We start from the raw sequence: 230,686 nt of genomic DNA, 5'->3' as shown, positions 1-230,686 counted from the left end.
AAACAGACAAAAGCATCCTACCAGAGTGTTATTCACAACCAAGAGGCGATGGAATATCTACTCGGTTTAGGATGTGAGCGGTTAGAAAAAGTACGTATCAGATCCCCCAATGCCGGTGGGCTGATTGTTGCAGCGTCGGTTCAACATGCGCAAACAATCAAAGAGATACTATCTCAAAAACTTGGGCAAACCGTTTCTATCGTCACTTATCGACATGAAGAACCGCTAGCAGAAATAGAACGTTATCGACAAAGCGACGCACAATGGATTGTTAGTGTAGGTATGATCAGTGAGGGTACTGATATTCCGCGCCTTCAAGTATGTTGCCATATGAGTTCAGTCAAAACGGAATTGTATTTCAGGCAGGTGCTCGGAAGAATACTTCGTGTGAATAATACAATAAACCAACAAGCGTGGTTATTCACTTTTGCTGAACAAAGTCTGATTGAGTTTTCTGAAAGGATTGAACAAGATATTCCTGAGCCTTGTCTCTATGTAAGTATGGGGAAACCTATCGAAACAGAGTTCTCTGGTCGAGGAAATAGCTTAAGTGTCGCGCTTCCGCTTGAGTCCCAAAATAGTGGGAGAACAACAGTATCTTGGGAAAGCAGTACAGACAGTTCAAATAGTCTCTATGGAACAGTAGGGACGTTTGATGAGCTTCGACTTGGGGCATTTAAACAGAGAGTGATCTCGGCTTTCTCTTCCATGTAGTTGAAGAAACCATAGGCTACAATTTCACTAAAGGCACATTGGGGAGGCCGGAATGAATTACTTTGCAAAGGACCCCTTCTAGGTAATGCAAACCTGGAGGGTAAATGAAAAAGCTAAAACAGCAGTACCGGAACCGTATAAAATACCAGCGCCAATATCTTTGGGATCTTTATCCAAGCGTTCGCAGTGGAACTCATAAGCACTTTTCTACCAAGCAGGAAAAGAGCTACTACTTTCTTCACAAGGTTGAGTGTAGAGGTTACCCGATTAAACTGCGTGCCGCGCGAGGAAAAGCGTTAGCTAACCCATGGGACGACTACCCGTCGTATGTGTATGGCCTAGCAAAAAGTTGGAAGCATAACTCGAAGCGTCAAAAACAATACTACCGATAACCCATCAAAGCTCTCTATTCCGGAGAGCTTTTTTATACGCCCCTCTCTCAGTCGAAGGATAATTTATCAGTAACGTCATAACACATTGAATTTAAATCATTAATTTAAAAGAAAATAACTTAATCTTTACGCTGATATTTCTTAAGTGGCCACTCACATCGCAAGTTGCGATGCGCAGGTTGCGATGTGAAGTTAAAACCACCTGGAATCTTGCTTTCTGTGGCAAGAGAGCATCACCCGTAAAGGTAAAATGTGTTGGGGGGGAGTTATGAGGGGTTCCCTCAGCGCTGAGTGCGTTTAATGTAAGTAGGGATTGAAGTGGTCATACTCAATGTATAAACACATTTCAGGACGGGACAACTAGCTCAAATAAGCCAGCTCACTCACTATCAGTGGCTCATTTTTTATTCTGTGAATACAGAAAACCACGGGGTTACCCGTGGATGAATGCCAATTCCCAAATTACAGCGTAAGCTGTTTGTAATTTTGGTCAACGCTTTAGCGTTGTCACGGTAAGTACCCCGGGCATGCCCGGGGAATCTTCTCATAGATAATTCTTAAAATATTTGTTATTTAACCGAAGCCTGTACCGATTTAATTAACATTCCCTCATCATCATCTTGGCTTGTCGATATAAAGTGAAGATAGCTAATGCCATTTGGGCTGGTGTTATTAATTGTTAGTCTTTCTAGGACTTTACCATCTAATAAGACTCGACTTGTCGAGTTTTTCTTTACACCATTCCAATCTAAGCTAAGAGTATACCAACGGTTTGCTTCAAGTTCGTGATCACCAATCTTCTCCCCTGGTGCAACATTTAATGTATACATTGAATAGTGAAGCGCTGTTTCATCGACAGCATTGAACAAGCGATCAGCGAGACTGATTTGAGTACCGCCACTATGCTCGTTTAACATGAAGCGGATATCAACTCGACCGTTCTTTCCGTTCGGAAAATTCCAAGTCGCACCGCCTTTTTCATAATTAAGGTCATTGTCGATATGAATTAGTTCCGAATCACTCACTCTCTTAATTTGCAGCGCTTTATGTTCAGGCTTATCGATAAGATCGACAAGGAGAGACGATTGTTTACGATCGTAACTAACGTGGCCTCTTACCTCCGGGATATAGCTATGAACGGTCCAATTTTCTAGACCATTTTCAAAATGGTCACTGCGTTCTTTTTTATAAAGCCAACGCGTGTCCATAATCATCAAACGGCGATGTTCTTTATGTTGCCCAACTGAAATAAGAACGCGATGCTCATCCAATTCGACAAATTCACTTTGCTGTTTACCCCGATCACCCTGACCTTCAAAGAGTGCATAATCGTCTCTATTGCGGTGTTCATCTAGGATAACTTCTCGAAATCCAGTCCATGTTTTACCATCGTTGTTAGAGATTGCAGCATGGTGCGAGTCACGATTGGTAAATACATCTTCCCACATATCATCTTGGGTTCCTTTGTGTTCAGGTAAGGGCATCGTATTTGTCCATAGCGCGAGTAGACGCCCATCCTTCAAACGACCAATGGTTGGCATCGTCAAAGTACCGAAAAAACGTGAAGGCTGTGATTCTGTCCATGTATCACCATAGTCTGACGAGAACGCTTCGTAGTACTGGTCTTGAGAAGTACGAACAAGAATCCAAAGGCGTCCGTCCCTAAGCTCAACAATAGAACCTTCAACGCCACTATTACGCCATCGCACACCTTGGTGGATCTCGTCTTTTTCATGCGGTGGTGCTGAGATTATATCTTGAGAAGCGCGCCAAGTTAGACCGCCATCATCTGAAATATGTAATGTTGTGCCTACGCGCATATCATGTGATGGAATTAAAATGCGTTGACCATTATTAACGAAAGTTGGACTACGCATGATGCCACCAAGGGTCAGGTAGTTCTCTTTGTCACTTTGCTTCCAGTTATAGTCAAGTTGGCCATCTTTAGTCACAGCGCCCCACTCGCCATCAAGCCCTCCACTGGAAATAAAAACGTAGCCATTGATTGGCTGGACTCGAATATATTCCCCAGTATTTGGGTTAGGAACAATAGCAGGGGATTCAATCGGAATTCCGCCAAAGTTAGGTGGGTAAGATGCTGGCGCCAAGCTTTCTTGCCATGTAAGACCATTATCATTACTGACCAGCATTTTTCGGCCATCATAACCTTCCCCACCATTATAGTGGCGAATTTCATTCTCACTAGCGCGAACTAACCCTCTGCCTGCATCAGCAGGGGGAGCCCCAACTATTTCTGGAGGTTGGATATTTTCAGTACTCGCCAATGCGGCCTGTGGAATAAGTAGAGACAACACAATAAACTTATGTAACTTCATTTTTTCTCCAAAGATTTAACCAGATAACGAAATATTCAAATTAGACACCGTTCAGTTTGAAATTAAACTCCAAATAAAACCCAAACATGCGAATCCCCCCTATAATGCAACGATGAAGTATTATTTCAACAAAGCAACCTAACAATGAAGCTTCACTTCACAACTTTATTCGTAAAATAGAAAGGAATGAGATATGCCCTCAAGTATTATGTAAAAAAACCTTACAAATATTGAAAATCAAAATCTTAAGAAATTGTTATTTAATGACATTAAATCATTACCTGGTAACCATTCACTAACGGTAATTTGACTTGTCATTTTTGATGGGCGCTGATGTGGTTTAGAGATCTTAGAAGGTTCGATGACGGTTTTCTCACGACAGACGTAATGATGTCGGTCTGCACCGACACTAACCGGAGAATAAATGGCAAAACGGCTTCACTCCAAACAACAGCCAATCTGAGTCTGTCGGATTTTTTTGAGCTGAAATCGCCGAAAGACCACAAATTCCCTGGTCCGGAAAGTCAAGATGCTGCCGAGCTACAAGCGATGCTAAAAGTACTGATGGCCGAGCAAACACAAAAGGAATTACTGCGGAAACAAGACCGTCAGTCCTTACTTGAGCAACTCAAATTCGCCTTCGATCTCCAGTTCGCTATACGCTCGAGGAGTTAAAGCCTTATGATGAATCACAAGGTAACTTCTTCAACGAAGTTGAATGTAAAGTCATGATGGAAGAAGACGTTGAGGTGACGGCTACCACAAAGAAAAATCGCGGCAAACGCCCCCTCTCCTTTTTTGCTAAGACCTTGCCTCGTGAGGTTATCTAACTCGATTTAAACGAGCATGAAAAACAATAGTGCAAGGCATTGGCAGAAAAAATTAGCTATTATCTAAAACACCAAACAGTGCTGATGTGAGCAATGTTTTACAGCATCGTCGAGATCGAGAAAGCCAACTGTCTTATCCTTAACAATTATAAGTCAAGTGAATGAAAGAACTAACGAAAGCAGAGCCAGATATCGATTCGCTACTACCTTTTGTATCGCTCCATAGGTTCATGGGCCGTGTACTTTCAAAACAACAAAGCCGGAGGTTAGCTCTCCGGTAAATGATTTATTTGAAACCAGCTTCATTCATATTATTTACAACAATTTCTTTCTGTTCTGGTGTAAGTGGCAATAATGGCAAACGAGCATCGCCCGCATCAATATTATGAAGTGCCATAGCAGCTTTTCCTGCAGATACACCGCCAAATTCAACAAGTATCCGGATCAATGCAATAACATTATCCATTTTGCTAATCACGACATCATGTTGACCAGCTTCAAATGCTTCAATAATTGAATTAAAATGCTTTGCTGCATAATTATAAGTACTGCCAACCGCACTTTTAGCACCAACAGCAAGAGCTCCAGGTAAGAACTCGTCAACACCCCATGGAATATCAAATTTACCATCGCATGCACGTAAACAGCGTTGGTATTCATATAAGTCACCGCTATTGAATTTCAAACCCGATAGGTTAGGAATACGTTTATCCGCTGCTATTAAAAACTCTTCCATATCAACATTTACGCCTGACATACCTGAGTGGTAATAGTAAAAACCTTTTGAAGGCGCAGCTGCTGCAACGGAAGCACAATACTCAACAAGCTCATTCACGCTACCAGGTTTAAAAAAACAAGGGCCAATAGCTGATGTCGCTAAAATATCAAGCGTATCTGCGTGCTTGGTTAACTCTAGCGTATCAACAATGCTTAATGCGCCAGTATGTACAATGATATCCATTTTTCCATTGGTTGCAGAAACCCAACGTTCAGCAATCAGTTTTCTTTCTTCAACGCTACAGTGGATCCCTTCCCCCGTCGTTCCACAAATGTAGATACCTTTAACGCCATCCTTAATCAAATGAACAGCAATATTGTCAATCTCTTCAAAGTTGACTTGGTTGTCTGTGTTAAACGGTGTGTGCGGTGCTGCTATTAGACCCGATAATTTTTTCATGGTTTCCTCAGTCTGTACCAACGTACATTTAGTCTCATTGAAGTTAAACTTCATAATTATAACAAAAAGTGGAGCTGAGCTCATGTTATGGAGTGAAGTTCCACTATTCAATAAAAACCGTAATAGAAAAGACTATAAATGTGATGTCGGTTTAGATTAATGTTTGAGTACCCCTTATAACTCCTCTTCAACTAAGGCTTACTGATTACAATAAATTCGGAGTTTAACTTCAAATAAAATACTTATTGTGTGAGAATACATACAATCAATGCTTAACGTCGAGTACACTCTATATGGCACAAATTCGAGCTGGCAACATCATAGATACCATGGGTAGCCTTTATAATAGCCTTACCCCCTCAGCAAAGCGTATTGCAGATTATGTCTCATCTAACCCCGCTCAAATCAGTAAGCTCTCAATTGCGGACCTCTCCGTTGAGGTCAATACTGGAGACGCGACCGTTATTCGCTTCTGTCGCACTCTCGGTTTTAGCGGCTATCAAGACTTTAAATTACAGCTGGCGATAGAAGTTTCAACGACTCAAGCAACGGAACCAACGATACTCGATACAGATGTAACGGAAGACGACAGTTCCGAGATCATTGGTAAAAAGCTACAATCATCGATCGATCAGGTACTATCAGAGACGTTAAATCTACTCAACTTCACGCAGTTAGAAAAAGCCTCAGAAATTGTAAAGGAAGGAAAGGCCATCTATTTCTTCGGTGTTGGCTCTTCTGGCATCTCAGCGGAAAGTGCCAAATATAAGTTTATACGTATCGGACTTAATGTTGATGCTTATACCAACAACCACTTTATGTATATCAAAGCCTCCTTGTTACAGCCGGGCGACGTTGCTATTGGTATCAGTCACTCTGGTGATTCAGAGGAAACGACCAAGGTACTGAAGCTAGCAAAAGAGAACGGGGCGGCAACCATTGCTATCACGCACAACCCCCGCTCAGCTATTACCAAATACGCCGATAACGTGCTCGTTAATGGTAACCGTCAAGGGCAACTACAAGGTGATTCGATAGGCACTAAGATATCGCAACTGTTTGTTCTCGACCTTATGTACGCTCTATTGGTTCAAAAAGACATATCTGGAACTCACGATATCAAACTAAAAACCACAAAAGCATTAAGTTAATCCCCTTCATTCCCTTTTTTACAAATATTCCTCAGAGGGCATACCCGAGATACTTACCGTGACAACGCTAACGCGTATTGACATTCATCTACAGGGAAACCTGTAGCTTTCTATATTCACAGAAGAAAGCCAATATCGATAATATTGACTTTTTATCTTGGCATTAGGCGTTCAAGCATTATGGTAAGAACGTCTATTTTATTTCTAGTTTGCCCGCTGATATACTAATTCGCCCATTTGAATGGTACGGTTGACTTTTAGCTCATCATCTAAAAAAACTAGATTGGCTTTGTATCCTTTCTCTATTTTTCCATAGCGATCATCCACACCAATGGACTCTGCAGGGTAGAGCGATGCCATATTCAACGCTTCAGGCAATGGCACATCCGCGTATTCAATCAAGTTTAGAATACTCTGATTCATGGTGATCGCTGCGCCGGCAATTGTTCCATCTTCATAATGACACTTCCCATTAGTGACAAACGCTTGCATTCCCGCCATATCAAATTCAGTTAAGTCTGTACCCGCAGGTGTGACTGCATCAGTTACTAGAAATAGCTTTTCACCCAAGAGCTCTCGAGCAATCTTTAGTGAGGAGTAATCAACATGAATACCATCAGCAATAATGCCCGCGTGTGGTTTTTTGTTGAACACATAACCTACCGCCCCTGGCTCACGATTGGTGAGTGGTGACATGGCATTATATAAATGCGTTGCCATTTTTATGCCTTCTTTCGCAATGAGTTGATTGTACGTCGCATTGGTATGACCCATAGATACAGTAATCGATGATTCATTGAGTAGATCTAAAACCTTTTGACTAACGTTTTCTGGCGCGACTGTTAACACCGAAATGTGCTTCTGGTTTTCAATAAAGTAGTTGGCAGTATCAATATCTAACTCACGAATAAATTGCGATTGATGAGCACCTTTTCTTTCAGCATTGATAAACGGCCCTTCTAAGTGCAAACCTAATACACCCACTTTTTCTGCACTTTTTATACTCGCCATTAGATCAAGGGCCTGTTTGAGAGATTGCTCCTTACTGGTAATCAAAGTAGGGAGAAATTGCGTTACGCCGTATTGAACGTTTGTCTCGTTCATGGTTTTCAAGGTATCGCTCGATATGTCTGTATTGAATAACACGCCGCCACACCCATTAAGTTGTAGATCGATAAACCCAGGGTTAACCAACTGGTTCTTTGCGTCAATAACATTGAAAGGAAGTGAGTCTATTGTATCCATATCAGCGACCTCAGTAATCGTGTCCCCTTCGATAACAATTACCTGATTTTCTAATCGCTCACCATTACGATAAAAACTTGCATTTTTAATGACATATATAGGAGATGACTTCGTCGAATTTGTATTTTTGGACTCTATATCCATATTGATACACTACCTTATGATGTGAAGTTATACTCCACAACCTCTCACAATCCTCCCCCACGAACAAGATACACTTAACAATCAGTTTGATGTTTTTCATCCTTTAGTCACAAATCACTCGAATTTTTAGCCACAAAACGAGAGAACGATCGCCATTTCAAAACAAACAATTTGAAGTAATACTCCAAAACAAAAATAATGGAGCAATACTTAATACTGAGTTTATTTTTTGGAGTTTAACTCGCATGATTAGCAACGATTCCCCTATTCTTGATAAGCTAGCACACGGATTTGTGTCTTCATGTCAACCTGTTGATGACGGCCCAATGGATAAACCATCAATTGTCGCAGCTATGGCCGCTGCAAGCGTAGCTGGTGGTGCGGTAGGTTTAAGAATTGAAGGTATTGAAAATCTTAAAGCTGTTCGATCGCTTGTGACAGTTCCAATCATTGGGATTGTTAAGCGTGACCTTTCTGATTCAGATATTCGTATCACCCCTTACATAGAAGATGTTATTGCGCTAAAAAATGCAGGCGCAGATATCATAGCTATTGATGCCACCAACCGATCTAGACCAACCGAAATCGCAGTTCTTATTGAAAAGATTCATCAACTCGGTTGTTTGGTCATGGCTGACTGCTCTGACTATGATGAAGGTATGGCTGCGTATAAATTAGGCGTCGAAATCATTGGAACCACCATGTCTGGTTACGTGTCGGGACCTGTGCCTAGTGAGCCTGATTTCCCATTCATTACTCGTTTATCTGAGCAGGGCTGTTTTGTTATGGCAGAAGGCCGTTTCAATTCACCGGAACTGGCCAATCAGGCAATTAAAGCCGGCGCATCTTGTGTCACCGTAGGCTCTGCTATCACACGAATTGAACACATTTGCCAATGGTTTGATCACGCGGTTCGCAACGCAAAAAGCGATAACATGGAGGCCATCGCATGAATACCTGCCTAGCTATCGACATTGGTGGAACCAAGATCGCTGTAGCACTAATTGAATCGGGTCAAATTCTAAAGCTCGATCAGCGTGAAACGCCGTCGTCCAATTACTCTGAGGACATGACGCTCGCATTAAAGGAGTTACTTGCGCCTTTCAAAGAGCAAGCGGACTTTATTGCCGTCGCTTCTACAGGGATCATAAACCAAGGCGTGCTAACCGCGCTTAACCCTGACAATCTCGGCGGTCTAAATCAATACCGCTTGGCAGACACTCTTGAGCAGATCTGCCAAAAACCAGTAATGGTGATTAATGACGCTCAAGCAGCAGCATGGGCCGAGTACAAAACCCTAGAATCCACATTTAATGCAATGGGGTTTATCACCGTTTCAACAGGCGTAGGCGCTGGGTTTGTCATTAACGACTCTCTTCTTATCGGTCAATATGGAATCGCAGGCCACGCAGGGCATATCTTAGCAGATCCTAATGGCCCTACGTGCGGCTGTGGTCGTAAAGGGTGTGTTGAAAGCATTGCATCAGGCACCGCCATTGGAAAAGCAGGCCAAGCATTTTTCGGTAGTGACTGCACAGGTAAAATAGTTTTTGATCAATACCAGAAAGGCCACCCAGAGGCGATAGCTATCGTAGAAAACGCAGCTAAAACTATTGCTAATCTTATCGCTGATCTCAAGATCACTCTAGATCTTCAAGTGGTATGTCTTGGCGGTAGCATTGGATTAGCACCCGGTTTCTTACCACGTGTACATCATCATCTCAGCTTATTACCTTCAGCTCATCAAGTTAAAGTGATGCATGCTCACAGTGGTGCTAATGCTGGTCTATTAGGTGTCGCATCATGGGCTCAGAATATTTACAACAATAAAGCTTTACCAAGATAGAAATGGCATTGCCATTTAATAAGATGTAAAGCCAACGATCTTATACCTACATAACAATATCTCTTTTATTAGGCACAATAATGCCTAACTAAATCCTACAGAAAAGGTCTACATTTATGGAAGCAAGTTCATTTGGTACTCTAAACTATTTAGCTTTAATAGTTTATTTAAGTGCAATTATGGGAGTCGGCGTATATTTTGCTAGGCGCCAAAAGTCAGCGGATGATTATTTTAAAGCAGGTGGGAGAATTCCTGGCTGGGCTGCTGGCTTCAGTGTTTTTGCAACCACACTGAGTTCCATTACATTTATGTCAATTCCAGCTAAGGCTTACACCGACGACTGGACGTTCTTAATCGGTCAATATATTGCGATCGCTATTTTACCTATCGTATTTTGGTTCTATATTCCTTTCTTTAGAAAACTGAATCTAACCTCTGTTTACGAATACCTAGAACGCCGCTTTGACGTAAAAATGCGTCTATTTGGTAGCATCTCGTTCATGCTATTCCACGTTGGCCGAATAGCAATCGTTACCTATTTGACAGCTCTTGCACTCATGCCGTTTATCGACATGAGCCCACTAATGATAGTGTTCCTGATTGGCGTGCTTTGCATCGTGTATACCTTCTTAGGTGGTATTGAAGGTGTAATTTGGACAGACGTTATTCAAGGTGTAATGCTTTCTGGTGCCGCTATCCTGATCTTCGTAGCCATCTGCTTCAACGTTGATGGAGGTATCAGCGAAATATTCAGTATGTCAGCGCGTGAAGACAAATACTTCCCTGCGGACCAATTCCGCTGGAGCTGGAGTGAAAGTACCATTCCTGTATTGATGATTGGTTTCTTCTTCGCCTCTTTACAACAATTCACAGCGAGCCAAGATGTAGTGCAGCGCTATATTGTTACCGAAAACATCGAAGAAACAAAAAAGGCACTGCTCACTAACGCTAAACTAGTAGCGTGTGTGCCGATCTTTTTCTTCGCTGTTGGATCTGGCTTATACGCTTACTACTCACAAAATCCTGGGCTTCTACCAGAAGACTTCAACACAGGTGGTATCTTACCATTTTACGTCATTTCGCACATGCCTGCTGGTATCGCTGGCCTGATAATCGCCGCTATTTTTGCAGCATCGCAATCAAGTATTTCAAGTAGTCTTAATAGTATCGCCGCTTGCTTTACTACTGATATCTACGAAAAAATCAGCAACACACCGTCTCCAGAGCAAAAACTAAAAGTAGGACGTATAGTGACCGTCGCTACTGGTATCTTAGGGGTTGTCGCATCAACATACCTTCTCCTTTCAAACGAAAGCGAAATCTGGGATTCGTTCAACAGCCTACTTGGCCTAATGGGTGGCCCAATGACAGGTCTATTCATGCTGGGTATCTTCGTACGCAAAGCGAATGCTTCTAGTGCACTAGCTGGTGTGGTTTCAAGTATCGCGACGGTTGTGTGCGTACGCTATTTCACCGACCTGAACTTCTTCTTCTACGGTGTGGTTGGTACGTTAATGGTAGTCATTGTGGGTTACCTAACTGCGCCACTGTTTAAAAACACGTTAAGCGACGCAGACAAAGAGCAATTGACTGTGGGAAAGCTTGCTAAGGCGTAACCAACCGTGCAAGGGCTCGGCAACGAGCCCTTGCAACCTACCCTAGAATTTGGAGATACCCACTGTGATTTACGGTCATATTCAACACCATAACATTAATCAATATTTGCCAAAGGCAATCTTACGTTGCTTGAACTACCTACAAACCGTCGACTTGATGGAATTGAAAGTGGGTCAACACACCATTGATGGCGACGATATCTTCGCGAACGTCATGGAATTCAATACGGTTCCTGCCGAAAGCAAACAAGCTGAAGTCCACCAAGACTATCTTGATATTCAATGCCTTATCTATGGTGAAGAGCGCATTCAATTTTGCAACGAGTCACCAAAAAACCTTCCGGCGAGCGACTACGATGCCGAGAACGACTTCTACTTAGTCAGTAACATGACCGACGCCAGCGAGGTGGCTCTACAACCAGGCATGTTTGCGGTGTTCTTCCCTGGAGAACCTCACAAGCCAGGCTGCGAAATAGTTCAGCCTGAAAAGCTCAAGAAAGTGGTAGTGAAACTCCACAAGCGTTTGCTCGCTAACTAACAACTTTTACGAATACACGTCATCGTCCTCTTATTATGCCATTTCTAATGGCAGGGGCTTTGTCGTGCCAAAAACAAGCAAATACGGATATTTGCGAGTGAAACATTAGGGATATATCTCTACAAAAGTGGTACTTAGAATGAAAAAAACTTTACTTGCTCTAGCGCTGGCTCCGGTTGCTCTACTGCCTATTACCTCTCAAGCAGCACAAATTTATAAAGCAGAAGATGGCTCAGTGTTGAACATGTATGGCCGTGTTCAAGGTGATTTCAAATATCACGATGAGCACAGCAACCCAGCCGCAGACGGCGACGAGAAACTGAACGGTTCAGTCAGTGCTCGTGTTGGCTTCAACGGCCACCAAGTGATCAACGACGATTACTCACTCATTGGTCAGATGCAGTACCAATTGGTTTCAAACGATGAAGACGCTAGCATCGATTGGCAAGCTCGTTACGTGTGGGCAGGTATCGACATGAACGAGAGTGGCCGTATCGAAACAGGCCGTGTGCTGTCGGTTGTGACGCTGTTCTCTGACATTGGTGATATCTTCTCTACTGGTGGCGACCCTGTTGCGGGTTACCACGTAGGTGAAGTTGACTCTAGTGCCGCGCTTATCTTCCGTCAAAATGGTACGTTCCAATACCGTAACGAAATCGGCAACTTGGCATTCGGTACAGCACTTATCACCAACAGCAACGTTGATTACGGTTACAACGCCGCAGCGCGTTACACCATCGATATGGGTGATGCGGGTGTCCTAAAGCCAGCCGTAATGTTCCAGTACAACAAATCTGACGATGTGAACGCTGACGTACAAGATTACCAAACTTGGGGCTTGGGCTCGCAATACTTCCTTGGCGGCCTATACCTAGGTGCGGCTTACACCCAAGAATCAATGGGGCTTAGAAACAGCAGCGACAATGCCGATACTACAGGCTACGACTTCCGAGCAGCATACGATTTTGGTAACTGGGTTGTTCGTGCGGGTTACCGTTACTTAGCACTGGATGAATCAACCAACGGCGAAGATGTGATTGAAGATGCAATTCAAACTGAGGTTCAATATCGCCTAACGCGCCAATCGTCTGTATTCTTGAACTACACCGACAACAAAGGTGGCAACTCAGAAATCACGTCTTCTGGCGCAAGCGTATCTGGTCAGAAAGGCGCAGTATTCACCACCAGCCTGCGTTACGAGTGGTAGCCTCTCAACCCATAACTACGTAATATGGTACCTTCCCCTATAGGACCAATAAAAAGCCGAGCCCTAGTCCAGCTCGGCTAAATGTCTTAGCTCACGCCCTTCACTCTAGGTTGCACGCTTTTCGTCACCTTATTAAATATTTCTGAGTTATGTCGTCTGGCTAATAAGGTTCTGGATACCCCACCTTAAAGTTAATGCCCTAAAAAATCATCTCAGATTAGAAATAATCTACTCTTGTTGATATATTTGAATTAGCAAAATCCTCAATTATTACTTAAACGTGTATTTTATCGCTTTGCCTAGCGGTCTAGAATCTATCGCCTTTAGGGTCGTCATCCATTAGTAATGGTTCGTCCAGTATCGGCTTGGAAGACTTTATTTAAGAAAGAAGCAAATGATGATTTCGAATGAAATTAGTGCGCCTTCTTACAACGAACCGCAGTTTACCAGTTACTGAGTGACCATTGAGGAAGCATTAAAGCTTTAAGAGCGTATCGCAAAGATAATTAAAGTGAAGGTTTGAGCCCTATGCAGTACAAGTTGCACATACGCTTCAGAGAAGGGAGGCTCTATCCTACAAAATCAGTTAGCTCACTCCCCTCCAGGAAAACCAATCTGACGCCACGCTTCGTAACTTACAACCGCTACCGCATTCGACAAATTCATACTCCTAGCATCAGGCAACATCGCTATACGAATACGTTGTTCTTCGGGTATACCGTTACGGATCTCATCTGGCAAACCAGATGTTTCTGCCCCAAACAATAAAACATCACCCTCAACATAATTAGGTTCGTCATGCGGACGAGAGCCTTTCGTCGTAAGAGCAAATATGCGCCTTCCCTCCATCGCTTTCTCAAAAGTAAAGTAGTCAGGGTGCACAGTCACTCTTGCAAGATCTCTATAATCAAGAGCGGCACGTCGCAATTTTTTTTCCTCTAGATCAAAACCAAGAGGCTCAATCAAGTGCAAGTGGCAACCGTTATTACTAGCCAATCGAATAATATTACCAGTGTTAGCGGCTATTTTAGGAGAGTACAAAGCAATATGAAACATAGTCTTTCGATGCTCTTAAATTAATGGTAAGCGCTTTCTCTGCGCCAATTATTCGTTCAATTATACACTTTTTTTCTTAGGTCGCTTTCTTTAGGTAACGATCTATATGTAGGTACCTATCTTAATTGGGCTTTTTCATCTTAACCTAAAAAAAATAAAATTTTCAGATTGCCATAATTGCCGACATCATCCGCCTATGTGCTAATTGTGGCGCGAACTTACACTTAATTGAACCGCTTGGTTTTGATTTTGAAGAGAAAAAAGTACGCCGCGCTGGTTTGGATTATCACGACCTAGCGCGAGTTAAACGCCACAAGAACCTAGAAGCCTTTCTTGAGTATCTAGAGAATGAACGTGAAGGTGACTTCCGTATCTTTGCTTGCACAACCAAAACCACAGGTCACCACGTGGATGCGAAATTCCAACAAGGTGATGTGTTGATGTTTGGCCCAGAAACACGCGGCCTGCCCGCTGAGTTCATTGAAAGCATGCCAATGGATCAACGCATTCGTATCCCAATGATGCCAGACGCGCGTAGCCTAAACCTGTCTAACGCGGTTGCTATCATTGCATTTGAAGCATGGCGACAAATGGGCTTTGAAGGCGCGGTATAACCGAACGCTCACTTGTCTGTTGTCAATAATAGCTAACACGCAATAAAAAAGGCTCTTACCGTTATCTCTTTCTTGCGAAGGATAAAGGTCAGAGCCTTTTCTGTTTTCCCTCAATATAAAGAGAGACCAAATTAATATAAAGAGAGACCAAATTAATTAGTTTAAGCGGTTACGATCATTGTCGTCGTCTTTCTTCTCAAACTCACCTTCAAAGGTGTTGCCTTCTTTTGATTGATCAGATGGATCGCGATTGAATGGGTCTTGTCCAAATGGGCTCTGGCCAAAACCAGCCTGTCCACCCGCATGGAAACCACCAGACACATTGGTAACCACCATTTTTTCCATCATTTTCTTGGCAATTATTGCTCTTGGTGCTGGCAGCAATACCAGCATGCCGAGTGCGTCCGTCATAAAGCCCGGAGTCAGCAGCAATACGCCTGCAACCGCAAGCATCACGCCTTCAAGAATCTGTTGTGCTGGCATTTCACCTTGCTGTAATCGACCTTGAACAGACATTAATGTCTGTATACCTTGGCTACGAACCAGCGATGCACCCGCAAATGCAGTAATCAAAACCAACGCAATAGTTGGCCACAATCCTAAGAAGCCACCAACTTGAATAAATAGCCCAATCTCAATGATGGGTACGAAGATAAAGAGTAATAGTAAGATAGGAAACACACGCCCTCCTTTGTTACTTCCAGTTTACGCTGAAAGCCTTATGAACCTCAAATTTATCCGGTAAATAAACGTGTTTATTGACCGGGAATAAGTTTGCAAAGTATTGACTAAACAAAAGCGAAAAAGGTGATCAACTTACTATTTTTATGCGCTAGGTACAGTATCATGTGCCACATAAGTCAGGACGGATTTATCAGCCCAATATTCTAGCGAACGGAGTATTTGCACACAGAATAGGCTAATAACTAACTATATAATCAGAATAATTCTCTAAGGATCCTGTTATGGCTACTCTATCAGAAGCACAAGTTGATGCTCCTCACGCTACTCGTCTCGAAGAAGATCTTTTAGGCCAACGTCATGTTCCCGCTGATGCTTACTACGGCATCCATACTCTACGCGCAGTTGAAAACTTCAACATTTCAAAAGTAACGATCTCAGATGTACCTGAATTCGTTCGCGGTATGGTGATGACAAAGAAAGCAGCGGCTTTAGCAAACAAAGAGTTAGGTGTAATTCCAAGCGAAGTAGCTAAATACATCATTCAAGCTTGTGACCTTATTCTAGACACTGGCAAGTGCATGGATCAGTTCCCATCGGACGTTTTCCAAGGTGGTGCTGGTACTTCTGTCAACATGAACGCGAACGAAGTGGTTGCTAACGTCGCACTGGAACTTATGGGCAAAGAAAAGGGCCAATATGAGTTCATCAACCCGAACGACCATGTAAACCGCAGCCAATCTACAAACTGTGCTTACCCAACGGGCTTCCGTATCTCTGTTTACAACAGCGTTCGTAAACTGATTGATGCGATTGAATACTTAAAAGGTGCATTCGAGCTTAAGAGCCAAGAATTTAATACGGTTTTGAAGATGGGTCGTACTCAACTTCAAGATGCGGTTCCAATGACGGTTGGCCAAGAGTTCCACGCTTGGGCGGTAACCATCAATGAAGAAATCAAAAACCTAGAATACACTTCAAAACTACTGCTTGAAGTAAACCTAGGCGCTACGGCTATCGGTACAGGTCTGAATGCAGCACCGGGTTACCAAGGCCTAGCAGTGAAGCACTTAGCAGAAGTTACGGGCCTAGAGTGTGTAGCGGCTGAAGATCTTATCGAAGCAACATCTGACTGTGGCGCATACGTCATGACGCACGGCGCACTTAAGCGTCTAGCGGTTAAACTGTCTAAGATTTGTAACGACCTACGTCTTCTTTCTTCAGGCCCACGCACTGGCTTGAACGAACTGAACCTACCAGAACTGCAAGCAGGCTCTTCAATCATGCCGGCTAAAGTAAACCCAGTGGTTCCTGAAGTAGTAAACCAAGTTTGCTTTAAAGTGCTAGGTAACGACAACACGGTTTCTTTCGCGGCAGAAGGTGGCCAACTGCAACTGAACGTCATGGAACCGGTAATCGCACAAAGCATGTTTGAGTCTCTGGACATTCTAACAAACGCATGTGTGAACCTACGCGACAAGTGCGTAGACGGCATTACTGTAAACAAAGAAGTATGTGAAGCGCACGTCTTCAACTCTATCGGAATCGTAACCTACCTTAACCCATACATTGGCCACCACGAAGGTGACATTGTTGGCAAGATCTGTGCTGAAACAGGTAAGAGTGTTCGCAATGTGGTTCTAGAACGCGGTTTATTAACCGAAGAAGAACTTGATGATATTTTCTCTGTTGAAAACTTGATGCACCCTCAATACAAAGCAAAACGCTACGAGTAACGAATGAACAAAGAAAGGCTCTGTTTCCAGAGCCTTTTTTCTTGCTTAATAAAATTATTAATAACTATATATTTTAGGAGTCACTCATGTTTTTACTTGAGCTATTCGTCGTATTGGGATGTATCCTGATCGGTGCTCGTATCGGGGGGATAGGCCTCGGCGTTATGGGCGGTGTTGGCCTTGCAGTACTAAGTTTCATTTTCGGGATTCAACCAACCAGCCCACCAATCAACGTAATGTTAATGATAATGGCGGTTGTGGCAGCCGCAGCCGCAATGCAAGCTTCTGGTGGTTTGGATTACATGATCAAGATTGCCTCTGGGATTTTGCGTAAAAACCCTCGCCACATCACTTTCATTGCTCCTTTAGTAACCTATTTTTTCACAATGATGGCAGGTACTGGCCACGTTGCTTACTCGGTTCTTCCAGTTATTGCCGAAGTGAGCCGTCGTAGTGGTATTCGCCCTGCGCGCCCACTAGGTATGGCCGTTATCGCATCACAATTTGCGATTGTTGCAAGCCCAATTGCGGCAGCGGTTGTCGCTTTGGTTGCCTTCTTGGAACCACAAGGCATCACGCTAGCTGATGTTCTTTCCGTCACTATCCCAAGTACTTTCCTTGGCCTTGCTTGTGCTTGTGTCATTGTCAACAAACTCGGTAAAGAGCTCAAAGACGATCCTGAATACCAACGCCGCATGCAAGATCCTGAATTCCGTAAAGAGATGGAACAAGAGGAAGCGGTTGAAAATATTACCATCACACCACAAGCGAAAAAATCAGTCGGTATGTTCCTATTTGGTGCGCTGACGGTTGTTGTCATGGGGGCATTCCCATCACTTCGCCCTCAGTTTGATGGCTCACCGATGGGTATGGCACACACTATTGAAATCGTCATGCTAACGGTTGCAGCTCTTATTATTTTAATCTGTAAACCAGACGGAAATGCAATTAGCCAAGGTTCTGTATTCCACGCCGGTATGCGTGCGATTGTTGCTATTTTCGGTATTGCTTGGTTAGGCGATACCTTCATTGGTGGCCATGCTGCAATGGTCAAAGAAGCGGTATCGGGTCTAGTAGAAGTTGCACCATGGACATTTGCATTCGCACTATTTGCTCTATCAGTAATGGTAAACAGCCAAGGTGCAACCACGGCAGTTCTTGTACCTGTGGCGATTGCTTTAGGGCTTCCGCCAGCAATTATTATTGCAACCTTCGTTGCGGTTAATGGTTACTTCTTTATTCCAAACTACGGTCCTATCATCGCGTCAATTGACTTTGATCGAACGGGTACCACGAATATAGGTAAGTACATCTTCAACCACAGCTTTATGCTCCCAGGCTTACTAAGTATGGTATTTAGCATTGCGTTTGGTCTGCTGCTATCGAATGTCATGATCTAATCGAATAGACTTTCGTTCTGGATAAAGAGAAGTGACACCACTTCTCTTTTTATTCCCCTCAAAAATATCGCTCTTTTCCTCTTCTAATCCCCCACCATACCCGCAACTTAATGTTAACCATTTAATTTACAGACACCCATCCTTTATCCTTATTTGATATAAATCAAATATTACTTAATTAATCCATAAATTTTATAAATTTTCATTTTGCATAAAATTCCACACATTTATTCGCTACATACTCTAGGCAACCTAAAATAAAAGAATCGTAGATAAACTACCAGCATAGATAACCACTTTAATCACACTAATAACCTGATAATTTTCAGTGTAATTATTGAGCAATAAATTAGTACAATAAAAATGTGAACAGTCGCTAGGTTAGAGTTAAAAATGAGATTTAAAATACCCAACAGATAAATAAAAGCTCAAATCTAATATCTGATTTAATTTAAAAATCAAAAATATAAACATTTGTTTTAATTAATTATTAAATTAACTGATCAATTCGAATTTTATTACATTTATTGATTTACCTTTTTTAGGATCAGCTATTTATTTTTGACTCGCGAATTCACACTGATCTGCCTGGGGGCATTGACGTGAAAGGAGATGGCTATGACTACCGAAACGATTAAAAAGGCAGAAAAAGGCGGCTTCTTTGCCAACTTTAAGTTCCCTTCTGCCTACACCATTTTATTTATTCTTATTGCGCTCGTGGCTCTGTTCACATGGATTATTCCAGCAGGTCAATACGACCGAGCAATGAATGAAGAATTAGGCCGAGAAGTACCGGTTACCGGCACCTATCAAACGGTAGAAGGTAACCCTCAAGGCGTGATTGATGTACTACTAGCACCGATTGACGGCTTCTACGACCACAATAGCTATGAAGCTGCGGCAATCGACGTTTCGCTGTTCATCCTAATTATTGGTGGCTTCTTAGGGCTAGTCACCAAAACCGGTGCGATTGATGCCGGTATCGAACGCGTTACCGCCCGCTTAGAAGGGCGAGAAGAGTTGATGATACCAATACTGATGGCACTGTTTGCCGCGGGCGGTACTGTCTACGGCATGGCAGAAGAATCACTGCCCTTCTATACCTTGCTAGTCCCTGTGATGATGGCTGCTCGCTTTGATCCTCTTGTGGCTGCTGCAACGGTACTGCTTGGTGCGGGCATTGGGGTTCTAGGCTCAACCATTAACCCATTCGCGACCGTTATCGCTGCCAACGCCTCTGGTATTCCATTTACAGACGGTATCGTGCTGCGTGTTGGCATGCTGATTGTCGGTTGGGGTATCTGTGTTGCCTACGTCATGCGCTACGCAAGAATGGTGCAAGCCGACCCAAGCAAATCAATAGTGTACGACAAATACGAAGAGAACAAAGCGCACTTTCTTGGCAACGCAAGTGGCGAAAAACTTGAATTCACTGCGACTCGTAAACTCATTCTAGCCATTTTTGGCGGCTCATTCGCGGTAATGATTTACGGTGTATCCGTTGCTGGGTGGTGGATGGCCGAGATCTCAGCCATGTTCTTAGCGGCGACCATCATCGTTGGTATTGTGGCCCGCATGAGTGAAGAAGAGTTTACTTCGAGTTTCATTGATGGTGCCCGAGACCTACTGGGCGTGGCGCTTATCATCGGTATTGCGCGTGGTATTGTGGTGGTGATGGACCGCGGTATGATCACCGACACCATTCTCTTCTCTGCAGAACAAATGGTCACCGGACTGTCTTCGGTTATCTTTATTAATGTGATGTTCTTCTTAGAGATCCTACTGTCATTCTTAGTACCATCAACATCAGGCTTAGCAGTACTCACCATGCCAATCATGGCACCGCTGGCCGACTTTGCTGGCGTAGGTCGTGACCTTGTTATTACCGCTTACCAATCCGCCTCTGGCTTGGTGAACTTAATCACACCGACCTCTGCGGTAGTAATGGGTGGCTTAGCGATTGCTCGTGTCCCTTACGTACGCTGGGTTAAATGGGTAATGCCGTTAATCGGTATCTTGATGGTGTTCTGCATTGTCGTACTGAGTATTGGTGCACTTATCTAACTAACAGCACTTCACTCCTTTCTCATCCAAAGCCGCTTCTCATAGCGGCTTTTTTATTGCTCCCTCTCCCCATGTCCCCCTACTACTGAAGTAGCATCTAGAAGCCATACACGCGATATTCAAGGTATCTTCTGTTCGTAACAAAGCTCAGCTCAACCAAAACACTCGCAATAGAAGAGTCACCCTACTTTTCAATATCAAATTAGATTGATGAAATAACACGCTATTTTCAGCCATTATTTTTAAATAAATAATTAGTCACTTATTAGCGTTAATTATATTTAAAGTCATTTACAGCCTAATAAAAAAACGTGAACTAATGACCTTTTTTATCAAAAAATACACTTAAACAGCCGACTTTAAAATGTGATCACAACATCTTTATTCGCATTTAATTTGTTAATAAATAATTAATTCCATATACAAAATTAAATATCTAAATAAAAACACTGCATACTTCCAAGCTAAGAACTCTCTTATCAATAAAAATATTCTGCATATATTCCCTCGTAAATTAGATTCTAGTAAGTTTCGTCAAAAAAACGTGCATAAAGTTCCCCAACAGCTAATTATTTAGAATGTATTAGCTGTGACTAAAAGTGCATAAAGTTTGTTAAAACCCTTAATTTTAAAGGGCTGCGAGAGAAAAAACGATTTGTGATAGATCTCTAAGAATACCTGACTATCAGGCGTAATATTAATTCCAGACAAGAGATATGAATAAATAATTCATTCTTCTCAACTGAAAATAAATAATTACTCTTAGCGATAAAAGTAATTCAAATATATAAGAGAGAGACGATCATGAGTAAGTTCTATGTAGGTTCTGAAATAGGTCAATTACGCCGCGTTCTAGTTCACCGTCCAAGACGCGCACTGACTCACCTAACACCCTCTAACTGTCACGATTTGCTATTTGATGACGTACTGGCTGTTGAGCGCGCAGGTAAAGAGCATGACGCATTTACTCAAACGCTACGTGATCAAGGTGTTGAAGTTCTTCTTCTTACTGACTTGCTAGCAGACACACTAGCCGTGCCAGAAGCGAAAGATTGGCTGCTAAACTGCCAAGTATCTGATTACCGTTTGGGTAAAACATTCGCCAATGATGTGCGCTGCTACTTAAGCGACTTACCAAACCTAGAGCTAGCAAAAATCCTAACGGGCGGTCTGTCTTACGCTGAGATGCCAATGAAATCGTCTTCAATGATGCAAGGCATGCACGCACCAACCGACTTTATTATCGAGCCTCTACCAAACCACCTATTTACTCGCGACACGTCTTGCTGGGTATACGGCGGTGTATCTATCAACCCGATGGCGAAACCTGCTCGTCAACGTGAAACAAACCACGTTCGCGCTATTTATCGCTGGCACCCAACATTCGCGGGCCAAGACTTTATTAAATACTTCGGCGATGAAGAAAATATCAGCTACGACAACTCAACGATTGAAGGTGGTGACGTTCTTGTTATCGGTCGTGGCACAGTGCTTATCGGTATGTCTGAACGTACAACAGCACAAGGTGTTGAGCACTTAGCATCTAGCCTATTCAAACACGGTCAAGCGAAACAAGTTATCGCCATGCAGTTACCAAAACATCGCTCTTGCATGCACTTAGACACGGTAATGACTCACATGAACGAGGATACATTCTCTGTTTACCCTGAGGTGGTTAGTCAAGACGTGCAGTGCTGGAGCCTAACTGGCGATGAATCTGGCACTGTGAATGTGAAAGAAGAAGGCTACTTCGTAACAGCTATCGAAAAAGCACTTGGCGTAGACAAGCTAAATCTCATCACGACAGGTGGTGACAACTTCCATGCAGAACGTGAACAGTGGAACGATGCGAACAATGTGCTGACAGTTAAACCAGGCGTCGTTATTGGCTACGAAGGCAACACCTACACCAACGAAAAATACGACAAAGCAGGCATCACGGTTCTTTCTATCCCTGGAGACGAACTTGGCCGCGGTCGCGGTGGCGCACGCTGCATGAGCTGCCCAATTGAGCGTGATGGTATCTAATCACTAAGACGAAACGGCCAAGCTAAGCCATTTTACAAGTTTACGTAAAATCAATAGCTTGGCCAAAATGAGAGAACACAATTATGACTAAGCAAACTGTTGTTGTTGCACTCGGTGGTAACGCCCTACTTCGTCGCGGTGAGCCGTTAGAAGCCGATGTTCAACGCCGTAATATTGAAACAGCGGTTAAAACCATCTCTGAAATCGCGAAAGTGTACAACGTGGTCCTAGTGCACGGTAATGGCCCACAAGTTGGCTTACTTGCCCTGCAAGGTTTGGAATACAAAAAAGTAAACCCGTATCCGCTGGATGTCTTGGGCAGTGAGACTCAAGGTATGATCGGCTACATGCTGATGCAAGAGTTCAAAAACTACCTGCCTAACCGAAACATCTCGTGCATGTTGACGCAAATGACGGTTGATCCAAACGATCCTGCGTTTGCCGATCCAACCAAGCCGATTGGCCCGATCTACGAAGAAGCGGAAGCGCGTGAATTAGCGGAGAAGTTCCACTGGATCGTAAAACCAGACGGCCAACATTTCCGCCGCGTTGTACCAAGCCCACGCCCTACAGGCATTGTTGAGCACGAAGCGATCACACAACTTATCGATGCGGGTCACCTCGTAATTTGTACTGGCGGCGGTGGCATCCCAGTGAAAAAAGAGAACGGCAAATTAGTGGGTGTTGAAGCGGTTATCGACAAAGACATGTCAGCGGCTTTCTTAGCGAAACAACTGGATGCGGACGCGCTGCTTATTTTGACTGATGCCGACGCTGTTTATCTTGATTGGGGCAAGCCAACTCAACACGCACTGCGCAGTACCACACCAAGCGAACTGGCGAAATTCGAGTTTGATGCGGGCTCAATGGGGCCAAAAATTGAAGCATCGTGCGAATTCATTCAGCAAGGCGGCAAAGTGGTGGGTATCGGCGCTCTCGAAGATGGTTTGCAAATCCTGCAAGGCCAAGCGGGCACCAATATCACCAAAGGTTAACCCACTAACGAGCTTTATAAGCTTAAACCTTGAGAGCTTTTAAACCTTGTGAAAACAGAATTAAACGAAACAAACAGAACCGAATAAATTGACTAAAAAATTAAATCGCGCTTTCTTGAATTTTCTTTCCCTGTAGCAAGAAAGCGCCTAAATCTAAGAAGGAATACATCATGGCTTTTAACCTACGCAATCGTAACTTCCTAAAACTACTAGATTTCACTCCACGCGAGATTCAACACTTGTTAGATCTTTCAATGGAGCTTAAAAAAGCGAAGTACAACGGTTACGAACAGCCAACACTGACTGGCAAAAACATTGCGCTTATCTTTGAAAAAACATCAACTCGTACTCGTTGTGCATTTGAAGTTGCCGCATTCGACCAAGGTGCTCGAGTGTCTTACTTAGGCCCATCTGGCTCTCAAATTGGCCACAAAGAATCAATGAAAGATACCGCTCGCGTTCTTGGCCGTATGTACGACGGCATCGAATACCGCGGCTTCGGCCAAGAAATCGTCGAAGAGCTAGGCGCTTATGCTGGCGTACCAGTGTGGAATGGTCTGACTGACGAATTCCACCCAACGCAAATTCTTGCAGACTTCCTAACCATGACAGAATTCGGCCGTGGTAAACAGTTACACGAAATCAGCTTTGCTTACCTAGGTGATGCTCGCAACAACATGGGTAACTCTTTGATGGTTGGCGCTGCGAAAATGGGCATGGACATTCGCCTTGTCGCACCAAAACAGTTCTGGCCACAAGAAGAGCTTTTAGCTCAATGTCGTGAAATTGCAGAGCACACTGGCGGCAACATCACACTGACTGAAGATGTTCAAGAAGGCGTGCAAGGCTGTGACTTCCTATACACTGATGTTTGGGTATCAATGGGCGAAGCAAAAGAAGCGTGGGCTGAGCGTATTAACTTAATGATGCCTTACCAAGTCAACATGGAAATGATCAAAGCAACAGGCAACCCACATGTGAAGTTCATGCACTGCCTACCCGCTTTCCACGGCGAAGATACAACCGTCGGCAAACAGCTTGCTGCTGAATATCCTCAGCTTAAAGATGGTGTAGAAGTGACAGATGAAGTGGTCGAATCTGAATACTCTATCGTGTTCGATGAAGCAGAAAACCGCATGCACACCATCAAAGCAGTCATGGTTGCGACATTAGGCAGTTAATAAGCTAATCAACTAAGAATCTAAATAACTAAGCACTTGTTGGCAAGATATTGACAAGTTAAGTGCTGCAATGACAGGGAAATGCGGGTGGCGTTCTTGGGAATTTGACCTTGAATAAAGCCCGCATTTTTTTTCATGTAGTTGAATAGATTATTACCTAAAAAAGCCTGAGATCCTCAGTTCCAACAAAGGCTTAAATGGAAGCTTTAAACGGACGTTATTTCGCATAAAAATCCATTAAATGAATACTTTACAGAAAGTATTGCATGGCATTTTTATCTGAGTATAATCCTCCGCAATTTGTCTTAAGAGAGCAAAAAATGAACTGCAATTCTGTCGCACATGATTGTCAAACTACACGCCAAAGAGTGGCGTTGGTGTCATTTTTATTTTGCTCTATTGATCGTTTCGAAGCCTCCTATTGTTAGGGGGCTTTTTTTTGTCCGCAATTTGACTGTATGCAAAGAAGGAAGACCCGTTATGGCGCATTCGTTATTTAACAAGCACATCATCTCCATACCAGAGCTCACTCGTAATGAACTGGAGCTTATCGTCAACACCGCAGCAAAGCTCAAGGCTGAGCCAAATCCAGAGCTGCTGAAAAATAAAGTTGTTGCAAGCTGCTTCTTTGAGCCTTCAACTCGAACTCGCCTTTCATTCGAAACCGCAGTTCAACGCCTTGGCGGCACCGTCATCGGTTTTGATAATGGTGGAAACACATCGCTGGCCAAAAAAGGCGAAACACTTGCCGATTCAGTGCAGGTTATTTCCTCTTACGTCGATGCCTTTGTGATGCGTCACCCACAAGAAGGCGCAGCACGCTTAGCCTCTGAATTCTCTAACGATGTTCCTATCGTCAATGGTGGCGACGGTGCGAACCAACACCCAACGCAGACCTTGTTGGATCTATTCTCGATTTACGAAACTCAAGGCACGCTCGATAACCTCAATGTGGCATTCGTTGGCGACCTAAAATATGGCCGCACCGTGCACTCATTGACGCAAGCGCTATCAAAATTCAACAACGTGCGTTTCTTCTTTATCGCGCCAGAAGTGTTAGCGATGCCGGATTACATCTGTGAAGAATTAGAAGAGATGGGCATCCAATACAGCACCCACAGCAGCATTGAAGAAGTGGTGCCTGAACTGGATGTGCTGTACATGACTCGCGTACAGAAAGAGCGCTTTGATGCGTCAGAATACGCACACATGAAGTCGGCTTACATTCTGACGGCCGATACGCTGAAAGACGCACGCCAAAACATGAAGGTGCTTCACCCACTGCCACGTGTCGATGAAATCACAACCGACGTCGATAAAACGCGACACGCTTACTACTTCGAACAAGCTGAAAACGGTGTATACGCTCGCGAAGCCCTATTGGCCCTAGTTCTTAACGACACTTTATAAGCAGGAGAAACAGTCATGGTTAAACAAACTCAGCTACAAGTAGAAGCGATCCGTAACGGCAGCGTCATTGACCACATCCCTGCTCACCTTGGTATCAAAATCCTTAAATTGTTTAAGCTGCATAAAACAGAACAACGAATCACCATGGGGTTAAACCTGCCATCATCAGCACTCGGCAACAAAGACCTGATCAAGATTGAGAACATCTTTCTGACCAAGGAACAAGCCAACCAATTGGCTCTGTATGCTCCGCAAGCCACAGTCAACCAAATTGAAGAGTACAAAGTAGTCAACAAGCTAACCCTTGTGCTGCCAGAGCAAATCAACAGTGTGTTCGCTTGTCCAAATAGCAACTGTATTTCACACGGTGAACCAGTCGAAAGTAGCTTTAAAGTGCAGCTAAAACACGAAAACGTACAGCTAAAATGTCACTATTGTGAAAAAGTATTCTCTCGCGAGATCATGAGCGAAATTCGCTAACCCTTAGCGCTATTACCTTCGCTACAAAAAACCACTTAATCCTAATGGATATTTATTCTCAACCTGGAATAAATATCCATTCAACCAAAGAATAAAAAACCAAAATAAAAGCAGTTAACCAGAATATTGTTTGGTGATCACCTTCAAAAAGATAACTATCCTTTAGTGTTAGACTTAGTGGATAGATGATCATACATCTCGCATACCCTCCCATATTTACTTCGGGATTCATCGGTAAGCCCTAATTAACAATTGTACTCTACGGCTTTGGGAGTGCGTTCGACGCTATGGACAAGCGATATCCAAACGTTGACCTTAAGGAGTTGTTCATGAACGAAATCACTGAGCACGGTTGCTTGTATTCAGCTGAAGATAAAACACTGACTGCAGCGTGCAAACGCTTGCTACAACAACAAAGCTTCTCGACCCAGAATCAACTGAGAGAGAAACTCGTCGACATTGGCTATATAGGTATTAGTCAATCGACCGTATCTCGTATTTTGTCACAACTCGGCGTTGTAAAAGTTCAAAACGCCTGTGGTAAGAAGGTCTACTGCATAACCATTGAGAGTGCACCTGTACGTGTCGACGCATCCATCTCCTCGCAAATCGAATTAATTACTCACAACCAAGCCATGGTGATAGTAAAGACTCACCCGGGTTGTGCACAGCTGGTCGCAAGATTAGTCGATATCGACCCACATACTGAAATTATCGGTACCGTTGGCGGCAATGACACGGTGCTCATTATTCCAAAAGACACGATGAATATTGATGCTTGCGAACAAGTGGTAAAAGCACGTTTGGGCGTCGCCTAAGCGTCTCACTTACACAAAACTAAACACTTAAATCACATAGCTCCCCTTGGATCGGCAAATCAATGCTTCACTTGTCCAAGGGGATATTTATTTATCGATGAAACTAATCACAAACTATTACGGTCTGATTGAGTTAAGATACCTTCAACTCCATTTTGATGACTAATAGTATGCGACGACTTGCCACATTACTTTTTGTTTGCGTTTCCTTATTCACCCAGCCTGCGTGGGCGCTTTTTGGAAATGACAACGCCGAGCCAAGCTTCGGAGGCAATAACAATGGTTTTGTCCCTGTAGACCAAGCTTTCCCTTTCAATTACTACCAACAAGACGGCCAAGTGCTTCTCGACTGGCAAGTAAAGGAGGGCTACTACCTTTATCAACATAGCCTCTCTTTTAGCGGTCAAAACCTCGCAATCGGCAATGTTAAAATAGAAGATGGCCAACCACACCAAGATGAATTCTTCGGTGAAGTAAGCATTTATACTCAACCGTTATTCGTGCAAGTTCCGCTACAGAGTTACCAAGATGGCTCACAGCTGATCGTTAAGTATCAAGGCTGTGCAGATGCTGGTTTCTGCTATCCACCCGAAACTCGAATCATCGACATTGAGCCATTTACTGCGACGGATTCTGGAGATATGAAAAGCAGTGATGCGCAAAACAGTGATGCCTCGCAAGGTTTTTCTGATGCTGCTGGTGAAGCTGACAATTCAGTACAACCCTCTTCTCCTACGACTGACGCAGCAAGCAATACCACTCAACAAACCAATACTCCCGTTTCAAAAGACGCAGGCTTAGCCGATAAACTCGGTGACAGTTGGTGGACACCATTACTATTCTTAGCGCTCGGTGTTGGTTTAGCCTTTACGCCGTGTGTTCTGCCTATGTATCCAATTCTAACGGGTATCGTTTTAGGTGGTGGCAAGCTCAGCCAAGGTCGTGCGCTGATGCTATCGTTCATCTACGTGCAAGGCATGGCGTTAACCTACACCTTATTGGGTTTAGTGGTTGCCTCTGCGGGTATGCAGTTCCAGGCTGCGATGCAACATCCTTACGTATTAATTGCGTTGAGCATTCTGTTCGTGGCGTTAGCCATGTCGATGTTTGGTGTTTATAACCTGCAACTGCCGAGCAGCATCCAAACTTGGCTCAACAACCAAAGTAACAAGCAACAAGGTGGCAATACCTTGGGTGTGTTCGCGATGGGTGCGATCTCTGGCTTGGTGTGTTCACCTTGTACCACTGCGCCACTGTCGGGTGCGCTGTTGTATGTGGCTCAAAGTGGCGACCTATTTACCGGTGCTATTGCTCTGTATGCCTTAGCGATGGGTATGGGTATCCCGCTGATCTTGGTTGCAGTATTTGGTAATAAACTTCTGCCGAAAGCAGGCAGTTGGATGGACAAGGTGAAGATCGTATTTGGCTTTATCTTGCTGGCAGCTCCAATCTTCTTACTAGAGCGCATTATCCCTGAATTATGGGCAACCGTGCTTTGGTCTGGCCTTGGGTTTATCGCTTTCGGTTGGTTGTACCATAGCAAGAATGCACTGCCATTCGGCGGTTGGAAGCAAAGCGCTGTGGGCATCATCGCGATGCTTGGCCTATTCGCTTCGGCACAGCCTGCATTGAACTATTGGTTTGCGGAGAAGAGCATAACGGTAGAACAACAGCATATCCAATTTGCACGCATCAATACCGTTGAAGAGCTAGAGATCCAACTCATCGAAGCGAAAAAACTGGGCAAGCCAGTAATGCTCGATTTCTACGCCGATTGGTGTGTGGCGTGTAAAGAGTTTGAGAAGTACACCTTCCATCAGGCCGATGTCGAAAACAAACTATCTGACTTCGTGTTGCTTCAGGCCGACGTAACGAGAAACATGCCTCAAGACATTGAATTACTAAAGCAATTACAAGTGCTAGGCTTACCAACCATTGAGTTCTGGGACGGTGAGGGTAACCATGTTCCAAATGCTCGTGTGACCGGCTTTATGCCTGCTGATATATTCCTAAAGCACATTCAAGACCACCAGCTATAAAGCGACGACATTTGTCCATATCTAAGCCCAAACAAAAGCCGCACCGCCCCTCGGTACCGAGATGACAGTGCGGCTTTTTTGCTATTCAGAGTAACACTTTCTTATTCTGGGGATAAAAGTCGATATGGTTCAGACTTTTAATGCATAAATATTGTCCACACACTCAATCGGGATGATAATAAATCTTAACTAAATTGTTAAAAGTATGAACGTCATGGACTCGACCTATACCATCATCATCGCTGATGACCACCCTCTTTTTCGCAACGCCCTGTTTCAGTCAGTTCACATGGCGATCAGTGGAGCAAACCTTCTTGAAGCCGATTCTCTGGATGCCTTGCTGACTTTACTAAAGAAAGAAGATGAGCCCGACCTCTTGTTACTCGATCTTAAAATGCCAGGTGCAAATGGGATGTCAGGTTTAATTCAGTTGCGCGCTGAATACCCAGATTTACCGATTGTCGTGATCTCAGCCAGCGAAGATGCCAGCGTGGTCAGCCAAGTTAAAAGTCATGGTGCTTTTGGCTTTATTCCTAAATCGAGTGATATGCGTGAACTCTTGAGTGCACTCAACCAAGTTCTCAACGGTGATCCATTCTTCCCTGAAGGCCTCATCACTAATAATGCGGCTTGTAGCGACCTTGCAGAAAAACTCTCCACACTGACCCCTCAACAATATAAGGTCTTGGGAATGCTGTCTGATGGTCTACTTAACAAGCAAATTGCCTATGAATTGAATGTATCAGAAGCGACCATAAAAGCACATATGACCGCTATCTTCCGTAAACTGGACGTGAAAAACAGAACTCAAGCAGTTATATTGCTACAAGAAGTCCACAATTAGGCTTCACTAATATCCTTTTCTAAAGTCGTCTTTGGTAAACATAAGCCCAGCTTGACGACTTGATAATCATTGACCTCAGCGACCACCCAATTAATGTCATGCCACTCAAAGCTGTCACCTAATACTGGATATACACCAAGCTCTTGTTCTACTAACTGTTTTAGCGTCATTTCTCGCTCTTCTTCCGAGCCAAGCTCAATACCATACCAATCACTTACCGCAGTAATTGATAAGCTAACATCCAGGAAGAAATCACCAAAAAATCGTGCTGCTTCTTCGGCTAACGGAGCTTCACTGAATAGCTGGCTTAAACTACCTAAGTCTTTATCTTGGCCCAGTACGCACAGAATATCATTGGCCTCTAATACTGTACTGCCCGATGGGTGAAGCAAGACATCTTGTCGAAATAGTGCGGTAATTCGCGTCCCTTCAGGCATAGACAAACGCTTTAAAGGTTCGCCAATACACCACTTTTCGTCTTTCAGCTTGTAAACAAACATCTCCCACTCACTGGTCGGGTAGATCTCAATACCCGTGCGAGAGATAGGTGTCGGCGTTGGTGGTAGAGTCACCTGAGCTAATCGAGCAACTTTCATCAAGCTACCACCTTGAACAATCAACGAAACCATCACCACGAAGAAGGCGATATTGAAATACAGCTGCGCATTTGGCAAACCAGCCATCATCGGGAAAACCGCTAAAATGATCGGCACTGCGCCACGTAAGCCAACCCAAGAAACAAACCAACGCTCTTTGGTGGTAAAGTTTCTGAACGGCAGTAAACCCAACCAAACAGACAGTGGACGAGCAAACAAAATCATACCGAAGGCGAGTGCCAACGCAGGAAGTGCAATGTCCATCAATGTCGATGGCGTAACCAATAACCCAAGCACCAAGAACATCACGATCTGGCTTAACCACGTCATTCCATCAAGAACATTGAGAATAGAGTGTCGAGAGCGAGTCGGGCGATTTCCGATGAACAAACCTACGAGGTAAATCGATAAAATCCCACTGCCGCCGAGCATGTTAGAGAATGCAAACAGAGCAATGCCACCACTGAGCACTAAAATAGAATAAAGACCATCAGCCAGTTGCACTCGATTAATTGATTTCCACAGAACCCAACCACCGCCAATTCCGACAATAATGCCGATACCAAACTGCATTACAAAACTTTTGAGTAGGAAACCTCCCCCCATATCGACATCTGGGTTGCCCAACAGTGCGATTAAAGTCACCGTCAGAAAGACCGCCATTGGATCGTTAGTGCCGGATTCAATCTCTAGTGTTGAACCCACACGCTCATTGAGACTCTGTCCTTTCAACAAAGAAAATACCGCAGCAGCATCGGTTGAACCGACAATCGCTCCGACCAAAATTCCCTGCATAAACGAAAGGTCAAATAACCAAGCTGCCATTAGACCCGTTAAGGTTGCAGTACATGCTACCCCTACTGTTGCCAACGAGAGTGATGGCCAAAAAGCCACTTTGAAACTAGCAACTTTGGTTCTCATACCGCCATCAAGAAGAATTACAGCAAGCGCAAGGTTACTCACCAAGTATGTCAGTGAATAATCATCGAACTTAATGCCACCGAGTCCATCTTCACCCGCCAACATACCAACAAACAGAAATATCAAAAGAATAGGAATGCCCAATCGAGAGGACACTGGTGAGAAAAGCACACTGATGGAGATTAATACTGCACCAGTTAAAAACAAGTGGTTGATAGTTATTGCGTCCAATTCGTTCCCCTAAAGAATACAACACCGTGCTTTAAGCATGTCAAACGTTTGCCGTAAAGCAATGCACGGTCGGTGAACATGCCTTTTTACTATAACAAAATTATATCGTTGTTCATGACATATGCGGGTTCATCGACAATTTATCTGTCATTTCATTGTTAAATTTTCTGACCAACGCACTAATTTAGATTGTTTTGTTAGACCTTTGGCTAATTTAACAACATTGCAACATCACAATTTTCTGCGATTATGGCTTCTCGGTCCCACATTTCAGTACATTAGCGCTAATAGTATCCCGACTAAAGTTGCACAGATCCCTTGACTTATCCTTGCTACATTCTAAACCGTAACATTGCATTAACATATTAATTTATACAGACATGGTTTCTACGAAAACGGAATAAAGGAGAAGGCAATGGCGTTCGAATCTACAGAACATGCTCAAGCCTACTGGAAGGAAAACTTGGGGATTATGGGAACACTGCTCGCGACCTGGTTCGCAGTGTCTTACGGCGCTGGCATCTTATTTGTGGATGCCCTTAACACCGTTCAGTTTGGCGGGTTCAAGCTCGGCTTTTGGTTCGCTCAACAAGGTTCGATATACACCTTCGTTGCGCTGATATTTATTTACGTTGTCCGCATGAACGCGCTCGACAAAAAATACAACGTACAGGAAGACTAGAGGCTAGAACATGGATATTCAAACTTGGACGTTTATTCTCGTCGGTATTACTTTTGCAGTATATATCGGCATCGCAATCTGGGCTCGTGCAGGGTCAACCAGTGAATTCTACGTTGCTGGCGGTGGTGTACACCCGGTAGCAAACGGCATGGCAACTGCCGCTGACTGGATGTCGGCAGCGTCGTTCATCTCAATGGCAGGTATCATCTCATTCGTTGGTTACGACGGTGCGGTTTACCTAATGGGTTGGACAGGTGGTTATGTACTACTGGCGCTATGTTTAGCACCTTACCTACGTAAGTTCGGTCAGTTTACGGTTCCTGATTTTATCGGTGAACGTTACTACTCGAAAACAGCGCGTATGGTCGCGGTATTCTGTGCAATCTTCGTATCATTTACGTACGTTGCCGGCCAAATGCGTGGTGTAGGCGTTGTATTCTCTCGTTTCCTAGAAGTCGACATTAATCTAGGTATCATCATTGGTATGGGTATTGTGTTCTTCTACGCAGTACTGGGTGGCATGAAAGGCATCACTTATACGCAGGTAGCTCAATTCTGTGTCCTCATTTTCGCCTTCCTTGTCCCTGCTATCTTTACTTCAATCATGATGACGGGCAACCCGCTACCACAAGTTGGCATGGGTTCGACGATCACAGGTACTGATGTTTACCTACTTGATAAACTGGATGGCCTCACCGAAGAGCTCGGATTTACCGCCTATACCGAAGGTAACAAGAGCACTGTCGACGTCTTCTTCATCTGTGCGGCGCTAATGGTTGGTACAGCCGGTCTTCCACACGTAATCATTCGTTTCTTCACGGTACCAAAAGTACGTGATGCACGTATCTCAGCGGGTTGGGCTCTACTGTTCATCTCATTGTTATACACAACAGCACCAGGCGTTGCAGCATTCGCTCGTGTAAACATGATCGAGACAATCAACGGCCCAGACATGCAAGGTGTCACCGCAGTAGACGCACCAAGCTGGTACAAAAACTGGGAAAGCACTGGCCTAGTGGGCTGGGAAGACAAGAATGGCGATGGCAAAATGTTCTACTCGGGCGATGAACGAAACGAGATGAATATTAACCGTGACATCATTGTACTGGCTTCTCCAGAGTTAGCGAAACTACCAAACTGGGTTGTAGCACTACTTGCAGCTGGTGGCCTAGCAGCCGCACTATCAACAGCCGCTGGTCTACTATTAGTAATCTCAACGTCGATTTCACATGACTTGTTGAAGAAAGGCTTCAGACCAAACATGACCGACAAGCAGGAGCTATTAGCCGCTCGTTTGGCCGCCATGGTCGCGATTGTGGGTGCCGGTTACTTAGGTATTAATCCACCAGGCTTCGTAGCTCAGGTAGTAGCATTTGCCTTCGGCCTTGCCGCCGCATCCTTCTTCCCTGCCATCATCCTAGGTATCTTCTACAAGAAGATGAACAAGGAAGGCGCGATTGCGGGTATGTTGACGGGTATCGCCTTTACGGCAAGCTACATCATCTACTTCAAGTTCATTAACCCTGCAGCAAGCACACCTGAAAATTGGTGGTTTGGTATCAGCCCTGAAGGCATCGGTACGCTAGGTATGTGTCTAAACTTCGTCGTATCAATTGCAGTGAATAAAGTGACAGCTGAAGTTCCTGAAGATGTACAAGAGATGGTTGAGTCTATCCGCTACCCTAAAGGTGCAGGTGAAGCTCACGACCACTAAGCAGAGATGTTTAGAAAAAATGAATCAGTACTTACATTGTAGGGATTAGGTACTGACTCCAGAAGGCCGATACGTATGTATCGGCTTTTTCTTTTCCCCTTACATTTTATAAAAAGGCAAACAAAGTATAAAAAGACAAACAAAGGGTTGTTTTTAAAAACCCTATTGATAATAATTATCATTAACACCCATTAAAGAGATGCAAATGATGATGAAAGAGCAGCAGGGTCTCTATTCGAGGTTTTACAAAGCACAAGATCGCTTTGCTTCATTAGAACAAGTTCAAGGCCACGAGCCGTTTGTGATTCGAGACTACATCGAGTGTGCGCTTACGCTTTCTACTTATTATGAAAGGCATGCCACCCAAGAAAATACCTTGCTGTGTGAACTGTACCTACGCCAAGTGTTCTTCCATTTAATTGAAGCAATCGAATCACCAGGTCGCAGTTTCACCTTTCGTCATATCTGCCTAGACTCTATTCACGCACCACTATTTTATTTAAAACGCCATTATTGCCAGCAACCACAGGGCCAAGCGCGTTTTTTGAATCTCAGCCAAATACTACAACAAGTCCAAGCGCCACTTGGCTAACAAGGATAGAAGATGACCCAAAAATTTCGGATTGAAAAAGACAGCATGGGCGAAGTTAAAGTCCCTGCTGATGCGCTATACCAAGCACAAACTCAACGTGCTGCGGATAACTTCGCTTTTAGCTCACACAAGATGCCAACCAGCTTTATTCAAGCATTGGCGTTAATTAAACAGGCCGCCGCCGATACTAATGCTCAGTTAGGGTTGCTGGAAGGTGATATTGCCAACGCGATAGCCGAAGCCAGCCAAGAGATCATCGAGGGTAAACACCTCGAGCAATTTCCTATTGATGTCTATCAGACGGGCTCTGGCACCAGTTCCAACATGAATGCCAATGAAGTGATTGCGACACTCGCTTCAAGAAGCCTGCAAGGCGACGTGAACCCCAATGATCACGTAAACATGGGGCAAAGCAGTAATGACGTAGTGCCAACCGCAATCCAAGTCAGTATCGCTCTGATGGCAGAAAATAAGTTGTTGCCGGCATTAACCCACCTTTCTGCAGCACTTACAGTAAAACAACATGAGCTTGCTAAAGTAGTCAAAACCGGCCGTACCCACCTAATGGATGCGATGCCAATAACCTTTGGGCAAGAGCTTGGTGGTTGGAAGTATCAAATTGAACACGCCAAGCAAGCCATTGAAAGCAACTTGCCAGCAATCAAGGCACTTGCCCAAGGTGGCACAGCGGTAGGTACGGGGATCAATGCCGACCCACGCTTTGCCGATAAGTTTGCGAGTAATCTTTCTCAATCGACAAAGATCAGTTTTACCTCAAGTGAAAACTTCTTTTTTAACCTCAGCAGCCAAGACGCGATCGTAGCATTGTCTGGTCAGCTTAAAACGGCAGCCGTTGCGATCATGAAGATCTCCAACGATCTTCGATGGATGAACTCAGGGCCACTGGCCGGCTTGGGTGAAATTGAATTGCAGGCACTACAGCCGGGCTCATCTATCATGCCGGGCAAAGTGAACCCTGTGATTCCAGAAGCCGCTGCAATGGCGGCGGCGCAAGTGATTGGTAACGACACAACCATTACTATCGCAGGCCAATCGGGCAACTTCCAATTGAATGTGATGCTGCCTGTGATTGCTCATAACGTATTAGAAAGTATTGAGCTGCTAGCAAACAGTTCCGTCGCATTGGCTGATAAAGCGATTGCTACCTTCACGGTACGACAAGACAACCTTGATTTAGCGCTTTCAAAGAACCCAATTCTCGTCACGGCACTTAACCCTGTGATTGGTTACTTGAAGGCGGCTGATATTGCTAAAAAGGCTTACAAAGAAGGATTACCGATCCTTGATGTCGCCGAAAGAGAAACCGATCTTAGCCGAGAAGAACTCAGCAAGCTACTTGATCCAACCACACTGACGCAGGGCGGTATTGCCAGCTAGTTAGCAAGCTGATAGGCATTTGCTGAAACTCACTGAAATATCAGAGACAAAAAAGGCCTCATACGAGGCCTTTTCACATCTTGGATGTTAATTTCATTAACTCACACGATTCAATACCGCTCTGAGTTTGAGCGGCTTCACAGGCTTAGCAATAAAACTAAAGCTGTTAGCCTTTATCGCTGCCAACATATCATCGGTTCTATCTGCACTGATGATGACGCCTTCAAAAGAATCTCCAAGGCGTAAACGACACTGTTGTAACACTTCCAGACCCGTTCGATCATTATCGAGACGATAATCCGAGAAGATCACATCTGGCTGCCAATCATTCTCTAGGCACTTCAAGCTTTCGACTAAGTCGACAGCGGTCTTCACTTCACACCCCCAACGGCCTATCAAGTTCTCCATGCCAACTAAGATTTCTCGTTCATTATCGACACATAGTATTTTTAGGTGTTCGATATCGCTAGTGGCCATTGGCGCTGAAACTTGAATAGCCGGAGCCACCTTTTCTGCTCTCGCTAAGGTGATAGAAAAAACGCTGCCTTGCCCCGGCCATGAGCGCATCGATATTTGATGACCGAGTACTTGAGCAATACCTTTAGAGATAGCTAACCCTAAACCCAAACCTTGATCGGCGCGCACTTGGCTACCACGAGTAAACTCTTCAAAGATTTCTTGCTGTTTATCTTCATCAATACCGGTTCCATTATCCCATACATCGATTCGAACCTGACCGTTAACTCGTTTCGCTCCGAGTATCACTTTACCTTCTGGGTTATAACGAAATGCATTGCTCAAAAAATTCTGAATAACACGCCTTAATAACTTCGGATCAGAGTGAATAAATAGCGACGATGGGACCATCTTAAACTCAATTTTCTGCTGCGTGGCTAGGGCGCTAAACTCGGCATTCAAATTGGCTAGTACATCACGCACTGCGATCGCGTGGATGTTGGTTTCTAATTTCCCCGATTCCAATCGAGAGATATCCAGCAGGTCACCAATCAGATCTTCTGCGGCTCCGAGTGCACTCTCGATATGGGACGAAAGCTGCTTCACTTCTTGCTCTTTTGCCATCTCAGAAAGTGACGAAGCGAACAAGCGTGCCGCATTCAATGGCTGCATCAAATCGTGGCTTACTGCCGCGAGAAAACGGCTCTTAGATTGAGATTCTTGATCAGAGATCTGTGTCGCCTTGACCAAGCGATGGTTAAGCTTTTCTAATTCTTGAGTTCGCTCGTGCACTCGCCACTCTAAGGTTTCATTAGCATCTTTTAGCGCTTGTTCTGCTTGTCTAAATACCGTGATGTCGGTAAAGCTCATCACAAAGCCACCACTTGGCATCGGATTACCTTGCACTTCAATGACTCGTCCATCGGGGCGAATACGTGAAGAGGTATGTCGAGTACCTTGTTCAAGGTGATAGACACGACGTCGAACGTGATCTTCTGGGTCACCCGGGCCACATAGACCTTGCTGCGCATTGTGACGAATCACATCTGAAATGGGTCGCCCAACTTGAATCAAGCCTGCAGGGAATTCAAACAGTTCTAAATAACGTTGATTCCACGCCACCAACCTCATTTGTTTATCGATCACTGCGATGCCTTGGCCAATATGTTCAATCGCACCTTGCAATAAGCCACGGCTGAAATCGTACAGCTCAGAGGCTTCATCAACGATAGTCGCGACCTCTTCAAGCTGCATGTTTCTGCCGCGCAAAGCCGAAGTAAGTACTAACTTAGCAGAAGAAGCACCGAACACCCCAGCGAGTACACGCTCTGCATGTCGGATCAGGCTTGCGGGGGCTTGTTGGTTAGGAAGCAGCGGCTGTCCGTGTTGCTGCCAATAACTGTGTAAGGCACTTTTCGCACGCTTTCGGCCCACAAAACGCGACGCCAACATCTCTAATTCAGCCACCGTCACGCGGCTCTGATACAGACTGATGTTCTCATTTTCAGGTAACGGTGTGCCAATAAAAGTGGCTGATTGCAAGCGCTCACTTAGGCTTGGTCTGGTCGATATCGAGACCACCGCGTAGCACAAGGTATTGAGTAAAATGCTCATCACAATTCCCCAGTTTGAGCTGCTGACACCCCAGCTAATGAGCAGTTCAGGGGGCGTGATGATCCACAGTAATAAGTTACTCTCACTATCGCCAGCCAGCATGCTGGTTTGACTCATCAGGGTAATAAGCCAGATCACCGAGCCGACAAGCAACCCCACATAAACACCCTTTCGATTTCCGGGGCGCCAATACAAACCACCAATTAATGCTGGAGCAAACTGAGCAATAGCCGCAAACGAAAGAAACCCGATCGCCGACAGTGAATGAATAGTATCGAGTGCCTGATAAAACGCCCACGCACCAAGTAAAAGCAATAGGATTAATCCGCGACGAATCACCAACAACAAACCAGAAAAATGCTTATGTGTTCTCTGAGTTAGGCGCATACGACGCAACAACAACGGCATCACTAAATCATTAGACACCATGATCGCTAATGCGATAGTCGATACGATCACCATCCCACTCGCAGCTGATGTGCCGCCCAGAAAAGCGAGCAAAGCAATGTGGTTCGCTCCTACCGCCATTGGCACACTTATCACATAGGTATCTGCTGGCATATTGGTGAGTAACCCCTGACCGGCCCAGGCAATGGGTAGTACAAACAACCCCATCAAGATCAAGTAAACCGGAAATAACCAACGTGCTGTGTGTAAATCCTGAGGGCGTTCGTTCTCCACAACCATGGTATGAAACTGACGCGGTAAACAAACAATCGCCAACATGGTCAAAACGGTATGAATGACTAAAGTAGGAATATTGGGGGGTTCATACGTGGATGCCGCAACGTCAAGCAAGTCAATTTTATCGTGACTCATCGCCAGATAAATAATAAACAAGCCGACAATCAAGAATGCCGCAAGCTTAACAATAGATTCAAACGCCACAGCCATCATCATTCCTCGGTGATGTTCTGTGTTATCGATGTGCCGGGTACCAAACAGCATGGTAAAAATGGCCAATGCACCGACCACAAACCAAGAAACGTGATAGTCCTGATAACCAAAATCAGTGGCTAGGTTGGGCGCAACAATATCCAACCCCATGGTAATGCCACGAAGTTGCAGTGCGATATAAGGAAGGATGCCCACCACAGCAATAATAGTGACAGCAACGGCTAAGCCTTGGGATTTTCCGTAACGAGCCGCAATAAAGTCGGCAATAGAAGTGATGTGCTCGCGCTTCGCAATAAGGATCAGCCGAGCTAAGATCCGCCACCCCAACGTAAACACTAAAATGGGGGCGAGATAGATAGGAAGAAAAGACCAAGGATTATCACTCGCCTGCCCGACCGTTCCATAAAACGTCCAAGAGGTACAATACACCGCAATGGAGAGACTATAAATCCATGGGCGCCAACGCGAAAGCCAACGAACCTGTCGGTCTCCATACCAAGCGATCAGAAATAACACGCCCAAGTAGGCTAAAGAGACTGGAATTACTATCCATCCTTGCATTAACAACCCTTTTTCATCCATAAAAAAACCTCTCCATAAGGGAGAGGTTTCATTTAACTAAGGATGCACCATTAACTCAATCGCATCACTTAAATTCTGTGCTTTGGGCTTTAATAATGTACTTCGCCACTAACTTTTTGCTTCAGATTGTTCAGACCCAATTTGATTAACTTCAACAACCGAGCTTCTTTCATCAAGCTTAATAAATAGCGCAAGAGCCCCCATCGCAGCCATACCCCAGAAAATATTAGCCCCCCATAACTCATAGCCCCAGCCACTCAACGTTGTCATTAGAGCAATAAACGCCCCCAATGGAATGGCGTTATAAAGCGCTTGTAAAGCCACCATTTTGTTTTGCTCTTCAGACTGAATGTACTGAATCGCCGCAATATGAGCCATTGCGAATGTCACGCCGTGCAACAGTTGAACCAAAATCAAAGCACCAATTGCCGTAGTCGATGCCGTAATTCCCCAACGAGCCATCACCCCTATTGCCGCGACCACAAAAAGAGTGCGCAGTGACCAACCAGAAAATAAGCGCTTACTTAAAGCAAACACAGCCACCTCTGCGACAACACCTAAGCTCCACAAATAACCGATGATCGCCTCTGAGTGCCCAGCTTCTTTCCAATAAATCGCACTAAAGCTGTAATACGCTGCATGGCTTCCTTGCAACAACGCCATCAAGGCTAAGAATTTCACCACTGACGACTCACGTAGTAAATCACCTAACTTCGGTCGCACCGTTTGTTGCTCAGATTGCGTGACTGGCATCACGTTCGGGTTTCTCATCGCCAACACCAGTGACAACAACACGCCCGCAAGTGCTGTATACAAAATCATATCAGTGCCAAATTCAGCAACCAGATAGCCAACCACTGTAGAGCCCGCGATAAAGGCAATCGAACCCCATAATCGAGTACGTCCATAATCAAGCATTTTTAAGCGGCTGTAATGATTCGCCATGGCGTCAGACAACGGAATAATTGGGCCACAACATAGATTGAATAATACCGTGGCTAGCAACATCAGCAGAAAGCTGCCACCGGTGAAGAAGTGGAAACCGACAAACAAGAGCGCAGCAAAACTCAGACAACGCAGAGCTGGCATTAAGTGCTCCACTTTATGGATGCGCGGCGTAATCACTAGGTTAGCCACACAACGCGTCGCAAAGCCGATACCAATTAAAACCCCAATGTCACCAGCCGAGACGCCTTGGTCTTCAAACCACAACGCCCAAAATGGCAAATAAACACCATAGGCAAAAAAGAAACCAAGGAAATACTGGGAAATCCAACCATAAGGTGAAGGGCTAAACATAAATGACCTATAAAGTGTATGGAAAAAGGCAGCACCAATTATGCCTACCTCGCATACAATGAAAAAGGGAATTATTACTAAGATAGCGTTCCCATATTGACTCAACTCGTCACTTCACTCTCCAACAAAATCATACTTCAACCGAGAACTGCATTTGCGTTTAGACTAAAGTCGTCTGGAGGTTCGCTGGTAATTTGTCAGACTGAAAAGAGATTCCTAATTCTTTCGATGTTTATGCCTGATAAATTTAATATGCAGCACCCACCCTTCGATAGCCTGTCCGATGCAGAACAGCTAACGCTGCGATCATCATTAGATGTGGTTTACTACCGAACACACGAAGTGATATTGGAGGCCGACCGACCAAGTCGTCATTTGCATATTCTTATTAAAGGGGCTGTTGAAGAACGAGCCAGCAGCGATGGGGAAATCTACGCGCACTATGCCAATGACGATATTTTTGATGTCCGTAGTCAGTTTGAGTCTCATACCAAGCACCAATATGTCGCGCTTGAAGATACCTTAAGTTATTTGCTGCCAACCGATGTATTCCTTGATCTTTACCACGCCAACGGCCAATTCGCGGCTTATTTTGATAGCAACCTATCGACCCGAAAAGCACTGATTGAAGCCGCTCAACAGCAACAGAATCTTGCCGAGTTCATACTGACCAAAGTAGACGACTCTATTTATCACCCACCGCTAATATTGGAACCAACCCAGCCGATTAACCAAGTCACTCAAACCCTAAAAGAACAGGGATTAGATTCGGCCTTAGTCCACCTAGATCATCATCAACTCAATACTTTTGGAACATCATCTATTTTCCCGTATGCCATCGTCACTCGGACCAATTTATTGCATGCTGTGATGCTCGACAATCGCCCGCTCGATAGCGCAGTTGGCGAGATAGCAACTTTCCCAGTGTTGCACGTTAACCAAGGTGACTTCTTGTTCAATGCCATGATTACTATGACCAGAAACAAGGTGAAAAGGCTAATGGTTTGTGATGACCAAAATGCTGTTGGTATGTTGGACATGACACAGATTCTCAGTGCGTTCTCGACTCACTCGCACGTGCTGACTTTACGTATCGCGCGAGCCACCAGCATTGAAGAATTGGCAATGGCTTCTAACAAACAGCGTCAACTGGTCGAGAGCTTGCTCAATAATGGGATTCGCACACGCTTTATCATGGAGCTGATTTCTGCTGTTAATGAACAGATCATAGAGAAGGCGTTTGAATTGGTGATCCCACCCGCACTGCATAATCATTGCTGCTTAATCGTGTTGGGTTCGGAAGGCCGTGGAGAACAAATTCTCAAAACCGATCAAGACAACGCGCTAATAATTCAAGATGGCTTGGAGTGGCATCAATGCCAAAGTGCCATGAACGACCTCACTCATACCCTTCAACAATTGGGCTATCCACTCTGCCCTGGCAACGTGATGGTCAACAATCCGAAATGGGTACACTCACAGCAAGAATGGAAACACATCCTCACAAATTGGGTGAAGAAAGCCTCTCCCGATAGCGTGATGGAGGTTGCAATAATGGCGGATGCGCACGCCGTCGCGGGTAATAGAGAATTATTAAAACCGGTGAAACAGCATCTCAGTGATTTAATGCTCGGACAGGAATTAATTCTGACCGAGTTCTGCCGCCCGGCGCTGAACTTCTCGGTTCCCCTCACCCTATTTGGCAATGTGAAGCAATCCAAGTCAGGGCTCGATATCAAACAAGGTGGTATTTTCCCTATCGTGCATGGTGTGAGAGCACTTTGTCTTGAGCATGGTGTCACGGTCAACAACACCTTCGAACGCATTGAGCAACTGGTTAGCAAGAAAGTCCTTGAGCAAAGTACTGCCGATAATCTCAGTGAAGCGCTCAAGCAATTCTTTAAGTGGCGCTTAGCCCAAAGACTTTCTCAGCAGCACAGCAGCAACAAGATCAACGTTAAACTGATGGAGCGAGCAGACAGGGATCTGCTTCGTCATAGCCTGCACGTGGTGAAGAAATTCAAGCAATGGCTCGGCTACCACTATCAGATACGGGATTAGGCGATTGAACGATGAATAGGTTGGTTCGCTATTACTGGCATTACAAGCTCAAAGGCTCTCCGTATCAGCCTCTGTTTGCTGCGCCTGTTATTCATGAATATGTATCACTCGACTGTGAAACCACCAGCCTCGACCCTAATCAGGCGGAATTAGTCACTATTGCAGCGACCAAGATCATCGGTAACCGAATCATTACCAGCCAACCTTTTGAAGTTCGACTACGAGCGCCTCAATCGCTCGATTGCAATTCCATCAAAATCCACCGTATTCGCCATCAAGATCTTAAGCACGGCATTGAAGAAAAACAGGCTTTAATCGAGCTACTGAACTTCATCGGTAATAGACCTTTAGTCGGCTATCACATCCGCTATGATAAAAAGATTCTCGACCGCACCTGTTTAAAACAGCTTGGATTTCCGCTGCCTAACCGATTAGTCGAAGTGAGCCAGCTTTATCAAGACACACTCGAAAGACAGCTGCCTAATGCCTATTTCGATCTCAGTATGGACGCCATCTGTCGTCAGCTCGATTTGCCTATCTCCACCAATAAACATGATGCATTACAAGACGCTATCTCTGCAGCACTGATCTTTATTCGTCTAAAATATGGTGATCTACCTCGCTTCAACTCCTCTTATTCTTAATTCAACTAGTGCATTTCTACATAGAGAGCAATCTCGCAAAAATGAACTTAACTCGCTATTTTTTAAGTAGAAAGCAGCATCTCATCCTAAAGTCTAATTGTGGAAATCGTCGTCCTAGCTGAGAGTGATAACACAGACAGTCCTGTAATAGACTTAGAAACTGAACACAAAGGAAGTTGCCAGTTCATTAGGAATGTAGGCACAAGGAGAGATGCAATGAGTGAAGCCCACGTTTATCCGGTAAAAGAAAATATTAAATCAACCACACACGCGGATAATGACACTTACCTAGCCATGTACCAGCAATCTGTTTCTGACCCTGAAGGCTTTTGGGGTGAACACGGAAAAATCGTTGATTGGATTAAGCCTTTCACACAGGTAAAAAATACCTCTTTCGACCCTGGCCACATTGATATCCGTTGGTTTGAAGATGGCACGCTTAACGTTTCGGCTAACTGTATCGACCGCCATCTTGCTGAGCGCGGTGATGAAGTCGCTATAATCTGGGAAGGCGATGACCCTGCTGATGATAAAACCCTAACCTTTAATGAACTACACAAAGAAGTGTGCCTGTTTTCAAATGCTCTAAAAGAGCAAGGCGTACGTAAGGGTGATGTGGTTTGTTTATACATGCCAATGGTGCCAGAAGCGGCAGTTGCCATGCTGGCGTGTACCCGTATCGGTGCGGTTCACACGGTGGTATTTGGTGGTTTCTCACCAGAAGCACTGTCTGGTCGTATTATCGATTCAAACTCTAAAGTCGTGATCACTGCCGATGAAGGCGTGCGTGGCGGCCGTGCGGTTCCATTGAAGAAAAATGTTGATGAAGCACTAACGAATCCTGAAGTGAAAAACATCGAGAAGGTCATCGTATTCAAGCGCACTGGCGGTGATGTTGCTTGGCATGAACATCGTGATGTGTGGTGGCATGATGCTATCGCAAACGTATCGGCAGATTGCCCACCTGAAGAGATGAACGCAGAAGACCCACTATTCATCCTTTATACGTCAGGCTCTACGGGTAAACCTAAGGGTGTTATGCACACCACAGGTGGCTACCTAGTATATGCAGCAATGACCTTCAAATACGTATTCGATTACCAAGAAGGCGAGACTTTCTGGTGTACTGCGGATGTGGGTTGGATTACCGGTCACACTTACCTTGTTTACGGACCGCTTGCCAATGGTGCAAAAACCATTCTGTTTGAAGGCGTGCCGAACTACCCGAACACTAACCGCATGAGCGAAGTGGTCGATAAGCACCAAGTTAATATTCTTTATACTGCGCCAACTGCAATTCGTGCGCTGATGGCGAAAGGGAACGAAGCCGTAGAAGGCACTTCTCGTGACAGCCTAAGAATCATGGGCTCCGTAGGTGAGCCTATCAACCCAGAAGCGTGGGAGTGGTACTACAAAACGATTGGTAATGAGCAATCTCCAATTGTCGATACTTGGTGGCAAACAGAAACGGGCGGCATCTTAATCGCACCACTACCGGGCGCAACCGATCTAAAACCGGGCTCCGCAACTCGCCCATTCTTCGGTGTGCAACCGGCACTGGTTGATAACATGGGTAATATTATTGAGGGTGCAACCGACGGCAACCTTGTGATTCTTGACTCTTGGCCAGGCCAAATGCGTACTGTCCATGGCGATCATGATCGTTTTGAACAGACTTACTTCTCTACGTTTAAAGGCATGTACTTTACCAGTGATGGTGCTCGTCGTGATGAAGACGGTTACTACTGGATCACTGGCCGTGTCGATGACGTGCTTAACGTATCTGGTCACCGTATGGGTACCGCTGAGATTGAATCGGCTCTAGTGGCGTTCGATAAAATTGCAGAGGCAGCGATTGTAGGTATTCCTCACGATATTAAAGGCCAAGCAATTTATGCTTATATCACCCTTAATGATGGTGAGTTTCCAACTGCGGAGCTACATAAAGAAGTGAAAGATTGGGTACGTAAAGAGATTGGCCCAATCGCAACACCCGACGTCCTGCATTGGACAGACTCTTTGCCAAAAACTCGTTCGGGTAAAATCATGCGCCGTATCCTACGTAAGATAGCCACAGGTGATACGGGTAACTTAGGTGATACTTCGACACTGGCAGATCCAGGTGTGGTAGATAAGCTCATCGCCGAGAAAGCCGAACTGGCATAATCAACCAGTCACACGAGCTAAGTACTGTTTAAAACAGGTTCATTCTAAACCGTCACCTATGTGGCGGTTTTTTTATGGCTGATCTTGATCTCAAATATCCCGCCCCAAATTAAGGCTAAGGCGCTTTTTTGTTAAGTTGGTAACAATTCCATGTTGTATCAATAGGAGATTAGACCAGTAAATTGCTGCGATTTGCGCTGAATTAGCTATAATCTGGTTCTAATTTTTAAATTTGGGTTTTCCTTACTGGAAATTAACCCCAAATTTTCAATAAAATGGCAACATTCACGTTCGTAATCACGATAAAGGAAGATAGCCCCATAATGTCTACAAAGTTTCGCATTCTAGTTTTAAATGGCCCAAACCTTAACCTGTTAGGCCTTCGAGAACCTGCACATTACGGTTCTCAAACACTTGACCAGATTATTAGCTCATTGACCGAGCAAGCGAAAACACATGATGTTGAGCTATCTCACTTACAGTCAAATCGCGAGTATGAACTGATTGAAGCTATCCATAGTGCTTCTCAAAGCGTTGATTTCATTATTATCAACCCAGCCGCCTTTACACATACCAGTGTGGCACTGCGAGATGCACTACTTGGTGTTGCTATCCCATTTATTGAGGTTCACCTATCGAATGTTCACGCGCGTGAACCGTTCCGTCACCACTCTTACCTATCTGATAAAGCAGAAGGTGTGATTTGTGGCTTAGGGGCCCAAGGTTATCAATTTGCTTTGACCGCTGCGCTCAGCAAGCTCAACTCAAAGTAAACATAAACAACGAACTATACTAACCTACTCAGTCATCGAGTAAGTTCAATTAACAGATAAAGAGAAAGATACAATGGATATTCGCAAAATCAAAAAGCTAATCGAATTGGTTGAAGAGTCTGGTATTTCTGAACTAGAAATCTCTGAAGGTGAAGAGTCAGTACGAATCAGCCGTAACAGCACAGCTCCTGTCGCACCTGTTCAATATGCAGCAGCTCCTGCACCTGTAGCGGCTCCAGCTCCTGCAGCGGTACCTGTAGCAGTGGAAGCAGCAGCTCCTGCGGCTCCAACTGGTCACCAAGTTCTTTCTCCAATGGTCGGTACTTTCTACGGTGCTCCAAGCCCAGATGCAAAACCATTCGTTAAGGTTGGTCAATCTGTAACGGCTGGCGAAACCCTATGTATCGTTGAAGCAATGAAAATGATGAACCAAATCGAAGCTGATAAGTCTGGTATTGTGACAGCGATTCTAGTTGAAGATGGTCAACCAGTAGAATTCGACCAAGCTCTAGTAATTATCGAATAATAGAGAGCACTCATTATGTTAGATAAATTAGTAATCGCAAACCGTGGTGAGATTGCACTACGTATTCTACGTGCATGTAAAGAACTTGGTATCAAAACGGTAGCGGTTCACTCAACGGCTGACCGCGATCTTAAGCACGTACTTCTTGCAGACGAAACCATCTGTATAGGCCCAGCTCGTGGTATCGATAGCTACCTGAACATTCCTCGTATCATCAGCGCAGCTGAAGTTACAGGTGCTGTTGCTATCCATCCAGGCTACGGTTTCCTATCTGAAAATGCAGATTTTGCAGAACAGGTAGAGCGCAGTGGTTTTATCTTCGTTGGTCCTAAAGCTGAAACCATTCGTATTATGGGTGACAAAGTGTCAGCTATCACATCAATGAAGAAAGCAGGCGTACCTTGTGTACCCGGTTCTGATGGCCCTCTTGATGATGACGATGCAAAAAACAAAGCGCACGCTAAGCGCATTGGTTTCCCAGTTATCATCAAAGCATCTGGCGGCGGTGGCGGTCGTGGTATGCGTGTTGTTCGTTCTGAAGCAGAACTAACAGAAGCTATCGCAATGACTCGCGCAGAAGCAAAAGCTTGTTTCAACAACGATATGGTTTACATGGAGAAATTCCTAGAAAACCCACGTCACATTGAGGTACAAGTACTTGCAGATGGCCAAGGCAATGCTATCCACCTTGGTGAGCGTGACTGTTCAATGCAGCGTCGTCACCAGAAAGTTGTGGAAGAAGCACCAGCTCCTGGTATCACTGAAGAGATGCGTAAGTACATCGGCGAACGTTGTACTCGTGCTTGTCTTGAGATTGGTTACCGCGGTGCAGGTACATTTGAATTCCTATACGAGAACGGTGAGTTCTACTTCATCGAAATGAACACTCGTATCCAGGTTGAGCACACGATTACTGAAATGGTAACGGGTATCGACCTAGTGAAAGAGCAACTGCGTATTGCTGCTGGTCAGCCTCTATCATTTACACAGGATGATATTAAGCTGCGCGGTCACTCAATCGAATGTCGTATCAATGCTGAAGATCCCGTTCGTTTCCTACCTTCACCAGGTAAGATTCAACGCTTCCACGCTCCAGGCGGCATGGGTGTACGTTGGGAATCTCATATATACAGTGGTTACACAGTGCCACCACACTATGATTCAATGATTGGTAAGCTAATCACTTACGGTGAGAACCGTGATGTTGCTATCGCTCGTATGAAGAACGCATTGGGTGAGATGATTGTTGAAGGTATTAACGTTAATACTGAGCTTCAATTGGCTATTATGAACGACGAAAACTTCCAACACGGTGGTGCAAACATCCACTACCTTGAGAAGAAGCTCGGTCTACAATAGAATCTAGCCTTCCGCTATTCGTTCTTTTAAGAACAGATAAATGCTCACTTCGGTGGGCATTTTTTGTTTTTAGAGCCTTCGAAAAAATCAATCAATAATCCCTTTTATATTCCATGGGGTTTTGGTGAATTTGCTCATATTTTCTGCTAGACTCGCCATCCAATTTTTCTCATATAGAAGATGCAGCCATGCCTTGGATTCAAATCAAGCTTAATGCTACCAATGAAAATGCCGAACAAATCGGCGACATGTTAATGGAAGAGACTGGTGCTCTTTCTGTAACTTTCCTGGATGCACAAGATACCCCTGTATTTGAGCCTCTGCCGGGTGAAACTCGTCTTTGGGGTGATACTGATATTCTCGCGCTTTACGACGCTGAGACTGATACTGGTGTCGTTCTAGCGCAGATTAAAGCAAGCAACATGTTCCCTGCAGACTTTGCTCATAAAGTAGAGCAAATTGAAGACAAGGATTGGGAACGTGAATGGATGGACAACTTCCACCCAATGAAGTTTGGTGAGCGTTTATGGATCTGCCCTAGCTGGCGCGATATCCCTGAACCTGACGCTGTAAACGTAATGCTAGACCCAGGCCTTGCATTTGGTACTGGTACTCACCCGACAACGGCATTGTGTCTTGAGTGGCTTGAAGGCTTAGACCTGGCAGGCAAAACCGTGATCGACTTCGGTTGTGGCTCAGGCATCCTAGCGATCGCTGCGATCAAACTAGGCGCGGCAAAAGTTATCGGGATCGACATTGATCCTCAAGCTCTGCTTGCATCAAAAGACAACGCACAACGCAATGGCGTTGCTGAGCAACTAGAGGTGTTCTTGCCACAAGATCAACCGGAAGGTTTACTAGCAGACGTTGTGGTTGCCAACATTCTTGCAGGTCCATTACGCGACCTTTCTGGCATCATCAAAGGCCTAGTTAAGCCAAATGGTGTACTTGCGATGTCGGGTGTTTTAGATACACAAGCAGAAGATGTTGCGACTTATTATCGTGATGAGCTTCACATTGATCCGATCATTGAACAACAAGAATGGTGTCGAATCTCAGGTCGCAAGCAAGGCTAGACAAGACTTTGAGCGCTAATTGACTGATATTTAAACAAATTACAAAAACAAATTGTAAATGCTCAAATATTAGTCTTTTCACGCAGCGAAAAAATGCGTAAAATGCGCGCCCTTGCTGGTACAGAACTGTGATGACGTTTTTGAAAATCGGAAATTATCAACTTAAGAACAATCTAATCGTCGCTCCTATGGCTGGCGTAACGGATAGACCATTCCGCGAGTTGTGTCTTCGCTACGGTGCGGGGATGGCAGTCAGTGAAATGATGTCCTCCAATCCGAAAGTTTGGAAAACGTCAAAGTCTCAGCAGCGTATGGTACATGAAGGCGAATCGGGCATTCGTTCAGTGCAAATCGCTGGTGCAGATCCACAGCTTATGGCCGAGGCTGCTCAATTTAATGTCGATAACGGTGCGCAAATCATCGATATCAACATGGGTTGTCCTGCCAAAAAAGTGAATAAGAAGCTTGCGGGCTCAGCCTTACTGCAGCATCCAGAACTCATTGAAGACATTCTGAAAGCGGTGGTAAATGCTGTCGACGTTCCAGTAACGTTGAAAACGCGCACAGGCTGGGATACAGACAATAGAAACTGTGTCCAAATCGCGAAAATAGCCGAAGACTGCGGCATACAAGCTCTTGCGCTCCATGGAAGAACTCGCGCTTGTATGTACAAAGGTGAGGCAGAATACAAACACATTAAAGCAGCGAAACAAGCAGTATCTATTCCGGTTATCGCTAACGGTGATATCGATAGTCCGGAAAAAGCGAAGTTTGTGCTGGAGTACACCGGCGCTGATGCTTTAATGATAGGTCGACCTGCCCAAGGACGCCCTTGGATTTTTAACGAAATCCTACACTATTTGGAAAACGGTACCACGATGGATCCACTCCCGATTTCGGAAGTGAAAGACATCATGCTTGGTCATGTGAACGCTCTACATGAATTTTATGGCGAGTTTTTAGGCCCCCGAATTGCTCGTAAGCATGTGGGTTGGTACCTAAAAGAACATGAACAAGCGAGTGAGTTTCGCCGTACCTTTAACGCATTCGAAGCAGGTGATCTGCAGCTTGAAGCGCTAGAAGGTTTTTTTGATAACGTTGCACCATAATTACGAGAAGAGCTAGACCGAATATGTTCGAACAAAATCTGACTTCAGAAGCATTGACAGTAACTACAGTTACATCACAAGACCAAATCACGCAGAAGCCACTACGTGACTCAGTTAAAGCATCATTGAAAAATTACCTTGCTCAATTAAACGGTCAAGAAGTCAGCGAGTTATACGAATTAGTATTAGCTGAAGTTGAACAGCCACTACTAGACACCATCATGCAGTACACTCGCGGTAATCAAACTCGCGCAGCAACCATGATGGGTATTAACCGCGGTACTCTTCGCAAGAAACTTAAAAAATACGGCATGAACTAATCGTTCTTTCGTAATTTATTAAATTAAAAGCCAAACTCATTGATTGAGTTTGGCTTTTTTTGGCCTATTGATTATGTCGCTAAACAAAACTGGCTTGCTTAGCTACAACAACGTCCCTTCTCAAGGTTTGCTGAGTCCAAGGCAGCCAGAATCGAACAATGGCTCGCATCGTCATCTATGTGGCCACAGCAGGCATCATTGATTTTCTTGAGTGCCGTTCGAATCTTAGTAAGCTCCGTTATCTTTTCATCAATCATCTCTAACTTAGAAGAGGTGATCGACTTCACTTCAGCGCAACTGTGTTGAGTCGCTTCAAGACTAATCTCTAACAATTCTTTAATCTCACCCAAACTCAGCCCTAACTCTTTAGATTTGAGAATAAACGTCACCTGTTTCTGGTTATTTTCGTCATACAGGCGATAACCCGACTCACTGCGGCTGGCTGGAGCAATCAATTTATTCTTCTCATAAAATCGCAAGGTATCGGCCGTAACACCGCATCGTTTCGCTAATTCACCGATCTGAAACATGTTTTTTCCTACTTTGTCATCTAATGCACAATTAACTTTATCGTTACTTTTTAGGCTAAAATGGCACTTTTCATAATTAATTTTGAGATGCCAAACGATTGCGCGAGCTTTTTTGTAATAAATTAGTTAGAATCTGCGCCATCAAATTTGGAGTTGGTTATCTTATAGCGTGATCATAAGACTAACCCAAAGGTCTTTACCAAAACTGGCCAATATTTTATCTCTTACTGGTATCTAAGATAATCCACGCTGAGAAGATAGAAACAAGTTCTTTTTTGGCAAATATCTTTATTTTAACCCCATGAATTTGAGGAAGATGGAAGCATGAATAACGCTCGTCCAATTCGCCGCGCTCTCATCAGCGTATCAGACAAAACTGGTATCGTTGAATTTGCACAAGCTCTTGCTAACCGTGGTGTAGATATCTTATCTACTGGTGGCACTGCTCGCCTACTTGCTGAAAAAGGCATCTCTGTTACAGAAGTATCTGACTACACTGGTTTCCCTGAAATGATGGATGGCCGTGTTAAGACTCTACATCCAAAAGTTCATGGTGGTGTTCTAGGCCGTCGTGGCCAAGATGATGACGTGATGGAAACTCACGGTATCAACCCTATCGATATGGTTGTTGTAAACCTATACCCATTCGCAGAAACCGTTGCTAAAGAAGGTTGTACCCTTGCTGACGCTGTTGAGAACATCGACATCGGTGGCCCAACAATGGTTCGCTCTGCTGCTAAAAACCACAAAGACGTAACGATCGTTGTAAACGCACACGACTACGAGCGTGTTGTGGCTGAAATGGACGCGAACGAGAAATCTCTAACACTAGAGACTCGCTTCGACCTCGCTATCGCAGCATTCGAGCACACGGCTTCTTACGACGGCATGATCGCAAACTACTTCGGCACTATGGTTCCTAGCTACGGCGAGAACAAAGAAGGTGATGACGAGTCTAAATTCCCTCGCACGTTCAACCAACAGTTCGAGAAAAAACAAGACATGCGCTACGGTGAGAACAGCCACCAAGCAGCCGCATTCTACGTTGAAGCAACCCCTGAAGAAGCGTCAGTATCTACTGCTCGCCAAATTCAAGGTAAAGCGCTTTCTTACAACAACATCGCTGACACTGACGCTGCACTTGAGTGTGTGAAAGAGTTCGACCAGCCAGCATGTGTGATTGTTAAACACGCTAACCCATGTGGTGTCGCACTAGGTGAAGACATCCTAGAAGCTTACGACCGCGCATTCAAAACAGACCCAACATCTGCATTTGGCGGCATCATCGCTTTCAACCGTGAGCTAGACGCTGCAACAGCAACGGCTATCACTGAGCGTCAATTCGTTGAAGTTATCATTGCACCATCAGTTTCTGCTGAAGCAGTAGCAATCGTAGCGGCTAAGAAAAACCTTCGCCTACTTGAATGTGGTGAGTGGACAACGAAGACAACTGGCTTTGACGTTAAACGCGTTAACGGTGGTTTGCTAGTTCAAGACCGCGACCAAGGCATGGTGTCTGAAGATGACCTTAAAGTGGTTTCTAAGCGCCAACCTACAGCTGAAGAGCTAAAGGATGCCCTATTCTGCTGGAAAGTAGCGAAGTACGTTAAATCTAACGCTATCGTTTACTCAAAAGGCGATATGACAATCGGTGTAGGCGCTGGCCAAATGAGCCGCGTTTACTCTGCGAAAATCGCAGGCATCAAAGCGGCAGACGAAGGTCTACAGGTTGAAGGTTGTGTAATGGCATCTGACGCGTTCTTCCCATTCCGTGACGGTATCGACGCGGCAGCAGAAGCTGGCATCAAGTGTGTGATCCAACCGGGCGGCTCTATGCGTGATGACGAAGTTATCGCAGCAGCAGACGAACACGGCATGGCGATGATCTTTACGGGTATGCGCCACTTCCGCCACTAATTTCCTCTTCGTATTTGGCACTGTGGCGTCGTTAGCTGCTTTCGCCCACCCCGGTCACATAGCGGACTATGCTTCCGGGGATGGGCTCAATTGCTGCCTAGCCACATCACCAACTACTTTGAGCAAGACTTATAATTTTGTTTTTTAAATATTCCGATATTTGAAATACGTAGAGCAAGTCAGTGACTTTAGTTCAAGGAAAACACGCGGAGCTTATGACCATAAGTGAGCATGTTTGAGACAGAAATAAAGGCTCTGAAGCAGCTATAAGGATTTTAAAACATGAATGTACTAATTATTGGTGCCGGCGGTCGTGAGCACGCACTAGGTTGGAAAGCAGCACAAAACCCAAACGTTGAAACAGTATTCATCGCTCCAGGTAACGCAGGTACTGCCCTTGAGCCTAAGCTTGAGAACGTAAACATCGGCGTTGAAGACATCGCTGGTTTAGTAGCGTTTGCTCAAGAGAAAAAAATCGAACTGACCATCGTTGGTCCTGAAGCGCCATTAGTTATTGGTGTAGTTGACGCATTCCGCGAAGTGGGTCTTCCTATCTTTGGTCCAACTCAAGCGGCAGCACAGCTTGAAGGTTCGAAAGCATTCACTAAAGACTTCCTAGCTCGCCATGATATCCCTACGGGTTACTACGCAAACTTCACTGAGATTGAGCCGGCTATCGCTTACGTACGTGAGCAAGGCGCTCCAATAGTAGTAAAAGCTGACGGTCTTGCGGCGGGTAAAGGCGTTATCGTTGCGATGACCCTTGAAGAAGCTGAAGACGCAATCAAAGACATGCTAGCGGGCAACGCATTTGGCGAAGCTGGCAGCCGCGTGGTTATCGAAGAGTTTCTTGAAGGCGAAGAAGCAAGCTTCATCGTAATGGTTGATGGCTCTAGCGTTCTTCCTATGGCCACCAGCCAAGATCACAAACGTGTTGGCGACAAAGACACAGGCCCGAATACGGGCGGCATGGGTGCTTACTCTCCAGCGCCAGTCGTGACTCCAGAAATCCATAACCGTATCCTTGAAGAAGTTATCTACCCAACAGTACGTGGCATGGACGCAGAAGGCACACCTTACACTGGTTTCCTTTACGCTGGCCTTATGATCGATGCTGACGGTACGCCTAAGGTTATCGAATACAACTGCCGCTTCGGCGATCCAGAAACACAACCTATCATGATGCGTATGGAGTCAGACCTTGTTGAGCTTTGCCTAATGGCTATCGACGAGAAACTCGACGAAGCAGAGTCTAAGTGGGATCCTCGCGCTTCTATCGGTGTTGTTCTTGCGGCTGGCGGTTACCCTGCCGATTACGCAAAAGGTGACGTTATTTCACTACCAACAAGCGAAGTTGAAGGTCAAAAGGTATTTCACGCGGGCACCACAAATAACGAAGCTGGCGATGTGGTAACAAACGGTGGTCGTGTACTTTGTGCAACAGCACTGGGGAACACGGTTTCTGAAGCGCAGAAGCGAGCCTACGCGTTAACGAAGCAAGTTAGCTGGAATGGTATGTTCCACCGCAATGACATTGGTTACCGTGCGATTGCGCGTGAGCAAGAGCAGTAATCAATCTTGTTATTCGCTTACTTTCCAATAACAGTAAGCAAATGACAGTAAGCGAATAACAGCAAAAGGCGCCTCGATAGGCGCCTTTTTTATTACTCAATCTTTCTAGGAATCTGCGCCTGTACAGACAAATCAGCACTTGGCCTACAGTAGACCAAACACTCTCAATCCTTTGATTGCTCGCTATTCTTTCAACAATGATGGCCTAACAACACAATCATGGCTATCTTCAGCCAGCATCAATAACTCTTCAACCGTCATTTTACCGAGCGAGTCACTGCCCAGAAATGCCGCATAGCTTTCCACAGACGCCAGTCGGTCAATCACGAAATTTGGCAAAGTCTGGTTAAACTCAAAGGTCTCAAACTCACCGCCAGAGCATGTTTCGAAAGAGCTGCCATTCCAGTACCCCTGAATCAATCGAAACCCTTCGTCATATTGTTTCATTGTGGTTTCTAGAGCCGACTTGGCTTCTTTCTGGTAGCCCTCCAGTTGTTTAGTTTGAATAGGTAAGATCTTGTTGTTAAGACGATACTGTTGATACACGGCTTCGCCTGACTTATTGAAACGTACATGGACACGATAAGGAATAAGTTCATTCGATGAATTACGCAGTTCGCCCTCACGAATGAACTCACGTAGTACTCCTTCCGACCAAGCATAGTCAGTTTGGTACCAGCCATAATCGCCCACAGTGACGTAGTCAGCTGAAGTATGAGGTTGTGTTAGCTTGTTGGTGACCCAGTAGAAACTTGTCGCGTCGCCCATCACTTGGCCGCCGGTGTAGGTTTCAAATTGCTCTAGGTTTTTGCGAGGACTGGTTGAAGAACAGCCAATGAGAAATGTAGATAACAGTGAAACGAGAAGAAATGCTTTTTTCATAAAAACCTGTACCGAGGTGGAATACGACTACCTCGGTACAGTTTAGATTATTTCACTGAATCTTTCAGCGCTTTACCTGCAACAAATGCTGGAACATTTGCAGCAGCGATTTGGATCTCATCACCAGTTTTTGGGTTACGACCAGTGCGAGCTGCGCGGTGGTTTACTTTAAAAGTACCAAAACCAATTAGCTGAACTTGATCGCCATCTTTAAGCGCATCTGTAACACCACCAAGAGTCGCTTCTAGAGCAGCTTTAGCTTGTGCTTTAGAAAGGTCCGCTTTTTCAGCAATAAAGTCGATTAATTGAGTCTTGTTCATTTTAGGTTTCCCTTCTTTGTATTTTTGAATTCAATTCACTCTAAAACATAAATGCCCCATCTGGCAAAGGTTTGTCGTCGATCTTTAGCTCTAATGCCGCAGTTTTAGCCATAATATGAGTAATAACTCACAATTTGTTACTGATTTTATTGAGTAAGCCCTTGTTTAAAAGGGGCTGAGCGCGAAATTAATGATGACCTAACCACTACTTTTTATCTATAATCCACGCTGAATCGCTGACAAAGCGTACAATTTAATTTAAGGGCAAACATGCTGCTGCTAACTATTTACGTCTCCATTGCTATTGGAGTTTCTTTCATTTGTTCTGTTTTGGAAGCTGTACTTTTGAGTATTAGTCCGAGCTACATTGCTCAACTAAAACAAAATGGGCACCCTGCAGCAAAGTCATTAGACAAACTGAAAACAGACATTGACCGTCCACTCGCGTCAATTTTAACACTTAACACCATTGCACACACTATCGGAGCTGCGACAGCAGGTGCACAAGCAGCGGTTGTTTTTGGTAGCCAATGGTTGGGGGTATTCTCTGCCGTCCTCACTTTGGGTATTTTGGTTTTGTCTGAGATTGTTCCAAAAACCATTGGGGCAACCTACTGGCGCCAACTTGCTCCTGCATCATCAACCGTGCTTCGCTGGATGGTATTCTTCCTAACACCGTTTGTATGGTTTTCTGAGCAGATCACGAAGCGCCTTGCTCGCGGCCATCAGGCGCCCAAAATGCGTGACGAGCTATCTGCAATGGCTATTTTAGCAACAGAAAGTGGTGAATTTGCTGAAGGCGAATCAAAAATTCTAAGTAACCTACTAGGCATTCAAGATGTACCCGTGACTCAAGTGATGACACCACGCCCAGTCGTGTTCCGTGTCGATGCAGAAATGAATGTGAATACGTTCTTAGAACAACATAAAGACACACCATTCTCACGTCCTCTGGTCTATAGCGAGCAGAGCGACAACATCATTGGTTTTGTTCACCGCTTGGAACTGTTTAAGCTACAGCAAACCGGTTGTGGTGAAAAAGCACTAGGTGATGTGATGCGCCCTATCCATGTATTACTGAACAATATGGGCTTAGCGAAGGCATTTGAGCAAATGATGGCAAACCGTTTGCAACTGTCTTTGGTTGTTGATGAATACGGTACGATTCAGGGCATCATTACCCTAGAAGACATCTTTGAGCATTTAGTCGGTGAAGAGATCGTTGACGAAGCGGATAAAACTACCGATATGCAAGAATTGGCGTTTCAGCGTTGGGAAAAGTGGAAAGAGACACACGGTGTTATCGAAAACCGCGATGAGGAAGAAGAGTTAGAAGAAGCTCTTGCCGACAACGATACCTCACATTCAAAGCCAGCAGATGATTGCAAAACACAGAAAGAAGAGAAAAAAGACGCTTAATCTAAATTTGAGATCGTCAGAGACAACAAAGGCTCCTTAGGGAGCCTTTGTTTTTATTCGTACTTTCGAACGATAACGAATTATAACGCCACACCAATGTTACTAACTGGGTCTTCACGCAGTTCGTGGCGCAAATCTTTGATAAGCTCTAGGTCACGCTCAGTCGTTTCACGTAGAGGTCTGAAGATGGCCCATTGCACGTCCCACTCTTCACACACCGCTTCGTTTTCTTTCTGATTTTCGTTCGTCACTTCTTCAGCGCCCTGCGCAAACTCAAGCTCAGCAACTGTCTTTACTGACTGTTGGCTCACTTTAATCACAGCTTCAAGCATATGTTCACGATCAAGTAAGCCATGAATTAGCGTTGCTAAGCCTTGGCATGCATCCATTGCAGGGTAAACACCATAGAAATCAAAATCATCTGCGCTAGGAAACAGTTCTTCGACTTTCTCTAGTTGGCGTTCAAAGTTCACCTTTGCCGTTTTAACCGTTAAGATTTCCCAAATGCTATCCAAAACATCACGATAGATTCGAGCTTCCGCAAATTCTGTATTCTCACAAAACATGGCATAGTTAGGGTACATACGCTCACATAGACACGCCATAAAGGTAATTTGTTGCCAAGGTTCTAACTTTTCAAGACGAACCTGCAGTGGATTCTGAAGCATAGTCACTCAATAATTGCAGAAAAAGACAGCGAAAGTGTACTTGATAAACCTAGGATGGAAAAGGTAGGCCGATGAACAATTTTACGAATAAGCTCTATATTCTTACAGAGCATGACAATACCTATACGCAACTGATTCAAAACCAGGATTTACCCGACCTAGAAATCACTCAAAACCCCGAATCAGCACAGATTGTCTTGGCATCACCACCTCTAATCACAGAGCGCCTCGGCGAGTTTAAAGAGCTAGACTGGATACAGAGTACCTATGCTGGCATCAATAGACTCACTCAGCCAGATCTGCGTCAGGACTATACGCTAACCAACGTCAAAGGCATCTTTGGCCCGGCTATCGCAGAATACGTGTTGGGTTACACAATCAGTCACTGTAGACATTTCCCTCATTACCACCAGCATCAACAACAACGAAACTGGCAACCACAGCTTTATACTAGCCTAACTGACAAAACTATGGTGATTTTAGGAACAGGTTCAATCGGCAGTCATTTGGCAAAAACCGCGGCGGCTTTTGGTATTCATACCATAGGTGTCAACCGTACCGGTATCCCATCAAAGCAAGAGACCTTTAAAGAGACTTTCCACATCAATGAAATAGAGGCAGCCCTTAAGCAGGCCGATATTGTGGTCAACACCTTGCCATCAACAACCGAAACCTATCAGTTGTTGAACCAAACCACATTAAGTTACTGCTCAAATGTGCTGCTGTTTAATGTCGGTCGTGGAGAAAGTCTAGACAACAAAGCCTTGTTGATCGCCATAAAAAATAGATGGGTAGAGCACGCATTTTTAGATGTGTTTGAAAGTGAGCCCCTCTCTGAGGAGCACCCTTTCTGGAAGCTACCGCAAGTGACGATTACGCCACACATCGCTGCACTCAGTGAACCAAGACAAGTGGTCGAGATCTTCGCAGAGAATTACCAACAGTGGCGAGATGGCTTTAAACTTAATCATGTCATCGATTTTGATAAAGGTTACTGATGTCCTCTTCATTACTTAAAGAGATTCGACAATGCCGAGCTTGTGAACCTCACCTATCACATGGTGCCAACCCGGTGATTCAAGCGCATCCAAACGCGCGCTTGTTGATCATAGGTCAAGCGCCGGGGATTAAGGTGCATGAATCGTCTATCCCTTGGAATGACGCCAGTGGCGAACGATTAAGAGAATGGTTAGGGATAGATCGCGATACTTTTTACGACGAGCAAAAAGTTGCGATTGTGCCTATGGGGTTTTGTTATCCGGGAAAAGGAAAAAGTGGCGACCTTCCTCCAAGACCAGAATGTGCTGAACTATGGCATCAAAAGGTGCAGCTGTCGCTGCCTAACATTCAAATGACCTTGTTGATCGGCCAGTATGCGCAAAACTATTACTTAAAGAACCGAACCACCAAGACACTGACAGAAACCGTGATGAACTGGCAAAACTGGGCTCCTGAGTTTTTACCGCTTCCCCACCCTTCACCACGTAATAATATTTGGCTCAAGAAGAACCCTTGGTTCGAAAGTGAAGTCATTCCCTATATCAGAAAACATATCTCGGAGCATTTAGCCTGCTATGATCCAAATACCTAAGTAACTGCACATCACGAGATTAAACCGCGCTCAAATACCAATCGCAGGCAATAAAAAAGCGCCGTTGGTTTCCCAACAGCGCTTTCAATCATCTTACTCAGAATTACTTGTGGTAAGGCTTAGACAGTTCGTGAACAGCGTCAACGAACACACCAGCGTTTTCTGGCGGCACATCTAAGTGAATACCGTGGCCTAGGTTAAATACATGACCCGTACCACCGTCGCCAAAGCCTTCAAGAATGCTACCTACTTCTTCACGGATACGTTCTGGTTGAGCGTAAAGCATAGAAGGGTCCATGTTACCTTGCAGTGCCACTTTGTCGCCGATGCGAGCTTTCGCGTCTGCGATGTTGATTGTCCAGTCTAGGCCTACAGCATCACAACCAGTTGCTGCAATAGATTCAAGCCACATGCCACCGTTCTTAGTGAACAGAGTAACCGGTACACGGCGGCCTTCGTTTTCACGGATTAGGCCATCAACGATTTTGTGCATGTACTGCAGTGAGAATAGGTTGTAGTCACGAGGAGTCAAAACACCACCCCATGTATCAAATACCATTACCGATTGAGCACCCGCTTTAATTTGCGCGTTCAGATATTCGATAACACTGTCAGCCAGCTTGTCTAGAAGCAGGTGCAAAGTCTGTGGTTCGGCATACATCATCTTCTTGATCTTGGTGAACGCCTTCGAGCTGCTGCCTTCAACCATATATGTCGCTAGTGTCCATGGACTACCAGAGAAACCAATCAGTGGCACTTCGCCTTTCAAGTCTTTACGGATCTGACGAACGGCATTCATTACGTATTGAAGCTCGCCTTCTGGATCAGGTAGTCCAATCTTCTCTACGTCAGCTTTACACGTGATAGGGCGCTCAAACTTAGGACCTTCACCTGTTTCAAAGTACAAACCTAATCCCATTGCATCAGGGATAGTTAGGATGTCGGAGAACAAGATTGCTGCATCAAGCGGGAAGCGACGCAAAGGTTGAAGGGTTACTTCTGATGCGAGCTCTGCGTTTTTACACAAAGACATGAAGTCGCCTGCTTCTGCACGCGTTGCTTTGTACTCTGGAAGATAGCGGCCAGCTTGGCGCATCATCCACACTGGTGTGTAATCAACAGGCTGTTTTAAAAGTGCGCGTAAATAGCGATCGTTTTTTAATTCGGTCATTCCGTTAAATTCCAATTCAATCTTGTCTAGTTTTGATGGCCAGTATTCTAACACTGATTGAAGGGTAAAAGCTGTGTGCTTTGCAACCTAGATCAAGTTATTAACTTTTAAATCAATGCTTAATTTGCACCCAATTAAAGGACCATGTTAAAAATTTGTTTGCTAGCGAAAATTACAATTATAATATCTGAGTAACTACTACTCAGCATCTCATAACGACATCTTACTTACCCCCTCCACTTGTGGAGGGTTTTTTTTAGCTTTTAGCCACCTATAGGCCTAATACTTTCACAGGCTTTTTAGTGCTCGAGCACCTGCTCAATCACCTCGCCTTTTATCACGCCATCGGCTGTTTTTTCAATCAATTGTCTCGCAATCGTTCCCACTGGAGCCACATCAGGCAGGCTTGCAACATCAAACCATTGAGCATCTGAGAGCTCGCTGTAGTCAGGCTTAAGCGTACCACCAGCGTAATCAGCGAGAAAGCCCATCATCATACTCGATGGAAACGCCCATGGCTGGCTGCCAAAGTAACGAATATTACTGACATCGATCCCTGTCTCTTCTTTGACTTCTCTTGCCACGCACTGCTCTAAGGTTTCTCCAACCTCTAGGAAGCCCGCTATCACAGTATACATCCCTGTTTTATGTCTAGGATGCTGCGCCAACAGTATCTTGTTGTCGTTTCGCACAGCGACAATGATGCACGGGAAGATACGAGGATAATGAAGCGCCCGACAATCACCGCACTGCATCGCTACCTGATTGTGATTAAGGTGATTACGACCGCCGCACTGTGGACAAAAACGCATACTCTGAGTCATGTGCCCATACTGGATGGCTTTGCTTGCCATGAGGAAACTAGATTCAGGCCAGTGAAGTAACTCTCTTAGGTTTACCATGACGAGTTCGATCTCAACATCACAGTCATTGAGCCAATAGACCTTATGCCCTTGGTGATGACCAATACAGATAGCGTACTCAGCATTCAGTCCTAATTCGTCAGCAGAACCGTAAGGAAACTGATCATTACTAACCCAAATATCACTAGCTGAAACGACGCACCAATAAGCTGACTCTGTCATTTTGTTATCACTTTTTAACATCCCTATCCCTCATTGCTTGCAGTTCGTTCATTTTACTGGCAATCTAATTTCATACTAGAGTGGTAGCAAATAATAATTCAAGCTATTACTTTAAGTAGATACCAATAAATGGACCCTGCTTAGGCAATTACTTGATCACAAGGTTGTGATCAGATCATGAGGACATGGTCATGCTAAATAAATTTAAAAAAGTACAAGAACAATGGGGTGGCTCTAATGAGGTCATCGATCATTGGCTCGACACTCGACAGTCTCTAATCGTTGAGTATTGTAAGCTTGCCGCTCTACAGCCTTCATCATCAAAAACAACTGCTGTAACAGAATTACCCTCTCCTGAAGAGCTTCAAAAATTCAGCCAACACCTAGTTGATTACATTTCCGAAGGTCATTTCAAAATTTATGACATGGTGATGGACAAGTGGCAGGCTACAGGCTTCAAAGCAACAGACGAGATTAACCAATCTTATGGTCATATCGTTCTTACCACAGATCCTCTACTCAACTTTACCGATAAGTACGCCGCCATTGATGCTGATGATGCATTGGAAAGTTTGGATAGTGATTTATCACTCATTGGTGAAACCCTTGAGGTGAGGTTTGAAGTTGAAGATCAACTGATACAGCAAATTGCCGACAGCCTAGCGGTTCCGCCAGGAGCTTAATGTTATAACGCTTTATAAGCTTGCCCCTGTGCAAGCTTTTTGTTTTGCCTATGGCTAATCCAAACTATCCACCAGAACCTACTCGTTCTTACTTTAATTTTTAACGATGGTATAGGTTATAGGCCAAATCAGGCTCAACACTAATAGCCAACCTGTTAGCTTGAAAGAACAGAGCTCAGAGCCTACTCATGTCCAAGTCCATTAACCAAATAAGCCAAGCCAGTTTATTGTTTTATTCCTATCGCTAAATACCAATGCGCCAGATACAAAAAAGGCACCCGAAGGTGCCTTTTTCTTATCTCTTAGAGACAACTCGTAGAGCTTACTCTTCTGAAGAGAAACCAGCATTTAGAAGTGCTGCTAGATTGTCAGTAGCTTGTTCAGCTGAAGGACCGTCTTGCTCTTCTTCACGCTTAGCTTGACGCTCTTGATGGTATGCGAAACCAGTACCTGCTGGGATCAGACGACCAACAATTACGTTCTCTTTCAGACCGCGAAGGTCATCACGCTTACCAGAAACCGCAGCTTCTGTTAGTACGCGAGTCGTTTCTTGGAACGATGCCGCTGAGATAAATGACTCAGTTGCAAGAGATGCTTTAGTAATACCTAGTAGATCACGTTCGAAACGTACTAGTTCTTTACCTTCAGCTTCTAGCTTACGGTTAGCAATCTTAACATTGTGATACTCAACTTGTTCGCCAGGTAGGAACTGAGAGTCACCAGAATGAGTGATTGTACACTTACGTAGCATTTGACGAACGATAGTTTCAATGTGCTTATCGTTAATCTTAACGCCTTGTAAGCGGTAAACTTCTTGAACTTCGTTCGCGATGTACTGAGTCACAGCGTGGATACCACGTAGACGCAGAATATCGTGTGGAGTTTCAGGACCGTCGGCGATTACATCACCACGTTCAATCTTCTCACCTTCGAACACGTTCAATTGACGATGCTTAGGAATCATCTCTTCGTAAGCTTCACCGCCTTCACGAGTGATTACTAGACGACGTTTACCTTTCGTTTCTTTACCGAAAGACACAGTACCTGTGTGCTCAGCAAGAATCGCAGGCTCTTTAGGCTTACGAGCTTCGAATAGGTCTGCTACGCGTGGTAGACCACCGGTGATATCTTTGTTTCCGCTCGATTTTTGAGGGATACGAGATAGTGTGTCACCAATGCCAACTTCAGCGCCATCTTCAATGTTTACAATCGCTTTACCAGGCAAGAAGTAGTGAGCTGGCATATCAGTACCAGGGATCATTACATCGTTACCTTGCTCGTCAACAAGTTTGATTGCTGGACGCATATCTTTACCTGCTGCTGGACGAGCTGCTGTGTCTGTCACTTCACTTGAAGAAAGACCAGTCAGATCATCTGTTTGACGAGAAACGGTTACGCCATCGATCATATCAACGAACTGGATGCGACCTGCCACTTCAGTGATGATTGGCATGGTGTGAGCTTCCCAGTTAGCGACAACTTCGCCAGCTTCCACTGCGTCGTTATCTGCTTTGCTCAGAATCGAACCGTAAGGAAGTTTATGCTTCTCTTTAGTACGACCGAACTCATCAATAATCGTCATCTCAGATGCACGAGAAGTAATGACTAGCTTCTTATCTTTGTTGATTACGAACTTAGCGTTGTGAAGCTTCACAGTACCCGTAGTTTTAGCTTGGATGCTGTTCTCTGCTGCTGCAGTAGATGCTGCACCACCGATGTGGAACGTACGCATCGTTAGCTGTGTACCCGGTTCACCGATAGATTGTGCAGCGATAACACCAACTGCTTCACCTTGGTTCACTAGGTGACCACGTGCTAAGTCACGGCCGTAACACTGCGCACAACAACCGAAGTCTGCATCACAGGTAACTACAGAGCGCACTTTCATGCTATCTACTGAGTTGTCTTCCATGATTTGACACCACTTCTCATCAATCAGAGTATTACGTGGAATCAGTACATCGTCAGTACCAGGCTTAAGAACGTCTTCAGCAACTACACGACCTAGAGCAAGCTCAGAAAGTGCAACTTTAACGTCACCACCTTCGATGTGAGGCATCATGTCGATACCTTCTTGCGTACCACAGTCATGTTCGTGTACTACAACGTCTTGAGCAACGTCTACTAGACGACGAGTTAGGTAACCCGAGTTTGCTGTTTTCAGTGCTGTATCCGCAAGACCCTTACGAGCACCGTGCGTTGAGATAAAGTACTGAAGGACGTTTAGACCTTCTTTAAAGTTCGCAGTGATCGGCGTTTCGATGATTGAACCATCTGGACGCGCCATCAGACCACGCATACCCGCTAGCTGACGAATCTGAGCTGCAGAACCACGTGCGCCCGAGTCGGCCATCATGTAGATGCTGTTGAACGATTCTTGCTGTTCTTCTTCGCCGTCACGGTTAATAACGGTTTCAGAAGAAAGGTTATCCATCATTGCTTTCGCAACACGGTCGTTCGTAGACGCCCAGATATCGATAACTTTGTTGTAACGCTCACCCGCAGTAACAAGACCAGATTGGAATTGCTCTTGGATTTCACGAACTTCTTCTTCAGCAGATTCAATTTCATCGTATTTCGCTTGAGGTACAACCATATCGTCGATACCTACAGAAACACCAGAAAGTGCCGCGTATGCAAAACCTGCGTACATGATTTGGTCAGCGAATACGACTGTGTCTTTAAGACCAAGCTTACGGTACGCTTCGTTAAGAAGGGTAGAAATTTGCTTCTTACCTAACTTTTGGTTAACGATGCTGTACGGTAGGCCAGCTGGAACGATTTGCCATAGCATTGCACGGCCGACAGTTGTATCAACCATCTTCGTTTCAGTAGTGCTGTTACCATCTTCGTCTACTACAGTCTCAGTGATACGAACTTTAACGCGAGCGTGTAGCTCTGCACTCTTAGTACGGTATGCCTTCTCAGCCTCTTCAGGGCCAGCAAGGTACATACCTTCGCCTTTCACATTGATCTTTTCACGAGTCATGTAGTAAAGACCCAATACAACGTCCTGAGAAGGTACGATGATCGGATCACCTGACGCTGGCGACAGAATGTTATTCGTCGACATCATCAGTGTACGTGCTTCAAGCTGTGCTTCTAAAGTTAGAGGCACGTGTACCGCCATTTGGTCACCATCGAAGTCGGCGTTGTATGCCGCACACACAAGTGGGTGAAGCTGAATCGCTTTACCTTCGATTAGTACTGGTTCAAACGCTTGGATACCTAGACGGTGAAGTGTAGGTGCACGGTTAAGCAGTACTGGGTGTTCACGGATAACTTCATCTAGGATATCCCAAACGATAGCTTCTTCACGCTCTACCATCTTCTTAGCTGCTTTGATAGTCGTAGCCATGCCACGAGTTTCTAGCTTGCTGTAGATGAACGGCTTAAATAGCTCTAGCGCCATCTTCTTAGGAAGACCACACTGATGTAGACGAAGGTATGGACCTACTGTGATTACAGAACGGCCAGAGTAGTCTACACGTTTACCTAGAAGGTTTTGACGGAAACGACCTTGTTTACCCTTGATCATATCAGCAAGAGATTTCAGAGGGCGCTTGTTCGAACCTGTAATTGCACGACCACGACGACCGTTATCTAGAAGGGCATCAACAGACTCTTGCAACATACGCTTTTCGTTACGTACGATGATGTCTGGAGCCGCTAGCTCTAGAAGGCGCTTCAAACGGTTGTTACGGTTGATCACACGACGATAAAGGTCGTTCAGATCTGAAGTCGCAAAACGACCGCCATCTAGAGGTACTAGAGGACGTAGATCTGGCGGAAGTACCGGAAGAACAGTTAGGATCATCCATTGCGGATCGTTACCCGATGCAATAAACGCTTCCACTAGCTTCAAACGCTTAGTAACTTTCTTACGCTTAGTTTCTGAGTTAGTTGTTTCTAACTCTTCACGCATTTCTTCCACTTCTTGATGAAGGTCCATTGTTGAAAGCAGATCTTTGATCGCTTCAGCACCCATCTTAGCAGTGAATTCGTCACCCCATTCTTCTAGGCGATCCAGATACTCTTCTTCAGTAAGCATCTGAGATTTTTCTAGATCAGTCATACCTGGTTCAGTTACTACGTACATTTCGAAGTAAAGAACACGCTCGATATCACGTAGAGGGATATCCATCAACAAACCGATACGAGACGGTAGTGATTTAAGGAACCAGATGTGAGCCACTGGTGAAGCTAGCTCGATGTGGCCCATTCGGTCACGACGAACTTTAGTTTGTGTAACTTCAACGCCACACTTCTCACAGATAACACCACGGTGCTTCAGGCGCTTGTATTTGCCACAAAGACATTCATAGTCTTTAACTGGACCAAAAATACGTGCACAGAACAGACCATCACGTTCAGGTTTGAACGTACGATAGTTAATTGTTTCCGGCTTTTTAACTTCACCAAAAGACCATGAACGAATCATGTCTGGTGAAGATAGACCGATTTTGATTGCATCAAATTCTTCGGTCTTATGCTGTGCTTTTAGAAAGTTTAATAAGTCTTTCACATTCAGCTCCTGTAAGGAGTTAAAGGAGCTCACTGCTGTAGCAAGCTCCCTTTTACCAAATAATCCTATCTTCTTTTAAAAAGAGGAGGGATTACTCTTCGTCTTCTAGCTCGATGTTGATACCTAGCGAGCGAATCTCTTTCAACAGTACGTTGAACGACTCAGGCATACCAGGTTCCATGCTATGGTTACCGTCTACGATGTTCTTATACATCTTAGTACGGCCGTTAACGTCATCTGACTTAACTGTTAGCATTTCTTGTAGAGTATATGCAGCACCGTATGCTTCTAGTGCCCATACTTCCATCTCACCGAAACGCTGACCACCGAACTGAGCTTTACCACCAAGTGGTTGCTGAGTTACTAGGCTGTAAGAACCCGTCGAACGAGCATGCATCTTGTCATCAACCAAGTGGTTTAGTTTCAGCATGTACATGTAACCAACAGTTACAGGACGCTCAAACGAATCACCAGTACGACCATCAAACAGTTTAAGCTGACCAGATTCTGGCAGATCACCCAGTTTAAGTAGTTCTTTGATTAGAGGCTCAGAAGCACCGTCGAACACAGGAGTAGCAATCGGTAGACCGCCACGTAGGTTCTTAATCAGTGTACGAACTTGATCATCAGACAATTCTGCAATATCAACTTTCTGACGAGTCTCACCAAGATCATAAACCTTCTGTAGGAACTCACGGAACTTATGCAGTTCTTGTTGTTCCTTAACCATTTGGTTGATCTTGTCACCGATACCTTTCGCAGCCAAACCTAAGTGTACTTCTAGGATCTGACCGATGTTCATACGCGATGGTACACCCAGCGGGTTAAGTACGATGTCTACAGGCTGACCTTTCTCATCGTATGGCATGTCTTCAACAGGGTTAATCTTAGAGATTACACCTTTGTTACCGTGACGACCGGCCATCTTATCACCAGGCTGGATACGACGTTTAACCGCTAGGTAAACTTTAACAATCTTAAGAACGCCAGGCGCTAGATCATCACCTTGAGTGATTTTACGACGCTTAGTTTCAAACTTCTTATCGAAGTCAGCTTTTAGCTCATCCCACTGCTCAGCAAGTTGCTCAAGCTGTGTTTGTAGCGCGTCGTCTTCTAGAACTTGCTCTAACCATTGCTTACGACCGATAGTATCAAGCTTAGCTTCAGAGTAACCACCAGACAGAAGTACAGCTTTAACACGGTTAAGAAGGCCACCCTCAAGAATTTGGAACTCTTCAGTTAGGTCTTTCTTAGCTTCTTTAAGCTGCATCTGTTCGATTTCAAGTGCACGCTTGTCTTTCTCTACGCCATCGCGAGTGAAGACTTGTACATCGATGATAGTACCTGAAACAGAGTTTGGTACACGTAGCGAAGTATCTTTAACATCAGATGCTTTCTCACCAAAGATCGCACGTAGTAGCTTCTCTTCAGGAGTCAGTTGAGTTTCACCTTTAGGGGTTACTTTACCAACTAGGATGTCGCCACCCTTAACTTCAGCACCAATGTAAACGATACCTGACTCGTCTAGTTTAGACAGAGCAGACTCACCTACGTTTGGAATATCAGCTGTGATCTCTTCAGAGCCCAGCTTAGTATCACGAGCCACACAAGATAGTTCTTGAATGTGGATTGTCGTGAAACGGTCTTCTTGAACTACGCGCTCAGATACTAAGATCGAGTCTTCGAAGTTGTAACCGTTCCAAGGCATGAACGCGATACGCATGTTTTGGCCAAGAGCTAGTTCACCAAGGTCAGTTGAAGGACCATCAGCAAGCACGTCGCCTCGTGCAACTGGTTCGCCAGGAAGTACAGTTGGACGTTGGTTAATACATGTATTTTGGTTCGAACGCGTGTACTTAGTTAGGTTGTAGATATCGATACCAGCTTCGCCAGGTACCAATTCATCTTCGTTAACCTTAACTACGATACGAGAAGCGTCTACAGACTGAACTTGACCACCACGCTTAGCAACCGCTGTAACACCAGAGTCAACGGCGATGTTACGTTCAATACCAGTACCGACTAGAGGCTTATCAGCCTTAAGTGTTGGTACTGCTTGACGTTGCATGTTCGCACCCATCAATGCACGGTTCGCATCATCGTGTTCTAGGAACGGGATAAGCGAAGCAGCGATAGATACTACTTGGTTTGTCGCAACGTCCATGTAGTCAACGTGATCACGAGGGTGAAGACCTGATTCACCTTTTTGACGAGCTGTGATTAGCTCATCTGCAAACGTACCTTCTTCTGTAAGAACAGTGTTTGCCTGCGCGATTACGAATTGACCTTCCTGGATTGCAGACAGGTAATCAACTTCTTCTGTTACTACACCATCCACAACACGACGGTACGGAGTTTCTAGGAAACCGTAATCGTTACAACGTGCAAACGCAGATAGCGAGTTAATTAGACCGATGTTTGGACCTTCAGGCGTTTCGATCGGACATAGACGACCGTAGTGAGTTACGTGAACGTCACGTACTTCGAAGCCTGCGCGCTCACGAGTAAGACCACCGGGACCTAAAGCAGAGATACGACGCTTGTGCGTAACTTCTGACAATGGGTTGTTTTGGTCCATGAACTGTGAAAGCTGTGAAGAGCCAAAGAATTCTTTCACTGCAGCAGAGATAGGCTTAGCGTTGATAAGGTCTTGAGGCATGATTGCGTCAAGGTCACCAAGGCTTAGGCGCTCTTTTACGGCACGTTCTACACGAACTAGACCAACACGGAATTGGTTTTCTGCCATTTCACCAACAGAACGGATACGACGGTTGCCAAGGTGGTCGATGTCGTCCACTTCACCAATACCGTTACGGATACCAATCAGTTTCTTCATCACTTCGATGATGTCTGATTCATCCAGAGTACCGCGCTCTTCTTCTTCTTCACGCTCGATAGAGCTGTTGAACTTCATACGGCCTACAGTTGATAGGTCGTAACGATCTTCAGAGAAGAATAGGCTTTCGAACAATGATTCTGCAGCTTCTTTCGTTGGTGGCTCGCCAGGACGCATCATGCGGTAGATTTCTACCAATGCAGAGATGCGATCTACTGTGCTATCGGCACGTAGAGTGTCCGACATGAATGGACCGTGATCTAGGTCATTCGTGAACAGAGTTTGTAGAGCCTTGTGGCCTGCTTGAGACAGGTTAGCAAGTGCTTCTAGGCTAATCTCTTGGTTCGCGCCAACGATGATCTCGCCAGTTGCTTCATTGATGTAATCTTTAGATGCAACTTTACCAACGATGTACTCTACTGGTACTTCGATGTGCTCAACGCCATCTTTTTCAAGTTGACGGATATGGCGAGCAGTAACACGACGACCAGTCTCAACGTAAGTTTTGCCGTTTGCTTCGATGTCGAATGACGCAGTTTCACCACGTAGACGATCAGGAACCAACTCCATAAGAAGAGTTTGGTCTTTAACTTCGAAGTTCACTTTGTCGAAGAACAGATCAAGGATCTCTTCAGTCGATTTACCAAGTGCACGAAGAATAATCGATGCTGGTAGTTTACGACGACGGTCGATACGTACGAATAAGTTATCCTTAGGATCGAACTCAAAGTCTAACCATGAGCCACGGTAAGGAATTACACGTGCGTTATAAAGAACTTTACCTGATGAGTGAGTCTTACCCTTATCACTGTCGAAGAACACGCCTGGGCTTCGGTGCAGCTGGGATACGATAACCCTCTCGGTACCATTAATTACGAAAGTACCATTGTCTGTCATAAGCGGAATTTCGCCCATGTAGACTTCTTGTTCTTTAATGTCTTTTACAGTACCTGCTGGTGCGTCTCGATCAAAGATAACTAAACGTAGTTTTACGCGTAGTGGCTTTGAGTAAGTAACACCGCGGATTTGACATTCTTTAACGTCAAAAACTGGCTCACCAAGACGGTAGCTAACGTATTGCAGCTCAGAATTGCCGTTGTAGCTCTGAATTGGAAATACAGAACGGAAAGCAGCTTCAAGACCGTATTGACCTTCAGGATCCTGTTCGATGAATTTGTCGAAAGAATCAAGCTGGATCGATAGTAGGTATGGAATGTCCAAAACTTGTGGACGAGTACCAAAATCCTTACGGATGCGCTTTTTCTCGGTATAAGAGTAAACCATGGGGTTCCTCAGCTCGCTGATAAGTGACCCAAACCACCCAAAACACTCTTCAGAGGGGGTGGTGACAAACAGCTGTTTACTGTAGTGAACAATCATTTCGAAAAAATGACTGTTTTTTTGCTCGGATTATGACGGTTAAACAGCGGAAATTTCGTCATAGCCCTACAGCGCAAAAAGGCCGGTGGTTAATTAACCACCAGCCATTAGCCTTTCGGCTATGAAATTAAGTAGTAATTACTTAACTTCAACAGAAGCGCCAGCTTCTTCTAGCTGTGCTTTAAGAGCTTCAGCTTCAGCTTTGTCAACGCCTTCTTTAAGCGCTGCAGGAGCTGAGTCTACAAGACCTTTAGCTTCTTTAAGACCTAGGCCAGTTGCGCCACGTACAGCTTTGATAACTTGTACTTTGTTAGCGCCAGCACCTGTTAGGATAACGTCGAATTCAGTTTGCTCAGCAGCAGCTTCGCCGCCAGCAGCGCCGCCAGCTACAACAGCAGCTGCTGCAGTAACGCCGAATTTCTCTTCCATAGCTTCGATAAGCTCAACAACTTGCATTACAGACATTTCTGCAACTGCGTCTAGGATTTGCTCGTTAGTAATAGACATAACAATTCTCTTTTAAGTCAACAATAAGTTTAAATAGCAACCAGTGAAAAGCAAGGCTTATGCCGCAGCTTCTTCTTTTTGGTCGCGAACAGCAGCGATAGTACGAACCAGCTTGCCAGCAGAAGCTTCTTTCATGCACATCATTAGGCGTGCAATTGCTTCGTCGTAAGTTGGTAGTGTCGCTAGTACTTCAGCATCAGTAACTGCGCCTTCAAATGCAGCAGCTTTGATCTCGAAATCTTTATTCTCTTTAGCGAAGTCTTTGAAAAGACGCGCTGCAGCACCTGGGTGCTCATTAGAGAATGCGATCAGAGTAGGACCAGTGAAAGTGTCTACTAGACACTCGTAGTCTGTACCCTGAACCGCACGGCGTGCTAGTGTGTTACGAACAACTTTCATGTAAACACCCGCTTCGCGAGCTTGTTTACGTAGAGAAGTCATTGCGCCAACTTCAACGCCACGAGAATCAGCTACAACTGCAGAAAGTGCACCACTGGCAGCTTCGTTGACTTCAGCAACAATTGCTTTTTTGTCTTGAAGATTTAAAGCCATTTGGATTAACCTCTGGTTGTGATTACAGCACCCAATACAAAATGTATTGAGCGTTTACGATGTTATTTAAAAATGAATAAATTCACTTCAAACCACAACATCGCCTACGTAGGTTTTATTAAGCCATCAACAATCTGATGAAAATCGATAGCGCCTACGGTCTTGGGATAGATAATTTCAAATTGCTTTAAAACCATCCAACCACAAATATTAGGCGCAGAAGTATACACTAAATCTGCGCCTAAGCAAATTAGTTTGCTTGAGTATCAAGACTAGCTTGATCAACAGCAACACCAGCACCCATCGTAGTCGAGATGCTTACTTTCTTCAGGTAAGAACCTTTAGCTGAAGAAGGCTTAGCTTTCTTAAGAGCAACTAGAAGTGCTTCTAGGTTCTCTTGAAGCTGGTTAGCTTCGAAAGATGCTTTACCGATAGTAGTGTGGATGATGCCGTTCTTGTCGTTACGGTAACGAACCTGACCAGCTTTAGCGTTCTTAACCGCTTCAGCAACGTTAGGAGTTACAGTACCAACTTTAGGGTTTGGCATAAGGCCGCGTGGACCTAGGATTGTACCTAGTTGACCAACAACACGCATTGCATCTGGAGAAGCAACAACTACGTCGAAGTTCATTTCGCCTTTTTTCACTTGCTCAGCAAGATCTTCCATACCAACGATATCTGCGCCAGCAGCTTTAGCAGCTTCTGCGTTTGCACCTTGAGTGAAAACAGCAACGCGGATGTCACGGCCAGTACCGTGAGGTAACACAGTTGCGCCACGAACGTTTTGGTCAGATTTACGAGCATCGATGCCTAGGTTAACAGCAACGTCTACAGACTCAACGAACTTAGCAGTTGCTAGTTCTTTAAGAAGAGCAACAGCTTCGTTGATCTCGTATTCTTTAGTTGAATCAACTTTGTCGCGGATTACGCGCATACGCTTAGTAAGTTTTGCCATGATCTTATCCCTCTACCACTAGGCCCATTGAACGAGCAGTACCAGCAATAGAACGCTTCATTGCTTCGATGTCAGCACCAGTCATATCAGCAGCTTTAGTTTCTGCGATTTCTTGGATTTGAGCGTCAGTTACAGTGCCCACTTTTTCAGTGTTTGGACGACCAGAACCAGACTTAACGCCAGCAGCTTTCTTAAGAAGAACAGCAGCAGGTGGAGTCTTAGTTACGAACGTGAAAGAACGGTCGTTGTAAACAGTAATAACTACTGGAGTAGGTAGACCTTTCTCAACAGATTCTGTTTTTGCGTTGAACGCTTTACAGAATTCCATGATGTTCACGCCGTGTTGACCTAGAGCAGGACCAACCGGTGGACTTGGGTTTGCCATACCAGCTGCAACTTGCAGTTTGATATAAGCTTCAACTTTCTTAGCCATGATATTTCCTAATATTTGGGTACATGCGCCAGCCGTCAAGCAAGCTCCCCATAATTTCAATTAACTCTTTTCCGCTTCCATAGAAGCAAAAAGGCGCGAAATTATAATCATAATTCGCGCCTTTAACAACCCTAAAAAGGTGATTTTTTATACTCTTTGATTTTGAACAGCTTATAAACTATTTATCCACAACTTGCTCAAAAGGTAAGAGTATTAATCCAGTTTTTCGACTTGACCAAATTCAAGCTCAACCGGTGTTGCACGACCAAAGATCGATACAGATACCTTAATACGGCTTTTCTCGTAATCTACTTCTTCAACAGTACCGTTAAAATCAGCAAATGGACCATCGTTCACACGAACCACTTCACCCGCTTCGAACATTGTCTTAGGACGTGGAGACTCGCTCGCTTTCTCTAGACGGTTCAAAATAGCATCAGCTTCTTTATCAGTGATTGGTGCAGGACGATCAGAGGTACCACCAATGAAGCCCATAACACGCGGAATGCTGCGTACTAAGTGCCATGATTCATCATTCATGATCATTTGAACTAAGACGTAGCCAGGGAAGAATTTACGTTCACTTTTACGGCGTTGACCTGCACGCATTTCCACTACTTCTTCAGTAGGTACTAAAACGTCACCAAAGAATTCTTCCATGTTGTGCATTTTAATATGCTCGCGTAGCGACTGAGCAACACGACCTTCAAAGCCAGAAAAGGCTTGAACTACATACCAACGTTTTTTTGGAGCTTCACTCATGAATCAGAACCCTCTACACCCCAGTTGCTAGAGAAACTAGACGGACCATAATGCCGTCAATTCCCCAAAGCACTAGAGACATAACAATACATACAGCTAAAACGATCAATGCAGTTTGCATAGTTTCTTGGCGAGTAGGCCAAACAACTTTACGAATCTCCATTCGAGATTCTTTTGCAAAATCGATCGCAGCTTTACCTTTAGTTGTTGTTGCTGCAACGCCTAGTGCGGCAGCAATCAGCACAACTACACCTGCAGCGCGAATCACAACAGACAATTCACCATACAGGTAATTACCCACAACAGCAGCAGCCAACAGAACAAAAGCGACAATCCACTTCATTGTATCTGCTGCACTTGAGCTATCAGGAGTTTCAGCGTTTGCTTTCATAAAACCAACCTGTGACAAGCCTTAAATATAGACGACAATAACCCCGCTGTTGCAGGGCACATTCCTTTGCGTTGCAAAACAACACATCTAACAGTCATTTTAGCCAAAAAGACCGTTTAATTCCTTGCTAAGAGTCGAAATTGATGCCAAATCGCTCAACTCTTTTTTTAGCGCAGAAAAAGGGCATCAAATGATGCCCTTTTTACTAGTGGTTCGTCAAATCTTATGCAAAGATTTTAGCTACAACACCAGCACCAACAGTACGGCCACCTTCGCGGATTGCGAAACGTAGACCTTCGTCCATTGCGATTGGAGCAATTAGCTCAACAGTCATTTGAACGTTGTCACCTGGCATTACCATTTCTACGCCTTCTGGTAGAGTGATATCGCCTGTTACGTCAGTTGTACGGAAGTAGAACTGTGGACGGTAACCCTTGAAGAAAGGAGTGTGACGGCCGCCTTCGTCTTTAGAAAGTACGTATACTTCAGACTCAAACTTAGTGTGTGGGTTGATAGAACCTTTCGCAGAAAGTACTTGGCCACGTTCAACGTCATCACGCTTAGTACCACGTAGAAGTGCACCAACGTTCTCACCTGCACGACCTTCGTCAAGCAGTTTACGGAACATTTCAACACCAGTACAAGTAGTAAGAGTTGTCTCTTTGATACCAACGATTTCTACTTCGTCACCTACACGTAGGATACCGCGCTCGATACGACCAGTTACAACAGTACCACGACCTTGAATTGAGAATACGTCTTCAATTGGTAGTAGGAACGGTTGGTCTACTGCACGCTCTGGCTCTGGGATGTAAGAATCTAGTGCTTCTGCAAGCTCAACAATCTTGTCTTCCCATTGCTTCTCGCCGTTTAGTGCGCCAAGTGCAGAACCTTGGATAACTGGTAGGTCATCACCTGGGAAATCGTATTCAGAAAGAAGTTCACGAACTTCCATCTCAACTAGCTCAAGTAGCTCTTCGTCATCAACCATGTCACATTTGTTCATGAATACGATGATGTAAGGGATACCAACTTGACGACCAAGTAGGATGTGCTCACGAGTTTGAGGCATAGGGCCGTCAGTCGCAGCAACAACTAGGATGCCGCCGTCCATTTGTGCAGCACCAGTGATCATGTTTTTAACATAATCCGCGTGTCCTGGACAGTCTACGTGTGCGTAGTGACGTGATGGAGTGTCGTACTCAACGTGAGAAGTAGCGATTGTGATACCGCGCTCACGCTCTTCTGGAGCGTTATCGATAGATGCGAAATCTTTAGCAACACCACCGTACACTTTTGCAAGTGTAGTACAGATAGCAGCAGTTAGAGTTGTTTTACCGTGGTCAACGTGGCCGATAGTACCAACGTTTACGTGCGGTTTCGTACGTTCAAATTTTTCTTTAGACATGGGGTGTCCCTCTAGGTACGGATTAGGTGGCTTACAATAAGACCACGCAACCAAAAAATGGTTTTCTTAATAAAAAGGAGAAGAAGCTTTAGACTGGTGCTAATACTCAGACTCGAACTGGTGTCTTCACCCTTTACTGAGGGTGAAATCTACCGACTGAGCTTATATCAGCACACAAAATGAGTTGGAGCGTGCAGCGGGAATCGAACCCGCATCATCAGCTTGGAAGGCTGAGGTAATAGCCATTATACGATGCACGCAACACGTAACTCTGCTTGAGCTATTTAACCTTTAGAATATGGTGGAGGGGGACGGATTCGAACCATCGAAGGCAGTGCCGGCAGATTTACAGTCTGCTCCCTTTGGCCACTCGGGAACCCCTCCAAATTTTGAGCTTCCTCTCGCTTACCTTATTGGAAGGGAGAAAGTGGTGCCGACTACCGGAGTCGAACTGGTGACCTACTGATTACAAGTCAGTTGCTCTACCTACTGAGCTAAGTCGGCACAAGTGGGGCGCATTTTATTGAATGATTTTCCACCTTGCAATAGCAAATTGAAAAAAAGTGAAAAAATCTCGTATCAAATTCCTCTATATCGCTATTTCGCTCAAGGTTTCTGTCTTTAACTCGTATCTAACACAGGAAGATATTTTATTTATCTAGCGCTTGATGTATTTTCCATGCTCTTATTTTGTTATCCACTATAGAGTTTTGTATGAGCCCATTTATGTCATTTGACCGCGAACGCTGGTCGGAGTTAAGGAATTCAGTTCCTATGACACTTTCTGAAAGCGACTTAAAAGAGCTTCAAGGCATCAATGAAAAGCTCACAATGGAAGAAGCTGTGGAGATCTATTTACCGCTATCTCGCCTATTGAACCTCTATGTGGCAGCCAGACAAAACAGAAATTCAATACTTCATCAATTTCTTGATAAGAAAGAAAAAGCGCCACCTTTCATCATCGGTATAGCAGGTAGTGTTGCGGTTGGAAAAAGTACAACGGCTCGGTTGCTCAAGGCATTATTATCGCGTTGGGAGAACCATCCAAAGGTAGAGCTTGTGACCACAGATGGTTTCTTGTATCCAAATAAAGTGCTGGAAGAAAAAGGCTTAATGAGCAAGAAAGGGTTTCCCGAATCCTACGACATCAAGCGTTTAGTGAAGTTTGTTTCTGATGTAAAAGCATGCCAAAGAAATGTCACAGCACCAGTATACTCGCATCTTACTTATAACATCACAGATGAGGAAAAATGCGTCGACCTGCCAGATGTGCTTATTATTGAAGGGCTTAATGTCTTGCAGACAGGCATGAACTACCCACACGAGCCGCATCGTGTCTTTATCTCCGATTTCCTCGACTTTTCACTCTACGTTGATGCTGATAGTAAACAAATTAAAGAGTGGTACATCAATCGTTTTTTCAAATTCCGCGATGGTGCGTTTACCAAACCAGGTTCATATTTTAGTCATTACACGAAATTATCAAACCAAGCAGCTTTAGATAAAGCGGAAGGGATCTGGCGCTCAATCAATGGCTTGAACCTAGAACAAAATATTCTCCCAACAAGGGAAAGAGCGCACCTAATCCTTCGTAAAGGTGCAGACCACATGGTTGAAGAAGTACTACTAAGAAAATAGGAAGGTCTTAGCTACCTTTCCTTAGTGAGATTTCACCGCCGATATAACTTTCGATACCATTCTCGGTTTTGAGTAACACAGCACCCTGCTCATCAATACCTTGTACGACACCTTCAATTTCTCGAGGTCCAATAATCAGCTTCACATTGCGACCTAAGAAGTTATCCAAGCGGTTCCAACGCTCTACAAAATTGGACATCCCTTTCAGCTCATAATCGACAAGAGACTTATCCCAGGCATTGATTAGAGCCTGCGCTAACTGACTACGGTCTGGCACCTTTCCATCACACACTTCTTTAAGGGAAGTCCATGGCTGGCCAATACCTGATGTTGTTGGATCCATGGATAAGTTTAGCCCTAAACCAATCACAATATGTGCAGCGCCACCAGACTGTCCTGACAGCTCGACCAAGATACCTGCAAGCTTCTTATCATTGTGGTAGAGGTCGTTCGGCCATTTGAGCTTTACACCTTCTACACCCATTTCTTCCAAAGCTTCAACAACAGCAACACCAACCACAAGGCTTAAGCCCATCGCGGCAGCCATCCCTGCGTCAAGTCTCCAATACATTGAAAGATAGAGGTTTGCACCGAATGGCGATACCCACTCTCGTCCACGGCGTCCACGACCCGCAGCTTGATATTCAGCAATACAGACAGAACCCGATTCGAGGGTGTTAGTACGCTCTAATAGGTGTTGGTTTGTAGAACCTATGATGGGAATGAGTTCAAGAGAAGCATCGCGACTAACTGCAGACAATTTTTCTTGGTCAAGCATATCCAAACGACTGGCTAGCTTGTAACCCTTGCCTTGTACTCGATAGATATCTAAACCCCACTCTTGAATACCTTTAATGTGCTTACTGATAGCCGCTCGTGATACACCAATCATTTCACCTAGGTCTTCACCTGAATGAAACTCACCGTCAGCAAGGCACCTCAATAGTGCAAGCTTGGTACTGTGTTCTCTCATGCCAATGACTCCAAAGCCTTATCTAGGTTTGTCTCGCAGTCTCGTCCCATAAAGCGCACTTCATGTTCCAATCGAATATCGAATTTATTCAATACAAACCTACGAATCCGCTCCGCAAGCTTGAGGATATCCGTAGCAGAAGCCTCGTCATAATTGATGATAACCAATGCTTGGTTAGGGTGAACCTGAGCACCACCTTCTGTTACGCCCTTGAGCTGGCATTGATCAATCAGCCAGCCCGCAGCGACTTTGATCATGTTATTACTCTCATAACCGACAATGTTTGGGTATAGAGCTAACAGGCGATCAAAATGATCTTCGGTGATCACAGGGTTTTTGAAAAAGCTGCCCGCATTCCCTTGTACTTTAGGGTCTGGTAGCTTACTTGAACGGATAGCACACACTTCATCAAATATAGTACGAGGAGAAAGACTATCAGCAGCTAGGCTTTTCAAAGGACCATAGTGATTACAGGGCTGCCACTCTTTAGGTAACGTTAAACCAATCGCAACAACAATCGCTTTACCGTAGAGAGCGTGTTTGAAAATAGAGTCTCGGTAACCAAAGAGACACTCTTCTTTGCTTAAGCGCTTAACTGTATAAGTATCCAGACACAGGATGTCGACATACTCACATACGTCTTGCAGTTCAACACCATACGCACCAATATTCTGAATCGGAGCTGAGCCTGAACAACCCGGTATCATTGCTAGATTTTCTAGACCACCCAGCCCCTTATCCACACTCCACTCAACCAAGCTTGGCCAATCTTCCCCCCCACTAACATGCAGTAGGTGATGACTGTCCGTCTCGGTCAACTCAATCCCGGCCAATTTATTCACAATGACCAGACCAGCGAAGTGCTCAGTAAAAAGCATATTACTGCCCTTACCCAGTATTAACTTAGGCAAAGCTGACCATTTAGGGTCTTTATAAAGCGAAATCAGTTCTTCGGTAGTGGTGACTTCAACCAACGCATCACACGTCTGATCGATGGAAAAAGTATGAACATTTTTTAAACTAGCATTGAGATGGAATTGCATGGCGATATTCAATTAACTTACACTGCGGTCATTCTACAGCAGATAAACCAATGGCGCAGTGACTGAATGAACAATGTCATCATTACTCAATTAGACCCAGTAAAGGTTCCCCTAGTTAAACGTTTCTATAAAGAACATTACCCAACGGGAAAAGCGAATAAGAGTGAACTGATCTATTCGTTATTACTGGATAACGAGCTGTGCGGTGTCGTGCGTTTTCGTACAATAGAAAATAATCGCTTACTTACTGGAATGGCGATATCAAAACAACATCGTGGTAAGCAATTAGGCTCCCAGCTTATGGATTACTGTGCGCAATATACGCTTACGGAAGACGATTACTGCTTTGCGTACGCTCATCTCACCAATTTTTATGCACGACACAAATTCGTACAAGTAGACCCTAAAGATCTACCAAATGGTTTAAGAGTTTTATACGAGCGCTATTCGAATAGCGGAAAAGATCTCATTCCTATGCATTATCAGCAAAATTGTTAGAGAATGCCTCGATTATCTAGTATTTGGTGCTATCCCTTTGGTAAAATTAAAGGTTCGCAATTTTGCATATTTTTAAGGTAAAACAGTCAATATGATTGCCAGTAGGAATCCATTCATACAGTTGCCAACCATAGCGCAGAATCCTGACAAGTTTGAAGTACTACTATCAGCGCAAGAGTTTCGAACTCGCCTACTTGATGAGATATCTCGCGCAACGACTCGTATTAGTTTAGTCGCTTTGTATCTTGAAGATGATGAGGCTGGCCGTGAGATCCTAACTGCCTTATATGAAGCAAAGCAAAAGAACCCAGAATTAAACGTGAGCGTTTGTGTCGATTGGCACCGAGCGCAGCGTGGATTGATTGGTGCAGAGTCTTCTGAAGGCAATGCAGCCATGTATAAAGAGTTTTCAGAAAAATATCAGCATTCTGTGCCTGTTTATGGCATTCCAGTTCGCGGCAAAGAAGTCTTTGGCGTATTGCACTTAAAAGGCTTTATCGTCGATGACAACGTGATATATAGCGGTGCCAGTCTTAATAATATCTATCTTAATTATCATGACCGTTATCGCTTTGACCGCTACCATGTTTTAAACAACGCAGCGCTTGCAGATTCAATGTTTGCGTATGTACACGATCAGATGGTTCCAGACAGTGCAGTTTACGACTTAGCTGATAAAAACAAGCCAATCACAAAAGAACTAAAACCAACAATTCGTCAGTTCCGCGCATCACTTGCGAGATCTCAGTATAAATTCGATGGGCAAGATGTATCTCCAGAGCAAGTCGCCGTTACGCCATTAGTCGGAATAGGTAAGAGACGTAACCGCTTGAATCAAGGAATCAACCAACTCATTGCCCAAGCTAAAGATGAGATATTCATCTGCACCCCCTACTTCAACTTCCCTCCTAGCTTAGCTAAGGAAGTTAAGAAGGCGTTAAAACGCGGGGTCAAGGTTAGTATTGTTGTTGGTGATAAAACAGCGAACGATTTTTTTATCTCACCAGAAGAAGAGTTTAAAACAATTGGTGGATTACCATACCTTTATGAGTTGAACCTACGCCGTTTTGCCAAAGCCAATGAAGCGAATATCGCCAGTCGCAATCTATCGATCCGCCTTTGGAAACATGACTCCAATAGTTTTCATCTTAAAGGTATTTGGGTCGATAAGCGCTATATGCTGCTAACGGGTAGTAACCTAAACCCTAGAGCATGGAAACTTGATCTAGAGAACGGTATATTTATCCAAGACAATTACCATCATCTAACCGATAAGTTCCAAGTTGAGGTTGATAATATCCTTCAACATACCCAGTTAATTTGCACTTATAAGCAGTTAGACAAGATAGATAGCTACCCGTTGGACGTACAAAAGCTACTTCGTAAGATAACTCGAGTGAAAGCCGACAGAGTACTAAAACAGATACTTTAAGTTTCTTTCTAAGCTATTACCTAGGTGCCCAGCCTCGTCGCTGGGCATTTTATTCTAGGTAAGAAGCTTAAAATTAATATCAAATGGCTATATCTATTCTGAAACCATTTCCTCGAGAGCCTGCTAGCACCCACTTACAGCAATGGTATTTAGGTAACTCTTGATAAACCTCAGATGAGATATTACTTTTTTGTAATCGTCATCTAAGGCTAAAATCCATATGCCAGAAACGACAAAAGCCTAGTCGTAAGACTAGGCTTTCTAATAAGTGGCGGAGTGGACGGGACTCGAACCCGCGACCCCCGGCGTGACAGGCCGGTATTCTAACCAACTGAACTACCACTCCGCAGTGGTCAACTCACTAAGTGAGCGTCCATATCTCCAGGTCGGTCAACCTAAAGATTTAATTTAAAGCCTGGCGATGTCCTACTCTCACATGGGGAAGCCCCACACTACCATCGGCGCTATTGTGTTTCACTACTGAGTTCGGCATGGAGTCAGGTGGGTCCACAATGCTATGGTCGCCAAGCAAATTCTGTTTAATTGACGCCTCTGCGACAATTAATAATTCGGAAAGCTGTTTCTCTATTCAATAGAGCAATAAAAGTCTCTTCAAACGCATTCAAGGTCTGTTTCTTTGAGTCCACAAAACCCCTTGGGTGTTGTATGGTTAAGCCTCACGGGCAATTAGTACAGGTTAGCTCAATGCCTCGCAGCACTTACACACCCTGCCTATCAACGTCGTAGTCTACGACAACCCTTTAGGACACTTATAGTGCCAGGGAAAACTCATCTCAAGGCTCGCTTCGCGCTTAGATGCTTTCAGCGCTTATCGATTCCGAACGTAGCTACCGGGCAATGCCATTGGCATGACAACCCGAACACCAGAGGTTCGTCCACTCCGGTCCTCTCGTACTAGGAGCAGCCCCTTTCAATTTTCCAACGCCCACGGCAGATAGGGACCGAACTGTCTCACGACGTTCTAAACCCAGCTCGCGTACCACTTTAAATGGCGAACAGCCATACCCTTGGGACCGACTTCAGCCCCAGGATGTGATGAGCCGACATCGAGGTGCCAAACACCGCCGTCGATATGAACTCTTGGGCGGTATCAGCCTGTTATCCCCGGAGTACCTTTTATCCGTTGAGCGATGGCCCTTCCATTCAGAACCACCGGATCACTATGACCTGCTTTCGCACCTGCTCGAATTGTCATTCTCGCAGTCAAGCGGGCTTATGCCATTGCACTAACCACACGATGTCCAACCGTGTTTAGCCCACCTTCGTGCTCCTCCGTTACTCTTTGGGAGGAGACCGCCCCAGTCAAACTACCCACCAGGCACTGTCCGTAATCCCGATTCAGGGACCAACGTTAGAACATCAAAACTACAAGGGTGGTATTTCAAGGACGACTCCATCACATCTAGCGACGCAATTTCATAGTCTCCCACCTATCCTACACATGTAGGTTCAATGTTCAGTGCCAAGCTGTAGTAAAGGTTCACGGGGTCTTTCCGTCTAGCCGCGGGTACACTGCATCTTCACAGCGATTTCAATTTCACTGAGTCTCGGGTGGAGACAGCGTGGCCATCATTACGCCATTCGTGCAGGTCGGAACTTACCCGACAAGGAATTTCGCTACCTTAGGACCGTTATAGTTACGGCCGCCGTTTACCGGGGCTTCGATCAAGAGCTTCGACCGAAGTCTAACCCCATCAATTAACCTTCCGGCACCGGGCAGGCGTCACACCGTATACGTCATCTTACGATTTTGCACAGTGCTGTGTTTTTAATAAACAGTTGCAGCCACCTGGTATCTGCGACTCTCGTCTGCTCCATCCGCAAGGGACTTCACTGATAAGAGCGTACCTTCTCCCGAAGTTACGGTACCATTTTGCCTAGTTCCTTCACCCGAGTTCTCTCAAGCGCCTTGGTATTCTCTACCCGACCACCTGTGTCGGTTTGGGGTACGATTCCTTACAATCTGAAGCTTAGAGGCTTTTCCTGGAAGCATGGCATCAATGACTTCACACCCGTAGGTGCTCGACATCGTATCTCAGCGTTAAGAAAGTCCGGATTTACCTAAACTTTCCGCCTACATACTTGAACCTGGACAACCGTCGCCAGGCCCACCTAGCCTTCTCCGTCCCCCCATCGCAATTGTAAGAAGTACGGGAATATTAACCCGTTTCCCATCGACTACGCCTTTCGGCCTCGCCTTAGGAGTCGACTTACCCTGCCCCGATTAACGTTGGACAGGAACCCTTGGTCTTCCGGCGAGGGAGTTTTTCACTCCCTTTATCGTTACTCATGTCAGCATTCGCACTTCTGATACCTCCAGCAGCCCTTACAGACCACCTTCAACGGCTTACAGAACGCTCCCCTACCCCACATACCCTAAGGTACGTAGCCGCAGCTTCGGTGTATAGCTTAGCCCCGTTACATCTTCCGCGCAGGCCGACTCGACCAGTGAGCTATTACGCTTTCTTTAAATGATGGCTGCTTCTAAGCCAACATCCTGGCTGTCTGAGCCTTCCCACATCGTTTCCCACTTAGCTATACTTTGGGACCTTAGCTGGCGGTCTGGGTTGTTTCCCTCTCCACGACGGACGTTAGCACCCGCCGTGTGTCTCCCGGATAGTACTTACTGGTATTCGGAGTTTGCAAAGGGTTGGTAAGTCGGGATGACCCCCTAGCCTTAACAGTGCTCTACCCCCAGTAGTATTCGTCCGAGGCGCTACCTAAATAGCTTTCGGGGAGAACCAGCTATCTCCAGGTTTGATTGGCCTTTCACCCCTAGCCACAAGTCATCCGCTAATTTTTCAACATTAGTCGGTTCGGTCCTCCAGTTGATGTTACTCAACCTTCAACCTGCCCATGGCTAGATCACCTGGTTTCGGGTCTAATCCTAGCAACTGTACGCCCAGTTAAGACTCGGTTTCCCTACGGCTCCCCTAAACGGTTAACCTTGCTACTAAAATTAAGTCGCTGACCCATTATACAAAAGGTACGCAGTCACACCACGAAGGTGCTCCTACTGCTTGTACGTACACGGTTTCAGGTTCTATTTCACTCCCCTCACAGGGGTTCTTTTCGCCTTTCCCTCACGGTACTGGTTCACTATCGGTCAGTCAGTAGTATTTAGCCTTGGAGGATGGTCCCCCCATATTCAGACAGGATATCACGTGTCCCGCCTTACTCGATTTCACTGATGATGATGTGTCGGTTACGGGGCTATCACCCTTTACTGCGCCACTTTCCAGAGGCTTCACCTGCATCATTAAAAGCTTAAGGGCTAATCCAATTTCGCTCGCCGCTACTTTCGGAATCTCGGTTGATTTCTCTTCCTCGGGGTACTTAGATGTTTCAGTTCCCCCGGTTTGCCTCCTGCTGCTATGTATTCACAACAGGATACGTGCTTGTGCACGTGGGTTTCCCCATTCAGAAATCCCAGACTCAAAAGGTTATTACTACCTAATCTGGGCTTATCGCAAGTTATTACGTCTTTCATCGCCTCTGACTGCCAAGGCATCCACCGTGTACGCTTAGTCACTTAACCATACAACCCGAAAGGGTTTCTATTTGCTTTCACTTTAAAAAGTGAAGACAAATAAGCGTATGGCAACTAACCAAGGTTTTTGGTTGTCATCAAGAAGGGTTAATTCTCAATGACTGTTTGCCGGACTCAATTTACTTTTTGTTTCCACTTTTTAATAAAAAGTAGAATCAAAAAATGAACAATCATTTCTGATCATTCGAATACAAGACACTTGAATGTGTTTGTTGTGTTTATCAATAAAGATAAACATTGAGAACTTTTAAATTTGATTAACTTAATCACAGCCTTGAGCTGTTTGATTTTACTTTTTAAAGTGAAAACCAATTAAGTAATCAGTCAGCTTTCCAAATTGTTAAAGAGCAATGAGACTTCTTGTGAAGTTCATTTTCTAAAGACTCTCACAGTCGAAAAATCCAACCAACGACAAAAGAAGTGGTTTGAATATTTAAATAAGTAAGAATATTTAGAGAATGGTGGGCGATACCGGGCTCGAACCAGTGACCCCCTGCTTGTAAGGCAGGTGCTCTCCCAACTGAGCTAATCGCCCACTAAAAGTTTTAATTCCTTCGTGGAGAAAGAATGGTGGGTCGTGCAGGATTCGAACCTGCGACCAATTGATTAAAAGTCAACTGCTCTACCAACTGAGCTAACGACCCAATGGTATCCCGTAGGGGAGTCGAACCCCTGTTACCGCCGTGAAAGGGCGGTGTCCTAGGCCTCTAGACGAACGGGACACTGCTAATTCATCTCCACTTTCAAAAGTAGAAACAAACTTTGAAGAACTTGGGAGTTCTTCGTCTCTTTGCTTTTCTAAACCTAATCAATCTGTGTGGACACTCATCGTCAATATCTTCGTATAAGGAGGTGATCCAGCCCCAGGTTCCCCTAGGGCTACCTTGTTACGACTTCACCCCAGTCATGAACCACAAAGTGGTAAGCGTCCTCCCGAAGGTTAGACTACCTACTTCTTTTGCAGCCCACTCCCATGGTGTGACGGGCGGTGTGTACAAGGCCCGGGAACGTATTCACCGTGACATTCTGATTCACGATTACTAGCGATTCCGACTTCATGGAGTCGAGTTGCAGACTCCAATCCGGACTACGACGCACTTTTTGGGATTCGCTTACCATCGCTGGCTCGCTGCCCTCTGTATGCGCCATTGTAGCACGTGTGTAGCCCTACTCGTAAGGGCCATGATGACTTGACGTCGTCCCCACCTTCCTCCGGTTTATCACCGGCAGTCTCCCTGGAGTTCCCGACATGACTCGCTGGCAAACAAGGATAAGGGTTGCGCTCGTTGCGGGACTTAACCCAACATTTCACAACACGAGCTGACGACAGCCATGCAGCACCTGTCTCAGAGCTCCCGAAGGCACTCCTGCGTCTCCGCTGGATTCTCTGGATGTCAAGAGTAGGTAAGGTTCTTCGCGTTGCATCGAATTAAACCACATGCTCCACCGCTTGTGCGGGCCCCCGTCAATTCATTTGAGTTTTAATCTTGCGACCGTACTCCCCAGGCGGTCTACTTAACGCGTTAGCTCCGAAAGCCACGGCTCAAGGCCACAACCTCCAAGTAGACATCGTTTACGGCGTGGACTACCAGGGTATCTAATCCTGTTTGCTCCCCACGCTTTCGCATCTGAGTGTCAGTATCTGTCCAGGGGGCCGCCTTCGCCACTGGTATTCCTTCAGATCTCTACGCATTTCACCGCTACACCTGAAATTCTACCCCCCTCTACAGTACTCTAGTTCACCAGTTTCAAATGCAGTTCCGAGGTTGAGCCCCGGGCTTTCACATCTGACTTAATGAACCACCTGCATGCGCTTTACGCCCAGTAATTCCGATTAACGCTCGCACCCTCCGTATTACCGCGGCTGCTGGCACGGAGTTAGCCGGTGCTTCTTCTGTTGCTAACGTCAAGAGATGTTGCTATTAACAACACCCCCTTCCTCACAACTGAAAGTACTTTACAACCCGAAGGCCTTCTTCATACACGCGGCATGGCTGCATCAGGCTTGCGCCCATTGTGCAATATTCCCCACTGCTGCCTCCCGTAGGAGTCTGGACCGTGTCTCAGTTCCAGTGTGGCTGATCATCCTCTCAGACCAGCTAGGGATCGTCGCCTTGGTGAGCCATTACCTCACCAACTAGCTAATCCCACCTAGGCATATCTTGACGCGAGAGGCCCGAAGGTCCCCCTCTTTGGCCCGTAGGCATCATGCGGTATTAGCCATCGTTTCCAATGGTTATCCCCCACATCAAGGCAATTTCCTAGGCATTACTCACCCGTCCGCCGCTCGACGCCCATTAACGCACCCGAAGGATTGTTAGTGTCGTTTCCGCTCGACTTGCATGTGTTAGGCCTGCCGCCAGCGTTCAATCTGAGCCATGATCAAACTCTTCAATTTAAGATTTTGTGACTCAACGAATACTGACTTCAAAACTAATATTCATGTAAACATGAACATGTAATTCTAAAGCTATTACCATTCCAACAGAATGGTAATGAATTGACTGTGACAAATAACCCCTCTCTATAAAGAAAGTAATTATTCGTATTGGTCACTCAGTTCATTGAAATCATTGTGTTACCGAAGTAACTGTTATTACGCTCTTTCGAAAAAGAACCAATAACGTTTTGATATTCATCAACGAGTGCCCACACAGATTGATAGGTTTAAATTGTTAAAGAGCCTGTTCTCTAAAAAGAGAACGCTTTCAGTGCCTTAGCACTTAAGCAGGACGCGTATATTACGATTTCCACTTTGAAAGTCAACATAAAACTCTAAGAAACTTAGAACTCTATGGTGACTTGTCTATTACATAGACAAAGCCGAACTTTTTGTCTTCACTTTCAAAAAAGTGAAAATAAATAAGAGCCTGGCGATGTCCTACTCTCACATGGGGAAGCCCCACACTACCATCGGCGCTATTGTGTTTCACTACTGAGTTCGGCATGGAATCAGGTGGGTCCACAATGCTATGGTCGCCAAGCAAATTCTGTTTAATTGACGCCTCTGCGACAATTAATAATTCGGAAAGCTGTTTCTCTATTCAATAGAGCAATAAAAGTCTCTTCAAACGCATTCAAGGTCTGTTTCTTTGAGTCCACAAAACCCCTTGGGTGTTGTATGGTTAAGCCTCACGGGCAATTAGTACAGGTTAGCTCAATGCCTCGCAGCACTTACACACCCTGCCTATCAACGTCGTAGTCTACGACAACCCTTTAGGACACTTATAGTGCCAGGGAAAACTCATCTCAAGGCTCGCTTCGCGCTTAGATGCTTTCAGCGCTTATCGATTCCGAACGTAGCTACCGGGCAATGCCATTGGCATGACAACCCGAACACCAGAGGTTCGTCCACTCCGGTCCTCTCGTACTAGGAGCAGCCCCTTTCAATTTTCCAACGCCCACGGCAGATAGGGACCGAACTGTCTCACGACGTTCTAAACCCAGCTCGCGTACCACTTTAAATGGCGAACAGCCATACCCTTGGGACCGACTTCAGCCCCAGGATGTGATGAGCCGACATCGAGGTGCCAAACACCGCCGTCGATATGAACTCTTGGGCGGTATCAGCCTGTTATCCCCGGAGTACCTTTTATCCGTTGAGCGATGGCCCTTCCATTCAGAACCACCGGATCACTATGACCTGCTTTCGCACCTGCTCGAATTGTCATTCTCGCAGTCAAGCGGGCTTATGCCATTGCACTAACCACACGATGTCCAACCGTGTTTAGCCCACCTTCGTGCTCCTCCGTTACTCTTTGGGAGGAGACCGCCCCAGTCAAACTACCCACCAGGCACTGTCCGTAATCCCGATTCAGGGACCAACGTTAGAACATCAAAACTACAAGGGTGGTATTTCAAGGACGACTCCATCACATCTAGCGACGCAATTTCATAGTCTCCCACCTATCCTACACATGTAGGTTCAATGTTCAGTGCCAAGCTGTAGTAAAGGTTCACGGGGTCTTTCCGTCTAGCCGCGGGTACACTGCATCTTCACAGCGATTTCAATTTCACTGAGTCTCGGGTGGAGACAGCGTGGCCATCATTACGCCATTCGTGCAGGTCGGAACTTACCCGACAAGGAATTTCGCTACCTTAGGACCGTTATAGTTACGGCCGCCGTTTACCGGGGCTTCGATCAAGAGCTTCGACCGAAGTCTAACCCCATCAATTAACCTTCCGGCACCGGGCAGGCGTCACACCGTATACGTCATCTTACGATTTTGCACAGTGCTGTGTTTTTAATAAACAGTTGCAGCCACCTGGTATCTGCGACTCTCGTCTGCTCCATCCGCAAGGGACTTCACTGATAAGAGCGTACCTTCTCCCGAAGTTACGGTACCATTTTGCCTAGTTCCTTCACCCGAGTTCTCTCAAGCGCCTTGGTATTCTCTACCCGACCACCTGTGTCGGTTTGGGGTACGATTCCTTACAATCTGAAGCTTAGAGGCTTTTCCTGGAAGCATGGCATCAATGACTTCACACCCGTAGGTGCTCGACATCGTATCTCAGCGTTAAGAAAGTCCGGATTTACCTAAACTTTCCGCCTACATACTTGAACCTGGACAACCGTCGCCAGGCCCACCTAGCCTTCTCCGTCCCCCCATCGCAATTGTAAGAAGTACGGGAATATTAACCCGTTTCCCATCGACTACGCCTTTCGGCCTCGCCTTAGGAGTCGACTTACCCTGCCCCGATTAACGTTGGACAGGAACCCTTGGTCTTCCGGCGAGGGAGTTTTTCACTCCCTTTATCGTTACTCATGTCAGCATTCGCACTTCTGATACCTCCAGCAGCCCTTACAGACCACCTTCAACGGCTTACAGAACGCTCCCCTACCCCACATACCCTAAGGTACGTAGCCGCAGCTTCGGTGTATAGCTTAGCCCCGTTACATCTTCCGCGCAGGCCGACTCGACCAGTGAGCTATTACGCTTTCTTTAAATGATGGCTGCTTCTAAGCCAACATCCTGGCTGTCTGAGCCTTCCCACATCGTTTCCCACTTAGCTATACTTTGGGACCTTAGCTGGCGGTCTGGGTTGTTTCCCTCTCCACGACGGACGTTAGCACCCGCCGTGTGTCTCCCGGATAGTACTTACTGGTATTCGGAGTTTGCAAAGGGTTGGTAAGTCGGGATGACCCCCTAGCCTTAACAGTGCTCTACCCCCAGTAGTATTCGTCCGAGGCGCTACCTAAATAGCTTTCGGGGAGAACCAGCTATCTCCAGGTTTGATTGGCCTTTCACCCCTAGCCACAAGTCATCCGCTAATTTTTCAACATTAGTCGGTTCGGTCCTCCAGTTGATGTTACTCAACCTTCAACCTGCCCATGGCTAGATCACCTGGTTTCGGGTCTAATCCTAGCAACTGTACGCCCAGTTAAGACTCGGTTTCCCTACGGCTCCCCTAAACGGTTAACCTTGCTACTAAAATTAAGTCGCTGACCCATTATACAAAAGGTACGCAGTCACACCACGAAGGTGCTCCTACTGCTTGTACGTACACGGTTTCAGGTTCTATTTCACTCCCCTCACAGGGGTTCTTTTCGCCTTTCCCTCACGGTACTGGTTCACTATCGGTCAGTCAGTAGTATTTAGCCTTGGAGGATGGTCCCCCCATATTCAGACAGGATATCACGTGTCCCGCCTTACTCGATTTCACTGATGATGATGTGTCGGTTACGGGGCTATCACCCTTTACTGCGCCACTTTCCAGAGGCTTCACCTGCATCATTAAAAGCTTAAGGGCTAATCCAATTTCGCTCGCCGCTACTTTCGGAATCTCGGTTGATTTCTCTTCCTCGGGGTACTTAGATGTTTCAGTTCCCCCGGTTTGCCTCCTGCTGCTATGTATTCACAACAGGATACGTGCTTGTGCACGTGGGTTTCCCCATTCAGAAATCCCAGACTCAAAAGGTTATTACTACCTAATCTGGGCTTATCGCAAGTTATTACGTCTTTCATCGCCTCTGACTGCCAAGGCATCCACCGTGTACGCTTAGTCACTTAACCATACAACCCGAAAGGGTTTCTATTTGCTTTCACTTTAAAAAGTGAAGACAAATAAGCGTATGGCAACTAACCAAGGTTTTTGGTTGTCATCAAGAAGGGTTAATTCTCAATGACTGTTTGCCGGACTCAATTTACTTTTTGTTTCCACTTTTTAATAAAAAGTAGAATCAAAAAATGAACAATCATTTCTGATCATTCGAATACAAGACACTTGAATGTGTTTGTTGTGTTTATCAATAAAGATAAACATTGAGAACTTTTAAATTTGATTAACTTAATCACAGCCTTGAGCTGTTTGATTTTACTTTTTAAAGTGAAAACCAATTAAGTAATCAGTCAGCTTTCCAAATTGTTAAAGAGCAAATCACTTCATAACGAAGTAACCATTTTTAAAGATTCTTAAGGAAGAACACTTAAAGATGGTGGAGCTATGCGGGATCGAACCGCAGACCTCCTCGCTGCCAGCGAGGCGCTCTCCCAGCTGAGCTATAGCCCCATCTGGAAAAGTATTCCTTACTCTTAACTTTTCTAAACCTAATCAATCTGTGTGGACACTCATCGTCAATATCTTCGTATAAGGAGGTGATCCAGCCCCAGGTTCCCCTAGGGCTACCTTGTTACGACTTCACCCCAGTCATGAACCACAAAGTGGTAAGCGTCCTCCCGAAGGTTAGACTACCTACTTCTTTTGCAGCCCACTCCCATGGTGTGACGGGCGGTGTGTACAAGGCCCGGGAACGTATTCACCGTGACATTCTGATTCACGATTACTAGCGATTCCGACTTCATGGAGTCGAGTTGCAGACTCCAATCCGGACTACGACGCACTTTTTGGGATTCGCTTACCATCGCTGGCTCGCTGCCCTCTGTATGCGCCATTGTAGCACGTGTGTAGCCCTACTCGTAAGGGCCATGATGACTTGACGTCGTCCCCACCTTCCTCCGGTTTATCACCGGCAGTCTCCCTGGAGTTCCCGACATGACTCGCTGGCAAACAAGGATAAGGGTTGCGCTCGTTGCGGGACTTAACCCAACATTTCACAACACGAGCTGACGACAGCCATGCAGCACCTGTCTCAGAGCTCCCGAAGGCACTCCTGCGTCTCCGCTGGATTCTCTGGATGTCAAGAGTAGGTAAGGTTCTTCGCGTTGCATCGAATTAAACCACATGCTCCACCGCTTGTGCGGGCCCCCGTCAATTCATTTGAGTTTTAATCTTGCGACCGTACTCCCCAGGCGGTCTACTTAACGCGTTAGCTCCGAAAGCCACGGCTCAAGGCCACAACCTCCAAGTAGACATCGTTTACGGCGTGGACTACCAGGGTATCTAATCCTGTTTGCTCCCCACGCTTTCGCATCTGAGTGTCAGTATCTGTCCAGGGGGCCGCCTTCGCCACTGGTATTCCTTCAGATCTCTACGCATTTCACCGCTACACCTGAAATTCTACCCCCCTCTACAGTACTCTAGTTCACCAGTTTCAAATGCAGTTCCGAGGTTGAGCCCCGGGCTTTCACATCTGACTTAATGAACCACCTGCATGCGCTTTACGCCCAGTAATTCCGATTAACGCTCGCACCCTCCGTATTACCGCGGCTGCTGGCACGGAGTTAGCCGGTGCTTCTTCTGTTGCTAACGTCAAGAGATGTTGCTATTAACAACACCCCCTTCCTCACAACTGAAAGTACTTTACAACCCGAAGGCCTTCTTCATACACGCGGCATGGCTGCATCAGGCTTGCGCCCATTGTGCAATATTCCCCACTGCTGCCTCCCGTAGGAGTCTGGACCGTGTCTCAGTTCCAGTGTGGCTGATCATCCTCTCAGACCAGCTAGGGATCGTCGCCTTGGTGAGCCATTACCTCACCAACTAGCTAATCCCACCTAGGCATATCTTGACGCGAGAGGCCCGAAGGTCCCCCTCTTTGGCCCGTAGGCATCATGCGGTATTAGCCATCGTTTCCAATGGTTATCCCCCACATCAAGGCAATTTCCTAGGCATTACTCACCCGTCCGCCGCTCGACGCCCATTAACGCACCCGAAGGATTGTTAGTGTCGTTTCCGCTCGACTTGCATGTGTTAGGCCTGCCGCCAGCGTTCAATCTGAGCCATGATCAAACTCTTCAATTTAAGATTTTGTGACTCAACGAATACTGACTTCAAAACTAATATTCATTCGAAAATGAACATGTAATTCTAAAGCTATTACCATTCCAACAGAATGGTAATGAATTGACTGTGCCAAATAACCGAAGTTATTCGTATTGGTCACTCAGTTCATTGAAATCATTGTGTTACCGAAGTAACTGCTATTACGCTCTTTCGAAAAAGAACCAATAACGTTTTGATATTCATCAACGAGTGCCCACACAGATTGATAGGTTTAAATTGTTAAAGAGCGTGTTCTCTAAAAAGAGAACGCTTTCAGTGCCTTAGCACTCAAGCAGGACGCGTATAATACGCTTTCCACTTTGAAAGTCAACATAAAATACTAAGAAAACTTAGAACTCTATGGTGACTTGTCTATTAAATAAACAAAGTCGAAATGAAAGCCTGGCGATGTCCTACTCTCACATGGGGAAGCCCCACACTACCATCGGCGCTATTGTGTTTCACTACTGAGTTCGGCATGGAGTCAGGTGGGTCCACAATGCTATGGTCGCCAAGCAAATTCTGTTTAATTGACGCCTCTGCGACAATTAATAATTCGGAAAGCTGTTTCTCTATTCAATAGAGCAATAAAAGTCTCTTCAAACGCATTCAAGGTCTGTTTCTTTGAGTCCACAAAACCCCTTGGGTGTTGTATGGTTAAGCCTCACGGGCAATTAGTACAGGTTAGCTCAATGCCTCGCAGCACTTACACACCCTGCCTATCAACGTCGTAGTCTACGACAACCCTTTAGGACACTTATAGTGCCAGGGAAAACTCATCTCAAGGCTCGCTTCGCGCTTAGATGCTTTCAGCGCTTATCGATTCCGAACGTAGCTACCGGGCAATGCCATTGGCATGACAACCCGAACACCAGAGGTTCGTCCACTCCGGTCCTCTCGTACTAGGAGCAGCCCCTTTCAATTTTCCAACGCCCACGGCAGATAGGGACCGAACTGTCTCACGACGTTCTAAACCCAGCTCGCGTACCACTTTAAATGGCGAACAGCCATACCCTTGGGACCGACTTCAGCCCCAGGATGTGATGAGCCGACATCGAGGTGCCAAACACCGCCGTCGATATGAACTCTTGGGCGGTATCAGCCTGTTATCCCCGGAGTACCTTTTATCCGTTGAGCGATGGCCCTTCCATTCAGAACCACCGGATCACTATGACCTGCTTTCGCACCTGCTCGAATTGTCATTCTCGCAGTCAAGCGGGCTTATGCCATTGCACTAACCACACGATGTCCAACCGTGTTTAGCCCACCTTCGTGCTCCTCCGTTACTCTTTGGGAGGAGACCGCCCCAGTCAAACTACCCACCAGGCACTGTCCGTAATCCCGATTCAGGGACCAACGTTAGAACATCAAAACTACAAGGGTGGTATTTCAAGGACGACTCCATCACATCTAGCGACGCAATTTCATAGTCTCCCACCTATCCTACACATGTAGGTTCAATGTTCAGTGCCAAGCTGTAGTAAAGGTTCACGGGGTCTTTCCGTCTAGCCGCGGGTACACTGCATCTTCACAGCGATTTCAATTTCACTGAGTCTCGGGTGGAGACAGCGTGGCCATCATTACGCCATTCGTGCAGGTCGGAACTTACCCGACAAGGAATTTCGCTACCTTAGGACCGTTATAGTTACGGCCGCCGTTTACCGGGGCTTCGATCAAGAGCTTCGACCGAAGTCTAACCCCATCAATTAACCTTCCGGCACCGGGCAGGCGTCACACCGTATACGTCATCTTACGATTTTGCACAGTGCTGTGTTTTTAATAAACAGTTGCAGCCACCTGGTATCTGCGACTCTCGTCTGCTCCATCCGCAAGGGACTTCACTGATAAGAGCGTACCTTCTCCCGAAGTTACGGTACCATTTTGCCTAGTTCCTTCACCCGAGTTCTCTCAAGCGCCTTGGTATTCTCTACCCGACCACCTGTGTCGGTTTGGGGTACGATTCCTTACAATCTGAAGCTTAGAGGCTTTTCCTGGAAGCATGGCATCAATGACTTCACACCCGTAGGTGCTCGACATCGTATCTCAGCGTTAAGAAAGTCCGGATTTACCTAAACTTTCCGCCTACATACTTGAACCTGGACAACCGTCGCCAGGCCCACCTAGCCTTCTCCGTCCCCCCATCGCAATTGTAAGAAGTACGGGAATATTAACCCGTTTCCCATCGACTACGCCTTTCGGCCTCGCCTTAGGAGTCGACTTACCCTGCCCCGATTAACGTTGGACAGGAACCCTTGGTCTTCCGGCGAGGGAGTTTTTCACTCCCTTTATCGTTACTCATGTCAGCATTCGCACTTCTGATACCTCCAGCAGCCCTTACAGACCACCTTCAACGGCTTACAGAACGCTCCCCTACCCCACATACCCTAAGGTACGTAGCCGCAGCTTCGGTGTATAGCTTAGCCCCGTTACATCTTCCGCGCAGGCCGACTCGACCAGTGAGCTATTACGCTTTCTTTAAATGATGGCTGCTTCTAAGCCAACATCCTGGCTGTCTGAGCCTTCCCACATCGTTTCCCACTTAGCTATACTTTGGGACCTTAGCTGGCGGTCTGGGTTGTTTCCCTCTCCACGACGGACGTTAGCACCCGCCGTGTGTCTCCCGGATAGTACTTACTGGTATTCGGAGTTTGCAAAGGGTTGGTAAGTCGGGATGACCCCCTAGCCTTAACAGTGCTCTACCCCCAGTAGTATTCGTCCGAGGCGCTACCTAAATAGCTTTCGGGGAGAACCAGCTATCTCCAGGTTTGATTGGCCTTTCACCCCTAGCCACAAGTCATCCGCTAATTTTTCAACATTAGTCGGTTCGGTCCTCCAGTTGATGTTACTCAACCTTCAACCTGCCCATGGCTAGATCACCTGGTTTCGGGTCTAATCCTAGCAACTGTACGCCCAGTTAAGACTCGGTTTCCCTACGGCTCCCCTAAACGGTTAACCTTGCTACTAAAATTAAGTCGCTGACCCATTATACAAAAGGTACGCAGTCACACCACGAAGGTGCTCCTACTGCTTGTACGTACACGGTTTCAGGTTCTATTTCACTCCCCTCACAGGGGTTCTTTTCGCCTTTCCCTCACGGTACTGGTTCACTATCGGTCAGTCAGTAGTATTTAGCCTTGGAGGATGGTCCCCCCATATTCAGACAGGATATCACGTGTCCCGCCTTACTCGATTTCACTGATGATGATGTGTCGGTTACGGGGCTATCACCCTTTACTGCGCCACTTTCCAGAGGCTTCACCTGCATCATTAAAAGCTTAAGGGCTAATCCAATTTCGCTCGCCGCTACTTTCGGAATCTCGGTTGATTTCTCTTCCTCGGGGTACTTAGATGTTTCAGTTCCCCCGGTTTGCCTCCTGCTGCTATGTATTCACAACAGGATACGTGCTTGTGCACGTGGGTTTCCCCATTCAGAAATCCCAGACTCAAAAGGTTATTACTACCTAATCTGGGCTTATCGCAAGTTATTACGTCTTTCATCGCCTCTGACTGCCAAGGCATCCACCGTGTACGCTTAGTCACTTAACCATACAACCCGAAAGGGTTTCTATTTGCTTTCACTTTAAAAAGTAAAGACAAATAAGCGTATGGCAACTAACCAAGGTTTTTGGTTGTCATCAAGAAGGGTTAATTCTCAATGACTGTTTGCCGGACTCAATTTACTTTTTGTTTCCACTTTTTAATAAAAAGTAGAATCAAAAAATGAACAATCATTTCTGATCATTCGAATACAAGACACTTGAATGTGTTTGTTGTGTTTATACCGTTCTTATTAACTAAGAGCAGATAAACATTGAGAACTTTTAAATTTGATTGAATTACTCGTAAGTAATCAATCAGTCAGCTTTCCAAATTGTTAAAGAGCATAAAGCAAAAAGCTTTAATCAATAACTTACGTTATTAATTAAAGCTCTGGCTTTAACTAAATCTAAACCATCAATCTGTGTGGACACTCATCGTCAATATCTTCGTATAAGGAGGTGATCCAGCCCCAGGTTCCCCTAGGGCTACCTTGTTACGACTTCACCCCAGTCATGAACCACAAAGTGGTAAGCGTCCTCCCGAAGGTTAGACTACCTACTTCTTTTGCAGCCCACTCCCATGGTGTGACGGGCGGTGTGTACAAGGCCCGGGAACGTATTCACCGTGACATTCTGATTCACGATTACTAGCGATTCCGACTTCATGGAGTCGAGTTGCAGACTCCAATCCGGACTACGACGCACTTTTTGGGATTCGCTTACCATCGCTGGCTCGCTGCCCTCTGTATGCGCCATTGTAGCACGTGTGTAGCCCTACTCGTAAGGGCCATGATGACTTGACGTCGTCCCCACCTTCCTCCGGTTTATCACCGGCAGTCTCCCTGGAGTTCCCGACATGACTCGCTGGCAAACAAGGATAAGGGTTGCGCTCGTTGCGGGACTTAACCCAACATTTCACAACACGAGCTGACGACAGCCATGCAGCACCTGTCTCAGAGCTCCCGAAGGCACTCCTGCGTCTCCGCTGGATTCTCTGGATGTCAAGAGTAGGTAAGGTTCTTCGCGTTGCATCGAATTAAACCACATGCTCCACCGCTTGTGCGGGCCCCCGTCAATTCATTTGAGTTTTAATCTTGCGACCGTACTCCCCAGGCGGTCTACTTAACGCGTTAGCTCCGAAAGCCACGGCTCAAGGCCACAACCTCCAAGTAGACATCGTTTACGGCGTGGACTACCAGGGTATCTAATCCTGTTTGCTCCCCACGCTTTCGCATCTGAGTGTCAGTATCTGTCCAGGGGGCCGCCTTCGCCACTGGTATTCCTTCAGATCTCTACGCATTTCACCGCTACACCTGAAATTCTACCCCCCTCTACAGTACTCTAGTTCACCAGTTTCAAATGCAGTTCCGAGGTTGAGCCCCGGGCTTTCACATCTGACTTAATGAACCACCTGCATGCGCTTTACGCCCAGTAATTCCGATTAACGCTCGCACCCTCCGTATTACCGCGGCTGCTGGCACGGAGTTAGCCGGTGCTTCTTCTGTTGCTAACGTCAAGAGATGTTGCTATTAACAACACCCCCTTCCTCACAACTGAAAGTACTTTACAACCCGAAGGCCTTCTTCATACACGCGGCATGGCTGCATCAGGCTTGCGCCCATTGTGCAATATTCCCCACTGCTGCCTCCCGTAGGAGTCTGGACCGTGTCTCAGTTCCAGTGTGGCTGATCATCCTCTCAGACCAGCTAGGGATCGTCGCCTTGGTGAGCCATTACCTCACCAACTAGCTAATCCCACCTAGGCATATCTTGACGCGAGAGGCCCGAAGGTCCCCCTCTTTGGCCCGTAGGCATCATGCGGTATTAGCCATCGTTTCCAATGGTTATCCCCCACATCAAGGCAATTTCCTAGGCATTACTCACCCGTCCGCCGCTCGACGCCCATTAACGCACCCGAAGGATTGTTAGTGTCGTTTCCGCTCGACTTGCATGTGTTAGGCCTGCCGCCAGCGTTCAATCTGAGCCATGATCAAACTCTTCAATTTAAGATTTTGTGACTCAACGAATACTGACTTCAAAACTAATATTCATTCGAAAATGAACATGTAATTCTAAAGCTATTACCATTCCAACAGAATGGTAATGAATTGACTGTGCCGAATAACTACAAGTAGTTAAACGTATTGGTCACTCAGTTCATTGAAATCATTGTGTTACCGAAGTAACTGCTATTACGCTCTTTCGAAAAAGAACCAATAACGTTTTGATATTCATCAACGAGTGCCCACACAGATTGATAGGTTTAAATTGTTAAAGAGCGCTAGCGTTTTGTGATTTACATCTCAATCGCTAGGGGTGCGTACTATACCTGCACCACTTAGAGAGTCAAGGGTTATTTTAAACTCTTCTTTCTCTACCGATTTCACTGTGTGACTTTCGTCTCACTCCGTGTCGGTGAGGCGGCATTATAGAGAGATCGACATAGAGCACAAGGGCTTTTTTAAATAAAAGTTTTGTTCGCCTAAAAAGCCACCAGATCCGCATTTTTCGAATAAAAACTAAACATTTGAGACGTATCACAGCAATACATTGGAAAAATGGAAGCCATGAACGTAAGATTCATGTATCTATTTTGTTAAGAGTAGATGTGTCTATTTCGTTTATTAATATGTAGTATTCCGATATGAACTCAAAAAAATCGATGTTGTTAATTGTCGCACTAGCTGTTCTAGGTGGCATTATTTTCTCTCAGGTAGATATATCGCCTGCAATTACCTTTATCCTTGGTGTCTTGGCTTCCGCTTTTGTTGTTAACTTTTCAAGCACCGACTCAAAATCAGATTCAGAACCTAAGGCTTCAACCAAAACACTTTATGTAGGTAACCTTCCATACAAAGCGAACGAATCACATGTACGTGAATTATTCTCTGAGCATGGTGAAGTATTTGCAGTACGTTTAATGAAAGACAAACGTACTGGTAAAAGAAGAGGCTTTGGATTTGTTGTTATGGCAAGTAATGATGTGAATCATGCAATCTCTGCACTTAACGATAAAGATTACATGCAACGAACTTTAAAAGTACGCGTTGCAAATGATCCTAAACATCCTGAAGCGGACGAATCTGAACTGAGCTAAACCCTAACTGCTTTAACATACTATTTAGTGCACTTTCTTTTTTAGGAAGTGCACTACAAAAAACCTCACGCACTCCCCCTTCTTTATTAATGCTTTCCAAACCCAACAAATCTTGAACCCGTTTAGCTATCGCTTTACCAGAATCTATCAGCACTACACTTTCACCTAGTACTTGTTGAATCTCTGATTTGATCAGTGGGAAATGGGTACACCCTAATACAGCCACATCAATGGTATTGATCATCGGTTGAAGGATCTGCTGTAACTCTTCAAGGCTAATCTCCTCACCTCTGAGTTTATCTTCGGCCATATCCACCAGCCGAGTAGAACCCAATAGCTCTACTCTTTTATTACTCGAGAAGTTGTTGATGAGCTCGTGTGTGTATTCACGAGTAATCGTCGCGGGAGTCGCAATAAGGCCAACCGCTTTATTAGCAAGTAACGAGGCTGGCTTGATTGCCGGAACAACCCCAACAATAGGGATTAGGTTACTAGCACGAAGTGTAGGTAATACAATCGTACTTGCTGTATTACAAGCTATCACCACAATATCAATCGCGTGGCTAGCCACAAAACTGGTAACGATACTTTGAACTCTGCTAATAAGTACTTGTTGATCAAGCTCGCCGTATGGGTAAGCCTCGTTATCGAATACATAGATATAGTTGTGATTGGGTAGTAACTGGCTTATCTCTTTATATACAGACAGACCGCCAACTCCAGAATCAAAGACCAATATGTTTTTTTGTATGCTTTCCGACACAACCATTACCTGTAATAAGTTCCGCAGCAATGATACCCCTTCACTTAGTTTTCGCCAATCATCACTCTACATAATGCAAGCTCGGTAGCGTTGATGCACAAAGCGCTCACCCTGCTCTACATTTTCTAGCTCTATCTTAAGCTTTCCTTTAAAGCATGGCGCTGACGTTACTAAGGTATGGAACTCGCCATCTTCACCACAGGGGTCAACGTGACTTGGCAAACTGTCTATTAGTTCAGGCGTGTATTGTTGCCCACAATAGCCAGCATCTAATGACTCACTATCAACCGTGACGAGAAAGGTTTCGATTCCTCTGTCTATTATTTCACTCGCAAGTGCCTGACTGCTCTCTCCCATTAGGGGAAATACACACTCCCAACCAACTGGTTCTATATAGCTTTTTCGATAATCGGCAATACCATTACAGAACATATCTCCAAATGCGACCGCGTCGATTGATAAGCCAGACCCTTTCAATGCTGAGACAATCGTACTTTGGTAAATCTCATTGCTTGGGAACACTTCCGGAAGCTCTATGGTGATGAGTGGCAAACCGATTAATTGCGCCTGCATGGCAACAACTTCGATCGGAGTCACTTGGAAAGGAACTTCATCTCCCACATACGTCGTATAGAGAGCGACAACTTCATATTCGGTGCTTTCAAGTAGACGCTCTAGCGTTAATGTCGAGTCTTTACCTGACGACCAACTTATGACGACTTTCTTTTTCATTGATATACCCAATAAGAAAAAACCGCCCGAAGGCGGTTTAGATGTAAATTAAAATTGGTAAGCTAGATTAGCAAAGTATCTGCGTTCAGGAGCGTTATATCCTAGCGTTGTTTGGTATTTCTCATTAGTTAAGTTATCAACTCGGCCACGAACCACTAACTCAGGAGAAATCCAATACCCTACAGAAACATCCCACAAACTCACTGATGGCAAAATATTATCTGGATCTGTTGTTTCTTTTGGATTACCCGCTCTATCACCCGTGTATGTATAAGTGAGGTTCATATCAAAATCTTCATATGAAGTATCCATCAACCACTTATAGTTTCTATCAGCACGCTTCGCTAGTTTATTACCCGCAGAGTCTTTATGATCTTTAAATTCAGCAACAACCGTGTGATGGATAAACCACGTGTCAAAATTACCTGTAATTTCTAAACCTTTAAGTTTTGCATCTACGTTTTGAGGATACCAAAATGGGCTACCTTCATACCAAATGATTAAGTTATCGACTTCATTATCGTATGCAGTCACATCCAGCTTGAATAAATCGAATTCACCGGTATATCCAATTTCTCGATTTTCGGCTTCTTCAGGCTTCAGGTCTGAGTTTGTTGTCAGATCAGAATAGCTCGGAGCTTTAAATGATGTACCCGCTGCAGCTCTTAACGAGTGTTTTTCCGTTAAGTAATAGCGAGTACCTAAAGACCATGTGGTGTGGTTGTCGTATGTGTCGTGTTTATCATTACGCACACTACCTACAATTTGAACATCACCAAATCGAAGCTCAGTAGAAGCGTAGACGCCCGTCGTATCACGAGATTCTCCTGCTAGTGCATCTGGAAAGCCATATGACAGAGCATCATCATCAAGTTTTTCTCTACGCCAGTCGGCACCAGCACCAATAGATACGTTCTCATTAAAGTAATACTGATTTAAGAACTGCAGGTTCGTCAGATCTATTTTCTTCTTTGTACCAGCATTGTCTTTACCTTGAGCTTGTGAATAGTCTAGGTTTTCGATTGCCTGCTGATTAGCTCTAAAGGTAGAACTTAAGTTATCACCTTTATAATCAACAGCGGCTGTCACGCTCAAGTTCTCAGAGTAGCCGTAGTTCTTACCACCCGAGTCATACTCAGTTAGACTATCAAACCAACGTACAGATGCTGTGCCAGTAAAGGCCTCATTGATCGGCTGTGAGTATGACGCAAAAAGATTTTGGCTCTCATAGCCATAATTAAGACCAGTAGCCGGGTCCTTAATATCGTAACCTTGAGTCTCATCAAAACCGCCAGCGAGTTTCAATGTTCCTCCGTTCGACAATTTTCGAGTCGTTGAGAAATTAGCTTCCTTTTGAGCATCACTGCCAGCTCCAACCGCTATCATTGTCGATTCAGTCGAATGAGCAGACTCAGTAATAACGTTAATCACACCCGCTATCGCATCTGATCCATATAAAGCACCACCAGAGCCACGAATCACTTCTACTCTCTCAATAATACCTACAGGGATGTGATTGAAGCTAATACCGCCCGCAGCAGAGTCAATACGAACACCATCGACAAGAAACAATACTTGATCGCTATTATATCCGCGCATGAAAACAGAGGCACTGTGTCCACGTCCGCCATTTTGAGAAACTTCAACACCAGGTACTCGTTTCAAAACATCCACTAAAGATTTAGCTTGGGTTTCTTCTATTTCTTGTTTTGAAATAACGGTAGTAGAAGCAATAACATCACTTAGAGGTTGCTCAAAACGGTTAGCCGTAACCACCATGGTTTCATCGGCAGAGGCTTCTTGGGCGTGTAACGGGGAGATAGGTGAAAGCAGCGATGCTACAGCAACCGCTAAAAGGGATTTGTTCATGTTGTGATCCTAAATCGCGTAAAGTCCTACCAAACCACATTGTGTGGCTTAGCCGCTGGCAGGTATTCGGACTCAAGAGCACAACCTTATGGTTACCTAATATTCGACTTCCCACAAAAAGCTATTTGCAGTGTCTTATGAATATTCGTTCTCTTTTACCGCTGCGCGTCAGTTCTGGATTCACACCAGATTCCCTCTTCAGCCATCTATACATCCAAATGGCACCAGCTTGCCGGAGATAGTATTAACCTATGAATCATTTGTCTAGTCTAAGATAGTTATAAGCTATAGTTTTCAAGGTCGATTTTATATTGAATAGCTCTCAACACTGGACAAGCGCCTGTGATTGAATAAAATCTGCGCTCTTGATTTAAAAGCACGACAGCAAAAGGCATAACAATGGCGAATTTAGATGTAAACCCGCAACGCTACCAAGAACAGCTCGCAGAAAAGACTGAACGTCTTACTGAAATGTTCTCACAATATGATGTGCCTGAGCTGGAAGTGTATGAATCTCCAGAACAACACTACCGCATGCGTGCTGAATTCCGCGTGTGGCATGAAGGTGACGATATGTATTACGTCATGTTCAATCAAGAAACCAAAGAAAAATACCGCGTAGACCAGTTTCCTGCGGCTAGTCGTCTTATCAACGATCTAATGCCTCTATTAACGGATGCAATGAAGAGCAACCACTCTCTACGCCACAAGCTATTCCAAGTAGACTTCCTTTCTACGTTAAGCGGTGAGATTTTGGTGTCACTGCTTTACCACCGTCAATTAGGTGAACAGTGGATTCAAGATGCTAAAGCGCTTAAGCAGCAATTAAATGATGAAGGCTTTAACCTAAACCTGATTGGCCGTGCGCGTAAGATGAAAATCGTACTGGATCGCGACTACGTCATTGAAAAGCTAGATGTGAATGGTGATAGCTATATATACCAGCAAGTAGAGAACAGCTTTACTCAACCAAACGGCAAAGTAGCAGAGAAAATGTTGGAATGGGCTGTCGACTGTACTCAAGACAGCAAAGGCGACTTGCTTGAGCTTTACTGTGGTAACGGTAACTTCTCATTAGCTCTGGCACAAAACTTTGAGCGTGTACTTGCAACAGAGCTAGCGAAGCCATCTGTGGAATCTGCTCAATACAACATTGCGGCGAACAAGATTGATAATGTTCAGATCATTCGTATGTCTGCGGAAGATTTTACCGTAGCAATGGAAGGTAAGCGTGAATTCCGCCGCCTACAACAAGCGAACATCGATCTGAAGAGCTACAACTGCAACACTATCTTTGTTGATCCACCGCGTTCAGGTATGGATGTTGATACTTGTAAGATGGTTCAAGGGTATGAACGAATCATGTACATCTCTTGTAATCCCGAGACACTGAAAGATAACTTAGACATTTTAAGCGAAACACACGACATCACTCGTTTTGCTCTGTTTGACCAGTTCCCTTACACCCACCATATGGAAGCGGGCGTGATGTTGGAACGCAAAGCGTAAATCATGATTCAAACCTCTAAGCGCTCGTGATGAGCGCTTTTTTTTGATATCGCTATACTGCCAATTTCAAGTCCGTGGTTTGAGCTCCACCACATTGCCTTCTGGATCTTCTATATAGGCAGAATAACCAAAACCTTGAGCACCATAGCGCTCTGCAAACTCGCTAACTTTAATATCGTGTTTGTGCAGATAATTGGTCAACTCTAGCTCATCAAAAGCCTTTATTTGCAGACAAAAATGGTCGAGGTTTCTCCCGTCTTGTTGCGGCGCCTTGCCGCCAAGTTTTCCTAGCTCACTATCGACGACGACTAAGTCAATGATTGACTCCCCCGCCCTTAATTGCGTCAACCCTAAGTCTGGCAATTCCCTTTCAATAAGACAACCCAGCACCTGCTGGTAAAAATAGAGCATCGCCTCACGGTTTGAAGTCCGTAATACAATATGGTCAATGGCCTTTATCTCTATCATGCAGCTTCTCCTGTAACACGCACACTCCCCTAGTATAGGTAACATTACGTATAAAAAAATCACAATGGATAAGTAAACTACTGGGCTAAATCGTGATATCTAATTGTAAATAAAGCCTTTCCTTTCAAGTGGGCTTCTAGTTCTACATTGTTCTTTTCAAAACGGTTAACCGTTACTGTTAAGACTCTTTATGTCACACTTGGTTATAAGTATTTAGGAAGTACCAATGGCAACAATTTCAGATGTATCACGTATCGCAGGCGTATCGAAAGCCCCCGAGAGTTGGTCGAAGCGGGAATGAGGGGCTTAAATACAAACCAAACTCGGTGCCGCAAGACTTAACCACCAGCTACAAAAAAGGCCTGACGATAAAGCCAAGCCTTTCTTTCACTATTTACCAAGCGAAGTGCTGAGGGTATTCAGCTTAAATTGCTTTGCCGATAAAACCGAGCTTTTTTCCTACCCAAGCTAATAGCAACATCGCAACAATAATCGCAAAGAAGTTTGAGCCCGCATCAGGATGTTGTGCTTTGACAAAAGCCGAGTGGCCAAATGCACCAACAAAGAAGCAAGCTAAACCTACCAATGGAATATCTTCAGAGACTGGGTTAGTTAGATACTCCTGGTAAAGTGCTTGTACAGTCAACACTAAAGCAATAAGCGGGAAAATAGAGAAGCCCACTTCGCTCATTGTGACCCAAGATAACAGCGCATCACCACACACACCGGCAACAACAGCTAGTACGAGTGTTTTTCTTTCAGAGCCACGGTTTACAGTATTATTTTCATTCGACATTATTCAATCCCGCCTTTTAATCGGTTACGTTCACGTTCTTTACGATACCAAAAAGCCCCTTTGGCCATCATTCGCAATTGCATGATCAAGCGATCAGCCAATTCATCTCGCTGACGTCGATCTAAATCTAGTGCTTCTGCCCCTGAGTTAAAAACCAATATGACGGAGGCTTCAGCTTGAGTAAAAGCTTCATCTCTTGTCATGCCAGTCGTAATCAAATATTCGGTTAACTCAGCAGAGAAGTGCTGTATTTCACGAGCTACTGCAGCACGAAACTCAAATGAAGTTCCTGAGCGCTCTCGTAATAACAGTCTGAATACATTTGGACTGCTTTCAATGAATTCCATAAAGGTTTCAACCGATGTGCGAATCACACTGCCTTCTTTTACTATACGCTGACGAGCTTGACGCATTAATTGACGCAACAGTAAGCCACCTTCATCAACCATGGTTAAGCCAAGCTCATCCATGTCTTTGAAATGACGATAAAAGGAAGTTGGGGCTATTCCAGCCTCACGAGCAACTTCTCTCAAGCTTAGGTTGGAAAAACTACGATCGGCGCTGAGTTGGCTAAATGCTGCATCAATTAAGCTACGACGAGTTTTTTCTTTTTGCTGTGCGCGAATGCCCATTGGTTTCATACTTTATCAAATTCTTCTTTTACAGCCTAAACAGGCATGTCTAATACTCTCTTCAATATAACGCGAATCACTTATTTATATAAGGCACTCTGGTTATATAAGACACTCAACATACCTCTTTGTTCACGTACCGAAGTAAATACGCTCGAACAAAAAATTTCAATCTCCACACTGTGATTTGGAGACATACAACATACCAAATGTTATTTTTTTGAGAACACTGCGTGATCCCACCGACTCTCTGATGTCCTTTTCATGTACCCAAGAACAGAATCAGTTAAAATCTCACTAAAGCAATGTTAATTAAATATAACAAGGAAGATATCTATGCCGCACTCCAACCACTTTGATGTAATCGTAATTGGTAGTGGCCCCGGAGGAGAAGGGGCAGCGATGGGATTAACCAAAGCAGGGTTGAATGTTGCGATCATTGAGAAAGAGAGCAGCGTTGGTGGTGGTTGCACCCATTGGGGAACCATTCCTTCCAAAGCACTGCGTCATGCTGTAAGTCGTATTATTGAATTCAACAGCAACCCGCTGTTTTGTCAAAATAACAAAAGCATCCACTCTACCTTCTCCAGTATTCTGGGCCATGCTAAATCAGTCATCGATAAACAGACTCGACTGCGCCAGGGCTTTTATGATCGCAACCAATGTACATTAGTGTTTGGTTCTGCACGTTTTATCGATACCAACACTATCTCTGTCATGCAAAGCGATGGGACAGAAGAACATTACAGTGCTGACAAGTTTGTAATCGCAACGGGTTCGCGACCTTATCAGCCAGATAATGTTGATTTCTTGCATGAACGTATCTATGACAGCGACTCGATTCTTTCTCTTAAGCACGACCCGCAACACATCATTATTTATGGCGCTGGTGTTATTGGCTGTGAATACGCCTCAATCTTCCGCGGTTTAGGTGTAAAAACCGATCTCATCAATACTCGTGACCGCCTACTCTCATTCCTAGACAATGAAACGTCTGATGCGCTTTCTTACCACTTCTGGAACAGCGGTGTTGTGATTCGTAACGATGAAACCTTTGAGAAAATTGAAGGTACGGACGATGGCGTTATCATTCACCTAGAGTCTGGCAAGAAAATGCGTGCGGATTGCCTACTGTATGCCAACGGTCGAACAGGTAATACCGATAAACTGAACCTTAGTGCGGTTGGCTTAGAAGCCGATTCTCGTGGACAAGTATCCATAAACACCAATTACCAAACCAGCGTTGACCATGTTTACGCGGTAGGTGATGTGATTGGTTACCCCAGCTTAGCGAGTGCTGCTTACGACCAAGGTCGATTTGTCGCACAAGCGATCGTCAAAGGTGAAGCAGAACACCACCTGATTGAAGACATCCCAACAGGGATCTACACCATCCCTGAGATCAGCTCTGTTGGTAAAACCGAGCAAGAACTTACCGCAGCTAAAGTACCATATGAAGTAGGACGTTCTTCATTCAAACACCTAGCTCGTGCTCAAATTGCGGGTAAAGACATTGGTAGCTTGAAGATTCTGTTCCATCGCGAAACCAAAGAGATTTTAGGTATCCACGTGTTTGGTGAGCGTGCCGCTGAAATCATCCATATCGGACAAGCGATTATGGAACAGAAAGGTGAAGCCAATACCATCGAGTACTTTGTGAATACGACCTTTAACTATCCAACGATGGCGGAAGCTTATCGTGTTGCAGCACTCAACGGGCTTAACCGTTTATTCTAGACAAAGAACCAATAGGAGTATTTGACCACCCATAGGCCAAATACAAAAACAGCAAGCAGCGCGCTTGCTGTTTTTATTTAAGATATTGAACATTAAAGCATTAATAGTAATTAGATCATGATGTTCTAAATACCCTTTTTCCTGTACAGCCTCTATTTGTTGCTCCCTGAACTGAGCTATCTAAGTAAGCTAAGCGAGAAACTCACCCTTTTTCCACTGAGAAACAAACAACACACCAAGACCAATTCCGCGCATTGCCATAAAGCTCAGCATCGCTAGCCACAGTGCATGGTTTTCTAAGCCTGATGCTAAGTAGAAAATCGCGAAGAAACTGCAGGTCGCAACAAACATACTATTGCGCATATCCTTACCTTTAGTGGCCCCAACAAAAATCCCATCCAGTAAAAAGCACCACATAGACACCAATGGCATTGCTATTAACCACGGTAAATACACCTCGGCTTGGCTCTTCACGTCTGGGATTGTAGTAATCATATTGATTAAGCTCGAGCCAGCGATTGCGAAGGCTATGGTCAGTACCAAACAAATATTGAAGCTCCATAAAAAGGTACCAATCAATGACTGGTTTAACTCATCTTTATCTTTCGCGCCAATCGCTTTACCCACCATGGCTTCCATTGCATAGGCAAAGCCATCCATCCCATAAGAGATGATCATCAAGAAACTCATCAACACGGCATTGGCCGCAACAACATCATCGCCAAAGCTTGCGCCTTGGAAAGTCATGAAAGTAAACGTGGCTTGCAGACACAGAGAACGCAGGAAAATATCTCGATTCAGTTTTACGAAGCGACTTAAACCTTGGCTGGTTTTCTTAAGCAGATCCCATGGCGATGGTAACTGTTTCTTCGCCCAGATTCGGTAAACACAAATCAAGCCAAATGTTAGACCGGCATAATCAGCCATTACAGATGCCAATGCAGCACCTTCCACTTGCCACCCTAAACCGATAACAAAAACAATATCCAAAACGATATTGGTGATATTGGTGATGATCACCATCCATATGGGCGCTTTGGCATTTTGAGTCCCGAGCAGCCAACCTAGAATCACAAAGTTAGTCAGCGCGGCAGGCGCACTCCAGGCGCGGATTGAAAAATATTGCTGACCATAGTGCTTAACTTGATCACTGGCGCTACTCAATGAGAAAACTAAATCGGCGACTAGACTGTGTAAAAGCAAAAAGACACCAGCAAACCCCAAGGCCATGGTTACACCTTGCACGAACACCAAACCAAGCTGTTTGCCATCATTTGCACCATAAGATTGCGCGGCGAGCCCTGTTGTCGACATGCGCAGAAATCCGAGCAACCAGAAGGTCACGCTGATCATAGTGCCACCTAATGCCACACCACCTAGGTACCAAGAATGCTCTAAGTGACCGATAACCGCCGCATCGACTAAGCCCAGCAGTGGAACAGTAATATTAGAGAGAACCATCGGGATCGCGAGCAACAACACTTTTTTGTGCATCGCCTGATTGGATAGCGTTTGAAAAATAGTTTGGGGATTAAATAGCTTCACGATCACCTCTTAGATTAGAGGCGATAGTTTAACCTAGTGGGTGGGCTTTCACTATGTTGTGGAATTTTACTTATACCGGCTATGTGCTCAGTTACTCGAAATACAGAACCGCTAGGGTTACCATTTCACGAGCACTAACTGTGGCGTTAAACGCTTTTTGACCTGAGAGATTTTACAAAGAAGCCGCTGCCACAATTTCCAACGATTGCATTGTTGGTCTAGGGGAGAAAACGCTTTTACCCATTGTGCCCATGGCAGCCAATTAAGAACGCTGTCTATTGGTGAAGACAACCCATGAGCATACTTTCCTGAACCAAGCTTTTGTCCCAACGTACTTGAGCTTTTATCTCCAGCTAACACTAAACACGCATGTGCATGAGTAAAGTAGCGGCTCAAAGACTGAATGAAGTTCGCCGCCTGCTGTTCATTGCAATCGAGCAGAGCATGTTCACACACCACCATCACCGAGGCTTGTTCTGGAATATTAAGTTCATCCAACCAAGTTAGGTCATCGACAGAACCACACTCCAAGCGATATCGTTCATTTTTGTGGAACAAGCGTTGCCGCCAAACTAGGTTTTCCGTGACATCCAATTCTACCCAATGACAGCGGCCATTATCTAAACGGTAGAAACGCGTATCAAGCCCCGCTCCCACGTTAATAATCCAAGCATCTGGATTGTGAGATAAGAACTGTTGAACTTGAGAGTCGCAAAGTTGAGTCAGCGTCGCATAAAGGAGTTGTTGTTGGTCGAGTTCACCGGTAAGACATTCTGGTGCCAATTGGCAACGCTTACAGGCTTGCGCTCCGATAGGATCATAAACCAAACCATCATCGGCAAGACTTTCGCGGCTGCGAAACCAAAGATGTTGAACGAGATTCGTCGGAACTTGAAATTCTTGATGTGCAAACCCTTGATCAGAATAAGCCTTTTGATCAAAGGAGCGCGGCTTACGAATAAGCGGCTTAATTTGAGGTTTGGCTGGATTTGGCATCATCATCTTCCTTGTATCTCGACAAAGAAGATGATAATGAATATCAATTACAATAACAAGTTATTGAGAATAAATATCAATAAGATATTTGCATTGATTACATCCAGTCGGTGTTGCGAATGATACCAACCGCAAGCCCTTCAATAGATAAGTGTTGAGATTCTAGATCGACATGGATTGGAGAAAACTCTTCATTTTCAGCATGTAACAGAACCGTTGCACCTTTACGTTCTAAGCGTTTTACCGTTACATCATCATCGACACGAGCCACGACAACCTGACCATCGCGTACATCTTGTGTTTTATGAACAGCTAATAAATCACCATCCATAATACCGATGTCTTTCATACTTTCGCCATTTACACGAAGTAAGAAGTCAGCTTGTGGTTTAAACATGCCAGGGTCAACTTGGTAATGCATTTCTACATGCTCTTGAGCCAAAATAGGCTCACCAGCGGCAACCTGACCGATGAGTGGTAAACCTTGTTCTTCGTTTGCTGCATCTTCAAGCAAAATACGAATACCGCGAGACGCACCCGGGATAATCTCAATCGCTTCTTTACGAGCAAGAGCTTTCAAATGTTCTTCTGCTGCATTAGCAGAACGGAAGCCTAATTCACGTGCAATTTCTGCACGCGTCGGTGGCATTCCGGAATCTTCGATCTTACTTTTGATAAGGTTAAAGACTTGTTGCTGGCGGGGCGTTAACGGCTTCATGATTCACCTGTCTTTTTATACAGTTGACTGTGAGTATATCCAGTAACTGAACAAAAGCAAAGCAATTGGTTGTTTTTAGTTCATTTTTAGCGAATTACAAAAACAATACCTCTAGCCAGACGTAACCCGCTAACATTAAACAGATAAAAACCGCTGCCGAACCGACATCTTTTGCCATTCCAGATAACTCATGATGTTCACTGCCAATCCGATCAACGACCGCTTCAATCGCAGTATTTATTAGCTCGACAACCATCACCAATACGATGGCAGAGATCATCAAGATTCGCTCAACCTGGCTTACGTCTAGGTAAAACGCCAGTGGGATGAGTACAGCTGCCAGCAACACTTCTTGTCGAAATGCAGCTTCGTTTTTAAACGAACTCGTGATGCCCTGCCATGAAAAGCCTGCAGCTTTGATGATACGTTTGAATCCTGTACTTGATTTCTTTGTCATTTTTAACTCTATACTCAATCAGTCGATGAATGATTTTCCACAAACTTAACGTCAATATGACTATTTCCATTAAAAGGTTAGACCAGTTTCTGGTATTCTTGCATCGATTAAATTTACGCCTAGGCTTCCCCCTATTTCACTCATAGGATTTATCCTTTCATCATAGAAATAGCGATACGCTTAAGCACATTGAAATAACTATTGAGGCAGTGAACCTATATGTCTTCTGGACAATCTTTTTCACGTTCATTAATGAAGCTACCTTTATCCTTATTGGTAAAAGGCACATCAATCCCTTCAAACCCAGTTGAGGATTTGAACATTGATTTAGGCAAACCGATTGTATACGCCTTACCGTTTCGCTCAAGTGTAGACATGCTTACATTGCAAAAACATGCACTTGAACTGGGACTACCTGATCCGTTGAGCAAGCTTGAAATCAACGGTAAATCACTGCAACGCTACGTTTTTATCTCTTCTCGCAAAACTTTACTGCAAGACGATGATTATGTACCAAGCTCTTCAATTGAAGTTTTCTCGGAGCTGCTTTCACTGCATGCCGACGACTCTGAGCTTGATGTTCAAGTTATCCCTGCCACTGTGCTGTGGGGACGTAAACCCGGTAAAGAGAATAACCAGAAGCCTTACCTACAAGCAATGAATGGCTTAGAGAAGTCAAAAGCTGTATTACTGGCAGGCCGTGACTGCCTAGTTCGATTTAGCCCTGTGGTTTCTTTACGTTACATGGCTAACTCTCACGGTACCGACAGCACCATCGCGCATAAATTAGCGCGCGTGGCGCGTATTCACTTCTCTCGCCAAAAGTTAGCAGCATCAGGACCGAACCTACCCAGCCGCCAAGCTCTTTTTAACCGCCTACTGAAGTCAGAAGCGATCAAGAAGGCAATTGAAGATGAAGCAAAATCAAAGAACATCTCGGTCGAGAAAGCGAGCAAAGAAGCTCAAGACATCATGGATGAGATTGCCGCTAATTTCTCTTACTCACTGATTAAGCGTGGAGAGAAAGTGCTTGGTTGGTTATGGAATAAGTTGTACCAAGGCCTACACATCAATAACGCTTCAACCGTTCGTAAGCTGGCTCAAGATGGCCACGAAATCGTTTATGTACCTTGTCACCGTAGCCATATGGACTACCTACTGTTGTCTTATGTTTTATATCATGAAGGCATGGTGCCTCCACACATCGCAGCGGGCATCAACTTGAACTTCTTCCCTGCTGGCCCTATTTTCCGCCATGGTGGTGCGTTCTTTATTCGTCGTAGCTTCAAAGGCAACAAGCTGTACTCAACTATTTTCCGTGAATACCTAGCAGAGCTATTTGCAAAAGGTTACTCGGTAGAATACTTCAGTGAAGGTGGCCGTTCTCGTACGGGGCGTCTATTGCAAGCGAAAACCGGCATGTTAGCAATGACAATCCAAGCCATGTTGCGTGGTATGAACCGCCCAGTTACTTTGGTTCCTGTGTACATCGGCTACGAACACGTTATGGAAGTAGCGACTTACGCCAAAGAGCTTCGTGGTAAGCGCAAAGAGAAAGAAAACGCGAGCCTAGTGATTCGTACTCTGCGTAAACTGCGCAACTTTGGTAAAGGTTATGTCAACTTCGGTGAGCCGATCCAACTGAACCAATATCTAAACGAACACGCACCTGAGTGGACCAAAGATATAGACCCAATGGGGGCTGGTAAACCACAATGGATGAACCCTGTGGTTAATGGTTTGGCAACTAAGATGATGACGCATATTAATGATGCAGCAGCGACCAACGCTCTAACTCTTTGTGCAACCGCTCTACTCGCTTCACGACAACGTGCATTATCTCGTGACTCTTTGGTTTCTCAGATCAACTGTTACCTGTCTTTACTGAAAAATGTACCTTATTCTAATACATTCACGGTACCAAAAGAGAGCGCTGAAGATCTGGTCAAACACGCTGAATCACTAAACAAGTTCCTGATCGAATCAGATTCAATGGGCGATATAGTTTCACTCGATCGTCACCAATCCATTCTGATGACGTACTACCGTAACAACATCATTCACTTGTTCGCTCTACCGTCGTTAATTGCTCAAATGACGATTCGTCAACGTGGTCTATCGATTGAAGCTATTCAACAGAATGTTGCGGCACTCTACCCGTTCTTGAAGAAAGAGTTGTTCCTAAGCTACGACGAAGACAAGCTTGAAGGTGTAGTTTCAAACATCATTGAAGAGCTAGTCAGCCAAGGTATGCTTGTTGTGTCAAACAACGAAGTCACCATCAACCAATCAAACAGCCAAGCACTGATGCTATTAGGTCGTACGATTACAGAAACGCTGCAGCGCTACTCTATTGCTCTAAACCTATTGGCAGAAAATCCTGAACTGGATAAATCTGATCTGGAAACAAAGAGCCAAGACATTGCACAGCGCCTTGGTCGCTTACATGGTATCAACGCTCCAGAGTTCTTCGACAAAGGTGTATTCGCATCGATGTTCGCGACACTGAAACAGCAGCAATACCTAGACAACGATGGTAACTGTGATTTAGAAAAGACTCAGCAATTCGCTAAGCTTCTTTACTCTATGCTTTACCCAGAAGTGCGTATTACGATTCAAGAGAGCATCCACCAAGTAGAGTAATCTTTCAGCTAATATTCGCTTTAATCACTAGACTGAAACGATCAAAAAAGGCACCAAATAGGTGCCTTTTCATTTTGAGTCAAGCAACTCAAAAAGCTAAGTTCTACCAGAAGGTAATGAACAAACCGACAGTTACTGCCATCCCAACATAGTTGTTGTTGAGGAAGGCTTGGAAGCATAGGTCTCGGTCGCGATGACGCATCAAGTGCTGTTGGTACACAAACAAGCCCCCTACCGCTAACAAAGCCCAGTAAAAGATATCACCCAAATGGTAATGCATGCCCACTGCAATCAACATCGTCAGTGTTACTAACTGCAAAAAGCCAACGATAAGCTTATCGAATCGGCCAAACAAAATAGCTGTCGACTTAATGCCAATCTTAAGGTCATCATCGCGGTCGACCATGGCATATTGTGTGTCGTAGGCAATAGTCCAAAATGCATTCATTATAAAAATAAACCAAACAACACTTGGTAGATCATTGGTTTGTGCCGCCCAAGCCATTGGTATTGCCCAGCTGAAAGCCAGCCCAAGGAACAATTGTGGAAGATGGGTAAAGCGCTTCATGAACGGATAAATGAAAGCTAAGCCAACTCCGATAAAAGACAATTTGATGGTAAGAGGGTTCATAGTTAGCACCAACAGGAATGAGACCACAGCCAGTGCTAAAAAAAGTAATATGGCTTCTCTACTGGAAACCAAACCTGAAGGCAATGGACGCTGCTTGGTTCGTTTTACATGGCCATCTACTTTGCGATCAGCAAAATCATTAATCACACAACCAGCTGAGCGCATCAGCACCACACCTAATACGAAAACAATCAAAACATCAAGGTCAGGCATGCCTTGCGCGGCGATAATCAACGACCACAAGGTCGGCCAAAGAAGTAACAAAGTACCAATTGGGCGATTCATTCGTGTTAATTGCCAGTACGCCTTCGCTTTGGTAGCAAGCATTTACACACTCTCCTTAGAGTAAATGGGGGATGTTGGCAAAAACAGTTCAGCGACGAGCATAGGCTTGTGATTCATCCATAAACGAGAACGACGAGCGAGCAATCGCTCTTCGCCTACAATAACCCAACCAACTTGCAACGCATCTCGCTTTACGTTTTCGGCATTAAACACGGTGAGACCGAGCGGGACGTTCCCTTGTTGAGATAAGTCTGAGTGTTTATCTTCTAACGTCACTCTGGGAATTAAGGTTCGACCTAGTACCCACGGCGCGTCATCACCTTTTAAAATCACTTTACGTAGTAAGCAATCAAACGATGATAAAAGCTGTTCCTCATCGGGTTGCAGCATTGATCGCTCTACAACTTGATTATGAAGCAACTCAACCGATAAGTGCTGGCAGCTCCTTCCTAATTTGCGAGAAAGAGATCCTTGCTCCATAAGCCACTCTTTGGCGGTTTTATTAGGAAAATCAAATATTTCTGTGTTTTGCCAATCTACATTCATTAACGAATTAAGATACAGCGATATTGGCTGATTCATACTAGTATTCAATAGGTGACTTTACACGTACAATAAAGCTTCAATTTTCGAACAAACTCAAAGCGCTGTTGAATTGTAAATGTATTTAGATTTAGACCGCTCATTGTAACAAGACAAACGCGTTTCGAATATCGCGAATAAACTAAAGAAAAGTCACAAATATGCACAAACGTTATGTAGCCCAAGTATTTCTTGCGATTAGCCTGCTCTTTTCAGCATCAAGTTTTGCTGAAGAGGAGTCTCTATCTAAACTCGCTTACTTCACGCTAGAACCAGACCTGACAACCAACTTTTATACTAAAGGTAAAAAACTGGGCTATATCCAAGTACGCCTCGACATCATGGTGGCCGATAGTCATGACTTAGCGACCATTGAACATCATCAGCCGTTAATCCGTGATGCTGTTATTGAGTTACTCGGCAAGCAGAATGAAGAAACCATAAAATCGCTATCAGGTAGGGAAGATTTAAGAAAAACCTTGGTTGAACATCTTAACAAGATTTTACTTCCTGAGACGGGGAAAACCCTCATTGCTGACTTACTGTTTACCAAATATCTTTATCAGTAATGATGTAAAAACGAATCCCAATAAAAAAGCGGCTCACCTGGCCGCTTTTTTGTATCTATCAGTTGTCGGTAACTAATCACTCGCTCCTTGCTGAACTAGGCGCTTTCATGGAATCAACTAAACCGATAATCACACCTGCGACTAAACCTGCTAAGTGAGCAGTATTTGCGATCGCCATGAACGGCTGCATGTACCCAAGCACCAACCACACCAACATAAAGCCGACGATCTGTCTTGGGATACCCAAACCAAATTGTGGAGCCTTCGCACCAACAACCCAAAGATAACCAACCAAAGCATATACCACACCAGACAGGCCACCGAAGTTCGCACCTTCAACCCAATATTGCCCAGCACCAGAAAGCGCAGAAGAGACAGCAAAGATCTGAAGTAACTTGAAGCCGCCTAGCTTTTTCTCTATGTCTCCTCCTAACTGCCACCACCACAAAATATTAAATGCGATGTGCATAACAGAGAAGTGCAAAACAGCATGACTCAACCAACGCCACAACTGCCATTGTTGGCCATCAAGCGCTGGGAAATGTAAGGCATTGAAAATCGTCTGACCGAAGCCTATCTGCTGCAGAGCAAAAATAACCACACATAGCAACATGATACCGAGTGTCACTGGGCCAGCTTTGGCTTTTATCATGCCCATGAAGCTAGGGGTATGATAATGAAAGCTACTCTTTCTGGTTTCCACCATATCCCAAGATGCCGCTTGGTAGCGCTTATGGTTTGGCTCTGATAGGAAACGATTGAGCTCTGACTCTGTTTCAACCTGATGCTGGCTATCTGTCAGCCAAAGAGAAAAACGCCCCTCACCTTCAGGAAACATTTGAATAGGGATCTGGCGAGAAGCCATGTAATCAATAAATGCTTGAGCAAGACGCGGGTTGTCTAACACCATCAATCTAATCATTGTTATTTCCTATTCATGCTTTAGAGACGCTTAAAGTGGTTAAAGTACTAAAGGCTATAACCCAGCGATCACTGGAAGTTCAGCACGATGCCAAGCTTCAAAGCCACCATCAACACTATATACCTCTTCAAAGCCTTGGTTCACTAAATATTGTGCGGCACCTTGGCTACTAATACCGTGGTAACACATCACCAAAATAGGCTGTTCGAACTCGACTTCATCCATAAAGGACACCATCGTATCGTTCGTAAGATGGTAAGCGGTTTTTGAGTGAGCAACCGCAAATGACTGCGGGTCACGTATATCGACAAGTCGAGCTTCGCCTTGTTCAATGAGGGCTTGAGCGCCTTTAACGTCGATATGTTTAAACTGGTCCATGACTCTCTCTTTTATGCTGATTTACTTTGCTGCCATTGTAACCTATCCCAAGGCCAACAATCACATCCACTTAATAAGGTTATCCACCAACGATCACTTTTACACCGTTTGTGGATAAACCTGTGGATTGCGTGAATAAAGTGTTTTAAAAAAAATAGATCCACAACATGTAGTAATGATCCTGATCTAACTGTGGGTTAGTTGAAACATATCCCCACCACTAAAACCCCTTCAAAGCCTTACTACACCCTGCTTTTAGACAGTTGACGAATAAATTTTTCACAGAGTTATCCACAAAATCATTTTGCAAATTTCGATCGCAAAATTTGAGAAATCGATCCGAAACAAAAAAGGCCGAGATCTCTCGATCCCGGCCTTTTCAAAATTTAGTTTGCTAGCTCTACTATTAGCTAGATACTATTAGAAATCGCCAACGGCTTGTTTCAACTTCTTCATAGCATTTTTTTCTAACTGGCGAACACGCTCTGCAGAGATACTGTAGGTATCCGCTAAATCTTGCAGTGTTGCTTTGTTATCATCTAACCAACGTGAGCGCACAATATGCTGGCTACGCTCATCTAAGCTTGCCAATGCTAGCCCTAAACGATTGTTGGTGTGTGATTCCCAGTTAGCCGCTTCAACCGTTTCAGCAACGTCTGACGCTTTATCTTCTAGGTAGTAAACAGGGGCAGTGTAAGCAGAGCCACCGTCGTCGTCGTCCATTGGCGCTTCAAACGTAGCATCTTGGGCCGCTAATCGAGATTCCATTTCTCGAACCTCTGAAGGCTCAACTCCCAATTCACGAGCAACGGTCTCAACTTCACCGTTATTGAACCAACCTAAGCGCTTTTTAGACTTACGAAGGTTAAAGAACAATTTACGCTGTGCTTTAGTGGTTGCGATTTTAACGATACGCCAATTACGCAACACGTATTCATGAATCTCAGCTTTGATCCAGTGAACAGCAAAAGAGACCAGTCGAACACCAACTTCTGGGTTGAAGCGCTTAACAGCCTTCATCAAGCCGATGTTACCTTCTTGAACGAGATCGGCCATTGGCAGCCCGTAGCCTGAGTAGCCTCTTGCAACGTGTACCACGAATCGTAAGTGGGAAAGGATTAAACCTTTCGCAGCATCGATCTCACCTTTGTAATGTAATCGCTCTGCAAGTCCACGTTCCTCTTCAGGCGTCAGCATTGGGTAGCTGTTCGCTGATCGGATATAGCTATCTAAACTATCTTGTGTGACTAAAGCCATTTGATACGCTTGGTTTGCCATTCGGTTCCTCATCAATCTCTGATCTGGAGTAATACATCTATTAAAACCCAACAATCTTGAACCTAAAATGAACAGGTTTCAAGGCGGGGAAAGTAATTATGCATAATCAATTCTTCTATACAAGGCAAAGTCTGGTTAAGAAGTGCCTATTTTTCGTCTAATTATGACTCTATTTTCCTAAACTGGTTCAATTTCTTTTAGGTGACGCTGCGCAGAGAGCTTCGCAGCCACACTACCAAGCAAGGTTCCAACGATCAAAAGCAATAAAGACTCATCCCAACTCAGGCCTATTAACCTAAAGTGGCTATCATAAAGCTGCGCTAAATCGTCAACGGCACTGTTCAGCAATACAGTAATCAATGCCGTCATGACCCAAGCGCTAATCGCACCTAATACACCAAACCACATGCCAGCGTACAGGTATGGTCGAAGAATGTAGCTATCGGTAGCACCAATCAGCTTCATGGTTTGAATCTCTTCTTTATGTGCCAACACATTAAATCGCAATGTATTACCAATAATCAGAAATACTGCGCCTAACATCAAGACTGTTAAGGTAATAACAATGACAGCCGCTAAGGCTTTAATAGCATCTAATCTAGCTAGCCAATCTTCGTCTAAACGGACATCGGTCACTAACTCTTGTTCTTTAACGGTACTTGCCAACCCCTTAATTAAGGTATCGCTGTGCACATTTGGTGTAATCACCAACACGCCTGGCAATGAATAGTCGTCTAGGATAGTCAGAGCATCTTCAAAACCAGAGTATTGGCTAAGATCTTCAAGTCCTTGCTGTGGAGAAATGTATTCCACCAGCTCAACTTGATCCCAATTTTCTATTTCATCTTTAAGTACCATCACCCTAGGCTCAGGGATACCATCCTCCACATAAGCACTAATTTGTGACGGGCTTGTGACGTCTTGAGCTACTTCACTAACGTTTTTTCCTAACAAATATAAGCAAGCAGGCATTGTCAGCGCCATTGAGATCACCGCTAACGTAAGCAAATTACCCAGCGGACGTTGCCACATTTGTGAAAACGATGACTTGGCTTGCTTCCAGTGAACAACAAAAAATCCGTCACTTGAAGTACGGGTTTTAGCTCGGTTGGATTGAGGTTTCTTGATACGCTTATTCGCGGCCATAATCTTCAACCTCGCTCAAAAAACCTTGGTTTAACTCCAGATGACGGTATTGAGGGCGAGTATTCACTAACCCGATATCGTGCGTTGCTAGGATAATAGAGACACCCGCGCGGTTGAACTCTTCAAACAATCTCAACACACGATTCGATAACTCAGGATCTAGATTACCTGTTGGCTCATCCGCTAACAGTAGAGTAGGACGATTAACCACGGCGCGAGCAATACCCACGCGTTGTTGCTCACCACCAGAAAGCTGGCTTGGCAAACAACGGGCCTTGTCTAGTAGACCGGTTTTATCTAGTGCAGCACTGACTCGGCGTTTTACTTCATTTTCAGAAATAGACTCAATACGCATCGGCAGGGCGACGTTATCGAAAATCGAACGATCCATCAGTAGGCGGTGGTCTTGAAAGACAATTCCTATATTACGACGTAAAAATGGAATGTCTTTGGCTGGGATACGAGTGATATCGTGATCGTTAAACCACACGCGCCCATCGGTTGGACGCTCTATCGCACATATCAACTTCAGCAAGGTACTTTTACCAGCTCCAGAGTGCCCACCCAAAAAAGCCATCTCTCCACGTTTAAGATGAAAGTCCACTTTTTGGAGCGCTTGTCGTCCGCCTCGGTAGGCTTTACTCACTTGCTGAAATTTGATCACCGAAAATTCCTCTTACGATCACTCATATCAAATTTAAAACGGTAGCCGGTTAAGAATAAACCACCAGCCACACGCGTTATTCTTCACGACTAAATAGTGCTTCAATGAAGTCTTTCGACTCAAATGGACGTAAGTCGTCGATACCTTCACCGACACCAATATAACGAATTGGAATCTGGAACTGGTCTGCAATTGAGAAAATCACACCACCTTTCGCCGTACCATCTAGCTTAGTGAGCGTAATCCCCGTTACCGGTGCGACTTCACTGAATAGTTTTGCTTGGCTGATAGCATTCTGACCAGTCCCTGCATCAAGTGTTAGCATGATTTCGTGCGGTGCAGAGTCATCAATCTTCTTCATTACACGAACAATCTTGCGTAGCTCTTCCATCAAGTTGCTCTTGTTCTGCAAACGACCTGCTGTATCAGCAATCACAACATCGACACCACGCGCTTTCGCGGCTTCAATCGCATCGTAGATAACAGACGCGCTGTCCGCACCTGTGTGCTGAGCGATAACCGGCACATCGTTACGCTGCCCCCAAACCTGAAGCTGTTCAACGGCTGCTGCACGGAATGTATCACCCGCCGCTAACATCACTTTCTTGCCTTCACTCTGGAACTGTTTCGCCAGCTTACCGATGGTGGTTGTCTTACCCACACCATTCACACCGACCATTAAAATAACGTAAGGCGTTTTAGTCGTATCAACAACCAATGGCTGTTCCACTTGGCTTAAGATATCTGCCATCTCTTCTTTGAGCAGACCATAAAGCGCCTCACCGTCTTTTAGGTCATTGCGAGATGCTTTTTCTGTCAGATTTTCAATGATCTTAACGGTGGTATTCATCCCCACATCAGCGATCAGAAGTTGCTCTTCTAGCTCTTCAAATAGCTCTTCATCGATTTGCTTGCCTTTGAACAAGCCAAAGAAGCCAGCACCAATGTTTGCTTTAGTACGACTAAGGCTGCGCTTAAGGCGAGCAAAGAAGCTTTCTGTTGGCTTCTCTTGCACTTCTTCAACCTTAACTTGAAGAGCTACTTCTTCCTGTTCTGCTTCTGCTTCTGCTTCTGCTTCTGCGCGGACAGGTTGCTGCTCTTCTTGAGTCTCTTCAAGCGCTTGCTCTGATTCAACTGGCTTAGGTTCCACTGGCTTAGCGACTTCAGTTTCAGGCGCGACCTGTTCAGCCTCGACAGGTGATTCAACTTCAGTTTGCTCTTCAACGTTTTCTACGTTCGCTTCATTCTGCGTTTTTGGGCTTTGTTCTTCTTCACCAAAACCAAGCCACGATAATAATCCGCGCTTCTTTTTTTCCGTCATCCGAGGAGTTCCCTAGATCTACTAATTAACTGTATTGACTTAATGCACGTCGACTCTTTGCTATTGTTATACAATACAATCTTGTACAAACGAATAGTAAAGAAAAATGACAAAGCAGTGATAAGTTTGCTTTTAGCTTGATACACTTTGTCATTGCAAATTTATTTAATACTCGAACCCACTTAAATTGGGCTCGGTATAGTATCACTTTATTAGCGGTCAAAAAATCTATGGTAAGACGTCGCCAGCAAAACACATCACAAAAAAAGCCATCCGGGGGCTTTGTTCGAATTATTAGTGGCTCATGGAGAGGAAGAAAACTGCCTGTTCATGATTTAGAAGGCTTACGCCCAACCATTGACCGAGTAAAAGAAACACTCTTTAACTGGGTTGCACAAGATATCCCACACTCGACGTGCTTGGATGTATTTGCCGGTTCTGGTGGCCTAGGTTTTGAAGCAGCGTCTCGCCAAGCAAAAATGGTGACACTGCTCGAAATGAATCAAAAGGCCGCCAAGCAGCTTTCTGATAATGCTAAAGAACTCAAAGCAGACAACATCAATGTCGTGAATACTGATGCTATCTCTTTCCTTAAGAAACCTGGAACTCCTTACGATATGGTTTTTCTCGATCCGCCATTTCGGAAAGGCTTATTAGCAGATACAGTACAACTGCTTGAGAGCAATGGCTGGCTTGCAGATGATGCCATCATTTACGTCGAAACAGAGAAAGAGCTGCAACTCGAAGCTATGCCAGAAAACTGGAAATTGCATCGCGATAAGACGACTGGCCAGTCTAGTTACCGACTGTTCAATCGAACGACTTAAGAATAGGAGTTATTGAATGAATATCTTGCTTCCACTAGCAAAAGCAGCCATCGCCTTTGTTTGGTTTGTCTTAATCGTCAATATTTTTCACCCGTTCCCGGGTAATGCGGCGATTGCGCTTTATATCATGACGGCATTCTTGTTCTTCATGCATGGCCTACAGATGCTGATCTTTATCGGTGCCTTCGGCGATAAAATTGAAATGTCGCGTTGGGAGAAATGGTCAATTCTGATTTTTGGAATCTTCGCCCTACTCGATATCCGTCGTAAACACATGATGTAATCGAGCTTAAGGATCAAATTTACAAAGCTTAGATACAGACAACATCCTTGCGAAACAGTAGAGACAAAAACGCCGCTCAGTTAAGCGGCGTTTTTTATTGAACGATAGTAGCAATACTAGCCCATGTAACTCTTCACACCATCCAAGAACATTTGAGTCGAGAGCATAACTAGCAGCAAGCCCATCAAGCGTTCGACAGCTTTAAGGCCTCTCTCACCCAGCACTCGCAAAAAGAAGCCATTAAACATAAGAATGAAGAAAGAGGCTCCCCATGCCAGTAGCACAGCAGCAGAAAGCTCTAACATGTTGTCAGGGTGCTGTGTAGAAAGCAGAATCAATGCCGCAATCACTGATGGCCCAGCAATCATAGGGATCGCCATCGGTACAATGAACGGCTCTTCACCGGCCGCTAGGCCAGTAATGCTGCCAGCACTTGGGAAAATCATCTTAATCGCGATAATAAACAGAATTATACCGCCAGATATACTTAAAGTTTCAGGCTGTACATGCAGGAAATTCATAATGCTTTGACCTGCAAACAAAAACAGCAACAAGATGACGAGTGCGAACATCAACTCACGAATAAGAACAATACGACGACGTTTTGGATCGAGATGCTTAAGGATAGAGAGTACGATTGGCAAGTTGCCAAGCGGATCCATAATGAGAAACAGCATGGTGGCTGCAGATAATATTTCCATAAGTTTATCTCGAAAAACGTAAGTGCGCGGAAGTATAGCAGCCTCAACATTGATTTTCGAACACAGTAGCAAACTCGGTAATTTATACAGCCAGAAGAGTATTTATAGAGATACGTTTACCCTAAATGGTAAGGGAAGCAACAATAAGAGCATGTGCGAGAAAGTAACAGCCTGTTACCCAAAAGTAGGCCCCCTTGATTGGGCTACGATAACAATTTAAAGCATACGCCAATGCGGAAATCAGCAATACGCTACAACCAACAAAACCAACCGCATGCGACAGTTGAGGATCCAGCAACCAGACCTCACCAGCAGCCCATGCCAGCTGAATAAGCACCATACCCATGATAACCACAGGAAAGACAAGTTTGTCTAAACGGGGTAATAATAAGAAGAAAGCGACGATACATGCCGCCAATAGCAGTGCGAACAACCACCAGACCATTTCTCCCGACAGCTGTAACCAAAATGCTTTGCTGTAACAGAGTTGAGCCACCAAAAAACAAACAAAATACAGAGTACGTTTTTGAGTGAGAGAGTGAAGGGCATCGGCAATCGCAGAGACAACCAACCCTGCCACCAACCAATAGGTAAAATCAGCGACGACAGACTGAGTTAAAGCAATGACCGCCAATAATACAAAGGTAAAGACCTTATACGATAAAGCCTGACCGATATGTCCATGTTTCGTTCCTGCTATTGCTCCAATACCAGACAAGGAAACCGCTAACCAACTCCACATACCATTTGCCCTATTGCTTTAAATCGTCGTCAGTCTAGGCACACGAGTGTTGATGTAAAGCCTCAGCCCTTCAAAATTGGATCTTGATTACGCTTCCACTAAAAAGAACATCTTTAGATTGAAGTCGTAACAATTATCACTACGATCATGATTACTGGTTTAACATTAAAGCGATTTATCGGAAAACCCGCCTAAAAGTACATTACAACCTTCAGCATTCGATTTTGGTCATTTCTAGCTTATCGAAATCATAGTAAACCAGCGATTTTCGCTAATATTCATACTTAAAAAATAAAAGAACCTCCATTAAAACCTAATAAATACATAATATTAGATTATAAAAAAACAAAATTAACTGACAAATGATAATTACAGACAGGAGTTAACTCTTAAAGTAAGTAACTTGTTTTTTTATCCCCATATTTGTCAGCCGCCTCCAAACTCTTTGTAAAAATCACCACCAAAACGAAACCAAAAATGAAAAAATAAAACAAAAATCAAACATAGGCACAACCAACCCTCATTAATACAGTTTAACAACCTTTAACAATATAAATCACAAAAACCAACCATTAAAAAACAGCAACTTAAAATAAAACAGAGCAAACATAAACCACAACGACCAAAATAAGAACACACCAAAAAACACAGTTAAACATAGAAAAACAAGATAAAAAGCAACAGTTCTCTATCACTTTTAAAGCCTTAGAAAGTAATTATTGATCTAAACCCATAAGTAATGCTATTCTTTAAAACATAGCGAAAGACAACCAAATTTAGGAGTAGTGTTATGATTTCATCTTCGCAAAAGCAAGGACTTGTAATGATCGCGGTAGTTGTAGGCCTCATGACGCTACCGATGATGTACTAAAGCAAGTTACAAATAAAAAAAGGGACGCTTATAGCGTCCCTTTTTTGTTCAATTTTTCACTTAGAAAACAGGTGCAACTTTAATACATCCCAATTCGCATAATAGAAACCAGCAGCAGCTAAAGTCATTACCATCATAAGTAATATCGCAACTCGCCAAATAAAACGACCACTACGTGGCGTCAGTTCCTTCTCACACTCGTTACACATCATTATAAATTGATGTTGATCTTCCAATTGAGCATCATGCTCATTCACTACCTTATTACGACATGTTGCGATATAACGCAGCTTGATTATCATATCGTGCGGTAGCCTTTCTTCACAGCTTGTTACAAGCTCATGCAGGCCTTCGCCTTCAGCGTGATAGTGTAGTCTCAATAATTTTTCTATATTGCGAACTCTTGTCACCACTTTTTCAATGTCGGTCATCTTGGCCTCCCGCTCCACACTATAATTCTAGTCGAGCATTTCCTTATTCTTATACAAAATCACTGTTATTTACGAGAGAAAGAGACAATAAATAACAATGCTTTAAACCAAACTGGCTATTAAATGTGAAGTCTACCGAAAAATAATCAGCTTAGCTTACAACAGTTCACGAATAGTGGCTTTCAACACACATATCGATTGCCGAAAGACTAGAATAACCACCTCAACAATATGGAGGTTATATGCCCAATTCACTCTTTTTTTCTATCTTTGCACTCGCAGTTCTAGCGGCTTGGGCATTTCTTGTTTTCTACCGAAAACACATGCAAGGCGAAGATGCACCAGAAAAGAAAGTGAACGTCACGGTACTAGATAAACAGTCCATCGACCTTCCCGACGTAGAGCCAGGCCAAGAAGATCAAGAGTACTGGATTTACGTTCAACGAGGTGTCGTTGGTCCGAAACGAGAATTCCAAGTCGGCATCCACTACTTTCACGCGCTTAATCCAGGAGATAAAGGAACCCTAACCTATCAAGGTGATAAATTCTTGCACTTTGCGTTGAAACGCTAATCGTAAGCTGTCTCAAACAATTATTAGACTTACTTCTACGGCAATAACCAGCGTGTTTTTTCGGACTTAGATACCAACCAACTCATCCATAAAGCCCCTGCACCACTAATCACAATCCATAACGGAATGACCCAAACAGGATGCCCTTGATACCAACCGAACGCTTTCATTGGCCATAAAAAGATAGGGTGCAGCAGATAGATACCCAAACTGTGCTTACTGATAAAACCAACCACTTGATTACTTTTTTCAGATAACCCTTCTCCAAAATAGCGACACAGCATAAACACCATGCTTGCTGCCAATACGGTATTCAGCGTCTTGTAAGATAACCAACGGCCAACCGTGTACTCCTCAGCGATTAGACTCGCATCAACCACCATGTAAACCGTGGTTAATAACGCTAGCCCACCCAGTAACACACTCACACCAACTGTCATCTTGTTAAGTGGCACAGTCTTATACAGCAAGTAACCCAATGGTAAGTAACCGGTGTACAACCACAACTCGTGACTCCAAGGGCCATCGATTTTCAGTAAGAACAGCAATGTTGTGAACAACCATACCGCCGTAAAGGCATAGACCGATCTATCACCGTACTTTCTAACCATGATCTGCAAGAACGGAATCACAAAGTAGAGCGGGATGAAGTAATAGAAGAAACCAAGGTGGTAATAGGTGTAATGATGGTAGCTATTGAGCAACACGTCCCAACTGACGTCGGCATCAAAGCCCATTGCCGACCAACCCGACAGGTAGGTATAGAAAAGCGACCAGACAATGAAAGGTATCAGTACCTTGCCCAGACGACGCTTGAGGTAGTATTTGGCGTCAAACGGGCGTTGATCACTGAGCATCAGTGCGCCAGTAATCAAGATGAACACAGGCACAGCCCAACGGCTGAATCCATTGACGGTGATTGCTGTTAACCATTCGCCGAAAGGAATGGTTCCTAGCTCGTTGCGATAAGGCGCCAAAACATGAATCGCGATAACCGCTACGGCCGCGACACATCGTGCTAAATCAAAAAAGAGAATTCGCTGCTTCATGTAAATGCCTGATTAATATTCAATCATTCTACTATAGCAATAAAAAAGCTGACCGGAATAAATGCCAGGTCAGCTTATTGTTAAAGGAGAAGCATATCGCGAATTAAGATCATTCGACTTTAGATTATGAGACTTTAGCTCTTGTGAATGAAGCTCTTGCGAATGAGGATCATGCGGCTGATGTTTGCGGTACCTTAGGTAGGCGCAAAGAAATCACCGTTGTTATCGCTAAGAACACAAACGATACCCACAAACACGCAGACAAACCGGCCATTTGAAATACCAAACCCGACAGAATGGTGCCAATCAGACGGCCCATCGCATTCGCCATATAATAGAAACCAACATCAAGCGACACACCATCGCCTTTCGCATAACTCACAATAAGGTAGGAGTGGAGTGATGAGTTTACCGCGAAGATAGCGCCAAACACCATCAAGCCACCAATGATAGCTAACTCTGGTTGCCAACCTATCTGTACCGCATACGCAATACCAGCCGTCACAATAGCCAATGCGCCCGCCCACAATAGCGCAGCATGACCATCAGGCACCTTGCCTTGTGCTTTACCGGTAATCTTAGGTGCTATGCCCTGTACCAAGCCATAAGCGATGGTCCAAGCCGCTAAGAAGCCACCAACCCATGAATGATCCCAACCAAACACGCTGCCTAGATAAATAGGTAGAGCAATCACAAACCACACATCACGAGCACCAAACAGGAACATGCGTGCCGCAGACAGGATGTTGATGGATTCAGATTTAGAGAAAATCTGTTTGAACTTAGGTTTTGTTTTCGCTTTACCCATGTCCGCTTCTAAGCTCACCACACTACCAATGAAAACCAAGGTCAGTACAGCCGCCATCGCCAACACAGCATATTGGAAGCCAATTGTAGAAAGCAACAAGCCACCAATAAAGAAACCCGCACCTTTAAGCGCATTTTTAGAACCAGTCAGAATAGCGATCCACTTATACAAAGCACCTTGTTGCTCATCAGGCACCAAAGTCTTAATCGAGCTCTTTGCACTCATCTTATTGAGATCTTTAGCAATACCAGATAAGGCTTGCGCCGTCATCACCCACGGAATGGTCAACATTGCGGTTGGCACCGCGAGCATCCCCAAGGCGACGACTTGCATCCCTAAGCCGATGTTCATCGTCTTATTAAGTCCAAGACGAGCCCCTAACCAGCCACCGATTAGATTAGTGACCACACCAAAGAATTCATAGAAAAGGAACAGTGAGGCGATCTCTAACGAACTGTAGCCAAGATCGTAAAAATACAGGACCACCAGCATACGAAGTGCACCATCAGTAATGGTGAAGTTCCAGTAGTTGAAAGTCACCAACATATATTGGCGAACGCTCTTACTTAGATTTGAAAACATAATGCTATCTCTACGATCTAAACAAAAAGAGCTTTTAGAGCATAGGTGTCCAAAAGCTCTAATTCTTACTTTCCACTTAACTTATACTCAAAATAATTGGAGTTGCAGCTAGGCAACAAACAAGTTCAGCCCTATGAGCATAGGTGTTCTATGTGATTAGGGTGAACTTGCGCAGTTAACAACGCTGCAGGTTCAAGTATGAAGAGCTACGCAGAAGCTACGCCATTAATATACTCAACCTGGATTGGTTTAGTGAAGGCACCCGGGCGAAGTGACTGTACTTCTTGAACAATCTTGCTCAGATCCCAGCTCTTTTCTAACAACAAGTGTGCGGCCAACAAACCAGTACGGCCTGAGCCGCCCATGCAATGCATCGCAACCTTACCGCCGTTATCCACCACTTGGTGTAACGCAGGGCTCGCCGCCTGCCATTTCGCAGAAAAATCAGCGCCTGGCGCACAATCGTCTTCAATCTCGATCTGGAACCACTGCATGCCTAATGCTTGCGCTTTGTCACTTAGCTCAGAAACATTCTTGCTCGCCAGTTCTTGACTGTCTAAAGCTGTCACAATCGCTTCTACACCTTGCGCTTTAAGTTGAGCCAGAGATGCATCTAGGTCAGCTTCTTTGGTACCTGGGCACGGAGTAAGCACTAACGCACCAGTTTCTAAATCTAGTTGCCATGTTGGATGTGTCATTGTGTAATCTCTTAAAATTCTTATAGAACTAATACTCAAAATAATTGGAGTTGCAGGTAGGCAACCTTTGCCCTAAAAAGGAATGAAGTTCAGCCCTATGAGCATAGTGGGTCTATGTGATTAGGGTGAACTTACGCAGTTAACAACGCTGCAGCTTCAAGTATGAAGAGTATTATGCTAAACCGACAGTGCGAACTAACTCAGCGGTACGTGTCGCGTAGCCCATCTCGTTGTCGTACCAAGCGTAGATCTTAACCATGCGCTTACCCACTAACATGGTTGATAGTGCATCTACGATAGTTGAACGTTGGTCGCCTTTGTAATCGATAGAAACCAGTGGGCGCTCTTCAAAGCCAAGAATGCCTTTCAGTTCGTTTTCAGACGCTTCTTTTAGCATCGCATTGACTTCTTCCGCCGTAGTGTCTTGCTTCACTTCAAAGATGATGTCAGTCAGAGAGGCATTCGCTAGTGGCACACGGACCGCATGGCCGTTAATACGATTTTCCAGCTCAGGGAAGATCTCAACAATCGCTTTAGCACTACCCGTAGTTGTCGGGATAAGGCTCATGCCACATGCACGTGCGCGGCGTAAATCCTTATGGGGCGCATCAAGAATAGTTTGCGTGTTAGTGAGATCGTGAATAGTGGTGAAAGCTGCGTTTTCGATACCAAGTTTCTCGTTGATCACTTTAACTACTGGCGCAAGACAGTTCGTTGTACAAGATGCTGCGGTTACGATTTTGTGTACCGCAGGGTCGAAGATGTTGTCGTTCACACCAACAACGATGTTTGCGATGCCTTCTTCTTTCACTGGCGCTGATACCACAACACGCTTCACGCCCTGATCTAGGTATTTGTTTAGGAATGATGTCTTACGGTGAACACCGGTCGCTTCGATAACTACATCACAGCCAGACCAATCGATCGCGTCGATGTCGCGCTCTTTGGTGGTTTTGATGCGTTGACCGTTGATGCTCATCTCATCGCCTTCAACAGACACTTCATGGTTCCAACGACCTTGAACCGAATCGAACTCAAGAAGGTGAGCCAGCGTTGCTGTGTCGCCAGCAACATCGTTAATTTGAACAAATTCTAGCTCATCCCAATCGAATGCTGCGCGAAGTGCTAGACGGCCGATACGACCAAAACCATTAATACCTACTTTGACTGTCATTTTCTGTTCTCTCAGTTAATTGCCTTCATATTTTGAAGCCGCAGCGTTGTTGATTACGTTCACTTACCCTAATCACATAGGACATCTATGCTCATAGGGATAAGTTCACTTGTCGCCTAGCTGCAACTCCAACTATTTCGGCAATAAGTTTTAATGTACTTAAACGCAACATTGAGGGCGTGAAGTCATGGCTTCTAGTCGTTCAATGTCTTGTTGATATTCAGTTTTCAAACAGTTCGATGCGATAAGGTAATCAATTAACTTTAGCATCCAACCCGGTAAATCTTGTGACAAGCGATAAAACACCCATTGCCCTTGGCGAACGTCAGTCAAAATGCCATTTGAACGCAACTGCGCAAGATGGCGTGAAACCTTTGGCTGACTTTCTTGCAATGCCTGAGTCAACTCACCAACCGATAAGCACTCATTGCGAACTATCAACATTAAGCAACGCACTCGCGTTTCATCGGACAGTAATTTAAAAAATTGGTGAGGAAGCATAAAAACATACTCATATATGGATATACATATATATTAAATATAAAAAAACGCACGTCAAGGCGTGCGTTTCAATTGTCATTAAAGTTTAACAAAGATAAATCAAAGCTGGTTGGTGATCGTATGGCTCCAGCGTCGAGCTTCAGTGAGCTCTGTTTTAACCTGCTCCACGTTCAGCCCTAGATTTGCGCAATGCTCATCGATCTGTTGCCAATCTGCATGTTCAAAACTCTCTTCAAGCGCCAATAATGTGCCATAAGGCCCCTCTCTGCGAAGCAGAGCGACCTTGATGCTTTTACATAGCGGTAACTGCTCGACAAGGTTCTCTAGCGACAGGTCGAGCAGTGCATCCAACAACGAAAACAAACCAATCATAAAGGCTTGCTCTTGGTGCCCTTCAAATGCTTGGTAGCGAGACATACGCTGGCAAAACTGTGCACGCTGCAAAGACAAACCGTATAGCTCTTTTGGTTTTTTATCAGAGACATAAGAGGCCACCGCCAACGAAACAAACATTTTCAGCTTATCTTGCCCCAGATAAACCAAGGCCTGACGGAATGAAGAAATGGTAACTTCAAGTCGTGGAGACATAGTGTTCACAAAACGCAACAGCTTATAGGACAAAGCAATATCTTTAGCTACGATGCTTTCGACACGCTGGAAGTCAACATCAGGCTTACACACTTCCTGGAATAGCTCCATGGCAATCACTTGCTCTGGGCTAATGTACTTAGTCTTGATAATTTCTGGCTTACTAAAGAAATAGCCTTGGAAGAACTTAAAACCGGCCTCTTTTGCTTGCTGGAATTCTTGCTCGGTTTCGACTCTTTCAGCAAGAAAGCTAAACTTCTTCCCTTGATGCGCCTTCACCAAATCGCACGCCTCATCCAAACCCATCTGCATAATATCGAGCTTAACAATATGCGTGTACCTGAGAAAACGTTCCCACTCAGGTGTTGAGGTGAAATCATCAAGGGCAATCATATAACCCGCTTGATAGAGCTCTTTAACGGCCTCTAAGAGCTCATCGGTCGGTGTACAGGTTTCAAGAATTTCCACCACGACCTTGTCTTTAGGCAAGCTTAAAGGAAGCCGACGAATCAGGCTCTGGTACGGAAAATTAACAAAGCAACGTGAAGACGGAATCGAAGGGTTGAGTCCAACCGACAAGAAGTTCTCAACAATCAGACGATACGTTGCTCGATTGGACTCAATATGCGCTGGATAGGCATTCCTTTCTCCATCGCGAAACAACAGTTCATAACCAAGCGTGTTCTTATTACGATTTAAGATAGGTTGTCGAGCAACGTACGTAACGGTCATTTATTGATAACTCTAATTGGTTTAACGAGAACTCTATTGCTTTCACTAAGCTTTGGCAGCAGCCAGCAAGGCACCGCAGCCCATGAACATACCACCAAATATTTTATTTATCTTACCCATTATGCGATCTGAACGGATAAAACGCCCCATTTGTGAAGCTAATGAGGTGTAACCCAACATAACAACACTATCAATAAATACCGTCGTAACACCTAACACTAACAGTTGCGGTGCTTGCGGTTGTGTCGGGTCAATAAATTGAGGAAACAGAGCCACCAAAAATACGATAGATTTAGGGTTGGTGAGGTTAATAAGTACCGCATTTCTCAGCAGCTTGCCACTCGATAGGGTAGAGCTCTCTTCAGAAGCCACTAAGCTAGAGCTATCACGCCATTTTTGAATACCTAACCAAACAAGATAAACCACGCCAACCCATTTGATAATGATGAACGCCAATGCAGATTTAGCCACTAATGCACCGATACCCGCCCCCACCAACATGATGTGGAATGCAAGGCCTAGCTGTAAGCCTGCGATCGATGCGAGTGATTTCTTGGTGCCATAACTTAGCCCATTACTGATTGAATTCACGGTGCCGGAGCCCGGAGCCAAGCTAAACAAAATCGCAGTAACGACATAAGCAAGCCAAACATGAGTATCCATTTGCATTTCCTTACTAGTTCTTTAATCTAATAACATTAGTAGCAATAAAGCTCTCACACGTATTAGCTCAGGTAACTTTCCATGGAAAACCACAGTGTCACCCCGTTTTCTTACACGCAAGAACCTCAGTTCGAGCAAGCGATTAGACACCTGATCCCTACCCTTTGGCAACAACGAAAAGAAGGGTATATAACATCATCTGGTAAAAAGAAACTGTATTGGTGTAGCTTAACCTCATCAACACACACCAAAGCCATTGTGATTGCCAATGGTCGTATCGAATGTTGCTTAAAATACCAAGAACTCTTTTATGATCTCTACCAGCAAGGTTATGACGTTTATTCATTTGACCACCAAGGTCAAGGTCAGTCAGAGCGAATGGTAACAGACTCTGACATTGGTCACATTCATGAGTTTGATGATTATGTATCCGACATGTCTGACATCATTGACAGTTTTGACCTTAGCAAGTATGACAATCGTTACTTGTTGGCTCACTCAATGGGCAGCACTATTGCTACACGCTACTTGCAAACACACCCCGAACAGCCGTTTGACAAAGTCACCCTGTGCGCTCCAATGTTTGGTATCAATACCGAGTGGTATCTTAAGCCCATCGCGATGGTTGTTGGACAAGTACTCACCGCTTACCATATCAAGCCTGTCTATGCTCCAGGTCAACAAGCGTACAACTCAAAGCCATTTGAAACTAACCTGCTAAGCCACAGTCAGGTACGTTATCAATGGTTCCGAAACTTATATGAAGAGTCTCCCGCATTACAAGTAGGCGGAGCGAGTACCCGTTGGGTATGGCAAGGGTTAATGGCGGCAAAACAGTCAATCCAGCAAACTCGTCAAATCAAAATTCCGTTGCTGTTGATTCAGGCTGGGGAAGAGAAGATTGTCAGTAACTATGCTCAAATAAAGTTCATCAATAAGCTAAGAAAAACCAACCCCGTTTGCCAATTAAAAGTCATTGAAGGCTCTAGGCATGAGGTGTTATTTGAACAAGATAAATACCGTAACCAAACTCTGGATGCCATTATTCAGTTTTTTGTTTAGCTCAGCACACCAAGAGAGATTAATTACAACTAAGATAAGCGCTAAAGAGGAAGAGAAGTAAGTGAGCTTTGCCCTCTTTTCTTGCGCAGATTTGGCATACAATTTCTAGCTAAAGATATTGTAGTTACAACAATGCTAGCGTTGGCTAGTAACAATATTGGTTAAGCATTTTGCAATGAGGGTTAAATGACTATTTCTGCACTAAAAGATTCCGTGAAAATTGTTGCCTCCGATTTAGATGGTACGCTACTAGCACCTGATCATCAGCTCAGCGACTTTACTAAACAAACACTCACGAAGTTACACGACCAAGGTTATACCTTTATCTTCGCAACAGGTCGCCACCATGTCGATGTGGCAGGTATTCGTGAGATAGCTGGGATTCCGGCCTATATGATCACTTCAAACGGTGCACGTGTGCACGACCAGAATGATCAACTAATGTATAGCCAGAACGTGCCTCAGGAATTAGTACAACCGGTTATTGATATTGTTCGCCAAGATCCAAACATCTTTGTTCACATGTACCAGGATGAAGATTGGTTGCTGGATCGTGAAGATGAGATGCTCGCTAAATTTCACAGTGAGTCTGGCTTTAGCTACAAGCGCTTCGAAGCGGACAACGCACCAAGTGACGGCATTGCGAAAGTCTTCTTCACACACCCAGAGCAAGACCATGAATACCTAGTAACGTTTGAGCAAAAGCTAAGAGATACGTTTGGCGACAAACTGAACATCGCTTTTTCAACGCCTTGGTGTCTAGAAGTGATGGCAGCAGAAGTATCTAAAGGCCATGCGTTAGACGCTGTCGCGAAATCTCTGAACCTGACACTTGATAACTGCATTGCCTTTGGTGATGGTATGAATGATGCTGAGATGCTTGCTATGGCAGGTAAAGGCCTGATCATGGGCACATCGCATGAGAAAGTGATGAAAGCCCTGCCAGACAATGAAGTGATTGGCAGCAACGCAGACGATGCGGTTGCTCACTACTTAGAAAAACACCTGCTTTAATCTAGACAGGTCTAATCGAAGCCATCTGAGTAAATAAAAAAGCAGCCACTGGCTGCTTTTTTGAACCTTACGCTAAAACCTTCCTCTAACGTTAACGAGAACTGAGAACTTCTTTACTTAAAATAGTCTGCCACTCCTGCTCGGTAACAGGCATGATGGACAAGCGATTACCTCGTTTAACCAATGGCATCTCTGATAGTTCTGGCATGGCTTTCAATGTTGCTAAAGGAATCAATCGCTCGGTTACTCGCACAAACTCGACATCCACCATAATCCAGCGCGGGTTGTCTGGTGAAGATTTAGGATCGTAGTAATCACTCTCAGGCTCGAATTGAAAATGGTCTGGGTAGGCTTCTCTGGTTACTTTCGCGATCCCCGCTACGCCAACTTTTTTACATGATGAATGGTATATCATCACCAGATCTCCAAGTTTGACGTCATCTCGCATCATGTTTCGAGCCTGATAGTTGCGTACCCCCTCCCAACAAGAGGTTTTTTGTACCCTAAGAGTTTGAATAGAAAAGGTGTCGGGTTCTGTTTTAAATAACCAATATGCCATAATAAATCCAATTAACGGTTGCTTCGAGGAAGATATAACATGAAGGTAATGAAAAACCCAGTGACATGGCTAGTCGCATTCGCGCTACAAGGTTGTGTAACGGCGCCAGATACGCCGCAACAACCTGAAGTTCCACCAGCAATCTTGGATGAGCCACTCAGCATTCAACCGCAAACCTTCATCATGCGTGGTCAGGTTGTGGTTGGCCATGAGAGCCGAACCTTCACCCCTTGCGGTAGCCAGCAACAATACTGGTTAGATTTATCGCCAGCGTTGGCACTTGAAGCGCAAGGCTTAGCAACCAGACCTTATCAAGCCTTGTATGGTGAGCTCATCGGCCACCTAACGGTACCAAGCCAAACTGGATATAATGCCGACTTCACCGCGCGCTTCGTGGTTGACCAAGTCAATATCCTAACCGCAGAGAACCCTGATCGCTGTGACCAACCCTTGCGCTCTACTCATGTGTTCGGCAATGAACCATTCTGGTCTGCGACCTTTGATAAAGACCAACTCAAATACACTAAAATGGGCGAACAGCCACAGCGACTCAATATCGAATCAAGCCGCACTACACCAAGCACTCGTGACTACCAACTAGAAGGTCAATCAGCGCAAGGCGAGCTAAATCTTAAGAAAGAGAGCTGTAGCGATGGCATGAGTGACTCTATCTATGGCTGGGAAGCGAAACTCAATCTTAATGACAGCAAGTACAACGGCTGTGCAACAGTATCTAACCAAGATCCTACGCTAGACTGGAGCGGACTCTACTTCGCAAGCTCAACCCAAAACTCAGGGTTCTCTATCAACCTAGAACTCAACGATGACCACAGCGCAATCACGACTTACTCGTACAGCAATGGTGACCCTTCGATTGTTGAACAAGGCTTCTGGCAGCAACTCAACCAAAATCAGGTTCAAGTTGTGATGACTCGCCACCAGCAGCAATACCTGATCTCAGAGCGTATCTTCACGCTCGATAACGGCAAGCTGGTCGCTGAGAAAGAGAAAGTAGGCAATGTCGTCTACCCGATTGCCAATGGTGGGTTGGTATTGTTTGAAGCCAAAAGCAAGCAGGCGCAAGTGAACGCGACCACAAACGTTGATCTAGCTGCAAAGCAGATTAATTCGAGTGATCAACTTGATCCAAAAGTCGACCAAGCGATCCGCGAATACTTTAAGATCAATAACACCTCACCAGACAATACTAAGTACCGCTGGTTAACCTACGACTTAAATGGCGATGGTAAAGAAGAACTGTTTGCCCAGCTCGATTGGTGTGGCTCTGGTGGCTGTACACTGCTTATTTTTGAGAATCATCAAGATAACTGGCGCTTCAATAGCCGAGTGACATTGGTTAAGGGCGACATACGCTTAGGTAAATCACAAAACCACGATTGGCATGATCTGATCTTCAATGTCAGCGGCGGCGGAGCAACACCTGCAAAACATGTACTGTCTTACACTGGTGTGAGCTACCCACTCAACCCAAGCGTCGCGCCAGTCGCCGATGATGCTAATATCAGCGACGTGGTGTTATTTGCTGATGGCGTCTCACCCGCACAAAGTGGAGTCAAGCTGTAAACATGAGTAACCAACAAGCTTGCCCTAGTTGTGGCTTCACTCACCAATGTATTTGTCACCTGATACCTAGTGTTGAAAGCCAAATCGCTCTGGTACTGCTCACTCATGAGAATGAACTATCACGCGACACCAATACCGGGAAGCTGCTGCAACAATCGCTTGAGCAGTGCGAGTCATTCGTGTGGCAAAGGAAAACACCGCCAGCTGATTTAATATCATTGCTTGACGATAACACGCTACAACCTTTTCTGTTGTTCCCAAGTGAAAAGAGTATGGAGTGTCAGCAAGCGGTATTGAACGAAACGAATGACCGAAAACCGTTGTTCATCATCTTGGATGGCACATGGCAAGAAGCGAAGAAGATGCTCAACAAGAGCCCGTGGTTAAAAAACATTCCTCAGGTTCATCTCGATATTACGAGTGAATCTTCCTATACCCTACGCCGCAATCAAGACAGTGGTCATCTGTGTACCTGTGAGGTGGGTGTCGAACTATTCAAAGCATTAGGTGAAGAAGAGCCTGCAAGACTGATTGACGATTACTATCAACATTATCTCAAAGTATTCCAAGCGGATAAATGTGGTCACTCACTCAAATAGTTAAGTACAGAGGCTTGAGATAAATAGCGTAATCCAAAAGGGTGAGCCATAAGCTCACCCTTTTTACATCGTACTTTAATCTATTAACCAATTATTGTTTCACGTGAAACGATCTACTACGTCAATCGCCCTCATCAAAAAAGACGCTGGGGTTCACCAAAGTGGTAACCCTGCAAGTAATCAACCCCCATCTCCTCTGCTATTCGACATACCTGTTCATTATGTACGAACTCCGCTACCGTCTTAGCGTTTAAGATATGACAAAGGCTGACGAGTTGTTGAGCTATCTTACGTTGCTTCTTATCTTTATCGATATTACGAATCAGGCTACCGTCGAGCTTAATAATCTGTGGTTCAAGCTTGATGATCTCATCAATGTTGGAATAACCAGAACCAAAATCATCAACAATGATTCTCGCCCCAAGAGCACGGAAGTGATCACACACCTCAATCATTCGGCCATAATCTTTGATCTGTTCTGACTCGATAACTTCTATACCAAGTCTCGTGGGATCGTTGATGCCACAGATGGCAGCCTCGAGAATCTCAAGTGTCTTATCACTCAACAAGTCTTGTGGGGAAAGGTTGATCGAGAACGGGCTCTGCTTATCCGCCATATAACCTATTGTGTTCTTAATCATGTGTCGGCTAAGTCGAGTATAGAGATGCGTATCAGCAATCATAGGTAGAAACTTACCTGGTGGGACAATAGTACCATCTGATTCCATGATTCTGACCAAACACTCTTGGCCAATCATTTCGTGAGTGCCCGATGCCACAATAGGTTGTGAGTAAGTGATAATATTCTGATCTAAGATCGCTCGGCTTACGCAACTCAACCAACCTAGTTGTTCCTTACGATCCTCTTCACTGACTTGAATGTCTTTGGCATTAGTAATATGAGTATTATTACGCACCCCATAACGTCGAGCCTCAATCGCTTTTAACAAAATATCATCGCCCGTGTCGGTTAAGAAGTCGCAACGACTGGCGAAACCACCACACAGAGAAACCGACAGGTAATCAATATCGGTTAATCCATACGGCTCAAAATTAATGTGTTCAATATCATCAGCAAATTCAATGAAACCTTGCTCTATCTTCACGCTATCAACACTCGCATTAAAGATGATCGCCCATTCGCCAACCCCAATACTGAAAAGTTCTACTTTTAATTGAGACGCCTTACCCACACGAAGCTGCAATCGCTCAACAAAGTGATTGGACAAATCGAGTAACAACTGGTCCCCTACTTGGTAACCATATTTTTCGTTAACCTGATGAAAGTTGGTTAACTTGAGTGTCAGCAAATGTTCAGTGAGAGTAATCGTATTGAGGCGTTCTTTTAATACAATACGATTCGGTAAGCCAGTACGAGAATCAATCCGATAGCTTTCCGTTAATTTTCGAGCCTGTAGGTGAAGTTTTTTCTCCATCTGTGTGTTCACGCTATCGAGATCGGCGACTGCGTTTCTGACAAGATTAAGCAGTGGCGACACCGTTGAGCCACACTGAAAATCTTCACTGTGAAACTCTTTGATTTCGTCCGACTCGCGCATCGCAATGTAGGTGAGGCTGTGGTGAAGTATCTCTGGGCGATCTTCATTACGATATAACTCCCCCATACAGTATGCACCGCACGCATCCACTATCCCCTCAAATGGCTTCAACTCAAGCTTACTATCAATAAATTCCAACCGAGAGACACAGTTATAAATGATCACAGATTCAGGTTGATGCATAGCTAGCACCTCCGCACCATGACGAACTTTTTCTGCGCTCAAAGATGGGTGATTATAACAAAACTGCGCTTCCTCTCCGGTATGCCAAGGGCTATCAAACTCAATACTGCCATCATCATTAATGCGCCGCGGTGTCGAGATCTCCTTCTTTCTGCCTAACTCTCGATAGAGCGGAAAACTCATCAACTGGCTGAAAGGCAGGTCTTTTCCATCAGCAAGATAATATTTGAAAACGTCGATAGCTGGTTTGTCATTCAGCGAATATAAGCGGTTTCCCACCGCGTGAGTCACTCTCAATTTTACCCCAATCGGATTCCACTCAGAGTACGCATCCGACCACACCTTCAGTTTGGGGTTAGTCAAAGCCACTGCTACACAAGCGTGTTGGTAGGTCTGTTCGTTATGTAAAACCCAACGCCCAAATTCGCTTTCCTGACACAACCCACCAGCAATGGGGAATACGTAAGGTAGGTTTTCAAAAGCACTATAGATAGGGTAATCGCGACCTTCAATCTGATCGCACAGGCTTATCACCGCTTTGGTATCTTTAGATAGATCCAACTGGGAAGCCAGTACTTGGCTGTCATGATTGAGGTTGCCCGTAAAAAGCTGAACGGTAGAGGTTAAATTTGTTTCGTTAAATTCACTGATAATGACTAAGGTACATGCACTCTTGAGAGTGTTATCACAGATCACATGACGAGCACTCTGCCCGATTAAAGTGGCACGGTTTAAATGATTTAAGGCGACACTCGCAATACCACGAGCAACATCAGAGGATTGATCTGAGAAAAGTTGAATAAGGTATTGCTTATTGTCACACCACTCTCGCTGATCGAATTGAGATTTGAATAACTCCTCAGTATGTGCGAGAAATGTAAATGTTTGCATGCCAACCCTTGTTCCAAATCGAGTAAAGTGAATAACCTGCTATGACTGAAATGAATCGCGAATAACGCCGCACCAATAATTCTAGTCTAAACCAAGTTTGAATAGCGACTAATCTAGCTATTCAAATTATAAATGCGGCGTAATGAGCTTACAGTAGCGGTTAAATAAGTCGCACGAGATCGCTAAGTTGGTCTATTTCAACATCAGGTAGCACTCTTGCCTTAGGAGATAGGTATAAACTGGAACCAATGTCATTAAACCAGCATGCTTGGAAACCACTTCGCTTCGCACCGTAGACGTCGGTTCTAAGATGATCGCCAACATGAAGAATGTTCTCAGCATCACACGCTAAGTCTCGTTGGGCTTTATCAAACATATCTGGGTAGGGTTTAGCTCTGCCATCAGGGCCAGCTTTAAGGATTCGTTGAAAGTACTGGCCCAAACCGATTTGATGAGGATCCACATTACCATTAGTAATCGCAACCAAAGGAATACGTTGACTAAGTTCTGTCATCACTCGATGCGTTTCTTGAGGGACATCGACTTGATTACGTAGCCATAATGCATGTTCGATGCCTTCACGAGCCGCCTGCTCTGCTTGCTGCTGTGAATAACCCAACTGCAGTAAGCCGACCTTAATCTGAGTCTCGCGCCATACGGTGACATCGTGCTTTAAATTGGGGTTTTCAGCAGCGACCTGTTGTTTCACCCCCTGCCACTCTTCTTGTGATAAAGAAGCCGACACCGGATGTTTTTGATTCAACCATTGCGCCATCTCTTTTTCTACTTTCATTATCACAGGCCAGTTATCATACAAGGTGTCATCCAAGTCAAAGGTCATCGCTTTGATGGTCTTTAACCCTCGATAAATTCGCATAGTAAACCCTTATCTAACCTTTGTTCTTCTTACGTGCTCTTGGGTGAGCTTGATCGTACGCTTGGGCTAAGTGTTGGAAGTCTAAGTGGGTATACACTTGAGTAGTCGAGATATTTTCGTGCCCCAACAGTTCTTGGACAGCTCTAAGGTTCTGGCTAGACTCAAGCACATGCGTTGCAAACGAGTGGCGAAGTTTATGAGGGCTTATGTGGCTCGCTACAGATTGCTTCTTACCCCAATCTTCCATACGTTTTTGTACACTACGGTGAGAGATGCGCGTTCCTAACTTAGAGACAAACAAAGCGTTTTCACCTGGTGAAGCTAAGTCACCGCGTACTTTTAACCATTTGTCGACCCACTCTTTAGCCAAACCAGAAAAAGGCGCTTTGCGTTCTTTGTCGCCTTTACCAACCACGCGAATCTCACCCTGTCGACCCAACACATCTTTTAGATTGATGCTGACCAACTCCGCCAATCGTAACCCCGCACCATACATTACTTCCATCATAGCTCGGTCACGAATCGATAATGGGTCGTCTCCACTTACTTCAAGCAACTGACCAACCTCGTCGACATCGAGGTTTTTAGGTAAAGGACGCTGCTTGCGAGGTGCCGAGACCCCTTTGGCAGGGTTGGCGGTCATTTCGCCACGCAACACAAGGAAATCAAAGAAGCTACGCAGTGAAGACAAGCGTGTTGCAATACTGCTCGCTTTCATACCTTCACGCATGCCTTTGCTAGCAAGTTGTCTTACCCACGCCGCGTCCACTTGCCCCCAATCTTTCAGCCCGAGGGTGACCAAGTGTGCGGCCATAGTTTCAAGCTGTTGTTTGTAATTACGTTGAGTGTGTAGGCTAAGCCCCTTCTCGCTTCTAAGGTACTCATAAAAGCGAGAAAGTGGAGTTTGAAGACGATTAGGAAGAGGTGCTTTGGGCTCTAGGCTCATTATTTATCTGCCAAGGTAAGGTGTCCGCTAAATGCGCAACGACAAGCGCTAAATGGCGTAAAAATAGCGTATCCATATACGGTTGGAAATGACCACCATCTTCACTAGAAAAGGCGAGCAACCCCAACGGAGACTGCTTAGTAAGTGGTAGTACTACATAAGAGCCTAGCTCTGGAACTGGATAATCACCAAACAAATCGTGTCTGTCGGCTTTTCTCAAGCGCCCTAGATAAGCATCTTTGCCGTTGAAGTGGTTAAGCGAAAACTTAGAGTAACCCTCAGCACTCAACTGATAAAAGCCAGATTGCGAAAGAATTCGAACATGAGCCTTAAGCCCAAGATCTAACGCTTTTTGTTCAACGGCTTTTATCACCTGCATAAAGTCGTTGCACTTCAGTACTTGGACTTGAAGATCCATAAACTCATAGAAAGTTTTATCGTTATTCGCCGCCAGCGACATCAAGCCAGTGATCTCTTCTTCGAGCTCTTCAATTCTATGACGTTGTCGTTTTAGCTGGACTTCAACTAAGGAAACAGCGCCCTGCTCAACATTATTGATAGCAAGGCGATCAACCAAACCTTTCCTATCTTGAAAAAAATCTGGGTTATCACGTAAATATTCCGCGACCACTTCTGCGGTGAGTGCATCGGCTTCAACGTAAGACAAAACCTATCCTTTATGTTTTATGAATCTATTAGTGATGAATCGTTATTAACAAGAAAGTTGACCATCAAACACATGTGTTGCAGGGCCTGTCATAAACAGAGGCTTACCCGGGCCTTGCCAACTAATGTGTAAGTCACCGCCAGGTAAACGAACCTTCACATTCTCAGCCAGCAAGCCTTGAATAATACCAACCGCAACCGCGCCACATGCTCCGCTGCCACATGCTTGAGTTTCACCTGCACCACGTTCGTAAACACGCAAGCGAACCTCTTCACGGTTAACCACTTGCATAAAGCCAGCATTCACACGCTCAGGGAAACGTTCATGTGATTCAAGAAGTGGACCTAGCGTTTCAACATCAGCAGTATCCACATCATCAACAACCGTGACGACATGTGGGTTACCCATGCTCACGGCGCCACAGAATAAAGTGTGCTCGTCCGTTCTTAGGATATACGTCTTCTCTGACTGCTTTGCCTTAAAGGGAATCTTGCTAGGTTCTAACTCAGGCACCCCCATATTGACGGTGATCTGGTCATTATCCTCAATCTTAAGAACCATTTTACCTTTCTTGGTGCTCACGTTGATGCTGTATCTATTCGTTAAACCTTTCATTCGAACGAATCGTGCAAAACAACGAGCGCCATTACCACACTGTTCCACTTCACTACCATCCGCATTAAAGATACGGTAATGGAAATCAGTTTCTGGATCATAAGGAGCCTCAACGACAAGCAGTTGATCAAAGCCCACACCAGTGTGACGATCCGCCAAACGACGGATCAAATCTGGAGAAAAGAAGATATTTTGAGTAATGCAGTCCACGACCATGAAATCATTGCCCAAACCATGCATTTTAGAAAAGTGGAAGTGCATAACGCTTAAAATTACTCCGGAAGAATGTTTTCAAGTTCCCACAGACTCGTAAGCTCTTCACGCTGACGAACCAAATGAGTTTTATCGCCATCCACCATCACTTCAGCCGCACGCGAACGAGTGTTGTAGTTAGATGACATCGCGAAGCCATAAGCACCAGCGGAGCGAACTGCTAGTAGGTCACCTTCTTCAAGAACAAGGTCACGATCTTTACCTAGGAAGTCACCCGTTTCACAGATAGGGCCAACCAAATCATAGGTCACAGACTCACCCTGACGTGGGCTCACTGGCACAATATCCTGCCATGCTTGATAAAGCGCGGGACGCATCAAATCATTCATTGCTGCATCTATGATGGCAAAATTCTTATGTTCTGTTGGCTTCAGGAACTCGACTTTTGTTAATAATACACCAGCGTTCGCCGCAATCGCTCTTCCTGGTTCAAAAATCAGCTCCAGATCAGAATGATTTTCTAATCGAGCAAGCAGAGCTTTCGCATAATCGGAAGGTTGTGGTGGCAATTCATCGCGATAAACCACACCCAAACCACCACCTACATCGAGGTGCTTGATATTAATACCATCAGTTCGCAATTGATCGATAAGTGCAAGCAGACGGTCTGTTGCATCGATGAATGGTTCGAGATCCGTTAACTGAGAACCAATATGACAATCGATACCATGGATAGATAAGTTATCGAGTGTTTGTGCAAAAGCGTACACTGCAGGAGCACGATCGAAAGCAATGCCAAATTTGTTATCACGTAAACCAGTAGAAATATAAGGGTGAGTGTTAGCATCAACATCTGGGTTGATACGCAGTGAAATAGGCGCTTTAACACCCAATTCGCCCGCCACTTTATTTAACCGTTCGAGTTCTGGTTCAGACTCTACGTTGAAACACTTAATGTTCAACTCAAGCGCACGCTTCATTTCAGCGGCTGTTTTACCGACACCAGAGAACACAACCTTTGCCGGATCGCCACCGGCAGCAATCACACGCTCTAACTCACCGCCAGAAACGATATCAAAACCTGAGCCCAAGCGAGCTAAAGTATTCAATACACCAAGGTTTGAGTTAGCTTTAACGGCATAACACACCAAGTGCGGATGCTCACCAACTGATGAATCGAACGCGTTCCAGTGGCGTTCTAATGTTGCACGAGAATATACATACAGCGGTGTACCATATTGCTCTGCGAGTTGTGAAAGTGCGACGTCCTCAGCCCAAAGCTGGCCATCTTCCTGATAGTTGAAGTAATCCAAAGTTCTTATCCCTTATAAATAACGATTTCTGCGTGTTTCACTTATTCTGATTGTTCTGCCTGTTGTACTTCATCAGGATCGTACAACGGACCTGTTTGACCACAACCAGAAAGTCCAATAACGGACACCATAAACAGAGCGGTAATTAATTTTTTCATTTTGCATATCGTGATTATTAACTCAATGCCCCCTATAATCGCACCACACTCAGGAAAAGCAATAGGATAGAAAGGATGAACGATACTGAATTTCATCAACTGGTCGATATACAGATGCAAAACATCGAAGAAGCCATCGATGAATCAGAGGCAGATGTTGATTACGAAGTGACAGGCAACGTGATGACGCTGGAATTTGAAGACCGCAGCCAGATCATCATCAATCGCCAGGAACCAATGCATGAGGTCTGGTTAGCGTCGAAATCTGGAGGCTTTCACTTCAAGTTAGTTGGCGACAAGTGGACATGCTCAAAGACTGGTATGGAACTGTTTGAGATGGTTAAAGAAGAGTGCGTGAAGCACGCAGGTGAAGAAATTGATTGGGTTTAATCATTTGTAAGAAAAACTAAAAGGAGTGAATCAATCACTCCTTTTTAATATCTACCCGCTGAGATAAACCTAAATATTTACTATCTTTGAACTCCGCGAAGACAAAATAGCATCATTGCGATAAGGCACAACATAAGAACTGCCTTCTTCCGGATGAACAATTTGGTAATACTGAGGTAGATTGAAATTAATCAACTTAGATGACACCTTTGTCTCATCTTTTACCGAGGTATAGAAAGAGTTCACGCTCGCAATCATCTCATCTTTCTCACCATTGTATTGGTGGTAAGCCTCAATTTGATTAGATTCATCCAATACGTAAATATTGAAACCTTTATCCGTATCTTCAAAGAAAAATTGAATTAAACCTTCACTCGCAAAACCATCCACCACTTCTGGTAGTTGGTATTCTTGCTCTTTATCGAGCATCAATAGTGGTGAGCCCTTCAACTTATTTGTTGAAATACTACGATAGAAATCAACCGAATTTTCGAGCATTTGTACCGATACTCCACGGCGTTCGAAGAACAGACCGAACATCTTGTTCGCTAAGCGGATAGCCTTAAAGCGACGACGTTTCTCTGGTTCGATCGGTTTCAAGCGTAAATCAATACACTCAGCCAGTAATTGATAAACCATGTTACGCATCACACCGCGCAAGTTTTTGCTGTAGCAGAAAACATCAACAGACTCTGGAGGTAAAGCATCTTGGTGCATTTTTCCAAGTACCGTCTTCAAAGCATCTAGCATTGCAGTATCACCTTGGAAATGAAGTGTACGCACTTCATGCCAAGAGTTTCGATAAACCAAATCAACACTGCCGACTAAGCTCTTGCCTTCTTCTCCAAAACTGAAAATATCAGCGTTCTTCACATCTACTTTCAATGCACGACCCGTTAACTCCGAAGTCGGGTCGTTTTCGAAGTTGATGAACATCGCCAGTTGGCTTATCTCACACGGACTCGCGAGCGCTTGCATACTTGGACGACGCTTACGCAAAGAAAACGTATTACGCAGATCACTCACCATTTGATAGAACTTATCAATATCAATATGAGCATCACGAACGACAGAATGCAAACGAGTTGATTCCGTAATTAAACCATTAAAGAATGACCAAGCCACCAACTTACTCAAGTACTCATGGTGCTCGAGCGATGGCTGACCAAGGATTCGATGGGCAACCAGTGGTTGTTTATACAGATACCAACCGGCCTTGTTAGCTTGGCCTTGGCGAACCTCAATAAAGCTCAAATCCGGCTCATGAAGATCCGGTGAGATTTGTGGGTTCAATAACGTCACTTTACCTGGTAACACTTCAAAAGCCGCATAAAGCTTACGAGCTAGGATACTGATATCTTGTGGGCTAATCGCTGAAGTAATGTTATTACGACGAGCAAACTGAATCAGGTTACGATAGCTCAGCATCAATGCATCAAGCAGTGCATGGTGCACAACTTTAACCTGCTCAACCTTCCAGTTACGGCGGTTATCGAGCTCTGCAATGATTTCATTCCCCCAATTCCAAGATGTTGTCATCTCAGTCAAAGCTTCACGACGCCAGGCCACAGACCCCATACCCGCTTCACGTGACAGTTTCTCATGGGTTTTCAGGTAGAAACAGCGTCTCACTAGATCCAATCGAATATGATCATTTATCCGCTCTAGGTAACGAGTCACCTTCTCGAGCATCAGATAGTAACTGTCCATACCATAGAGATCAGGTTCATCCGTAAAAAAGCGACGCTTGGTATCAATACTTAGAAGTTGTGTATTTGGGTATTCCCAAGAATAAGCTTCTAACAAGATCGCCTTCAACACCGATTTATACGGTGAGTCAATACTCTTATACAGTTGCCACAAGTTGGACCCAAAATACTCTTCAGCAGGGATGCTATTCAACTTACCGAAATCAATCCACTGCGAACAATCAAGAGCCCCACCCTGACATAAGCCTTGAACATACTCGTCATAGCACTCCTCCATTTCTGGCGGAATGATTTGCCATAACAGGCGTTGACCAGCCAAACGAACCGCAGAACGATAAAATTCATCAAGTAATAATAGGTGCTGAGACGAGCCACAATTATCTCCAGTCATCTCTTCAGAATGATTCGAACGGAAACGCTCTTCGTCCATCAGGAAGAAGTTAGCTTCAATGCCTAAGGTTTCAGCCCAGTCCGTAATAAGCAGACATTTATTCGTCAGGCTATCACGTGACGCGCCATCCATATCCGACGAAACACAGACCCAAATATCGAGATCACTAGAGGTGCTTTGGCCAATAGAAGAAGTGCTACCCATAGTGTACAAACCCAAGATAGCAGGCTCAGTAGCCTCGGTGAGTTTACCACCCAGCGTTAATTCAGTATCAGAGACAAATTGCTTTTGGAATGAGTTTAAGGTGAAGCTTCGTATTCCAAAAGGAACTTGCTCGTCGTAATAACCAGGCATCATGGGATGATTAAAATGAAGCAGTGCAGGTATTAGGTTGAAAACTTGCTGGCCTTGCAAATTCATCAACGCCAACGCTCGATCAATGCGCTGTTGGTTTAGATTGTCCAATCGTTGAATCAAAGTCTGAGTGTAAGCCTGCAAGGTAAGTCCTTGGTTTAAGATAAATGCACTTCTGTTTAGTTACTAAACGATACAAGCAACAAAACGTGATCAATTTAACACTTTTACCTTTAATGGTAAAGCAAAGGAACCAGTCTCGCCTATCAATTCCTTAATGACAATAAGTAAAAATCACGGCGCCGTAGTGTCCTCTTTATTGACTATTTCTAATAATAGCCCATGTTTCAAATGAGATACTAATCACACTATTTTGGTGAACTAATGAAAATTCGTCAGCTATCAAAGCATGGGATGATCAAACAGTAAAAATTTTCTTTTCACAATGATAGGATTGAGCAATTAAAGAACCTATACCGGAAACACCATGACAAATTCAGCACCAATCCGTATCGCCACCAGAAAAAGCCCTCTTGCCCTTTGGCAGGCATACTTTGTAAGGGATGCTCTTCAAGCTGCTCACCCTGGTTTAGAGGTTGAGTTGGTAACTATGGTGACCAAAGGTGACGTCATCCTCGATACCCCGCTTGCTAAAGTCGGTGGTAAAGGGCTGTTCGTAAAAGAACTCGAAGTGGCAATGCTAGAGGGTCGTGCTGACCTAGCCGTTCATTCCATGAAAGATGTCCCTGTCGACTTTCCTGAAGGTCTCGGTTTGGTGACAATTTGTGAACGTGAAGATCCTCGTGATGCTTTCGTTTCAAATACCTACAACAACATCGATGAACTACCACAAGGTGCTATCGTTGGTACATGTAGCCTGCGTCGCCAGTGTCAATTACTCGAATACCGTCCTGATCTAATCATTAAAGAACTGCGTGGTAACGTGGGGACTCGTTTAGGTAAACTTGATAATGGACAATATGACGCTATCGTACTGGCAGCGGCTGGTCTTAAACGCCTAAAACTAGAAGAACGCATCCGCAGCTTCATCGCACCCGAACAATCTCTACCTGCCGTTGGACAAGGTGCGGTAGGGATCGAGTGTCGTCTTGATGATGAACGACTGATTAAACTTCTTGAACCACTTAATGACAAAGACACCGCTGATCGTGTGCTATGCGAACGTGCAATGAACCTGACTCTGGAAGGTGGTTGCCAGGTTCCTATCGGTAGCTACTCACTATTGGATGGCGACAACATTTGGCTACGCGCCCTTGTCGGTGAACCGGATGGCTCTAAAATGGTTCGCGGCGAGATCTCAGGCTCTCGTAAAGATGCTGAAGCTCTGGGCACTACTCTAGCAAATCAATTGCTGGATGAAGGTGCGAGAGAAATCTTAACCAAGCTCTACGCAGACCAAGAATAATCATGACCGTGTTGGTAACTCGCCCCGGGACTGAGGGGCAATCGCTTTGCCAACAACTCGCGGATGAAGGGATTCAAGCAACCCATCATCCGCTTATTCGTATCGTTGATAATCCAGACTCAGTGGATTTAAGTACCCAGCTTAATAGTAGCGATATCATTATTGCAGTCAGTCACCATGCCGTGACTGCTGCCCAGAGCATCCTTTCGAAAACCTCATCTATTTGGCCAACTTCGCCGCTTTATCTTGGCGTCGGTCAAAAAACCGCGCATATTTTAAGCAAGTCTTGCAAACAAAAAGTAAACTACCCTCAGGTGAGTGATAGTGAACACCTTCTTAAACTGGCTGAACTTAATAGCGTAAATAATAAATCCATTTTGATATTGCGTGGCAATAGTGGGCGGGAGCTTATTAGGGATTCTTTAATCAAGAGAGGTGCACAAGTCTCTTATTGTGAGACCTACCGTAGAGAATATATTCCTATTAACGACCACAATACCTATCAAACATGGGTCAACAAAAAAACATCTAAAGTTGTCATCACTAGTCAGGAACAATTGGAGTACCTCTGCTCAATAACTCCTGACGAGTATTTGGCTTGGCTTTCAACAAGACAACTATTTGTCCCAAGTCAGCGCATAGCAGAACGAGCACAACAGCTCGGGTTCTCCAATGTGGTTAATACTCAAAGTGCTACGAACCAAATATTACTGGCTGCTCTCCGGCCTTAGCTAGAAACAGGAAATAAGCATGACAAGCAAAAAAAATAATGAGCATATTGAACCTGAACAGAAACAAGACACTCAGCCAGTCGTTGTTGAAGACGAAAAAGCTGAAACTACAGAGACCAAACAACCTGAACAGAAGCTTGATGCCTCTGCTTCAAATACCGTTAAAAATGAGCAGCCTCAAGCTGAACATAAAGAGCAAATAGAGAAAGCCGAAAAGCAAGGTAAGCGCGGTGTCAAACTAGGCGCTATTGCGATCGCTATTTCTATTATCTTCAGTGGTGGTATCGCATTTCAAATGCAGCAAAAGAGTGCCGAGTACTCGGCTCAAATCGCCGCTCTTCAAGCACAACTACAAAACACCCAATCTACAGTAAATAAAGACCTACAAACCATTAAGCAAGAGACTATCCAAGAAGCGTCACACGCGGTGGAGAAAACTCAGGTCGTGCAGTCTCAACAGCAGAAGAGCATTCAAAGCCTGCAGTTAGCAGTGGCTGACGTGAAAGGTCGTCGCCCGAACGACTGGCTACTTGCCGAAGCCGATTACCTTGTGAAACTAGCAGGACGTAAACTGTTCCTAGAGCATGATGCCGTTAGCGCCACCAAGTTAATGGAAAGCGCCGATCAACGTATCGCCGCACTGAATGACCCGAGCTTAGTGTCACTTCGTCAATCAATCACCAATGACATTACTAAGCTTCGCACTATTCCTCTGATCGACCGTGACGGATTAGTTCTACGCATCACAAGTCTGCAACAGCAAGTCGATACACTGCCGCTTGCCAATGCGATTCTTCCAGAAACTGCGGTTGTTGAGAAAAAAGCAGTATCGCAAGATATTAATGATTGGCAGAACAACCTGATGACGTCGATGAAAGACTTCTCAGAAAACTTCATCACATTCCGCAGTCGTGATGGCGAAGTTATCCCTCTACTATCACCAGAACAGCACTTCTACCTACGTGAAAATATCAAAGGTAAACTAGAGACAGCCATTCGCGCAGTCTATAAAGAACAAGGCGATATCTACAGTGCAGCACTGCAAACAGCTAACGAGTGGTCGAAATCATACCTAAACCAAGATAACCATTCGGTCATTGAATTTGAGAAGGCGATTAAGCAATTAAGTGAGCAGAACATCTCGGTTAAATACCCGGTAAAACTTGAGTCTCAAAATGAGCTATCTGATGTGATTCGCGAACGTCTACGCCGTGAGGTGACGGTAATGACCTCGGAGGAGAAATAATGATTCGTTTGATTTTTCTTTTTCTCATTCTAGGTGTAGGTTTGTTTGTCGGTACACAGTTCTCTGGCCAACAAGGTTATGTACTCATCTCAATTGCTAATAAGACGATTGAAATGAGTGTGACAACAATGGCTATCTTTGTGATTGCCCTTTTAGCTGCACTGTTTGGCTTGGAATACCTATTTAAAAAGCTTATTTACGCGAGCTCAACCACTTGGAACTGGTTCAGCGTTCGTAAACTGAAACACTCTCGTCGTTATACCAATGAAGGCATCATCAAACTTCTTGAAGGTGATTGGAAAGGCGCAGAGAAGAAGGTAACTCGTTGGGCTAACCATCACGACATGCCTCTACTTTGTTACCTAGTGGCTTCTCAAGCCGCGCATGAACAAGGCAATACTGCAGAGCGAGATAAGTACATCGAACTTGCTAGTCAACAAGAGGACTCTCTACTGTCTGTTGAACTAACCAAAGCGAAACAGCAAATCAGTGAGTCAAACTACGAAGCTGCATTCGATACGCTTTCTACTTTAAAAGGCACATACCCTAACAACACAGCGGTACTTGGCCTGTTAAAAGCCACTTACTTGCAACTGAAGTTATGGCAGCCATTGCTAGAGTTAACGCCTAAATTAGTTAAGAACAAGCTTCTAACAGCTGATGAGCAACGTGAATTAGAACAGAAAGCACAATGTGGACTGCTTCATGATGTGGCTCAACAACAAGGTAGCGAAGGTTTAATCAGCCATTGGAACAAGCTTTCAAGAAAGCAGAAACAAAGTTCGCATCTTGTATCCTGCTTTGTGAAGCAACTTATCGCTCGTAAAGCTGACTCAGAAGCCTTCACAGTGATCAAAGAGAACATTGCGAAGAGTGGTTCAAATGAGCTCTACATGTTGCTCCCTGAGCTTAACCTTGCCGACAACCACCCAGCTGTCGTAATGTTAGAGCGCGCTATCAGTAAAAATGATAACAATGCAGAAGCGCACAGCGCATTAGCCCAGTTCTACCTAAGAGGGCAAAAATGGGCTGAAGCGCAAAGTCACTTCGAGAAAGCACTAGCACTTCGCTCTAATGTTTCAGATTACGGATACCTATCTGATGCACTAGAGAAGCAGAACCTGACCAAAGCAGCTCATGAAGTTTCTCGTAAGGCACTCGCTCTAGTTCAGCCAGCTTAAGAAAATACACTTAACATGAAGCCGATGCCAAGCATCGGCTTTTTTGTATCTGCAGTTTACCCTAGATAACATCCTATATTGTTCAAGACTAAAGAAAGGAATGTATGGCTATGGAGTTCAGATTCTAGACAAAACCAACACGGAGATAAAACAACGACTCGCTATTTGAAACGAGGCTTAGTCATTACGCAGAATGCGCTTAACGTAGGGTATGTTTTGGAATTGTCATAATGAGTCTTCAATCTATAAACACATTTAAGGACGGGGGTAGCCTAGAAACGTAAAAAGCCCTGCTATTCCTAGCATAGCTTTCTAATACCAACCTGGAAAATTAACTGGTCAGGTCTATCCATCCTCTTGAACACATCTTCGAGACCCTTTCTGGCACTTCCAGAACCTATTCCATACGACACATATTTTGGAAATGATATCATCATAGTCTTCGAAACTTTGGTTCGCTAGACAGCGTTGCCGCACCCCAACTCCAAACTTGTTCTATTGGGTTGAGCTCTGGTGAGTATGGAGGAAGCTTGATGATACTGACGTTATTAAACCCGTTAGCGATATCACCTGTATGTCAGTCAGCACCATCCATAACTACCACTGCGTGTCTTCCTTCGTCTGTGATCTCGGTTATTTTTTTAAGTGCTCAGTCATAATGTCCTTATTGACCCTAGGTACAACCATAGATTCTCCAACTCCTTAACTAAGACAAACGGAGCCGAACAAAATTGCTTCTGTTTATCGCCCTTTGGCGTGTTCCTGCTTCAGCCCCACAAGCGAGTAATTGTATTCTGTTGCCCAAATCTAGCCTCGTCCTGAAACCAGATATCAACATACTCCAGCCCAATGTGGCCGGGGGCCTTAAGGATCGTTTCTATTTTGAATCTTTTAAAATCCTCTTGGATTTCATCAGGGTGTTTCGAACGCGATGTTATCCATGAAAAGCCTATATGACTTAGCAAATAATAGATAGAGTCAGGGTGGTAGTGTTTACCAAATTCCTGGACGATATATGTATGAATATCATGGCCGGTCAGTCGACCTCCAGACGGATTTTCAGCCTCATTTTTAAGAAATTGGCTTAATTGTTCTTTTTGCTTAGGCGTCAAAAATGCAGGTCTCCCTGTTCGAGGCTTTTCTTGTAACCCCTCGAGTCCTTCATCGAGAAAAACTTGCCCCATTTATTCACACTGGTTCTGTTTACTTTAAGGAACTTTGCTATTTGAGTTCTTGAATGTCCGTCTTTCAAGTGAGCAAGTGCTAGTAATCGCTTCTTCATTTGGACGGATCTTTGTTGGTTAGCAAGTTTTTTGAAGTCGATATTATTGAAGCTATCCATTGCAATATTACGTTGAGCTGGAAAGTTTCGATTTGATTACATTCTTACTTAGATTGGTATGAGCCGGTACTCAGGAGATTCGACCGGGTTGGAGATCCAGCTCCAAACATTGCTTCGTAGAAGCAACAGATGCAAAAAAGCCCCAGCATTTCTGCTGAGGCTTCGTATATGGCAGGGGTGGAGAGATTCGAACTCCCAACACGCGGATTTGGAATCCGCTGCTCTGCCAATTGGAGCTACACCCCTAAAACTTTATCTTACTTCAAATTCGAAAAAACCTCGCACTAGGCGAGGTGTTCGAATAAGTGGCGGAGTGGACGGGACTCGAACCCGCGACCCCCGGCGTGACAGGCCGGTATTCTAACCAACTGAACTACCACTCCGCAGTGGAATACTTGTCGTCGCTGACAAGTGTTCAAATTTAAAGCCTGGCGATGTCCTACTCTCACATGGGGAAGCCCCACACTACCATCGGCGCTATTGTGTTTCACTACTGAGTTCGGCATGGAGTCAGGTGGGTCCACAATGCTATGGTCGCCAAGCAAATTCTGTTTAATTGACGCCTCTGCGACAATTAATAATTCGGAAAGCTGTTTCTCTATTCAATAGAGCAATAAAAGTCTCTTCAAACGCATTCAAGGTCTGTTTCTTTGAGTCCACAAAACCCCTTGGGTGTTGTATGGTTAAGCCTCACGGGCAATTAGTACAGGTTAGCTCAATGCCTCGCAGCACTTACACACCCTGCCTATCAACGTCGTAGTCTACGACAACCCTTTAGGACACTTATAGTGCCAGGGAAAACTCATCTCAAGGCTCGCTTCGCGCTTAGATGCTTTCAGCGCTTATCGATTCCGAACGTAGCTACCGGGCAATGCCATTGGCATGACAACCCGAACACCAGAGGTTCGTCCACTCCGGTCCTCTCGTACTAGGAGCAGCCCCTTTCAATTTTCCAACGCCCACGGCAGATAGGGACCGAACTGTCTCACGACGTTCTAAACCCAGCTCGCGTACCACTTTAAATGGCGAACAGCCATACCCTTGGGACCGACTTCAGCCCCAGGATGTGATGAGCCGACATCGAGGTGCCAAACACCGCCGTCGATATGAACTCTTGGGCGGTATCAGCCTGTTATCCCCGGAGTACCTTTTATCCGTTGAGCGATGGCCCTTCCATTCAGAACCACCGGATCACTATGACCTGCTTTCGCACCTGCTCGAATTGTCATTCTCGCAGTCAAGCGGGCTTATGCCATTGCACTAACCACACGATGTCCAACCGTGTTTAGCCCACCTTCGTGCTCCTCCGTTACTCTTTGGGAGGAGACCGCCCCAGTCAAACTACCCACCAGGCACTGTCCGTAATCCCGATTCAGGGACCAACGTTAGAACATCAAAACTACAAGGGTGGTATTTCAAGGACGACTCCATCACATCTAGCGACGCAATTTCATAGTCTCCCACCTATCCTACACATGTAGGTTCAATGTTCAGTGCCAAGCTGTAGTAAAGGTTCACGGGGTCTTTCCGTCTAGCCGCGGGTACACTGCATCTTCACAGCGATTTCAATTTCACTGAGTCTCGGGTGGAGACAGCGTGGCCATCATTACGCCATTCGTGCAGGTCGGAACTTACCCGACAAGGAATTTCGCTACCTTAGGACCGTTATAGTTACGGCCGCCGTTTACCGGGGCTTCGATCAAGAGCTTCGACCGAAGTCTAACCCCATCAATTAACCTTCCGGCACCGGGCAGGCGTCACACCGTATACGTCATCTTACGATTTTGCACAGTGCTGTGTTTTTAATAAACAGTTGCAGCCACCTGGTATCTGCGACTCTCGTCTGCTCCATCCGCAAGGGACTTCACTGATAAGAGCGTACCTTCTCCCGAAGTTACGGTACCATTTTGCCTAGTTCCTTCACCCGAGTTCTCTCAAGCGCCTTGGTATTCTCTACCCGACCACCTGTGTCGGTTTGGGGTACGATTCCTTACAATCTGAAGCTTAGAGGCTTTTCCTGGAAGCATGGCATCAATGACTTCACACCCGTAGGTGCTCGACATCGTATCTCAGCGTTAAGAAAGTCCGGATTTACCTAAACTTTCCGCCTACATACTTGAACCTGGACAACCGTCGCCAGGCCCACCTAGCCTTCTCCGTCCCCCCATCGCAATTGTAAGAAGTACGGGAATATTAACCCGTTTCCCATCGACTACGCCTTTCGGCCTCGCCTTAGGAGTCGACTTACCCTGCCCCGATTAACGTTGGACAGGAACCCTTGGTCTTCCGGCGAGGGAGTTTTTCACTCCCTTTATCGTTACTCATGTCAGCATTCGCACTTCTGATACCTCCAGCAGCCCTTACAGACCACCTTCAACGGCTTACAGAACGCTCCCCTACCCCACATACCCTAAGGTACGTAGCCGCAGCTTCGGTGTATAGCTTAGCCCCGTTACATCTTCCGCGCAGGCCGACTCGACCAGTGAGCTATTACGCTTTCTTTAAATGATGGCTGCTTCTAAGCCAACATCCTGGCTGTCTGAGCCTTCCCACATCGTTTCCCACTTAGCTATACTTTGGGACCTTAGCTGGCGGTCTGGGTTGTTTCCCTCTCCACGACGGACGTTAGCACCCGCCGTGTGTCTCCCGGATAGTACTTACTGGTATTCGGAGTTTGCAAAGGGTTGGTAAGTCGGGATGACCCCCTAGCCTTAACAGTGCTCTACCCCCAGTAGTATTCGTCCGAGGCGCTACCTAAATAGCTTTCGGGGAGAACCAGCTATCTCCAGGTTTGATTGGCCTTTCACCCCTAGCCACAAGTCATCCGCTAATTTTTCAACATTAGTCGGTTCGGTCCTCCAGTTGATGTTACTCAACCTTCAACCTGCCCATGGCTAGATCACCTGGTTTCGGGTCTAATCCTAGCAACTGTACGCCCAGTTAAGACTCGGTTTCCCTACGGCTCCCCTAAACGGTTAACCTTGCTACTAAAATTAAGTCGCTGACCCATTATACAAAAGGTACGCAGTCACACCACGAAGGTGCTCCTACTGCTTGTACGTACACGGTTTCAGGTTCTATTTCACTCCCCTCACAGGGGTTCTTTTCGCCTTTCCCTCACGGTACTGGTTCACTATCGGTCAGTCAGTAGTATTTAGCCTTGGAGGATGGTCCCCCCATATTCAGACAGGATATCACGTGTCCCGCCTTACTCGATTTCACTGATGATGATGTGTCGGTTACGGGGCTATCACCCTTTACTGCGCCACTTTCCAGAGGCTTCACCTGCATCATTAAAAGCTTAAGGGCTAATCCAATTTCGCTCGCCGCTACTTTCGGAATCTCGGTTGATTTCTCTTCCTCGGGGTACTTAGATGTTTCAGTTCCCCCGGTTTGCCTCCTGCTGCTATGTATTCACAACAGGATACGTGCTTGTGCACGTGGGTTTCCCCATTCAGAAATCCCAGACTCAAAAGGTTATTACTACCTAATCTGGGCTTATCGCAAGTTATTACGTCTTTCATCGCCTCTGACTGCCAAGGCATCCACCGTGTACGCTTAGTCACTTAACCATACAACCCGAAAGGGTTTCTATTTGCTTTCACTTTAAAAAGTAAAGACAAATAAGCGTATGGCAACTAACCAAGGTTTTTGGTTGTCATCAAGAAGGGTTAATTCTCAATGACTGTTTGCCGGACTCAATTTACTTTTTGTTTCCACTTTTTAATAAAAAGTAGAATCAAAAAATGAACAATCATTTCTGATCATTCGAATACAAGACACTTGAATGTGTTTGTTGTGTTTATACCGTTCTTATTAACTAAGAGCAGATAAACATTGAGAACTTTTAAATTTGATTAACTTAATCACAGCCTTGAGCTGTTTGATTTCACTGTTTAAAGTGAAAACCAATTAAGTAATCAGTCAGCTTTCCAAATTGTTAAAGAGCATAAAGCAAAAAGCTTTAATCAATAACTTACGTTATTAATTAAAGCTCTGGCTTTAACTAAATCTAAACCATCAATCTGTGTGGACACTCATCGTCAATATCTTCGTATAAGGAGGTGATCCAGCCCCAGGTTCCCCTAGGGCTACCTTGTTACGACTTCACCCCAGTCATGAACCACAAAGTGGTAAGCGTCCTCCCGAAGGTTAGACTACCTACTTCTTTTGCAGCCCACTCCCATGGTGTGACGGGCGGTGTGTACAAGGCCCGGGAACGTATTCACCGTGACATTCTGATTCACGATTACTAGCGATTCCGACTTCATGGAGTCGAGTTGCAGACTCCAATCCGGACTACGACGCACTTTTTGGGATTCGCTTACCATCGCTGGCTCGCTGCCCTCTGTATGCGCCATTGTAGCACGTGTGTAGCCCTACTCGTAAGGGCCATGATGACTTGACGTCGTCCCCACCTTCCTCCGGTTTATCACCGGCAGTCTCCCTGGAGTTCCCGACATGACTCGCTGGCAAACAAGGATAAGGGTTGCGCTCGTTGCGGGACTTAACCCAACATTTCACAACACGAGCTGACGACAGCCATGCAGCACCTGTCTCAGAGCTCCCGAAGGCACTCCTGCGTCTCCGCTGGATTCTCTGGATGTCAAGAGTAGGTAAGGTTCTTCGCGTTGCATCGAATTAAACCACATGCTCCACCGCTTGTGCGGGCCCCCGTCAATTCATTTGAGTTTTAATCTTGCGACCGTACTCCCCAGGCGGTCTACTTAACGCGTTAGCTCCGAAAGCCACGGCTCAAGGCCACAACCTCCAAGTAGACATCGTTTACGGCGTGGACTACCAGGGTATCTAATCCTGTTTGCTCCCCACGCTTTCGCATCTGAGTGTCAGTATCTGTCCAGGGGGCCGCCTTCGCCACTGGTATTCCTTCAGATCTCTACGCATTTCACCGCTACACCTGAAATTCTACCCCCCTCTACAGTACTCTAGTTCACCAGTTTCAAATGCAGTTCCGAGGTTGAGCCCCGGGCTTTCACATCTGACTTAATGAACCACCTGCATGCGCTTTACGCCCAGTAATTCCGATTAACGCTCGCACCCTCCGTATTACCGCGGCTGCTGGCACGGAGTTAGCCGGTGCTTCTTCTGTTGCTAACGTCAAGAGATGTTGCTATTAACAACACCCCCTTCCTCACAACTGAAAGTACTTTACAACCCGAAGGCCTTCTTCATACACGCGGCATGGCTGCATCAGGCTTGCGCCCATTGTGCAATATTCCCCACTGCTGCCTCCCGTAGGAGTCTGGACCGTGTCTCAGTTCCAGTGTGGCTGATCATCCTCTCAGACCAGCTAGGGATCGTCGCCTTGGTGAGCCATTACCTCACCAACTAGCTAATCCCACCTAGGCATATCTTGACGCGAGAGGCCCGAAGGTCCCCCTCTTTGGCCCGTAGGCATTATGCGGTATTAGCCATCGTTTCCAATGGTTATCCCCCACATCAAGGCAATTTCCTAGGCATTACTCACCCGTCCGCCGCTCGACGCCCATTAACGCACCCGAAGGATTGTTAGTGTCGTTTCCGCTCGACTTGCATGTGTTAGGCCTGCCGCCAGCGTTCAATCTGAGCCATGATCAAACTCTTCAATTTAAGATTTTGTGACTCAACGAATACTGACTTCAAAACTAATATTCATTGCTCTTTCGAAAAAGATTGATGAACATGTAATTCTAAAGCTATTACCATTCCAACAGAATGGTAATGAATTGACTGTGCCGAATAACTACAAGTAGTTAAACGTATTGGTCACTCAGTTCATTGAAATCAATTTGTTACCGAAGTAACTGTCATTACCTAAGTAATAACGCTTTGATATTCGTCAACGAGTGCCCACACAGATTGATAGGTTTAAATTGTTAAAGAGCTTTACTTCTCAAGCGCTCCTTTTAAGTAAGGTGCCTCTCGAAGTGGACGGCCATTCTAGCGAATTAACATTCAGTGTCAAACACTTTTTGAAAATTAATTTTTTGTAGCTTTCCGTCTTACTGATTCTTGCTGAAGCCTTGTGGCGTCTGCCGTCTCAGTGGTGTCGCATTATAGGGAACCCTCTCAGCTTAGCAATTACTTTTTCATAAAAAATGAATAAATAGGGGTTAACTGCCTAATAGTTCACCTGAACGTAAAAAAGAGAGCATTTCTGCTCTCTTTTTGCTCAAAATCTAAGAGTATTATTAGATAAAGGCGTAAGCATCTGCGTACATATGGTCACGTTTTGCTTCTTTATTTTGAGTAAATAAGTCTCTTGCAGCGCCTGCCATTTCAAAACGACCTGCAATATAGATATCGAAATCAGCCAGTGATTCGAAACTTTGCGTAATTGCTTCAAGTACATTACCAGTTTGGCCGTGCCATACTTCAGGTGCTTCTTCTACTACCGGTACAAAATGCACGTTGCTATGCTTTTCTGCAATGCCAACCAGCTCTTCTTTAGCATACAGCTGGCACTCATCTTTTGCGCCCCAGTATAGATAAATCTCTTTCGAGCTATTTTGCGCGATGCAGTGATCAAGAATAGAGCGCACGTAGCTGAAACCCGTGCCACCAGCAATAAGTAATAGAGGGCGATCACTTTCTTCTTTGATCCAAGCATCTCCGTGTGGCGCATCAATAGCAATATCGCCATCTTCAGCTTGAGCCTTCTTCATCGCTTCAACCACTTCTAGTGCGTAAGCATTATGCTCGGCAGCACCAATGTGTAGCTCAAGCTCACCTTCGTGGCGGCAAGGGCTACTTGCGATGGAGAATGGGCGCTTATCTTTTTCACCCATTTCAACCATCAGGTACTGGCCCGCTTTAAAAGCGACCGGTGTTTCTGGGTGAAGTAGGATTTGGTAAGTATTACAAGCCAAAGGCTCGATAGACTTCACTTTACATTTAATAGTCATGTTCTTCCTCTTACTAACCCTTAATCGGCAAAGGTTAGAACTAAATTACTTTCTGCAAATGCTTGGCAAGCAAAAATCCAGCCTTGTTGCTGCTCTTTCTCTGTGAGCATGGGTTCAAGGTGGTAACTCACTTGCCCTTCTAATTTTTTGCACATACACATTGCGCATGCGCCAACTTGGCAACGGTTTGGGAAATAGATATCGCTGTTGAGCGCAGCATCCAAGACCGTTTGCCCTTTTTCTACTGTGAAACTGATGTTTTCTGGGTATAAGACTACTTGGTAGCTCATGAAATTCCTAGCTGTTCCCAGATGCTATCAACCTTTTTCACGACATCAGGATCTTTTGTGATTGGTACACCCCACTCACGTAGGCATTCACCTTCCCACTTATTGGTCGCATCGAGACCCATTTTTGAGTGTCCAGTTTCGTTCTGCAGGAATAACGTATCTCTCGCCGGATCCATTCTGGTCGTTACAGCCCAAATGATGTCATTCCAATCACTCACGTTGACATCACCGTCACACACGATAACAAACTTGTTCTCATCAAATTGAGACCAAACCGCTTCCATGATTTTCTTACCATTACCGGCAGCTTGCTTATCAATAGACACCACAACCATGCTGGCATTGTCGTTTTGCAGGTGAATATCAATAATTTCAGGATGAACCTTGGTTAACTCAGCCAGGCTACCCTCTATATGTTCACTATTTACAGGTGCTGTTTGGACATCTGGCGATAACGCTAACTCTGCGTCCCACTTCTTAGTGATATCTAGACCCATCTTAGAACCCAACCCAACCACGGGTGAGGCAAAATCCAATGAATCGATCGGCGTGTTCTCTATCATCAGGCTATCGCGTGACGGATCCATATGTTCGCACATCGCTGCGGTTACTTGAGACCAATCACGTGCATTCACATCTTCATCACACACCAATACAAATTTGGTGTACATGAATTGGCGTAAGAAAGACCATACACCCATCATCACTCGCTTAGCGTGACCTGGGTATTGCTTCTTCATGGTCACTACTGCCATTCGGTACGAACAACCTTCAGGCGGTAGATAGAAATCTTCAATCTCTGGGAACTGCTTTTGAAGAATAGGCACAAACACTTCATTGAGCGCAACACCCAATACCGCAGGCTCATCAGGTGGACGGCCAGTATAGGTGCTGTGATAGATAGGGTTCTCGCGCATGGTTACATGAGTAATAGTAAACACATGGTGCTTTTCTTTCTCGTTGTAGTAACCAGTATGATCTCCGTAAGGCCCTTCATCCGCAAATTCATTCGGGTCGATGTAACCTTCCATCACGATTTCTGCACTTGCAGGAACTTCTAAATCGTTGCTGATTGATTTAACGACCTCAGTTTTACTACCACGTAGTAAGCCTGCAAACGCGTACTCAGATAAAGTATCCGGCACTGGCGTAACCGCACCAAGAATGGTGGCAGGGTCAGCACCAAATGCTACCGATACTGGGAATGGTTTCCCTGGGTTGGTTTCCATCCAATCACGCAGATCCAGCGCTCCACCACGGTGAGCTAGCCAACGCATGATGATTTTATTCTTGCCGATCTTCTGTTGACGATAGATACCTAAGTTTTGGCGTTTCTTGTTTGGACCACGAGTAACCGTTAAACCCCATGTTAGCAATGGTGCGACATCGTCAGCCCAACAGCTCATCACGGGAATTTTATCTAGGTCGACGTCGTCGCCTTGCCATACCACTTGTTGGCAAGCCGCTTTGCGAAGGCGTTTAGCTGGCATGTTTAAGACTTGCTTAAACACGGGCAGTTTATCAATAGCGTCTTTAAAACCTTTTGGTGGCTCAGGCTCTTTTAGGTAAGCAAGCAACTTACCTACTTCACGCAGTTCTTTGACTTCTTGACGACCCATACCAATAGCAACACGGTTGGGTGTACCAAATAGGTTGGTCAAAACAGGCATGTCATAGCCTACTGGATTTTCAAACAAAAGAGCCGGGCCACCAGCACGTAGAGTACGGTCGCTAATCTCGGTCATTTCGTAGTCTGGATCGACTGGGTGAGAAATGCGTTTCAACTGACCAATACTTTCAAGATGGTCGATAAAATCACGTAAATCTTTAAAACTCATAGGACTTCTACATGCTGATTATTCTGCGCTCAGTATATCAAAAAGGGTGACGCTGAGGTCCCCCTTTTTAGTGTGGTTATTGAGAGGCAAAATCCACTTTACGGTAATGCTTGCTCGATCAAAGAGCTCTTCACCTGAGGGTTATCATTCACAAGATCTTGCAACCATCGCGTATGACCTTGTTTGGCTAATTCACGGGCGACTAATGGCGCTTCATCGGCAATCGCCATCCTAGAGACAAGAAACTCCTTCACCTCTTCTGATAGCGGATTAACCTTGGTAAGCAAAGTAATCGCTTCATCTTTCAAACGTGGATTCTTAGTAGCAGCCATCACCTGCTTAAGCGCAAATGCTTGCTTGGTTTCAGCGAGACGAATCAATTCAGCTTGGCTATGATAATCAGCCTTCATGCGCCATAGGATCTTATAGACTTCTGGGTCTTCGCTCACTTGCGCTAATCGAACCACCACCTCAGTAGAAGGTAACCAGCTCACAATCGACGACGTGGTCAGTTGCTTAGTCAGAAAATCAACCGCTTCAGGCGACAAACTGTCTAGCTCTCTGATTAACAGCGCTTCTCGAGTTTGGACTTGGTGTTCAGGGCCAGATAACCACTCTTTCAGGTCGAGTTCCTGCTTCTCTGCATCTAGTACAAACACCAGTGTCTTCTGATCTTGACGCCATTGTTTGATAAGGCGATTGGCAATTGAAGGGTAATTAAAGGCAGGTACTGTAAACTCATAGCCATCTCCACGCTCTAATACTTGATAAGTTGGCGTAATAGCAAGTTGCTGCTCAATGAAGATAGACATCTTAGGCGTGAGTACGATTTTTTGCTTTTCGAGCTTCTTCAAGAGTTGGTAACGAGCTACCTCTTGCTGGGGAAATGTCAGACGCTCAAGTGCGAAGCGCAGCGAATTGACTTCATCACGTGCGACAAATTCTAATAATTCAGCAGTTTTCAGTTTTACTTGATCATTCTCAAGCCAAGACTCTACTGTCGTTGGAGACATCTCGGTGGCATAGCTCATACCAACCGGGGAAAATAACAGTGAAGTAGACAGGAGTAATGATGACAACAGTCCATGTTGCATTTTAACTTCCTTGTAACACTTTTGGTCATTCTGCAAGCTGTCGCTACAAAATGCAAATAAAAAGCGCCACCCGAAGGCAGCGCTTTTTAATAACTATAAACCAGTCAAAACTACTGACGACGCATTGCGTCAAAGAACTCATCATTCGTTTTAGTCATTGCTAGCTTGTCGATAAGGAATTCCATTGCGTCGATTTCACCCATTGGGTGAACAATCTTACGCAGGATCCACATCTTCTGTAGTTCATCGTTCTTCGTAAGAAGCTCTTCACGACGAGTACCAGAGCGGTTGAAGTCAATAGCTGGGAATACACGCTTTTCAGCAATCTTACGGTTAAGGTGCAGTTCCATGTTACCTGTACCTTTGAATTCTTCGTAGATAACTTCATCCATCTTAGAACCAGTATCAACCAGTGCGGTTGCGATGATCGTTAAGCTACCGCCTTCTTCGACATTACGTGCCGCACCGAAGAAACGCTTTGGACGATGTAGAGCATTTGCATCAACACCACCAGTAAGCACTTTACCTGATGAAGGAATCACAGTGTTGTAAGCACGAGCTAGACGAGTAATAGAATCCAGAAGAATAACTACGTCTTTCTTGTGTTCAACAAGACGCTTCGCCTTCTCGATTACCATTTCTGCTACTTGTACGTGGCGAGATGCTGGTTCATCAAACGTCGATGCGATTACTTCGCCTTTAACTAGGCGCTGCATTTCTGTTACTTCTTCTGGACGCTCATCGATAAGTAGAACCATGAGTTCACACTCAGGATGGTTACGAGCAATGCTTTGAGCAATATTTTGCAGCAGCATTGTTTTACCCGCTTTAGGCGGAGCAACAATCAGACCACGCTGGCCTTTACCAATTGGCGAAGCAAGGTCAAGGATTCGGGCTGTGATATCTTCAGTCGCGCCATTACCTGCTTCCATCACCATACGTTCGTTGGCATGAAGAGGAGTAAGGTTTTCAAAAAGGATTTTGTTACGTGCGTTGTCTGGCTTGTCGTAGTTAACCGTGTTTACTTTAAGTAGTGCAAAGTAACGCTCGCCATCTTTAGGTGGACGGATTTTGCCGCCAATCGAGTCACCAGTGCGAAGGTTAAAACGACGAATCTGGCTTGGTGATACATAAATATCATCTGGCCCAGCAAGGTATGAGCTATCGCCGCTACGCAGGAAACCAAAGCCGTCTTGAAGAATTTCTAGAACACCATCACCAAAGATGTCTTCACCACTTTTTGCGTGCGCTTTAAGGATGGAGAAGATAATGTCTTGTTTTCTTAAGCGAGCTTGATTTTCAAGACCTAGACTTTCGCTAAGTTTAACAAGTTCAGACACAGGTCTGTTCTTCAGTTCAGTAAGATTCATAGTGGTGGAAGTTTGTTTAGTCAAAATAGGATCTGTTTTCTTAAGTTAAGAAGGATTTGGTCACGCAGGATCGACCAAGAAGAGAAATTCGTTCAATTAACGTGCGATAAATTAGCACTAAAACTAAGACTAGTCCATAGCTTAGAAAAAACAAAACCGCGCATTTGTTAACTGCGCGGTTTCTTTTCAAATGCTCACCTAATTATAGGTTAGCGTCTAGGAACTCTTTAAGTTGAGTTTTAGACAGTGCACCAACTTTAGTTGCTGCTACGCCACCATCTTTGAAAAGAAGTAGCGTTGGAATACCGCGAATACCAAATTTTGGTGGAGTACCTGCGTTTTGGTCGATATTTAATTTACCGATAGTGAGCTTGCCTTCGTACTCGTCTGCGATTTCATCAAGAATCGGCGCAATCATCTTACAAGGACCACACCATTCAGCCCAAAAATCAACAAGAACCGGGCCTGCAGCGTTGATCACATCGTTATCAAAACCGTCATCAGTTAGCTGCAAAATCTTATCACTCATCTTCCACTCCAATGTATTTTTTAGAACTGGTTGGATGATAACCAGTAAATAGATGCCCTATTGGAATGTATTTACTTTCGTATTGCAAGCTTAAGCTGATATTCTATAGCAATGAAAAAGACGCATATCACAGAGCAAAAGTTCGCCGACTTGGATTTACTTCCGCAAGTCATTGAAGGATTGGAAAAAAAAGGGTTCGATTACTGTACTCCTATCCAAGCCTTGGCGCTCCCGGTACTGCTCACCGGCCAAGACATTGCAGGCCAGGCCCAAACGGGCACTGGTAAAACGCTTGCGTTTCTTACTGCTACTTTTAACCACCTACTAAAAACACCTGAGCATGAAGGGCGTAAGCCTAACCAGCCGCGTGCGATTATTATGGCTCCTACGCGTGAACTCGCGATTCAGATCTACAATGATGCTGACTCTCTAGTGGCAAGCACGGGTATCAAGGCCGCACTGGCTTACGGTGGCGAAAGCTACGACAAACAGCTAGGTAAAATCGAAGAAGGCGCAGATATCTTAATTGGTACTACTGGCCGTATCATCGACTTCTACAAGCAAAAGGTATTTAACCTTAACCACATTCAAGCCGTTGTTCTTGACGAAGCGGATCGCATGTTCGATTTGGGCTTTATTAAAGACATTCGCTTCTTGTTTCGCCGTATGCCTGAGCCAAAAGATCGCCTGAACATGCTGTTCTCTGCGACGCTGTCTTACCGCGTACAGGAACTTGCCTTCGAACACATGCACAACCCAGAGCATGTCGTTGTTGAGCCTGAGCGTAAGACTGGTCACCGTATTCAAGAAGAGCTTTTCTACCCTTCTAACGAACACAAAATGGCGCTTCTACAAACGTTAATCGAAGAAGAGTGGCCAGATCGCGCAATCATCTTCGCTAACACTAAACACAAATGTGAATCAGTTTGGGGCCACTTGGCTGCCGATGGTCACCGTGTTGGTTTGCTAACGGGTGATGTTCCTCAGAAGAAGCGCGAAAAGATTCTTGAGCAATTTACTAAAGGCGATGTTGACTTGCTTGTAGCAACGGATGTTGCAGCACGTGGCCTACACATTCCTCAAGTGACTCACGTATTCAACTTCGATCTACCTGACGATTGTGAAGATTACGTTCACCGTATTGGTCGTACAGGTCGTGCTGGTGAAAGCGGTCACTCAATCAGCTTTGCTTGTGAAGATTACGCAATCAACTTGCCGCCAATCGAAGAATACATTGAACACGCTATCCCAATGTCTGACTACGATGCTTCTGCACTACTTGAAGATCTACCAGCACCATTGCGTTTACGTACACGTAACCCGCAACAACGCCGCTCAAACAATAACGGCCCACGCAACGGTAACCGTAAACCAAACCAGAACCGTCGCCCACGCCAACCGCGTAATAACAAGGAAGCTTAGTCGCTTATGAGTCAAACAGTGTCACCCCCGCTTTACGCTGCAATCGACCTCGGGTCGAACAGTTTTCATATGCTCGTTGTGCGTCATATTGATGGCAGCGTTCAAACCATGGCTAAGATTAAGCGTAAAGTTCGCTTAGCTGCAGGCTTAGATGAAAATAATGCGCTTAGTTTAGAAGCGATGCAGCGAGGCTGGGGCTGTTTGAGTCTCTTTGCAGAGCGACTGCAAGACATTCCTCAAGAAAATATCCGCATTGTCGGTACCGCGACCTTACGTACTGCAACCAATGTGGATACCTTTCTAGAAAAAGCCAACCAGATACTTGGCTACGACATCAATGTTATCTCCGGTGAAGAAGAAGCTGCGACCATCTATAAAGGCGTCGCACATACTTCTGGAGGCAGCGGCCGCCGCTTAGTGGTTGATATTGGTGGTGCGAGTACCGAGATGATCATTGGTGAAGGTTTCTCATCTAAAGCCTTAACGAGCCTCAAAATGGGTTGTGTTACCTGGCTTGAGCGACACTTTAAAGATCGTCAACTTACTGCAACTAACTTCAATAATGCTATTGAAGCAGCTAAGTCTACGTTGAGGCCTATCCTAGATAGCTATATGGATATCGGATGGGATGTGTGCGTGGGCGCCAGTGGTACCGTTCAAGCACTACAAGAAATCATGTTAGCGCAAGGCATGGATGAAGTGATTACTCATGCCAAACTTAAGCGCCTACAGAAACAAGCCATGATTACTGAGCGTTTAGAAGAGCTAGAAATAGAAGGGTTAACTCTTGAGCGCGCTTTAGTGTTTCCAAGCGGCCTATCTATTCTAATTGCTATCTTTGAGCTGCTTGAGATTGAATCAATGACTCTCGCGGGCGGTGCGCTCCGTGAAGGCTTAGCCTACGAGATGGTTGACGAATTACGCCAAAAAGACATTCGAGCTCGCACAGTTACGAGTATTCAGTCTCGCTACCAAATGGATGTGACCTACGGTGAGCAAGTCGCCTCACTAGCACAATCTTTGTTTGAACAAGCAGGTGCTGAAACATGGGTTCCAGAACCTCAAGCAAGCGTCCTACTACAAACCGCAGCCAAACTGCATGAAATTGGTTTAACCATCGATTTCAAAAAGGGCGGCGAGCACAGTGCATACTTACTACAAAACTTGGATTTACCTGGTTTTACACGAGCGCAAAAACACTACCTCGGTGAGTTAACACGCCGCTATCGTGAACAGTTGACTTCGTTACCAGAGCAACATGCAGTGTCAGGCACTAGCAGCAAACGTATTTTACGCATTCTACGTTTAGCCATTTTACTAACCCATCGCCGTAATCCTGACCTTGTGGCTCAAGTAAAATTAACGGCAGAAGATGACAAGCTAACACTTAATCTGTCCAAGCAATGGCTCGTAGACAATCCATTGACTGCGGCAGAGCTAGAGAGCGAGTCTAATAGGCAAACAGACATTGGCTGGCCACTGACGATTGAAAGCACCTGATATTCTTATCTGATGCCAAAAATTTAAAAAGCCCAAGTTCACTTCAAACTTGGGCTTTTTCTTATCACTGTATTAACAACGCAATGCATCACCAGCCGAAAGCTTATGCACTAATACCCGTCGCTTTAAAATCAGGATTTACGGCGGTTAACTTCCTAACAATGTAGTTTAGAAGCACACCGTACATTGGAACAAACAAGCCTAGGCTGATAATAAGTTTGAACCCGTAGTCGACCAACGCAATTTCAGTCCAGTGCTCTGCCATAAATGGATCAGGGCTTTGGTAGAAAGCAATCGCAAAGAACGCGATGGTATCAATGGCATTGCCGAATAGCGTTGAACACGTTGGCGCAACCCACCATTGCTTCATTTGGCGTAAGCGGTTGAAAACATGCACATCTAAGATCTGGCCAAGCAGGTAAGCCATAAAGCTCGCTACAGCGATACGTGCAACAAACAAGTTGAACTCACCCAGTTGACTAAAGCCTTGGAATGAACCTTCAAAGAACACCACAGACAAGAAATAAGAAACGGCCAATGCAGGCAACATCACTAAGAAAATGATTTTACGAGCAAGCTGCGCGCCAAAAATGCGTACAGTCAGATCGGTCGCTAGGAAGATAAACGGGAAAGTGAAAGCGCCCCAAGTGGTGTGCATACCGAAGACGGTAAAAGGGAGCTGAACCAGATAGTTGCTTGACGCAATAATCACCAAATGGAACAAAACTAATAGTGCTAGGGCTTTGCGCTGTTGCGCAGGGGTAAAGTTACTCATGCTGTACCTTTTTAGTTTGGTTTGGGGGTGAGGGAACCCAAATCGAGTCATTTCTTCGAATAAACTAAGAAAGCTCTTACCAATAATATGAATTAAAAATGTTTCTATAATTTGCTCTATTGAGCGGCGGGCGATTATACATTAATCAATATTGGCTGCAACGGTGAGAACAGACGCAAACGTTTATCCTCACTTTTATTGGTGAATGGCGTTAGAAGCTAAGTTTTAAAAGCCAGGTTTAAAAGCTACGTTGAGAACCCACGCTAAAAGTTAGAAACCGCGCTTGAAAAGCGTCGCGAGATAATCAAACTCTTCTCGGCTTTCTTCTGAGTTTAACGACTCAAACCAAATTGATTCGCTGTAATGCTCAGACTTTAAAAACATTCGACAATCTTCAAAGTCAATCAACCAAGAGTGCATATCGGCGTCCCATTGCTTTTCAACAACTGACGCTGACAGCAACGCCACCAGCTTTTCACCTAGCACTTCATAAGAATCAAAATCAAAACTTGGAGACGTAATTAATAAGCGCCCTTCCTCAGCCAAATACTCTCTTAAGCCAAATTCTGTTGGTGTTGTCATGTCCCTATTAACCTTTTTCTTTTTCTATTAGTTAGACGTTTCTTGCAAACTAGCCGTGTGTCGTGATGTGTTCTTGAATCAAATCTAAGAATGGGTCTGCGTACTTATCGAGTTTGCGTTGACCAACACCGTTTACTGCCAGCATCTCACCGTATGAGGTCGGCAGTACTTCGGCCATATCAATCAGGGTCGCATCACTGAATACCACATAAGGTGGTAAGCCATCTTCATCAGCAATTGACTTACGCAGCTTACGCAGTTTGGCAAACAACTTCTTATCGTAGTTCTTGCTACTTAGCTTATCGGACTTAGCACTGCGCACCGCTGTATCTAAACGAGGAACAGCAAGCTCTAAAGACATCTCACCGCGCAGTAACGGACGCGCCTCTTCCGTTAGCTGTAAAGTCGAGTTACGAGTGATGTTCTGGAACAGCAAACCTTTGTGAATTAACTGACGGAAGATACTGATCCAGTAGTCGTGGCTGTGATCGCGGCCAATACCGTAAGTAGACAGCTTATCGTGACCGTTATCGCGGACACGGATATTCTGCATGCCGCGCATCACTTCCACCACATAACCCATACCAAACGACTGATTGACACGATACACACAAGACAACGCCTTCTGCGCTTCTTGGGTTGCATCAAAGTGTTTTGGCGGGTCGAGGCAGATATCGCAGTTGCCGCATTGCTTCTCTCGATATTCGCCAAAGTAGTTCAACAAAACCTGACGACGACAGGTTTGCGCTTCGGCAAAGGCACTCATTGCGTTCAGTTTGTGCATCTCAACCTGTTTTTGCGGGCCTTCTTCTTTTTCATCAAGCATACGACGTAGCCAACCCATATCAGCAGGATCAAACAGCATCATTGCTTCAGCAGGCAAACCATCACGACCAGCACGGCCAGTCTCTTGGTAATAAGATTCGATATTGCGAGGAATATCAAAGTGGACCACAAAACGTACGTTGGGTTTGTTGATCCCCATACCAAAGGCCACAGTCGCGACAACGATCTGAATATCATCACGTTGGAAGGCTTCTTGAACGTAAGCACGCTCGTCGGTGTCCATGCCAGCGTGATAACCCGCAGCACGAAGACCGTTATTGCACAGCTTCTCAGTCACCATCTCCACTTTCTTACGACTACCACAATAGATGATGCCGCAATTGCCTTTCTGTGTTTCTAGGTAGCGAACCACTTGAGACACGGGTTTATGCTTCTCAACTAAGTTATAACGGATGTTAGGACGATCGAAGCTGCCTAAATAAGTGTGTGGCTCCACCAGCTGCAAACGCGAAATAATATCTTTGCGCGTTGCGTCATCAGCGGTTGCCGTCAGCGCCATATAAGGCACGTGCGGGAAATATTGTTTCAGTTGGCCTAATGAAGCGTATTCCGGGCGGAAGTCATGTCCCCATTGAGAAATGCAGTGCGCCTCATCCACCGCAATCATCGAAAGCGATAAACCTTGTAGGCGCTCGATGAAGTCTCGCATCAACACACGTTCTGGCGAAGCGTAAACCATCTTCAATTGGCCTGAGTTCATGCGGTTGAACACGCTCAATAGTTGGTCACGTGGCATTGAAGAGTTAATGCACTCTGCCGCGACACCATTGGCCTTCAATTGGTCAACTTGGTCTTTCATCAGCGAGATCAGTGGTGAGATAACCAGAGTGAGCCCTTGACGAACCAAAGCAGGAATCTGATAACACAGGGACTTACCGCCACCAGTAGGCATAATCACCAGGCTGTCTTGGCCTTCAACGGCCAGATCGATGACCTCTTGCTGACCATCGCGAAAGCTTTGATAGCCAAACACATCTTGTAAGATGTTTTGCGCATCATTCGCGGGAGTCGGTATTTGCTCAGCAATCAGAGTGGCGGTCATTATGGTTCCTAATCGAGGTATGAAATCAGCGAGCATCGTTAGCAAGCAAGGCGCACATTGTAGAGGGGAACGCTGGTGAATTAAACCGCAAATTGCTAGGTGAAAAATGTTAACGCTCCTATACTAGCCAACTCTCTTATAAATCTTATTAATAAGCACCCAGTGCTAGAGAAAGTTGTATGACATCAGAAGAACAACAACGCACTCGACAAGGAGTGTTGCTTGCCATTGGCGCTTACACTATGTGGGGTATCGCCCCTATATATTTCAAATCGTTAAGTGACGTATCCCCACTGGAGATCCTTAGCCACCGTGTAGTATGGTCTTTTTTCCTACTCGCTTTCCTATTACACATTAGCCGCAGTTGGCGTAAGGTGCGTGACACCTTGACCTCAAAACCAAAAATGCTCTATTTGGTAGTGACTTCTACCTTGGTGGGCGCAAATTGGCTGATCTTTATCTGGGCGATTAACTCCAATCACATGCTCGATGCCAGCTTGGGGTATTACATCAATCCGCTGATTAACGTGTTACTCGGGATGATCTTCCTTGGCGAACGCTTACGTAAACTACAATGGTTTGCGGTTGCACTGGCTGCAATTGGCGTATTAGTCCAATTGATTGCGTTTGGATCTGTACCAATCGTAGCGATAGCGCTGGCATTCAGTTTTGGGTTTTATGGATTGCTACGTAAAAAAGTCAGCTTAGAAGCGCAAACCGGCTTGTTCATCGAAACCTTGGTCATGCTACCTCTCGCAGCGACTTACTTATTGTTTATTGTCGATAGTCCAACTTCAGACCTCTCAGCAAACCCTATAAAGCTCAACCTGTTACTGGTTGCTGCAGGCGTGATTACGACAATTCCATTACTGTGCTTTACCGGCGCTGCAACACGGTTGAAACTGTCGACACTCGGCTTCTTCCAATACATTGGCCCAAGCTTGATGTTCTTGTTAGCGGTACTGATTTATGGAGAAGCGTTTACTAGTGACAAAGCGATTACCTTTGCCTTTATTTGGGGAGCTCTCGTCATTTTCAGCTTTGATGGACTGCGTAACAACAAGCAGAATAAACTCGTGAAACAGTAGTACTGATCGTTTTTTACAAGACAATGGCTCATTACAAAGATAAGCTTGGTTGAATTGATGACAATTTGACCAAGCTTTTTTGTACCATGGATAAAGTCCACTATTACTCAACACCCAGCCAAGATATCAGCCTGATCCGAGCTCAATACCAAGAGTTTGCCTTTCAGCGTCACTATCATTTGGACTTTCACATCGGCTTAATCACCCAAGGTCAACAAAAGTTTGTCTACAAGGGCACCAGCTACCACGCAGGCGCTGGGCAAGTGGTGATGATGCCACCAGATGAGCTACATGACGGCCATTCCGAGTTAGAATCTGGTTATCAAGTCAGTGTTTTTTCTGTCTCCCCACAATGGCTAAGCGATCTTGCCGATCAGAGGGAACATGGTCACACTTTAAGCTTTTCTGAATTGATCCTCTCCGATCAGGCGACTTTTTTACAATTGTGTAACTTACATGCTCTGCTAATCAATCAAAACATCAGCCAGCTCGCTCAAGACTGCCTCCCTTATGAAGGTTTCTCAACCATTGTTGATCGCTATGTGAAATTTGGATCAAAAAGCCAAGTTCAATTAGGCATCCAATCTATCCATACCTTGAAAGAATATTTAATGGCAAATCTTGACCAGCCCGTTCGATTAGAACAACTGTCTGACCTGTGCGACTTAACCACCACTCAATTCCAGCGTCATTTTAAAAATAAGATGGGCATAACTCCCTACGCGTGGCTAAGTCGTTTACGAATGGAACAAGGCATGCGACTGATTAAGTCTGGTGTTAGCGGCACCGAGGTGGCTCATCAAGTTGGATTTTACGATCAAGCCCATTTCTCAAAGGCATTTAAGACAGCATTCGGCGTTTCTCCCTCGAAAATTAACTAAGCGTTGATAATTTACAATTGAGTGATCGAAAATAGCGGTAAGCTGATCTCAACGAAACCCAACAGAACAACCGAGTTATTGGACCCGATATGAACGAAGTCACCATCTTAGTCACCCTAGCCTCTATCCACTTTATTGCTTTGATGAGCCCCGGCCCTGATCTGGCTTTAGTTGTGCAAAACGCGACACGTCATGGACGCCAAACCGGTTTGTACATTGCGCTTGGACTATCTTGCGGGATCCTACTGCATTCATTATTTAGCCTGACGGGAATTAGCTACCTCGTCCACCAGCAACCGACTCTGTTTGCCATAATCCAGTTGGCAGGTGGTAGTTACTTACTTTACTTAGGTTTTGGTGCCCTTAGAGCCACTTGGAACATCGTTCAGCAGAGTGACGACCAAGCGGTAGAGACAAAAACCAAAGATCTGGTTATCGCAAATAAAAGAGAAGCCTTCTCGAAGGGCTTTGCTACTAATATCCTTAACCCAAAAGCCTTAGTGTTCTTCATCAGCTTGATGTCGAGCTTAGTCCCTGCGGATATGTCGCAGTCTGGCAAAGGAATCGCGCTCGTGATCCTATTTGGCCTATCGCTATTTTGGTTTTCACTATTGGCGTGGATGCTTTCTACTAAAGTGCTGCAAAAGAAGCTCAGCGAAGCAACTGTGTACATCGACGGGTTATGTGGTGTGGTATTTAGCATCATTGGCCTGAGTATTCTTTGGCAGTCGCTGTCTGGTTTGATCGCTTAAATTCGAATCAATATTACAATTCGTTAACAACGCACTGGCTATCTTATCTTTCCACTGCCAATCTAGCTCTGCATATTAAAAGGAGAAGATCATGCAGTGGAAAACAAAACTAACAACCCTCGCCACTTCTACCCTACTTTTTGCCTCTCACGTCAGTTGGGCAAATCAAGCTGCCGATTCCGTCGCTCCAGAACAAAGTAGTGGTTTAGAAACCAAACAGCTCGTTAAAGCCAACGATTGGATGGTCACTGCGGCCAACCCACTGGCGACCCAAGCGGGTGCCGATGTACTTGCTCGTGGTGGTAACTCCATTGATGCCATGGTTGCCGTGCAACTGATGCTTGGCTTAGTAGAACCGCAGTCATCAGGTATTGGCGGTGGTGCATTCCTTGTTTATTTTGATAGCAAGGACAAGCAACTCAAAACCTACGATGGCCGCGAAACTGCACCTCTTGATGCCACACCACGTCTATTCCAAGACGAAAACGGCCAACCGCTTAAGTTTTATGATGCCGTTGTTGGCGGTCGCTCCGTAGCGACGCCAGGCACGGTGCAATTACTGTGGGATACTCACCAGAAATACGGCAAGTTAGAGTGGGCATCACTGATCAAACCTATCGCACAACTGGCTGAAAAAGGTTTTACCATCAGCCCACGTTTAGCCACCTTGATCGAAAATGACCAACAGCGTCTAAGCCGCTTTACCACTACCAAAGCCTACTTCTTTAATGCCGATGGCAGCCCAAAAGCCGCTGGCACGCAACTTAAGAACCCAGAATACGCCGCCACGTTAAACGCTATCTCAAAGGATGGAGCTAAGGCTTTCTATCAAGGTGAGATTTCTACTGACATTATCAACACAGTACAAACAGCAAAAGGTAACCCCGGCGTATTAGCACAGAAAGACTTCGATGCGTATTCCATCAAGCAACGTGAACCCGTTTGTTCCGCTTATGAGAGTTACGATGTATGTGGGATGGGGCCACCAAGCTCTGGTGCGTTAACCGTTGGGCAGATCTTAGCAATGACCGAGCAGTTTGATATGAAATCATGGGGGCCAAACGACGCGAAATCTTGGCAAGTGTTAGCGGACGCTTCTCGCCTAGCCTTTGCTGACAGAGGCATGTACATGGCAGACCAAGATTACGTGCCAATGCCAACCCAAGGGTTAGTGAATACTGACTATTTACAGGAACGAGCCCAGTTAATTACTGCAGGTAAGGCATTAGACAGTGCGCCATCAGGCACCCCGCCGTGGGATCACGCAATGCTGCAAAGCCAAGATGTTTCTATTGAATTACCGTCCACTAGCCACTTCAATATTGTCGATAGAGATGGCAATGTCGTATCGATGACCACCACCATTGAGAATGCATTCGGCTCACGCTTGATGGTGAGAGGCTTCCTGCTCAACAACGAACTAACGGATTTCTCATTCAAGACCCATAACGATGGCAAACCCATCGCCAACCGACTTGAACCGGGTAAGCGTCCGCGCTCTTCGATGGCTCCAACCATCATCATGAAAGACGATAAGCCTTACATGGCGATTGGTTCTCCGGGTGGTAGCCGTATCATAGGTTATGTAGCACAAGCCATCATTGCCCATACCCAATGGGACATGGATATTCAACAAGCGATCAACCAACCGCACTTCCTAAACCGTTTCGGCACCCTAGATTTGGAAAAAGGAACATCGGCGGAAAACTTCAAACCTGAGCTAGGAAAGATGGGATTTGAGGTCAATATTCGCGATCTTAACTCGGGTTTACACGCCATTCGCATCACAAAAGATGGCCTAGAAGGTGCTGCAGACCCTCGCCGTGAAGGTGCCGCTATCGGCAAATAACGGAAAGCACTCCCTTTTTACCCACTGTCTTGTGCGAGATCTCTTACAAGACAGTGAGCATATATCGATATTTAATGGAGAAAATAGGTAGACGTTAATCACAAGCAGTTGAAAACAAACATAATGTATATTTATCATTCAAATAATTATCTAGAAATTAGCTGGAGCCCCATTGCCGATAGGTAAGGAATGGGTAATATTAAAGGTGTCGGAAGGATGCTGACACGGAACAGGAAATACCACGGACTTGGTTATCTTCAGGATGAAGATTCGATTACTCAGGATGAATAATCGGCATGGATAGCGAAATGGACATTGAATGGACGCAATAGTAACTAGGATGGTTACTACTAAGGAAGACAATGGACACCTCTGGACGAGGAAAGGACTGAACATCAGGATGATGTAAAGGACACCGCTCAAGGAACAAGTGACGCGCGCTAACGAGGAATGTTGGCAGATCAGGATAAGATCAAGGACACCGCTAGGAAGGCGATGAAAGGAATACGCTGAAGGATGACAGCACACTATCATGGATTTGATGCATGGAGCACACTTAGTAGCCGGATTGCTGCGAGTAAGACTATAGACCCCGATGAGCGCAAGCTCTCGGGGTTTTTCTTTATCTATACCGCTGTCTATTGCTTTTCAATTGGCCAACTCAATCTAACGGCCAACCGAACATAAAAATACGTTTAATTATAATTCTGACATTTAAAGCATTCACTTCTTAACCACTTCAGAGTAACGTAAGTCTCACTAGCATCAACTAGTTTCATAACCATAATTAAATTAAGGACAATCTATGTCACACGTTACCTTCAAAGGTGCAGCTGTTCCCCTAACAGGCACATTCCCACAAACAGGCGAAAAGGCACCAAGCTTTGCACTGACTGCGGGCGATCTTTCTGAACTGACTCTTGCTTCTCTTGAAGGCAAGAAAGTGGTTCTAAACATCTTCCCAAGCATCGACACAGCAACTTGTGCGACGAGCGTACGTACGTTCAACGCAAAAGCAGCGGAGCTTGAGAACACGGTTGTGGTTTGTATTTCTGCTGACCTACCGTTTGCTGCGGGTCGCTTCTGCGAACTAGAAGGCATTGAAGGCGTTCAACACGCTTCGACTTTCCGCTCGCCTGCGTTCGCATCAGACTACGGCGTAGCAATTGCTGAAGGCCCACTATCAGGCCTAACAACACGTGCCGTTGTCGTTGTTGATGAAAAAGGTGTGGTAACACACAGCGAGTTGGTTGCCGAGATCACTGAAGAACCAAACTACGAAGCGGCACTTGCAGCACTGTAAGCATCCTTTCTAGGCAGAAATGCCTTAAGCTCGATTCAGCCGATTTAGACTAGTTCCGAGCAATAAAAAGAGCAGCCATTGGCTGCTCTTTCTGTTTTTAATGCGGGTAACTTTAAATGCTGAACGGTTTTTAAAGACCACACTGCTTTCTAAATGCTGAAGTAGCAGATTAAAGCTGCTCTAAACGAGCGTAAGCCGTCACCAACCACTTGATGCCTTCACCATTAAACGCGACTTGAACTCGGCTTTGCGAGCCACTTCCCTCGAAGTTAATGATGGTACCTTCACCAAACTTAGGGTGCTTCACGCGAGAGCCCAAGCTAAAGCCTGTTTCGTTGAAATTCTCTTTCACGGCAGTTTGGCTAAAGCGACCGCTGCTTGCAGGACGGCTCACTTGCGCTTTCATACGCACTTCATCCAGACAGGTCTCAGGCAGCTCACGAATAAAGCGAGATGGTTTGTGGTACTTATCCTGACCGTACAAACGACGCATCTCAGCGTAAGTGATGTAGAGCTTCTCCATCGCACGGGTCATGCCTACATAGCAGAGGCGACGTTCTTCTTCCAAACGCCCTGCTTCTTCCGCTGACATCTGGCTTGGGAACATGCCTTCTTCGACACCTACCATGAATACCATTGGGAACTCTAGGCCTTTAGCACTGTGCAGAGTCATGAGCTGAACCGCATCATCAAACTCATCAGCCTGACCTTCACCCGCTTCCAAAGCCGCATGAGTTAAGAACGCCGTCAGCATACTCATCTCATCCGCTTCTTCTGGCTTTTCAAACTGGCGCGTTGCCGTTACCAATTCTTCCAAGTTCTCAATACGAGCCTTAGACTTCTCACCCTTCTCTTGCTCGTACATCGCAAATAGGCCCGACGATTTAATCACGTGGTCGGTTTGTTCATGCAGGCTAAGTTCTAGCGTGTCATCTTCAAGCGCATTAATCAGCTCAATAAAGCGACTTAATGCACCCGCAGCACGACCGGGTAGCACTTGCTCTTCTATCAAAGCAACACTCGCTTCCCACATGGTTGCACCACGATCACGAGCAGCAAGACGAATCGTTTCTAACGTTTTATCGCCCAAGCCACGCGTTGGCGTATTAACCACACGTTCAAACGCCGCATCATTACTGCGGTTGCTCATTAAGCGCATGTAGCTCAAGGCGTCTCTGATTTCTTGACGCTCGAAGAATCGCATGCCGCCGTAGATTCGGTAAGGTAGACCACCTTGGATCAAAGCTTCTTCAAGAACACGCGATTGTGCGTTATTACGATAAAGCATTGCGGTATCTTCTAGCGCGCCGCCTTTCTCCTGCCACTCTTTGATTTTGCTAACCGTGAAACGCGCTTCATCTAGCTCGTTGTAAGCCGAGTACACAGAGATAGGCTCACCATCATTACCATCCGTCCAAAGCTCTTTACCCATACGTTCGGTGTTGTTCGAGATAAGCTCGTTCGACGCCTGCAGAATGGTTTTGGTTGAACGGTAGTTTTGTTCGAGTCGAACCGTTGAAGCTCCTGGGAATTCATCCAAGAACTTCTGAATATTTTCGATCTTCGCACCACGCCAGCCATAGATAGATTGGTCATCATCGCCTACGATCATCACGCGACAATCAGGGCCAGCCATCATGCGCAGCCAGGCGTACTGGATGTTGTTGGTATCTTGAAATTCGTCGACAAGAATGTGCTTGAAGCGAGCTTGATAGTGCTCTCGGATGTGCTTCTTATCGCGTAATAGTTCATGCGATCTCAACAAGATTTCCGCAAAGTCGACCAGACCAGCACGATCACATGCTTCTTGGTAAGCAGAGTAAATTTTTAACCACGTTTGAGTGATTGGATCATGGTAGGCGTCGATGTGATTTGGGCGTAATCCCTCGTCTTTCTTGCCATTAATCCACCAAGAAGCTTGCTTAGCAGGCCACTGCTTTTCATCAAGGTTTTGCGCTTTGATTAAGCGGCGTAGCAAACGAACCTGATCATCAGAATCAATGATTTGGAAATCTTCTGGCAGCTTTGCATCTAAGTAGTGAGCACGAAGGATGCGGTGGCAAATACCGTGGAAGGTGCCGTTCCACATGCCTGACGAACTACCCATCATCAACTCTTCAATACGGCCACGCATCTCTGCTGCCGCTTTGTTGGTGAAGGTTACTGACATGATAGAAAACGGTGAAGCTTGCTCTACGCTTTGCAGCCAAGCGATACGATGCACCAACACTCGCGTTTTACCACTACCAGCACCTGCCAGAATAAGTAGATTTTCTAAAGGTGCTGCGACCGCCTCACGTTGTTTGTCGTTTAGGCCATCGAGTAAAAGCGAAGGATCTATCATTGGATATGCTCACTACTGGGTATTTATACATAAAAGTTGATTATAACCTAAACACTAAGCTGCGTTTAGGGGAATAAGAAGAAAAAACATCCAAAATTTAACAAAATAAAATCAACAACTTAAATGTAGACGTACAACTAACATCGATAAATTCTGCAATGTAGTGAAATTATTTCCAAGTTATGCCTATCTTCTTAGGTAAGCACGTTAACAATTCATTAACCTGCGATGCGTAAATAATATTAAATTTAGAGGGAATGACTATGAAAAGTTCTAATCTTGCTGTTACAGCTGCCATCACAAGTGTACTCGCGTTCGGCGGTGCCGTTCTTACATCAGCACCTGCGGAAGCAGCAGCAAAAGAAAAATGCTACGGCGTGGCAAAAGCTGGCCAAAATGATTGTGCAACCAAAACAAGTTCGTGTGCAGGTACAGCAAAAGAAGACAACCAATCCGATGCATTCGTAGTCGTTCCTAAAGGACTGTGTGGCAAATTATCGGGTGGTAGTACTCAACCATCATAATTGAGCTGCTTAGTATGGTGGGCTGATATTCAGCTCACCTCCACTTTCCATTAGGAGAACCGTTGTGACTCAAACTCTTCACCCCAACGCAGGGGTTGGCCTTAGAACACCGCACTTGGACTTCTTTAGCCAAAATCCAGCTTTAGTGAGTTGGTTAGAGGTTCACAGCGAAAACTACTTTTTAGTTCAGTCACTGCAACGCCAACAACTCAGAAAAATTCGTAATACCCACAACATCAGTTGTCACGGTGTAGGACTGTCTCTCGGTTCCGTTGAGCGCATCAATCAACATCATCTTGTGCAATTGAAAGAGCTCATTGATGATATCGAACCCTTCTTGGTTTCCGATCATCTCAGCTGGAGTCAGACTGGTGGTCATTACTTCAATGACTTGTTACCGCTGCCTTATACCGAAGAAGCGCTAGAGGTCTTTTGTCGCAATGTCATCGAGATACAAGACAGCCTGCAACGCCCGATGTTGATTGAGAACCCATCGAGCTACCTTACCTTCAAGCATTCAACCATCCCAGAATGGGAATTTTTAGCCGAGGTACAGAAGCGCACCGAGTGTCACCTACTGCTCGATTTCAATAATATTTTTGTCTCATCTTTTAATCATGGCTTCAGCTGTGAAGAGTATCTAAGTAGAATACCGGCAGACAAAGTGGAAGAGATTCACTTGGCAGGTTTCACGAAGAAGAAACTCGAACAAGGTGAGATCTGGATAGACACCCACAGTAAACCTGTCTGTGATGAAGTGTGGCAGCTGTACACCCAATGGATACAGCAACACGGTTCGCGCCACACCTTGATTGAATGGGATCTAGATATCCCAGAACCACAAGTTTTATTGGCTGAAGCAACCAAAGCCAGTGACATCTTGTATCAACACGACAAGTTCATTCAAAGGAGTCGCGCATCATGAGCCACTCCCTAGCAAAAGTTCAATCGGAATTTGCTAACGCCCTACGCTACCAAAACAGTGGTGAGCATTGCGACATAGTGAGCGACCATTTTACCGATGAACAGCGAATCCAGATTTACCGCAATAACTTTGTGATTAGCTTGAGCGAAGTACTCGCTGCAACCTACCCTCTCACTGAAATGCTGGTTGGTGAAGAGTGCTTCCAACAGATGGCTCGTCAACATGTCTTAAGTTATCCATCAACCTCTGGTGATGTCAGTGGTTACGGTGAACACTTTGAACAAACCATACAAGCCTTTCCTGCAGTTATTGAGGCAGCCCCTTATCTCCGTGAAGTGGCTTTGTATGAATGGAAAAAAGATAGCTTGGTGAGATGCGTTTCAGAATCAAAAGCCGACCAACGTCCTCTTGCTGGTTTAGCTGATGTGCCACCAGAGCAACAAGGCGCTTTAGTATTCCATCTCAAAGATTCAATAACGCTCATTAATTCTAACTATACGATTATCGCGCTTGAACACGCTATCTATCAGCAACAACTCGATGGGTTAGACATCAACCGACCTGAGTTTGGGGTGTTAATACGAACCGAGAATTCTCAGATTGAGAGTCATCACTTGAGTGAACAATGCCATCAGCTACTTCGCGAATTTCAATCAGGCCAAATGCTCGCAGCGATAGACCCTTCATTACTACAACATCTGAATGCTGTCATGACGCTTAACGTCATCTCAGGCTTTTCAATCAATGCCGAATTGGAGACATAATATGGATAACAACACAGTCACGAACATGATGGCTCAATACGACAGTTTGATTGAGAAATCACAGGCACTCTTTGTTCCGGTGCTACTGCTATTTTGTCGCCTATGGGTGGCGTGGGTATTCTTTAATTCTGGCCTGACCAAGATAGCGACTTGGGATAGCACCCTTTACTTATTTGAGTTGGAGTACCAGATACCGCTACTGCCTTGGGAATTAGCCGCTTACATTGGTACTGCCGCTGAATTGATTTTACCGGTGTTCTTAGCGATCGGTTTATTAACACGACCGATGTCTGCGGTGCTATTCGTTTTCAATATCATTGCTGTTGTATCTTACCCTGTGTTGTGGGCACAAGGCTTCTACGATCACCAGCTTTGGGGATTAATGATTCTTATCGTTATCGTATGGGGCGCAGGGCCATTCTCGCTTGATAGAACGTTGAAATCTCAGTTCAGGGGCTAGAGTGCTTTTGCATAGCCCTTAAACTTACTTATGCTTCGAGAACGCAAAAAGCCACTCAATAGAGTGGCTTCTTTTTTGACTGGGATAAATTATTTGCTTAGAAAAGCTTGTAGATCTTCGGCAGAGATACCTTGCTCGGCTAGCTCTTTTGCTAATAGCTGAACCTGCTCACCTTTACGAGACTCTATCACACGCTGAAATTGGTAAATGATATCTCGCAAAGTATCGATTGGAACTTGTTTTGCCGCACTGCGAATACGCTCTTCACTTTGGTTACCTAGCTCTTTAAGCAGTTTACCAAACATAACCTTTTCAGGTGCATCTTCCATTTGTTCTAAGATGCGCGCCATTTCGTAGGTTGTTAATGACATTACAGTATTTTCCGTTGGGTACTAACGTTTCAATGAGTGACAAATATACCATGTTTTAGGGTTTCGAAAACCGCCATTTGTATATTTTGTCACCCTTGTAAATTATGCCTTGGCAAACGTCGTATGCCACGACCTACCCGCTTTGCTCGCAAGCACTAACAAAGCTGGAACAATCAGGAACATTTGCAGCGCAATCATCACCTGTGATGTTAAATCAAGACGTTGCATGGTCCCCACAAGAAGTCCTGAACCACTCATTTGGAATAAGCCAAGTAACGCAGCAGCTGTACCCGCACGGTCACCAAAAGGTTCTAGAGCTTTGCCTGCCGCTGCACCAAGAATCCAAGCAAAGCCTACCGACGATAAGAAGATCGGTAGCATGAACGCGATAGCCGTGGCTTGATTTGCAAGCACCAGCATAATCACACCCGCTAAGCCAAGCATTGAGATACCACCAATAAGCGCCCTGTAAGTACCAAAACGATCCATGAACTTAGGAGCGGTAAAGGCTGCCGCAATATTAATAACCGCGTTAACACCAAACCACAAGGTAAACTCATTCATCGTCAAACCTAGGTTTTCCATCAGCACAACCGGTGCAGAAGTAACATAAGCAAGAATGACTGCCATCGCCATCAAACACAATGTCGCATGGAAGATAAATGATGGTGTTTTCAATACCGACCAGTAACGCTCAAGCTTGAACACCGCAACCTTTTCTGTGGTGGGGTTAGACTCTTTCATCTGAAAAAACAAAACACCGCCAACGACTACGGCAAAGCCAGCCATAAAGCTGAAGTTTGAGCGCCAACCAAACTCTTGAGTCAACCAAGCACCAAGAATAGGAGCTAATGCAGGAATAAAGCAGATCGCACCATTAAGGTAACTGATCATTCGACCACTCCTCTGAGGGCCAAATAGATCGCGAACCGTTGCAAAGGCTGCTACAGAAGTCGCACAAGCTCCTAAGCCTTGCAGCAGCCGAGCTATTAGCATCATATCAATCGATTGAGCTGCCCACGCCAAGCAAGCACTCAATGCATAGATACTAATACCTCCCAATGCAACGGTTCGACGTCCTAACTTATCAGCCAAAGGGCCAGCAAACAGTTGGCCGACACCCATGGCAAATAAAAACCAAGTTATCGTATCTTGTGCTAGTGCATGTTCCACGTGAAACGCTGTCGAAATTTGTGGCAGAGCTGGTAAATAGATATCAATAGCCAAAGGGCTAAATAGAACCAACATTGCCAATAAAGCAACCTGCAGTTTACTAGGGTTTGGAAGCGCGTTAGAAGGCACAAGATTCTCCGGATGAGTTAATTTCGATGCATAATAACCAACTAAAGATATGAACAAAAATGGCATATACTCATTAGCATTATTCCAAATAGGAAACTCACATGAATATAGAAAAACTGTCACGCCTCGACCTAAACTTATTAGTTTGTCTTCAGGTACTGATAGAAGAGCTGAGTGTCACTCGCACCGCACAACGTTTGTACTTGAGCCAATCAGCGGTGAGTAAGTCATTAGCAAAACTTCGTGAACAATTTAATGACCCCCTTTTCACACGCAGTGCTCATGGTCTACGACCAACACCAAAAGCGGTTTTCCTCAAACCTCGATTAGAAACGTTGATCAACCAGCTTGATGTACTTACCCAACCAGAGACTTTTACTCCCAATAACAGCGACCACAGTTTTCATATTGCGGCTGTAGAAAGTGTCTACCCGCTGATTCTTCCTCACTTTTTACCTGCGATATTTAGGCAGGCCCCAAAAGTTAACATCAACACTCACACTTGGTCAGAACAAACGTTTAAAAAACTACAGCTTGGTGAGTTGGATATAGGTCTAACGGGAAAAGACATAGATATCAACGATGCTAGGCTAACCATGCAGCCACCGGATGATATCTGTGAGCAAGAGATCTATCGTGACGCGCAAATGTGTGTGCTAAGACGTAACCACCCAGCCTTAACTGGCAAATGGGACTTAGGTACTTACCTTGCACAACGGCATGTGCAAGTCAGGTGCGATGGAAATGACCGCTGGTTGCTAGATTATAAACTGGCAGACATCGGGCACCAACGTGATATCGCTATCTCGGTACCAGACTTCAATAGCGCCGCAAGCTTGTGTACTTATACTGATTTTGTATTTACTGCACCAAGCCACTTTACTTATCTTGTTGCCAAACAACTTGACCTAGTGGTGGTCCCTTTACCGATGGAATTCCCTCCGATGGCATACACTCTGTTTTGGCACCGTGACAGAGAAAACGACCCAGCATTAACTTGGCTGCGAGATATCATCAAAGAAAAAACCCTGCACCTTAGATAAAAATGGCGTTCAGTATTTGCAGCAAACGAACAAAAGCGCTAGCTTATTGACTTAGTCCCCTCATAGGTATCTCTACTGTGGGCGCTAATAAGGACCCTAACAATAAGGATAAACACAGATGCACAATACCACTGCTGAACGCGTTGCTGCGGTTCGATCTTGGCTTGAATCAAACCACTTAGATGCCGTGATCATTCCACACGAAGACGAATATCTAGGAGAATACGTTCCAGCTCATAACGAGCGACTGCATTGGTTAACCGGCTTCACTGGTTCTGCAGGTACAGCGGTTATCACTCGTGAGAAGGCTGCTATATTTGTTGATGGTCGCTATACCGTTCAGGTTCGTAAGCAGGTACCAGCAGAGTTGTTTGAATATCGCCACCTTATTGAAGAACCCGCTTTAGATTGGATGATCAATTCATTACCGCAAGGCAGTAAGGTTGCATTCGATCCGCGCATGCACACCTCAGCTTGGTTGAAAGGCACACAAGCAAAACTGGCAGAGAAAGTGGAACTAACAGCACTCTCTTCTAATCCAATAGATCAGCTTTGGTCTGATCGCCCTGAACCTATCGTATCTGATGTACGCCTAATGGCAACAGACGCCGTTGGTCAGTCAAGTACAAGCAAGCGCGATGAGATTGCACGCATACTCAAGGCAAAAGGTGCTGATGCGGCTATTCTTACTGAACTCGATTCAATCTGTTGGTTGCTTAACATTCGTGGCTTGGATGTCTCTCGACTACCTGTTGTTTTATCCAACGCGATCATTCACGCCGATGAAAGCGTCGATTTCTTCTTAGACCCAGCGCGTATCCCTGCAGGCTTTGAAGCACACGTCGGTAATGGTATTCGTGTCTCTCATCCATCAGAGCTTAAATCCTGCCTTGAATCTTTAGCAGACAAAAATGTATCGGTCGATTCAGGTACCAGTAACGCTTGGTACACACTTGTTCTGCAAAACGCTGGCGCACATATCATTGAAGCAGCAGACCCATGCTTAATGCCAAAAGCCGCGAAGAATGAAACTGAAATTGCCGGTATGAAGGCGTGTCACATTCGTGATGGTGTTGCGATGGCGAAGTTCTTGTCTTGGATTGATGCAGAAGTGGCGCAGGGCAACCTACACAACGAAGCAGTCTTGGCTGACAAAGTACAATCATTCCGTGAACAAGATCCAACACTGATGGACCTAAGCTTTGACACAATATCAGCAGCTGGCGGAAACGCAGCAATGTGTCATTACAATCATGAAAACCAACCTGAACCAGGTCAGCTAGAAATGAATACTCTGTACCTAGTCGACTCAGGCGGTCAGTACCTAGATGGCACCACTGATATCACTCGCACTATCGCGATTGGCCAACCAAGCGACGAAATGATCCAGCAATTCACTCTCGCACTTAAAGGTCACATCGGTATTGCACGTGCTCGTTTCCCACAGGGTACTCGTGGTTGCCAACTGGATATCCTAGCGCGTCAGCACTTATGGGCTGAAGGGTTCGATTACGATCACGGTACTGGTCACGGTGTTGGGCATTTTTTAAGTGTTCATGAAGGTCCGCAAAGTATCTCTAAAAAGCTGGTTGACGTACCTCTTGTTGAAGGCATGGTGTTATCAAACGAGCCGGGTTACTACCGTGCTGATGAGTTCGGTATCCGTATAGAAAACCTAGAGCTGGTTGTTGAGCTTCCAACTCAAGGTGACTTCTCAGTACTGACTTTTGAATCACTAACGCGTTGCCCTATCGATAAACGCAACATCAACGTCGATTTGCTAACACGACCTGAACTGGCGTGGCTCAACGACTACCATCAAAAAGTATGGCACGATCTTAGCCCATTAGTTGAAGGTGATACGTTGGAATGGTTGCGCCAGTCAACGACTCCATTAGCTCACGCATAAGGTTTAGCTAGCTTATTAACTGAATCAAAACGCACTTACTAAGTTAAATAAAAAGTGACAATAGAAAAACGGCTACCTGTTAGGTAGCCGTTTCTGTTTGTCTGTATCAATACATCTAAACTAATGTTTCACGTGGAACATTAATTTAGATGTTAACTAGCCAGAATAAGCACTGTGCCAATCTTTCCACACTGGGTCGAATCCTCGCCGACGAATCATCGACTCCACATCGGCAGCACTTCTCTCATCACTTATCTCAAACTGCTCAAGTTCTTCTTCGCCCGAAGCATAACCGCCAGGTTGGGTTTTCGAAGCCGCCGACATACTTGTTATTCCCAATGGCAACACATTGTCGCGGAAAGTTGCAGACTCACGAGTCGAAAGAGATAACTCAACCTCTGGGTTTAACAATCGATACGCGCAGATAAGTTGAACCAACTGTTTATCACTCATAACAGACTTAGGTTGTAGACCACCATTGGCGTCTCCCCCCTCACAAGGGCGAAGGCGCGGGAACGAAATAGAGTAACGAGTTTGCCAGTAAGTACGCTCTAGGTAATCTAAGTGAGCAGCAACAAAGAAGCAGTCAGTTCGCCAGTCTTCCAAACCAATCAAGGCTCCAATACCTATCTTATCGATACCCGCCTTTGCCAATCGATCGGGTGTTTCGAGGCGGTACTCAAAATCCATTTTATTGCCACGCAGATGATGCTCCGCGTAGGTCCTTGGTTGATAGGTCTCTTGGTAAACCATCACCGCATCCAAGCCGAGAGTTTTAAGTTCTGCGTAATCATGCTGGTCAAGCGGCTGTACTTCCATCGCAAGGTAGTTGAATTGTTTTTTGATTTTCGGCAACACCTGTCGGAAGTAATTCATTCCAACCTTAGTTTCATGTTCACCGGTGACTAACAAAACACTATCAAACTTCATCTTTTTGATCGCTGCACATTCAGCATCTATCTCTTCCAAAGTAAGAGTGCGGCGCTTGATACGGTTCTCCATTGAGAAGCCACAATACGAGCATGCATTCGCACACAGGTTGGATAGGTACAATGGAATATAAAGCGACATCGTATTACCAAACCGTTTGCGAGTTAACGCCAGCGATTGTTGTGCCATCTGCTCTAAGTAAGGTTCTGCTGCCGGAGAGATCAGAGCCTTAAAGTCTTCTAAGTCGCGTTTCGGGTTACTCAACGCACGTTCAACATCCGCTGCCGTTTTACTGAAGATAGACATACCAATGTCGTCCCAGTTGAGCTGTTTAAATCGATCAACAAACGTCATAGTAATACTACTCGTCTAAGAATGAGGTTAGCGGGCTTGAAGCAACCGCGTGAGATACCTGACCAGCGAGACCTGCAAGGTAAGCCATACGACCTGCTTCAACTGCCAACTTAAAGGCAATCGCCATTTCAACAGGCTGTTGAGAGGCAGCAATCGCGGTGTTAACTAGCACAGCGTCCGCCCCCATCTCCATAGCACGAGCAGCATGTGATGGCGCGCCAATCCCCGCATCAACAATCACAGGAACATTTGCTTGGTCGATAATAATCTCTAAGAAATCTGCAGACGCAATCCCCTTATTTGAACCAATCGGCGCGCCTAGCGGCATAACGGCAGCACAGCCTACCTCTTCTAACCGCTTACACAGAACAGGGTCAGCGTGGCAATAAGGCAACACAACAAAGCCATCTTTAACCAACTGCTCAGCAGCGTTAAGTGTCTCAATGGGGTCTGGCATTAAGTACTTTGGATCCGGGTGAATCTCAAGTTTTAGCCAGTTTGTGCCTAGCGCTTCACGAGCCAAATGCGCAGCAAAGATGGCATCTTTTGCATTCTTCGCACCAGAGGTATTCGGAAGTAAATTGACGCCAGCATCAATAATGGGCTGCAAAATATCATCTTGTTCAGAGCGAATATCCACTCTCTTCAACGCCATAGTTGCCAGTTGAGAGCCTGACGCTTCGATCGCACTCGCCATAAAATATTTGTTTGCGAACTTGCCGGTTCCAGTGAAGAGTCGTGATTGAAACGTTTTATCTGCGATGGTTAACATGGTTAGCCCCCTGCAATCGCTTGGAAAAGAGAGATGGAATCGCCTTCGTTGACGATGGTTTGTTGCCATTGGCTACGCGGTACAACCGCATTATTGATAGCAAATACACAGCCCAAATCAGGTAGCGATAGTGCTTGGATGATGTCTGAGAGAGACGATGATTGCGCGACCTGCTCTGGTTGCTCGTTTATAGAAATAGTTATGTTACTCATTGTGCTTCTTCTTCTAAGTGTTGGGTCGCCGATGTATTGCAAACTGGACATTCGCTATCTTGAGTGACCATCAGGCTTTGCCAGTTCATGCTCTGGCCATCGAACAACTTAAGCTGATGTGTTGCGACTTTAAACTCGCCACTGCTAACACGCTGAATCGCAGCAAGAGCTTGGAGGTTGCCTATCGTGCCGACCACTGGGCCAATTATGCCGCTATCACTACAGCGCGTTGTTTGTGGATGATGATCAAACGGAAACAGGCAGTGGTAACACCCTTTCTGGTTCTGATAATCAAAGACAATAAATTGACCTTTCCAACCGATTGCAGAACCTGATATCAAAGGTGAATTAGCTTTGAAACATGCTTGGTTAACCTGTTGGCGTGAAACGAAGTTGTCAGTGCAATCCAACACGAGATCAGCCAACATCACTTCTAATTCAAGCTGGCTTTCACTCATTCGTTGATTGATGGCTCTTACTTGGCTGCGGCCATTGAGATCATTCAGTTGTTGTTTAAGAGCTTCGACCTTAGGTGAACCTAATTGGCTTTCCTTAAACGCTACCTGCCTCTGCAAGTTAGACGAATCCACACAATCATCATCGACCAATACGATCCTTCCGACACCAGAAGCTGCGAGATAGAGAGCAGCAGCATTACCCAAACCACCACAACCAATCACCAACACGTGGCTGTTTAACAGATTTCGTTGCCCTTGCTCACCAACCTCAGGTAATGCAATTTGTCGTTGGTAACGAATAAACTCAAAGTCACTCAACATAGCTAGGCTCCCGCATAACCTCTTTATTAGTCGTTGAAGAGTTAGAGATCATCAGCTTATCGAAAAACTCGATCACTTGTTTTGGGTCTTCTGCTAATGTAATCGCACGTACAACCGCCAAACTCGAGACACCACAACCCCAAACCTGCGCAGCTGTCGATTGGTCAATACCGCCAATAGCCACCGTCGGATAACCAACAAGCTTTTCTGTGTATGGGATGGTATCAATTAGCTGTTGGTACAAAGACAAACGCACCAAGCCTTGAGGCTTGGATGGCATCTGTTTCGTCGTGGTCGGAAATATATGGCCTAGTGCAATGTAGCTTGGATTGATTTGGACGATGCGTAACAACTCATAATAACCATGAGTCGATAGACCGATCTTAATACCCGCTAGGCTAAGTTGGGAAAGGTTTGATTCTTCAATATCCTCTTGCCCCAGGTGCACACCAAAAGCACCATACTTGAGTGCAAGCTGCCAGTAATCGTTAATAAAAACCTGAGCGTTATGTTCTCGACCAAGTTCGATCGATCGTGCGACTTGTTGCTCTAAGTCGGCTTGCTGCAGGTTCTTAATACGCAGTTGGATTGTGTTGATTCCAAGCTTAAGCAATCTTTCTATCCACTCAGCATCATCAACTACCGGGTATAAGCCGAGGCTATTTTTGCTCAACTCAGGGAAAGAAAGTGATGTCCCTTGGTTAGCCCAACCAACACTGATATCCAGTCGTTCGTCTTCTAGAACAGGGATAGGAAAATTTTGATAATGTGCTGGCCATGTTCCACGTGAAACATTCGACGCTGCGCGAGCTAAAACCAGTGCGTCTTCCAATGGAAATTCCAGCGCCAACAAAGTAAGTAACCAAGCAAAGTGGCTACGACTATCTAACTCTTGATGAGCTGTACTTTCACTCTTGATAACACGATTAGCACCTAAGTGTGACCAGATATCCAGTACAGCTGAATCATCTGAGACACCGATATAAATGGTATTCGGAGTTTGTGTAAAGGCATCACAAACGTCAACTAGCGAAACTGAATTGCTGTAATCAATAATATGGTTCAGTTGCGCTAACTTGCACTCCGCCAATAAATCAACATCATGAACAAAGCCAATAGATAACACTTGTTGAGCATCAACGATAGAGAAGTATTGAGTCGGGCTTACACCCAACTCAACTGCATCGGTTGCCAAGCCTTGTCGCTTAGCAACCAATAGACAGTTTTGAACCTCCCCCGTTAACTCGATGTATTGAGATGGGATGAGAATCTTCACTGTCATTATTCCTCTAATTGAGCTTCTTTTGCACTTACTGCAGGGTGATAAAGTTCAGAGCCAGTATCACGGAACTCTTTTGATTTCTGACGCATCCCTTCCAACGGGTTATCCAACATCTTGATCTCGATAGCCTGATCAGCAGCCACTTGTTCGGTGTCTTTCGCGTACTCTCGAACTTCTTGAGAAATCTTCATCGAGCAAAACTTAGGACCACACATAGAGCAAAAGTGAGCAACCTTGCCCGACTCTTGTGGCAGGGTTTCATCATGGAAAGAACGCGCAGTTTCCGGATCTAAAGCTAGATTAAATTGGTCTTCCCAACGGAATTCAAAACGTGCTTTAGATAATGCATTATCTCGGATTTGTGCACCCGGATGTCCTTTAGCCAAGTCTGCAGCATGTGCTGCCAGCTTGTAAGTAATCAAGCCAGTCTTAACATCTTCTTTATTGGGTAAGCCTAGGTGCTCTTTAGGGGTTACATAACAAAGCATCGCGCAACCGTACCAACCAATCATGGCCGCGCCAATACCAGAGGTAATATGGTCGTAACCAGGGGCAATATCTGTCGTCAGCGGGCCTAACGTATAGAAAGGCGCTTCATGGCAATGCTCTAACTGCTCATCCATATTCTCTTTGATTAAGTGCATTGGCACATGTCCAGGGCCTTCAATGATCACCTGAACGTCGTATTCCCAAGCAACTTTAGTCAACTCACCTAGAGTTCGTAACTCCGAGAATTGAGCTTCATCATTGGCATCAGCAATCGAACCCGGACGTAGACCGTCACCCAACGACAGAGCGACATCGTACTTCGCACAGATCTCACAGATCTCACGGAAGTGGGTATAAAGGAAGCTTTCTTGGTGATGAGCAAGACACCATTTCGCGATGATAGAACCGCCACGAGAGACAATGCCAGTCACACGTTTAGCCGTCATAGGCACGTAGCGAAGCAGTAAACCTGCGTGAATAGTGAAGTAATCAACGCCCTGCTCTGCTTGCTCAATCAAGGTGTCACGCATGACTTCCCAATTAAGGTCTTCGGCTACACCATTCACTTTTTCAAGCGCTTGATACATAGGAACCGTACCAATCGGCACAGGGCTATTGCGAAGAATCCATTCACGAGTCTCGTGGATATTACGGCCAGTAGAAAGGTCCATTACGGTATCGCCGCCCCAGCGAGTCGACCATACTAGCTTCTCAACTTCTTCTTCAATCGAAGAGCTTACAGAAGAGTTACCGATATTGGCGTTCACTTTCACTAAGAAGTTTCGACCAATAATCATTGGTTCTGATTCTGGGTGGTTGATGTTTGAAGGGATAATAGCTCGACCTTCAGCAACCTCTTTACGCACGAACTCAGGGGTAATTTCTTTCGGTAGGTTTGCGCCAAAGTTATGGCCAGGGTGTTGGTGGTTCAGCTGCTCATCAGCAAACTTCTGACGTCCCATGTTCTCACGTATCGCAATGTACTCCATCTCAGGAGTGATTATACCCTGACGAGCATAATGCAGTTGAGTCACACATTGATCGCCAGTCGCGCGACGAATTCTAGGCAGATTACCGTAACGAAGGTCGTCTAGGGTTTCATCTTCTAAACGTTCTTTGGTGTAAACAGAGCTTACATCATCGAGCAGTTCCGTATCGCCACGCTCTTCAATCCATTGCTCTCGCAACTTAGGAAGGCCGCTGTAAAGGTCTATTTCATGTGTAGGATCGGTATAAACACCTGAGGTATCGTAGACATGAATAGGCTCGTTAGGCTCGAATACGGGCTCTTTTTTGCTACCACCAACCAGGCTATCAGCGAGTGATATTTCTCGTACAGGGACTTGAAGGTCCTCTCGAGATCCTTGAATGTAAGCCTTTTTCGAATTTGGGTAAGGTTGTACGGATAAAGAATCAATGAAATTCTTCGCTTCCAGTCTTGCTTGTTTACGACTCGACATAGCATTTTTCCTTGGCTTTTAGCCATTATTTATAGGGATAAAAAATGCTTGACGGATTAGATGCTACAAGAGGGATCACGGTAAGAAATACAGTTGTGATCTGGAGATAGATCTCTAGAAGGTTTCTAGTTAGATATCTACTCTTGTTCCCTTCGCAGGTATTAGCCTGATCAGGTTCAACGGATCCCGAGTTAACGGTCTCAGCCATATGGCACTCCGACAAGTATGATCGAGTATATAAAAACGGCTTAGATAAACCAAGCCGAGTTGTTAACAAATCGTAAGAAAACTTTAAGACTTTATCAAAAGTTGGAAGCCGATCCATGCTGCTGAGATACTGAGAACCACATTGAGCAGTACATTGATCCCCATCTTAAAAAATGCACCCTGCTGCATAAGAAGCACGTTATCCATCGAAAATGTAGAAAACGTCGTCAGTGCACCTAGGAAACCTAGGCCGATAATCTGTCTCCATGGTTCCGTTGCGAGTATCTCATTTTCAAATGCCGCAATAAGTAATCCCATAATAAAGGAACCAATAACGTTAACGGTGAGCGTACCAAAAGGAAAACCACGCCCTAACATCACCGCACATAACTCTGAAATCAAATAACGTGAGCAAGCACCAAACGCCCCACCAATGGCAATAAAACCTAAAATAGATAACTGACCCATGACTCCTCCCAAACAGTATCCCCTACATTCTAACTTTACCGCCGATAAAAGCGAGGGTAGAAACTAAGAATGCATGCGCAAATATTAAACGTTACAGGAGTCACTTAACTTCAATATATCCCATTAAACCCGTTTTCATGTGTTCTATAACATGACAGTGATACATCCAGCGCCCAGGATTGTCTGCAACAAATGCGGCTTTAGCTCGGCCATTTTTTCCAAGTAACACTGTATCGGTATGGAAAGGCTCTTCAACTTTCTTCCCATCAAGTTCCAATACAGTGAATGTATGGCCGTGAATATGAATCGGGTGATGATATTGAGTGACGTTCTTAAGATCGAATATATAGGTTTTACCCAATTCTAAAGTCGCCAACGGTTCAGGAATATTATCTTTGCTCATCCCTTCCCATGCTCGTTTATTAGTTAGCCAAAACTTAGGCATAGATTTTCCATCTTTAGATACTGGAGAAACCGCCCCTTCCCATTCAAATAAAAAGTCTATTTCTTCTGCATTAGCAAGATCTAGGTTAGGTACTGGATTCAATGGTAATACTGGTAATGCTCGCTCTTGAGTAAATTCGGAACCTAAGACTTCAAATTGACACAAAGAAAATGGGAAACGCCCCTTCATCTGGAGAACGTTAACTCGGTCACCAGCTTTAGGTGCTATTAGCCCGAGATCAACACGCATACCTGGGCCTATTTTATGTTGAGTCAGCTTATAGGGTGTCTTTACAGGGTTGCCATCGATAGCAATGACCCATGCTTCAGCCCCTTCAATAGCAATTGGATAGGTAATCGTGTTATCAACATTAGCGATACGCAGCCTGGTCGTTGCATGTTGTTTTAACTGATATACAGGCTCATGTATTCCATTAACGCTACTCCACTCTCCTGGCGTGCCCATGCGAGCGCTGAGACGTGGGATCATTAGATCTTTCCATTGGCCTTTCTTATCGATATGCCAATGTTTAAGCATCAGTGCGTGCTCTTCATCAAACTGCACTGGGATGCTCTCCTCAACGATAATTAGACCAACCAAGCCCATACCAAGCTGTTTAACACTGTTCATATGTGGGTGATACCAAAACGTACCAGCATCTGGTGGCGTAAATTCATAAATGAAGGTTTCACCCGACATGATCGGTGACTGGCTCAAGAAAGGAACCCCGTCCATTTCGATTGGAATTCGCAGACCATGCCAGTGAATGGTCGTCGGCTCTGAAAGCTTATTCGTAAAACGAATTGTGACCTTTTCCCCCTGTCGACAGCGAATAGTCGGCGCTGGAATCTGCCCATTAAAGCCTAGAATATTAGTCTCAAACCCCGTCACAAGTCCAGCAGTTGAAGGTTCTGCCGTTAAGTCATAAACATACTTTCCTTGTTCATAAACCACCCGTTTCATAGAGCAAGCAGGCAGTACAGTGAGTGCAGATATAGCGAGAGATGATTGAATAAACTTACGACGGGAAATATCCATATTTGTTGCCTTTTAGTAATAACAACTAAAATGTAACAAAATATTGAGAATAATTCTCATAAAGAAGCATAGTTTGTACTGTTAGTTATACCAATTCCATTAATTAACTTACCAATCGAGTCCAATCTCTAAAGCAGAGGGATTGGACTCTTCGTTTATCTTCACAAAAACTGTTCCAAGCATTGCATACTGAGTTCACTATATCGTTATAGTTTTCAAAACACCTATTCGCTAACTTGTATTGTCGAAGCCATTGCCAAACTTGTTCTATCGGGTTTAATTCAGGTGAATATGGCGGGATATGGATTATCGTGATGTTCTTAAAATGATTGGCTAAATGTGTTTGATGCCAGCTCGCTTGATCCATAATAACCACGGAATGTTTACCTCTAGGGGTCGCCGTTGAGATTAATTCAAGATGCTTCGTCATTGCTTCCATGTTGCTTAACGGTGAAACAATAGCTTCAGCTTCGCCTGTATTGATACAAACGGCTCCAAACAAATAAGCATACTCAAATTGTTGCTGTTGAACGGCTCTAGGTCGAGTTCCTTTTTCTGCCCAAATCTTGGTTGTGGTATTGCGTTGACCAAATCTAGCTTCATCTTGAAACCAAACAAGCACTTCTTTTAAGTGGATATGCCCAGGGATCTTAAGGATCGTTTCTATTGGGAATTTTTTTAAAAGATTCTTGAGCTTCTTCTGATTGTTTTGGGTGCTTTGAACGTGTTGTTATCCAACTCAAATTAAGTTCATGCAGTAAGCGGTATACACCGGATGGTTGGTAAGATATATCAAATTCATCAAGGATGAATTGTGTGATATCACTCCCTTGTAAGCGCCCACCCTCAGGTTTTATTGCATTTGAAGTGACGTATTCTTTAAGATGTTTTTTTTGCTCAATAGTGAGTCTGGAAGGTCTTCCTGTATGAGGTTTTTCTACTAACCCTTCAACACCAAAATCAAGATAGGCCTTGATCCATTTATTCACACTGAGACGACTGACTTTAAGGAATGACGCGATTTCAGTTCGATTTTTACCATCGATAAAGTGAGAGACTGCGAGTAATCTTAGCCTCAACCTCGCGTTGGAGGTTGTGCCGATAAGCTTTGATAAATCTGAGTTCATATAGGCTCCTTTCAGAGTCTATATTAGATCATTAATTTAATGGAATTGGTATTACTTATAAAAGCGACTGAGATAAGTAAGCACTTACATTTTAAGACTATATTTTAGTAAAGGTAGGAATTATCGACTAAAAATTCGAACAAATATAAAGCAAAAAAGCCCCAGCATTTTTGCTGAGGCTTTGTATATGATATAGGTGGAAGTTTAGATTCCTAACACGCTCTGTTTTGGTAAGTCGGGGAATCCGCTGCTCTGCCAATTAGAGCTACACCCCTAAAACTTTATCTTACTTCAAATTCGAAAAAACCTCGCACTAGGCGAGGTGTTCGAATAAGTGGCGGAGTGGACGGGACTCGAACCCGCGACCCCCGGCGTGACAGGCCGGTATTCTAACCAACTGAACTACCACTCCGCAGTGGTCAACTCACCAAGTGAGCGTCCATATCTCCAGGTCGGTCAACCTAAAGATTTAATTTAAAGCCTGGCGATGTCCTACTCTCACATGGGGAAACCCCACACTACCATCGGCGCTATTGTGTTTCACTACTGAGTTCGGCATGGAGTCAGGTGGGTCCACAATGCTATGGTCGCCAAGCAAATTCTGTTTAATTGACGCCTCTGCGACAATTAATAATTCGGAAAGCTGTTACTCTATTCAATAGAGCAATAAAAGTCTCTTCAAACGCATTCAAGGTCTGTTTCTTTGAGTCCACAAAACCCCTTGGGTGTTGTATGGTTAAGCCTCACGGGCAATTAGTACAGGTTAGCTCAATGCCTCGCAGCACTTACACACCCTGCCTATCAACGTCGTAGTCTACGACAACCCTTTAGGACACTTATAGTGCCAGGGAAAACTCATCTCAAGGCTCGCTTCGCGCTTAGATGCTTTCAGCGCTTATCGATTCCGAACGTAGCTACCGGGCAATGCCATTGGCATGACAACCCGAACACCAGAGGTTCGTCCACTCCGGTCCTCTCGTACTAGGAGCAGCCCCTTTCAATTTTCCAACGCCCACGGCAGATAGGGACCGAACTGTCTCACGACGTTCTAAACCCAGCTCGCGTACCACTTTAAATGGCGAACAGCCATACCCTTGGGACCGACTTCAGCCCCAGGATGTGATGAGCCGACATCGAGGTGCCAAACACCGCCGTCGATATGAACTCTTGGGCGGTATCAGCCTGTTATCCCCGGAGTACCTTTTATCCGTTGAGCGATGGCCCTTCCATTCAGAACCACCGGATCACTATGACCTGCTTTCGCACCTGCTCGAATTGTCATTCTCGCAGTCAAGCGGGCTTATGCCATTGCACTAACCACACGATGTCCAACCGTGTTTAGCCCACCTTCGTGCTCCTCCGTTACTCTTTGGGAGGAGACCGCCCCAGTCAAACTACCCACCAGGCACTGTCCGTAATCCCGATTCAGGGACCAACGTTAGAACATCAAAACTACAAGGGTGGTATTTCAAGGACGACTCCATCACATCTAGCGACGCAATTTCATAGTCTCCCACCTATCCTACACATGTAGGTTCAATGTTCAGTGCCAAGCTGTAGTAAAGGTTCACGGGGTCTTTCCGTCTAGCCGCGGGTACACTGCATCTTCACAGCGATTTCAATTTCACTGAGTCTCGGGTGGAGACAGCGTGGCCATCATTACGCCATTCGTGCAGGTCGGAACTTACCCGACAAGGAATTTCGCTACCTTAGGACCGTTATAGTTACGGCCGCCGTTTACCGGGGCTTCGATCAAGAGCTTCGACCGAAGTCTAACCCCATCAATTAACCTTCCGGCACCGGGCAGGCGTCACACCGTATACGTCATCTTACGATTTTGCACAGTGCTGTGTTTTTAATAAACAGTTGCAGCCACCTGGTATCTGCGACTCTCGTCTGCTCCATCCGCAAGGGACTTCACTGATAAGAGCGTACCTTCTCCCGAAGTTACGGTACCATTTTGCCTAGTTCCTTCACCCGAGTTCTCTCAAGCGCCTTGGTATTCTCTACCCGACCACCTGTGTCGGTTTGGGGTACGATTCCTTACAATCTGAAGCTTAGAGGCTTTTCCTGGAAGCATGGCATCAATGACTTCACACCCGTAGGTGCTCGACATCGTATCTCAGCGTTAAGAAAGTCCGGATTTACCTAAACTTTCCGCCTACATACTTGAACCTGGACAACCGTCGCCAGGCCCACCTAGCCTTCTCCGTCCCCCCATCGCAATTGTAAGAAGTACGGGAATATTAACCCGTTTCCCATCGACTACGCCTTTCGGCCTCGCCTTAGGAGTCGACTTACCCTGCCCCGATTAACGTTGGACAGGAACCCTTGGTCTTCCGGCGAGGGAGTTTTTCACTCCCTTTATCGTTACTCATGTCAGCATTCGCACTTCTGATACCTCCAGCAGCCCTTACAGACCACCTTCAACGGCTTACAGAACGCTCCCCTACCCCACATACCCTAAGGTACGTAGCCGCAGCTTCGGTGTATAGCTTAGCCCCGTTACATCTTCCGCGCAGGCCGACTCGACCAGTGAGCTATTACGCTTTCTTTAAATGATGGCTGCTTCTAAGCCAACATCCTGGCTGTCTGAGCCTTCCCACATCGTTTCCCACTTAGCTATACTTTGGGACCTTAGCTGGCGGTCTGGGTTGTTTCCCTCTCCACGACGGACGTTAGCACCCGCCGTGTGTCTCCCGGATAGTACTTACTGGTATTCGGAGTTTGCAAAGGGTTGGTAAGTCGGGATGACCCCCTAGCCTTAACAGTGCTCTACCCCCAGTAGTATTCGTCCGAGGCGCTACCTAAATAGCTTTCGGGGAGAACCAGCTATCTCCAGGTTTGATTGGCCTTTCACCCCTAGCCACAAGTCATCCGCTAATTTTTCAACATTAGTCGGTTCGGTCCTCCAGTTGATGTTACTCAACCTTCAACCTGCCCATGGCTAGATCACCTGGTTTCGGGTCTAATCCTAGCAACTGTACGCCCAGTTAAGACTCGGTTTCCCTACGGCTCCCCTAAACGGTTAACCTTGCTACTAAAATTAAGTCGCTGACCCATTATACAAAAGGTACGCAGTCACACCACGAAGGTGCTCCTACTGCTTGTACGTACACGGTTTCAGGTTCTATTTCACTCCCCTCACAGGGGTTCTTTTCGCCTTTCCCTCACGGTACTGGTTCACTATCGGTCAGTCAGTAGTATTTAGCCTTGGAGGATGGTCCCCCCATATTCAGACAGGATATCACGTGTCCCGCCTTACTCGATTTCACTGATGATGATGTGTCGGTTACGGGGCTATCACCCTTTACTGCGCCACTTTCCAGAGGCTTCACCTGCATCATTAAAAGCTTAAGGGCTAATCCAATTTCGCTCGCCGCTACTTTCGGAATCTCGGTTGATTTCTCTTCCTCGGGGTACTTAGATGTTTCAGTTCCCCCGGTTTGCCTCCTGTTGCTATGTATTCACAACAGGATACGTGCTTATGCACGTGGGTTTCCCCATTCAGAAATCCCAGACTCAAAAGGTTATTACTACCTAATCTGGGCTTATCGCAAGTTATTACGTCTTTCATCGCCTCTGACTGCCAAGGCATCCACCGTGTACGCTTAGTCACTTAACCATACAACCCGAAAGGGTTTCTATTTGCTTTCACTTTAAAAAGTGAAGACAAATAAACGTATGGCAACTAACCAAGGTTTTTGGTTGTCATCAAGAAGGGTTAATTCCTGATAACTGTTTGCCGGACTCAATTTACTTTTTGTTTCCACTTTTTAATAAAAAGTAGAATCAAAAAATGAACAATCATTTCTGATCATTCGAATACAAGACACTTGAATGTGTTTGTTGTGTTTATCTAATGAAAGATAAACATTGAGAACTTTTAAATTTGATTGAATTACTCGTAAGTAAATCAATCAGTCAGCTTTCCAAATTGTTAAAGAGCATGAGACTTTAAGAACCAGTGTTCTAAAATTCACATTTTCTAAAGACTCTCACAGTCGAAAAATCCAACCAACGACAAAAGAAGTGGTTTGAATATTTAAATAAGTAAGAATATTTAGAGAATGGTGGGCGATACCGGGCTCGAACCAGTGACCCCCTGCTTGTAAGGCAGGTGCTCTCCCAACTGAGCTAATCGCCCACTAAAAGTTTTAATTCCTTCGTGGAGAAAGAATGGTGGGTCGTGCAGGATTCGAACCTGCGACCAATTGATTAAAAGTCAACTGCTCTACCAACTGAGCTAACGACCCAATGGTATCCCGTAGGGGAGTCGAACCCCTGTTACCGCCGTGAAAGGGCGGTGTCCTAGGCCTCTAGACGAACGGGACACTGCTAATTCATCTCCACTTTCAAAAGTAGAAACAAACTTTGAAGAACTTGGGAGTTCTTCGTCTCTTTGCTTTTCTAAACCTAATCAATCTGTGTGGACACTCATCGTCAATATCTTCGTATAAGGAGGTGATCCAGCCCCAGGTTCCCCTAGGGCTACCTTGTTACGACTTCACCCCAGTCATGAACCACAAAGTGGTAAGCGTCCTCCCGAAGGTTAGACTACCTACTTCTTTTGCAGCCCACTCCCATGGTGTGACGGGCGGTGTGTACAAGGCCCGGGAACGTATTCACCGTGACATTCTGATTCACGATTACTAGCGATTCCGACTTCATGGAGTCGAGTTGCAGACTCCAATCCGGACTACGACGCACTTTTTGGGATTCGCTTACCATCGCTGGCTCGCTGCCCTCTGTATGCGCCATTGTAGCACGTGTGTAGCCCTACTCGTAAGGGCCATGATGACTTGACGTCGTCCCCACCTTCCTCCGGTTTATCACCGGCAGTCTCCCTGGAGTTCCCGACATGACTCGCTGGCAAACAAGGATAAGGGTTGCGCTCGTTGCGGGACTTAACCCAACATTTCACAACACGAGCTGACGACAGCCATGCAGCACCTGTCTCAGAGCTCCCGAAGGCACTCCTGCGTCTCCGCTGGATTCTCTGGATGTCAAGAGTAGGTAAGGTTCTTCGCGTTGCATCGAATTAAACCACATGCTCCACCGCTTGTGCGGGCCCCCGTCAATTCATTTGAGTTTTAATCTTGCGACCGTACTCCCCAGGCGGTCTACTTAACGCGTTAGCTCCGAAAGCCACGGCTCAAGGCCACAACCTCCAAGTAGACATCGTTTACGGCGTGGACTACCAGGGTATCTAATCCTGTTTGCTCCCCACGCTTTCGCATCTGAGTGTCAGTATCTGTCCAGGGGGCCGCCTTCGCCACTGGTATTCCTTCAGATCTCTACGCATTTCACCGCTACACCTGAAATTCTACCCCCCTCTACAGTACTCTAGTTCACCAGTTTCAAATGCAGTTCCGAGGTTGAGCCCCGGGCTTTCACATCTGACTTAATGAACCACCTGCATGCGCTTTACGCCCAGTAATTCCGATTAACGCTCGCACCCTCCGTATTACCGCGGCTGCTGGCACGGAGTTAGCCGGTGCTTCTTCTGTTGCTAACGTCAAGAGATGTTGCTATTAACAACACCCCCTTCCTCACAACTGAAAGTACTTTACAACCCGAAGGCCTTCTTCATACACGCGGCATGGCTGCATCAGGCTTGCGCCCATTGTGCAATATTCCCCACTGCTGCCTCCCGTAGGAGTCTGGACCGTGTCTCAGTTCCAGTGTGGCTGATCATCCTCTCAGACCAGCTAGGGATCGTCGCCTTGGTGAGCCATTACCTCACCAACTAGCTAATCCCACCTAGGCATATCTTGACGCGAGAGGCCCGAAGGTCCCCCTCTTTGGCCCGTAGGCATTATGCGGTATTAGCCATCGTTTCCAATGGTTATCCCCCACATCAAGGCAATTTCCTAGGCATTACTCACCCGTCCGCCGCTCGACGCCCATTAACGCACCCGAAGGATTGTTAGTGTCGTTTCCGCTCGACTTGCATGTGTTAGGCCTGCCGCCAGCGTTCAATCTGAGCCATGATCAAACTCTTCAATTTAAGATTTTGTCGGCTCAATGAATACTGACTTCAAAACTACAAAAAGTAATTCTAAAGCTATTATCTTTCCAACAGAAAGATAATGAATTGACTGTGCCAAATAACCCCTCTCTATAAAGAAAGTCGTTATTCGTATTGGTCACTCAGTTCATTGAAACCAAAGTTGATTCCGAAGAATCTGTTTTACTTCTCTTAATAAAAAGGGAAGATAAAACGTTTTGATATTCATCAACGAGTGCCCACACAGATTGATAGGTTTAAATTGTTAAAGAGCTTTTCCTTTTTGAGCTTCGCTCAAATCGGACGGCCATTTTAGCGATTTAAGTTTTAGTGTCAACCACTATTTTCAAAACTTTTTTCAAGCGTTTAGCTTGGCTAATTTGACCTGCTGATTCGCTTTGGTTTCCTAAGAAGCCATCCCGTGTCAGCGAGGTGGCATTATAGAGATTTCGATCACACTGGCAAGCCCTTTTTGAAGTTTTTCTTACTTTTTTGATTGTTCGATTAAAAAGAACTCAAAACGCCTCAAAAGTAGGCTTTCTCTTACATCTCTTGTAGTTTCTTAGAGAATAAAGAGACTTTTTCCCAGTTTGTGTACTCGACTTCCTTGGTTGTATCCGTTTCGCCACCTGTCATATTCATAATGAAGCGAATCATGGTTTTATCGAACCAGTTATAACGAGGGTAATAGAGAGCCCCCGCGAATACACCGATCAAAGTTGGCTGCCACGGTGACTTAAGAAGAAACTTCTTAATATAAGCGCTACCTTCAGGGGTATCTTTACCTTGGTCTTCTTTACGAGCCGTTAAGTTAACGCAGAAGAAAGCGACCTTGTTTGATTGCAGTTGAGTAAGATTGGCATCAATGAACTGATATAGCTTCTTATTAAGGTGGCCATAACGAATAGATGCGCCAATCAAGACTCTGTCGTATTGAGCAAAGTCGACACTAGTAATAGAGTGCAGATTTTGAAGCTCACATTCGAACTCATTCATTTCTTCTTTTATATAGTTCAAGATTTTCTTGGTCTGGCCTTCACGGCTTGAATACAAAAATAGAGCTTTTGCCACAATATGTCCTTAGCTACGCCAAAACGTAGGGGTCAATAAAATTAATAAGGTGAATATTTCTAAACGGCCAAACAACATAGACACTATCAATACCCACTTTGCTTTGTCATTAACATCGCCAAAGTGCATTGCAACCTCGCCAAGACCAGGACCAAGGTTATTCAATGTTGCCGCCACAGCAGAGAAAGCGCTTAGCTCATCCATCCCCGTAGCAATAAGAGCCAACATACAAACCACAAAAACCAATGCGTATGCAGAAAAGAAGCCCCAAACCGCATCAACGACACGTTGTGGTAACGCCGAACCACCAACTTTGATGGTATAGACAGCACGCGGGTGAACAAGACGCTTCATTTCACGAGCACCTTGAAGTGTGAGCAATAAGATTCGAATGACTTTCATGCCACCGCCTGTTGAACCTGCACAGCCCCCTATAAAAGAAGAGAACAAAAGCAGAACAGGTAAGAATAATGGCCACTCAGAAAAACCAGTGGTAGTGAAACCAGCAGTTGTAGATATAGACACCGTTTGGAACAAAGCCTGATCAAAAGCATCGTAATACGAGTCATAAGAATTATGGTTAAGCAATAATAAGAAGCAAACTAAAAACAGCACCGCTTGAATAAAAATAAAAGCCCGGAATTCAGGATCTTTCCAGTAATATTTGGGATGTACACCACCTGAGGCAAACGCTGCAAAGTGTAATGAATAGTTACACGCAGATATAAGAAGGAACACGACGGTAATCATGTTGATAGCAGGGCTGTTGAAATAGCCCATACTCGCATCGTGAGTCGAGAAACCGCCAATCGCAATGGTTGAGAAGCTATGGCTGATTGCATCAAAGAAACTCATTCCTGCAAGCCAAAACGCCACCGCGCAAGCAATGGTTAAACTGAGATAGATGTACCACAACGCTTTTGCCGTTTCAGCAATACGCGGAGTCATTTTGCTATCTTTTACCGGACCTGGGATTTCGGCACGATATAACTGCATACCACCAATGCCCAGAACAGGAAGGATAGCCACGGCTAATACGATGATACCCATACCACCAAACCATTGCAGAAACTGACGGTAAAACAGGATTGCTTTAGGGAGTTCATCGAGGCCAACAATAACAGTAGCGCCTGTCGTCGTTAACGCTGAAAACGATTCAAAAAAGGCATCGGTTACTGAGATATTGGGGTTATCGGCGATCAAAAACGGCAATGCCCCCGCACTGCCTATTACCGTCCAAAACAGAACAACAATCAAGAAGCCATCACGCGCTTTCAATTCATGTTTATAGCGTCGATTTGGAAACCAGCAAACCGCTCCACAAAATAATAGAGCGAAGAAGGTCGTCACAAATGGCACACCTGCACCATCTCGATAGATCAGTGCGACGAGCGCAGGTGCGAGCATTGATACACTAAAAAGTGCTAATAATAATCCGACGATTCGAATAATTGAGCGAAATTGCATGAGCTATTGAACGAAGCAAAATGCTTCAAACTTCCTAGTTGTCTTTAACTTTCGTTACCAGTGCCTTGGCACCGCTTTTATTGATCATGGTCTGGGTAAACGAATCTACCTGCAGGAGCTCTATCTCAATGATAAGCTCAACTTGAACACCATAATCCGCTTGTACCTCAACAGCCTGATGCTGAGCCATGATGGACTGTGCGATCGGCACAAAGCCATAGTCTAACTCTAGCCGTAATTTTGTGGTTATTTTTTTCTCGATCGTTTGAAGCTGCTTGAGCGCTTGTTGCACGCCTCCGCCATAAGCCTTAACCAAGCCACCCGTTCCAAGCTTAATCCCACCTGAATAACGAGTCACCACAGCCGTTAACTCACCAACACCAGAACCAGACAATTGCGCCAATATCGGCTTACCCGCCGTACCTGAGGGTTCACCATCATCGCTAAAGCCCCAAAGCATTGAGTCTTCAGGTCGCCCTGCAACAAAACCCCAACAATTATGTCGCGCTGAAGAATGCTCTTTCTTTACCTGCTCTACGAACTGTTTTGCAGCTTCTACACTTGGAGTATGAGCAAGATGAGTAATAAAGACGCTCTTTTTTATCTCTTCTTCAAACTGAGCCGACGCAGACGGTATTAAATAGGGCTGTTCATTCATATCGTTAACTTAATTAATAAGAGCAGCGAAGTGTATCACGCGTGAATAATAAGGGTTAGAGGATCTGTGCTATCGCACAATGTTAAACAATTGTTTAAAAAATGTATTGAAATTAGCTAAACAGAGGTACAGACTAAAGCAACTGGTCTTACCAGGTATTCTACAATACTAGAAAGATAACAAGATTCTCTCAAACAATCGTGGATTGTATGTCATGGAGATAGACAATGATTTACCAAGCTAACACCCTACAGGTAAAGGAATTACAAGACGGTATCGCTGAACTAAACTTCTGCGCTCCGGCCTCTGTAAACAAACTCGACCTTGCTACTTTAGAATCACTAGATAAAGCGTTAGATGCTCTAAATGCTCACGTTGGATTACGTGGTTTAATCTTAACTTCAAACAAAGACGCGTTCATTGTAGGCGCAGACATCACTGAATTTCTTGGCCTATTCGCTAAGCCAGAAGCAGAACTTGATGAGTGGTTAAGATTCGCTAATTCAATCTTTAGTAAGCTCGAAGATCTTCCTGTACCAACTCTTTCAATGATGCGTGGCCATGCTCTTGGCGGCGGCTGTGAATGTGTCCTAGCAACCGACTTTCGTATCGGCGACAAGACCACCAGCATCGGTCTACCAGAAACCAAACTTGGTATCATGCCTGGCTTTGGTGGCTGTGTGCGCCTGCCACGTGTTATCGGCGCTGACAGCGCAATGGAAATTATCACGCAAGGCAAAGCATGCCGTGCTGATGAAGCGCTTAAGATTGGCTTGTTAGATGCGATTGTTGATACAGACCAACTACTAGACTCAGCAATTAATACTGTTTCTCTCGCTGCAAATGAAAAAATCGATTGGCAGCTACGCCGTAAACAAAAAACATCAGCGCTTTCACTAAGCAAACTCGAAGCGATGATGAGCTTTACCATGGCTAAGGGCTTAGTGGCTCAAAAAGCAGGACCTCACTACCCAGCTCCGATGACTTCTGTGATTGCTATTGAAGAAGCAGCACGTAGCGATCGCGATGCAGCACTAGACATCGAACGTAAACACTTCGTTAAGCTAGCAAAATCTGAAGAAGCGAAAGCACTGGTTGGTCTATTCTTGAATGACCAATACATAAAAGGCTTAGCAAAACAGGCTGGTAAATCTGCGAATAAAGCGACTGAACGCGCAGCGGTACTTGGTGCTGGCATAATGGGCGGCGGTATTGCTTACCAGTCAGCATTGAAGGGCGTGCCAGTGATGATGAAAGACATCGCACAGGCGTCTCTTGATCTTGGTATGAATGAAGCTTCTAAGCTGTTGAATAAACGCTTATCACGCGGTCGCCTAGATGGATTCAAGATGGCAGGCATCCTGTCTTCTATTACTCCAAGTCTACATTATGCAGGTGTTGAGCAATCAGATGTGATTGTGGAAGCGGTTGTAGAAAACCCTAAAGTAAAAGCAGCAGTACTGAGCGAAGTGGAAGGTTTGGTTGGTGAAGACACCGTTCTAACATCAAACACCTCTACGATTCCAATCAACCTGTTAGCGAAATCACTGAAGCGCCCAGAAAACTTCTGTGGCATGCACTTCTTTAACCCAGTACACCGCATGCCTTTGGTTGAGATCATTCGTGGCGAGCACACTTCAGAAGAGACAATCAATCGCGTTGTCGCTTACGCAGCGAAGATGGGTAAATCCCCTATCGTTGTTAACGACTGCCCTGGCTTCTTCGTTAACCGTGTACTTTTCCCTTACTTTGGCGGTTTCAGCATGTTGCTACGTGACGGCGCTGACTTCACCAAGATCGATAAAGTCATGGAACGTAAGTTCGGTTGGCCAATGGGCCCTGCTTACTTGCTAGACGTTGTAGGCTTAGACACCGCACACCATGCACAAGCAGTGATGGCGCAAGGTTTCCCTGAGCGTATGGGTAAAGAAGGCCGTGATGCCATTGATGCGCTTTACGTCGCTGAAAAATACGGTCAGAAGAACGGCAGCGGTTTCTACACGTACAGCGTAGACAAACGTGGTCGTCCTAAGAAGACTTTCTCTGAAGAGATTCTTCCTATCTTGGCTGACGTATGCCAACAGCCACAAGATTTTGATGACCAGACAATTATCCAACGTGTGATGATTCCGATGATCAACGAAGTGGTACTTTGTTTAGAAGAAGGCATCATCGCGACACCGCAAGAAGCGGATATGGCACTGGTTTACGGTTTAGGCTTCCCTCCATTCAGAGGCGGCGTATTCCGTTACTTAGACAGTGTGGGGGTTAGTAATTTCGTTGAAATGGCGAAAAGCTACCAGGACTTAGGTGCAATGTACCAAGTTCCTCAACTATTGCTTGATATGGCAGCGAAGGGCGAAAGCTTTTACGACAGCCAACAAGCCAGTTCTCTGTAACCCACATTTGGAAAAGGAATAGCAAAATGAATAATGTAGTTGTTGTTGATTGCCTTCGCACCCCAATGGGACGTTCCAAAGGTGGAGCTTTCCGTCACACTCGTGCTGAAGATCTGTCTGCACATTTGATGAAAGGCATTTTAGAGCGCAACCCAGAAGTAAACCCTGTCGAAATTGAAGACATTTACTGGGGTTGTGTACAACAGACGCTAGAGCAAGGCTTCAACGTTGCACGTAACGCAGCCTTGCTTGCTGGTCTACCGATTGAGATTGGTGCGGTGACGGTCAACCGTTTATGTGGTTCATCTATGCAAGCTCTGCATGATGCGACCCGCTCTATCATGGTTGGCGATGCTGAAATCTGCCTGATCGGTGGTGTCGAACACATGGGTCACGTACCAATGAACCATGGTGTTGATTTTCACCCAGGCATGTCTAAGCACGTAGCGAAAGCGGCGGGAATGATGGGGTTAACCGCTGAGATGCTAGGTAAAATGCATGGCATCAGTCGTGAAGACCAAGATGCCTTCGCAGCTCGTTCACATGCTCGAGCTCAAGCAGCAACAGTAGAAGGTCGTTTCAAGAACGAAATCCTACCAACCGAAGCTCACGCAGCAGACGGTTCACTGTTCACTCTGGATTACGACGAAGTCATTCGTCCAGAAACTACGGTTGAAGGCTTGTCTCAGCTTCGCCCAGTATTTGACCCAGCAAACGGGACAGTAACAGCAGGTACTTCATCAGCACTGTCTGATGGTGCATCGGCAATGCTTATCATGAGTGAGGATAAAGCCAACGCGCTTGGCCTTAAGATCCGCGCTCGCGTGAAGTCGATGGCTATCGCAGGTTGTGACCCTTCAATTATGGGTTACGGTCCAGTACCTGCAACTAAAAAAGCGTTAAAACGTGCAGGCCTAACCGTTGAAGACATGGGTGTGATTGAACTCAATGAAGCGTTTGCGGCTCAATCTCTTCCATGTGCTAAAGACCTAGGTCTATTGGATGTGGTTGACGAGAAAGTTAACCTTAACGGCGGTGCGATTGCACTCGGTCACCCACTAGGCTGTTCTGGTTCTCGTATCTCGACGACCCTAATCAACCTGATGGAAGCACAAGACGTGAAATACGGCTTAGCAACCATGTGTATTGGTTTAGGCCAAGGTATTGCAACGGTATTTGAACGCCCATAGCGATCACTGACGGTAATACTTGAAGGGTAATCTTTTGTGCAGCTATATTTATATAGCTGCACTTTTTATTACTCGGCATTCGATAATCTATCGATTCGTTCAATGAACTTGGTAAAACAAAAAGCACCACCTATATCTATGCACAAAACGCATATATTCAATGTTGATGTTTCATTATTTTTTCTCCAACGATTCAACTAAAGTTACTTCAGTTTCCTAATATTCCTCCTACGGAGCAGATCATGTTTAAAGCACTTGTACTAAACCAAGAAGACAAAAAAACTATCGCATCAGTTTCTCAGATTGATGAGTCTCAATTACCAGAAGGTAATGTGAAGGTTGATGTAAGTTACTCTTCTTTAAACTACAAAGATGGTTTGGCGATTACAGGTAAAGGGCGCATTGTTCGCAACTTCCCTATGGTTCCAGGTATCGACCTTTCTGGTGTGGTTTCACAATCTGATGACCCTCGCTACAAAGCAGGCGACGAAGTTGTTTTAACGGGTTGGGGTGTTGGTGAAGGTCACTGGGGAGGCATGGCTGAGAAAGCAAGCCTAAACGGTGATTGGTTAGTGCCTATGCCTAAGAGTCTAGACGCTAGGAAAGTCATGGCAATAGGTACTGCTGGCTTCACAGCAATGCTTTGTGTACAAGCTATCGTCGATGCAGGCATCAAACCAGAAGACGGTGAAATCCTAGTAACAGGTGCAAGTGGCGGCGTAGGCAGCGTATCTATCACTCTACTAAACCAACTGGGTTATAAAGTGGCAGCGGTTACTGGCCGAGCTTCTGCAAACGGTGAACTACTAAAATCACTAGGCGCGACACGTATTGTAGAGCGTGCTGAACTAGAAGAACCAGCAAAACCACTAGAGAAACAACTGTGGGCTGGTGCGATCGATACGGTAGGCAGTAAAGTACTTGCGAAAGTATTGGCGCAAATTGATTACAACGGCGCGGTTGCGATGTGTGGCCTAGCAGGTGGTTTTGACTTACCAACAACGGTAATGCCATTTATTCTGCGTAACGTTCGCCTACAAGGTGTGGACTCGGTAATGTGCCCTCGTGAAAAACGCATTAAAGCATGGGAACAACTGGCTGAGTTGCTACCTGAGTCTTTCTACGGCCAGGCCACTAGAGAAGTGTCTTTAGATGACGCAATTCAAGCTGCAGATGACATCACAAACGGTCAAATCACTGGTCGCGTAGTTATTAAACTGTAATTGTGAATTAAACTTCCATACCTAGAATAACAAAGGGCTGATCGTAATCAGCCCTTTTGCATTTTTGTCATTTCGATGAGTAAACCAAAGCTAGGCCTCAGTTAACCTAAGCCAACATCCGCAATACGCTTTTGAATCAACTCACCACACTCTTCTTTAACGACCCTTCTCAACCATTGTTGTGAGGCAGAAGAATCACAACGCGAGTGCCAGATAAGTGAGTAGTCAAACGGCATAAATTCAAATGGCAGTGGTTTAACGACTAAGTCATAACGTTCAGCCACCAAATAAGCCAAATCAGCAGGTACAGTGATCACCAACGGCATTCTATCAACAATCGCCAATGCCGCTTCAAGGTGATAAGCGCGCAGCACCATTTTTCGAGGCTGCTGATTAGCTAAAGCGTTATCGAGTAAAGCCTTAACACCATCACTGATCGCGATCATCGCGTGAGGCAGAGATACATAATCCTCAAGGCTTAGTGAACTATCTGCCAAAGGGTGATTTTTAGATAACAAGCACGACACGCCGACTGGCCCCAGTACTTCTTGATGAAGTGGCTCAATGCTGCCACTCGGACGACAAATCGCCATGTCGACATGTTCAGTACTGAGTTGTTTAAACAAATGTTCATGCTGCAACGGAGCAAACTCCAAAGAGATATTAGGTGCTTGTTCATAAATTTTCGGCAATGCATACGGCAAGATGGTTTGCATCGCATAGTCAGTGGTCGCAATTAAAAAACGTTCACTGCAATAGTAAGGATCGAAAGCACTAGGGCTAAGCAGTTGGCGGAATGATTCTAAAGGTTGATCAATACGCTGGCTGATCTCAAGTGCTTTTTTGGTGGGAATAAGGTGCTGACCTTGACGTGTAAACAGGGGATCGTTGAGTAGCTCTCTTAAGCGCCCTAATACTCGGCTGGTTGCCGACTGGCTTAAGTTAAGACGAAGCGCAGCCTGACTAACACTGCCCTCTTCAATCAATACTTTTAAGGCGACCAGTAAATTCAAGTCTCTACGATAGATGTCTTCTAATTCCACGCCACTTACCTAGCTGTATACAATTATCATTGGTCACTAAGTTGTTTATAGCATGCTTTAGATAAAAAAAATCCCGCAATTACGCGGGGAAGCCCAAGAAAATTTGGGGATAGTGTCGGAATGTTGTCGTATCGGAATTCGCTTGTTGTACTCGGGTTAGTGCTCTTGCTCTTCGGCTATGCCTTGCCAACGGCGCATCTCTACCCAAATACCAATAATCGTTGCTACTATGCCAAAAATAGGCATCAGTGAGGTCTCTGTCGATGAGCGTAGTACTAACGCACAAAAAGAAATAAAACAGAGAACCGAATAAATTGTTAATCTATCTAATCCTGTCAACATCGCCACTCCTTAGCTAGTTGCCTTTGCTTCAATTTGTTATCAACTTGTTAACTAAGTTATAGGAATTGATTCTGTTTGCCAAGCACTTATTGCATATTTTTTCTGCAGACGTATTATTCACTCGTTAGATAGATATAGAGATACAAACCATGACATTCAAACCTGAACTGGCAACCCATACTTTAGAAGCTGAAGGCCTGCGTTGTCCGGAACCAGTAATGATGGTCAGGAAGACAATTAGAAACATGCAGGATGGCGATGTGTTACTGGTAAAAGCTGATGATCCTTCAACCACTCGTGACATCCCGAGTTTTTGTCGGTTTATGGATCATCAGTTGGTCGGCCAAGCGACTGAAGCTTTGCCGTACCAGTATTTGATCAGAAAGGGGTTGGAGGCGTAACGCCCCACCGACTATCAAGTATCAAAAAAGCCGCTCGTACCTTATGTTCTTTAACAGAACTCAGAGTACGAGCGGCTTTTTGTTTATTCATTTCTAGATTTGTTTTGCAGATGCTCCAGCTGATGCTGAATTTCTCGAATATCTTTGCGCATCGGAATAATATGCGCGACCCGAACCCAAGCCTCTACCGCAAGCCCGGTCATAATCATCGAACCAGCCACCATTGGCAGCCACATATCCGTCAACACCATACCTAACAGTGTAAGAGCCAAACCAAAGGTAAATAGATAGCTTTGGCTTTGTGGAGTAATACCCATATAACGCGTCAACATAATCATGCCCTCGTGTTCTTAACTCACAAGATTAAAATATCATGACAAGTATGACAGTTATATGTCCATTCGCTCGATAACTCCCACAATACTGTAAGAGTATGACCTACAACACATTACTCTACTGGTTGAGTATAATTAGCCTCAACGTTATCCATTAATAGAACGCAGCAGCGATAGCCAAACCGACGAATAACAAGGCTGTGATCTTACGAATCAGATCAAGAGGCATCTTGTCAGCGGATAGCTTACCGATTATCACCACAGGCACATTCGCCAACAACATGCCAATCGTAGTACCCAAGATCACCCACGTTAATGCATCCGAATATTGCGCCCCTAGAATGGAGGTCGCAATCTGGGTTTTATCACCAATCTCAGCAATAAAGAAAGCGATAAAACTGGCGACAAATGGGCCTCGGTTCGAGATCTGTTCATCATCGTCCAACTTATCGGGAATCAGAATCCAGCCTGCCATCGCAATGAAACTGACCACCAGCACCCATTTAAGAACTTCGGGAGATAAATAATCGGCGACCACAACCCCGAGCCATGCAGCAAGAGCATGATTGGCAATGGTGGCAAAGAAGATAGCCGCAATGATAGGTATCGGCTTGCGATATCGACTGGCTAATAAAAGAGATAGCAACTGAGTCTTATCACCGATCTCGGCTAAGGCGACAGTTGTAATTGAAATTGCTAAAACGCTCACGACATGCTCATTTGGGACGGAGATTATTATATTTAACCAAAGACAAACCTCGCGCCCCATCCCGGTTCACGATGCTTGTCTAAGGTCTTGCTAAGCGCCACCAAGGTGGTGGTTGCCTCGAACGCCATGATGATTTTGCATCAATTATGTTGACGGACGAACTCATTCAATAGGATATGAATAAGTAAGCTACTCCCCAAAGACCGCGAGATTCTAATCACCTACGTACTCAAAAACAAGTGTCAAACTTATCAAAATATCCACTTGTACCGAAAAACAAACATTAAAGGCAAAAAAATCCACTAAACGACATTTTAGACCACTAATTAAACAAGATTACCCCTACTCGCTTTACGAATATCTCGGTATACTCAGAGGTTATTTTTATCACTCATTTAAAAGAATCGCGCGAACCTGACTATGCAAAAATACGATATCAAAACCTTCCAGGGAATGATCCTCGCGCTGCAGGATTACTGGGCACAAAACGGTTGTACCATTGTTCAACCACTAGATATGGAAGTAGGTGCTGGCACCTCTCACCCAATGACATGTCTACGTGCACTTGGCCCAGAGCCAATGTCTACAGCTTACGTACAACCTTCACGTCGTCCTACTGATGGCCGTTACGGTGAAAACCCTAACCGTCTGCAGCACTACTACCAATTCCAAGTAGCGCTAAAACCATCGCCAGACAATATCCAAGAGTTGTACCTAGGCTCACTAGAGGTTCTTGGTGTTGACCCACTTGTTCACGACATTCGCTTCGTTGAAGATAACTGGGAAAACCCAACACTAGGCGCATGGGGCCTTGGTTGGGAAGTATGGCTAAACGGCATGGAAGTCACTCAGTTTACTTACTTTCAACAGGTTGGCGGACTTGAGTGTAAACCTGTTACCGGCGAGATCACTTACGGTATCGAGCGTCTAGCAATGTACATCCAGGAAGTAGACTCAGTTTACGACCTAGTATGGAACGTAGCACCAGACGGTTCTAACGTGACTTACGGTGACATCTTCCACCAAAACGAAGTTGAGCAATCAACGTACAACTTCGAGCACGCAGACGTAGATTTCCTATTCACTTTCTTCGACCAGTGCGAAAAAGAGTGTAAAGAATTACTTGAGCTTGAGAAGCCACTGCCGCTTCCAGCTTACGAGCGCATTCTAAAAGCAGGTCACGCATTCAACATCCTTGATGCGCGCAAAGCTATCTCTGTAACAGAGCGTCAACGTTACATCCTTCGTATCCGCAACCTGACTAAAGCTGTTGCAGAGGCGTACTACGCGTCACGAGAAGCGCTTGGCTTCCCGATGTGTAAAAAGACAAACGAGGAGAAGTAATCATGGCGAAGAATTTTCTAATTGAACTGGGTACGGAAGAGCTTCCACCAACGGCACTTCGTTCTCTAGCAGAAGCCTTTGCTGCTAACTTTGAAGCGGGTCTTAAAACAGCTGAGCTTTCTCACGAAGGCGTGAAATGGTATGCAGCACCTCGCCGCCTTGCACTTAAAGTAACAGCACTGGCTGAAGGCCAAGCGGACAAAGTGGTTGAAAAGCGTGGCCCTGCAATCTCAGTAGCATTCGATGCGGAAGGCAACGCAACGAAAGCGGCACAAGGCTGGGCTCGCGGTAACGGTATCACTGTTGAACAAGCTGACCGTCTGAAAACAGACAAAGGCGAGTGGCTTCTTTTCAAACAAGAAGTAGCTGGCAAACCAGTTCAAGAATTGGTGATGGACATCGCTGCGAAAGCACTGGCTGGCCTACCAATTCCTAAAGCAATGCGCTGGGGTAACTCAGACATTCAATTTATCCGTCCAGTAAAAACACTGACAGTACTACTAGGTGATGAGCTTGTTGAAGGCGAAATCCTAGGCGTAGCATCTGCTCGTACTATCCGTGGCCACCGTTTCATGGGCGAACAAGAGTTCACAATCGACTCTGCTGACCAATACCCTGCGATCCTAGAAGAGCGCGGTAAAGTAATGGCGGATTACGAAGCGCGTAAAGCGATCATCCTTGCTGACTCTCAAAAAGCGGCAGCAGCGGTTGGCGGTAAAGCTGACCTAGAAGATGACCTTGTTGAAGAAGTAACGTCTCTGGTTGAATGGCCAGTAGTACTTACAGCGAAGTTTGAAGAAGAGTTCCTAAAAGTACCTTCTGAAGCTTTGGTTTACACCATGAAAGGTGACCAAAAGTACTTCCCTGTTTACGACGAAAACAAGAAGCTACTTCCTAACTTTATCTTCGTATCAAACATCGAGTCTAAAGAGCCTCGTCACGTTATCGAAGGTAACGAGAAAGTGGTACGTCCACGTCTTGCTGATGCTGAGTTCTTCTTCAACACAGACCGTAAGCGTCCGCTGATCGACCGTCTTCCCGAGCTAGACCAAGCTATCTTCCAGAAGCAGCTTGGTACTATTAAGGACAAAACAGACCGCATCACAGAACTTGCTGGCTACATCGCTGAGCAAATCGATGCTGACGTTGAGAAGTCTAAGCGCGCAGGCCTACTGGCTAAGTGTGACCTAATGACATCTATGGTATTCGAATTCACGGATACACAAGGTGTAATGGGCATGCACTACGCGACTCACGATGGTGAAGACGAGCAAGTTGCACTGGCACTTTACGAGCAGTACATGCCTCGTTTCGCTGGTGACGACCTACCAAGCACGGGGATCTCTTCAGCAGTTGCAATGGCAGACAAGCTAGACACTATCGTAGGTATCTTCGGTATTGGCCAAGCACCAAAAGGTTCTGACCCATTCGCTCTACGTCGTGCATCACTAGGTGTACTACGTATCATCGTTGAAAACGGCTACAACCTAGACTTAACGGATCTGATCGGTAAAGCGAAAGAGCTACTAGGCGACAAGCTGACTAACGACAACGTAGAAGCTGACGTTATCGACTTCATGCTAGGTCGTTTCCGCGCATGGTACCAAGATGCTGGTTTCAGCGTTGATATCATTCAAGCGGTACTAGCACGTCGTCCAACTAAGCCAGCTGACTTTGACCAACGTGTTAAAGCGGTTTCTCACTTCCGTGAACTGGAAGCAGCAGAAGCACTAGCAGCAGCGAACAAGCGTGTAGGTAACATCCTTGCGAAATTCGATGGCGAGCTACCAGCTGACATCGACCTAACACTTCTTCAAGAAGACGCAGAGAAAGCACTGGCTGAAAACGTTGAAGTAATGACAGAAGCACTAGAACCCGCATTCGCTACAGGCAACTACCAAGAAGCCCTAAGCAAGCTTGCTGATCTACGTGAACCGGTTGATGCATTCTTCGATAACGTAATGGTGATGGCTGATGACGAAGCGCTTAAGAAGAACCGTCTAACGCTACTGAACAACCTGCGTAACCTGTTCCTACAGATTGCTGACATCTCTCTACTGCAAAAATAAGCACGAGTGAGACAGTTACTCTAAGTCATACTCTGAGTAATTAACAGTAAACACCCAAAGGGAAGCGAAAGCTTCCCTTTTTGTTTTTGTGAACCAAGCATTTGTTTGTAGAGGTGTTATTGATTATCTGAATGAATCAGCGCTCAGACTGTAGAGGGCATTGTTTGCTATAACTGACCTGTTTATTCAGGGGAAGGGAACAATGAAAAAAACAGTACTCGCGCTTTCAATACTCGCACTCAGCGCATGCAGCCAAACCAATGACAACAACCTACTGCTGACGATTGATAACGACACTGTCGTATTCGAATCATCCGGTAAAGGCACTGTTATTGCTGAACAGGAACTCGCTAAAGGTAGCTATACCTTCTCTATCGGCGATACTCAAAAGACCTGTGGCACCAACTATGCGCTGGCTGAAGAAAACCGCATCAAATTCAATAAACCCCTTCGCCTAGACGACTGCGCCGAGAAGTCTGAATTAGATATCAAGGTCTTTCGCGCTAACACCTATCAGTTTACGCTCAACCCACAGACCAATGAGCTGACGGTTCAAATAAAACCGAAGCAACAACAAGTACAAAGCTTTGCTTGTCCGGTTCCTAGTGACGAGCCAACGACCATCGACGTTGCTCAAACCTTTGATGATGGCACCGTGGTAAGAGACGCTCTTTCAGGCAAACAAGTCACAGTAACGAATGGCAGCGTCACCATGCAGCCTGCAGAAAACAGCCAAGGTGTTCTGCTGCTTGAGAAAGTAGAACCAGAAACCAAAGCTGACTTTAGTTGGGATAACGCCACGGTTTACTTCGTAATGACTGACCGTTTCCATAATGGTAATCCTGATAACGACAACAGTTATAGTCGCAGCCAAGATGGACAAGACGAAATCGGTACCTTCCACGGTGGTGACTTGGCAGGCTTAACCGAAAAACTCGACTACATAGAATCACTCGGTGCTAATGCTATCTGGATAACGTCTCCGTTAGAGCAAATCCACGGCTGGGTTGGCGGCGGTGATCGCGGTGACTTCAAACACTACGGCTACCACGGTTACTACCATCAAGACTGGACCAAGATCGATGACAACATGGGCACCGAAGACGAGCTGAAAAACTTCATCGATACCGCGCACAGCAAAGGCATTCGCGTTGTTTGGGATGTGGTAATGAACCATACAGGCTATGCGACGCTTGCCGACATGCAAGAGTTTGATTTTGGTAAGCTCAACCTAACTGATGAAGAAGCCAAACAAACACTTGGCGAAAACTGGACAGACTGGCAGCCCACTAAAGGTCAGAACTGGCACTACTTCAACAACTACATCTCTTACAGCGACAAAGAAGCGTGGGAAAAGTGGTGGGGCAAAGCTTGGCTACGCAGCGATATCGGCGCCTATGACTCTCCGGGTTACAATAACCTCACCATGTCTTTGGCGCACCTGCCCGATTTCAAAACAGAATCGACAGAGACAACCGGACTGCCTAACTTCTATCGTAATAAATCCACCAGCGCGACCGATGAACTCAAAACACCTCGTGACCATTTAATCACTTGGTTATCGGATTGGGTGCGCGAATATGGTGTCGATGGTTTCAGAGTCGATACCGCTAAACACGTTGAACTCGAAGCATGGGCAGAGCTTAAAGAGAGCACTAACCAAGCGCTTGCAGAATGGAAGCAGAACAACCCAGACAAAGCCCTGGATGACCTGCCTTTTTGGATGACAGGTGAAGTGTGGGCGCACAGCGTTGTGAAATCCGATTACTTCGCTAACGGCTTTGATTCGATCATCAACTTTGAATTCCAAAGTGATATCGCACCCAAGGCGCTTAAGTGCTTGTCTGATCTCGATGCTGACTACCTTCGCTACGCAGATAAGATCAACAACGACAGCGAATTCAACGTTCTGAGTTACCTATCGTCTCACGACACCTCGCTATTCTGGACACAGCACGGCAGCGACTTTGCCAAACAGACCAAGGCAGCAAACGCATTGATGCTGGCTCCGGGGGCGGTGCAGATCTATTACGGCGACGAAATTGCACGAGACTTTGGCCCAACAGGTTCCGACCCTATGCAAGGCACTCGCTCTGATATGCCTTGGGATCAAATCACAGGCGAACGAGCGCAACTGTTAGACCACTGGCAAACCCTTGGCCAATTCCGCCAACGCCACCCAGCTGTCGCGCAAGGTAAGCACATCATCCGCAACAGCAAGGGCTATTACGCCTTCGAGCGCCAATATAAAGATGACAAGGTGTTGGTTGTCTATACCGGTTCGAAATAAACGTTCATTAAAATAAACCGTAGAAACTAAAAGGAGAAGCTCAGCTTCTCCTTTTTTGATCACAAAACACTCGTTCAATAAGAAAGCGAACACTCATTAGCTAAACTTTATAGAAGTTTTTTTCGTGTTAGAGCATTTGGCGCTATGCGTCGCAAAAACATTGCGGTATGTTCAAGGAATACACTGATGGCAGGCATAAGGCCTGCCTTAATGACACATAACAAGCAATCACAATGAATTAGGTAAAATAAGTAATGCAGTTCTCTAAGTTTGGTGAAAAGTTTAATCGTTACTCTGGAATCACTCGTTTAATGGATGATTTGAATGATGGCCTGCGCACTCCTGGCGCTATCATGCTCGGTGGTGGCAACCCAGCCGCCATCCCAGCCATGCTCGATTACTTTAACCAAGCCAGTGCCGATATGCTCGCCAATGGAGAACTCATCGCCGCCCTCGCCAACTACGATGGTCCGCAGGGCAAAGACAGCTTCATCAAGTCGTTAGCGGCAATGCTGAAAGAGACCTATGGTTGGGACATCAGCGAAAAGAACATCAGCCTGACTAATGGCAGTCAAAGTGGCTTCTTCTACCTATTCAACCTGCTAGCAGGCCAACAGCCTGACGGCTCGCACAAGAAAATCCTACTGCCGATCGCACCGGAATACATAGGCTACGGCGACGCGGGTATTGATGATGATATCTTTATCTCTTACCACCCAGAGATCGAGTTACTAGAAAACCGCCAGTTCAAATACCACGTCGATTTTGAACAACTCAAGGTTGATGACTCGGTTGCCGCTATCTGTGCTTCTCGTCCAACTAACCCAACAGGTAACGTACTGACCGACGAAGAAGTGCGTAAACTGGATAAGCTGGCGCGTGAAAACAACATCCCACTGCTGATCGATAACGCTTACGGCCTGCCGTTTCCAAACATCATCTTTGAAGATGTCGAACCGTTCTGGAATGAAAATACGATTCTGTGCATGAGCCTTTCTAAGCTTGGTTTGCCGGGTGTGCGTTGCGGTATCGTGATTGCGAGTGAAGAAGTAACACAAGCATTGACCAACATGAATGGCATCATCAGCTTAGCGCCAAACAGTGTTGGCCCTGCGATTGCTAACCACATGATTGAAAAAGGTGATTTACTGCGCTTAAGCAGCGAGGTAATCAAACCTTTCTATAAAGATAAATCGCTACGTGCAGTTGAGCTCTTACAAGAAGCGATCGATGACCCTCGCTTCCGTATCCACAAGCCTGAAGGCGCGATTTTCTTATGGCTATGGTTTGATGAACTGCCGATTACCACCATGGAGCTGTACGACCGCCTCAAAGCTCGTGGCGTATTGATTGTTCCGGGTGAATACTTCTTTATCGGTCAAGAAGATGAGTGGGATCATGCTCACCAGTGCTTACGTATGAACTACGTGCAAGATGATGAGGCGATGCAGAAAGGCATTAAGATCATTGCTGAAGAAGTGAAAAAGGCTTACAGCGAAAGTAAATAAAGGTTCCCTACTCTGTCGTACCTCCCCCCTCTATGGAATGACGCTGGCAGAACAAACAAAAAAGAGCACCTCATGAGGTGCTCTTTCACTTTTACTTCCCGATAGTTTTTGTCACTTGAATACCCTAAATAATTGGGGGTTCAGCTAGGCGACTAGAAAATTCAGCCCTATGAGCATAGGGAACCTATGTGATTAGGGGGAATTTACGACGTCAACAACGCTGTAGCTTCAAGTATGACGGGTATTAACCTTCTAGTAGGCTATTACCGTTGATAGCAATCTTACGTGGTTGCATCGCTTCTGGGATTTCGCGTTCTAGGTCGATGTGAAGAAGACCATTTTCCATGCTTGCACCTACAACTTTTACGTAGTCAGCCAGTTGGAATTTACGCTCGAAATCGCGCTCTGCAATACCTTGATATACGAAGGTTTTCTCTGCTTCTGCGTTACGCTCACCTTTCACAATTAGCATGTTCTCTTTTTGAGTCAGATCTAATTGGTCATCAGCAAAACCAGCAACGGCCATAGTAATACGGTAGTTGTTCTCGTCTTTTTGCTCGATGTTGTATGGAGGGTAACCGCCAGAAGAGTTCTTCGATGAGTTCGCTTCCATCATGTTGAATAGACGATCGAAGCCGATTGCGTTGCGGTAAAGTGGAGTGAAATCTACAGTTCTCATAATGCTATCCTTTTAGTAAGCAATAGTCTTAGCTGCGAATTTTACTTGGATCAAACCTGTGTGGGACCCAGTAAACAGCTAAGAGATTCAATTCGCATTCCTCGGGTTTCACCTCTATTGGCGACAACGCTGGGACATGACAATGAATCAATTTTTAAGTTGTGTGCTGCCAAAGTTATCCTCTATTGAGCGATACTCTAGCAACGGTTATGAAGGTTCTGTTTCTTCTCTTGTAGAGCAAGACAGTCATCCTCTTCACAACTAGATATGTGGATTGAACAAAATAGTTTCAAGGGATTATTTTCAATTATTTTCCAAAATCATTATTTTTCAAATACTTAAAAAACAAAAAAGACCGCCATTTCGGGCAGTCTTTTAAATAATATATTTAGTTTTTTGAGACGAAGCTATTTCGTTTTAGTTCAAGGAAGAGGCGCGGAGCATACGAATGTATGTGAGCACCTCTGACACAGAAATTAAGCGAAAGAGCGAAGTATCAAAGATACTAAACGTCTAGGTTAGCTACCTTCAATGCATTCTCTTCGATGAAGTTACGACGCGGCTCAACTTGATCACCCATCAGCGTAGTAAACAACAGATCTGCGCCAACCGCATCTTCGATCGTTACTTGCATCATACGACGACTTTCAGGATCCATTGTGGTCTCCCAAAGCTGATCTGGGTTCATCTCACCTAGACCTTTGTATCGTTGCAGGCTTAAACCACGACGAGACTCTTTAACCAACCAGTTCACTGCTTCAACAAAACTCGTTACCGCTTGAGTTCGCTCACCACGTTTAATATAAGCACCTTCTTCAATCAAACCATCAAGCGCTTCAGATAAATCCGATAATTTACTAAATTCTTTCGAGTTGATTAGGTCAATACTTAACAAATGCTCATGAGTTACACCGTGTGTACGCACGACAATCTTAGGAACACTTATTCCTAGGTCTTCGTGCTTTTCAACCTCAAGATTGTATTGGCTAGCACCCGTTTCTTTCGCGTTGAGCTGCTCTACAAGCTGCTTACCCCAAGCTTCAACAGCCACTTCATCATGACACTGCTCAGCGGTTAAGCGTGGCATATAAATCAATTCATGGATAAGTGCACGTGGGTAACGGCGACTCATACGATCAACAAGCTTAATACCGGCATTGTATTGCAGAACAAGCTTCTCTAATCCTTCACCAGCAAACGCTGGTGCTTCAGAGTTCACATGCAATGCTGCGTTGTCTAAAGCTAAAGATACTTGATACTGATTCATTGCATCTTCATCTTTGATGTATTGCTCTTGCTTACCTTTTTTCACTTTGAAAAGTGGTGGCTGAGCAATATAGATGTAACCACGTTCTATCAGTTCCGGCATTTGACGGTAGAAGAACGTCAAGAGCAATGTACGTATGTGAGAACCATCGACATCGGCATCGGTCATGATGATGATGTTGTGGTAACGCAGTTTGTCTGGGTTGTATTCGTCGCGGCCAATACCACAACCAAGGGCTGTGATTAGCGTTGCAACTTCTTGTGAAGACAACATTTTGTCGAAACGTGCTTTCTCTACGTTAAGGATTTTACCTTTAAGCGGTAAAATTGCTTGGTTCTTACGATTACGCCCCTGCTTAGCTGAACCGCCAGCAGAGTCTCCTTCCACAATGTATAGTTCAGACAGTGCAGGATCTTTTTCCTGACAGTCAGCAAGTTTACCTGGAAGACCCGCTAAATCTAATGCACCTTTACGACGTGTCATCTCACGAGCTTTACGCGCTGCATCACGAGCACGTGCTGCATCGATAATTTTCGAACAAACAATTTTCGCTTCACCTGGGTTCTCAATCAGGAACTCAGATAGTTTCTCACCCATTGTAGATTCAACTGCAGACTTCACTTCAGAAGAAACCAGCTTATCTTTGGTTTGGCTTGAAAACTTAGGATCCGGCACTTTCACTGAAACAATCGCCGTCAAACCTTCACGAGCATCGTCACCGGATGTTGAAGTCTTCGCTTTCTTAGAGAAGCCTTCTTTATCCATAAAACTATTTAAAGTACGGGTCAGTGCTGAACGGAAACCCGCTAAGTGAGCACCACCATCACGCTGAGGGATATTATTGGTGAAACAGTAAATGTTTTCTTGGTAACCATCGTTCCACTGCATCGCAACTTCGACGGTAATGCCATCATCACGCTCAGAATCGAAGTGAAAGATCTTTTGAATAATTGGGGTCTTGTTGGTATTAAGATGTTCAACAAACGCTTGAATGCCGCCTTCATATTCGAAGTGATCCATTTTGTCTTCTTCACGCTCATCAATCAGCCTGATTGATACACCCGAATTCAAGAATGACAGTTCACGTAGACGCTTAGCTAAGATGTCGTAATGGTACTCAATATTGGTGAATGTTTCTTCACTTGGCCAGAAACGAATCTCCGTTCCGGTTCTATCCGTATCACCTACAATAGCAAGTGGTGCCTGAGGTTCACCATGGTTATATGTTTGAGTGTGAATTTTTCCACCACGGTGGATAGTAAGAGTAACTTGCTTAGAAAGTGCGTTTACTACTGAAACACCAACACCGTGCAGACCACCAGATACTTTGTACGAGTTATCATCAAACTTACCACCAGCATGAAGAACCGTCATGATAACTTCTGCAGCAGACACGTTCTCTTCTGAGTGTAATTCTGTTGGAATACCACGGCCGTCATCGCGAACCGACACAGAGCTATCTTCATGGATAGTTACAATGATGTCATTACAGTGACCAGCTAGCGCTTCATCAATAGAGTTATCTACCACCTCAAAAACCATGTGGTGCAGACCGGTACCATCATCCGTGTCGCCAATGTACATTCCAGGACGCTTACGTACCGCATCCAGACCCTTCAGTACTTTAATACTCGATGAATCGTAATTATCTGACATAGTTACTCTCTGACTAATTATCCTTGCTCTATTTTGCCATGTTCCACATGAAACATCCTGCTATTTTCATCATGCATATCTGCAATCTGATCAGCGGTAATAGAGCTTACAAAAACTTGAGCCTCGGTCGCCTTTAAGCACTCAGCAAGACGTGCGCGGCGTTGGCTATCTAATTCGGAAGCAAAGTCATCTATTAAATAGATACATTGCTTTCCTGTCATTTGAGTGAGGTGTTGCCCTTGTGCTACTCGCAACGCGCACACCATCAACTTCAACTGACCTCGTGACAAGACATCTTCCACTGGAGTGCCGTTCACTTTTATCTTTAGATCTGCTTTGTTTGGCCCACTAAATGTGTAACCAAGCTGCTGATCCCTTTCAAAATTCTTCTCTAGTATCTCAGCGTATGGCGTGTCTTTTTCCCAGCCACGATAATAGTTAATCTTTATCTCAAACTCTGGCAAGAAGGTCGCACAGATCTCTTCGGCGACTTCTTTAAGTTGCTCAACATAGGTGGCACGCCAATGACTGATGTTTTCAGCTAAACGGGCCAGTTCTTGATCCCAATAGCTCAGCTCTCGATAATGCGTGGCTGTTTTCAATAATGCGTTTCGCTGTTTATTGAGCCGCTTTACCCTGCCCCAAGCATCATAAAAACCTGACTCACTGTGGAAAACTCCCCAATCAATGAATGCACGGCGATGTTTAGGTCCATCCGTCAGTAAATCAAACCCTTCCGGGTGAATCAACTGCAAAGGTAAGACTTGCGCTAACTGAGCCAACTTTTGTCCGGTTTGGCCGCTTATTTTAACCTCTGTCGAGCCATCACGCTGCTTATTAATGCCAATTGGCAGCTCAAATTGGTCCGAGGTCATAAAACGGCCATGTACAAACAGTTCACTGCACTCGTTTTGGATGATACGACCAGTTAGAGAACTTTTGAATGAGCGACCGTGCCCGAGCAGATAGACCGCTTCAAGGACACTGGTTTTGCCGCTTCCGTTAGCCCCTATAAGAAAGTTAAAGCCTGATGACGGTTGAATGTCACAGGCTTCAATATTTCTAAACTGCTTAACGATTAAGCGCGATAAAGGCATAGCGTCTTCATATTAATCTTCAATCACGACACAGTAGGTAAACGTTGTTGGTCAGTAAGCATGGTTGATTCACAAACAACGCTTATAAACGAATTGGCATAACAACGTACATCGCGCTGTCATCTTGCGCATTCTCAATCAAAGCACTCGCATTGGCATCTGACATTGATATACGAACCTGTTCACAACGCAGTGTGTTCAGCACATCCAATACGTAGCTTACGTTGAAGCCAATTTCTAGCGCGTCACCGTCGAAGGTGACGTCTAACACCTCTTCGGCTTCTTCTTGTTCTGGGTTGTTCGCGGTAATACGCATCTCGCTATCGACAAGGTTAACGCGAACACCACGGAATTTTTCATTCGACAGAATCGCCGCGCGAGAAAACGCTGAACGTAACTCATCGCAGCCGGCTTCTAATGTCTTGGTGGTATTCTGCGGCATTACGCGGCGATAATCAGGGAAACGACCATCAACAAGCTTAGAAGTGAAGACATAGTTGTTCACTTCAGCGCGTACATTAGAGTTACCAATTTGCAGCGTTACAGGCTGTTCAGGTGCATCCAACAGCTTGACTAGCTCTTGAACACCTTTACGTGGAACAATGATCTGCTTCTGAGCAAAATCGGCATCAAGTTGCGCTTGAGATACTGCCATACGGTGACCATCAGTCGCCACACTGCGCAGGATCGAACCTTCAATCTCGAACAACATACCGTTGAGGTAGTAACGAACGTCTTGGTTCGCCATTGAGAATTGTGTTTTCTCGATAAGACCGCGCAATTCAGCTTGTGTCACAGACACTTCAACTTCACTGCTCCAGTCTTCTATGTTTGGGAAGTCTGCCGCAGGTAATGTTGCTAATGAGAAGCGGCTACGACCAGAGCGAACCTGAATACGGTCACCATCCAATACCACAGTGATCACTGAGCTGTCTGGCAATCCACGGCAGATATCTAGGAATTTACGTGAAGGTACGGTAATGCTGCCCGCTTCGAAATCACCTTCAAGCGTTACACGGCTGATCAGTTCAACTTCTAGATCCGTCGCTGTCATCGACAACACGTTATCTTCTACTTTAATCAGTAGGTTTCCTAGAATTGGAAGCGTTGGCCTGCCACTGAGTGCGCCAGATACTTGTTGTAATGGCTTAATCAGATGACTACGTTCAATGGTAAATTTCATATCTTGCTCTTACGGTCTAAATGGCACTGCGTAATAGTACGTGGCCAAAATTCGGCTTATTAAGGTTAAGAATACTGTGTATTAAGAAGAAAGTGTACGAATCAAGTTCGAATAGTCTTCTTTAATGTCGTGACTCTCTTCACGTAGCTGAGCAATCTTACGGCAAGCGTGCAGTACCGTCGTGTGGTCACGACCACCGAATGCATCGCCAATCTCAGGCAAGCTGTGGTTAGTCAGCTCTTTAGCTAATGCCATCGCCAGTTGACGTGGACGAGCAACAGAACGAGAACGACGCTTAGACAATAGATCAGCGACTTTGATTTTGTAGTACTCGGCTACTGTCTTTTGAATGTTATCAATAGTGACCAGCTTTTCTTGCAGTGCAAGTAGGTCACGCAGTGCTTCACGCACGAAATCGATAGTGATCGGGCGGCCAGTGAAGTTTGCATTCGCAATAACACGGTTCAATGCGCCTTCTAGCTCACGAACGTTAGAGCGTAAACGCTTAGCAATAAAGAATGCCACTTCATCCGCAAGGTGAATTTGGTGGTCTTCTGCTTTCTTCATCAAGATCGCAACACGAGTCTCAAGCTCTGGTGGCTCAATCGCAACCGTCAAACCCCAACCGAAGCGAGATTTTAGACGATCCTCAACCCCGTTGATCTCTTTTGGATAACGGTCAGACGTTAGGATGATCTGTTGGTTACCTTCAAGCAGCGCATTAAAAGTATGGAAGAACTCTTCTTGAGAACGCTCTTTATTGGCGAAGAATTGGATATCATCGATAAGCAGCGCATCAACACTGCGGTAGTAGCGCTTAAATTCTTCAATCGCGTTATTTTGTAGCGCCTTTACCATGTCCTGAACAAAGCGCTCAGAGTGCATGTACACCACTTTAGCGTTTGGTTTGTTATCAACAATGGCGTTACCTACAGCATGTAACAAGTGCGTTTTACCTAAACCAGTACCACCATATAAAAACAATGGGTTATAGGCCGTTCCTGGATTATCTGAAACCTGACGTGCCGCCGCTAAACCCAATTGGTTTGATTTACCCTCAACAAAGTTATTGAACATATGTTTTGGGTTTACGTTTGAACGGTGATTCAAGTCAACCGCGACAGGCTCTTCATCACGCCAGATATTATGGACAGGCTTACGAGCTTGTAACTGCGCAGGAGCTGACGATTCAGCAGCTACATCAGCAGCTGTACGTGTCCTAGCAGGGGCGATAGTCTCAGGTGTTGCCGCAGTGGCTCGTTTACTTCCAATCTCAAAATGAAGATGTGGAATATCATGACCGCAATGTTCTCGCAGCAAACGGGTAATGCTATTTAGATACTTATCGCGAACCCAATCAAGTACAAACCGGTTCGGTGCAAATAGAGTTAGAGTATTGTCATTGAGCTCCGCTTGTAGCGGACGAACCCACATACTGAATTCTGTAGCTGGTAACTCTTCTTGAAGCTGTTGCAAACACTGCAACCAAAGCGAAGATGACAC

The 230,686-nt window shown here is 45.1% G+C and carries 175 protein-coding genes, 15 tRNA genes, 15 rRNA genes, 2 pseudogenes and 3 riboswitches (1 of these 210 cut by a window edge); of the genes and pseudogenes, 81 read left to right on the top strand and 126 right to left on the bottom strand.

The genetic code is table 11. The annotated features are described in order from the left end of the window. Both OCV24_RS01035 and OCV24_RS01030 read left to right on the top strand, forming a co-directional pair. Positions 1-714, top strand: the 3' portion of a protein-coding gene (locus OCV24_RS01035; RefSeq protein WP_150878764.1) for a DEAD/DEAH box helicase. The gene continues 666 nt to the left of window position 1, outside the view; 714 of the gene's 1,380 nt are visible here — the last part of the coding sequence; its start codon lies off the left edge, out of view; its stop codon occupies positions 712-714. A gap of 104 nt (positions 715-818) precedes the next feature. Beyond that, entirely contained in the window at positions 819-1,106 is a 288-nt protein-coding gene (locus OCV24_RS01030) for a hypothetical protein (RefSeq protein WP_150878762.1), read from the top strand. 569 nt (positions 1,107-1,675) lie between these two features. Here OCV24_RS01030 and OCV24_RS01025 read toward each other — a convergent pair. Then, complete coding sequence (locus OCV24_RS01025; protein WP_150878760.1) at positions 1,676-3,442, bottom strand: sialidase family protein; 1,767 nt, start codon at positions 3,440-3,442, stop codon at positions 1,676-1,678. A gap of 549 nt (positions 3,443-3,991) precedes the next feature. Here OCV24_RS01025 and OCV24_RS01020 point away from each other — a divergent pair. Then, positions 3,992-4,269: pseudogene (locus OCV24_RS01020) on the top strand (IS66 family transposase); the annotation flags it as partial. Positions 4,270-4,558: 289 nt separating this feature from the next. On the opposite strand, the gene OCV24_RS01015 reads toward OCV24_RS01020, so the two are convergent. Next, the gene (locus tag OCV24_RS01015; RefSeq protein ID WP_150878758.1) at positions 4,559-5,449 is read right to left on the bottom strand and encodes a dihydrodipicolinate synthase family protein; all 891 of its coding nucleotides are present in this window, start codon (positions 5,447-5,449) and stop codon (positions 4,559-4,561) included. A gap of 293 nt (positions 5,450-5,742) precedes the next feature. On the opposite strand from OCV24_RS01015, the gene OCV24_RS01010 reads away from it, so the two are divergent. Next, positions 5,743-6,600: a MurR/RpiR family transcriptional regulator gene (locus OCV24_RS01010; protein WP_150878756.1), complete on the top strand. Its 858-nt coding sequence runs from the start codon at positions 5,743-5,745 to the stop codon at positions 6,598-6,600. A 204-nt stretch (positions 6,601-6,804) separates the two neighbouring features. Here the strand turns inward: OCV24_RS01010 and nagA are convergent, their stop codons facing one another. Continuing rightward, positions 6,805-7,989: an N-acetylglucosamine-6-phosphate deacetylase gene (nagA, locus tag OCV24_RS01005; protein WP_150878754.1), complete on the bottom strand. Its 1,185-nt coding sequence runs from the start codon at positions 7,987-7,989 to the stop codon at positions 6,805-6,807. A gap of 245 nt (positions 7,990-8,234) precedes the next feature. Here nagA and OCV24_RS01000 point away from each other — a divergent pair, with 245 nt between their 5' ends. From OCV24_RS01000 to OCV24_RS00980, 5 genes are all read left to right on the top strand, one after another. Beyond that, complete coding sequence (locus tag OCV24_RS01000; RefSeq protein ID WP_150878752.1) at positions 8,235-8,942, top strand: N-acetylmannosamine-6-phosphate 2-epimerase; 708 nt, start codon at positions 8,235-8,237, stop codon at positions 8,940-8,942. Next, positions 8,939-9,835, top strand: coding sequence for an N-acetylmannosamine kinase (locus OCV24_RS00995; protein WP_150878750.1), 897 nt, complete (start codon positions 8,939-8,941; stop codon positions 9,833-9,835). The genes OCV24_RS01000 and OCV24_RS00995 overlap by 4 nt, the downstream gene beginning before the upstream one ends. Positions 9,836-10,014: 179 nt before the next feature. Beyond that, a complete protein-coding gene (locus OCV24_RS00990) occupies positions 10,015-11,451 on the top strand; it encodes a sodium:solute symporter (RefSeq protein WP_244291735.1) in 1,437 nt (478 codons plus the stop codon). Positions 11,452-11,515: 64 nt separating this feature from the next. Then, positions 11,516-11,989, top strand: coding sequence for an N-acetylneuraminate anomerase (nanQ, locus tag OCV24_RS00985; protein WP_150878746.1), 474 nt, complete (start codon positions 11,516-11,518; stop codon positions 11,987-11,989). Between the two features lie 139 nt (positions 11,990-12,128). Beyond that, a complete protein-coding gene (locus OCV24_RS00980) occupies positions 12,129-13,196 on the top strand; it encodes a porin (RefSeq protein WP_150878744.1) in 1,068 nt (355 codons plus the stop codon). 591 nt (positions 13,197-13,787) lie between these two features. On the opposite strand, the gene OCV24_RS00975 is transcribed toward OCV24_RS00980, so the two are convergent. Continuing rightward, positions 13,788-14,252: a tRNA (cytidine(34)-2'-O)-methyltransferase gene (locus OCV24_RS00975; protein ID WP_150878742.1), complete on the bottom strand. Its 465-nt coding sequence runs from the start codon at positions 14,250-14,252 to the stop codon at positions 13,788-13,790. Positions 14,253-14,419: 167 nt separating this feature from the next. Here OCV24_RS00975 and OCV24_RS00970 point away from each other — a divergent pair, with 167 nt between their 5' ends. Next, a complete protein-coding gene (locus tag OCV24_RS00970; RefSeq protein WP_150878740.1) occupies positions 14,420-14,866 on the top strand; it encodes a tRNA (cytidine(34)-2'-O)-methyltransferase in 447 nt (148 codons plus the stop codon). A 156-nt stretch (positions 14,867-15,022) separates the two neighbouring features. Here the strand turns inward: OCV24_RS00970 and OCV24_RS00965 are convergent, their stop codons facing one another. Next, the gene (locus tag OCV24_RS00965) at positions 15,023-15,547 is read right to left on the bottom strand and encodes an FxsA family protein (protein WP_017055876.1); all 525 of its coding nucleotides are present in this window, start codon (positions 15,545-15,547) and stop codon (positions 15,023-15,025) included. Between the two features lie 284 nt (positions 15,548-15,831). Here OCV24_RS00965 and aspA point away from each other — a divergent pair, with 284 nt between their 5' ends. The 11 genes from aspA (at position 15,832) to OCV24_RS00910 (ending at position 30,542) form a co-directional block, all read left to right on the top strand. Beyond that, entirely contained in the window at positions 15,832-17,283 is a 1,452-nt protein-coding gene (gene aspA / locus OCV24_RS00960; protein ID WP_077680963.1) for an aspartate ammonia-lyase, read from the top strand. 86 nt (positions 17,284-17,369) lie between these two features. Next, a complete protein-coding gene (locus OCV24_RS00955; protein ID WP_017055878.1) occupies positions 17,370-18,683 on the top strand; it encodes an anaerobic C4-dicarboxylate transporter family protein in 1,314 nt (437 codons plus the stop codon). 618 nt (positions 18,684-19,301) lie between these two features. Beyond that, complete coding sequence (locus OCV24_RS00950; RefSeq protein ID WP_046225022.1) at positions 19,302-20,747, top strand: YfcC family protein; 1,446 nt, start codon at positions 19,302-19,304, stop codon at positions 20,745-20,747. Between the two features lie 804 nt (positions 20,748-21,551). Further along, complete coding sequence (gene arcA / locus OCV24_RS00945) at positions 21,552-22,775, top strand: arginine deiminase (protein ID WP_017055880.1); 1,224 nt, start codon at positions 21,552-21,554, stop codon at positions 22,773-22,775. Positions 22,776-22,858: 83 nt separating this feature from the next. Further along, on the top strand, positions 22,859-23,770 hold the full coding sequence (arcC, locus tag OCV24_RS00940) for a carbamate kinase (RefSeq protein ID WP_017055881.1): 912 nt from the start codon (positions 22,859-22,861) through the stop codon (positions 23,768-23,770). 170 nt (positions 23,771-23,940) lie between these two features. Next, positions 23,941-24,951: an ornithine carbamoyltransferase gene (argF, locus tag OCV24_RS00935; RefSeq protein ID WP_017055883.1), complete on the top strand. Its 1,011-nt coding sequence runs from the start codon at positions 23,941-23,943 to the stop codon at positions 24,949-24,951. Positions 24,952-25,431: 480 nt separating this feature from the next. Further along, a complete protein-coding gene (gene pyrB, locus OCV24_RS00930; RefSeq protein WP_017055884.1) occupies positions 25,432-26,361 on the top strand; it encodes an aspartate carbamoyltransferase in 930 nt (309 codons plus the stop codon). A gap of 15 nt (positions 26,362-26,376) precedes the next feature. Beyond that, the gene (gene pyrI, locus OCV24_RS00925) at positions 26,377-26,841 is read left to right on the top strand and encodes an aspartate carbamoyltransferase regulatory subunit (protein ID WP_004729721.1); all 465 of its coding nucleotides are present in this window, start codon (positions 26,377-26,379) and stop codon (positions 26,839-26,841) included. A 329-nt stretch (positions 26,842-27,170) separates the two neighbouring features. Beyond that, positions 27,171-27,659: an arginine repressor gene (locus tag OCV24_RS00920; RefSeq protein ID WP_150878738.1), complete on the top strand. Its 489-nt coding sequence runs from the start codon at positions 27,171-27,173 to the stop codon at positions 27,657-27,659. A gap of 170 nt (positions 27,660-27,829) precedes the next feature. Next, positions 27,830-29,698, top strand: a complete 1,869-nt coding sequence (locus OCV24_RS00915; protein WP_150878736.1) for a protein-disulfide reductase DsbD — start codon at positions 27,830-27,832, stop codon at positions 29,696-29,698. 214 nt (positions 29,699-29,912) lie between these two features. Then, complete coding sequence (locus OCV24_RS00910) at positions 29,913-30,542, top strand: response regulator transcription factor (protein WP_046225019.1); 630 nt, start codon at positions 29,913-29,915, stop codon at positions 30,540-30,542. Here the strand turns inward: OCV24_RS00910 and OCV24_RS00905 are convergent. After that, entirely contained in the window at positions 30,539-32,290 is a 1,752-nt protein-coding gene (locus OCV24_RS00905; protein ID WP_017055888.1) for a potassium/proton antiporter, read from the bottom strand. The two genes, OCV24_RS00910 and OCV24_RS00905, sit on opposite strands and share 4 nt — an antisense overlap. Before the next feature lie 415 nt (positions 32,291-32,705). Between OCV24_RS00905 and OCV24_RS00900 the strand changes: the two genes are divergently transcribed. From OCV24_RS00900 to OCV24_RS00885, 4 genes are all read left to right on the top strand, one after another. Then, positions 32,706-32,972: a DUF4212 domain-containing protein gene (locus OCV24_RS00900; RefSeq protein WP_017055889.1), complete on the top strand. Its 267-nt coding sequence runs from the start codon at positions 32,706-32,708 to the stop codon at positions 32,970-32,972. Between the two features lie 10 nt (positions 32,973-32,982). Beyond that, positions 32,983-34,686 carry a sodium:solute symporter family protein gene (locus OCV24_RS00895; RefSeq protein ID WP_017055890.1) on the top strand — a complete coding sequence of 568 codons (1,704 nt, stop codon included), beginning with the start codon at positions 32,983-32,985 and terminating at the stop codon, positions 34,684-34,686. A 205-nt stretch (positions 34,687-34,891) separates the two neighbouring features. Then, a complete protein-coding gene (locus OCV24_RS00890; protein WP_082710361.1) occupies positions 34,892-35,278 on the top strand; it encodes a hypothetical protein in 387 nt (128 codons plus the stop codon). A 12-nt stretch (positions 35,279-35,290) separates the two neighbouring features. Next, on the top strand, positions 35,291-36,676 hold the full coding sequence (locus tag OCV24_RS00885; protein WP_017055892.1) for a class II fumarate hydratase: 1,386 nt from the start codon (positions 35,291-35,293) through the stop codon (positions 36,674-36,676). 96 nt (positions 36,677-36,772) lie between these two features. Here OCV24_RS00885 and OCV24_RS00880 read toward each other — a convergent pair whose 3' ends face one another. After that, positions 36,773-40,204, bottom strand: coding sequence for a hybrid sensor histidine kinase/response regulator (locus tag OCV24_RS00880; protein WP_167514271.1), 3,432 nt, complete (start codon positions 40,202-40,204; stop codon positions 36,773-36,775). Positions 40,205-40,333: 129 nt separating this feature from the next. After that, a complete protein-coding gene (locus tag OCV24_RS00875) occupies positions 40,334-41,524 on the bottom strand; it encodes a 3-phenylpropionate MFS transporter (protein ID WP_017055894.1) in 1,191 nt (396 codons plus the stop codon). A 228-nt stretch (positions 41,525-41,752) separates the two neighbouring features. Here OCV24_RS00875 and OCV24_RS00870 point away from each other — a divergent pair, with 228 nt between their 5' ends. The 9 genes from OCV24_RS00870 to fis all read left to right on the top strand — a co-directional run bounded on the left by OCV24_RS00870 (position 41,753) and on the right by fis (position 51,558). Beyond that, on the top strand, positions 41,753-43,585 hold the full coding sequence (locus OCV24_RS00870) for a DUF294 nucleotidyltransferase-like domain-containing protein (RefSeq protein WP_136997929.1): 1,833 nt from the start codon (positions 41,753-41,755) through the stop codon (positions 43,583-43,585). An 11-nt stretch (positions 43,586-43,596) separates the two neighbouring features. After that, positions 43,597-44,229 carry a 3'-5' exonuclease gene (locus OCV24_RS00865; protein ID WP_150878732.1) on the top strand — a complete coding sequence of 211 codons (633 nt, stop codon included), beginning with the start codon at positions 43,597-43,599 and terminating at the stop codon, positions 44,227-44,229. A 216-nt stretch (positions 44,230-44,445) separates the two neighbouring features. Continuing rightward, a complete protein-coding gene (gene acs / locus OCV24_RS00860) occupies positions 44,446-46,395 on the top strand; it encodes an acetate--CoA ligase (RefSeq protein ID WP_017055897.1) in 1,950 nt (649 codons plus the stop codon). Positions 46,396-46,718: 323 nt separating this feature from the next. Continuing rightward, entirely contained in the window at positions 46,719-47,168 is a 450-nt protein-coding gene (aroQ, locus tag OCV24_RS00855) for a type II 3-dehydroquinate dehydratase (protein WP_017055898.1), read from the top strand. A 73-nt stretch (positions 47,169-47,241) separates the two neighbouring features. Beyond that, positions 47,242-47,694, top strand: a complete 453-nt coding sequence (accB, locus tag OCV24_RS00850) for an acetyl-CoA carboxylase biotin carboxyl carrier protein (RefSeq protein ID WP_017055899.1) — start codon at positions 47,242-47,244, stop codon at positions 47,692-47,694. 15 nt (positions 47,695-47,709) lie between these two features. Beyond that, the gene (gene accC / locus OCV24_RS00845; RefSeq protein WP_017055900.1) at positions 47,710-49,053 is read left to right on the top strand and encodes an acetyl-CoA carboxylase biotin carboxylase subunit; all 1,344 of its coding nucleotides are present in this window, start codon (positions 47,710-47,712) and stop codon (positions 49,051-49,053) included. Between the two features lie 188 nt (positions 49,054-49,241). After that, positions 49,242-50,129: a 50S ribosomal protein L11 methyltransferase gene (gene prmA, locus OCV24_RS00840; RefSeq protein WP_017055901.1), complete on the top strand. Its 888-nt coding sequence runs from the start codon at positions 49,242-49,244 to the stop codon at positions 50,127-50,129. Between the two features lie 140 nt (positions 50,130-50,269). Then, a complete protein-coding gene (gene dusB, locus OCV24_RS00835) occupies positions 50,270-51,238 on the top strand; it encodes a tRNA dihydrouridine synthase DusB (protein WP_004729742.1) in 969 nt (322 codons plus the stop codon). Between the two features lie 23 nt (positions 51,239-51,261). Next, the gene (gene fis, locus OCV24_RS00830) at positions 51,262-51,558 is read left to right on the top strand and encodes a DNA-binding transcriptional regulator Fis (protein WP_004729744.1); all 297 of its coding nucleotides are present in this window, start codon (positions 51,262-51,264) and stop codon (positions 51,556-51,558) included. 98 nt (positions 51,559-51,656) lie between these two features. On the opposite strand, the gene zntR is transcribed toward fis, so the two are convergent. Further along, positions 51,657-52,088: a Zn(2+)-responsive transcriptional regulator gene (gene zntR, locus OCV24_RS00825; protein WP_150878730.1), complete on the bottom strand. Its 432-nt coding sequence runs from the start codon at positions 52,086-52,088 to the stop codon at positions 51,657-51,659. Between the two features lie 324 nt (positions 52,089-52,412). Between zntR and purH the strand changes: the two genes are divergently transcribed. Next, positions 52,413-54,005, top strand: a complete 1,593-nt coding sequence (gene purH / locus OCV24_RS00820; protein ID WP_136979832.1) for a bifunctional phosphoribosylaminoimidazolecarboxamide formyltransferase/IMP cyclohydrolase — start codon at positions 52,413-52,415, stop codon at positions 54,003-54,005. A 282-nt stretch (positions 54,006-54,287) separates the two neighbouring features. Next, positions 54,288-55,577 carry a phosphoribosylamine--glycine ligase gene (gene purD / locus OCV24_RS00815; protein WP_150878728.1) on the top strand — a complete coding sequence of 430 codons (1,290 nt, stop codon included), beginning with the start codon at positions 54,288-54,290 and terminating at the stop codon, positions 55,575-55,577. A gap of 183 nt (positions 55,578-55,760) precedes the next feature. Here purD and OCV24_RS00810 read toward each other — a convergent pair whose 3' ends face one another. Further along, a complete protein-coding gene (locus OCV24_RS00810) occupies positions 55,761-56,459 on the bottom strand; it encodes a DUF1481 domain-containing protein (protein WP_077680978.1) in 699 nt (232 codons plus the stop codon). A 47-nt stretch (positions 56,460-56,506) separates the two neighbouring features. Then, a complete protein-coding gene (gene hupA, locus OCV24_RS00805) occupies positions 56,507-56,779 on the bottom strand; it encodes a nucleoid-associated protein HU-alpha (RefSeq protein ID WP_004729753.1) in 273 nt (90 codons plus the stop codon). A 270-nt stretch (positions 56,780-57,049) separates the two neighbouring features. Between hupA and OCV24_RS00800 the strand changes: the two genes are divergently transcribed. Next, a complete protein-coding gene (locus OCV24_RS00800; RefSeq protein ID WP_150878726.1) occupies positions 57,050-58,198 on the top strand; it encodes a CNNM domain-containing protein in 1,149 nt (382 codons plus the stop codon). 80 nt (positions 58,199-58,278) lie between these two features. Here OCV24_RS00800 and OCV24_RS00795 read toward each other — a convergent pair whose 3' ends face one another. Next, positions 58,279-58,866: a YjaG family protein gene (locus tag OCV24_RS00795; RefSeq protein WP_017055908.1), complete on the bottom strand. Its 588-nt coding sequence runs from the start codon at positions 58,864-58,866 to the stop codon at positions 58,279-58,281. Between the two features lie 71 nt (positions 58,867-58,937). On the opposite strand from OCV24_RS00795, the gene OCV24_RS00790 reads away from it, so the two are divergent. Both OCV24_RS00790 and OCV24_RS00785 read left to right on the top strand, forming a co-directional pair. After that, positions 58,938-59,864: a D-2-hydroxyacid dehydrogenase gene (locus OCV24_RS00790; protein WP_150878724.1), complete on the top strand. Its 927-nt coding sequence runs from the start codon at positions 58,938-58,940 to the stop codon at positions 59,862-59,864. Next, on the top strand, positions 59,864-60,457 hold the full coding sequence (locus OCV24_RS00785) for a uracil-DNA glycosylase family protein (protein ID WP_150878722.1): 594 nt from the start codon (positions 59,864-59,866) through the stop codon (positions 60,455-60,457). Before OCV24_RS00790 ends, OCV24_RS00785 begins: the two co-directional genes overlap by 1 nt. 103 nt (positions 60,458-60,560) lie before the next feature. On the opposite strand, the gene hemE is transcribed toward OCV24_RS00785, so the two are convergent. Continuing rightward, positions 60,561-61,628 (bottom strand): uroporphyrinogen decarboxylase, encoded by a 1,068-nt coding sequence (gene hemE, locus OCV24_RS00780; RefSeq protein WP_046225006.1) that lies wholly within the window; start codon positions 61,626-61,628, stop codon positions 60,561-60,563. Between the two features lie 299 nt (positions 61,629-61,927). Next, entirely contained in the window at positions 61,928-62,734 is an 807-nt protein-coding gene (gene nudC, locus OCV24_RS00775) for an NAD(+) diphosphatase (protein ID WP_017055912.1), read from the bottom strand. A 164-nt stretch (positions 62,735-62,898) separates the two neighbouring features. Between nudC and OCV24_RS00770 the strand changes: the two genes are divergently transcribed. Then, entirely contained in the window at positions 62,899-63,396 is a 498-nt protein-coding gene (locus tag OCV24_RS00770) for an Rsd/AlgQ family anti-sigma factor (protein ID WP_032547880.1), read from the top strand. Between the two features lie 322 nt (positions 63,397-63,718). On the opposite strand, the gene rpoC is transcribed toward OCV24_RS00770, so the two are convergent. The 13 genes from rpoC to OCV24_RS00705 form a co-directional block, all read right to left on the bottom strand. After that, positions 63,719-67,921, bottom strand: coding sequence for a DNA-directed RNA polymerase subunit beta' (gene rpoC / locus OCV24_RS00765; protein WP_017055914.1), 4,203 nt, complete (start codon positions 67,919-67,921; stop codon positions 63,719-63,721). A 91-nt stretch (positions 67,922-68,012) separates the two neighbouring features. Beyond that, complete coding sequence (rpoB, locus tag OCV24_RS00760) at positions 68,013-72,041, bottom strand: DNA-directed RNA polymerase subunit beta (protein ID WP_017055915.1); 4,029 nt, start codon at positions 72,039-72,041, stop codon at positions 68,013-68,015. 234 nt (positions 72,042-72,275) lie between these two features. After that, on the bottom strand, positions 72,276-72,644 hold the full coding sequence (gene rplL / locus OCV24_RS00755; RefSeq protein WP_017055916.1) for a 50S ribosomal protein L7/L12: 369 nt from the start codon (positions 72,642-72,644) through the stop codon (positions 72,276-72,278). 57 nt (positions 72,645-72,701) lie between these two features. Beyond that, positions 72,702-73,196, bottom strand: a complete 495-nt coding sequence (gene rplJ, locus OCV24_RS00750; RefSeq protein ID WP_010435550.1) for a 50S ribosomal protein L10 — start codon at positions 73,194-73,196, stop codon at positions 72,702-72,704. 250 nt (positions 73,197-73,446) lie between these two features. Next, positions 73,447-74,151, bottom strand: coding sequence for a 50S ribosomal protein L1 (gene rplA / locus OCV24_RS00745; RefSeq protein WP_017055917.1), 705 nt, complete (start codon positions 74,149-74,151; stop codon positions 73,447-73,449). A 4-nt stretch (positions 74,152-74,155) separates the two neighbouring features. Beyond that, the gene (rplK, locus tag OCV24_RS00740; protein ID WP_026084318.1) at positions 74,156-74,584 is read right to left on the bottom strand and encodes a 50S ribosomal protein L11; all 429 of its coding nucleotides are present in this window, start codon (positions 74,582-74,584) and stop codon (positions 74,156-74,158) included. Positions 74,585-74,797: 213 nt separating this feature from the next. Next, positions 74,798-75,346 (bottom strand): transcription termination/antitermination protein NusG, encoded by a 549-nt coding sequence (gene nusG / locus OCV24_RS00735; protein WP_017055919.1) that lies wholly within the window; start codon positions 75,344-75,346, stop codon positions 74,798-74,800. Between the two features lie 13 nt (positions 75,347-75,359). Next, positions 75,360-75,737 carry a preprotein translocase subunit SecE gene (secE, locus tag OCV24_RS00730; protein WP_017055920.1) on the bottom strand — a complete coding sequence of 126 codons (378 nt, stop codon included), beginning with the start codon at positions 75,735-75,737 and terminating at the stop codon, positions 75,360-75,362. A gap of 223 nt (positions 75,738-75,960) precedes the next feature. Beyond that, complete coding sequence (gene tuf / locus OCV24_RS00725) at positions 75,961-77,145, bottom strand: elongation factor Tu (RefSeq protein ID WP_077680933.1); 1,185 nt, start codon at positions 77,143-77,145, stop codon at positions 75,961-75,963. Between the two features lie 94 nt (positions 77,146-77,239). Beyond that, a tRNA-OTHER gene (locus tag OCV24_RS00720) sits at positions 77,240-77,317 on the bottom strand. Between the two features lie 13 nt (positions 77,318-77,330). Continuing rightward, positions 77,331-77,405 (bottom strand) — tRNA-Gly (locus OCV24_RS00715). 39 nt (positions 77,406-77,444) lie between these two features. Next, positions 77,445-77,529, bottom strand: a tRNA-Tyr gene (locus OCV24_RS00710). A gap of 44 nt (positions 77,530-77,573) precedes the next feature. Then, a tRNA-Thr gene (locus OCV24_RS00705) sits at positions 77,574-77,649 on the bottom strand. A 210-nt stretch (positions 77,650-77,859) separates the two neighbouring features. On the opposite strand from OCV24_RS00705, the gene coaA reads away from it, so the two are divergent. Further along, positions 77,860-78,783: a type I pantothenate kinase gene (gene coaA / locus OCV24_RS00700; RefSeq protein ID WP_029626842.1), complete on the top strand. Its 924-nt coding sequence runs from the start codon at positions 77,860-77,862 to the stop codon at positions 78,781-78,783. A 7-nt stretch (positions 78,784-78,790) separates the two neighbouring features. Here coaA and birA read toward each other — a convergent pair whose 3' ends face one another. Together birA and murB are read right to left on the bottom strand one after the other, a co-directional pair. Then, positions 78,791-79,756, bottom strand: a complete 966-nt coding sequence (gene birA, locus OCV24_RS00695) for a bifunctional biotin--[acetyl-CoA-carboxylase] ligase/biotin operon repressor BirA (protein WP_017055411.1) — start codon at positions 79,754-79,756, stop codon at positions 78,791-78,793. Then, positions 79,753-80,799, bottom strand: coding sequence for a UDP-N-acetylmuramate dehydrogenase (gene murB, locus OCV24_RS00690; protein WP_136981562.1), 1,047 nt, complete (start codon positions 80,797-80,799; stop codon positions 79,753-79,755). Before murB ends, birA begins: the two co-directional genes overlap by 4 nt. 66 nt (positions 80,800-80,865) lie before the next feature. Between murB and OCV24_RS00685 the strand changes: the two genes are divergently transcribed. Next, positions 80,866-81,297 (top strand): GNAT family N-acetyltransferase, encoded by a 432-nt coding sequence (locus tag OCV24_RS00685; RefSeq protein WP_136981563.1) that lies wholly within the window; start codon positions 80,866-80,868, stop codon positions 81,295-81,297. 91 nt (positions 81,298-81,388) lie between these two features. Beyond that, positions 81,389-82,729, top strand: coding sequence for a CDP-diacylglycerol--serine O-phosphatidyltransferase (pssA, locus tag OCV24_RS00680; protein ID WP_150879395.1), 1,341 nt, complete (start codon positions 81,389-81,391; stop codon positions 82,727-82,729). 269 nt (positions 82,730-82,998) lie between these two features. On the opposite strand, the gene OCV24_RS00675 is transcribed toward pssA, so the two are convergent. From OCV24_RS00675 to OCV24_RS00610, 14 genes are all read right to left on the bottom strand, one after another. Beyond that, positions 82,999-83,075: transfer RNA gene (locus tag OCV24_RS00675), tRNA-Asp, on the bottom strand. Positions 83,076-83,142: 67 nt separating this feature from the next. Beyond that, positions 83,143-83,258: ribosomal RNA gene (gene rrf / locus OCV24_RS00670) — 5S ribosomal RNA — on the bottom strand. A gap of 137 nt (positions 83,259-83,395) precedes the next feature. Next, positions 83,396-86,288, bottom strand: a 23S ribosomal RNA gene (locus tag OCV24_RS00665). A 471-nt stretch (positions 86,289-86,759) separates the two neighbouring features. Further along, positions 86,760-86,835, bottom strand: a tRNA-Val gene (locus OCV24_RS00660). 33 nt (positions 86,836-86,868) lie between these two features. After that, a tRNA-Lys gene (locus OCV24_RS00655) sits at positions 86,869-86,944 on the bottom strand. A gap of 2 nt (positions 86,945-86,946) precedes the next feature. Beyond that, a tRNA-Glu gene (locus OCV24_RS00650) sits at positions 86,947-87,022 on the bottom strand. 123 nt (positions 87,023-87,145) lie between these two features. Next, positions 87,146-88,698, bottom strand: a 16S ribosomal RNA gene (locus OCV24_RS00645). Positions 88,699-89,168: 470 nt separating this feature from the next. After that, a 5S ribosomal RNA gene (gene rrf, locus OCV24_RS00640) occupies positions 89,169-89,284 on the bottom strand. Between the two features lie 137 nt (positions 89,285-89,421). After that, a 23S ribosomal RNA gene (locus tag OCV24_RS00635) occupies positions 89,422-92,314 on the bottom strand. 420 nt (positions 92,315-92,734) lie between these two features. Next, a tRNA-Ala gene (locus OCV24_RS00630) sits at positions 92,735-92,810 on the bottom strand. 79 nt (positions 92,811-92,889) lie between these two features. Beyond that, positions 92,890-94,442, bottom strand: a 16S ribosomal RNA gene (locus OCV24_RS00625). Between the two features lie 421 nt (positions 94,443-94,863). Then, a 5S ribosomal RNA gene (gene rrf, locus OCV24_RS00620) occupies positions 94,864-94,979 on the bottom strand. 137 nt (positions 94,980-95,116) lie between these two features. Then, positions 95,117-98,009, bottom strand: a 23S ribosomal RNA gene (locus OCV24_RS00615). Between the two features lie 445 nt (positions 98,010-98,454). Next, positions 98,455-100,007 (bottom strand): 16S ribosomal RNA (locus OCV24_RS00610). Together the 16S, 23S and 5S rRNA genes with 5 tRNA genes alongside form the textbook arrangement of a ribosomal RNA operon. A 638-nt stretch (positions 100,008-100,645) precedes the next feature. Here OCV24_RS00610 and OCV24_RS00605 point away from each other — a divergent pair. Beyond that, a complete protein-coding gene (locus OCV24_RS00605) occupies positions 100,646-101,098 on the top strand; it encodes an RNA recognition motif domain-containing protein (protein WP_017055501.1) in 453 nt (150 codons plus the stop codon). On the opposite strand, the gene murI is transcribed toward OCV24_RS00605, so the two are convergent. From murI to OCV24_RS00590, 3 genes are read right to left on the bottom strand one after another with little or no spacing between them, the layout of a single operon-like run. Beyond that, positions 101,061-101,867 carry a glutamate racemase gene (gene murI, locus OCV24_RS00600; RefSeq protein ID WP_137008059.1) on the bottom strand — a complete coding sequence of 269 codons (807 nt, stop codon included), beginning with the start codon at positions 101,865-101,867 and terminating at the stop codon, positions 101,061-101,063. The genes OCV24_RS00605 and murI overlap by 38 nt on opposite strands. Before the next feature lie 60 nt (positions 101,868-101,927). Next, a complete protein-coding gene (locus OCV24_RS00595) occupies positions 101,928-102,593 on the bottom strand; it encodes a Dph6-related ATP pyrophosphatase (protein ID WP_046224916.1) in 666 nt (221 codons plus the stop codon). A gap of 48 nt (positions 102,594-102,641) precedes the next feature. Continuing rightward, complete coding sequence (locus OCV24_RS00590; RefSeq protein WP_150879335.1) at positions 102,642-104,462, bottom strand: TonB-dependent receptor domain-containing protein; 1,821 nt, start codon at positions 104,460-104,462, stop codon at positions 102,642-102,644. Between the two features lie 40 nt (positions 104,463-104,502). Further along, positions 104,503-104,706, bottom strand: a riboswitch (cobalamin riboswitch). A gap of 155 nt (positions 104,707-104,861) precedes the next feature. Between OCV24_RS00590 and trmA the strand changes: the two genes are divergently transcribed. After that, positions 104,862-105,971, top strand: a complete 1,110-nt coding sequence (gene trmA, locus OCV24_RS00585) for a tRNA (uridine(54)-C5)-methyltransferase TrmA (protein WP_150879334.1) — start codon at positions 104,862-104,864, stop codon at positions 105,969-105,971. Positions 105,972-106,037: 66 nt separating this feature from the next. Here the strand turns inward: trmA and OCV24_RS00580 are convergent, their stop codons facing one another. The 3 genes from OCV24_RS00580 to fabR form a co-directional block, all read right to left on the bottom strand. Next, a complete protein-coding gene (locus OCV24_RS00580) occupies positions 106,038-106,439 on the bottom strand; it encodes a VOC family protein (protein WP_150879333.1) in 402 nt (133 codons plus the stop codon). Between the two features lie 424 nt (positions 106,440-106,863). Next, entirely contained in the window at positions 106,864-107,235 is a 372-nt protein-coding gene (locus OCV24_RS00575; RefSeq protein WP_150879332.1) for a YijD family membrane protein, read from the bottom strand. After that, a complete protein-coding gene (gene fabR, locus OCV24_RS00570; protein WP_004736697.1) occupies positions 107,235-107,876 on the bottom strand; it encodes an HTH-type transcriptional repressor FabR in 642 nt (213 codons plus the stop codon). Before fabR ends, OCV24_RS00575 begins: the two co-directional genes overlap by 1 nt. A 327-nt stretch (positions 107,877-108,203) precedes the next feature. On the opposite strand from fabR, the gene sthA reads away from it, so the two are divergent. Then, a complete protein-coding gene (gene sthA, locus OCV24_RS00565) occupies positions 108,204-109,604 on the top strand; it encodes a Si-specific NAD(P)(+) transhydrogenase (protein WP_017055508.1) in 1,401 nt (466 codons plus the stop codon). 189 nt (positions 109,605-109,793) lie between these two features. Here the strand turns inward: sthA and dinF are convergent, their stop codons facing one another. The 4 genes from dinF to OCV24_RS00545 form a co-directional block, all read right to left on the bottom strand. Further along, positions 109,794-111,149 (bottom strand): MATE family efflux transporter DinF, encoded by a 1,356-nt coding sequence (gene dinF, locus OCV24_RS00560; protein ID WP_208806559.1) that lies wholly within the window; start codon positions 111,147-111,149, stop codon positions 109,794-109,796. A 117-nt stretch (positions 111,150-111,266) separates the two neighbouring features. Further along, positions 111,267-112,145 carry a class I SAM-dependent methyltransferase gene (locus OCV24_RS00555; protein WP_150879331.1) on the bottom strand — a complete coding sequence of 293 codons (879 nt, stop codon included), beginning with the start codon at positions 112,143-112,145 and terminating at the stop codon, positions 111,267-111,269. A gap of 97 nt (positions 112,146-112,242) precedes the next feature. Beyond that, positions 112,243-112,863 (bottom strand): transcriptional repressor LexA, encoded by a 621-nt coding sequence (gene lexA / locus OCV24_RS00550; RefSeq protein ID WP_029626861.1) that lies wholly within the window; start codon positions 112,861-112,863, stop codon positions 112,243-112,245. 94 nt (positions 112,864-112,957) lie between these two features. Beyond that, positions 112,958-113,320 (bottom strand): diacylglycerol kinase, encoded by a 363-nt coding sequence (locus OCV24_RS00545; protein WP_017055511.1) that lies wholly within the window; start codon positions 113,318-113,320, stop codon positions 112,958-112,960. 219 nt (positions 113,321-113,539) lie between these two features. Here OCV24_RS00545 and plsB point away from each other — a divergent pair, with 219 nt between their 5' ends. Continuing rightward, on the top strand, positions 113,540-115,963 hold the full coding sequence (plsB, locus tag OCV24_RS00540) for a glycerol-3-phosphate 1-O-acyltransferase PlsB (RefSeq protein ID WP_137034136.1): 2,424 nt from the start codon (positions 113,540-113,542) through the stop codon (positions 115,961-115,963). Positions 115,964-116,066: 103 nt separating this feature from the next. On the opposite strand, the gene ubiA is transcribed toward plsB, so the two are convergent. Further along, on the bottom strand, positions 116,067-116,921 hold the full coding sequence (ubiA, locus tag OCV24_RS00535; protein WP_017055513.1) for a 4-hydroxybenzoate octaprenyltransferase: 855 nt from the start codon (positions 116,919-116,921) through the stop codon (positions 116,067-116,069). After that, positions 116,922-117,461 (bottom strand): chorismate lyase, encoded by a 540-nt coding sequence (locus OCV24_RS00530; protein ID WP_167514285.1) that lies wholly within the window; start codon positions 117,459-117,461, stop codon positions 116,922-116,924. A gap of 161 nt (positions 117,462-117,622) precedes the next feature. On the opposite strand from OCV24_RS00530, the gene OCV24_RS00525 reads away from it, so the two are divergent. Continuing rightward, the gene (locus tag OCV24_RS00525; protein ID WP_137034137.1) at positions 117,623-118,030 is read left to right on the top strand and encodes a flagellar basal body-associated protein FliL; all 408 of its coding nucleotides are present in this window, start codon (positions 117,623-117,625) and stop codon (positions 118,028-118,030) included. Between the two features lie 76 nt (positions 118,031-118,106). Here the strand turns inward: OCV24_RS00525 and glpG are convergent, their stop codons facing one another. From glpG to ftsY, 6 genes are all read right to left on the bottom strand, one after another. Then, positions 118,107-118,952: a rhomboid family intramembrane serine protease GlpG gene (glpG, locus tag OCV24_RS00520; RefSeq protein WP_017055516.1), complete on the bottom strand. Its 846-nt coding sequence runs from the start codon at positions 118,950-118,952 to the stop codon at positions 118,107-118,109. Between the two features lie 54 nt (positions 118,953-119,006). Then, a complete protein-coding gene (gene glpE / locus OCV24_RS00515; protein ID WP_046224926.1) occupies positions 119,007-119,330 on the bottom strand; it encodes a thiosulfate sulfurtransferase GlpE in 324 nt (107 codons plus the stop codon). Between the two features lie 420 nt (positions 119,331-119,750). Next, positions 119,751-120,608, bottom strand: coding sequence for an RNA polymerase sigma factor RpoH (gene rpoH / locus OCV24_RS00510; protein ID WP_017055518.1), 858 nt, complete (start codon positions 120,606-120,608; stop codon positions 119,751-119,753). Between the two features lie 177 nt (positions 120,609-120,785). After that, positions 120,786-121,754 (bottom strand): permease-like cell division protein FtsX, encoded by a 969-nt coding sequence (gene ftsX, locus OCV24_RS00505; RefSeq protein WP_017055519.1) that lies wholly within the window; start codon positions 121,752-121,754, stop codon positions 120,786-120,788. Beyond that, positions 121,741-122,418 carry a cell division ATP-binding protein FtsE gene (gene ftsE, locus OCV24_RS00500; RefSeq protein ID WP_017055520.1) on the bottom strand — a complete coding sequence of 226 codons (678 nt, stop codon included), beginning with the start codon at positions 122,416-122,418 and terminating at the stop codon, positions 121,741-121,743. The genes ftsX and ftsE overlap by 14 nt, the downstream gene beginning before the upstream one ends. Before the next feature lie 76 nt (positions 122,419-122,494). After that, the gene (gene ftsY / locus OCV24_RS00495; RefSeq protein ID WP_077680998.1) at positions 122,495-123,739 is read right to left on the bottom strand and encodes a signal recognition particle-docking protein FtsY; all 1,245 of its coding nucleotides are present in this window, start codon (positions 123,737-123,739) and stop codon (positions 122,495-122,497) included. A 230-nt stretch (positions 123,740-123,969) separates the two neighbouring features. Between ftsY and rsmD the strand changes: the two genes are divergently transcribed. Next, positions 123,970-124,566 carry a 16S rRNA (guanine(966)-N(2))-methyltransferase RsmD gene (gene rsmD, locus OCV24_RS00490; protein WP_077680997.1) on the top strand — a complete coding sequence of 199 codons (597 nt, stop codon included), beginning with the start codon at positions 123,970-123,972 and terminating at the stop codon, positions 124,564-124,566. A gap of 16 nt (positions 124,567-124,582) precedes the next feature. After that, positions 124,583-124,849, top strand: a complete 267-nt coding sequence (locus OCV24_RS00485) for a DUF1145 domain-containing protein (protein WP_017055523.1) — start codon at positions 124,583-124,585, stop codon at positions 124,847-124,849. A 116-nt stretch (positions 124,850-124,965) separates the two neighbouring features. On the opposite strand, the gene OCV24_RS00480 is transcribed toward OCV24_RS00485, so the two are convergent. From OCV24_RS00480 to OCV24_RS00470, 3 genes are all read right to left on the bottom strand, one after another. Continuing rightward, positions 124,966-125,550 (bottom strand): YhgN family NAAT transporter, encoded by a 585-nt coding sequence (locus OCV24_RS00480; protein WP_029626862.1) that lies wholly within the window; start codon positions 125,548-125,550, stop codon positions 124,966-124,968. Positions 125,551-125,671: 121 nt separating this feature from the next. Further along, positions 125,672-126,292, bottom strand: a complete 621-nt coding sequence (locus OCV24_RS00475; protein WP_150879328.1) for a lysoplasmalogenase — start codon at positions 126,290-126,292, stop codon at positions 125,672-125,674. 927 nt (positions 126,293-127,219) lie between these two features. Next, on the bottom strand, positions 127,220-127,594 hold the full coding sequence (locus OCV24_RS00470) for a hypothetical protein (protein WP_017055526.1): 375 nt from the start codon (positions 127,592-127,594) through the stop codon (positions 127,220-127,222). 242 nt (positions 127,595-127,836) lie between these two features. Between OCV24_RS00470 and OCV24_RS00465 the strand changes: the two genes are divergently transcribed. Continuing rightward, a complete protein-coding gene (locus tag OCV24_RS00465) occupies positions 127,837-128,166 on the top strand; it encodes a DUF2500 domain-containing protein (RefSeq protein ID WP_150879327.1) in 330 nt (109 codons plus the stop codon). A gap of 35 nt (positions 128,167-128,201) precedes the next feature. Here OCV24_RS00465 and OCV24_RS00460 read toward each other — a convergent pair whose 3' ends face one another. From OCV24_RS00460 to rhtB, 7 genes are all read right to left on the bottom strand, one after another. Beyond that, a complete protein-coding gene (locus OCV24_RS00460; RefSeq protein ID WP_017055528.1) occupies positions 128,202-129,215 on the bottom strand; it encodes an acyltransferase in 1,014 nt (337 codons plus the stop codon). Between the two features lie 169 nt (positions 129,216-129,384). Continuing rightward, a complete protein-coding gene (gene arsJ / locus OCV24_RS00455) occupies positions 129,385-130,605 on the bottom strand; it encodes an organoarsenical effux MFS transporter ArsJ (RefSeq protein WP_029626864.1) in 1,221 nt (406 codons plus the stop codon). Positions 130,606-130,811: 206 nt separating this feature from the next. Further along, positions 130,812-131,303, bottom strand: a complete 492-nt coding sequence (locus OCV24_RS00450; protein ID WP_150879326.1) for a cyclin-dependent kinase inhibitor 3 family protein — start codon at positions 131,301-131,303, stop codon at positions 130,812-130,814. A gap of 172 nt (positions 131,304-131,475) precedes the next feature. Further along, entirely contained in the window at positions 131,476-132,477 is a 1,002-nt protein-coding gene (locus tag OCV24_RS00445) for an ArsJ-associated glyceraldehyde-3-phosphate dehydrogenase (RefSeq protein WP_146448106.1), read from the bottom strand. A 159-nt stretch (positions 132,478-132,636) separates the two neighbouring features. Beyond that, positions 132,637-132,978: a metalloregulator ArsR/SmtB family transcription factor gene (locus OCV24_RS00440; RefSeq protein ID WP_150879325.1), complete on the bottom strand. Its 342-nt coding sequence runs from the start codon at positions 132,976-132,978 to the stop codon at positions 132,637-132,639. A 99-nt stretch (positions 132,979-133,077) separates the two neighbouring features. Continuing rightward, positions 133,078-134,298 carry an EAL and HDOD domain-containing protein gene (locus OCV24_RS00435; RefSeq protein ID WP_060468840.1) on the bottom strand — a complete coding sequence of 407 codons (1,221 nt, stop codon included), beginning with the start codon at positions 134,296-134,298 and terminating at the stop codon, positions 133,078-133,080. A 45-nt stretch (positions 134,299-134,343) separates the two neighbouring features. Next, positions 134,344-134,961 (bottom strand): homoserine/homoserine lactone efflux protein, encoded by a 618-nt coding sequence (gene rhtB, locus OCV24_RS00430; protein WP_046224935.1) that lies wholly within the window; start codon positions 134,959-134,961, stop codon positions 134,344-134,346. An 81-nt stretch (positions 134,962-135,042) separates the two neighbouring features. On the opposite strand from rhtB, the gene OCV24_RS00425 reads away from it, so the two are divergent. Beyond that, the gene (locus OCV24_RS00425; RefSeq protein WP_017055535.1) at positions 135,043-136,023 is read left to right on the top strand and encodes an alpha/beta fold hydrolase; all 981 of its coding nucleotides are present in this window, start codon (positions 135,043-135,045) and stop codon (positions 136,021-136,023) included. 186 nt (positions 136,024-136,209) lie between these two features. Next, positions 136,210-137,037, top strand: a complete 828-nt coding sequence (locus tag OCV24_RS00420; protein ID WP_150879324.1) for a Cof-type HAD-IIB family hydrolase — start codon at positions 136,210-136,212, stop codon at positions 137,035-137,037. A 91-nt stretch (positions 137,038-137,128) separates the two neighbouring features. On the opposite strand, the gene OCV24_RS00415 is transcribed toward OCV24_RS00420, so the two are convergent. Beyond that, complete coding sequence (locus OCV24_RS00415) at positions 137,129-137,596, bottom strand: EVE domain-containing protein (RefSeq protein WP_017055537.1); 468 nt, start codon at positions 137,594-137,596, stop codon at positions 137,129-137,131. 39 nt (positions 137,597-137,635) lie between these two features. Here OCV24_RS00415 and OCV24_RS00410 point away from each other — a divergent pair, with 39 nt between their 5' ends. Both OCV24_RS00410 and OCV24_RS00405 read left to right on the top strand, forming a co-directional pair. Further along, positions 137,636-139,180 (top strand): COG3650 family protein, encoded by a 1,545-nt coding sequence (locus OCV24_RS00410; protein WP_150879322.1) that lies wholly within the window; start codon positions 137,636-137,638, stop codon positions 139,178-139,180. Positions 139,181-139,182: 2 nt separating this feature from the next. Further along, positions 139,183-139,779: a tRNA-uridine aminocarboxypropyltransferase gene (locus OCV24_RS00405; protein ID WP_150879321.1), complete on the top strand. Its 597-nt coding sequence runs from the start codon at positions 139,183-139,185 to the stop codon at positions 139,777-139,779. A 134-nt stretch (positions 139,780-139,913) separates the two neighbouring features. Here the strand turns inward: OCV24_RS00405 and OCV24_RS00400 are convergent, their stop codons facing one another. The 7 genes from OCV24_RS00400 to lptM all read right to left on the bottom strand — a co-directional run bounded on the left by OCV24_RS00400 (position 139,914) and on the right by lptM (position 147,201). Next, positions 139,914-142,412, bottom strand: a complete 2,499-nt coding sequence (locus OCV24_RS00400) for a bifunctional diguanylate cyclase/phosphodiesterase (protein ID WP_137034145.1) — start codon at positions 142,410-142,412, stop codon at positions 139,914-139,916. Positions 142,413-142,572: 160 nt separating this feature from the next. Beyond that, the gene (gene yigB / locus OCV24_RS00395) at positions 142,573-143,289 is read right to left on the bottom strand and encodes a 5-amino-6-(5-phospho-D-ribitylamino)uracil phosphatase YigB (protein WP_060468847.1); all 717 of its coding nucleotides are present in this window, start codon (positions 143,287-143,289) and stop codon (positions 142,573-142,575) included. 13 nt (positions 143,290-143,302) lie between these two features. Then, entirely contained in the window at positions 143,303-144,235 is a 933-nt protein-coding gene (gene xerC, locus OCV24_RS00390; RefSeq protein WP_029626866.1) for a tyrosine recombinase XerC, read from the bottom strand. Beyond that, positions 144,204-144,902, bottom strand: coding sequence for a DUF484 family protein (locus tag OCV24_RS00385; RefSeq protein ID WP_046224941.1), 699 nt, complete (start codon positions 144,900-144,902; stop codon positions 144,204-144,206). Before OCV24_RS00385 ends, xerC begins: the two co-directional genes overlap by 32 nt. A 45-nt stretch (positions 144,903-144,947) precedes the next feature. Beyond that, entirely contained in the window at positions 144,948-145,778 is an 831-nt protein-coding gene (dapF, locus tag OCV24_RS00380; protein ID WP_017055544.1) for a diaminopimelate epimerase, read from the bottom strand. Between the two features lie 11 nt (positions 145,779-145,789). Then, positions 145,790-147,043, bottom strand: a complete 1,254-nt coding sequence (gene lysA, locus OCV24_RS00375; RefSeq protein WP_017055545.1) for a diaminopimelate decarboxylase — start codon at positions 147,041-147,043, stop codon at positions 145,790-145,792. 41 nt (positions 147,044-147,084) lie between these two features. Continuing rightward, positions 147,085-147,201 carry an LPS translocon maturation chaperone LptM gene (gene lptM / locus OCV24_RS20840; RefSeq protein WP_408059362.1) on the bottom strand — a complete coding sequence of 39 codons (117 nt, stop codon included), beginning with the start codon at positions 147,199-147,201 and terminating at the stop codon, positions 147,085-147,087. Positions 147,202-147,276: 75 nt separating this feature from the next. Here lptM and cyaY point away from each other — a divergent pair, with 75 nt between their 5' ends. Further along, positions 147,277-147,591 carry an iron donor protein CyaY gene (cyaY, locus tag OCV24_RS00365; protein ID WP_017055547.1) on the top strand — a complete coding sequence of 105 codons (315 nt, stop codon included), beginning with the start codon at positions 147,277-147,279 and terminating at the stop codon, positions 147,589-147,591. A gap of 69 nt (positions 147,592-147,660) precedes the next feature. On the opposite strand, the gene OCV24_RS00360 is transcribed toward cyaY, so the two are convergent. Next, complete coding sequence (locus tag OCV24_RS00360; RefSeq protein WP_017055548.1) at positions 147,661-150,189, bottom strand: class I adenylate cyclase; 2,529 nt, start codon at positions 150,187-150,189, stop codon at positions 147,661-147,663. Between the two features lie 343 nt (positions 150,190-150,532). On the opposite strand from OCV24_RS00360, the gene hemC reads away from it, so the two are divergent. Genes hemC through OCV24_RS00340 form a run of 4 tightly spaced genes read left to right on the top strand, consistent with a single transcriptional unit; the run spans position 150,533 to position 154,629 of the window. Continuing rightward, positions 150,533-151,471: a hydroxymethylbilane synthase gene (hemC, locus tag OCV24_RS00355; RefSeq protein WP_137034146.1), complete on the top strand. Its 939-nt coding sequence runs from the start codon at positions 150,533-150,535 to the stop codon at positions 151,469-151,471. 2 nt (positions 151,472-151,473) lie between these two features. After that, on the top strand, positions 151,474-152,202 hold the full coding sequence (locus OCV24_RS00350; RefSeq protein WP_146443919.1) for a uroporphyrinogen-III synthase: 729 nt from the start codon (positions 151,474-151,476) through the stop codon (positions 152,200-152,202). A 19-nt stretch (positions 152,203-152,221) separates the two neighbouring features. Further along, entirely contained in the window at positions 152,222-153,448 is a 1,227-nt protein-coding gene (locus tag OCV24_RS00345; protein ID WP_102507568.1) for a uroporphyrinogen-III C-methyltransferase, read from the top strand. Beyond that, positions 153,448-154,629 carry a heme biosynthesis protein HemY gene (locus OCV24_RS00340; RefSeq protein WP_102507569.1) on the top strand — a complete coding sequence of 394 codons (1,182 nt, stop codon included), beginning with the start codon at positions 153,448-153,450 and terminating at the stop codon, positions 154,627-154,629. Before OCV24_RS00345 ends, OCV24_RS00340 begins: the two co-directional genes overlap by 1 nt. A 331-nt stretch (positions 154,630-154,960) precedes the next feature. On the opposite strand, the pseudogene OCV24_RS00335 reads toward OCV24_RS00340, so the two are convergent. The 12 genes and pseudogenes from OCV24_RS00335 to trxA all read right to left on the bottom strand — a co-directional run bounded on the left by OCV24_RS00335 (position 154,961) and on the right by trxA (position 167,997). After that, positions 154,961-155,971, bottom strand: a pseudogene (locus OCV24_RS00335) (IS630 family transposase). A gap of 169 nt (positions 155,972-156,140) precedes the next feature. Next, a tRNA-Trp gene (locus OCV24_RS00330) sits at positions 156,141-156,217 on the bottom strand. 60 nt (positions 156,218-156,277) lie between these two features. Continuing rightward, positions 156,278-156,354 (bottom strand) — tRNA-Asp (locus tag OCV24_RS00325). Positions 156,355-156,397: 43 nt separating this feature from the next. Further along, positions 156,398-156,513, bottom strand: a 5S ribosomal RNA gene (gene rrf / locus OCV24_RS00320). Positions 156,514-156,650: 137 nt separating this feature from the next. Then, a 23S ribosomal RNA gene (locus OCV24_RS00315) occupies positions 156,651-159,543 on the bottom strand. Positions 159,544-160,028: 485 nt separating this feature from the next. Further along, a 16S ribosomal RNA gene (locus OCV24_RS00310) occupies positions 160,029-161,581 on the bottom strand. Between the two features lie 581 nt (positions 161,582-162,162). Continuing rightward, the gene (fre, locus tag OCV24_RS00305) at positions 162,163-162,876 is read right to left on the bottom strand and encodes an NAD(P)H-flavin reductase (protein WP_017055264.1); all 714 of its coding nucleotides are present in this window, start codon (positions 162,874-162,876) and stop codon (positions 162,163-162,165) included. A gap of 20 nt (positions 162,877-162,896) precedes the next feature. Beyond that, a complete protein-coding gene (locus tag OCV24_RS00300; RefSeq protein ID WP_008224727.1) occupies positions 162,897-163,166 on the bottom strand; it encodes a 2Fe-2S iron-sulfur cluster-binding protein in 270 nt (89 codons plus the stop codon). Continuing rightward, complete coding sequence (gene ubiD, locus OCV24_RS00295; RefSeq protein WP_102507053.1) at positions 163,163-165,004, bottom strand: 4-hydroxy-3-polyprenylbenzoate decarboxylase; 1,842 nt, start codon at positions 165,002-165,004, stop codon at positions 163,163-163,165. The genes OCV24_RS00300 and ubiD overlap by 4 nt, the downstream gene beginning before the upstream one ends. Positions 165,005-165,102: 98 nt before the next feature. Beyond that, positions 165,103-166,098, bottom strand: a complete 996-nt coding sequence (locus tag OCV24_RS00290; RefSeq protein WP_102507052.1) for a hypothetical protein — start codon at positions 166,096-166,098, stop codon at positions 165,103-165,105. A 110-nt stretch (positions 166,099-166,208) separates the two neighbouring features. Further along, entirely contained in the window at positions 166,209-167,468 is a 1,260-nt protein-coding gene (gene rho, locus OCV24_RS00285; protein ID WP_010440702.1) for a transcription termination factor Rho, read from the bottom strand. A gap of 202 nt (positions 167,469-167,670) precedes the next feature. After that, positions 167,671-167,997, bottom strand: a complete 327-nt coding sequence (trxA, locus tag OCV24_RS00280) for a thioredoxin TrxA (RefSeq protein WP_010440700.1) — start codon at positions 167,995-167,997, stop codon at positions 167,671-167,673. A gap of 111 nt (positions 167,998-168,108) precedes the next feature. On the opposite strand from trxA, the gene rhlB reads away from it, so the two are divergent. After that, positions 168,109-169,419: an ATP-dependent RNA helicase RhlB gene (gene rhlB, locus OCV24_RS00275; RefSeq protein ID WP_017055268.1), complete on the top strand. Its 1,311-nt coding sequence runs from the start codon at positions 168,109-168,111 to the stop codon at positions 169,417-169,419. Between the two features lie 6 nt (positions 169,420-169,425). Beyond that, complete coding sequence (gppA, locus tag OCV24_RS00270) at positions 169,426-170,919, top strand: guanosine-5'-triphosphate,3'-diphosphate diphosphatase (protein WP_077681010.1); 1,494 nt, start codon at positions 169,426-169,428, stop codon at positions 170,917-170,919. 103 nt (positions 170,920-171,022) lie between these two features. Here the strand turns inward: gppA and OCV24_RS00265 are convergent, their stop codons facing one another. From OCV24_RS00265 to recQ, 3 genes are all read right to left on the bottom strand, one after another. Next, a complete protein-coding gene (locus OCV24_RS00265) occupies positions 171,023-171,694 on the bottom strand; it encodes a 7-cyano-7-deazaguanine/7-aminomethyl-7-deazaguanine transporter (protein WP_046225126.1) in 672 nt (223 codons plus the stop codon). A 270-nt stretch (positions 171,695-171,964) separates the two neighbouring features. Beyond that, a complete protein-coding gene (locus OCV24_RS00260; RefSeq protein WP_046225127.1) occupies positions 171,965-172,276 on the bottom strand; it encodes a DUF3630 family protein in 312 nt (103 codons plus the stop codon). 49 nt (positions 172,277-172,325) lie between these two features. Continuing rightward, entirely contained in the window at positions 172,326-174,164 is a 1,839-nt protein-coding gene (recQ, locus tag OCV24_RS00255; protein WP_150879362.1) for an ATP-dependent DNA helicase RecQ, read from the bottom strand. A gap of 179 nt (positions 174,165-174,343) precedes the next feature. On the opposite strand from recQ, the gene rarD reads away from it, so the two are divergent. The 5 genes from rarD (at position 174,344) to tpx (ending at position 180,037) form a co-directional block, all read left to right on the top strand. Then, positions 174,344-175,252 (top strand): EamA family transporter RarD, encoded by a 909-nt coding sequence (rarD, locus tag OCV24_RS00250; protein ID WP_150879363.1) that lies wholly within the window; start codon positions 174,344-174,346, stop codon positions 175,250-175,252. A gap of 86 nt (positions 175,253-175,338) precedes the next feature. Next, the gene (locus tag OCV24_RS00245) at positions 175,339-176,133 is read left to right on the top strand and encodes a helix-turn-helix transcriptional regulator (protein WP_017055274.1); all 795 of its coding nucleotides are present in this window, start codon (positions 175,339-175,341) and stop codon (positions 176,131-176,133) included. 89 nt (positions 176,134-176,222) lie between these two features. Further along, positions 176,223-176,885: a LysE family translocator gene (locus tag OCV24_RS00240; RefSeq protein WP_046225129.1), complete on the top strand. Its 663-nt coding sequence runs from the start codon at positions 176,223-176,225 to the stop codon at positions 176,883-176,885. A gap of 91 nt (positions 176,886-176,976) precedes the next feature. Beyond that, complete coding sequence (gene ggt / locus OCV24_RS00235) at positions 176,977-178,734, top strand: gamma-glutamyltransferase (protein WP_136980012.1); 1,758 nt, start codon at positions 176,977-176,979, stop codon at positions 178,732-178,734. A gap of 805 nt (positions 178,735-179,539) precedes the next feature. Beyond that, entirely contained in the window at positions 179,540-180,037 is a 498-nt protein-coding gene (gene tpx / locus OCV24_RS00230; protein WP_017055277.1) for a thiol peroxidase, read from the top strand. Between the two features lie 169 nt (positions 180,038-180,206). Here the strand turns inward: tpx and uvrD are convergent, their stop codons facing one another. Continuing rightward, positions 180,207-182,381 (bottom strand): DNA helicase II, encoded by a 2,175-nt coding sequence (uvrD, locus tag OCV24_RS00225; RefSeq protein WP_136980013.1) that lies wholly within the window; start codon positions 182,379-182,381, stop codon positions 180,207-180,209. Between the two features lie 263 nt (positions 182,382-182,644). Here uvrD and OCV24_RS00220 point away from each other — a divergent pair, with 263 nt between their 5' ends. From OCV24_RS00220 to OCV24_RS00205, 4 genes are all read left to right on the top strand, one after another. Continuing rightward, positions 182,645-182,905, top strand: a complete 261-nt coding sequence (locus OCV24_RS00220; protein ID WP_017055279.1) for a BufA1 family periplasmic bufferin-type metallophore — start codon at positions 182,645-182,647, stop codon at positions 182,903-182,905. Between the two features lie 64 nt (positions 182,906-182,969). Continuing rightward, positions 182,970-183,830 carry an MNIO family bufferin maturase gene (gene bufB / locus OCV24_RS00215; RefSeq protein ID WP_150879364.1) on the top strand — a complete coding sequence of 287 codons (861 nt, stop codon included), beginning with the start codon at positions 182,970-182,972 and terminating at the stop codon, positions 183,828-183,830. Then, the gene (locus OCV24_RS00210) at positions 183,827-184,594 is read left to right on the top strand and encodes an HvfC/BufC N-terminal domain-containing protein (protein ID WP_150879365.1); all 768 of its coding nucleotides are present in this window, start codon (positions 183,827-183,829) and stop codon (positions 184,592-184,594) included. The genes bufB and OCV24_RS00210 overlap by 4 nt, the downstream gene beginning before the upstream one ends. A gap of 1 nt (position 184,595) precedes the next feature. Continuing rightward, complete coding sequence (locus tag OCV24_RS00205; RefSeq protein ID WP_137033831.1) at positions 184,596-185,054, top strand: DoxX family protein; 459 nt, start codon at positions 184,596-184,598, stop codon at positions 185,052-185,054. An 89-nt stretch (positions 185,055-185,143) separates the two neighbouring features. On the opposite strand, the gene tsrA is transcribed toward OCV24_RS00205, so the two are convergent. Then, positions 185,144-185,425, bottom strand: coding sequence for an H-NS-like global regulator TsrA (gene tsrA, locus OCV24_RS00200; protein ID WP_017055283.1), 282 nt, complete (start codon positions 185,423-185,425; stop codon positions 185,144-185,146). A gap of 102 nt (positions 185,426-185,527) precedes the next feature. After that, positions 185,528-186,727, bottom strand: coding sequence for a multidrug effflux MFS transporter (locus OCV24_RS00195; protein ID WP_208806562.1), 1,200 nt, complete (start codon positions 186,725-186,727; stop codon positions 185,528-185,530). 101 nt (positions 186,728-186,828) lie between these two features. Between OCV24_RS00195 and OCV24_RS00190 the strand changes: the two genes are divergently transcribed. Both OCV24_RS00190 and OCV24_RS00185 read left to right on the top strand, forming a co-directional pair. Then, positions 186,829-187,770 carry a LysR substrate-binding domain-containing protein gene (locus tag OCV24_RS00190; protein ID WP_150879367.1) on the top strand — a complete coding sequence of 314 codons (942 nt, stop codon included), beginning with the start codon at positions 186,829-186,831 and terminating at the stop codon, positions 187,768-187,770. 118 nt (positions 187,771-187,888) lie between these two features. Then, the gene (locus OCV24_RS00185; protein WP_150879368.1) at positions 187,889-189,679 is read left to right on the top strand and encodes an aminopeptidase P family protein; all 1,791 of its coding nucleotides are present in this window, start codon (positions 187,889-187,891) and stop codon (positions 189,677-189,679) included. Between the two features lie 156 nt (positions 189,680-189,835). On the opposite strand, the gene thiH is transcribed toward OCV24_RS00185, so the two are convergent. The 19 genes from thiH to OCV24_RS00090 all read right to left on the bottom strand — a co-directional run bounded on the left by thiH (position 189,836) and on the right by OCV24_RS00090 (position 208,448). After that, entirely contained in the window at positions 189,836-190,963 is a 1,128-nt protein-coding gene (gene thiH, locus OCV24_RS00180) for a 2-iminoacetate synthase ThiH (protein ID WP_150879369.1), read from the bottom strand. Positions 190,964-190,970: 7 nt separating this feature from the next. Next, positions 190,971-191,735, bottom strand: a complete 765-nt coding sequence (locus OCV24_RS00175; RefSeq protein WP_046225136.1) for a thiazole synthase — start codon at positions 191,733-191,735, stop codon at positions 190,971-190,973. Positions 191,736-191,737: 2 nt separating this feature from the next. Beyond that, complete coding sequence (thiS, locus tag OCV24_RS00170) at positions 191,738-191,947, bottom strand: sulfur carrier protein ThiS (protein ID WP_017055289.1); 210 nt, start codon at positions 191,945-191,947, stop codon at positions 191,738-191,740. After that, positions 191,944-192,726, bottom strand: coding sequence for a HesA/MoeB/ThiF family protein (locus tag OCV24_RS00165; protein ID WP_136981293.1), 783 nt, complete (start codon positions 192,724-192,726; stop codon positions 191,944-191,946). Before OCV24_RS00165 ends, thiS begins: the two co-directional genes overlap by 4 nt. Then, positions 192,716-194,008, bottom strand: coding sequence for a thiamine phosphate synthase (locus OCV24_RS00160; RefSeq protein ID WP_136981294.1), 1,293 nt, complete (start codon positions 194,006-194,008; stop codon positions 192,716-192,718). Before OCV24_RS00160 ends, OCV24_RS00165 begins: the two co-directional genes overlap by 11 nt. Further along, the gene (gene thiC, locus OCV24_RS00155; RefSeq protein WP_102507041.1) at positions 194,008-195,957 is read right to left on the bottom strand and encodes a phosphomethylpyrimidine synthase ThiC; all 1,950 of its coding nucleotides are present in this window, start codon (positions 195,955-195,957) and stop codon (positions 194,008-194,010) included. The genes OCV24_RS00160 and thiC overlap by 1 nt, the downstream gene beginning before the upstream one ends. A 130-nt stretch (positions 195,958-196,087) precedes the next feature. Continuing rightward, a riboswitch (TPP riboswitch) is annotated at positions 196,088-196,186 on the bottom strand. Positions 196,187-196,248: 62 nt separating this feature from the next. After that, on the bottom strand, positions 196,249-196,632 hold the full coding sequence (gene crcB / locus OCV24_RS00150; RefSeq protein WP_017055293.1) for a fluoride efflux transporter CrcB: 384 nt from the start codon (positions 196,630-196,632) through the stop codon (positions 196,249-196,251). A gap of 100 nt (positions 196,633-196,732) precedes the next feature. Beyond that, positions 196,733-198,115: a multicopper oxidase family protein gene (locus OCV24_RS00145; protein ID WP_150879371.1), complete on the bottom strand. Its 1,383-nt coding sequence runs from the start codon at positions 198,113-198,115 to the stop codon at positions 196,733-196,735. A gap of 103 nt (positions 198,116-198,218) precedes the next feature. After that, positions 198,219-199,242, bottom strand: a protein-coding gene (locus OCV24_RS00140) for an IS630 family transposase (protein WP_102505982.1) whose coding sequence is annotated in 2 segments (ribosomal slippage) — positions 198,219-198,794 and positions 198,796-199,242 — 1,023 coding nt in all. Because the reading frame shifts where the segments join, the coding sequence is not laid out codon by codon here. Between the two features lie 335 nt (positions 199,243-199,577). Next, positions 199,578-199,654 (bottom strand) — tRNA-Asp (locus tag OCV24_RS00135). A gap of 67 nt (positions 199,655-199,721) precedes the next feature. Continuing rightward, a 5S ribosomal RNA gene (rrf, locus tag OCV24_RS00130) occupies positions 199,722-199,837 on the bottom strand. A gap of 137 nt (positions 199,838-199,974) precedes the next feature. Further along, a 23S ribosomal RNA gene (locus OCV24_RS00125) occupies positions 199,975-202,867 on the bottom strand. Positions 202,868-203,313: 446 nt separating this feature from the next. Beyond that, positions 203,314-203,389: transfer RNA gene (locus OCV24_RS00120), tRNA-Val, on the bottom strand. Between the two features lie 33 nt (positions 203,390-203,422). Then, positions 203,423-203,498, bottom strand: a tRNA-Lys gene (locus OCV24_RS00115). A gap of 2 nt (positions 203,499-203,500) precedes the next feature. After that, a tRNA-Glu gene (locus tag OCV24_RS00110) sits at positions 203,501-203,576 on the bottom strand. A gap of 123 nt (positions 203,577-203,699) precedes the next feature. Beyond that, positions 203,700-205,252 (bottom strand): 16S ribosomal RNA (locus OCV24_RS00105). A gap of 543 nt (positions 205,253-205,795) precedes the next feature. Further along, a complete protein-coding gene (gene hemG / locus OCV24_RS00100) occupies positions 205,796-206,323 on the bottom strand; it encodes a menaquinone-dependent protoporphyrinogen IX dehydrogenase (protein ID WP_046224870.1) in 528 nt (175 codons plus the stop codon). A gap of 9 nt (positions 206,324-206,332) precedes the next feature. Next, the gene (locus tag OCV24_RS00095) at positions 206,333-207,790 is read right to left on the bottom strand and encodes a TrkH family potassium uptake protein (protein ID WP_017055499.1); all 1,458 of its coding nucleotides are present in this window, start codon (positions 207,788-207,790) and stop codon (positions 206,333-206,335) included. Between the two features lie 34 nt (positions 207,791-207,824). Next, positions 207,825-208,448: a YigZ family protein gene (locus OCV24_RS00090; RefSeq protein WP_017055498.1), complete on the bottom strand. Its 624-nt coding sequence runs from the start codon at positions 208,446-208,448 to the stop codon at positions 207,825-207,827. 227 nt (positions 208,449-208,675) lie between these two features. On the opposite strand from OCV24_RS00090, the gene fadB reads away from it, so the two are divergent. The 3 genes from fadB (at position 208,676) to acuI (ending at position 213,260) form a co-directional block, all read left to right on the top strand. Then, the gene (gene fadB, locus OCV24_RS00085) at positions 208,676-210,847 is read left to right on the top strand and encodes a fatty acid oxidation complex subunit alpha FadB (protein ID WP_150879230.1); all 2,172 of its coding nucleotides are present in this window, start codon (positions 208,676-208,678) and stop codon (positions 210,845-210,847) included. A 26-nt stretch (positions 210,848-210,873) separates the two neighbouring features. Beyond that, the gene (gene fadA / locus OCV24_RS00080) at positions 210,874-212,037 is read left to right on the top strand and encodes an acetyl-CoA C-acyltransferase FadA (RefSeq protein WP_136980419.1); all 1,164 of its coding nucleotides are present in this window, start codon (positions 210,874-210,876) and stop codon (positions 212,035-212,037) included. 242 nt (positions 212,038-212,279) lie between these two features. Next, entirely contained in the window at positions 212,280-213,260 is a 981-nt protein-coding gene (gene acuI, locus OCV24_RS00075) for an acrylyl-CoA reductase (NADPH) (protein WP_136980418.1), read from the top strand. Between the two features lie 101 nt (positions 213,261-213,361). Here the strand turns inward: acuI and OCV24_RS00070 are convergent, their stop codons facing one another. Together OCV24_RS00070 and OCV24_RS00065 are read right to left on the bottom strand one after the other, a co-directional pair. Beyond that, positions 213,362-214,303 (bottom strand): LysR family transcriptional regulator, encoded by a 942-nt coding sequence (locus OCV24_RS00070; RefSeq protein WP_017055494.1) that lies wholly within the window; start codon positions 214,301-214,303, stop codon positions 213,362-213,364. 156 nt (positions 214,304-214,459) lie between these two features. Next, a complete protein-coding gene (locus OCV24_RS00065; protein ID WP_004736674.1) occupies positions 214,460-214,645 on the bottom strand; it encodes a hypothetical protein in 186 nt (61 codons plus the stop codon). A gap of 149 nt (positions 214,646-214,794) precedes the next feature. Between OCV24_RS00065 and tusA the strand changes: the two genes are divergently transcribed. Beyond that, complete coding sequence (gene tusA / locus OCV24_RS00060) at positions 214,795-215,046, top strand: sulfurtransferase TusA (protein ID WP_017055492.1); 252 nt, start codon at positions 214,795-214,797, stop codon at positions 215,044-215,046. Positions 215,047-215,129: 83 nt separating this feature from the next. Here tusA and OCV24_RS00055 read toward each other — a convergent pair whose 3' ends face one another. Both OCV24_RS00055 and OCV24_RS00050 read right to left on the bottom strand, forming a co-directional pair. Then, a complete protein-coding gene (locus tag OCV24_RS00055) occupies positions 215,130-215,384 on the bottom strand; it encodes a hypothetical protein (RefSeq protein WP_082710364.1) in 255 nt (84 codons plus the stop codon). 151 nt (positions 215,385-215,535) lie between these two features. Then, a complete protein-coding gene (locus OCV24_RS00050; protein WP_017055491.1) occupies positions 215,536-216,090 on the bottom strand; it encodes a TMEM165/GDT1 family protein in 555 nt (184 codons plus the stop codon). Between the two features lie 34 nt (positions 216,091-216,124). Continuing rightward, a riboswitch (yybP-ykoY riboswitch) is annotated at positions 216,125-216,300 on the bottom strand. 210 nt (positions 216,301-216,510) lie between these two features. Between OCV24_RS00050 and glyQ the strand changes: the two genes are divergently transcribed. The 4 genes from glyQ to OCV24_RS00030 all read left to right on the top strand — a co-directional run bounded on the left by glyQ (position 216,511) and on the right by OCV24_RS00030 (position 223,301). Next, positions 216,511-217,434: a glycine--tRNA ligase subunit alpha gene (glyQ, locus tag OCV24_RS00045; protein ID WP_046224867.1), complete on the top strand. Its 924-nt coding sequence runs from the start codon at positions 216,511-216,513 to the stop codon at positions 217,432-217,434. A 2-nt stretch (positions 217,435-217,436) separates the two neighbouring features. Further along, on the top strand, positions 217,437-219,503 hold the full coding sequence (gene glyS / locus OCV24_RS00040) for a glycine--tRNA ligase subunit beta (RefSeq protein WP_060468927.1): 2,067 nt from the start codon (positions 217,437-217,439) through the stop codon (positions 219,501-219,503). A gap of 202 nt (positions 219,504-219,705) precedes the next feature. Beyond that, positions 219,706-221,793, top strand: coding sequence for an alpha-amylase (locus tag OCV24_RS00035; RefSeq protein ID WP_150879231.1), 2,088 nt, complete (start codon positions 219,706-219,708; stop codon positions 221,791-221,793). A gap of 254 nt (positions 221,794-222,047) precedes the next feature. Then, positions 222,048-223,301 carry a valine--pyruvate transaminase gene (locus tag OCV24_RS00030; RefSeq protein WP_150879233.1) on the top strand — a complete coding sequence of 418 codons (1,254 nt, stop codon included), beginning with the start codon at positions 222,048-222,050 and terminating at the stop codon, positions 223,299-223,301. Between the two features lie 244 nt (positions 223,302-223,545). Here OCV24_RS00030 and OCV24_RS00025 read toward each other — a convergent pair whose 3' ends face one another. The 5 genes from OCV24_RS00025 to dnaA form a co-directional block, all read right to left on the bottom strand. Then, entirely contained in the window at positions 223,546-223,980 is a 435-nt protein-coding gene (locus OCV24_RS00025) for an Hsp20 family protein (protein WP_102507269.1), read from the bottom strand. Positions 223,981-224,485: 505 nt separating this feature from the next. Continuing rightward, complete coding sequence (gyrB, locus tag OCV24_RS00020) at positions 224,486-226,903, bottom strand: DNA topoisomerase (ATP-hydrolyzing) subunit B (RefSeq protein WP_017055485.1); 2,418 nt, start codon at positions 226,901-226,903, stop codon at positions 224,486-224,488. Positions 226,904-226,920: 17 nt separating this feature from the next. Then, positions 226,921-228,000: a DNA replication/repair protein RecF gene (gene recF, locus OCV24_RS00015; protein WP_017055484.1), complete on the bottom strand. Its 1,080-nt coding sequence runs from the start codon at positions 227,998-228,000 to the stop codon at positions 226,921-226,923. An 82-nt stretch (positions 228,001-228,082) separates the two neighbouring features. Further along, entirely contained in the window at positions 228,083-229,183 is a 1,101-nt protein-coding gene (gene dnaN / locus OCV24_RS00010; protein ID WP_150879234.1) for a DNA polymerase III subunit beta, read from the bottom strand. A gap of 81 nt (positions 229,184-229,264) precedes the next feature. Beyond that, positions 229,265-230,686, bottom strand: a complete 1,422-nt coding sequence (gene dnaA / locus OCV24_RS00005; RefSeq protein WP_150879235.1) for a chromosomal replication initiator protein DnaA — start codon at positions 230,684-230,686, stop codon at positions 229,265-229,267.

It is taken from the genome of Vibrio kanaloae, assembly GCF_024347535.1.
Classification (GTDB): domain Bacteria; phylum Pseudomonadota; class Gammaproteobacteria; order Enterobacterales; family Vibrionaceae; genus Vibrio; species Vibrio kanaloae.
The sequence above is the reverse complement of the archived record's forward strand: the minus strand, read 5'-3'. Positions and strand labels throughout refer to the sequence as shown.

Coding starts and splice junctions, on each gene's coding strand:
- OCV24_RS00955 (WP_017055878.1), top strand. CDS start 17,370: ATGTTTTTACTTGAGCTATTCGTCGTATTGGGATGTATCCTGATCGGT.
- OCV24_RS00145 (WP_150879371.1), bottom strand. CDS start 198,115: ATGGATATTTCCCGTCGTAAGTTTATTCAATCATCTCTCGCTATATCT.
- OCV24_RS00440 (WP_150879325.1), bottom strand. CDS start 132,978: ATGCTTCCTCACCAATTTTTTAAATTACTGTCCGATGAAACGCGAGTG.
- coaA (WP_029626842.1), top strand. CDS start 77,860: ATGAGCCCATTTATGTCATTTGACCGCGAACGCTGGTCGGAGTTAAGG.
- OCV24_RS01015 (WP_150878758.1), bottom strand. CDS start 5,449: ATGAAAAAATTATCGGGTCTAATAGCAGCACCGCACACACCGTTTAAC.
- OCV24_RS00605 (WP_017055501.1), top strand. CDS start 100,646: ATGAACTCAAAAAAATCGATGTTGTTAATTGTCGCACTAGCTGTTCTA.
- arsJ (WP_029626864.1), bottom strand. CDS start 130,605: ATGTTTTCAAATCTAAGTAAGAGCGTTCGCCAATATATGTTGGTGACT.
- rhtB (WP_046224935.1), bottom strand. CDS start 134,961: ATGGATACTCATGTTTGGCTTGCTTATGTCGTTACTGCGATTTTGTTT.
- OCV24_RS00030 (WP_150879233.1), top strand. CDS start 222,048: ATGCAGTTCTCTAAGTTTGGTGAAAAGTTTAATCGTTACTCTGGAATC.
- OCV24_RS00990 (WP_244291735.1), top strand. CDS start 10,015: ATGGGAGTCGGCGTATATTTTGCTAGGCGCCAAAAGTCAGCGGATGAT.
- pyrB (WP_017055884.1), top strand. CDS start 25,432: ATGGCGCATTCGTTATTTAACAAGCACATCATCTCCATACCAGAGCTC.
- pssA (WP_150879395.1), top strand. CDS start 81,389: ATGATTGCCAGTAGGAATCCATTCATACAGTTGCCAACCATAGCGCAG.
- OCV24_RS00340 (WP_102507569.1), top strand. CDS start 153,448: ATGATTCGTTTGATTTTTCTTTTTCTCATTCTAGGTGTAGGTTTGTTT.
- uvrD (WP_136980013.1), bottom strand. CDS start 182,381: ATGATAGATCCTTCGCTTTTACTCGATGGCCTAAACGACAAACAACGT.
- tuf (WP_077680933.1), bottom strand. CDS start 77,145: ATGTCTAAAGAAAAATTTGAACGTACGAAACCGCACGTAAACGTTGGT.
- OCV24_RS00885 (WP_017055892.1), top strand. CDS start 35,291: ATGACCCAAAAATTTCGGATTGAAAAAGACAGCATGGGCGAAGTTAAA.
- aspA (WP_077680963.1), top strand. CDS start 15,832: ATGGCTACTCTATCAGAAGCACAAGTTGATGCTCCTCACGCTACTCGT.
- OCV24_RS00420 (WP_150879324.1), top strand. CDS start 136,210: ATGACTATTTCTGCACTAAAAGATTCCGTGAAAATTGTTGCCTCCGAT.
- birA (WP_017055411.1), bottom strand. CDS start 79,756: ATGAGAGAACACAGTACCAAGCTTGCACTATTGAGGTGCCTTGCTGAC.
- OCV24_RS00165 (WP_136981293.1), bottom strand. CDS start 192,726: ATGTTGAGTGACTTTGAGTTTATTCGTTACCAACGACAAATTGCATTA.
- OCV24_RS00290 (WP_102507052.1), bottom strand. CDS start 166,098: ATGCAACATGGACTGTTGTCATCATTACTCCTGTCTACTTCACTGTTA.
- OCV24_RS00410 (WP_150879322.1), top strand. CDS start 137,636: ATGAAGGTAATGAAAAACCCAGTGACATGGCTAGTCGCATTCGCGCTA.
- OCV24_RS00480 (WP_029626862.1), bottom strand. CDS start 125,550: ATGGAAATATTATCTGCAGCCACCATGCTGTTTCTCATTATGGATCCG.
- OCV24_RS00425 (WP_017055535.1), top strand. CDS start 135,043: ATGGAAAACCACAGTGTCACCCCGTTTTCTTACACGCAAGAACCTCAG.
- thiS (WP_017055289.1), bottom strand. CDS start 191,947: ATGAGTAACATAACTATTTCTATAAACGAGCAACCAGAGCAGGTCGCG.
- rplK (WP_026084318.1), bottom strand. CDS start 74,584: ATGGCTAAGAAAGTTGAAGCTTATATCAAACTGCAAGTTGCAGCTGGT.
- aroQ (WP_017055898.1), top strand. CDS start 46,719: ATGTCTACAAAGTTTCGCATTCTAGTTTTAAATGGCCCAAACCTTAAC.
- rpoH (WP_017055518.1), bottom strand. CDS start 120,608: ATGGCAAACCAAGCGTATCAAATGGCTTTAGTCACACAAGATAGTTTA.
- glpE (WP_046224926.1), bottom strand. CDS start 119,330: ATGGACCAGTTTAAACATATCGACGTTAAAGGCGCTCAAGCCCTCATT.
- tpx (WP_017055277.1), top strand. CDS start 179,540: ATGTCACACGTTACCTTCAAAGGTGCAGCTGTTCCCCTAACAGGCACA.
- gyrB (WP_017055485.1), bottom strand. CDS start 226,903: ATGTCAGATAATTACGATTCATCGAGTATTAAAGTACTGAAGGGTCTG.
- OCV24_RS00240 (WP_046225129.1), top strand. CDS start 176,223: ATGAACGAAGTCACCATCTTAGTCACCCTAGCCTCTATCCACTTTATT.
- ftsY (WP_077680998.1), bottom strand. CDS start 123,739: ATGACGGAAAAAAAGAAGCGCGGATTATTATCGTGGCTTGGTTTTGGT.
- OCV24_RS00400 (WP_137034145.1), bottom strand. CDS start 142,412: ATGCAAACATTTACATTTCTCGCACATACTGAGGAGTTATTCAAATCT.
- fadA (WP_136980419.1), top strand. CDS start 210,874: ATGAATAATGTAGTTGTTGTTGATTGCCTTCGCACCCCAATGGGACGT.
- OCV24_RS00160 (WP_136981294.1), bottom strand. CDS start 194,008: ATGACAGTGAAGATTCTCATCCCATCTCAATACATCGAGTTAACGGGG.
- OCV24_RS00415 (WP_017055537.1), bottom strand. CDS start 137,596: ATGGCATATTGGTTATTTAAAACAGAACCCGACACCTTTTCTATTCAA.
- rplA (WP_017055917.1), bottom strand. CDS start 74,151: ATGGCAAAACTTACTAAGCGTATGCGCGTAATCCGCGACAAAGTTGAT.
- OCV24_RS00575 (WP_150879332.1), bottom strand. CDS start 107,235: ATGTCGAATGAAAATAATACTGTAAACCGTGGCTCTGAAAGAAAAACA.
- OCV24_RS00685 (WP_136981563.1), top strand. CDS start 80,866: ATGAACAATGTCATCATTACTCAATTAGACCCAGTAAAGGTTCCCCTA.
- fre (WP_017055264.1), bottom strand. CDS start 162,876: ATGACTATTAAATGTAAAGTGAAGTCTATCGAGCCTTTGGCTTGTAAT.
- recF (WP_017055484.1), bottom strand. CDS start 228,000: ATGCCTTTATCGCGCTTAATCGTTAAGCAGTTTAGAAATATTGAAGCC.
- purH (WP_136979832.1), top strand. CDS start 52,413: ATGAATAACGCTCGTCCAATTCGCCGCGCTCTCATCAGCGTATCAGAC.
- arcA (WP_017055880.1), top strand. CDS start 21,552: ATGAGTAAGTTCTATGTAGGTTCTGAAATAGGTCAATTACGCCGCGTT.
- OCV24_RS00910 (WP_046225019.1), top strand. CDS start 29,913: ATGGACTCGACCTATACCATCATCATCGCTGATGACCACCCTCTTTTT.
- rpoB (WP_017055915.1), bottom strand. CDS start 72,041: ATGGTTTACTCTTATACCGAGAAAAAGCGCATCCGTAAGGATTTTGGT.
- OCV24_RS01030 (WP_150878762.1), top strand. CDS start 819: ATGAAAAAGCTAAAACAGCAGTACCGGAACCGTATAAAATACCAGCGC.
- OCV24_RS00465 (WP_150879327.1), top strand. CDS start 127,837: ATGCCCAATTCACTCTTTTTTTCTATCTTTGCACTCGCAGTTCTAGCG.
- yigB (WP_060468847.1), bottom strand. CDS start 143,289: ATGCGAATTTATCGAGGGTTAAAGACCATCAAAGCGATGACCTTTGAC.
- OCV24_RS01025 (WP_150878760.1), bottom strand. CDS start 3,442: ATGAAGTTACATAAGTTTATTGTGTTGTCTCTACTTATTCCACAGGCC.
- glyS (WP_060468927.1), top strand. CDS start 217,437: ATGGCGAAGAATTTTCTAATTGAACTGGGTACGGAAGAGCTTCCACCA.
- fabR (WP_004736697.1), bottom strand. CDS start 107,876: ATGAAACCAATGGGCATTCGCGCACAGCAAAAAGAAAAAACTCGTCGT.
- OCV24_RS00475 (WP_150879328.1), bottom strand. CDS start 126,292: ATGTGGAGTTGGTTAGCGGTTTCCTTGTCTGGTATTGGAGCAATAGCA.
- OCV24_RS00870 (WP_136997929.1), top strand. CDS start 41,753: ATGTTTATGCCTGATAAATTTAATATGCAGCACCCACCCTTCGATAGC.
- crcB (WP_017055293.1), bottom strand. CDS start 196,632: ATGGGTCAGTTATCTATTTTAGGTTTTATTGCCATTGGTGGGGCGTTT.
- lptM (WP_408059362.1), bottom strand. CDS start 147,201: ATGAAAAAATTAATTACCGCTCTGTTTATGGTGTCCGTTATTGGACTT.
- secE (WP_017055920.1), bottom strand. CDS start 75,737: ATGAAAGCAAACGCTGAAACTCCTGATAGCTCAAGTGCAGCAGATACA.
- OCV24_RS00405 (WP_150879321.1), top strand. CDS start 139,183: ATGAGTAACCAACAAGCTTGCCCTAGTTGTGGCTTCACTCACCAATGT.
- trxA (WP_010440700.1), bottom strand. CDS start 167,997: ATGAGTGATAAGATTTTGCAGCTAACTGATGACGGTTTTGATAACGAT.
- OCV24_RS00345 (WP_102507568.1), top strand. CDS start 152,222: ATGACAAGCAAAAAAAATAATGAGCATATTGAACCTGAACAGAAACAA.
- OCV24_RS00460 (WP_017055528.1), bottom strand. CDS start 129,215: ATGAAGCAGCGAATTCTCTTTTTTGATTTAGCACGATGTGTCGCGGCC.
- trmA (WP_150879334.1), top strand. CDS start 104,862: ATGGCGAATTTAGATGTAAACCCGCAACGCTACCAAGAACAGCTCGCA.
- OCV24_RS00175 (WP_046225136.1), bottom strand. CDS start 191,735: ATGTTAACCATCGCAGATAAAACGTTTCAATCACGACTCTTCACTGGA.
- rhlB (WP_017055268.1), top strand. CDS start 168,109: ATGAAAAAGACGCATATCACAGAGCAAAAGTTCGCCGACTTGGATTTA.
- OCV24_RS00890 (WP_082710361.1), top strand. CDS start 34,892: ATGATGATGAAAGAGCAGCAGGGTCTCTATTCGAGGTTTTACAAAGCA.
- OCV24_RS01000 (WP_150878752.1), top strand. CDS start 8,235: ATGATTAGCAACGATTCCCCTATTCTTGATAAGCTAGCACACGGATTT.
- OCV24_RS00450 (WP_150879326.1), bottom strand. CDS start 131,303: ATGACACATCCAACATGGCAACTAGATTTAGAAACTGGTGCGTTAGTG.
- OCV24_RS00090 (WP_017055498.1), bottom strand. CDS start 208,448: ATGAATGAACAGCCCTATTTAATACCGTCTGCGTCGGCTCAGTTTGAA.
- zntR (WP_150878730.1), bottom strand. CDS start 52,088: ATGTTTCAGATCGGTGAATTAGCGAAACGATGCGGTGTTACGGCCGAT.
- OCV24_RS00545 (WP_017055511.1), bottom strand. CDS start 113,320: ATGACAAAGAAATCAAGTACAGGATTCAAACGTATCATCAAAGCTGCA.
- OCV24_RS01010 (WP_150878756.1), top strand. CDS start 5,743: ATGGCACAAATTCGAGCTGGCAACATCATAGATACCATGGGTAGCCTT.
- OCV24_RS00950 (WP_046225022.1), top strand. CDS start 19,302: ATGACTACCGAAACGATTAAAAAGGCAGAAAAAGGCGGCTTCTTTGCC.
- ggt (WP_136980012.1), top strand. CDS start 176,977: ATGCAGTGGAAAACAAAACTAACAACCCTCGCCACTTCTACCCTACTT.
- rho (WP_010440702.1), bottom strand. CDS start 167,468: ATGAATCTTACTGAACTGAAGAACAGACCTGTGTCTGAACTTGTTAAA.
- OCV24_RS00210 (WP_150879365.1), top strand. CDS start 183,827: ATGAGCCACTCCCTAGCAAAAGTTCAATCGGAATTTGCTAACGCCCTA.
- OCV24_RS00185 (WP_150879368.1), top strand. CDS start 187,889: ATGCACAATACCACTGCTGAACGCGTTGCTGCGGTTCGATCTTGGCTT.
- glpG (WP_017055516.1), bottom strand. CDS start 118,952: ATGATTAGATTGATGGTGTTAGACAACCCGCGTCTTGCTCAAGCATTT.
- argF (WP_017055883.1), top strand. CDS start 23,941: ATGGCTTTTAACCTACGCAATCGTAACTTCCTAAAACTACTAGATTTC.
- OCV24_RS00350 (WP_146443919.1), top strand. CDS start 151,474: ATGACCGTGTTGGTAACTCGCCCCGGGACTGAGGGGCAATCGCTTTGC.
- rsmD (WP_077680997.1), top strand. CDS start 123,970: ATGGTAAGACGTCGCCAGCAAAACACATCACAAAAAAAGCCATCCGGG.
- OCV24_RS00865 (WP_150878732.1), top strand. CDS start 43,597: ATGAATAGGTTGGTTCGCTATTACTGGCATTACAAGCTCAAAGGCTCT.
- OCV24_RS00590 (WP_150879335.1), bottom strand. CDS start 104,462: ATGAACAAATCCCTTTTAGCGGTTGCTGTAGCATCGCTGCTTTCACCT.
- OCV24_RS00580 (WP_150879333.1), bottom strand. CDS start 106,439: ATGATAGAGATAAAGGCCATTGACCATATTGTATTACGGACTTCAAAC.
- fadB (WP_150879230.1), top strand. CDS start 208,676: ATGATTTACCAAGCTAACACCCTACAGGTAAAGGAATTACAAGACGGT.
- OCV24_RS00875 (WP_017055894.1), bottom strand. CDS start 41,524: ATGTTTAGCCCTTCACCTTATGGTTGGATTTCCCAGTATTTCCTTGGT.
- murB (WP_136981562.1), bottom strand. CDS start 80,799: ATGCAATTCCATCTCAATGCTAGTTTAAAAAATGTTCATACTTTTTCC.
- xerC (WP_029626866.1), bottom strand. CDS start 144,235: ATGAGCCTAGAGCCCAAAGCACCTCTTCCTAATCGTCTTCAAACTCCA.
- OCV24_RS00975 (WP_150878742.1), bottom strand. CDS start 14,252: ATGTTTCATATTGCTTTGTACTCTCCTAAAATAGCCGCTAACACTGGT.
- hupA (WP_004729753.1), bottom strand. CDS start 56,779: ATGAACAAGACTCAATTAATCGACTTTATTGCTGAAAAAGCGGACCTT.
- OCV24_RS00895 (WP_017055890.1), top strand. CDS start 32,983: ATGGATATTCAAACTTGGACGTTTATTCTCGTCGGTATTACTTTTGCA.
- hemE (WP_046225006.1), bottom strand. CDS start 61,628: ATGACCGAATTAAAAAACGATCGCTATTTACGCGCACTTTTAAAACAG.
- hemC (WP_137034146.1), top strand. CDS start 150,533: ATGACAAATTCAGCACCAATCCGTATCGCCACCAGAAAAAGCCCTCTT.
- OCV24_RS00035 (WP_150879231.1), top strand. CDS start 219,706: ATGAAAAAAACAGTACTCGCGCTTTCAATACTCGCACTCAGCGCATGC.
- murI (WP_137008059.1), bottom strand. CDS start 101,867: ATGGTTGTGTCGGAAAGCATACAAAAAAACATATTGGTCTTTGATTCT.
- OCV24_RS00025 (WP_102507269.1), bottom strand. CDS start 223,980: ATGAGAACTGTAGATTTCACTCCACTTTACCGCAACGCAATCGGCTTC.
- OCV24_RS00800 (WP_150878726.1), top strand. CDS start 57,050: ATGCTGCTGCTAACTATTTACGTCTCCATTGCTATTGGAGTTTCTTTC.
- cyaY (WP_017055547.1), top strand. CDS start 147,277: ATGAACGATACTGAATTTCATCAACTGGTCGATATACAGATGCAAAAC.
- OCV24_RS00095 (WP_017055499.1), bottom strand. CDS start 207,790: ATGCAATTTCGCTCAATTATTCGAATCGTCGGATTATTATTAGCACTT.
- lexA (WP_029626861.1), bottom strand. CDS start 112,863: ATGAAGCCGTTAACGCCCCGCCAGCAACAAGTCTTTAACCTTATCAAA.
- OCV24_RS00260 (WP_046225127.1), bottom strand. CDS start 172,276: ATGACAACACCAACAGAATTTGGCTTAAGAGAGTATTTGGCTGAGGAA.
- OCV24_RS00190 (WP_150879367.1), top strand. CDS start 186,829: ATGAATATAGAAAAACTGTCACGCCTCGACCTAAACTTATTAGTTTGT.
- rplJ (WP_010435550.1), bottom strand. CDS start 73,196: ATGGCTTTAAATCTTCAAGACAAAAAAGCAATTGTTGCTGAAGTCAAC.
- dapF (WP_017055544.1), bottom strand. CDS start 145,778: ATGCACTTCCACTTTTCTAAAATGCATGGTTTGGGCAATGATTTCATG.
- fis (WP_004729744.1), top strand. CDS start 51,262: ATGTTCGAACAAAATCTGACTTCAGAAGCATTGACAGTAACTACAGTT.
- OCV24_RS00995 (WP_150878750.1), top strand. CDS start 8,939: ATGAATACCTGCCTAGCTATCGACATTGGTGGAACCAAGATCGCTGTA.
- acs (WP_017055897.1), top strand. CDS start 44,446: ATGAGTGAAGCCCACGTTTATCCGGTAAAAGAAAATATTAAATCAACC.
- accC (WP_017055900.1), top strand. CDS start 47,710: ATGTTAGATAAATTAGTAATCGCAAACCGTGGTGAGATTGCACTACGT.
- acuI (WP_136980418.1), top strand. CDS start 212,280: ATGTTTAAAGCACTTGTACTAAACCAAGAAGACAAAAAAACTATCGCA.
- OCV24_RS00920 (WP_150878738.1), top strand. CDS start 27,171: ATGAACGAAATCACTGAGCACGGTTGCTTGTATTCAGCTGAAGATAAA.
- OCV24_RS00300 (WP_008224727.1), bottom strand. CDS start 163,166: ATGAGCTACCAAGTAGTCTTATACCCAGAAAACATCAGTTTCACAGTA.
- ubiA (WP_017055513.1), bottom strand. CDS start 116,921: ATGCTTGCTACCAAAGCGAAGGCGTACTGGCAATTAACACGAATGAAT.
- OCV24_RS00785 (WP_150878722.1), top strand. CDS start 59,864: ATGTCCTCTTCATTACTTAAAGAGATTCGACAATGCCGAGCTTGTGAA.
- tusA (WP_017055492.1), top strand. CDS start 214,795: ATGACATTCAAACCTGAACTGGCAACCCATACTTTAGAAGCTGAAGGC.
- OCV24_RS00470 (WP_017055526.1), bottom strand. CDS start 127,594: ATGACCGACATTGAAAAAGTGGTGACAAGAGTTCGCAATATAGAAAAA.
- gppA (WP_077681010.1), top strand. CDS start 169,426: ATGAGTCAAACAGTGTCACCCCCGCTTTACGCTGCAATCGACCTCGGG.
- OCV24_RS00595 (WP_046224916.1), bottom strand. CDS start 102,593: ATGAAAAAGAAAGTCGTCATAAGTTGGTCGTCAGGTAAAGACTCGACA.
- OCV24_RS00530 (WP_167514285.1), bottom strand. CDS start 117,461: ATGAATCAGCCAATATCGCTGTATCTTAATTCGTTAATGAATGTAGAT.
- OCV24_RS00445 (WP_146448106.1), bottom strand. CDS start 132,477: ATGACAGTCAAAGTAGGTATTAATGGTTTTGGTCGTATCGGCCGTCTA.
- purD (WP_150878728.1), top strand. CDS start 54,288: ATGAATGTACTAATTATTGGTGCCGGCGGTCGTGAGCACGCACTAGGT.
- rarD (WP_150879363.1), top strand. CDS start 174,344: ATGACATCAGAAGAACAACAACGCACTCGACAAGGAGTGTTGCTTGCC.
- OCV24_RS00525 (WP_137034137.1), top strand. CDS start 117,623: ATGCACAAACGTTATGTAGCCCAAGTATTTCTTGCGATTAGCCTGCTC.
- ftsX (WP_017055519.1), bottom strand. CDS start 121,754: ATGGCCGCGAATAAGCGTATCAAGAAACCTCAATCCAACCGAGCTAAA.
- accB (WP_017055899.1), top strand. CDS start 47,242: ATGGATATTCGCAAAATCAAAAAGCTAATCGAATTGGTTGAAGAGTCT.
- OCV24_RS00435 (WP_060468840.1), bottom strand. CDS start 134,298: ATGACCGTTACGTACGTTGCTCGACAACCTATCTTAAATCGTAATAAG.
- OCV24_RS00055 (WP_082710364.1), bottom strand. CDS start 215,384: ATGATTATGTTGACGCGTTATATGGGTATTACTCCACAAAGCCAAAGC.
- tsrA (WP_017055283.1), bottom strand. CDS start 185,425: ATGTCATTAACAACCTACGAAATGGCGCGCATCTTAGAACAAATGGAA.
- arcC (WP_017055881.1), top strand. CDS start 22,859: ATGACTAAGCAAACTGTTGTTGTTGCACTCGGTGGTAACGCCCTACTT.
- OCV24_RS00795 (WP_017055908.1), bottom strand. CDS start 58,866: ATGCTTCAGAATCCACTGCAGGTTCGTCTTGAAAAGTTAGAACCTTGG.
- plsB (WP_137034136.1), top strand. CDS start 113,540: ATGTCTTCTGGACAATCTTTTTCACGTTCATTAATGAAGCTACCTTTA.
- rplL (WP_017055916.1), bottom strand. CDS start 72,644: ATGTCTATTACTAACGAGCAAATCCTAGACGCAGTTGCAGAAATGTCT.
- OCV24_RS00485 (WP_017055523.1), top strand. CDS start 124,583: ATGAATATCTTGCTTCCACTAGCAAAAGCAGCCATCGCCTTTGTTTGG.
- thiC (WP_102507041.1), bottom strand. CDS start 195,957: ATGTCGAGTCGTAAACAAGCAAGACTGGAAGCGAAGAATTTCATTGAT.
- thiH (WP_150879369.1), bottom strand. CDS start 190,963: ATGACGTTTGTTGATCGATTTAAACAGCTCAACTGGGACGACATTGGT.
- pyrI (WP_004729721.1), top strand. CDS start 26,377: ATGGTTAAACAAACTCAGCTACAAGTAGAAGCGATCCGTAACGGCAGC.
- OCV24_RS00265 (WP_046225126.1), bottom strand. CDS start 171,694: ATGAGTAACTTTACCCCTGCGCAACAGCGCAAAGCCCTAGCACTATTA.
- nagA (WP_150878754.1), bottom strand. CDS start 7,989: ATGGATATAGAGTCCAAAAATACAAATTCGACGAAGTCATCTCCTATA.
- OCV24_RS00915 (WP_150878736.1), top strand. CDS start 27,830: ATGCGACGACTTGCCACATTACTTTTTGTTTGCGTTTCCTTATTCACC.
- prmA (WP_017055901.1), top strand. CDS start 49,242: ATGCCTTGGATTCAAATCAAGCTTAATGCTACCAATGAAAATGCCGAA.
- sthA (WP_017055508.1), top strand. CDS start 108,204: ATGCCGCACTCCAACCACTTTGATGTAATCGTAATTGGTAGTGGCCCC.
- glyQ (WP_046224867.1), top strand. CDS start 216,511: ATGCAAAAATACGATATCAAAACCTTCCAGGGAATGATCCTCGCGCTG.
- OCV24_RS00980 (WP_150878744.1), top strand. CDS start 12,129: ATGAAAAAAACTTTACTTGCTCTAGCGCTGGCTCCGGTTGCTCTACTG.
- OCV24_RS00900 (WP_017055889.1), top strand. CDS start 32,706: ATGGCGTTCGAATCTACAGAACATGCTCAAGCCTACTGGAAGGAAAAC.
- OCV24_RS00810 (WP_077680978.1), bottom strand. CDS start 56,459: ATGAAAAAAGCATTTCTTCTCGTTTCACTGTTATCTACATTTCTCATT.
- OCV24_RS00880 (WP_167514271.1), bottom strand. CDS start 40,204: ATGCAAGGATGGATAGTAATTCCAGTCTCTTTAGCCTACTTGGGCGTG.
- OCV24_RS00065 (WP_004736674.1), bottom strand. CDS start 214,645: ATGTTGACAGGATTAGATAGATTAACAATTTATTCGGTTCTCTGTTTT.
- OCV24_RS00220 (WP_017055279.1), top strand. CDS start 182,645: ATGAAAAGTTCTAATCTTGCTGTTACAGCTGCCATCACAAGTGTACTC.
- recQ (WP_150879362.1), bottom strand. CDS start 174,164: ATGACCGCCACTCTGATTGCTGAGCAAATACCGACTCCCGCGAATGAT.
- OCV24_RS00555 (WP_150879331.1), bottom strand. CDS start 112,145: ATGCCAAATCCAGCCAAACCTCAAATTAAGCCGCTTATTCGTAAGCCG.
- ubiD (WP_102507053.1), bottom strand. CDS start 165,004: ATGAGTTTTAAAGATTTACGTGATTTTATCGACCATCTTGAAAGTATT.
- OCV24_RS00205 (WP_137033831.1), top strand. CDS start 184,596: ATGGATAACAACACAGTCACGAACATGATGGCTCAATACGACAGTTTG.
- nudC (WP_017055912.1), bottom strand. CDS start 62,734: ATGTTAAAAAGTGATAACAAAATGACAGAGTCAGCTTATTGGTGCGTC.
- OCV24_RS00245 (WP_017055274.1), top strand. CDS start 175,339: ATGGATAAAGTCCACTATTACTCAACACCCAGCCAAGATATCAGCCTG.
- OCV24_RS00770 (WP_032547880.1), top strand. CDS start 62,899: ATGGTCATGCTAAATAAATTTAAAAAAGTACAAGAACAATGGGGTGGC.
- OCV24_RS00790 (WP_150878724.1), top strand. CDS start 58,938: ATGAACAATTTTACGAATAAGCTCTATATTCTTACAGAGCATGACAAT.
- nusG (WP_017055919.1), bottom strand. CDS start 75,346: ATGAGTGAAGCTCCAAAAAAACGTTGGTATGTAGTTCAAGCCTTTTCT.
- dnaN (WP_150879234.1), bottom strand. CDS start 229,183: ATGAAATTTACCATTGAACGTAGTCATCTGATTAAGCCATTACAACAA.